This is a genomic window from Wolbachia endosymbiont (group A) of Udea olivalis, from assembly GCF_964028365.1.
Taxonomy (GTDB): domain Bacteria; phylum Pseudomonadota; class Alphaproteobacteria; order Rickettsiales; family Anaplasmataceae; genus Wolbachia; species Wolbachia pipientis.
Genome location: NZ_OZ034773.1, coordinates 1,153,426 through 1,384,111, shown reverse-complemented (window position 1 = coordinate 1,384,111; position 230,686 = coordinate 1,153,426). Strand labels below are relative to the sequence as shown.

The following is a 230,686-nucleotide window of genomic DNA, read 5'->3' as shown; positions in this document are numbered from 1 at the left end:
GATTCCAAGTATTGCTTTCTCTTTACCTGTATGATAAAAAAACGCAAGATCGCTTGCTTTCATAATTTTCATGTAATTTTGAGCTTGATAATTGCGCACACCATCCCACTCAACTACCTGCTCCTTTTCCATTTTTTGCCATGAGTATTCACTTGGCTCTGACTTAAGTAGCCAAAATTGCATTATTTTTTTCTTCTTAAGTAAGCTGGTATATCATAGATATTGCTGCCCCACTTAGCTCCTTCGCTTACCTGTTCAGCTGGTTTTGTTTCCAGTGTTTTGTCTTGTGTACTTTCACTTTGACTATATGGCCACTTAAATTTCTCTTTCTCTGAGTCTTCGCTCTGACTTATAGGTGAAGTTTCTGATTTATTATTGCGACCATCAATGCCAGTTGCAAGAACAGAAACTCTAACTCTTCCCTCCATCGCTTGATCAAAAGTAGCACCAAATATTATATTTGCATTTTCATCTACTTCTTCACGCACTCTATTGGCTGCAGCATCAACTTCAAACAGAGTCATATCTCCGCCACCAGTAATGTTAATTAATATTCCTTGCGCACCTTTCATTGATACATTATCAAGCAATGGATTAGATATTGCAGCCTCTGCAGCACTAATTGCTCTATCTTCTCCTTCTGCCTCTCCGGTGCCGATCATCGCTTTGCCCATCTCGCTCATTACTGTTTCTATATCAGCGAAGTCAAGATTGATAAGCCCTGGCATGACCATCAAGTCAGTTACTCCTCTGATGCCAATGTGCAGAACATTATCAGCAAGTTTAAATGCATCAGAAAATGTAGTTTTTTCATTTGCAATTCTAAATAAATTCTGATTTGGAATGACAATAAGTGTATCCACGTATTTTTGCAGTTCTTCAAGTCCAAGCTCTGCAATGCGCATACGGCGCACACCTTCAAAACCGAACGGTTTAGTTACAACTCCAACAGTCAATATCTTTTTTTCTTTTGGCGCTCTATCCTTAACTGCGGCTCTTGCTTCTCTGGCTGCTTTTGCAATTACCGGTGCTGCACCGGTTCCAGTACCACCGCCCATTCCTGCTGTGATGAAAAGCATATGACTATCTTTTATATGCTCCATAATCTCATCAATTGACTCTTCTGCTGCACCTTTGCCAACATCAGGCAAAGCACCAGCACCAAGCCCCTTAGTTAAATTAATGCCAAGCTGAATTTTTTTATCACATAACGACTTTTCTAGTGCTTGAGCATCGGTATTTGCGACAACAAAATTCACTCCTTGCAAATTAGATTGGATCATGTTATTCACAGCATTTCCACCAGCACCACCCACTCCCACAACGGTAATCCTTGGGTGCAATATAGGTAACTCCGGCAGACTAAGATCAATAGACATTTAAATTACTCAAATTTAGCGAATTCACTTGATAATAAGTTACCGCTTTTTTAATAATATGCAAATAATTTTCACTTCTATAGGCGTAAACAGTAAACGGGATTTACTTATTCTTAACATTTATACTAATAAGTGCCGTTAATTATAATAACTAGATTCTTAGATGACATCACTTAACCGATGCAAAAAATAGAAAACGTTTATAAAAAGGGACAGAAACCTATCCCTTTTTATTTTGTTAAAGATTATTAGCTTCCTTATCTTTCTCTTCCCCTTTCAATGCTTCAACCGCAACATCTTTTAATTTTGAGGCAATTTGATATGTTCCATAAAGAACAGCAGCTGCAGCAATTGCCATTATGGCACCCGCAACTATCTGACCAGCAACACCTGTTCCGATAAATCCAGGTAATGAAGCAGCTATTGCTTGATTTGTTCCAACAAAGTAACTGGCAGTCTTAGCAAGAAACCCAGAAGCTTCTGCTGCACTAACAAAGCCTGCTTTCATATGCATTGCTGTAAAGACAACACTTGCAACTGCAAGCGGAAATAATGCTGTTCTCCCTTTATTATGCATAGCGTACTGACCAGCTCCACCAGCAGCACCAGGAATTCCCCAGTATTTTTCAGCTCGTATATATCCTTCTGAAATAGCATGAAAAATGCCACCCCCTTTTCTATACTCATAATTTGTTAATGCCATAACTCTACTCCTTAAATAGAATGTTAAAATTTCATTAAGGAAGCATATAGTAAAAAAAATTGCCTGTCAAGTAAACTAATTTTTTAATATACCTTTATTCTGTAATTGAGCGCTTCAGCAATGTGTGCTCTTTTTACTTCTTCACTTTTTGCAAGATCTGCAATAGTTCTTGCAACTTTTAATACGCGTGTGTAGCCTCGATTGGAAATGTAATTTTCTTTCAGTACGTATTTTAGCAATTCTAACCCTGCCTGATCTGGTTCAGTAAATTTATTAAATGCTTCACCGCTTACTTCTGAATTGCAACGAATATTTAATTCACTATAGCGCTCAGTTTGAACTTTTCTTGCTGCTATCACTCTTTCTCTTATGATTTTAGTACTTTCTCCCTCCACAGAGATTTCAGGAGAGAGTATGCTAACGTTTGGCATTTCAATGCATATGTCTATTCTATCAAGCAATGGGCCTGATATTTTGTTTTTGTAATCTGTGCCACACTTTGGAGCTTTGTTGCACGATCTGCTTGCATCACCTAAATAACCGCACCTGCAAGGGTTCATTGCAGCAATCAGTTGAAAATTTGCAGGGTAGGTTATGTGAGCATTTGCCCTTGCAACGGTAACTTTTCTATCTTCAAGTGGTTGGCGCAGAGAATCAAGCACAAGTCTTGGAAATTCTGGCAACTCATCAAGGAATAACACGCCATTGTGAGCCATGGTAATTTCTCCAGGTTTTGCATTCTTTCCTCCCCCTATCATCGCTGGCATAGAGCATGAATGATGAGGTTCACGAAAGGGACGAGTTACTTTGAATATTTCATTACCAGTTTTTGTTATGCTGGAAATAATATTAACATCAATTATCTCCTGTTCGGTTAAATCAGGCAGCAATCCTATAAAGCGCTTAGCAAGCATTGATTTTCCAGTACCAGGAGGGCCAACAAGAAGCATATTATGCCCACCTGCTGCTGCAATTTCAGCTGCTCTTTTTGCAACAACTTGGCCTTTGATATCCTTCATATCGGGAACCAATCTTTTTTCTTTGGGTGCATCACTATAATTAAAAATTACTGGCTGAATTAATTGCTCACCCTTAAAGTGTCTGATAATATCAGTTAATTTCTCTATAGCCAGAATTGAAACATTCTTCACCCATACAGCTTCTACACCATTTCCTCTCGGGCAAATTACTCCTTTATTGTCCTTTTTTGCATTAATTGCTGTTGGCAGCACACCTGAAACTGGAATAACTCTGCTATCAAGAGCCAGTTCACCCATGATTATATAAGACTGAACTTTTTCAACTGGTATCACATTCATTACAACAAGTAGTCCAATAGCAATAGCCAAGTCATAATGACTGCCTTCTTTCAGCAAATCCGCAGGGGAGAGATTAACTGTAATTCTTTTTGGAGGTAGTAGTAGATTGATTGAATTTAACGCTGCTCTGATGCGCTCTCTGGATTCTGCAACAGTTTTATCCGGCAAGCCAACAATATTGACTGCTAGTACAACATTGCATAATTCTATTATGCCTATTTTGATCAAAATTTGCAAGACTTTTTATGCGAAATACTATGTATAAGTGGTTGTGGTTGATTTCAATTTGATGAATTAACATTCTAATAATATTTTGTTTAGTCTGCCAATCTACCAGATCAAGTTTTGATTCAACACTTGAGGAAAAGTTTTTCAAGCTATCTGTAACAAGGCTCAATTCTTGTTGTAACTTCTTTTGATCGAGTGTTCTTTCTTTCTCTTCTTCAATTTCTTTCAAATGTTGTTTCATTGTTGTGATTCTTGGTTCAAATTCTTCTTGGCTTATAAACCCTTTGGCATAGCTATCAATAAATTTTTTGATACTTAATCTTAGCTTACTTTCTTGCTTTTCACGTGTTTGATTATGTAAAGGCTTTTTGTTCTCTGACAATCTACGTTGATATTCATTTGCAATCCTATCTGGCTCTTTCAGGATACTCTTGACTTCTTCCCATATAACTCCATCTAATACATCAGTGCGTATTGATTTATTATCGCAGATTTTATTGCCATTGAATTTGCTAGAGTTTGTACCAGAGCAACGATAGTAATAATATGTCGACTTTTTATGAACGTGGTTTGTACCGCAATAAGTATATTGACAACGTTGACATACCATTAAACCTTGCAATAAATATGTTTCTCTTCTTTGTCGTACTCTTGCTCTTTGCCTATTTTCAGTTAGTTGTGCCTGTACTGAATCAAATAAAGGCTCATTGATTATTTTTGGTACTGGAATATAAGTCCAGTTCTCTTTATCACTGTTAAAGCGACCACTTTTAAGTTTACCACAAGTTCCTTTTTTTGACTTTTTTACTTGTGGTTTTGAGCATGTCCTAGTTTTACCATAAGCTGCTTTTCCTATATAAGCAGGATTTCTTAACATGTTCCAAATAGTGCTCCTTTTCCAATACCTTTTTCCTGTTCGTGTTATTACCGGTATCTTATTCAGTTCATGTACAACTTCTCCTATACTTGCTCTTTCTTGGCCAACCCGACTAAATATTTTACGCACTATATTTGCCTCTTCTTCATCAACCTCAAATTGAGCACTTCCTTCACCTACATGTTTTGCTATGTAGCGATAACCGTAAGGCGCCCTACCCATCACACTTATACACCCAGCTTTGGCCGCATGAAGTTTACCTCTACGGTTTCGTTCCATAATCTTTGCACGTTCATACTCTGCTATTGCTCCCTGAATCTGTAGAAATAAATGGGAATCAGGATTATCATCAAACTTATGATTCAAAAATACTATTTCAGATCCAGCCTTTTTAAACTCTTCGAGTAAGATCATTTGATATGAAAATTTACGTGATAGCCGATCAGGTGAATGAATGTATATCTTATCAATCTTACCTTCTGCTACTCTATCACGTAAACTCTCTAAGCCAGGACGTTCTAAATTTGATCCACTGTAACCATTATCGATGAACCTATGCTCATCTAACAATTCATGTCCATCACTACTAATGCGACGCTCCAATTCTACAATCTGACTCTCTATTGTATTCTCCTGTGCCTGTTGTCTTGATGAAACTCTTGCATACAAGCTTACCGTTGTCATTTTCTTTCACCTCCTTTGTTTTACATTTCAATAATTGTTCATAAGCATTTGCCAAATATGTACCCGCCAACCTGTGAGGTTCATAACGGCAATTAATAGTTAATTCCCCTTTTTGCATGTTTTTCTTCCTGTGAATTTTTTTATAGGTTAGGAGACTTCTATTAAACTAAACCAATGCACACCTTATTTAAGAAAGCTATCTAGTTCACACAAATTCTCCCTAATAAATATACAAGATTTGAAGAAATTATGTCCAAAAAATCTTTGCCTAAATCATCATATTATGTATAACATGGCTTATTTAATATGTTATGGAGATTTATCCAAGTCATAAATTCTGGGAGAGCGACTTAGAAGTTCCGGTTAACCTTTTATTAGATCGTTTTCAGGATTCTAATATACGTCAGTCTTGGTTAGATTCCCTTTCTGGTAAACAACTGAGCATTATTTTTCAGCATTGCTTTAAAAATCATTTAAATGGACAACTTTTTCAAGACGGAGATTATGATGATAGATCCACTCAGCAAAAACGTAAGATACTTACCAATTACTCTGACTCTCTTTTTAACTATTATCTCATTAGCTACTTTGATCGTACAAAACTTGAGGCTACAGTCAGTGAAGTAGCAAGATTTGCTCTGACTGAGAAGTTAATGAGATCGTATCTGATAAAAAATAATACCAAGTATGATAAAAGATCCTTGTTGTTTTTACTATTTCACATAAATTGTGAATTTCTAAAATCTGTCTATCATTTTGATAAAGTACAAAAGAAAGGTTTCATATCATTTGCTCTACAGAAATCACCAAGACAAATAAACACTTCATTTAAAGAGTTTATGTCACAAGAAGCTGTAGAGCAGATACTTAAGGATGATGATCAGTTGCAGGGTTTTTTCCATCATCAAGATCGAATATATATGTTTGTACGTCGAGGAAGTGACATGGATTTACTGCTTAATTCAAACAAAGTTGTTCATGGTCATAAACCTGAGTGGATGATTTTAGATTTCTCTCTTGATGGCACTCAGGTTAATCTCTGTGCTAAAAATACTAATAAAGCTGTGGAAATAGCAAATAGCATTGTAAGTGGGTATTTTGACTGCGAATGTACTTTTGTAAATATACAAGATAAGAACTTTCCACTACAAGTGCACAAATTTCTTCAAGCATGTATAGATGGTTCTGACTCTGACATTTGTATATTTGAGTTAAATTTTAAGTCAGATTATTTTAAAAATAGTAATACATATCTTACTTTAAGTGTAAAACCGCATGATCCTATTGCACCAGAGTTACATATTTTAAAGCCAGCTATTGGCAACATACTACAATCTATTCAATCAGCTAAAGTAATGTTCCAAAACAAAAAGGTAACATTTTCTTTCAAAATAAGTGGGGAAGTTTATTATTCAGAGCATCCACTCAATAAAAAAGAAAGAGAGGACCTGAAGAAACATATGGAACAATCTTATGGTCTTAAAATTCTTTCACGAGCAAATTGCTGATCTTTTAAGTTCAAATGGTTCCTGGATTAATCCAAGCCAAAATCATATTAAAGCAGCAAGATACTTATTCGATCTTGGATTGATAAAAATGCAAGAAAGGTATTATATTGTTTGCTCTCGTGAAGAAGATCATCTTGATTGGCCAAATGTAATTGATTCAAGTTGTAGCAATGAGATTTTTATCGATTCAGACTTTGATGAAGCATGTGATGACGCTATTTGTGAAAACTGTTCTCGTCATATTCTGCCTAATACTTATCAAAAACAGAGATTTCATCTCTTATCCATATACTTAAATACAGAAAAGGTCATAGACTGGTTTGAAACAAAGTTGAATGATTCAAAACTTATGTGGGAAAAAGTGGAAAAAGGAGTTTATTATATTTGTAATCAAGGTCGTATTGTAAATCTAATAATCCTTGATTTTTGTACTGATGCGATATTTTTAACTATAGATAAACTTAGAGTCCACCCTACAGTTCTCATCACTCTAAAAAAAGATATACCAAATCTATTACTGAATCTATATGTAGTGCCAATGGTGAAACTGTTTTGTCAGCTTAAGACTGTAACTGAGATATTCCGAGAGGCAGCTAAAAGAGGAGTAGCAAAGGTAGTAGAAAATACTTCTTTGCAAGTTTTACCAGCTTCATATATTTCGCTTAAACGTGTTGAACCAATTATACCAACAAAGCTTTTGGAGTTACAGGTAGTTAAAGGTATGGTATATGTTAATAGTATTGAAGTTATAAATAAAAAAGCTGCATCATGTCTTAATATTTTTCGAATATTATTTAGGCAATTTTTACATGACTGTGAGAAAGAATTACCACCTGAAAAACATACACTTCTCAATATTAATCAGTTAGAAAAACTCTTGGGACTTAATTTAGAAGCAGATTTAGAACAACAAATCAGAAAACCATTAAATAAAATGCAAAGAACAATCAAATCTACACTTGCTGAGAAATTAGGATTAAGTATTGAACGTGATGATGTAATACAAACACTTGGTTGGCAAAGATTATCACATGGTTATCGAATTAACCCTTTTACTTTGACTATAAAAAAATAGAGTTTTTTGTTATCAAAAATAGTTTTTTTCAGCTCCATGAATAAATTTTCCCACCCCACGTGCAAATGGTCCTGTTTTTACATCAAGCCATTTATCCTCTTTTGAGCCATTAGCCATTCCTTTAACTATTTGCTTTACCTGTAAAAGCTCTTGTACTATACGCTCTAATCTATCCCTTCCCATACTATGAAAAATCTCAGGCAGTCTATGTCGTTGTTTATGTATTCCTGCACTTCCTGTATGAGTAAATGGATGTCCTGAACTAGCAGCTCGCGCAATTGAATCAATAAGATATATTTTAAGATCTTTATCGCTAATATTTTGAGCTTTTAATTGTTCAGTAATGTCTTCCAATAGCCCTGTTTCTTCATTTCTTAGGTAAGTACGTATGGTACGATCAGCTAGGCCATTTGCCTTAACAACAGCTCCATAAAATAAGGCATTTTGTCTTGGGATTTTTCCAATTGACCTAAAAATCATCGGTTTAGTCATATCCTCAACAGGCCAAAAAGCAAAAGAACACCTGACTCCATTTACGAGAGCAGAAGTACCTCGAATAGCATCTCGTGCTTGCTCTACTGTTGATATAGGCTTTTCTCCCTTCAGCTTTCTCATATGATGTGCAGTAATTATTGAAGCTCCAGTGCTACATGCTAAATCAGATAATAAACACATGAGATAATCCCCTACTGCTGGGTCAGCATTTAAATCTGCATGAATGAAAGAAGCAAGGGGATCAAATATAATGAGCTTTAAATCCTTTATTCTGCTCAGCTGCTTCATTACCGACTCAAATTCTGGAGATATTTCTACAACTTTACCGCGAACGTTCTTAAGTATGGTAAGAGATCCTCCGATGTTTGGTAATGGTACAATAAATAGCCTATCTTTATATTTCAATCTCTCGCATTTTGGATCAAGTCGTTCTAAGCGACGATGTATTTCATTTGTATCATCTTCTGCAGAAAATACCACAACAGATCCGTGTTCAGTAACAAGTTGGCCAAATCCGCATACCTGATCTATGCTAGCTGCAACCTTGAGGGCTAGGTCAAGAAGAAGCATACCTTTACCAGTATCACCCATTGCAGCTAAAATAGATGTGACACCCAAAGGAAATAATCCTTCAACTAAGAATCTTTGCTTTGGTACTGGACCTACAAAACGCTCTACACTCCAGCTGAAAATATCAAGTGGTGGTTTAATAATTATTTTTCTTGAGTTTTTTTCAATAAATTCTTCAATATTTATTCCCTCTAACACACAATCAGCAGCATCCCAACTCCTTGGTTTATCCGATGGAATCTTAAGCGTAGCAAGTGATGCAACACCAAGTTCTAAAAGTCTCTTTTCAGCGTTTTTGGTATATTTATTACCTGCTTCATCGTTGTCTGGCCAAATAATAATATGCTTGCCCTTAAGCGGAGTCCAATCTGTTTTATCAATAGGCGCATTTGCTCCAAACATTGCTGTTGTTGCAGTTATTCCTTTCTCTATAAGTGCTTCTGCGCATTTTTCTCCTTCAACCAGAATAACTTTATCGGACTTTAAAATACCTGGAATGTTGTAGAGTGGTCTTATCTCCGGCTCTTTGAATCTTTGTTTTTTAACATCAAATGGTTTAAACTGTTTTTTCTCTAGAGGAGGATCATAACGGTAGACTATTACGATTACTTGATTGCTCTCGTCGTAGTAGTTCCAGCTACAAGTCAGGTATTGTTCTAAATCTCTAGTATTATTTTTTTCTTTGATGCCGAGCCATTCACTTATTGAAAGCATTACTTCAGGAAATTCTGTTTTCGCATTCTTCCCGTGTACTGTTGCCCAAAGGTCAATAATGTCACCACCTTCTCCTGTTGCAAAATCTTTCCATAATCCGGCTCTTTCGCCTGTTAATTCTATTACAGTACTTTTGCCTTTGTTACCCTGTACATCACCTACATAAAACTTATCACCACGAAATGTCCCTCTTGGTAATAGATGAAAAAGACAAGATCTGATATTTTGCAAAAGCTGAGTCTTTAGCTCTACCATAGTATCCGTTTTTTGCGGACAAGTTAAGCCGTAGCTATAATTTTAGAATTCTGCCAACGCCCATTTACCCTGCTAATGAATTTTGCTGGTATTGATTTACCGTTTCTTAGCTCATATACTACCTGCAAGACATTTGCGCGTTTACTTGGTTGAAACATTACCATACCAGACGTGTAAAAACTTCTTAAAGCATTAGCACCAATTAAAGCTTGAAAAGGACTTTTTGCTAGTGTAGCTGTGGATACTTTTCTGGTATGACGTGTAATAATGATTCCAGCCGTAGGATTAATTACAGAACGTAGTTTTTCTATTCTGCTTTGCAGGCCAGAAAACATATTTTCATAGTCAAGAGAATCCAAGACGATAAGGTCTATTGTTTTAAATTTTTCTCCTATGATCTCTTTTATTCTCTCTATACCTTCATCGTTTAAAGTTAATCTCATCTTTGTAGTAACAATCAAGTTTTCCTCTGCTAGATTTGGCAGCCTTTGATTGGTTATGATTTGTTGTATTCGTTCCCTGATGTAATTGTACTCCATCTCATTTTGCAGATAGATTATTTTTAGTGGCCTTGCTGATTTCATCTTAAGAAACGACACTCCTGCTGCAAGATGTGCAAGCAAAGAGAGAAGAAAATAACTTTTGCCAACCTTTGGCGTACCACCAATGACTAAAAGACCACCTGGAGTGAGAATTCGTGGAGCTATTATGTCTTCTGGTATTGGTGATTGATCACTTAAGTACTGCTTTACAGAAAATATTTTTTCTTCTCTTTTCCCCCCTTTTTTTTCTCCACTCTTTGATTTTTTATTGAGCCACTTTCTAGCAGAATATATATCACCCTTAATTAAAATCCAAAGATCAATAATATCACCACCAGTTCCTTCAGTAAAATTACGCCAATCACCAGCTTCCTTACCTAATATTTTAACTGTAATTGTATTTCCATTTAAGTCTCCAATATAAGTTTTATCTCGGTAAAACTCACCATTTGGAAGTAGGTAAGAAACACACTCCTTGATATTATCAATCAATAACATCTTTAACTCTTTTTGCTTTTTAGACATAAAATTCCCATACATATTTTTCATACGTGTAAAGTTGAGATTAGCTAGCTCACAAACAGTTTCAAAAGACTTTGAATTCAGCCAATTAATTGCTTCTTCTCTTAGCTTTGGGTTTTTTCCTACTGCGTCCTGAATACCTCTAGTAACGACAGCAGACCAAAGCTTTTCCTCGTCGTACTTCAAAATGGTACTCTGTCAATTTCATAATTTTTGCGGTATTCTACCGAAGCAATTTTGTTTTTCTCTCCATATTCATCAGTTATAACACCTACCTTTACTGTAAACTCCAACCCATTTAATTCTGCAATTGAATTTAGCTTACGAGCAAGGATTGCATTTTCTGAGTTATCATGTGGATGAATGTCACGTGCCGATTCCAAGATACTGCGAAGCATAGAGCGACCCATTTCTCCCCAAGTATCTTCTGCTTTATTACTTTTAATACCAATTATTTGGTAAATCTTGTGCTTTTCATATAGACCTTCAATAACGGTAAATTCTGTATTTAAATAAATGCTACCGGTAGTGGGGCTTTTAGTAAACCAATGCTCATAACCTCCAGGCTTGATTGTCATTTTTACCTTTACTATTGTACCTTTTGGTATCAATCTACTTTGCGGTTTTACAGTGTTAAAATCAGTTAATAGGTTTTGTAACATATATCACTCTCCATGTTTAAATTTTAAAACTTGCTTTTAATCTTTGTAAGCAGCTTGCCTAAATGCGGTTCTTCAACCATACTCAGGCGTCCACTGCGGTCTTTAGCTGGGTATCCCCAAGGGTTTAAAGTGTGGCAAACAAAAGAGCGTTTCTCCGTTCCATCATCTTTCTTGATTCCAACCATACTGATTACTTCGTCAACTATCCCAGGAATTTCACTAGCAGTTTTAGCCCCTTCGCATTGAGGTAGCCAGTTTGGACGATTAAAATCGTCTAAATACTGACCTAAAGTACCAACTATGATGATGTCTTTGTCTCTGATATGTTGAAATTGATTGAGCCAAGCCATCATTTCTTGAGCAAGTAATCCATAGGCAGCTCTCATATCCTGTTTTCCTGATCTCTCAGAAAAAGCTTCAGGTTGCATTTTTGTCCATAAAAGACATAAACGTGAAGCAACGGTTATGCTATCTATAAAAATGCATCGGTATTTAGAAAACTCAGAGGAAAAATCTTTGTACTTACTAGATACATGTTCATAGTGTCTTTGGCTGTATGCCTGATCAGATTTTAATGCAGGATTAGAACCGCCTATAAGACAAGCAATATCTCTAGCTTCACTCCAAGTGCGAAGGCTAATTGAATCTCCTTGCCAGTCTTGAACAGCAAGAAGCCCTGCTTCAAAATCAAGGCAAAGTGTTGGTTCATCTATAGTCTTTAGTAGACTTGTTTTACCAATACCATAAGGACCAAAGATGACCATCTTTACACTTGATATTGTTTGCAATCTTTCATTATTATTCAAAATTTTAAGAATCATTATTTATCCATGCTGCAATGTATATATACAAGAAAGGCAAAAATTTTGTTCAATTTTTCTTTTTGCCTGCGTAGTAAATAGGAAAAAGTTTGGCACGTATCTTCTTGATAATATTGTTTAAAGTGGTTCTTGAAACGTTGTTCATTTTGGCAACTTCATGTAAGTTAAAAAATTTAAGTTGCTCACATATATTTTGCCATTCCTTTGGTAAAACCGAGATCATATAGTCTACATCAATGCGTTTTGTTATTTCACCCTCAAATAGCTCTGTTACATCAATGCTAAGATAGTTATTGATATTACGTTTTGCACATTGCTGTTTCTTTAACAGGTTAATAGCTTTATTTTCAGTTAATCTTGCTACAAAGGTATTAAAGCTACTTTTGTCTTCATCATACTGATCAAGATATGGCCAAATTTCACAGAAGAGTTCTTGCTCAAGGTCTTCGTTATTCTCATCAATAAAGCACTTGGCAAGTTTTAGTCTATAGGCTTGGTATTTTACGTTTTTAACAATTATAGCTATATTTTTTAATTTCATGGTTTTCCCTAAAACAAATTAATGCTTTAAGGATGAGAGTTATTAATGCCCTTATGTAGGACAGGAGCAAAAATAAATAATACTGATGCGATTTTTAATCTATTGATATTCTGTTATTTTTTTTTGAGAATAATACCGGTGCAATTTAAAATAATACAGTTCAGGTTTTTAGAAACTATTTTGAATGGATTTCAATATTTTTAAGAATGGGTAGCTCAGGCTTCCTAAAGTTATATTAAAAATATATAAGAATTTCATATTTTGAAATTCAATATCACCTAAAGAGCTAAAAATGTGGATTTCGCTATTAAAAGAATAGCTTAAATTTTTAAGAGGAAAATAGTTGAAAAGTATGCTCTCTATAACCTTAAGTTCCGTTCCTGATTACTGGCTTCCTAAATCAGGAATTAGGAATCAGGAATCTAGAACTAGCCTGTATGGCGGGGTTTCACCATACGTTCCTAAAACCGTTCCTAGGAACGGCATATCTGAAGTCCGCCAATATGGAGGATTCTAGCTTCCTGAAACCCTTATATATAATATATATATATAATACATATATAAAAATATACACATATATAAAAACATATAAAAGTAGAATAATAAAAAAACCTCTAGAAGTAGAAAAATCATGTTTAGAAGGTTTTCAAATTCGAGAAAAATTTTTCAAAAATTGAAGATTTTTTGGACGAAAATTTTCCAAATCTTGTATATATATGTACTCGGCAATTGAAAGATTTGGCAAACAAACTGGCTGTAAAAGAGTTTTCATGTTAGTTGTTAAATTTCGAAAATTAAAGATTTTTTGGACATAATTTTTTCGAATCTTGTATATATATGTACACAACAACTGAAAGGAAATGCTCACCCTAGATCTTGGCAAACAAACTGGCTGGACTATTTTAAATGATGGAATAGTGCAAAGTGGAAGTAAGAGTTTTCATGTTAGCAGGTTTAGTGGTGGTGGAGTGCAGTTTTTAAACTTTCGTAATTGGCTTAATGCACTTAAGTATAAATTTCCAGGTATTGAAGTTGTGTACTTTGAAGAAGTGAGAAGACATCTAGGAACTGATGCTGCACATATCTATGGAGGGTTTTTAGCACACCTTTCTGCTTGGTGTGAGGAAAGCAATATTTCCTATCAAGGTGTTTCGGTTAAGACTATTAAACGTTTTATAACTGGCAAGGGTAATGCAAGTAAAGCTGATGTAATTGAAGCAGTGCAGGAAAAGGGTTTTTGTCCAATGGATGATAATGAAGCAGATTCTTTAGCTTTAATGTTCTATGTTATGAATTTTAGTAAAGATTTTAATATATTAAAAACACCATAGAAAGTGGGTCCTTCCGGCCATGCTGGCAGGTTTGGTGGTCTTGACCTCGGGCCTTCTTTAGCGTTAGACATATTTCAAATGTTAACTACTTACGAAATTATAGCTGAGCAGTGCTAAAATAAGGAGAAAAAAAAGGTGAGAATTACGCAAGCAGAATGGGCAAGGGAAAAAGGGTTTTCGAGGCAATATGTCTGTTCTTTAGTAAAAAAAGGAATAGTTGAGCTGGAAGATGGACTTATTGACCGAGAACAAGCAAATGAAGCGGTAGCAGCAATAAGAGATCCAAGTCAACCACTGAGGAGAAAAGAGCGCGGAGAAACACTTTCAACGATATTGCTAAAAACGCGAATAAAAAATGAAACCGAGCGTGGTAAACTTTTGGAAGCTAAAGTGAAAGCTGAAGTAGGCAAATTTGTGTCAATTGAAGAAGTAAAAACTGAAGCATTTAATGTAGCAAGAGTTGTTCGTAATAATTTGCTTAATATTCCAAATAGGGTTTCAGCACTACTTGCATCACTGAGTGACACTGAAAAGATTCATATGGCGCTAACCGAAGAGATTACAAACTCATTACAAGAATTATCTAATACTAAATTTCAAATATAAAAAGATTTTGAATATAAAATGGCTGATAACTTAAGTTTGGAGTTAATAAAGTGTCTCATTAATCAACCTGGATTAGATGTTAATGTCAGAGGATTAAATGGAAAGACACCACTACATTGCGCTATAGAATTTGACGAATTAAGCATGGTAGATCTGCTACTCACAAAAAAGAATATCAATCCTTTTGTTGAGGACAATGAAGGCAAAACCTCCTTAGATTATGCCAAAGAAGGTAAAAAAGCAGAAATATTACAAGCGCTAATTAATAACAAATACGGATCAGAACAAGATAACTTACTTCATTTAGCTGCAATGATAGGTGAAGTTAATGCAGTTAGATATTTGATAGGAAAAGGTGTTGACGTTAATGTACGAAATGCTCTGCATCATACGCCATTACATCTAGCAGCAGGCATAGGACATGCAGAAGTTGTAAAGATTTTGATAAGAGAAGGAAACGCTGAAATAGATGTCTTTGATGTACGAAATCAGACACCAATGCACTATGCAGTTAATAATAAAAAGTTGGAGATAGTAAAGTTACTGCTAAAGCTTGGAGCAGATGTAAATAGCGCGCGCATGGGACAAAATTCAATGAAATTGTCACCTATTCATATAGCTGTAAATAATACTAATTACGATGAAAGAGACTTATGTCTTGATATCCTCAAATGCTTAATAAAGGAGCCTAATGCTCAAGTGAATCTACAAGACTACGAAAATAAAACACCACTACATTACGCTGAAAGACTTAAAACAATAGAGGTCTTACTAACGCGAGAAGATATAGACCCTCTGGTAAAAGACGATAGCGGTAAAACACCATTTGATTACGCTAAAAATAGACCTGAAATAAAGAAGGCTTTGATGAACAATAAGTATGGTTATGAAAAGAATAGTCTACTCCATTTAGCTGTACAAACGGGAGAAATTGAGCTTGTAGATGCAATTTTAAAGGAAGAAATCGATATTGATATTGTAAATAATAAAGGTTTATCATCGATTTACCTTGCTGCGGAAAAAAGGCATTTACATGTAGTAAAGTTATTGCTGAAAAAAGGAGCAAATTATACACCTGTTTTACATTTAGCAATTAAATCAAACAATTTAGAGTTACTTAAAGTTTTATTTACTGAAAAAAATAGGGCATTGCTCTGCAGAGATACCGTTGTTAATTTTCCAACCCTTCATAATAAATATATAGCACAGAGAGAAATAGCAGATAAAAGGATGAAAAAACATAATAATATTATCTGCATCTGTATTACAGTCAGCGCAATAGCAGTAGCAGTGTATATAGGGTTAATAACAACAATAAGCAGTGTAATCATTTTTACAACAATAACAGGGGTATTTGCGCTTGTTATAGCAATAATGATAAGTGAGATGAGCAAAAGATATATAGAAAACGAATTTCAGAAAAAGATGTTTATGGAATTGGAGGAGTGTGGAGGAATAAACTCTACTGTTAACGATATTGAGATAGAACCAATTATGAGTAGATGCAGACAATGATATACGCTAGAGCTTTTTCTGAAGGTTTAAGACCAGATCCAGAGCTTAAAGTATCAGAGTGGGCGAATGAGTATCGAGTTTTAGCTCCAACTGCAGCATCAGAGCCAGGAAAATGGAGAACGGAAAGAACTCCTTATTTAAAAGAGATCATGGATTCATTATCTCCATCTTCACCTGCTGAAAAAGTAGTATTCATGAAAGGAGCGCAGATTGGAGGAACAGAAGCAGGTAACAATTGGATAGGCTATATTATAGATCAGACTCCTGGTCCAATGTTAGTTGTGCAGCCAACAGTTGAAATGGGAAAACGTTGGTCAAAGGGAAGATTTGCACCGTTAATAGAGAGTACGCCATGTTTAAAAAGTAAAGTAAAAGACCCAAGGTCAAGAGATTCAGGGAATACTGTACAAAGTAAGGAATTTCCAGGTGGAATAGTAGTAATAACTGGAGCAAACAGCAGTGTAGGACTGAGATCTATGCCAGTAAAGTATCTCTTTCTTGATGAGATTGATGCGTATCCAGGAGATTCAGGAGGAGAAGGAGATCCAGTACTGCTTAGTATTGCTCGAACTAATACATTTGCACGGCGAAAGATTTTTTTAGTATCAACGCCAACGATTCATGGAATAAGCAGAATTGAGAAGGAATTTGAAGCAACAGATAAGAGATATTTTTTTGTACCATGTCCACATTGTAATTACTATCAAGTTCTAAAGTGGTCACAAATAAAATGGGAAAATAACGATTCAAGAACAACACATTATGTCTGCGCTGAATGTAGCGGCAAAATAGAAAATCATCAAAAGACAGAGATGCTTGAGCGTGGAGAATGGAGGCCTACTAATAGAGTAAAAGGGGAGAAAAAAGGATTTCACCTTTCAAGTCTTTATAGTCCAGTTGGCTGGTATAGTTGGCAACAAGCAGTAGAGGACTTTCTCCATGCAAAGGAAAGTGAACAATTACTGAAAGTTTGGATAAATACCACTTTAGGAGAAACTTGGGTAGATAAAGGAGAAGTACCAGACTGGAAGCAATTATTCAACAGAAGAGAATTTTTTCCCGTAGGCACAGTACCAAAAGGTGAAGTGGTTTTGACAGCAGGAGTAGATGTTCAAAAAGATCGGTTAGAAGTAGAAGTTGTAGCATGGGGAAAAAGCCGTGAAAGTTGGTCAATAGACTACCGAGTATTTGAAGGAGATACAGGAAGTGGAGAAGTATGGGGAAAGCTTTCGGAGCTCCTCAATCATCATTTTATCGGTGAAAATGGGCTTGAATACATGATAAGCATGATGGCGGTTGATGCAGGGTATGCAACGCAGGAAGTTTACAACTGGGTGAGAAGTCATCAAGGCTCTGGAAGAGTAATGGCGGTGAAAGGTGTAAATAAAGCACTAGTGCCACTTAGCAGCCCAAGTAGAGTAGATATAACAGTTGGTGGTCAAAAGCTAAAGAGAGGAATAAAGCTCTGGCCAGTAGGAGTATCAATATTAAAGTCAGAGCTTTTTCAATTACTTAATATTTCAAAAGGAGAAGAAGGAAAAGCTCTACCTGGATATTGTCATTTTCCCGAGTATGCACCTGAATATTTTAAGCAGCTAACAGCAGAGCAATTAGTCAGCAAAGTGGTAAAAGGATACACCAAACAAGAGTGGCAAAAGGTAAGAGAAAGAAATGAAGTATTAGACTGTAGGATTTATGCAAGAGCTGCATCTATTGCGCTTGGAATCGATCGTTGGCCAGAGAGTAAATGGAATAGTTTAAGTGAAAAACCAGAAAGTAAAAAGCCTAAAAAAGTAAGACAGAGTAAGTGGCTTGGTAATCAAAATGTACAGTGAAAAATATTTAACTCAAGTTGAGAAAGCAATTCAAAAACTGCAAAGCGGAGAAAGAGTTGTCTCAATTGCATATGGTGACCATGTTGTGCGGTACGGGGAAGTTCAAATAAAGGATTTATTGGAGCTCAGGCAACGAATAAAAGCGGGGTTAAAAGTTGCAGGCATGAGGCCAAAGAGGAAAATTGTTTTTTCAACGAGTAAAGGAATTTTATAAATGCTGCTCAAAACCTTCAAGCAATTATTTAACAAACCAAAGATAAAAAGCTCTGCATGGGATGCAGCAGGCTCAGGAAGAAGATTTTTTCACTTTCAACCAGAGTTAGGAAGCATAAATAATTTACTTTCTCAAAGCCTTGGGCACTTACGTAGCCGCTCTCGGGATATGGTAAGAAAAAATCCATATGCAGCAAATATCATTGATACAATAGTAAGTAACTCTATTGGAACAGGAATAAAACCGCAATCAAAAGCAAAGAATGCAGAATTTAGAAAGAAAGTGCAAGAATTATGGCTAAGATGGACAGATGAAGCAGACAGTAGCGGGGTAAGTGATTTTTATGGATTACAAGCTCTAGTATGCAGAAGTATGATAGAGGGAGGAGAATGTTTTGTACGTTTAAGAACGAGAAAGCTGGAAGATAGATTTTCTGTACCATTACAACTGCAAGTACTTGAGTCTGAACACTTAGATAATAAAACAAATCAAACTTTAGCAAATGGTAATGTAATAAGAAACGGGATTGAGTTTAACAGGCTTGGGCAAAGAGAAGCATACTACCTATTTAAAGAACACCCTGGTGAAAGTATGTTTGGAGAATCAGTGAGAGTGCCAGCAAATGATGTTTTACATATTTATAGACCATTAAGACCTGGGCAAATCAGAGGGGAGCCTTGGCTTTCTAATATACTGCTGAAGCTTTATGAGCTTGATCAATATGATGATGCAGAGCTGGTGAGAAAGAAAACTGCAGCAATGTTTGCTGGATTTATTACGAGACTCGATCCAGAAGCAAATATCATGGGAGAAAGTGAAAGTAATGAGCAAGGAGTGGCACTATCAGGTTTAGAGCCAGGAACAATGCAGCTTTTAGACCCAGGAGAAGACATAAAATTTTCAGAACCGTCAGATGTTGGAGGAAGTTATGAAGCGTTTATAAGACAGCAACTCAGAGCAATAGCGATTGGTACAGGGATAACATATGAACAGCTAACAGGAGATTTAACAGGCGTTAATTATTCATCCATTCGAGCAGGATTGATAGAGTTTCGCAGGAGGTGCACGATGTTACAGCATAACATTATGGTATTTCAGTTTTGCCGTCCTGTATGGGATAGGTGGTTAGAGTTAGCACTACTTTCTGGAGAGCTAGACATAGGTGAAGAATGGACAAAGGGAAAAGAAGGAGCAAAAAAAGAAGTAAAATGGATACCACAGGGATTTGATTGGGTCGATCCGCTAAAAGATCAGCAAGCACAGCAAATGGCAGTAAGAAATGGATTTAAGAGTCGATCGGAAGTAGTATCAGAAATGGGTTACGATGTAGAAGAAATTGACCAAGAAATAGCAGAAGATCAAAGACGTGCAAGTGAACTGGGCTTAAGTTTTGATTCTGACGTTACGGCCAATCAAGAGGTACTATGAAACAACAATGGCTAAACAGATGTGTAATGGTAGAACCAAGGAGTTTTGAATTACTGTCACTACAAGCAGGAAAGCAGCCTATCTTTAAAAATATAAAACATGCAGTAAGAAATAGTGAAAGAGGAATAATACCGATACATGGAATCTTGACAAAAAAGTCAGAAACTTTTGATGGTTTACTGGGTATGACATCATATGAAAAAATTCATGAAGAGATAGAGAGCGCTTTAGAAGATAAAAGCATAGAGACGATTCTACTTGATATAGATAGCCCAGGAGGAGAAGTAAATGGAGTGTTTGACCTTGCTGATTTTATTTATGAATCAAGAGCAAAAAAGAGAATTATTGCAATAGCAAATGACGATGCGTATTCTGCTGCGTATGCAATTGCTTCTAGTGCTGAAAAGATTTTTCTCACCCGCACTTCAGGAGTTGGGAGTATAGGGGTAATCGCAAGTCATATAGATCAAAGTGGGTTTGATGAAAAACAGGGGATAAAATATACTACAGTATTTGCTGGAAGTAGAAAAAATGATTTAAATCCACATGAGCCAATAACTTCTGAGAGTTTAGAAAATCTAAAAAGCGAAGTGAATCGTTTATATGGAATGCTGGTTGAGCTAATAGCGCGGAATAGAAGCCTCTCTGTAGAGGCAATAAAAAATACTGAAGCAGAACTATATTTTGGCGAGAAAGCAATAGAGATGGGTCTTGCAGATGGAATGACAATTCTTTCATCTATTAATAAAAACAGGAGTATTACTATGAATGAACAAACTATAAATGACCTAGAAACTGATAATTTAACCAAGTATCGTACTGAAGTTCTTGAATTAATACGATTATGTAATATATCGAAGATGCCAGAAAAGATAGGAGAATTTATTGAGCAAAGCGTAAGTGTTGAGCAAGCAAGGGAGGTTTTAATGGAATTACTTGCAGAAAGAACGAAGAAGACAGAGATACTGAGTGCAGTACAACAGAATTCAGGAGAAGAATTGATGATGCAGGTAGCGAAAAGTCGTAGGAGTTAAAGTATTTTTATAACCGCCGTATATAGCATTGATAAAAGCGGCGGTAATCAGTTAAGGAGAGAAATTTATGAGTTGTATAAGCGAACAAAATAATCTGGGTGACTTATTAAAGTATGAGGTGTCAAGTCTATATTCAAGAGATCAGATAACAGTAGCCAAGGGACAAAATATTAAGCTTGGTGCAGTAGTTGCCAAAAAGACGGAAGATGGTCTTATTAGAGTACTTAATCCCGCTGGAACAGATGGCACACAAACAGCGATAGGTGTAATAGTAAGTGATGTAAATGCAATAGAAAATACTAAAGCGGTAATTATTACTCGTGTTGCAATGTTAGCAGATCATGCAGTGGTGTGGCCAGCAAATATCACTGAAGAACAGAAAGCTGAAGCAATAAAGCAACTTGAAGCACGAGGGATCATTATCCGCAAGGGAGTTTAACTAAAATTAATAAGGAGAAAAAGAATGCAAAATCCATTTACAAATCCAGCATTTAGTATGACGGCACTAACAAATGCGATGAATATATTGCCGATAAATTATGGACGTGTTGAAAATTTAAATTTATTTCCAAGTAGGTCAGTAAGATTTAGACATATTACCATAGAAGAGCAAAATGGAGTATTAAGTTTACTACCAACGCAAGTACCCGGAGCACCAGCAACAGTAGGAAAAAGAGGAAAAAGAAAGGTAAGAACATTTACGATTCCACATATTCCACATGATGATGTAGTGTTACCAGAAGAAGTACAGGGAATAAGAGCATTTGGATCAGAAAGTGAACTTAAAGCGCTGGCAGATGTAATAACTGACCATTTGCAGCTAATGAGAAATAAACATGCAATAACGTTGGAGCATTTGCGTATGGGAGCGCTGAAAGGAATAATTTTAGATGCTGATGGGTCAGAATTATTAAATTTGTACAACGAATTTGAAATAACACCAAAAGTAGTAAATTTTGCACTGGGAACAGCAACAACAGATGTCAAGCGTAAGTGTCTGGAAGTATTGAGGCACATAGAAGATAATCTAAGTGGTGAATATATGACAGGAATTCATGCTTTAGTAAGCCCTGAGTTTTTTGATGCACTTACTTCTCATACTAAAGTGAAAGAAGCATATGAGAGATGGCAAGAAGGAGCAGCGCTAAGAAATGATATGAGGTCAGGATTTGCGTTCTGTGGAATAACGTTTGAGGAATATAGAGGACAAGCAACTGATCCTGAAGGAACCGTGAGAAGATTTATTGACAAAGATACAGGGCACTGTTTTCCACTAGGAACAGCAAGCACATTTACAACATATTTTGCACCAGCAGACTTTAATGAGACAGTAAATACTCTTGGACAGCCACTATATGCAAAACAAGAGCCAAGAAGATTTGATAGAGGGACTGATTTGCATACGCAGTCAAACCCTCTGCCAATGTGCCACCGTCCAGCAATACTAGTCAAGATCGTTGCAACATAGGTAGAACAAATATAAAGCGGTGTGAGGCAGAAGAATGCTTTACCTCTTCTTAGCATATAAATGTTAGTATATAGCGGAGAAATGTGCAAGAGAATATTAAGAGATTATTTAAAGATTGTTTTGCTCATTTAGGAAAAGTAGCTTTGTATGAATCAAAGGATAAGTCATATATGGTACAAGTACTAAAGCAACAGCCAGATAAATTATACGAGATTGGTGAAGGACAATTTGTGGGAGAGATGCTTTTTCTTGAGGTAAGCGTTTTTGATGTACTCAGGCCAATGGTGGGAGATATTTTTGTTATTGATGGTTGTAAATATAAAGTATATTCTCCGCCACTGCGAGGTAATTCAGGAATAGTTTGGAATATAAACTGTACAGTACTTGGAGAGAAAGATGTTTAAAATTGAAGTTAATGAAAACATTGAGAGAATTACTCACGACATTGATGCTAACAAAGCTAAAGTAGAGTTGGCAGCGGTAAGAGCGCTAAACAAAACGGCACTATGGTTAAAATCTCAGGCTGTCCGAGAAATCAGTGAAGAAAAGCAAATTAGGCTGAAAGTAATTAGAAAAAGACTAAGAATCATCAAGTCAAGAAAAAGCACTTTGAAAGTTTTAATTAGAGCATATCTGTATGATATAAATATAAAACAAGCAAAAATAAGAACAGCATTTAATGATGAATTTATGGCAACAATGCCAAGAGGCTATCGTGGTATTTTTAAACGTGTAGGAAGAACAGCACTACCGATACAGGAGGTTAAACTACCACTTGAACCTGAGGCTTCAAGGATAATAGAAAATCTTGTTAATTATGAAGTTGAAAGGATATTTGAAAAATATTTTACACATGAGTTATTTTATGACGGCATTTTGGACTAATTTACATGAGGCAATTTGTAATACGCTAAAGGCAGAGATACCAGCAATTCAAACTTGTGAGGTTTATCCAGCAATCAGGAAAGAATTGATAGCACCAGCAGTATTTATAGAACTTAGTGGCTTTGAAAAAGGACATGATCCAGGAACAGAAGAATTAGCGCTGAGAGCAAAATTTGAAGCACGAATTGTGATTGATAGCACAATAGAAAATGCACCTATTATTGTCAGAGCATTGGCGGCAGAAGTAGCAAGAATGGTAAATAAAAACACTTGGAAAGTGGAAAAAATTTCACCAGGAGAATTTATCTCAGGAGGAGGAGATGATTTTAGGCCAGAGCTCGATGCATATTTAGTGTGGATGGTAGAGTGGGTGCATGAAGTACATCTTGGTGATTCAGTATGGGCAAAGAGTAGTATTCCGCCGAGTACTGTTTACATTGGGTTTACGCCTGATATTGGAGTTGCTAATAAGCATAAATATGTAAAGGTTGGCAAAAATGATGAATAGTTTTGAAGATGCGAACTTACTAATAAAACTTAATAACTTGATTAGAGTTGGCACAGTCGAAGAAGTAGGCTGTGGAACGGCTAAGGTACGTGTAAAAATGATAGGTAATATATTAACAGACTGGTTGCCATGGGTAACAGCAAGAGCTGGAGAAGACAGAAGTTGGTCTGCACCAAGTATTGGAGAACAGGTGATAGTACTTTCGCCATCTGGTGAAATTGCCAAAGGGATTGTCTTACCTGCAATTTATTATAAAAAATATCCTATTCCAGAAGGAAGTAAGGAAGAAGTAAGCGGTTTTGTTTTTAAAGATGGAACAGTTATTTACTATGACCGAAATGGTCGTAAGTTTACAATTTCTGTCAAAGAAGAAGGAGCTCTTGTTTTTGCAGTGAAAGAAACGCAAATGGAAGTAACTAGTAAGGAAGTTATTTTAAAAACGGGAAAATCAAGTTCAAATATAACTGATGAAAAGATTGTCTTACAGGTTGGGAACTCAAGTCTAGAGATTACTGAGAGTAGCATTAAGTTAAATGCGAAAAAAATAGATTTAAACTAGCCAGAGAAAAATGTTAGAGCTAATAATGATAAGGGTATTATGATTGGTGATATTGAGTATACCTCTCAAACATCAGAATTAAGTGGATATGAATCAGGATGTGAAGATGAGTCAAGAAGAGAGGAGGAAACAAGAGGTTCATTGTTAGGGCAAAAACGACTTTCAGAATCAGACAAAGATTTAAGTTTGGCAAAACAGGGAAAAGTTGTTCGTTTTGGTGATATGTGTAACCAACATGGAGATTATTTACAAAGCCCTGGCATAGGAGGAAGCAGTAATGTGTTTGTAAATGGTAGGCCTGTGCATCGTCAAGGAGATGAATGGTCACAACATGCATCAACAGACCCTTATAAACCACCACATACTAGTCAATCCCTTCTTGAGGGGTCAGATTCAGTGTTTGTAAATGGCAAAGCCATTGCTCGTACTGGTGACCTAATTTCCTGTGGAGCAGTGGCAGAACAAGGAAGCAATGATGTCTTTGCAGGGTAAGTGATATGCGTGGTATGAATTCTGAAACTGGTAAAACAATAAGTGGTATAGAGCATTTAAAACAATCAATAGTTGATATTTTAACTACACCAATTGGTGCTCGTGTTATGCGCCGAGATTATGGATCAAGGTTATTTGAGCTGATTGATCATCCAATTGTACCTGGTTTTGCACAAGAGCTTTATGCAGCAGTTGCAGAAGCATTAGAAAAGTGGGAGCGTCGATTTAAGCTTAAACGTGTACAAATAACAGAAATAAAAGAAGGTAAAGTAACTCTCATTTTAGAAGGAATCTATCTGCCAAATGGAAAGCCGATCCGCCTTGATGGTATTATAGTATAAGGTAGTAGGATGAAAACACCAAATATTGTCGAAACATTAAAATTTGAGGAAATCTTTTCGCGAATGAAAGAAGAGTTAGTGCGTCGGAATGCAAGTTTTTCTGCACTAACTGAGAGTGATCCAGCAATAAAGATACTGGAAGTAGCAGCCTGGCGTGAACTTTTGCTTAGGCAAAGGATTAATGATGCAGCACAGGCAAATTTACTTGCTTTTGCAAGAGGTAATGACCTTGATCACTTGGCTGAATTTTATGGTGTGCTGAGAAAGGAGTCAGAGAATGATGAATCCTTAAGGAAGCGGGTAAAAGCCAAAATTGTTGGTTGGTCAACAGCAGGGAGTAAAGAGCATTATCGCTATCATGCATTATCTGCTGACACGAGAGTAAAAGATGCGCAAGTGGTATCACCTATACCAGGAAGTGTACAGATTTCAATACTTTCCACAGAAAATGGTGGAGTACCTTCAGAAGAATTGCTAGAGATCGTCAGAAATCACGTTATTCGCGATGATATTCGTGTATTAACAGATACGCTTACAGTTATTGGCTGTGGTATTATTCCCATTACTATTCATGCTAAAGTGCATATTTACCCTACTGCATCAAAAGATGTTATCGAAGCTGCAAAGGAACAATTTATCAAAGGTCTTGAGTCTACTAAAGGTTTAGGGTGGAATGTAACCAGGTCCTGGATTATTGCTCATCTTTTTACAGAAGGTATACAAAATATAGAGCTTACAGAGCCAATAGAAGACATAATTGTACAAAATAATGAATGCGTTGCTTTAAGTGATTTAAGTGTTAGGTAAAAATTGGTGATACTTCCTCCAAATGCTTCAAAGCAAGAGCAAATACTTACAGACATAATTAATTATTCTCTTGATGCAAATTCTCTACGGGGATTTAAATTTAACCCACAGACTGAAATGTTGCCGTGGCTAGTAGCGGAATACGGCTTGGGAGAAATTTTATCCTGGGGTAAGAAAGCTACTAAGAGTGCATTAAAAGAATGGGTCTTAGCTAAGCAAAACGGAATAAGATTTCAACGTTTGCGCGGTACACCACAGTCACTGAAGATGGCGCTGAAATGGGCAAACATTGATAATATTACCATTCAAGAAGAACCACCAGGAGAGCATTTTGCTGAATTTCAAATTGGCATCTCTGATGTTCCTAATGACTTTTTTGTCGATAGTGTAATTGCTCTGGCAAAACTTTCTGCACCGGCAAGATCTCGATTAATGCGAATATTCAATGATTATTACAATGCTCAGCGGTTTATGTTAGATGAAAGTATTTTTGGAGATCTTCTTTCAGACTACTCGGGTGTAAGAATAGCAAAAGAAGGGCCAGTATTATCGTTTGGAAGAAAAAACTCATTTGAGCTAAAAATAGGAAATCCAAGATTTAAATTTAGCACTTTTAGATCACATTATGATAGAAGTTACAGTAATGATTTATATAGGTTGGATGTTGCAGTATTAGGAGAGACAGAGCCTCACACCAAGAATTACAACGGTATATATGAAAGAAGTCACGAGTGGTATAACTTAAAAGCACTATATCCTCTACCACAGGGTTTATTGCCAGAAATTAAGTTTGCTAAAGCGTTGATAGTATTATCAGATAGTTGGAATTTGGGAAATATCAATGCTTGTTTTGCACCAACTGCTTATAAAGAAATAGAGCATACATTTTACTTAAGTGAAGATAAACTCTCTGAGCAGATTTGGAATTTTCGACGTACACCAATTTTAGAGCGGTTTAGTATAACTTATTACTACGAAGCAAAGAGTTTTACTGATCAAAGAATAATAGAGTCTAATTTAAGGGAATATCATATTGATTGTCAAAATGACTCAGATTTAAAACAGAAAGATCCTATTCATGAGCTAGAAAATTACGTAGCAGTATTTTACCCAGGTATGGTCACTTGGCATGAACATCGCCACTTAAATCGCCCTTGGAAAAATTTTGAGCCCATTATTACAAAAAAATTGGACGTTTTTTCTACGAATCTTGTATATATATAATATCAATCACGCAATCAGACATGTCAATACTGACACAATCAGGCAGAGCAGCTATTGCTGCGAGCATAAAAGAGCAACCGATACATCTTGCTTGGGGATCTGGAGATTCTACCTGGGAAAGCAGCTACAAAGTTGAAAAAACTTTTGCAGCAGGCGGCAAGATAGGTTTAGATCACCACACTATTAAAGATGTAAAAGTTTGTACAGGGCAAACAATTTATCAGTCAAGCATAGATTATATAGTTGATAGTAGCTCAGGCACTATTGAGCGTGTAGAAAATGGTGCAATTATAGCAGATAGCGTAATCACTATAGAGTACACTCAAGACACACCACCGGAACTAATTACTTCTGCAACATTAATTAAGGAAGTTGGACGTCGTGTTGTTGATGAGATACTCTTCTGCAGCGGTGATGAGAATGGAGAGCTTTTGACTCCTTCTGGAAGGTTTAGGCCTTCTGATGTACCAACCAATAATCTTTTTCTCAAATTCACTTTCGATTTCACGGATGCAGCAAATCGAGTAATCAGAGAGCTAGGGGTTATGGTTGGTACTAAAGTAAAAAAAGAATTACCTGAAGGACAGAGATATTTTGAACCTCAAGATATAGAAGACCATGGAATCTTGCTGATTTTAGAACACACTGTACCACTTATCAGAACTGCTGCCACAAGAGAGACTTTTTCATTTGTTGTAACCTTTTAGAATAAAATGACTTTAAACACCTATTATAACCGCTTTAATCCTGACAAAGAATACGAAAAAAGCTTATTTCTTGCTGGAAGAGGTCTACAGTCTGCAGAATTAAACGAGACTCAGGAGTATGCTCTCTCTAAGCTTAAAGGCATAGGCGATGCAATATTTCGTGATGGTGATGTTATAATAGGAAGCAATTGTATTATAGATAGAGAAACTGGTAAAGTTACGCTTGAATCAGGAAAAATCTATCTTCGTGGAGCGGTTAGAAAAGTCGAAAAAGAAGAGTTTGTTATTCCACTGAGTACCACAGTGCGTATAGGTGTTTATTACGTAGAATCTACCATTACAGAACTTGAGGATGAAAACCTTCGTGATCCTGCTGTTGGTACACGTAACTATCAAGAAGTAGGGGCTGCAAGGCTTAAAGTTTCCACCACTTGGAGTTATCAAGCTGAGGGTGTGACTACTAATGCTTCAGGAGAATTTTATCCAATTTATAACATTGAAAATGGAGTATTGATAGAACATTCACCGCCACCACAAGCAAATATAGTAACTACTGCGCTTGCTCGTTATGACAAAGAGGCAAATGGTTCCTACGTTGTAAATGGCCTTGAAGTAATGTTCCTCCACAAAGAAGAAAAGGGAGAAGAAGGGGTAAAAAAAGGTAAAAAAGAAATATTTGTGATTAATGAGGGCAAAGCTCATGTTGATGGCTATGAGATTGAGCTACCTCACAGTATTCGTGTTTCTTTTGATGAAGATCCAGATATAAAAGCAGTTGAATCAGAACCACATACTTTTCAGCCAAATAGCCAAAGAGTAATGGAACTTAAAGTTAATGATTTTCCAATAAGTGAAATCAAAAAAGTAGATATCACTATTCAAAAAACCATTACTGTTACTCACGGTTCATATTCAGGAGCCACTGATCCAATACCTGACTCTGCGGTACTTGAAATTATTCAAATTAAACAAGGCAATGTTATTTATGAAAATAGTATAGACTATAAGTTAAATGCAGGAAATGTTGATTGGTCATTACCAGGTAAAGAGCCAGCTCCTGGAAGTAGTTATCAAATAACTTACCGCTGTCGTACTCATGTAAGCCCTGAAGATATAAGTGAACAGGGATGCAAAGTAAAAGGAGCAGTTGATAACAGCTTGGTTCTGATTGATTACACCTGGAAAATGCCCCGCTATGATTTAATTACTATCGATAGCAAAGGAGTAGTAAGGAGAATAAAAGGTATAGCTCACCCTTGGCGACCATCAATGCCTAAAGCACCTAGCGGACAACTTTTGCTCTGCTACATTCATCAGACATGGAAAAACGGAGAAAAAGAAGGGGTAAAAATAGTGAATAATGCTATTCATGCTGTACCGATGAATGAGCTTGAAGCAATGAAAAAAGGAATAAATGATCTTTATGCACTTGTTGCACAGGAGCGTTTACGCAATGATGCAAATTCAAGAGAACCTACCACCAAAAAAGGAGTATTTGTTGATTCATTCTTTGATGATGATATGCGTGATCAAGGAATTTCGCAGTCTGCAGCGATAGTAAACAAGGAATTAATTTTACCTATAGATGTGGAAATTATTGATGTTGAAAGAGGTAAAGAACCTCATTTGTTGCCGTATGAACTTGAGCCGGTACTAGAACAGCTCTTACAGACTAAAGGAGAAAGAATTAATCCGTATCAAGCTTTTGATCCAGTTCCGGCACAAATTACTCTAAATAAAAATATAGATCACTGGACGGAGGTTACCACGAATTGGAAAAGTCCAATAACCAGAGCATTTAATGTTAAAGAAACAACAGAGCTGATGTCAAGTACTTCATATGAAGCTGAATTTATGAGAGAAGCAGTACAGAATTTTGAAATTGAAGGTTTTGAGCCAGGTGAAAGGCTTAAGGAGGTAAAGTTTGATGGTGTTGTCATTCAGTCTACTGCATAAGAGGTAAAAAAATATGCTCACAACTAACAACCAGGGAAAATTAAAGGGAAAGATAAAAATCCCAGCAAATATTCCAGCAGGTACTAAATTAGTACAGTTTTATGGGGATAAAGGAAGCTATGGAGAAGCAACGTATACTGGTAAAAAAACAATTACCATAGAGGAAAGAAGAAGAGTTATCGCAGCAAGAAGAGTTGATCCTTTAGCGCAAACGTTTACTTTAAATGAAAGTAGGCACATAGGAGGTGTGGAGCTATGGTTTATAAATAAAGGCAAAAAACGTGTTGTTGTGCAGATTAGAGAAACAGCAGTGGGAATGCCCTCGCAGACTGTCATTGCTGAAAGTTATATTGAGCCAAAAGATATAAAGATAGATGGCACAGCAACACGTATAGAATGGTCGCCAGTGTTTTGCCATGCAGGAGAGGAGTATGCAATAGTGCTACTTACTGATGATTCTGGTACTGCAGTCAAAATAGCAGAACTTGGCAAATATGATGCAGTAAATAGCCGTTGGGTAACAAGTCAGCCATATCAAGTAGGAGTATTACTCTCATCTAGTAACGCAAGTACTTGGACTCCACATCAGAACTTAGACTTAACGTTTCGGCTTTTGGCTGCAAAATTTAGCGAAGTTTCTCACATTATTGATCTTGGCAAGGTTACTGCAAATAACGTATCAGATTTAATTGTTTTGACGAACGTCGAAAAAGTAGCATTTGATACCAATGTGGAATTTATCTTAACAGATGAAGAGGGAAAAGAGAACTTTTTGTCTGATAATTTGCCACTTGCACTGCGTGAAAGATTATCTGGAGAGCTAACAGTAAAGGCAAATTTAAAAGGGTCAAAAGAAAAAAGTCCGGTTCTCTATCCTGGGTTACAGTTAGTTATGGGTAATATAGGGGAAAAAGGAGATTATGTTACAAGAAGTATTACAGCAGGAGCTAACACCAAGATCACCATAACATATGATGCGCTAATACCTGGCACTGCAGATGTAAAAGCATATGTACAAAAAAACGTGGATTGGCAATTAGTAAATTTAACATCAGGAAAACCAATTGGAGAAAATTTGGTAGAGAGAACTCATGTGCTATCAAATTTTAATGGTAATGATACAAGGATAAAATTGGTTTTAAGTGGAACAGTTGTTTATCGCCCTAAAGTCAAAAATCTACGAATCATTATCACTTAGCAGAATGTCAGATGATAAAACAAGTAGAGGATATTCTTTGCCTCATCCAGAAAATATTGCTGTGCAGGATGTTGTTCGTATCCGTACCACAATTGAGAAAATAGATGAAGATATTACCGAAAGAGAAGATGAGCACAATCAACTTAAGAGTAATTTTGAGCGGTTTAATTTTGAGACTTTTTTAAATTTTTGGAAATGAAAGAAGCAATATACCAAAGGATAAAGGATTTAGCAGCAAATAGCACACCTGATCAACTGGCATATCTTGCAAAATCGCTGGAATTGATAGCAGATAAAAAAGCTATTTCCAACGTTGTGCAGATGACTGAAGTAAAAGGAATAATTGATGCACTACAAAAGAGGCTTAAGGATTTAGCAGCAAACAGTACACCAGATCAATTAGCATATCTTGCTAAAGCATTGGAATCAATAGTCGACAAAAGTGCAGTTTCTGAAATTGTACAGATGACTGATGGTAAGCTAAAAGAGCTTCTTGATAGTGCAAAAAAACACTTAACTGATCTGGATAATAAAAAAGCTAGTTCTTTAGCAGTGATCTCTGAATCAGAGAAGCAGTTATTAAAGAGAATTGATGAAAAAGGAACAACAAATTTATCGCTACTTGATACGAGAAAGAATGCCAATATTGCAGCAATAAATAGCATTAGTAATAGTCATAAAGATGGTCTTAAAGGTTTAGTAGAAGATTTTCGTGCTGTTAATAATGTACCACCTGGCTCATCAATTATAGGAGAAATAGAAACTCGAATTGAAAACATCTCTAATGAGGTAAAAACTCGGGATGAACAGTTAAAAGTGTCTCTTATAAATGAAATAAGAAAGCGCAACATGGTTGAACCAGGGTCATTACCTTTCTTATTTGGTGTACTTGGCAGAAAAAATAATTATTTTGGCCACGGAACTTTTACGACAGAGCTTGGAAAGTGGAGTAGTGATATAACAAAAACTGACTATATGTTACAACTACTAGCAGGTAGCCATACGTACAATACAGATTACGTTAGTTTTTATCGGCCAAGACAACTAAGTTTTATAGAGGGAAGTAAAGGAACATTTATTTACGGAGAGTTATGCACAAAAAGTTTTTCTGGTAGTTATGATGAGATATACTATTATCCGTATGCTGCACTTGGAGTAGTATTTGTAAAAAATACAACCAATGTGAACATAAATAAGACAATAGAATTTGTTGGATCATCGTATTCGAGTACGGAGTATGGGGGAGCAGGATTATTTGTGGGAACTCCTGATAACACTAATTCTAATAAATCAAGTATTTCAAAAATAGTATGGAAAAATGTTTACCAATACATGAGTTCTGATAGCAAGTTAGCTGGATCTGGTAATGTGGAGATTCCAGCAGGAAAAACAGTTGCAATATTACTTTACACATCATCTTACCTGTATTCCAGGACACAAGTTAGTCAAGGTATGCTTGCATCAAATTATGTACACAACTATGGTCAATTTATTCAGTGGGGGATTTATAACATACGTAGCAATGTTCTAACTACAGGACTTGAAGTAGATGTGGAGAGAACGCTAAAAGCTTGGCAATGTCCAGGATTATCTAACACGTATGAGATTTGGAGGTAACAAACAATGTCTATCTACATTAGATTTGAAAATGATAAACAAGTAGAAACAACAACACTTGAAAGCAAGCCAACTGAAAATGATTGGTATGAAGCACCAGAAGATTTTGATTGGCAAAAAAGCTATTGTTTAACAGAAGGAGGCAAAATTGCTCAGCGGAATCAAGAAGATATTGAATTGGAGTTACTACAAAATGCGAAGTTTTCTGCACTTTCTAATCTTCATGCTTATTATGATAACTATACTCACCAATACTCAGGATATTCTCATCAGAAGTCTAAGTCGTACGAAATACAAGCAAAAGCCGCAGAGAACATTTTAGCAGCACCAGAATCTATAGACAAAAAAGATGCAGAAATTATAGAGCCATTAGCAAAAGTCCGAGGAATTTCAGTAGTAGAAATGGCAAGAATAATTCAGGAAAAAGCAAAAAGAGCGAAAAAAGCAATAATCAAGTGCGAAGAATTGGTGGATATAGCTGAAAGGGAAATCGGTGAAGCTAAAAGTAAGGAAGAGCTGCAAACTTTGCTAGATGATTGTAAACAAAAAATGCAAGAAAGTTGAAAAGGGGAAAAAGAAATGACAGAACAGTTTCTACATGGAGTAAATGTTATCGAGGTTACCTCAGGAGCGAGGACAGTACGAACAGCTAAATCATCGGTAATTGGAGTAATTGGTACTGCACCTGATGCTGACGGGCAAAAGTTTCCACTAAATAAACCAATATTAATAGCAGGAAGCTTAAAAGAAGCAGCAAAACTTGGTCAATCTGGGACTTTGCCTTCAGCTATTAATGCAATTTTTTCCCAAATTGGTGCAACAGTAGTAGTTATTCGAGTTGAGGAGAAAGTAGAAGAGACGCTCAGCAATGTCATTGGTGGAGTTAACGAAGAAACTGGAGAATATCAGGGAATTCAAGCGTTCTTAAGCAGTGAAAGCATAGTTCATGTTGCTCCAAGAATATTAATTGCACCTCAGTTTACTCATCAGTTACCTGAAATAGATGGAGTAAATCCAGTAGTGAGTGCTTTAATTTCCATAGCAGAAAAATTAAGAGCAATTATTGTTGCAGACGGACCAAATACTAATGATGAAGAAGCAATAAAATGGAGAAAAAGTGTAGGCAGCTCAAGAGTTTACGTAGTTGACCCATGGATTAAGTTATTTATTGAAGGAAAAGAAAAAATCTTGCCATCGAGTCCATTTGTAGCTGGTTTAATAGCTAAGATAGACAGCGAGCAAGGCTTCTGGCACTCACCTTCAAATAAAGAAATAAATGGTATTGTTGGAACAAGCAGGCCTATTGATTTTACGCTCGGTAATACAAATTGTAGAGCAAACCATTTAAATGAAAATGAAGTAACAACGATAATTCATCAAAATGGCTATAGGCTTTGGGGAAATAGAACATGTTCAAATGACTCAAAATGGGCTTTTTTGTCAGTGAGAAGGACTGCAGATTTAATCAACGATAGTCTACTTCGAGCTCATTTATGGGCAGTTGATCGCAATATTACCAAAACTTATATAGATGATGTGATTGAGGGGGTAAATTCTTATCTTGCAAATTTAAAAGCGCAAGGGGCGATTATTAGCGGAAAATGTTATGCAACTCCAGAGCTCAATACACCAACAAATATTGCAAGCGGAAAAGTGTCTTTTGATTTTGAGTTCACGCCACCATATCCAGCTGAACAGATTACTTTCAGGTCACACCTTGTGAGTGGCGCAATATTGTAAAAGGAGAAAGAGAGATGTTACCAAAGATCCTAAAGAATTTTAACGTATTTGTTGATGGTCGTGGCTATGCAGGAAAAATAGATGAAGTAACCTTGCCAAAACTTACCATAAAAACAGAAGAATACAGAGCTGGTGGTATGGATATTCCAATAAATATTGATATGGGCATGGAAAAGCTTGAAGCAGATTTCACTTTTTCTGAATATGACTCTGAGCTCTTTAGACTTTTCGGATTGATAAACAATAATGCTGTTTCTCTTACTTTAAGAGGAGGTTTGCAGGGAAGTAGTGATGCCGAATCAGTAGTAATTAACTTAAGAGGGCTCTTTAAGGAACTTGATTTTGGTAACTGGAAGGCTGCTGAAAAAGCAACACTAAAATGTATAATTGCTGCCAACTATTATAAGCTTACCATTGATGGCAGAGAATTGATTGAAATTGACGCTGAGAATATGATTCGCAAGATCGATGGTGTTGATCAAATGACTTCTATGCGCACAGCTTTAGGAATTTAACTAAAAGGGTAAAACAATGCAAAAAATTAAATTAACTGAACCAATAAAAATCGATGGAATTTTAGTTTCAGAGCTAACTCTACGCCGTCCAAAAGTTCGAGATCGTTTAGCTGTTGAACGTATGGGTAATAGCGATGCAGAGAAAGAAGTAGCACTGATTGCAAATCTTGCAAGTATTTCAAGAGAAGCAGTAGAAGAATTTGATTTAGCAGACTACAATAAGATTCAAGAAACGTTACAAGGTTTTTTGTCTCAGCAGAAGAATTGAGGTTGAGCATATTATCACTTAGCTCAATGGTTGGTGGTGGAATCAATCAGTGGCTTGATATGGATATTGAAGAATTTATTACTTGGTTTGAAAGTAGCGGAAAATTATACAAATGAAGGCAATTTCTATAGTAATTGGAGCAACACTGCAAAGCAGTTTTAATAGTACGATAGCAGGTAGCACGAAGCAACTTTCTCGTATTGGTAGTACGATAAAACAACTTGAATCATCAAGTAAATCAGTATTCAAGTTTAAACAATTAAGCCACGATGCTCTGCTTGCTAGGCGTTCTTGGAATGAACTAGAAATAAAAACAAAATCTCTTGCTCAGCAGATAAAAAATACAGGAGCACCAAGTAAGAGCCTGCAAAACGAGTTTACAAGGTCTAAAACTGCAGCGCTGAAAGCTAAAACAGCTTATTTACAAAAAAGAAGTGCTCTCCACCATTTACGCACGGAGTTCAGTAAAAGTGGTAGAGATATAAAATCTCTTATTGGAGATCAAGTTAAACTTGGCTCTTCTATTGAAAAGCTTAAAAATAACTATACAGCTTTAAATTCCGTAATGCAAAAACGTAAAGGAGTTTTAGCACAAAGAGCAAATTTCAAAGCTCAAATGATGGATGCTGTGGCACTTGGCCTCACCCTTGCAGCACCACTTAAGGCTGCAATTAGTTTTGAGAGTGCCATGGCTGATGTAAAGAAAGTTGTAAAGTTTGAAGATACAGATGTAAATGGCTTAACAAAACTTGGGGAAACATTAAAGGAAATGTCGCGTACAATTCCGCTATCTGCAGCAGAACTTGCGCAAATTACTGCAAGTGGTGGTCAACTTGGTATTAAAGCTAAAGATCTTACGACTTTTACAGACACTGTGGCCAAAATGGCAACTGCATTTGATATGTCAGCAGAAGAGGCAGGAGATGCTATTGCTAAACTTTCTAATATTTATCAAATTGAAATTGGTGAAATGGCAAATATTGGTGATGCAATAAATCATATTTCTGATAACACTGCAGCAAAAGCTAAAGACATTATTCCTGCGCTAAACAGAATCGGTGGTACAGCAAGGCAATTTGGTTTAACTGCAGTAGAAGCAGGAGCTTTAGCAAGTAGCTTCATTAGCCTAGGTAAAACTCCTGAAAAAGCAGGTACAGCAATTAATGCAATGCTCAGTAAGTTGCAAACAGCAAGTAAGCAAGGTGGCAATTTTCAAAAAGCTTTTCAGCAGCTAAAAATAAATGCTAAGGAATTTGAAAAAGCAATTGGCAAGAATGCACAAGGCACATTAGTTAAGTTTTTAGAAACAGTTGCAAAATTAGGTAAGCAAGAGCGTTCTAGTGTTCTCTTTGATCTCTTTGGCCTTGAATATCAAGATGATATAGCACTACTCATTGGTAGTCTTGATGAGTACAAAAAATCTTTACGATTAATAAACGAGGAATATAAGGGCTCAATGCAAAGGGAGTTTGAAAACAGAGCAAATACTACAGCAAATAACCTTCAGTTACTTAAAAACTCAATGGCAGAAGTGGGAATGAATCTTGGTTCTGTATTATTACCACCTTTAAATTTTACTGTTAATCTTCTGAAGTCAGCAACTACACAAGTAGCACTTTATGCCAAGGAGTATCCAGTATTGACTACAGTGATCATGAGCATGATTACTGCGTTGATTAGCATTAAAATAGCAGCCATATCTCTTGGATATGCTTGGACTTTTGTAAAAGGTTCCTTATTGGCTCTTTTATCTACTTGGAAAGTGTTTGGATCTGTTATTACTTTGGTAAAAATAGGTCTTTATTCTACTTCTGCAGTTTTTCCAGCAATTATTGCTGGATTTAAAGCATTAACAATTGCTGTGATGAGCAACCCTATGGGGCTGATTATTGGTGGTATTGCTGTTGCTGCAACTTTGATAATTACCAAATGGCAAGCAGTAAAGAACTTTTTTGTTACTATCTGGGAATCAGTGAAAATTGTATGGAAGTCTTTTTCTGATTGGGTAGGAAAATTTTGGAATAATATTACTCAGCCCTTTAGAACAATCAGTAATCTGTGGAATAAAAGAAATGAGTCTAAACTAGAAGTTAAGTCTGTAAATAACGTTATAAGTGATTCTCTTAAGTACCCCATTGCAGCACACAGTAAAGCTATAGAGAATAAAACTCAAAATAATCACTTCAGTATTAATATTCATTCAACTCCTGGGCAAGATACACGTAGCATTGCTGATGAAGTAATGGAGCGAATTAGAGAGCAATTTAGTGGCGCACTTTACGATATAAATTAAATTATGTTATCTCTTGGTCCATATAGATTTTCATTAATTGAGCAAGGCTTTACACGCAGAAGTGAATATCGCTGGCCTGCACTTGAGCGTATTGGAGAAAAGCCGTTGCTTCAAAGTATTGGTCCTGGAGAGGATATTGTTGAGCTTGCAGGGGTAATCTATTCAGGAGGGCTGAAGCAAATAAATAATATGCGAAATTCATCAAACCCTTTCTTACTCATTGATGGCCAAGGTAACATTTTAGGCCATTTTGTTATCGTGAAAATAGAAGAAACGCAGAAATATTTTTTTCCAAATGGTGAACCAAGAAAGATTGAGTTTCACTTAAGTTTGAAGCACTACGATAACGTGTTGTTAGATGGATCACTAAATAATCCCGTTGACAATATACAACTTGATGATGATGTACTACAAAACTAAAGAAAATGATATGTTAGATTTGATCTGTTGGAAGCACTATGGATTCAGCTCAGAAGCAGTTGAGGTTGTGTTAAGAGCTAATCCTGGACTTGCAGAGTATGAACTTCTTCCTGCAGGATTAATTATTAAATTGCCTGTCATTCAAAGAACGATACAAAAGCAAGTAGTAAAACTATGGGATTAAAATGACACCAGACTTTAGTATTTCAGTAGAAGGCATTTCCATCACTGAGTTGATAAAAAGTCGGTTAGTATCAATGCATATTACTGATGAAGCTGGAGTAATAAGTGATACTGCTGTAATTCATCTTGATGACCGTGATTCATTATTTGAGATTCCTAGAACTGGAGCAAAGCTGAATATTTTGCTTGGATATAAGGAAACTGGCATTATGCCGATGGGAGATTACATAGTAAATGAAATTACGATACAAGGTCCACCACAAGCACTAAAGATTAAAAGTCATGCAGCAGATTTGAAACAGTCTTTAAAGGAACAAGTATTTAATGAGTGGCATCAAATTACTTTAAATGATTTGGTGGAAAAAATTGCAGGTAACCATGGCTATAAAGCTAAAGTTGCTGCAGAGTTTGCAAATATCATGATATCACATATTGATCAGGCTGCAGAGAGCGATATGCATTTTTTGACCAGGCTTGCTCAAATTTATGGAGCAATAGCAAAACCTGCTGGAGGATATTTACTTTTTGTTTCAAAAGGGAAAGCAAAATCAGTTACCGGAAAAACTTTAAGCACTATTACTTTAACACCTAGAGATATTACAAGTTGGCAAGTAAGATTTAATGAGCGTAATCAATATGGCTCGGTTATTGCCTATTGGTATGATTATGAGAAAGCAGAGACGATGACGGAAAAAATGGGTAATCAGGAACCAAGCTATATTCTACGAGATATTTATGCAAATAGTGATTTGGCGCAAAGTGCAGCATCTGCAAAATTAAATCAGCTGATGAGTGGTGCAGCAACACTAAATATCACAATGCCAGGGAGTCCTGAATTATTTGCCGAAGCAAAGATCAACCTTTTGGGGTTTCACAAGGGAGTTTATGGTGAATGGATAATAAATAAGGCTGAGCATGTGATTGATAACCTGGGTTATCGTACTATCATCACAGCTGCTATGGGAATAATTGATAGTGAGAAAGTAAATTGATAATTTCCTCATAAATATCTTCTTTATTATTGTTTAATTCCTCTACAGCAAGATCTAAAGGAGTTTTTTTATCTTTGTTTTTAGCAAGAGGATTTGCTCCATTTTGCAGTAGAAATTTAGCAATTCCCAGATGTCCTTTTCGTGCAGCATAGTGCAAAGCTGTCCAGCTAAAAGCGTCAGTAGTATTTACATCAATGCCCTCTTCAATTAGAAATTTTACAACTTCTAAACAATCTCCGCTTGTGGCATAGTGTAATGATGTTGCACCAAAATAATAGGTATCATTGATATTTACTGTGTTTTTTACTAAGGATTTTACGTTATCCAAATTGCAACTTTCAGCTGCAATGCGTAATGCTATTCTATCCTCACTAGTTGTTTTACTTTTTATTGGTATGTTTTTTGAAGGTTTAAAGTGCTGAAACAAAAAGATAGCACATATTATTGGTATTATCGAGTTTATTAATAACTTTCCAAGAAGGCTAGATTTCATGTCTCTTATATTATTTGCATCGCTTGTTTAGTGCAATCAATTAACTTTATTTTAGAAAAGATTTTTTGGACGTAATTTTGATGAATCTTGTATATATCAATACGCAGCTATTTGTGCAAGAGAACTTTAAGATGAAAAACCAAAGTACAGGAAAGATCCCTGTAGCAGTAATTGCTACTATGGTGATACAAACAATAGCATTTATCTGGTGGCTGGCAAAACTCGATTTAAGAGTGCATATGCATGATAAATTTATAGAGCAAAATCAAAGGACTACAGAAATCATCTATCGCCTTGAAGAAAGGGTCAAAAACCTTGCTGAGGAAGTTAATGAACTTGAGCAGAGACAAAAATAAAAAAGTGGCAAAGTATATTTTATCTGTTGATGGAGGTGGAATCAGAGGAATAATTCCTGCCATTATTCTAGCAGAAATTGAATCTAGAACAAAAAAGCCAATTTCTCAAATTTTTGACTTAATGGCAGGAACCTCAACCGGTGGGATTATTGTTGCTGGACTTTGTAAAAGCAATAAACCTCAATACTCTGCCAATGATTTAGTTGGACTTTACCAAGAGTATGGAGCTTATATCTTTCAATCATCATTTTGGAGAAAATCAATTGCTTCTTGGCTGAGTGGTTCTCAGTACTCGTATAGAAATATGGAATTTATTCTCAACAAATACTTTGGTGAAAGTACTATGGCCGATGTTGCGAGTAATCTACTGCTCACCAGTTATGACATTCACAATAGTTGTGAATTTTTCTTCAAAAGTTGGAAAGAAAAAAACATTAAGTTGAAAGATGCACTCAGAGCTACAACAGCTGCTCCAACGTACTTCACACCAAAACGTCTGAAAATTAGCCAAACAGAGAGAGTGTTGATAGATGGCGGAGTGTTTGCCAATAATCCAGCGGCTTGTGCATATGCAAGTGCTAAGAGGTTATTTCGAAATGATGAGATTATACTGCTATCAATAGGCACTGGTGGAACAGATAGAAGTATAAAGTATGCTAACTCAAGGAGATTTGGCAAAATAGGGTGGATCAAGCCACTATTGAATGTGATGTTTGCTTCTGGATTGGATTGCGTTGATTATCAACTAGAACAAGTAATAGATGATAAATACATAAGAATACAATCGCAATTGAAAGTAGCATCGACTGAGATGGACAATATTACACTCAAAAATATCAAATTTCTTCAGCAAGAGGCAAGTAAAATGATAGAGGATAACCAGAAAGTGATAGACAAATTCTGCAAGCAAAATCGAAAACTATAACTGAGCTAGAAAAACAAAATAAGCGAGTTTCTAGTATCTACTTTAATAAATTTACTAAAATATTTTTTTAATATTATATATTGAATACAGAAGCACAAGAATTTCATCCAGTAATGCAGATAATTAATTATGTAATCACCTTTGTTGGTATTTTAATATATTGTGTAGAAATCAGTAAACTAATGTTGCTTTTAATTCAGGTTAAGTTTTGGAAGCATGATTTTCAAGTTCCTCAATAGATAAATCTGTTATTTTAGAAATAGCATTAACAGAAACGTCCAACATAAGTAGATTATTTGCAACCTTTATTGACTCTGCTTTGTAAATCAGGAATGTTGCACCAAATGTTGACATTAAACTTTATGATATGAGGTATCTTTGATGTTTTTACGCTACTAAATTCATGATATCCATCTCTTGGCGATTTAAGCCTATTTTTAGAGTATTTATAAAAAGACGATAAGACCCTTCTACATCTAAAGCCTAAAATGCAATTCTCAGATGATCTCTGACAGACGTTTTTTTCATCAACACATTCAAAACAATAAAAAGATTGAATATTTCTTCACAATTGTGTATAATTATTAATGCTTTGGTGCACGTAACGATTATACTTTAAAAAAAATATTGGCTACTGAGAAGAATGAAGACATCATCATCAGCGAAAAAAAAGGGCAAAAAACAGAGAAAATTGATGTAACTACTTAAGGAAGGTGTCTCTATTGCAGCTGAGACAGCTGATCACTCATGATCAAATAAAAAAGTTATAAGCACACAGATTGGATTACAGTATCTTTTTTAAGAAGAAGATTTATCTTGCTTAAAAACTTGTAGATACTATATTTTACATAAATTCTTCATGCGAGGCCTTTATGTTTACTAATAGAATATCTAATAATCTGGATCAGCTACAATTTTTTGTAGAGTTTTTAAATGAAAATTATGAAACTCAGAAACATCTTAGTCTTACACCACTACATTTAGCAGCAGGAAATGGTCAGTTGGATTTAGTCAACACTTTATTAGGAGAGGGTTTAGATATTAACTCAGAGATTAAATACGATGGCTTTACGCCACTGTATTTTGCAATTGCAAAAAATCGCTTAGAGATGGTTAACTTTCTTATTGCTCATGGAGCAGATGTAAACCATAAGACCATTCTAGGCTTTACACCTTTAAGTTTTGCATCCCAGCAAGGATATTTAGATATAGTCAACACCTTGATTGCAAATGGAGCAGATCTTAGTACTAAAACAGATAAACTTAATACACCTTTACACCTAGCAGCAGAGAATGGTCATCTAGATATAGTAAATGTTTTTATTGAAAAGGGATTAGATGTTAATGCTGTAAATAATGATCGAGCAAGACCTTTGCATTCTGCAGTACAAAATGGTAACCTCGAAGTAGTTAAAGCTCTTATTTCACAAGGGTCTAATATTAACGCTGGATCTTCAGGCATAGGTAATCGTAAAGTTGATGCAAACATTACACCCTTACATCTGGGAACACAAACTGGTAGGTTAGATATAGTTAAAGTTCTGCTTGAAGCGGGAGCAAACGTTAATGCAAAAACAGATGATAAGATTACACCTCTACATTTAGCGTCTCAAAATGGCTTTTTAGAGTTAGTAGACATTTTACTAAAAGCAAAATCTAATGTTAATGCTAAGGATTATGAGAATCTTACACCTCTGCATTTAGCAGCAGAACGTAATCACTTTGGAGTAGTTAAGTCTCTTCTTCTCGTAAAGGGAATTGATGTTAATGCTAAGGACCACGATAATTCCACAGCTTTACATATAGGATCTCAGAATGGTCACTTAGAAGTAGTGAAGATACTAATAGAGAAAAAAGCCAATGTTAATGCTAAAAAAAACGAAGGTTTTACACCTTTGCATCTAGCAATTCAGCAAAGTCATTTCGAGGTGAGTGATTTTTTAATTAAAAATGGAGCAAACATTAACACCGTGGATGATCAGAATTGGACTCCTTTACATAATGCAGCATATAATGGTTTTTCTTTAAAAATAGTAGAGAGCTTAATTGCAAAAGGAGCAAATATAAATGCAAAGATGGATGATGGTAGAAGAGCTCTACATTTGGCAGCAGAACATAATCGCTTGGAAATAATGAATTTCTTGATTGAAAATGGAGCAGATATTAATGCTCTAGATAACAGAAGTTGGACTCCTCTACATTGTGCAGCATATGATGGTAATTTAGAAGTTGCTAAATCTTTGCTTGATAAAGGAGCAGACATTAATGCTAAAACAGTTAAAAGTACTACACCTCTACACTTTGCAGTAGACCATGATCATTTAGAGGTGGTTGAATTGCTCTTAGAAAAGGAAGCAGATATTAATGCTTTAGATCACACAAATTGGACTCCTTTACATTTTGCAGCAGAAAAAGGTTATGATCAGATAGCAACCGTTCTATTGAAACATGGTGCTGATGTAAATGTAAAAGAAAATCAAAATAAAGGCACAGCCCTACATCTTGCAGCTCAATATGGTCATCCTAAGGTAGTTAAAACTCTTATTATAAATGGAGCGGATGTTAATGCAAAAATGGATAAAAATGCTACGCCTTTACACTTAGGGGCACAAATTGGTAATTTAGATATAGTTAGGTCTCTACTTATGAGCGGAGCATACTTTAATGCTAGAGCTGAAGGAGGTAGATATGTTTTACCATTACACTTTGCGGAAAGAAGAGGAAACCCAGAAGTAATAAAATTACTAAAATTGGTTGAGAAGTTATTTAAGGCTATAGAAGATAATAATTATTTAGGAATTGAGAGTTCCATTAGAGATGGAGCAATCATTGATTCGAAGAACGTGGATGGAAGAACGCCATTACATTATGCTGTTAATAATGGGCACATAAAAGTTGTAAATATCTTGCTAGCAAATGGAGCTGATGCTACTCAAGTTACTAACAAGGGTAATACACCATTACACACTGCTGCTTCCAAAGGTCATAAAGAAATTATTGAAGCTTTGTTACAACGTGTAAGCAACAATAAATTGAGTGATTTTATTAATGCTAAAACAATAGTTAAAGGCACTACATCGTTGCATGTTGCTACTGAAAATAGCTTTTTCGAAGCTGTAAAATCTTTGTTGAAACATGGTGCAATTTATAACATCAAGAATAAAGAAGGTAAAACACCACTTGATCTTTCTCGAGACCAGAATATTACTAACCTATTGAAATTAGTAGAAGAGCTATTTGAAAATGCAAAAAATGGTAATGTTGAAATTATCAGTAAGCTGAGAGCAATAAAACCCGATGAGCGCGTAGCTGTAACAAATGCTCGTGATGATCAAGGCAAGTCATTAGTCCAGGTTGCAGTAATCAATAAACACTCAAACCTTGCAAGTAGATTATTAGAAATATTAAAAAGTCCAGATCAGAGTTTACAAGATGTCAGCGTAGAAAATCGAGTAAAGAGTTTAAAGTTATAGCTCTCTTAAATGAAACTCTAATGAGGGTGCCAAGATCTAGAAAATATACAAAAATTTTGTTACAAAATAGTGAAATTTAGGAGGATTTTAAAAATATGCTAAATAATAATATTAACAAAGAATTAGAAAAAGCAGTCTATGAACGAAACTTAGAAAAAGTTAAAGCTCTTTTGTCTGCAGGTGCTAATGCTAACCTTAGAGTAGAAAGGAATAGAGATACGTTACTTCATACTACTAGTAGTGTAGAAATTACTAAAGAGCTTTTGTTAGGTGGTGCCGAAGTCAATTCAAGAAACATGTATAGTGAAACTCCACTACATTCTGCTATAACACTGGGGAAGGAATTAGAATTAGTTAGAGAACTTCTGAAACATGGTGCTGATGTAAATGCAACAAACCGTAAAGGCAATACTGCACTGAACCATGCTGTAAAAAAAAGTGGTAAAAATCTGGAAGTAGTTAAAGAACTATTAGAATATGGAGCTGATATTAATATAAGAAATCGTGAACGACGGCTTTATGATAATTGTTCCACATCTTTAGATAACGCTGTAAGTGATCTAGCATGCGCTAAATTGTTGATTAAATTTACTTTAGTAAGGAACTTCAATAAGGATTACGGAAAAATTATTGACTTATCTCCTTATAAAGGATGCAGTAATTACAGTAAATTATCAAGTTATCTAGATGACTGTGTTTGTGAAATTCTTCAAATGAAAACAGATGAAATAAAAGATAGCCTTCCACTATATGAATTTGTTACAAATAACTTCAACATACATGTACTATATAATAATCAATTATCTGTAAGACTAGCAAAAATTGATTATTCCATACGCTATCCTATATATAATGATATCATATTAGATAAGGTAAAACCTTTTTTAGAAAGAGCAGATTTGTTAAATAAGTTAAGTAAGATACAATTTTATACTAAATTAGATGTGGCAGATCAAGATGCCAAAGAAAAGAAAATTATTCTGGATCATGATTCTACATATAATATAACTGAATATCTATCTAATGATAACTTGTTAAACTTTATAGTAGCGTTTGATGATTCCAATAAACGTACTTTTCAATCTTTAAGTTCCTTAAATAATCTCGTAGAGCCTGGTACAAGACTTTATGAAACTTCTATAAGTAATGATACCAAACGTGCAAGATTAGAATAAATACATTTTTTGTCAGTACTAGAGTTTTTTATGAACAACAATTAGTCGTATGGTTCCAGAGAGGTGATACATAAGAGATTGCTATAATGCCAAAACACTAAATTTAGTGCTTTTTTATGTAAGTTGATCATCATTTCTCTTTGTTGTTTTCAAACGGGTTATTATTAGTAGGTGTTACTAAAAATTTAAACAACCAACACATTTCCCACACCCAAAATCAAATGTTGTGAAGGCTTTTCGTCCTGAAATTGCAGGATTAGTAGATATTCTCTCAAAAATATTTTATTAACAAAAGATGCTATTTTAATTTTTGCCATATTAAGTAAACTTTGCTATTCTAATACTGGTGTAAATATATCTCAGAGAGGGTTTATGCATGTACCTAAACAACAAACCAGTTTTTATCAAGAAGATAAACAGTTTTTATCACGTTCTTACACATCAAAAGAGGAGTTTATTAGAGAATATAAAAAGCTCTACCGCAGAAAAGCAAAAGCTGAAGAACTTTATCTCCTGGTTTTAACTGAACTCGAAGAGGCAATATCAGATGGTAATGTCGACAGCTTAAAAAAATTAAGCAATTTTATTGATTACATAAGTGATGCAGAAGATCAAGTAACTTTGAGAGACTATTATGATAATGCTAACAATCCTGTTAAGAGTACTAACTTAGTTATCTTAGCTTGTAAACACAATAAGATAAAGATTTTAGAATACCTACTTGGCAATAATAGTAAAATTCTCAGTAATTTATCTGTTGGCATCAGAGAAACTACTATATTACCAGATGATGAGGATGAAACATGCCATAATGCGTTTTATTATGCTATACGTTCAGGTAATGTTGAACTTCTTGATACACTCATTAATAAATGGCCAGGTAATTATTTTGCTGTTCATTTCAGGGAATTAGATGAAATTCTTTCACGAGCTTATGAGGAATTAAAACTAAAGAACGTATTCTTGTCAGAAGAGATAGAAATTTTTGTTGAAAATAAGTTGATAAACCTCCGTTTTTTCTCTAGTGCTTCTGGACAAGATCAGAATGTGAAGAGTTATCTTAATAACATAAGAGAGCGGATTGAGTTAGTACTTCAAAATATTAGCCTGTTAAAGGCAGAGTATTCAAACACAGAAAAAGTAGATGAAAAGTTTTTATTCATAGCAAAATTTATTGCACAAAATATTCATATATTAAAGCGGCAGTTGAAATCAACCTACGATAGACTACCTTGGGAAGAAATGGAATTTTGTTTGATCAGTTTTGTTTCTTCTCACATAAAACGACAGGAAATGAATCTATTCTATAATGCCACATTGAATAAAAGTAAAATACTAGACCACTTGGAAAATTTTGCAAAGAAACTTAAAGAAGAAAAAGATATTATAGAAGGTGTGGACATTGGTAAATTTGCTGATCTCCCGAAGTTAAAACGTGAGAGGGTTGTTGCAGAGATCGTTAGCAATTATCCTCAATTTGGAGAGTTGTATAGCGATTATCAACAAATTAGGGATATTCATTCTTTAGAGAAAATAAGTGATTATATAAAGTTGGCATTATCAGCTAATCCTAAAGAAAGGGAAGGACAGTTAATTATTACAAGGGTTTTACAGGTTATTGGTGAATATTTAAAAAACACTCTAGAATCTCCCAAGTTATCTAGCACTACAAGCGAGCTTCTTCTACTATCATTACCAAAGAACACAAGAGAAGTCATTATAGATTTACGTAACTCACTATCACATGCTTACTCGCTCTCTAAAAGAACAGAGATTGAGGAAAATACAGATGTTAACTTTTTTATTGGTGTTCAAAATGATACTAAAAGAATCGATAATGTAATTACGGATATTCTTTACAATAACAAGATTAAAATAGTCATAATATTGCTAAAGAAAATTACCAGTAGTGAAAACTTAGACGAGATAAAAGAAGTTGCTGGAATATTTAGTAACGTTGAATTAGATGAAATGATTACAGAGAGTTTTAAAGTGATGGAACATGATAAGCTTGAAAAACTCATAAAAGAATTAAGCAATAATATAACTGAAAAGACGAATTATGAAAAGGAGCTGTTTAATAAAATTGATAACATAATCAATTTTGCAAAAACTAAATCAAAAAATATCAGAACTGATTATGTTACGGCGTTTATATCATTAAAGAGCTTAGATGTTGGTTTGAATGACAATAAGATTGACCATAATGTTATTAGAGGAATAAAATTCTTTGCTAATAAAACACTAGAGAATATTCCTTCCCAAATAGAGTCTCACAATCTTAAAGAAATAGCCGAACTATCAATGAAAATTTCTCATAGTGTTAGGTCAAGAATACAGGATGACAACCTTGATAAAGTAAATAGATTAACTTGTGAGATTTTTTACATTGCTGAATTTGGAACAGGTGACCTTAAATGGATTGAGGAATTAAGAAACAAGTTGAATGAGAAAGGTTCGTTTATTCCTATACATAAACAAAGGAAGGCTTACAACATAACAGAAGAAAAATACAATAACCAGCTTGAACTGAAGTTATCTGAACTGAAAAGTATTTTGAGGAATAACGCATTAAGTGGCAAGTTAACTGAAAAGCTTCCTTCCTACAAGAGGAATAAAAAGTTGCAAGCAGTAGTAGAAATGCTTGTTCTGGATATAATGTCAATTTTAGGTAGATCAGAGAAGCATCTAGAAAACAATCTACTTTTTTTAGATGATAACACTCCTTTATTAACTGGAAAATGTTTGCGTAATCATTTAGCACACGATAATACCTTAGTTGATGTATTGTTATCTGATCCCTCAATAGCAGTTATCTTGAACGCTAAAAAACTTATTTCAGAAAATGTAATAAAAAGTAAGAAGAAAATTGGCAAGTCGGTAAGAGATGATCCTTCCAAGCTGAAAGATAAATACGATCAAAACCTTATCACTATTACTAATCAGGAAAAAATGTTTGCTGCGTTGGAAGAAGGAAATCTTGAAGACTTAAAGAGTTATCTCAAAAAAGGAGCAGACATCAATGCTAGAAGTATTAACTCATGGACTACATTACATTTTGCTGCTAAGGGACCTAGTCTTGAAATTATAAAATTTGTTCTTAATCAAAATTTAGACGTTAATGTTAAAGATATTAATGGTCAAAGCCCACTACATATTGCTGCTGCATATGGAAGGAAAAATATTGTGGAATTTTTTATAGGAAAAACAGGTGTATATGTTGATGATCTAGATAATAGTGGCAAAACATCACTACATATTGCAGCTAAAAATGGTCACAAAGATGCTGTTGAAATTCTACTAAAAAATAATGCTAATACTAATACCAAAGATATAGCTGGTTTTTCACCTTTACACTATGCAATAAAAAACAATCATATTGATGTTGCTAAGATTATGCTGGAAAAAGAAGCGAATGTTGACATCAACGAAACTATGGGTGGCTTTACTTCACTACATATAGCTGCAGAAAGTGGTTATCTAGGGCTAGTTAATTTTTTACTGAAAAATGAGGCAAATGTTAATGCAAGAAACGATAAGGAGGGAATACCATTACATACAGCAGCACTAAATGGCCACCTAGAAGTAGTGAATGCTTTAATTCTCAAAGGAGCCGATGTTAACTCCAGAGTTATAGATGGTTGTACACCATTACACTATGCAATAGAAAACGGTCATGAAAAGATAGCTAATATTTTATTGAAGCATGGAGCTAATGTTAATGTTGTTGACAAAACCTATAATAACACACCTTTGCACTACGCAGCAAAAGATGGACATGAGAAAATTGTTAAGGCTTTACTGACAAATAAGGCAAATGCTAGTATTGCCACTGTGGAAGGTATAACCCCACTACATTTTGCAGTGCAGAGTGGCCACTTGAAGATAGTTGTTGCTCTTCTCGAGCATGGGGTTAACATTCGCGCTAAAGATAAAAATAATGCTACGCCATTACACTATGCAGCAGAGAGTGGTCATAAGGCAGTTGCTGAGCTTTTAATAAAAAATGGAGTAGAAATCAATGATAAAGCCAATAATAATCTAACACCATTACATGTAGCTGCTCTGAAAGGTCACAAAGATATTATTGAACTCCTAATAAGAAATAAAGCTGAAGTTAGAGCTCAAGACATTAAGGGTAGTACACCATTACATGCAGCTGCGATGAATGGTAGCAAAGATATTATTGATCTTCTAATAAAAAATAAAGCTGAAGTTGATGCTAGAACTAATGATGGCATGACGCCATTGCATGTAGCTGCTCTAAGTGGACATAAAGACGCTATTGCTTTTCTAATCAAAAGTAAAGCTGAAGTCAATACTAGTGCTAATTATGGTCTTACACCTTTACATGCAGCTATTGTAGGGGGTCACAAAGATATTGTGAACCTTTTAATAAAAAATGAAGCCAAAGTTAATATGGAAGGTATTGCAGGTAGTACACCATTACATGTAGCTGTGGAGGAAGGTTATAAAGAAATCGTTGGAATTTTGGTAGCAAATAGAGCCAATGTTAATGTTAAGAGTAACAACCTAACACCATTGCTTTCTGCTATTAAGCATAATCATAAGGAAATCGTTGAAGTTCTTGTAGAAAATGGAGCTAGTGTTAATGCAGAAGGTGATGAACCTTTATCATTAGCAGTGCTCGCTGGTTATAGGGATATTGTAGAGATTTTGCTAAAAAACAAGGCCCGTACTAATATGAAAGGTCCTGAAGATGCTACACTATTACATTTGGCTGCTAAAAGAGGCCACAAGGAAATAGTAAATGCTCTGATAGCAAGGGGAGCCAATGTTGATGCTATGACTATTAATAGTACAACACCATTATATCTTGCGGCACAAGAAGGCCATGAAGAAGTTGCTGAAATTTTGATAGCAAACAAGGCTAACGTTAACTTTGTAAATGTTGAAGGTGCTCCACTACATATAGCTGCAGGACACGGCCATGTTAATGTTATTGAAGTCCTATTAAGTAATGGAGCAAAAGTTAATGTTAAGGACAATAAGAGCAGAACACCTTTAGAATTAGCAGTTGCACATGGTCATTTGCAAGTGGTAAAAATGTTACTGCAGTATAAAAAAGTAGATATGAATGCTAAAGGCAATGATGATTGGACTATACTGCACATTGCTTCACAGGAAAGTAACTTGGAAATGGTAAAATGTCTAGTAGATGAAGGGTCTAATATTAATGCTAAAAATGCCTCTGGATCAAAGCCTATACACATTGCAGCTAGAGAAGGTTATAAAGATACCGTAGAGTTTTTCCTTAGCAAGGGGTTGAGTATTAATGAGCTTGGTACAGCTAACCAGACATTACTACACTATGCTGCAATGAAAGGTCGGTTAGAAGTTGTAAAGTATTTGATAGCACAAGGTGCTGACGTTAATGCTAAAGATACTAATGGCTTAACCCCTATGCATATTGCTGCTAATTTTGGTTATAAAGACGTTATTGAAGTTTTATTAAAAAATGGTGCAGTTTATAACGCTGTTGACAAGCTTTGTAGAAGACCATTAGAAATGACTAACGATAAAGACGTTATCAATCTATTAGCATCAACTGAGAAATTATTTGAGGCTGTAAAACGTAATAGCTCTTCAGAGATTGAGAATTACATTAAAGCAGGAGCGTTTGTTAATGCCAAAAATGCTGATAGTGTAACACCATTATATTATGCTGCATGGAAGGGCTATGATGGAGTTGTCAATATTCTATTACAAAATAAAGCTAATCCTAATGTGGTTGGTAACAAGGGGTTTACTCCTCTGCATTATGCTGCTAAGTTCTCTCACTTAAAAGTTGTAAAGGCCCTATTATCTAATGGTGCAGTATACAATGCTGTCTCTGACAGTGGGAAAACACCATCAGATTTTACTGTGGATAAAAGTATAACTAGCTTATTTAAACTAGTCAGTGAATCATTTAAAAAGGTTAAAGATGGTAATGCTCAAGTTATTAATGACCTAAATAAGATAAAGGATATTGATACAGTAAAAGCAGTGATGAGTGCTCGTAATAGAGAGAACAAAACGTTAGTAGTTGCTGCAGTACATAGTAACTTTTCAAAAGTCGAGCAGTTGAAGCAGATATCGCAAAGTGACGTATCCGCTCAGATTGATACAGCTTTAGTGCTCTTGAATCAAGGCAATTACCAAAAAGCCTTAAGTATTTTCAGAAGCGCATTTGAAAGAAGAAAAGAAATACTAGGACCAGACAATCCTGGTACTTTAGATATTCAGACATATATAGCCAAAGTGCTATATAAGCAAGGAATTTACCAAGAAGCTTTAAATATGCTTAAAGAGATTTTTCAGAAACAAAAAGAAATGCTGGATTTAAACGATAAGGATACTTTAAGTACAAGAAGTACAATCGCTTTAGTGCTGCATAGACAGGGGAAAGATGAAGAAGCTTTTAATATTTATCAAGAAGTCTATCAGAGACAAAAGGAAATACTAGGGTCAAATCATTCAGATACCTTAAATACTCAGTTTCACATGGCATTAGTATTAGATAAACAGGGAAAATATGAAGAAGCGTTAAATATCAATAGGGCAGTTTTTGAAAAGAGGAAAGAAACACTAGGTACACATGATCTAGCCACTGTGAGTGCCAAAAATAATATAGCAATGGTACTAGCTAACCAAGGTAAATACGAAGAGTCCTTAAAAATCTATAAAGAGGTTTTTGAAAAGAAGAAAATAATTTTAGGTATTAATCATGCTGATACCTTGAGAACGTTACATAACATTGCTGGGGTACTCTTCAATCAAAATAAATATCATGAAGCCTTGAAAGCTTTTCAAGAGGTTTTAAATATCCAGAAAAAAGCTTTACAACAAAATCACCCAGAAACCTTGAATACTCAATACAACATAGCAAATGTACTTTTTGCTCAAGGGAAATGGATCAGCGCACTTAAAGTCTACAGAGAAAGTTTTGATCAAAGAAAAGCTGTTTTTGGACCAAGTCATCCGAGTGTTTTAGATATTTTAAAAAAGATAGAGATGATTAATTTTAGATTTAAGCTTGAGGGTAGCGAAGCATCAGAGGTTCTCCAGCATCTGCAGAAAGATATCAACATTGCTGCTAGTAAAGGTGATATACGAACTGTTCAGCGTCTGTTAAAAGATGGAGCTGATGCCAACGATAAAGATATTGATGGAAGAACACCGTTGCATTACGCTGTTAGCAATGGACACATAGATATTGTAAACATCTTACTAACAAATGGAGCTAATGTTAGTCAAGTTACTAATAAAGGTAATACACCATTACACACTGCTACTTCCAAATGTTACAAAGAAATTGTTGAGGTTCTGTTACAACATATCAGTCGTGATAAATTAAATGACTTTGTTAATGCTAAAACTACTTCTAGTGGTACTACATCACTTCATGTTGCAGCTAAAGGTGGCTCCTTGGAAGTTGTAAAATCTTTATTAAAACATGGTGCAATTTATAACATTGAGAACAAAGAAGGTAAAATACCTATTGATCTTTCTAAGGACCAAAAAGTTACTAACCTACTGAAATTAATTGAAGAATTGTTTGGAGATGCAAAAAAAGGTAATGTTGAAATTATCAGCAAGCTTAAAGCAGTAAAACCTGATGAGTTTATAGCTGTAACAAATGCTCGTAATAATCAAGGGAATACATTATTGCAAGTTGCTATAGCCAATAAACATAAGAATATTGCAACTAAATTGTTAAAAATGCTGAAGGAGCCAGATCAAAATTTACAAGACGTCAATATAGAAAGTGGAGTTAAAAGTTTGAAACTTTGAATAATACTATTGAAATATTTATATATAACCTAAGTTAATATTATACTTAAATCAGTTACAATATCTGAGTTTCAGCAAGCCATAGAGTCAAATTAAGGAAAGTAGATATAGAAAAAAGTACAAATTTTTGGTACATGGGCTACTTTATACTCCACATCACAGCTACAAGTTTACCATTTTATTCTATTAGACATATTTATTGCGTTAAAGGAGAGTATACGTAAACACCTGGATTTATTACAGAAACTAAAACACTGCAAGATATTAAAAATATTATGTTTAAACTAGTTTGACTTATATTATATACTGTGGATAATATATCATCTATTTATGATTATATTAATATAAGGAAAATGTTATAATCTGGAGGGTAAGTAGTTATGCTAGGCAATGATAATACAAGCTACAGTTTAATTTCTGCAGTTCGTGAAGGAAGACTAGAAAGAGCAAGGGAGTTAATTAATTCTTTTGGACTATCTTATTCACAAGCATGGTCAGAAGGATATGTTTTACTTCGTGATGCTATTGAGAATAAACATACAGCGGTTACTAAACTACTTTTAACAAACGGTTCTAAAGTTAACAGCAAAAACAAAAAACCTTCTAATACTCCACTTCATTTTGCTGCTATAAATGGTGACATAGAAATTGTTAAGATGCTTCTAGACAGAGGTGCTAACATTGATGCTAAAAATCAGTATGGCAGAACTCCGCTTCACAATGCGATTGAAAATAAGAAAATGGAAATTACCGAACTACTTTTAAATCGTGGAGCTAACATTAACGTCAGAAGCAATGATGGTATAACTCCTCTTCATATTGCAGCTGAGAGAGAGTATTTACAGATTGTTGAGCATCTTTTAAAATATGGAGCTTATGTTAATTGTGTGTGTACTTCAACATGGAAAAAAGGTTATGCACCACTGCACTTTGCTGTTGAAAAAGGTAGTAAAGAAGTTATCACGTTGCTTTTAAGTAGAGGTGCTAATGTTGATGTTAAAGGGGAAGATAGTATAACCCCTCTTCATATTGCTGCTAAGAAAGGATATATGCATATTGCCGAAGATCTTCTAAACCATGGTGCTTGTACTCATTCTTTCACATTGAAGGAAGGATATACGCCACTACATTTTGCTTCTGAACTAGGCAATGAAGAAGCTGTGAAATTATTCTTGAATAAAGGTGCTGATATTAATGCTAGCACAAATAGTAATTTAACGCCACTTCATATTGCTACCAAAACAGGACGTAAAACAGTTGTAAAGCTGCTCTTACAACATGGAGCTAAAGTTGATAATCAGGACAAAGATGGTAAAACCACACTACACCTCGCTGTTGAAAAAGGATATTTAATGATTGTTGAGGATGTTTTAAAGTATTGTCCTGATATTAATCATCAAAGTAACAGAAGCTCTCTTAAAATCGCAGTGCACGGCTATGGAGAAGAGTATAAAAAGATTGTTGAGGCTCTTCTAGAATATGGTCTTATTGTTAATCTCGAAGATGCAAATAATCCTAAGTTATTACATGCTGCTGTTGAAAAAGGATATTTGAAAATTGTTGAAGACCTATTGAAGTATGGTGCTGATGTTAATACGTTACACAATTCAACATCTAAAGAAGGTTTTACACCTTTACATAGTGCAGCCAAAAACAAACAGGAAGAAGTAGCTAAATTATTGATAAGCTATGGAGCTGATATAAATGCTCAAGACAAAACTGGAAAAACTCCAATATTTTATGCTACTGAGAATGCCGATTTAAAAATTACCAAGCTACTTTTAACTAATAGAGCTAATGTAAAAGATAATCCTGAGCTATTGAATATTGCTGTTAAGAAGGAATGCATAGAAATCGTTGAAGCTCTTTTGCAACACGATACTGATATTAACGCTAGTGATAAATATGGAAGAACAGCATTGCATTTTACTGCTTTAAGTGAGAGTGAAGGTTTTTTTGGATTTCTTACTAATGAAGATCCTGATATTAATATTAAGGGAGAAATTGCTAAACTGCTTCTAAGTAAGGGAGCTAATATAAATGCTCAAACCAAAAATGGTATTACGACGCTTCATGCTGCTGCTCAGAAAGGATATACGAAAGTTGTTGAAGCTCTTTTAGAATATAATGCAGATGTTAATTCTACAGTTAAAAGTGATATAACACCTCTCCATCTTTCTGCTCAACAAGGAAATGAAGTAATTAGCAAAATGCTCTTGAACAAAGGAGCTAACGCAAACGCTAAGCAAAAAGATGGAATAACTGCGCTTCATATTGCAACTCAAAAAGGCCATAAAGAGGTTGTAAAAGTATTGCTAGAATGCGGTGCTAAAGTTGGTTCTAAAATTAAAAGTGACATAACACCACTGCACCTGGCTGCTCAAAAAGGTTACCAGGAAATTATTGAGACTGTCTTGAAATTTGGTGCTGATATTAACTCTAGAGATGAGTATGGCAGAACAGCACTTCACATTGCTTCTAAAGAAGGACATGAAGAAGTTGTTACAACTCTTTTGGAATATGGCTCTGATATTAATATTACGAGTAGAAATAATCATACACCACTTGATTCTGCTATGGCTGGTATAAGGTCATTCTATAGTCAACTCAACAACTATGACTCTGATGATGATGGTTATTACGATCCTGATCGTGGTGTCTGTTCGTGTGAAGTAACTGCTGAAGCTCTTAAACGCCACATAGTTAAAATGAAAACCGCAAATTTATATGTAAGTGAAAAAAATTTACTATCAATGAGTATCAGTGGTGAAATAAGTGGCTTTCAGGATGAATGTGAGGAAGAAATAGCAAGGATGAAGAGTGAGAAGATTAATAATCCTAACATTTCATTTTATGATATCTTGGCAAAAGGTACAAGCTCATTAGCAATATATATGAGGAATGAAAATATAGTGCAGGTTTTAAAATCAGACGACTATAAAACAAAATTTCCAATATATGCTAGTATGATCGAAAGTCATTTCAGAAAGGGTATGGAAAGAAAAGAGTTACTTGAACAAGGCAATAAAATTTTCCATTTTCTCTTTAACAATTTTCCTGAGTTACCATATGACTGTACTGAAAAAATATTTAGCTACCTGAGTAACGAAGACTTAAGAATTTTGATAGATGCTTGTAACCCTCTTAGCATCAGTAATCCTAATACTAATATTAACAATGTAGTGATTACCTCAAGTACATCTCAAGTACAGTACGTTTAAGTTAAGGAAAAATAGCAGAACAAGCTACTTTCAACATTAAGTAATGGCTTTAGTAATTTAAAGATTATTTTAAAGGTTTTATGGAAATATTCAAAAAAGTATACGTGTCAAGTTAAGGAAAAATGAGCAAATTTAGTGCACTAAAAGTTGGGGAATATTAAATAAATCATTGGAGGTAAGTTTGGAAAGTAAAATACTTATCAAATGAAGATGAAGAAAATAATCGCAGAAATGGGAGGAATGCAATAACTCTACGTACTACAATTAATCTAGTTTATAGCATTACCCATGGTAATCCAAATAAGATTTTTTTCTCATAATCAAGTCATAGTAAATTGGAACAACTTTTCACATCTAACAAAAGCTCTGACTTTAGATTTAGGATTGAAATTAGTAAGTAGAATGATTACGTAATGCATATATTAGTGAAAGGAGGTACAACATGAGTAATATAGTTCATTCAAATAAAAACAATAAATGTGATAACTTTAGTGTAAGAGGACTACAAAGAGCCGTTGATAACATATTTGATAGCTTCTTTACAGGATGGGACTCAGAGCTTTCCAGAAGAGGTAGTAGTCTATTACCAGCTTGCGATTTTTATGAAACAAAAGAAAGCTATTGTCTCTCACTAGAGCTACCAGGTATTTCCAAAGAAAGCATAGACATTAGTATATCTAGCGACAGCTTAATAGTGAAGGGTGAAAAGACGTGTAATAACGAGTCAAAAGATAAGCAGTTTTACCATCGAGAAAGATACTATGGATCTTTCTATAGGTCTATTCAGCTTCCAGTAAATGTAGAGCAAGATAAAGTGTCTGCTAATTTTTCAGATGGAATATTGCACGTAACCATACCTAAGTCGGAGAAACATATCAAGAGAATTGATGTAAAGTAACCAGTAAGTAATAGCAGGCTTCTAGTTTGAGGCTTGCTACTTTAAATTATTATAGATGGAATGTAATAAAGTTCAATTATCTTTTCTAGATCTAAATTTTTGTCTTAGCGTATTTATTATACAGATAGTGTAAAGCCTTTGTTAAGCTTACATATTGTCAATAATCTATTAATAACTCTTATGGTATAATTGACTTTGAAGAAAGAGGGAGTATGAGTGAGGCAAATCCAATAGTTACATTGAAGGCTAAAATTAAAGAATTTGGTTTTAGTGAATTAAAGGCTGGTGAGAGCAATAAATCAGCAAACTCTGGTGAAACAATGTATTTCGATTTTCCAAGAATGAACTTTGTTATTAATGGAAAAATTATAGATACAGTTTTAACCTCTGCATTAATTGAAGGAGCTCAATATCGCAAAAGCAACCTTTTTAATAGTTATGATATATACAGTAGTGAAACCGCAAGAGAAAAACAAAGAGAAATAGATACAGATTATGGTAGAGCTTTTGTTGATTCAGTCCTCAAGGATCTTGAAAAGGAACTTGCACATAATGCGTTATGTGAATTATGGAAAAGTCACTGCAAAAATTCTGAAATTCCTGATTATCAGAAAACCACCTCATATGGGAAAGATTTTGAGAGATTTTACAATGCTGGAAGAGAGCATCTGCATCTATTACTAAAAGTAGGAGATGAGAATAAGAACTATCGCCCATTTGTAAAAGAAGTCTTTAAGGAAATGTTCCAATACGCAGAAGCAAGTGTTCCGAATGACCCTATTTTAGAAGAAATAATCACTAATTGTAACCAAGCGGGGTATGAATTTGCTGTAAGCATCCCTATTCTTGAAAGTTCACTCTTGGAATATGGATTAAAAGGGGAATATAGCAAGAATAAAACAATGTGTATTGATTGTGCTGATCCAATCAGTACAAAAGTAAAATCTGATATGTTAGTGTTCGTAACGAAGTTTGATAACCCAGGAGAAAAAATATGCGATCTATCGACTTCACTTGAATTTGTACTTGAGTCTCAAGATGGTAAAGATGGTGTAACCTATAAAGATGGCAAATTATTACTTACTATTCCTAAGGAACTAAAAAATTATAAAGGGGAAAGTAGAAACTTGTTTGATATTATTAAAGAATATTTTCAAAAATTCTGCGAAAAATTAGGATTTAAATTCGAGATAAAAACACAAAAAATAGAGCATGATTTGGACGATTCGCTGAAAGTAAATAGTCATCTTGAAAGCCTAAGACCACCTATTTGTAGTGATAATTATGCTCTTGGTCATTAAGTACTTTAAACCATAAGCTCAAGTTAGAGAGAATGGCACAAATGTTATTAAACAATAAAAGTTATAGTTGTATCTGGTTAGGGAATGTGAGAGCGTTCAAAGAAGCATACGCGTCAAGTTAAGGAAATAAAGGTATGAAGAAGATAGGATAACAAGGTATAAGTTCTCTCGGATATATTTTAGTGAGAGAACTAATGATGAATAAAATAACTTGCTTATCAAATTACCTCAACAAATTTTTCAATGAGAGAGCAAATGAAATATCAATTGAAACAGGATTTATAAAAAGGAAGAGAAAATTGAGTGGTTCATCATTCATAAAAGCTATAATTTTGGGTAATATAGGGGTTTCAAACTGCAGCATAGATACAATGTGCCAATTATTAAATGAAGAATCTGTGATAATAACGAAACAGGGTTTAGATTTCAGGTTTACTAAAGAAGCAGTAGAATTTATGAAGAGAATGTACAATGAATCTATGGCTTTATTTAAAAATACCCTGCAAATTGATTGTAGAATCTTGCAGCAATTTAAAAGCGTCGAGTTATTGGATAGTAGCTCTGCCTAACAGTATGAAAAATCTGTATAAAGGGTATGGTACTATAGTATTTTCTAAAATGAAGGGAATGTTCAAAAAAGTGTGTCAAACCGAGAAATAAAATATAATTGAGATAAAAATGGAGGTTTGACATGAGTCAAAGAATAGCAAATAGAACTACTGGTTTGGTAGATTATAAAGAATTAGAAACAAATATCTTGTCGTCTATACGAGAAGGTAGACCATTAATGGGAAAAGACGGTGCATTAACGCCATTTGTAAAAAGGCTACTTGAAGCAAGCTTGGAAGGTGAAATAGAACATCATTTATCTACTGAAAGCGAAGAAAACAATCGTAGAAACGGAAGGAATGGAAAAACTTTGAAGACAAGTGCAGGTTCATTTGAACTATTGACACCAAGAGACAGAGAGGGAAGTTTTGAACCACAGATAGTGAAAAAAAGGCAAACAAGCCTACATCCAGAACTTGAAACAAAGGTCTTGAACATGTTTGCAAGTGGTGTGGGATACAGAGATATAGCATCATATGTGGAAGAAATTTATGACCATAAAATATCTGCAGCAGAGATATCTGGAATTACAGATAAATTACTACCTATAATCAATGAATGGCGTAGTCGTCCACTGCAATCAGTGTATCCAATAGTATTTATGGATGGGATGTTTTTTAAGATAAAAGAAGACGGTCGCTGTGTAAGTAAGTGCATGTATAACATATTAGGAATAGACCAAAATGGCAGAAAAGAAGTACTGGGTTTTTACTTAGCAGAAAGCGAGGGAGCTAGCTTCTGGTTAGGCGTATTAAATGACTTGAAAGAGAGAGGAATAGAAGACATTTTGATAGCTTGTGTCGATGGCCTAAAAAGCTTTCCTGCAGCTATAAATAGCGTATTTCCTAATGTGGAAGTACAGCTATGTGTAGTACATCAAATAAGGAACTCTCTGAAATACGTATCGAGCAAAAGTTTTCATGAATGATTTGAAAAAAATATACCGTGCTACAAGTAAAGAAATTGCAGAAAATTATTTGCTTGAGCTAGAGGAAAAATGGGGCGAAAAGTATCCATTAGTTGTGAAATCTTGGCAGAACAATTGGGAAAGTTTATCTGGTGTATTAGATAGAACTTGATCTGACACTTTAAAAAAGTAAGTTATAAAATAATGAAAATAAGGAGTGTTAAAAATGAGTACAGTACAGACAAAAATATTAAAACCAAAGCTAGGATTATTAGAACTAGCAAAGCAACTAGGAAATGTATCTCAAGCATGCAAAGTGATGGGATACTCAAGAGATACATTTTATCGCTTTAAGGAGTTATATGAAAATGGAGGAGAGGAAGCATTACATGAAATAAGTAAGAAAAAATCGCTATTAGCGAACAGAGTTTCCGACGATATAGAAAGAGCAGTGATTAGTATAGCAACAGAATTTCCAGCATATGGACAAGAAAGAGCTGCAAATGAACTGAGAAAAAGAGGTATAATAATTTCTCAGGGAGGAGTAAGGTCTGTATGGCTCAGAAATGACCTTGAAACTCTCAAAAAGAGACTTAAAGCACTAGAGACAAAAGTAGCTCAAGACGGAATTGTTTTAACTGAAGAACAACTTGCAGCTTTAGAAAAAGTGAAAGAACAAAGGGAAGCTCATGGTGAAATTGAGACCAGGTTATTTGGGTTCTCAAGATACCTATTATGTGGGTAATATCAAAGGTATAGGGCGAATTTATCAGCAAACTTTTGTTGATACTTATTCTAGAGTTGCAATGGTTAAACTTTACACGGACAGAACAGCTATTACAGCTGCAGATCTTCTCAACGATAGAGTCATTCCATTTTTTGATGAGCAGAAAATTCCATTATTACGCATTTTAACTGATAGGGGTACGGAGTATTGTGGCAAGCTCGAAAATCACGCTTATCAGCTTTATTTGGGAATAGAAAACATTGATCATTCTAGAACTAAAGCCAACTCTCCACAGACTAATGGCATATGTGAAAGGTTTCATAGAACTATGCAAGATGAGTGTTACAATATCATCTTTAGAAAGAAAATCTATAGTTCTTTAGAAGATCTACAGATCGATGTTGATTATTGGTTGCGTTCTTACAACGAAACAAGAGCTCACTCGGGTAAATATTGCTATGGTAAAACACCTGTACAAACTTTTCTTGATAGCAAACATATTGCTTTTCAGAAAAATATTAGTAGCATTAAACAAGAGACTGATATTAGTTTTAACTACCTCAATTATCCTGTCAGTTAAGTCTTGTCTGTCAGGTCAAGTCTTGTCTTTTACACCTTATTTTTACGCGGCTTGTTCTCACAAATATACGATCTTTTTTGCAATTTTAGAAAGAGTCAATCATTGAATTTTTTGTGATGCTAAATGAGAGAACCTTTTTAAAATATTCTACCAATAAAAAAGCTTGTATCTCCTACCTAGTGCTCTCTCTTGCATACTTGAAAAAACCACTCAAAAAACTTATACACCAGCCCCACTACCTTTCCCAATTCCTGCACTTGCACCCTGACTTACATTCACATCATCCAAAGCAGTATCTGGATCGACTCCTATTCTTCTTAACATCTCTTCAAGTCTAGCTGCTCTTTGAGCCTCTTGTTCTGCCCTTTGAGCATTTTGTTCTGCCGTTTGCTCTGCCCTTTGTCTTGCTTGAGCTTCTTGTTCTGCCGTTTGCTCTGCCCTTTGTCTTGCTTGAGCTTCTTGTTCTGCCCTTTGAGCATTTTGTTCTGCCGTTTGCTCTGCCCTTTGTCTTGCCTGAATTGACTGTTCGATACTTTGTTCTGATGCTCTAATTCTAACTTCTATTTCTTCTATGCGCCTCCTTATATCATTTGATTCTTCTATTGCTTTTTTTGTTCTTTTCTTCTCTTTTTCAAAAAAGGTTTCTTTTTTCTCAAACTTTTTTTCAAGCAAATCTGTTAACTGATTTAGCGCAAAAACTGATATATTTCCTATTTCTCTCCTTTTTAGATTACCGCCGTTGTAATACTTACCTACCACCTCTTGTAACCCTTTGCAATTTTCCTTATTATAATAGTAATTTACCATAAGGTTTGCAAATTTGAATAATCCCTGACACGAGAGCTTTTTTATATACTCCTTACTTATTTCAGTAAATTCGGTTTCATCTGCTCCTAACACAAATTTCTGTTGCTCAAAAAAATCACTATTATCCCAACGGAAACAATTTTCTATATTCTCACACAATTTTACTATCAATTTGTAGTATGAATTTATCAAATCAGCATACTCCAATATTGGCTCTACAAATATTTCATCAGGTTGTACTTTATCTTTCTTATAACTCTTCAATATTTTGTATTGTGTTTCACCCTCTTTTAATAACTTACCCACTTCTAACTTTATTATCTCCAACTCTTTACAATTTTTACACTCCTTACTTAACGATTTTAGATTTTCTACCCAAATCTCTTCATAGAATTTTTGATACTCTTCATTACGTTGTTCAAATTTCTTTCTTATCCCTTTTGTTGAGTCAAGAATGTTTCTTGCTTCTCTTATAGACATTTCCTTATTAAGTATCTTTTTCACAAAACCTAAGTTATTTTTTAATGGCTTTATATAGTGTTCTCTTACTTCTTCCAAATATTGATTCCTTGATTCCATTAACCTTCCTTCTTCCCAATACGCTATATAATGCAACTTATTACATGCAGCTATATTGATTATCTTAAATAAATCTTGACCGCTATTAATTAGATTGACTGAAATTTCTCCAAATAATCTATATATGTAACCATACCCTTGCTTTTCTTTCATTACATAATCATGTACATTATTTAGTGCTTTCAGTATTGCATTAATTCTCTGTTGCATACTATTTGCATTTTGTATACCTGCTTGTACATCTGGATGATACTTTAATGACAGTCTCTTAATATCATTAATTCTATCCTTAGCATATCTATTGTGTTCTTCTTTACTCTTTTTACCCGCTTCTACATCTTTCAGGCTTATATCAAGATTCATTAGTAACCATTTTAATTCAAATGATTCCAGTGCTTCATTTAAAGTGGTATTAGAATCATTATCAATGTTATTACTTAAAATAACTGCCCTAATCAGACTACTAAACTTATCTGCTATTGCGAGCGTTCCTACTTCTGCAGTATTTCTACCAGCAAAATAAGAACATCCTGCAACTATCGCTCCTACCCCTAGTGTTACTCCTACACCTAATGCCGTAGCTCCTGCTCCTAATACTCTTTTTCCTATGTCTTTTCCAGTATCCAGCATACATCCCTCCTTTGTTAGCTGTTGATAATTATAAATATATCCATATTGAACAATATGCCATTGATGTACTATCACATTTGTAAATATGCTAAGCACTAACCTCTGCAAAAAAGAGTAGCTATCGTAATTTATCGCTCTTTCCCACTGTTCTTTAGTCAGCTCAACATCTTTTATTTTCTTACTCCATGGCCACCACCAATACACTTTCATTTCACCAAATGCTTCAAGTAACATCAGGCTTTCATTTTCTAATACTTCACCATCTTTATTCTTTTGTAGTAGTACCTTAGAATCAAAACCTTTTTGTTTGCATAAATGCTCAAATAAAGTAGGACCAAACTCCCACAAAAGTACCCGATATTTTCTATGTTCAGAAAAACGTCTAATTATATTGTTTTGCCATAAAGGTAAACTAACACTACCAAATGTATATTCAGGAAAAATTGGTTCCATTAACCTCTCTCAACTTCTGTGCTTGCACCTTGGCTTACATTTACATCATCCAAAGCAGTACCTGGATCGACTCCCATTCTTCTTAACATCTCTTCAAGTCTAGCTGCTCTTTGAGCCTCTTGTTCTGCCCTTTGAGCTTCTTGTTCTGCCGTTTGCTCTGCCCTTTGTCTTGCTTGAGCTTCTTGTTCTGCCGTTTGCTCTGCCCTTTGTCTTGCTTGAGTTTCTTGTTCTGCCCTTTGAGCATTTTGTTCTGCCGTTTGCTCTGCCCTTTGTCTTGCTTGAGCTTCTTGTTCTCTACTTTGCTCTGATGCTCTGTTGCTAGCTTCTGATTCTGCTAGTCTTATACTCACTTCATCTCTCTCTGCTTTTTCTACCTCTTCAAACTTGTTTTTTGACCATTCTCCTACATCTGTACGATAACCAGGTCCTGTTAATATTTCCTCCCATGCTGGACTCCAGGTTATTGTACGGGAAATATATCTACAAAACCTAGCAATATACATTGATTTAGGCAGGTCATTATAATCATATAAAAGCGTGAGAAAGTTCTTATACAACTTCTTCAGATATGGATTGTTAGATTTTCTTGCTTCCTCTTCTATCTCATTTATATAATCCACTATTACTCTATCACATCCTGTTCTTATTGCTAAGTAACCAACCTCAATACACTCATAAAGTTTGGCATATGCCTCTTCACGATCTTTTTCAGATGGTTCAGCTTTACCTACAAAAAATTCTAAAATTGAACCAAAAAATGAAGTATTACGAGTATTAATATTTTCTACGCAAGTTTTCAATAGACTCATAAACTCTCTTTCACCCTGACCACCTATCTCATTTAGTAATGGCACCTTCTCCCCACTTTTTACAAAAGACCCGTCTTCGGAAGGAGTTTCTGATACTATAGTATTTTCTAAAATGAATGATAAATTTCCATTATGGTATTACCAACCAAAAGTTGTAAGTCTGTACATTTATACATTAGAGGTCTGAGGCGGCTTTTGATGGTATGCCAACAGTGTTCTATGGGATTCAAATCTGGTGAATATGTTGGAAGATACAGCACATGACAGCCAAAAGACTCTATTAATGATTTTGTTTTAGTGGTCTTATGAAATGTAGCATTATCCATAACTATGGTTGTGCCAAGTGGCAATTTAGGTAATAACATCTTCTCCAACCATATATTGAATACCTCTTTGTCACACCCACCTTTGAAAGTCATTGGTGCAATAAATCTCATTCCAATCCACCCGGCTACTATACTGATTCTCTCTCGAGTTCTCCCTGGAATATCTGCATAAATTTTCTTTCCTCTTGGAGCACGTCCATATTCTCGGTATAACTTATTATCAACTCCTGCTTCATCTATATATAAGATGCTGGAATGGTCTATTTTTGAGATTTTATCAATAAACTCCTGCCTATCTTCTTGATTGCGTTCTTGATATAGTGTGACTTTTTTTTAAAGTAATTTTTAGCTGTTTTAGTCTATACCAAATTGAATTTATTCCAAATCCAAGATTTTGTTTCATCTCTGCCAGAGTATGATCTGGATTCTTTGTAACATATTCTTCGAGTATTTTTGGGTCTATTTTTCGAATAAAGCTACCGTTTTTAGATGGCTTTAGGCTTTCACCAGCAGCTTTCTTTTTTAACCAGCGGTACAGAGTTGCTATTCCTATCTCCATGAGCTCTGCTATCTCAACCTTTGTCTTGCCTTTTTCTATCATCAATACTGCCTTTTCCCTTAAATCCACACTATATGCCATTATAACTCAAATACTTTATTATACCTTTATCATTTACTTTAGGAAATACTATAGTTTAAGTAAATCTACTTCTTCCTTTCCTACAATCGAAAAATCAAATAGCAATTTATGAACCTTTCTCATTACTGTAAAAATCGATTTATCTATTAGAGCTTTATATTCTTCCCCCAATCCTTGCAACCTCTCCTTTATTGTAATTGATTGATTTGTGCTCGGATCTATAACACAACTTGCTAATAAAGATGCACCATTGACTATCAACACACTTATGATATGCATACTAGGTTGATCTTTATCAGCAGCATATTCCATATACTCTTTTAAAAGTTCATGCCTATTGTTTTTCTTGACCTGTTCCTTTATTCTTTCTTTTATTATTCCAATCTTTTGCCCCTTATCTCCTTCCATGTTGTTAAATTCTTGATATAAAGGATGATGTCCTTCCTCAATTGCAGCATTAAGTACGTTATCGATTAATTTATCATAGACTTCCTCAATAAACTCACCATTACGTATTCCATTCACTACTTCTTTACTAATACTGGTTAATATCGACCTTAATTTATTATCACCATTCCTTAAACCATCAAGCTTCTTTACTAGTGATTCATTACCTTCATATAAAAGACGAATTGCCTGACCATTTCTAATTCTCAACTGATATTCTTGAGTAATCTTTGTATACATATCACCATATACTTTATTATAATGATCGGATACATCTAACTTTAACACTGGCTGCAAAGCAAGATTGCTCTTAAATACTTCAGTAATTTCCTTTAAATACTTATTCCCTTCTGTATAATCATCGCCATCATAAGAATAAACAAATCTTCCTGCTGGATCAAACATGTCTTGCACGTTGAATACTTGATATTTATTTTCTACAGTTTCATGCCTAAAAGGCTTATATCTTTGCAGTATTTCCCGCTCCACATTTTCTAATTCTTTATTTACTTTTTCTACATCACCATTACTTGCTCTTACATCTAAAAGTTCATCAGGCTGTGCAATGTTACTTCTGGTCGGTAACCTGCCATGTATAAGACGGCCGAAGTTTTTGTCTAAAACTTGCTTTTGTGCAGCAATTATATTAATAGGCAATTGATATTTTAAAGTTTGAGTTATCCCAATAATTTTATAAGAAAGTATGGAGTGAGTAAGCCAATCTTCCCATAATTGACAATATTTAGTGCTCAATAATATCTGCAGTAACTTAGGATCATTTCTATCTATCGCTTCTTTTACCTGTTCACTAAATTGCTTATCAAAAAAACTCGGCATACTATCTCTCTAGCTATACAATAAGCATACTTTAACTATCATAAGGTTATCAGTCAATACCTTTTACATAATAATAAGACCATAAAATCTTTTTATCTGCTCACTCCACAGCATCGGTATTTCTCTCAAATCAACTAATTTCAAATTTCTTGGCTGCCTCCCATTTATAGCTCTTTTCATAATAGTCCAAACGAGGTAAAATAAGGTTTTATAGTAGTGAAGGTGAAGGTAAGTATGCCAGCAGCATATAGTTATGATTTAAGAAAAAAAGCAATGGAAGCACTAGAAGAAGGAGAAAGCAGGGAAACAGTGGCAGCAAGATTTAAAATTGGAAGAACTACGTTATGGGAGTGGCAGCAAAGAAGAAAAGAAACAGGAGATTTTCAGTCAAAAAAACTTGGAAATGGAGGTTATAATCACAAAATTACTGACTGGAATAAATTTACTGAATTTGCTAAAAAATATGGTGGTATCGGAAATGGCTAAGCTTTGGAGCAATGTTAGTATCCCAACGATCCATCGAGCTCTTAAAAAAATTGACGCAAAAAAAGACATATGGATACAAAGAAAGAAACGAAGAAAAACGCGCTGAATTTTTGAAAATTATAGCAACAAAAGAACCTCAAAACTTAGTGTATATAGATGAGTCTGGCATTGATAACACCGAGGACTACCCTTATGGATATTGCCAGAAGGGACAGCGGTTTTATGCTCTCAAATCTGGTAAAAAAATTCAACGAATCAGTATGATTGCAGCCTTAAACGGCAGAAAAATAGTTGTTCCGTTAACATTTGAAGGCCACTGTAATATGGATATCTTTAATAAATGGTTTGAACAGTTTCTGACACCGATTTTGAAACCTGGACAAACTTGATAATGCTACTTTTCATAAGTCTAATAAGATTTGCTAAAGGAGTTGGCGCAGAAATTTTATATCTACCGCCTTATTCTCCCGATTTTAACAAAATTGAGCATCATTGGTTTGCTATAAAAAACAGAGCTAGGAAAAACATCCCTCTATTCACATCTTTTCGTCATGCTGTTGATTCCGCTTTTCTATAAGCTTTTCGGACTATTATGAAAAGAGCTATACTATATCTTCTTTAATCTTTGGTGCTAAATAATTTCACCTTTTCTTTCCCTATTAAGAACTTCACAAACTCAAGATTTTCATGGTTATAACTGACAGCATGGTGCACAGCCATCTTCTCGACGTACATAATTAACATTAGCCCCTTTATCAAGTTGAGCTTCTACTCCACTGTGGTCTTTTCTCTTGACAGCATCAAGAAGTAATTCATTTCTTAGTAAATTTTCAACTTCTTCATGTCCTCCATCATTTGCAAGTTCCAATGGTGATCTATTATTGGAATTTTTAATATCAATTCTTGCTCCTTTTTCTATGAGAAATTCTACAGATGGTAAATGGCCTTCCTTGGCAGCATAGTAGACTGATCTGTAGTTTTAGAATTATTAATATTAGAATTATTAATAAATGATTCTTGTTGTTGCTTTTCTATTAGAAGCTTTACAATTCCTAGATATCCTTTATTGGTAGCATAATGCAAAGGAGTCCAATTGTTTTTACCTTTTGTACCAACTTCTACTCCCTTATTAAGAGAAAATTTTACAATATCGATATTTCAAAAATCAGCTGCAATATGAATAGGCTTGTTTTCGTCATTAGTTTTAGCGTTAAAACTTACACCTTTATTATTTACTAAAAATTTTGTTACTTCTAAGCTATCAAACTTAGCTGGATGGTGCACAGCCACCTTGACCAAAAAATCATCCCCCTATCGCGTTCTTATTATTATGCCTTATACGCTGTATTACACCTTCAGATATAGTCATTGCTAACCTCCAACATCCTTGCTAATAAACCCTCGCTAAAACTGCCGAAAAGACTTTATAAGTTAATATTCTAAATCTCAATATTTTATGGTGCAGGTTTTTATTTTTAAAACATTATACTTTGTGTAGGGTATAACTACACGCATCAAAGTGAAAGAAAAGCAAAATGATGAAGAAAATGAAAGTTTAAGTTTTCTTCAACGACTCAAGGAGAGAATTTATGCTTTAAAGCCTGTATTAGCAAGAGCCTTAATCACTAAATGAACAATGTCACGCAGAGTTTCATCCTCAATTTTTCTATATTCCCTCACTAGCCTTGATATTTCTTCGCTGCCTACATCGCTATGGAAGGCCTTATCATGTAAGTCTTCAGAGGCTTTGGTAAAAAAATACGACATATCAACCGATAGTACTTCTGCTAATTTATATAACCTATCAACTACAAGCCTAATCTCTCCGCTTTCATATCCTTGTACATGCTGAAATGAAATTTCAAGCTTTTTTCCTAAGTCTCTTTGACTAAAACCACACATTAGCCTTCTTTTCCTTATTCTTTCACCTATTTGTTTATCGATAGGATGTTGTATAGTCATTTTACGTATCAGGTAATATTAACTATGTATTATCACTTTGAGAAAAAGATTTTACCAATATATAAACTGCACTACGTAACCTTTTGCTCTTAATTTCGTTATATCCTTTGACTAACTTTAGTATTTCTTCATCATAAGCTTCATGTGAGTCAGTGTGCATATCAGTAAAAAAGTTAGCAACATCTATCGATAGTGCTTTTGCTAAATCATATAATCTACTGGCCAAAACACAATTTGAACCATTTTCGTACTTTTGTATCTGTCTATACGAAACACCTATTCTCTTTCCCAATTCGGTCTGTGTCAAAGCACGATCTAACCTAAGTTGTTTTATTTTTTTACCTAATTGCACTTTTCACCTCTTATTCAAATTTACAACAAATTTTATGAAGTGGAAAAAAAGCTAGCAAAGTAATTGCTTTAATAATTTCTGCCTCTCGCTAATTAAATCGTTTGGCCTTACGTATTTTTTCTCAATTTCCCTCATCTCTTTTTCTCGTTCTGCAATGCTATTTCGTATTACTTCAGCCGAGTATCTGCTTTTGCCACTTGCAAACTCTGATCTTAATCTTCTAACCTTGTATTCGAGCTCAGCAAATCTTTCGTGTTGCTCAAGAAGTTCTATCATATGACTAATTTCAGAGTTTAGCTTTTTTTCCTCAACATCTCTTACAATAAAAGAAAGTAGAAGCTTATCTATTTGGTAATCAATATTTGGTTGAGCAGCAAATAGATCAATTATGGCTTTTACGTCAGTAGGATTTGTAACTAGTAAGTTAAAATTACTACATAAAAAACTATAGAACTTTATCGTCTTCTCAAGATAATTTTTCATATCTTGTGATAATTGCAATTCTTTGTGAATTCCTGACAGCAATATTTTCAATTCTTCCAAGTATTTCGTGTCAAAATTACTTACTTCTGTAGGTGAAAGGATCATTAGCAGCTTTTTTACAAGCTCAACATCATTTAACTTTACTGCATTATAAAGAGCTTTTTCTTTATCTTCTTTTAAATCATAAAGCTCTGATGAGTTATCTATGCTGAATAGATATTCAGTATTTCCTTGAGGAGAGTAGATTAAAATGTCCACTTCTCTTAGCGGGTGATCATCATTAAACTTTTCTAGTAACTGCTTATCGGTAGTTTCCTCTATTGCTACAACTGCTTTGCTTACCTCTTTCAACTTTGCAATATCATCTCTTGAGTTTTCAAGTATATCTTTAGCCTTGTCTAGCAGCTGCTCATATAGAACTATTTTTTCTTCATCATCAAGTAGCTGACAATGCTTTTTCAGCTTTTCAGTAGAGTAAGATAGGATATCCATTTTTTTCAATTTTACGATTACGATACCCCATTTTTGTTGAAACTGAAATAATTTTTATAGGATGTGTTTTTCTAGTGTAGATGCCCGCAAAACTTGTTATTATAATATACAGTAAATCAATAAGTCGTATAATATTAACAATTAAATAATATTTATCACGATATGATTGAATGTTAATAAGATTAAGTGAGGGTTACAATGAAAAAAATAAATGGTAAAAAATTGTCTAGTAAAATGTTAAAAGCGGTAGAGCGAATAGCAAAAGAAGGGTTATTACCTAATTTTATAAAAGCTGCTCCAACAGCGAATAAAAAGATTAGTAAATTACCTGTCTTAACATATCCTGAGGAGCTCAATCCATTTCGATCAGCTTTATGCAAGATAAGGCTAAGTGAATATGAAAATGTGAAATTAAATGAATTCTTGGAAAAAGCTATTGCAGCTGAAAATCTAGACAAATTAAGTAAAATCGTCGATGAAGCTTTGGATTTAGGAATAAGAGTAAACGCTCGCAACGAAGATGGCTTTAGCTTCACTAACGTTACAATGTTTAAGATGTATCGTGATGAATTCAAAGAAAATAAACAAGAAGATATAATCAGAAAGTTAGCCTTACATGGAGCAGATTTTAATGTACAAGTTGATAAGAAAATAGCTGAAATGTATCAAAAAGTGCAAAAAGAAATTGAGCCACAAATATATAGTAGGCTCAAGAAACTTAGGGAAGTTGGAGAAGACGCTACTATAGAAGGAACTGTTGAAGATGTAGAAATCGATAATAAGACCTTCTATATTGAATTTTCACATAGCTGCATAGTTGATGTTGCCAAAGTTGTAGAAGGTGCAAAAAATTTGGGCTTAAGTAAAGGAGACTTAAACCTTGGCGGTAGTATCATAAAAATAGGTGATGGTGAAGTTGAGGTCAAAACTGGGAAAGACGGTAAAAGAAATTACGTAGATATATCCGATAACAGCGCTTTTACAGTAACACTTTGCACTAGCCTAGGAGAGCTAAATTTAATGGTATATCATGACACAGAAGACTATCATCAAGTACAAGTTGAAGTAGAAGATGAAGAAATGTGGAACGAGTTGCAAGAAATAGGAGAAATCGTAGGAAAGGGTTGTTTATTTGGTGGAATGTCTGTTAAAGAAGTAGTGGAAAAAGGCAGCTTTACTAGATGTGGAAGGTGGGGCGACCAAAATTCTAAAAGTAGTGAGACCTTTTCTTGGGTGAGCAAATTAAAAGATACCAAAACGACATCTGTAGGACGTTCTTGATTGGTGGCTATGTTTTACATAGCCATAATTATTGCAAAGTAAAGTAGTTTTTGAAATTTAATTAAGATTACCATAAAAAATTTACCTTAATTAGTATTGCTTGTAGAAGTGTTTTATATTATAAAAAATACCTAAACTTTAAAATTTGTACTATTTGTTAGCAAGAGCCTTTATCACTGAATGCACAATATCACGCAATGTTTCATCTTTAATTTTTCTATATTCTCTTACTAATCTTGATATTTCTTCGCTGCCTACATCGCTGTGAAAGGCCTTATCATGCAAGTCCTCAGAGGCTTTGGTAAAAAAATATGACATATCAACGGACAAAGCTTCTGCTAATTTATATAACCTATCAACTATAAGTCTAACTTCTCCAGTTTCATATCCTTGTATGTGCTGAAATGAAATTTCAAGCTTTTTTCCTAAGTCTCTTTGGCTAAAACCACACATTAGCCTTCTTTTCCTTATTCTTTCACCTATTTGCTTATCGATAGGATGTTGTATGGTCATTTTACGTATCAGACAATATTACCTATGTATTATCACTTTGAGAAAAAGATTTTACCAATATATAAACTACACTACGTAACCTTTTGCTCTTAATTTCGTTATATCCTTTGACTAGTTTTAGTATTTCTTCATCGTAAGTTTCATGTAAGCCGGTATGCACATCAGTAAAAAAATCAGCGACATTAACCGATAGAGCTTTTGCTAAGTCATATAGTCTACTGGCTAAAATGTAATTTGAACCATTTTCGTACCTTTGTATCTGCCTATACGAAACGCCTATTCTATTTCCTAACTCAGTTTGCGTTAAACCACAGTATAACCTAAGTTCCTTTATTTTTTTACCTAATTCCACCTTTCACTACTAATTCTAGCTGTTCAAGCTTATATTGAATTTTTTAATTTATGAAGTGAAAAAAAGAAGGAAAGTTGGAGAACTTTCCTTCCGGTCTACAGATTACAATAAACCACTATCATAAAAACTAAAGTGGCTCTTCTGTGTTACGATTATATGGTCTATCAATTTCATTCCTACATTTTCGCAGGTTGCAGCTAATGTAAGTGTGTTATCCTCATCCTCTTTTGATGGTTCTATATCTCCACTTGGATGATTATGTGAAATTGCAACAGATGCTGCATCAATCAGTAATCCCTGTTTTATTATTTCCCTGACATACAGAGGTACTCTGTCTATAGTTCCACAGTCTTGAATATACTCATATATTAAATGACCACTTCGATCTAAGTATACCACTCGTAAGCTTTCCTTTCTTGACTGCCCTATTGCTGCTTTAAAGTATTTTAGTAGCTCTTCTCTATTATCAAGAATCGACAGCTTTTTTAACTTACCTTTCAATATCCTATCGAAAATCTCTTTCAGACAAAAGATACTTGCTATTGCTCCATCGTTCATTCCTGTAACATTTTTTAGCTCATGAAAATCAGCATTAATTACCCTTCCTAAACTACTAAAAAGCTCCATTAGCCTTTTGGCGACTTCTCTTCCTTCTGTACACGCGGATAGATTACGTTCCAGTAGCTCATGGTCAAGTAAAGACCTACCTCTACTTGATAGAATACGAGTTTCTAATTTCTCTTTTCTCTCACTATTATTCATAAAAACCTCCAAGATCAACATTATATACAAATTCAGCGCCAGCTTTCTGACGCAGTAGTTCTCGAGGAATTACCCTTTTGAACTCTAAATTTGCAATGTTGTCCTTGTTGCTTTAAAAGCTGGAATACCATTTGCCATATGAATTTGTGCATTGACATTTACTGTGCTAATTCCCTGAAGCGCAACGGTATTTATATTTGCAATCATAATATATTATATAAAATTGTTAATATAATATATTAAAGAAGCGATGAAGTAAAGGCTACAGCAATTAAAGATGGCTTAACTTAGCAAAAAAGTGTAGTATTCTATCACTTTGCTGATTACAAATGTTTATAAGGATAATCACTTTTTTCTTACTATATTCAAGTACGGCTTTTTGTAGTGATTGTAATTTTAATTTACCATACTGTGGGCTCAGTTGTAATCTAGATCTATCATATAGAAATTTAAGTAATATAAAAAAATTATTGAATAACGACGATAAGTTTGTTGCGCTTACGTTTGATGATGGACCTTCCAACAATAGAATAAACGATATTATTAATGTTCTGGAAAGCTATGAAGCAAAAGCAACATTTTTTGTGCTTGGTGAACGTATAAATGAAAAAACGTCTGAAATAGTAAAGAAAATTCATGAATCAGGTCATGAGTTAGGCAATCACTCTTGGTCGCATAGGAAGTTGACATCACTTTCAAGTGAGGAACAATTGCAAGAATTGGAAAAGACAAATACAGCAATTAAAAATGCAATAAAACAAGATGTAAAATGGTTTCGTCCGCCATATGGATGTTATGACGATAATCTGATTGAAAATACTGATCAATTAAATATGTATTCAATATTATGGACAGTTGATTCGCTAGATTGGCAAGGTGATAAGCCAGAAACTTTAGTTGAAAGAGTTTTAAGTAATGTACATAATGGAGCAGTTATACTGTTTCATGATCACAATAACAGGTCAAACACAATTGAAGCTTTACCTCATATTATTAAAATACTAAAAAAATCAGATTATAAGTTTGTGACCTTAAGTGAGTGGGAAAAAAGGGTTTGTAATACGGTAAAAGCCAGAAGTGTAACAATAAAAGAGGGGAAAAAAGTGTGTTTTGAAGGAATGTTATGTGGACAAAAAACAAAGTCTTTAACCGCAGAGCATTCATATTAGGTGGTATTCAGCTTACCATTTCTGCGGTTTTTAGTTGCAGGTTATATAATTTACAAATACGAAACAGACAAAAGTACGAAGCACTATCTAATAGTAATAGAATAAGAGTTGCTACTATTATGCCTAAGCGGGGCAAAATTTTAGATAGGAATAGCATTGAACTTGCGGTAAACAAAATTTCGTATGTTGTTTTGTTTGATGGTTCTGGTAAGGAAGTTGATTTGCAGACATTATCAGAAGTCGAGTCTAAAATAGCAAAATCGTCAGAAAAAATAACTGCTCTTTATAAACGTTATTACCCGTTTGGTTCAATGTGTTCTCATGTAATCGGATATACAAAAAGACAGCAAGGCATAAGCGAAGTAGGAATCAGCGGTATTGAATATACATATGATCATATATTGAAAGGCAAGTCAGGAAAATCTGAGCAGGAAATAAATTCTAAAAAACGCGTCATAAAAGAATTATCAAGCATACCACAACAAGACGGACAAGATGTACAACTGACAATTGAGATTAATCTGCAAGAGAAAACCGCAGAGGTATTTAAAGATCACCAAGGCTCCGCAGTGGTAATTGATGTAAATAATGGAGAAATTTTAGCATTATATAATTCACCTTCTTACGATAATAATCTTTTTGCTAGCAGGCTATCAAATGAGACTTGGGAAAACTTGAATGCTCCTTCATTACCGCTTGTGAATCGTGCGTTATCATATCAAATTCCACCTGGTTCAATATTTAAAGTAATAGTTGCGCTTGCGGGTTTAAAAGACGGGATAATAACACCAGAAGAGAAATTCTCGTGCAAGGGCTATATGAAAATAGGTGAGCGGAAATTTCGTTGTCTGAAAAGCAAAGTCCATGGGTATGTATCTTTAAATGAGGCAATGGCATTATCATGCAACACTTACTTTTATAATATAGGGAAAAAAATAAGTGTAGACTCTCTAGTAGAAATGGCCAGAAAATTTGGTATTGGAAGTGGGCCACTGATTGGAACGTTTAAAGAAGAAGCTCCAGGGTTGTTGCCAGATAGAGATTGGCGTACACGAAAGCTATATTCGCAGTGGTATTTAGGTGACACTATCAACTTAGTTATAGGACAAGGGTATATGCTTACAACACCACTACAGCTTGCAGTTCTTGCAGCGAGGATTGCAACAGGAAAAGAGGTAATTCCCCACATTGAGATGAGTAAAACGATACAAGATTTTCCCGATATTGATGTGGATTGTGAGCATCTTAGCATAGTTCGAAAAGCTATGTTTGATGTGGTGAATTCTAAAACTGGAACCTATAAGAAAGGGCTAAGCGGTATACAAATTGCTGGCAAAACCGGTACACCAGAAATAAACTCTAAGGGCGAAAGTCATAAGTTATTTATCGCCTATGGCCCTTACCATAACCCGCGCTATGCAATCTCTGTGTTTATAGAACACGGCAAAGCCCCACGCCAAGATGTTGCAATTGCTAATGAGATATTTCAGTATATGCTTGAAACTATGAGTATTAAACTTCTTGCATAACCATATAACAAACTTTTATTGGGAATAGAAACGAAAAAACTTACTTGACACCCTTCGCCAGCGCCCTTATCATGATAGTGAAGCTATTGTATTTGCTTTCGCCAATCTGCAGATTAAAAGGTAAGGATTACTTAATGTATCGGCGTCTTATGTTCAATTTTTTGCAGTATATAGATACTGTATGTCTTTACAAAACTTCATCTACATCTAGATTTTTATCTAAATAAGCTGAACGCGCTTATAAAGCGTTACAAGACATCAAAAAATGCCAATACTCGACAGAGATAGTAAAAGACTAGCTAACTCGGGGATTCTTTGTCTTTTTTTCTGCTTAGTAAATTTCTTAAACATTTGCAGCGTAAGTTAGTTGCAATTAAAAGCGGCTGAATCTCGCTTGTCAAGCGTTTAAAACATAAAAAACGCCAATATTTTAAAGCGGATAATAACCCCAGGGTTTCTTTTGCCTTTTTTTTCATTTGGTAAATTTCTTAATATTTATAGCTAAACAACAACCGTCATCCCGCTACGTGTTAGCGGGATCTATGCTTTGAGATACCGCGAATGAATCGCGGTATGACGGTGTAGATGATGGTTAAGTAATTCGTCATCCCGCTGCTTGTTAGCGGGATCTATGTTAAGGTATAGTAGGGGATCTATGCTTTGAGATACCGCGAATGAATCGCGGTATGACGGTGTAGATGATGGTTAAGTAATTCGTCATCCCGCTGCTTGTTAGCGGGATCTCTTGTTAGCGCCGCGGCGGTATGACGTAGGATTGTTGTCATTCCGCTACTTGTTAGCGGCTGAGATACCGCGGCGGTATGACGGTTCGCGGCGGCATAGTAATTCATCATCCCGCTGCTTGTTAGCGGGATCTAGAGATACCGCGACGTCTCACCTATAGCCTTCAGTGCTCCTTTTTTTGTCATCCCAGCGTCACGCGTTGGTTTCAACATTATATCATGAACTTTCTAAAATTCATTGAACTGTGCTTTCAAACGGTAGTGCCGGGGTGTGAGTATAACGATTATCAGTATATAAAAGTCATAGCAGATAGGCTGGAAGCAGCGAGCGCTGGTGAAGTGAAACGAATAATATTCAATATGCCTCCGCGCTCGATGAAGTCCATGTGCATAAGCGTTGCGTGGCCCGCATGGATACTGGGAAACCAACCAACTGCGAGAATAATAGTTGCAAGTTATTCTCAGCGGCTCAGCGAAAAGCACTCGCTCGACACCAGGTGCGTGATGCAGTCTAGTTGGTATAGAGCGCTATTTCCAGAGATAGAACTATCCAAAGACCAGAATACCAAATATAAATTTCAAACAGTGCAGAGAGGATACAGAATCGCAACATCAGTTGGTGGAACACTAACTGGTGAAGGTGGTGATTTTATCATTGTGGACGATCCGCTCAGTTCTGCTCAAGCTTTGAGTGAAACGCTTAGAAAGCGTGCCACAAACTGGTTTGATCAGACTTTAGTAACCAGGCTGAACGATAGAAAAAAAGGAGTCATCGTTCTTGTAATGCACAGGCTACACCAGGAGGACTTAACTGGACACCTTCTCTCCAAGCCAAAAAACATATGGCATCATATTTGTTTGCCAATGATTTCTGAAAATAAGCAGGTTATTTATTCAATCAAAAAGCCAATACCTCCCGTTCCTATCATCCGAGTAGCTCAGCACTGTGCGACCAGGCGATTATATAATAAACCAGCGTCACCTGTAAGGATATTATATTCAAGAGAAGAAGGTCAGTTGTTATATCCCCTCGATGGAGGAAAAGAAGAAGTTGAGATAATAAAAGCTGAACTTGGGAGTTACGCTTTTGCTGCTCAATATCAACAAAACCCTCTGCCGCTTTCAAGTGGTATAATTAAACCAGAGTGGTTGAAACGCTATAAAAAATTTCCTGATAACCTCTCGCATATAACACAAAGTTGGGATACTGCGGTTTCAACAAGTAACATGAGCAACTTTAGTGTCTGCACCACCTGGGCAAAAATAGATAATAAATTCTATTTACTCGACGTATATCGCGCAAAGCTTGAGTATCCAAAGCTTAAAGAACAAGTTTTATCACTAGCTGCAAGATGGTCACCACACGCGATTTTGATCGAAGCCAAAACAAGTGGTCAGCAATTAGCACAAGAGCTGAAGGCAAACAGTCATTTGCCCATTATCGAAATAGTGCCACATGATGGTAAGCTCGCTCGATTCCACCGGATTGCTCCGATGATAGAGTCTGGCAGGATTATTTTGCCGCATCAAGCAGTATGGCTAAATGATTTTGAGTATGAAATTTTAATGTTTCCAGAAACGCGCCACGATGATCAAGTAGATAGTACCGTGCAATATCTCCAGTGGGTGAGAAACAGTACCTCCAGGGTTGCAGCTATACGAGCATTGTGATTTGAGTCTACCAGTACTGGGATGACAGCTAGGAGACAACCGTCATCCCGCTGCTTGTTAGCGGGATCTAGAGATACCGCGAATGAATCGCGGTATGACGGTTCGTGGTGGTATGACAGTTCGTGGCGGTATGACGGTTCGCGGCAGCATGACGATAAGCTCGTCATCCCGCTACGTGTTAGCGGGATCTATGCTAAAAGATACCACGGCGGTATGACGTAGAACTGCTGCTTGTTAGCGGCTGAGATACCGCGAATGAATCGCGGTATGACGGTTCGCGGCGGCATGACAATAAGCTCGTCATTCCGCTACTCGTTAGCGGAATCTATGCTGAGATATCGCGGCGGTATGACGTAGGGAAACCTTTCTTGGGTTAGCTATATCAATAGCATTGCTTTAAAAAGAGTGCCCATATTTTCAGTCAACCTTAGGAATTCACTAAAGATCCTATTCTTTTGTTCATCACTTGCGCTTTTCATTAAAGCCTGGGTTCTTTCTTTTATGCCAAAAAGATATAAAAATTCCCTTTGAGTTAAAATCTCACAATCTACATGCTTTAATGAATCTCTTAACGCTTGAAAGTTCACAAGTGCGGTAATATCACTATTACCAACATTCTCAAGAAAATTAGCATACTTATGTTGTTTTATCGATTGCAAAGTGCTCTTATATGCGGGGTATACATAACCGTAATCTACAATCAAAGCAGCTCCTTTATTATTATATATCTTCTTCTCAAGTTTTTTTAATATTTCAACCCCAACTGAACATATTTCCACCACTGCACCATTAAAGAATTTTCCATTTGTCATCTGAGTAGCTGACACTGGAATCCATGATTCTTTTTTTCTGGATTCCAGTGTCACGCACTGGCATGACACCAAGAGACTGCCATCATCTTGTTTTGTCACCATATTTTCATACCACTGCCCATCGCGGTAAACAAACTGATCTACCGGAAGAGCGTCAAAGAACTCATTTGCTAAAAAAATGGTTGGTTGTTCTGGTAGGTTGTCAATATTTTTGTGCCAATTAACATCTAAGCTTTTTAATTTTTCCTTTTGTATCTTCCGTAAAGTAGGGCTTATTTCAACTAAGTGGATCAACATTGAATTAAAAAAGCTGCTGTATTTTTTAGTGACTCTTATTATATCGTGAATGAGTGTTCCTTTGCCTGGCCCAAGTTCAACTAGAGAAAATTTTGATGGCTTTCCTAATTTTTCCCATGTATGCATTATCCAAACTGCAATTACTTCACCAAATAATTGGCTGATCTCAGGTGCGGTAGTAAAATCACCATCCTTACCAAGCGGTAATTTACTTGTATAATAGCCGTATTTTTCATGGTACAAAACGGCATTCATGAAATCACTGATGGATATTGATCCTTGACTTTTGTCAATTAATTCGTGTATATAAGTGAGCATGTTATTAATAAATGTTTAACTATAGCGTGCCATAATATAAAATAGTAGAGTATTTATATATATAGTATACACTTAAGTTTGTGAGTAATAGTGCTTCAGTTATGGACGACAAAAACACCGATTATGTTGTCCTTATAGCTCAAGATGATAGTATTGAATACAAATTTGAAGAAGCTGTCAATTTTATAGAAAACAAGGTTATAAATGCTGATGGGCTAACTTTAGCGGAAGTGTTTCAAGTGCTAGTTCAAATGCTAGATGGTGATCTAGCATTGGTAAAAAAAGTACTAGCATATGCTAATATTATGGCAAAGCATGGAATGAAGGTAGCAAAAGAGTCGCAATTAAGCAGAGCTGATGTTCGCCGAGCTTTGGAAGGTAGAGAAAGTGTTGTCAATAGACAAGATTTTATAAAGAAACCACCTCTTCCACCTGCTATAAAATCGACCAAAAAGAAAAGTAGAGGTCTTTAGATGGCTGAATCTATAAAAAAATTTACTGTACAATGTGACTTCAAAGGACAAAGTTCACCTTTTGCAATATACATAGGAAATCCAAAAAGTGATGCTCATCCAATTCATCATCAAGATTCCTGGCTTGTAAAAGAACGTGGAGGGAATATTCCTAATAAAGTAAAAGAAAGTCTACAAAAATTATATAAACTATCTCAAGAAAATGGAGTCTCTTTCTCAGAGTTATGCGCGTATGCCATTACTGTGGTTAGTAATAATGATAAAAAAAGTGACGACAAGGAGTAAGATAGTTTAATCCCTCAATATTTCATTTATAGAGATTTTCGATCTCGTCTTTTCATCCACTTTTTTTACTATGACTGCACAATAGGTTGAAATATTATTTTTAGATGGAATAGACCCTGGTACCACTACAGAATAAGGTGGCACTTCGCCGTAAAATACCTTGCTAGTTTCTCTATCAATAATCTTTGTTGATGCCCCAATAAACACACCTATGCCAAGGACTGATCCTTCTCTCACTACCACACCCTCGGCCACTTCGCTACGTGCTCCAATAAAGCAATTATCTTCTATAATGACAGGTGAAGCTTGAATAGGCTCAAGAACTCCACCTATTCCCACTCCACCGGAAATATGACAGTTTTTTCCTATTTGCGCACAGCTACCAATCGTTGACCAGGTATCTATCATTGTTCCTGAATCAACATATGCACCAACGTTGATAAAACTTGGCATTAGAACAACATTTGTACCTATATAAGCAGATCGGCGAACAAAACACCCAGGAACTGCTCTAATTTTTAACTGGCGAAATTTCTCCTCATTCCATTCACTAAATTTGTTACCGATCTTGTCAAACCAGCAATTAGTATTATCTATTATTTTATTTTCTTCGGTGAGAAAATGTAATAATATTGCCTGCTTTATCCACTTATGTACTACCCATTCTCCACTTGATAGCTTTTCTGCTACTCTAATTTTGCCACTATCAAGGAGCTCAATTACCTCTTTAATTGCTATTCTTGCTGTTTTCTTTAGATTACAGTCATTAAATTTTTCTCTATTTTTCCAAATATCTTCTATCTCACTCTGTGTTTTTTTTAGTTGCAAACCTTCCATTTGTTATATATATATTGATATTAAATTTGTAGCTCGTATCATTTGGGCTTGTTACTACTTATATGTAAGTGCTATGAAAATACAATGTAATAGTTGTACTAAAACTTACTTAGTATCTCCTAAGCAAATAGGTGCATCTGGAAGAAAGGTAAAATGTACGAACTGCAATCACATATGGCATGAATATCTAGAAGAAGTGTCAAACAAATCGCACTCTGCTAATATACAGGAAAAAAAAGTTAGTGGAAGGAATTTTTTACAAAATCTAGCATTTACCACTCTAGCTTTTGCAACAGCTACAGGGTTATGCGTCGTAATTGCTAATGGCATCTTTCCTAGAGAGATGAACAAAGCATACAAAACGATCAGTTTATACAAGGATTCAATAAGCTATAAATTAGGGTACAAAAAAGAACAAACAGAAAGTCCAAATGTAAAAAAACTTGCTGTAAATAAGTTTTATCAAGACTACCTTTTTTTATCTAATTTAAGATCTAGTTAAATAGGCATACCGATATCGGTATCCAGCTTCTCTAGCTACTTAGATGGTGTTTAGGGTGACAGAGTTTAAAAATAAGTTATTTTTTAGTAAAAAAGGCAGCTCATGAGTATTAAAATTGCACCTTCTATACTTTCAGCAGACTTTGCAAAATTAGGAGAAGAAGTAAGAAAAATTAGCGATTTAGGTGTAGATTACATACACATAGACGTTATGGATGGGAATTTCGTTCCAAATATTACAATTGGTCCTAGCGTTGTCTCTGCAATACGTAAATATAGCAATCTTCCTTTTGATGTGCATTTAATGGTCAAATCTCCTGGTAACCACATTGAAAGCTTTATAAATGCTGGTGCTGATATTATCACTGTACATGCAGAAGCAGAGATACACCTTGAGAGGTTGATAAGAAAGATAAAGTCATACAAAAATGTAAACGATGCAAAAAAACCGATTCAAGCTGGAGTCTCAATTGTTCCTTCAACTTCCCCAAGTGTGCTTGAATATATAATACATGAGCTAGATATTGTGCTGATTATGACAGTCAACCCTGGCTTTGGAGGGCAGGAATTTATTCATTCACAGTTGAACAAGATATCTACTATAAAAAAAATGATACAGGAGCGTAATCTTAAAACACAAATTTCAGTAGATGGTGGAATTAACTTTTCTAACGCAGCTGATATAATAAAAGCAGGTGCAGATATTTTAGTTGCGGGATCGGCGATATTCAAGGCTGAAGACATTAAGAAAGCCGTAAACGATCTTAAAAATCCATCGTTGTGACCCTATATAGCTAAAGTGGCTTAGGTTTACCTACAATTTGAAAAACAACAAATTCGTCATTCCGCTACTCGTTAGCGGAATCTATGCTGAGATACCGCGGCGGTATGACGTAGAAAAACCTTTCTTGGGTTGTATCCGTTCAGCTAAGCGGTGTGAGAGATGATAGATAAGAGGTTTTGGAAAGCCCATTTGTTTCCATGTCAAGTATAATGAAATTATCCGTTCAAGTTCCCCACTTCGATTGGGTAAAATATGAATTTTTGCGATAAACGAATAATGCCGTATTTGCCGTTCAGCATGGTTATTTGTCAGCGGAATGTTTTCTGGGTCATCTAAAAAATTCCACATTATTCTTTCAGATTTCAAAATATTTTTTGCAACTCGAGAAGCTCCAATTGCTTCAGGTAAACGGCTTCAAGTAATACCTTGTACGTTTTCGCAATTTTCTGGCACGTCTGGTAAATCTAAAAACATCTATCTCATTTTTTAGCAAGGCCTTTTTTAGTGCAAATAATTCAGTGGCTACGTTTCTTAAGTAACAGCCCAGAACTTTAACTTCAACTATGTGCTAATCTTTCAAAATCTCTTGATAAATGTGCCCAACAGATTTGCCTGTTCTTATCGGCAAAGTAGTTGTATGCTGCGTACCTGTCGTAAGCTATTGCGATTGCAGAACTTACTATTTTGTAAAACCTTCATTCCTCTTGACTCTGTCAATTTTATAAAACTTGCTGTATTACTGGCAAACATCCAGCACCAACCAAGTTTACCTTTGTTATAATGGCTCGTTTCATCGATATGCAGAACTTCACTTTTACTTACTTCTTGCTCGATTTGCTCATATGCTTCTTGGCATTTTTCTGCAACTCTAGCCTCGCTATTTGACACGCTACCAACACTGATGTCCAGGTTGAAAATATTTTTTATAATATTTGCTACTTCTCTTTTCGAGTTCTTGTAAAATCCGCTCAGCGCCGCAATTGTTGACTTAACTTTTGGACCAAATGTATCCGCAGTAACACCTTCTGGTAGCCTGCTACTTTTTCTTTTTCCACACTTGCAACAGCGGCCATTGGTATTCCACAACATAAGCTGGCAAATCAACTTTTTGATGAATGTATGGCTCTTTCGATATCGCAATTTCTCCTCCGCACTCGCAAGAACTCTATTTTCACCACTTCATCTGCTTCCATTTTAGGGCGATACTTTCCTTCATGCCCAATCTGTGCCCCTATTTTCCTGTCACTTTTTTTCTTTTTCTTCTTTAGCTTGTATAACTCTTTTGACCTCGGTATCGATGAATTTTGTGAATTCAGACCTAGTCTTTCTTTCAATTCAGCATTTTCGATTCTTAGCGCCTTATTCTCAGATCTAAAATTTTCGTTTTCTATCTCTAACCTCTTTATCTCTGCTTTTAGTTGCTCTATCTCTATTTTAAAGCTTTCACAGAGCTTGAGAAGACTAGCTAGTAGATCAGACATATTTACCACACATACTACTTGTGATATTATGTTTTTAGCACTCCTTGTCTACTTTTTATTTTACCGCTCCGCTGAACGGATACCTTTTTTTTACTGTTTGAGTATGTAAGGATTATGACGACCTATCCCAAACCTCAACTATATCCTCACTAAACTCTATTATCTTTGTTTTTTTAAACTGATAACAGTTGTTAATGAATTGAATCCCTAAATCTCCTACAAAAGGAGTGGCATCATTGCCTAAAATTTTACCACTGCGGCATATTATCAACCTGTCGATTAAATTACACTTTAATAGTTCTGTGATTAACACTCCTCCACCTTCAACTAATAATCTTGTTATACCAATTTCTGAAACAAGTTTTAATGCCATGTCCTTTAGGCAAACCTTACCTGCGTTGCTTGAATTAACTACTAAGTAGTTAATGTTTTTTATTTTTTTCTCTACTTCTTTATTTGTGATGACCCAAGTTATTACTTTGTCTGCAGTCTTTGCAATGTTATGCTCTTCCTTTAATCTCCCTTGGCTATCTATAATTAGCCTTATTGGCGATCTACTTCCAAGTCCTGGTAATCTGCAAGTTAAGAGTGGATCATCATTAATAAGAGTATTGCTGCCAATCATAATTGCATCATATTTTGCTCTAAGCTCATGCACCCAATTTCTCGTATTTTCACTTGTTATCCATTTGCTATCGCCTGTAAATGTTGCGATTTTTCCGTCAAGAGTTGTTGCGACTTTGCAAGCTATAAATGGTCTATGTAATTCTTTAGTGGTGAAAAAACCGACATTCAGTTCTTTTGCCTCTTTTTGCATAATACCTTGCTCAACTTCAATTCCTGCTTCTTTCAGAGCTTTCATGCCTCTGCCTGAAACTCTACTATCTGGGTCAATAGTTGCAATTACTACTCTTTTTATGCTAGCTTTTATGATTTTTGCAGTGCAAGGCCCCGTGACTCCGTGATGACAACATGGCTCAAGAGTGATATATATAGTTGCGCCATGAGTTGAATCTTTAGCGTTTTGCAAAGCGACTACCTCCGCATGCGGACGCCCACCAATCCCTGTGTATCCCTCACTAACAATTGTACCATCCTTTACAATAACACACCCGACAGCAGGATTTGGTGCAACATTTCCAAGATTTTTTTCTGCAAGCCTTAATGCAATTGACATGAAATGATCATCAGTCATTAGAAAGAAGTCATTTCGTATGAGGTATCAAAAATTCTTCTGTGCTCGTGTATAGCAAATCTATCTGTCATACCTGAGATATAGTCACATATTATTACTGAACGCTGAGATTCACAAGCGAGTTTGCTCCACTCTGTGGGAAGTAATCCTGGGTTTTCATAAAAACATTGAAAGAGTTCCTGTATTATGCGTTTTGCTTTGTTCATCGTTCTACTCAGTTTATAGCTTCTGTATATTTTCTCCATGTTGAATCTTTTCATTTCTTTTGTAGCATTCGCAACTTCTGGTGAAAATGTGACTAGCATTTTATTTAGACTTCTTACGTCTTCTACGCTTTTTATTTTGTGATCTTCAATATTTCTTTCAGTCTGAGAAACAACATCACTTATCATAGTTCCTATAGTTCCACTCAGTGATTCATGTATGAGTTTGCTCTGAGGCAATTCTGAATATCTGCTCCTTATGTCTTTAAACATTTTTTCAATTAAAGGAACATTCAGCAAATCTTCGATGGTTACTAAATTCGCCCTGAGTGCATCATCAAGATCGTGAACACTGTAAGCAATATCATCGGCAATTGAAGCAACTTGCGCTTCAATGCTTGAAAATTCTTCAAGTTTTAGATCATATTTTTTGTTGTATTCTAATAACAGCTGATTACTTGTAGAAGACTCCGCGTTTTGACCAAGCAAGGGACCGTTATGTTTTGCAACTCCTTCAATCACCTCCCAACTTAGATTCATACCATCAAAATCAGCATGTTTTTGTTCAAGATAAGTTAAAATCCTTATAGCTTGAACATTATGATCAAACTCATACTTCTCATTATCAAGATTCAAATCTTGAACTGATTTCTTTAGAGCATCTTCACCTGCATGACCAAATGGAGGATGACCAAGATCATGTGCGAGCGCTATGCATTCAGTGATATCCTCATTTAAGCCAAGTCTACGCGCAATGGACCTTGCAATTTGTGCAACTTCAAGGCTATGAGTAAGCCGAGTGCGATAGTAGTCGTGCTCATAATTGATAAAAACTTGTGTTTTGTACTCCAACTTTCTAAACGCATTAGAGTGAATGATACGGTCCCTATCACGCTGAAAGCAGCTGCGATTCTCATCTTCTGGCTCTTTGAAGTATCTCCCTTTTGTTTTGCTTGGAAAACATGCATAATTTAATAGAAAATTATTGTTTGACATGTAAAATTTCTACTATAATAAGTTATCAATAATAAACGGTGGTTACTATGTCAACAAATTACAACATCAACTTAACTGATAATGCACTAAAAAAAATCCACTCTCTTGCAGAGCAGGAAGGGGATAAGAGTTCCATTTTACGGGTTGCAGTTTCAGGTGGTGGATGTTCTGGCTTCAAATACAATTTTCTTATGGATCAAATGAATAAAAATCTATCTTTGGATGATGAAGACGATGATTACGATGATGAGTTTGATGACGAAGACGAAGATGATGACTATGAAGAAAGTGAGGACTATAGAAGCCACTCCAGTTTTAGCAAAAAAGGTAAAGATATAGTAATTAATGATGAAAATGGAAACCCTGTATTAATGGTTGATAATTGTTCAGCAAAATTTTTAAATAACTCAGTTATAGATTATACTGAGGATCTCAGTGGTTCTGGTTTTCAAATAAAGAATGCCTTTGCTAAGTCTCAATGTGGTTGTGGTAACAGTTTTTCGGTTTAATTATTACTAAAACTTAGATGCCTTCTGGATCTTTTAAACATGGGTGGTAATGTAGCACTAGAACTAACTTCTGTAGATAAAAGCTTCAAGGACAATTCTGCTGTTGTAAAGGATATCAATTTAAGTGTTACAAGAGGGCAAGTAGTAGCGCTGATTGGCAATTCAGGTGCAGGGAAAACAACTATATTGCAAATCGCAGGCTTGTTGGACAAGCCAACTTCAGGTATAGTTACGATAGATGGAATAAATTGCACACAAGCCAGTAATAAGCATAAAACTCATGTAAGAAGAAATTTTCTTAGTTTTGTTTATCAATTTCACTATTTGTTACAAGAGTTATCGGTGTTGGAAAATATTATGCTTCCTCAACTCATTGCAGGAAAAAGCAAAGCTGAAGCAAAAAAAAATTCGCAAGCAATGTTGGAAAAATTTGGTCTGGAAAACAAAGCAAGTAGCATGGTATCTGAAGTTTCGGGTGGGGAAAGGCAGAGAGTTGCAATTGCAAGAAGCATTGTAAATTCTCCAAAGCTTTTACTTGCAGATGAGCCAACAGGAAATTTAGATCCAACAAATTCTTTTAAGGTGTTTTTACTGCTACATTCATACGTAAAGGAAAATAACAGCTCTATGCTTATAGTAACACACAATCATCTCCTTGCAGAAAAGGCAGACTGCATTTTCCAATTGAGAGATCGATCATTAGTGAAGTTGTGAATAGGAAAAATAGCACAATTTCTATGCCTTATACTTATCTAACCAATGATCATTAACAGAGTACAACTCGCATGAAATGCTTTCATTGCTTTTTATACACGGACTTTTTAACTTGCGCTGTTTACTTAGGGAACACCCCGATAACATAAACACAGCTAAAACAAAAAATAATAGCTTTTTAAACATAACAAAACCTTTTCATTTATATTACTACACTCATTTCTCTTGTTTGTAAAGATTAGGCATATTCTTTTACCCTTACCTCTTTTTTGACCTTTTGAAAAGAAATAGTTGCACTATTCAAGCGCAGTTTTATATAATTGTCCACGATTTGAGTCACTTCCTCTTCTTTATCCTTTAGAAAGTGATTAGTATCATCTATTATATGGTATTTCATGTGATCACTTCTTACTGAATTTATCAACCTTTTTGCTAATTCTGTTACATCGCTTTCTTCTGAGATTGTATCATTACTGCTTTGTATTATAAGCCCAGAAACTGGACAGGGAGAAAGAAAAGAAAAATCGTACTTAGTTACCGGAAGAGAAAGAGCAATAAAACCCACTATCTCAGGGCGGCGCATTGTTAGCTGCATAGCCACCCATGCTCCAAAAGAAAAACCAGCGATCCAAATTGGAACATTGCTAGGATTATGTTCCTGAAGCCAATCAATGGCTACCGCAGCGTCAGTTAATTCTCCTATACCCTTATCAAAAGTTCCGGTAGATTTTCCCACACCACGAAAGTTAATCTTCAATGCAGAAAAATTGTTATCGATAAAAGACGTATATGTACTATGTACAATTTTACTATCCATATTACCACCATATTGAGGATGATGATGTAAAACCAGCACAACCGGCGCGTTGGCATCTTTGCTTTGGTGGTATTCACCTTCTATCTTTCTTGTTGCATTATTCAAAAAAACTTCAACCATGGTAACCCCTAATAAGAACCCGCTTGACAGGTATTAATGACGTGAGTTATTAATTATGTATTAATTTCGCTGTTTTTGCAATAAATTTTTTATCGTGTTAAAGCTAACGTACATAGTTATGGCTATAGTTGATGGTAAACTTATTTAAGTGACAGATGAGTCCATTCTCTTTAGAAAATAGTGGTTGCGTATATGCTGATTACAATGCAACTGCTCCAATTAGTGAAAATGTAAAAAAAAGTATATTTGAGGTCTTGTTAAAACAAACGCTCAATCCATCATCACTACATAAAAGAGGACAAGAAGCGAGGAAGATTCTTCAGGATGCAAGAGATAACGTACGTGGTGCTATTGGCGTCTCAAGTGATAAAGAAATAGTTTTCACGTCTGGTGCAACCGAAGCGAATAACCTTGTTATGAGAGGAATAGCAGGCTACCTGCATGTAATTTCAGCTATAGAGCATCCTTCAATTCTTAATTCTGCATGTAATCCATACATAATACCCGTTAATCAGGAGGGCATTGTTGACTTTTTAGAGCTAGAAAAAATTCTAAGCGAACTTAAAGGAAACAAAGCAATAGTTTCAGTTATGATGGCAAATAACGAAACCGGAGTTATTCAACCTATTGAGGAAATAGCTGAAATAGCCCACAAATTTGGAGCAATTTGCCACACTGACACTGCTCAAAGTGTTGGGAAAATTAAAGTTAATATGGAAGATTTAGGAGTGGATTTACTCACTTTATCCGCCCATAAATTTGGCGGTGTAGCAGGCAGTGGAGTTTTAATATTCAATAAAGAACTTGCGATAGAACCTATTATAATAGGTGGTGGACAAGAGAAGGGATTTCGTGGTGGTACGGAAAATATTGTTGCGATTGCAGGCCTTTCTGCTGCACTGCAAAATATTCCAGATCTTCTATCAAAAATGGATGAAGTAAAGGAGCTACGCGATCAATTAGAGTGTGAATTATTAAATCTTGTCAGTGACATAAGAATCTTCGGTAAAAACTCTAAGAGGCTGCCAAACACAAGTTTTATTTATATGCCAGGAGTAAAGAGTGATGTGCAGCTCATGCATTTTGACTTGAATTATATTGCAGTTAGTAATGGCTCCGCATGTTCTTCTGGAAAAGTTGAGCCTTCCCATGTTTTGCTTGCAATGGGGGCAACAAAAGAGCAAACAGAGTGTTCAATTAGAATCAGTATAGGTCCAGAAACTAAACCACAAGACATAAAAAAAATAGTGGATTGTTGGTATAATATCTACAAGCAGAACTCCTTGGTATAGATAATACGTGATATCATGCAGGGAGCTATAAATTAGATGTAAAAAATTCCTTTACAAGTTTCGCCAGCCCCCTTATCATAACAGTGAAGCTATTTATTTATCTTCGCAATCTGTGCAGGTTAATGACAAAAAACTTAGGGTATTTGGCGTCTCATGTTTAATTTTTCGCACTACGTGCATCGCATGTCTTTAAAAATTTTTAGGTTTTTACCTATATAAGCCGAAACGCGCTTACAAAGCGTTTAAGACAGCAAAAAACGTCAAATTGACAAGGGAGAATTTGAATGCTAGCTACTACGGGGTTTCTTTGCCTTTTTTCCTGCTTAGTAAATTTCTTAAACACTTGCGGTGTAGGTTAGTTGCAAGTTAAAAGCAGCTAAGTCGCTCTTAATCAAGCGTTTTAGAATAAAAAAAACGCCGATATTTTAGTACATAGTAAATAGCCAACCACCACGGGGCTTCTTTTGCCTTTTTTTTATTTAGTAAATTTCTTAAATATTTATGGCTAAAGCAATTTAAGAGACCGAAAATGGTGTCATTTCAGTGCCCCTGTAATGTCATCCCAGTGCCCTGACTACTTGGATCTAGCAAGCTTTGCTTGCAAATAAGTCTAATACGTGTCGCGTTTTATGCCAAAACACAATTGGAGTTACATGCAAAATAGATCCCAGACTGGGATGACAAAAAAAGAGCACTGGAATGACACCATTTGCTGTGCAATTTACCTTCAAAAATGAATGTTCGTACAGCTATGGATTCATTCACGGTATCTCACCATAGATCCCGCTGACAAGCAGCGGTATGACGGTTATCAGTAAACATGAATTACTTTAGCTATGCAATCAGGCTTCCTAAAAACACTTTGTAGCCAATCAATTCTTGAGTATAAAAAGAATTCCTTTAATAATAAGGTATGCTAATCAGGAATTTAATAAAACAAGCAACTCAAGTAGGAAGCAGTGAAAATGCAATACGGTATGTCGAATATCTCTATCAATTTGAGAAGTTTAGAAACACATTAAACCTCACTTTATCACTAATAAAGCAAAACAGGCTCTCATTTGAAATATACCAAGAGGGATTAGTGGATATGGAAGAGGGAGTGTGTAAGACAATCAGGTCTTCCAGTGTAAATAGATATGTTATTGTACTGAGGAAGTCAAACCCATACATTATAGTGCATGAACTTTCACACATGGTTGAAAATGAACTGAACTTAAGTTTGGAACAGGAATTTCTCCATAAAGTTTACCAGGATATTGAGCAGAACCTAAAGCAAGCAAATATTCTTGTGCAGAAAATTATCGGCCAAGTTATATTTAAGGAGATACAGGCTTATCAAACTGCAAAATCACGTGCATCTGAATTATTTGCACGCTATTTTGAGCTATTTGCTTGGGCGCAGGAGGTTTACCCTAAAGATAAAGAATACTTAATCCGCACTCAAGACTTAAACAAAGTGTTCCTTGCTACTGGCCAATGGAAAAAGAGCTACCTTGATTCACAAATGATGGAGAGAATAGATAAGGAAATCAAGGAATACAGCAATAAAACTGCCACTAAAGACGTAACCAAAGTGCAAAGCAGTTGGACTAATAAATTTTCTCCTGGGGGCAAAAAAATTAGCTCTATATTTGGAGATGATGATTAGCTTATAGTGCAGGTTTTCCTACGTCATGCCGCCGCGAACCGTCATACCGCGATTCATTCTTTTGGTGTACGAACATTGCAATTTGCAGGTAATTTGAGTAGTAGATGGTGTCATTCCAGTGCTTGACACTGGAATCCAGGAATTTGGATTGGGCACTAAGTTGGTGAGCATAAAAGTGGCTGATCTTATGTTAAAACACAACGTTCTTGATGAGATTACGGCAAGGCTGGATTCCAGTGTCAAGCACTGGAATGACACCATCTACTACTCAAATTACCTGCAAATTGCAATGTTCGTACACCAAAAGAATGAATCGCGGTATGACGGTTGTCGGTAAATCTTTTAGCTATAGAAGTTAACTTTGCAGTTAACTTCTACAGCGTTTCAAAGTATAGTTTTGGTAATACAGTAACTAAATATACATGAAAACCATTTTAGCTGTTGAAACAAGCTGCGACGAAACTGCAGTAGCGATTGTAAATAGTGACAAGCAAGTCCTTGCTCACAAGATTCTTTCTCAAGTAGAACACAAAAAACGCGGTGGGGTGATCCCTGAAATAGCTTCACGTGCTCATATGAAGCATTTAAGTGGTCTAATAAAAAGCGCCGTGGAAAAATCTAACCTTAACTTTTGTGACCTCAATGCAATTGCAGCAACATCAGGACCAGGACTCATAGGTGGATTAATAGTTGGTACAATGATGGCTAAAGCAATTGCGCATGTAGCACAAAAACCGTTCATTGCAGTGAATCACTTAGAAGCGCATGCATTGGTTATTAGGTTACTGCATGAGGTAAAATTTCCATTTTTAGTCCTACTAATATCAGGTGGTCACTGTCAATTTTTAATTGCACAGGATGTAGGTAAATACATTAAACTTGGAGAAACGCTCGATGATTCACTAGGAGAAGCATTTGATAAAGTTGCTAAGATGCTGGGTTTAAGCTACCCAGGAGGCCCATTAATTGAAAAGTTGGCTAAAAAAGGCAATGGCACAAGATTCAAACTGCCAAGGGCAATGATAAAACGTTCTGGATGTAACTTTTCGTTTTCTGGGATTAAAACAGCAGTAAAAAACTTAGTACAAGAACTTAAAATGAGCGAGCAAGATGTGTGTGATGTATGTGCTTCGTTTCAAGAGTGTATTAGTGACATACTGCTGGACAGGGTTAGTAATGCGATTATTATGGCCGAATCTTTAAATATCAAAATCAATGACTTTGTGATTACCGGCGGAGTTGCAGCAAATAATTTCTTGAGAGAAAAATTAAAACAACACATAAACTTAAACATATTTTTTCCCCCTAACGACCTATGTACAGACAATGCAATTATGGTTGGATGGACAGGAATTGAAAGGTTACAGAAAAATTATATAGATCCACTTAATTTTGCACCAAGACCAAAGTGGGAATTGGAAAGTTATTAAAAGCTCTCAATTCTGAATTATAGCTAAAGTGACTTAGGTTCTCTAATTGCACATAAGTCAACAATAATTTTCACACAAATCAAAACAGCATATCTTCTCCATAATCCTTGGTAATTTTACATAAGTTAAAAGTAGCATATGGTTCTCTCCGCGGTCTGAGATGACAATAAATTTGTCAAGCCGCATTATACTTGTTAGGCGGAAGTGGACGGCAACATATTTACCACGAAGTCTAACTAAGTTCTTGCTTGTCCCTTCCATCGGCATTGCTATCTTTATTTTCAATAAAATTATTGTCCTATGCTCTTTTGATGTTTATTGATAATAAAATTCTGTTTTATCAACCAACATCCTATGCATAATTACAGCTAATTTTCTTGCTACTGCTACAATTGCTTTTTTCATTCCTTTTTTCTTCGCAACCCCAGTTTTTTAATTTAAATGTCCTCTTGGTAACTGTAAGCATTGTTTGTGCAGCTTCATATAACATACTTCTACATTCCGCTGGTCCCATCTTTGATATGCTGCCATGCCGATCAACTTCTCCAGAAGAATATTGCCTTGGTGTCAACCCTATATATGCTCCAACTGTATCAGATTTCTCAAACCTATGTGGGTTATCAATTGCAGCTTTATACGTCATTGCTACTATAATCCCCACTCCTGGAACAGTAGTTAACAATTTACAATCATCGTCTTTTTCACCTTGTTCTGAAAGCATTTTGTCAAGCTTTCTTAATGACTTTTCTATTGCTTCCAAACTACAAACTAACGCTTCAATTGAACTCCTACTGATTTCATCCAAATTATTTATTGCCTCTTGTATTCTTAAAGCGAAAGTTTCAAATTTTGATCCTTTACCGACCATGTATCTTCAACAACCCTCTTATTGTTCCAATAACCTGCTGTTTGCTACACATTAGCTGTCTTCTGCTTCCAAGCGCTATTTTAATTTGACAACTGATTTTACTAACACTTCTCATCATCTGCGCTATACCCCTCGCATCGTTTTTATCATTCTTATTGATTCTTGCAGACAACGCTGCTGCCATATGCCTTGCATCTACACAAATTGCTGGTAATCCAAAACTCCTTAACTCTTTGCACATTGATATTGACAACTATCCACTTTCTATTCCTATGGGTTCGTATTTTTTGCCTTGGCTAATCTGCTATTGCCTTACTTTCGCTTGCAACAACTTCTTCCTTAACAACTTTTCCTTTCTCATCAACGATACTTATAAAAGTTTCTTTTAATGAGATCGCTATAATATTTCATGACCTACTGTAAAAGTTTAAATTATTTTTGAAGAACCAATTCATTGAATTTGTTACTTCGTGCTAAAATAATGGAGTATGTCTCTCCATCATTCAATAGCAATTACAGTATGTTTAGCTATAATTTGAAAAACAAAAATTCGTCATTCCGCTACTAGTTAGCGGGATCTAGAGGTACCGCGGCGGCATGACGTAGGATTGCTGTCATCCCGCTGCTTGTTAGTGGCTAAGAGATACTGTGAATAAATCACGGTATGACGGTTAAGTATCCCGCTACGTGTTAGCGGCTGAGATAACGCGAATAAATCGCGGGATGACGTGTTGCTTGGGTCAGCTATAGAAGCAAAACTCATCATTTTGAAAGAGGAGGAGATTTTTCCGGACCCTCAGCAGGGATTGATTTTGGATCTGATAATTCTGTATTTACCTTGATTGGCTCTAATGGAGTTTTCTGCTCTTCCGGTTTATCATCTGGAATTGGAACAGGCCAATCCATAATGTTTTGCGGTATAACTTCTGCTTCTTTAGCTTCTTTTTGACCTGTTGAAGATGATGCATCAACTCCTGCATTTTTAGTAACTTCTTGTTTGAGTTGTTTATTTTCTTCTTGCAGTTGCTTTAAATTTTTCTTTAACTCGTCAATCTCTCTTATTTTTTGTTTTAATTGTTCAGATATAGTTAGTTTGTCTCTAGTCAATTTTTTGTTTTCTTGTCTTAACCCACTAGCTGTTCTGCTTGAGTTGTTGTTTACAGCTTGTATACCTTGGTCTTGCTGCTGCATGCTTGTTCCTCTACTTTCATATTCAACTTCAGTTTGAGTTGCCTGACCTTTTTCCTGCTGTAATATGTTCTGCAGTTGCTCTAGACTCTCTTTGACAGATGCCAGCTCTTCCTGTGTACACGTTAACATCCCTTCCTTTTCCTTAAGTTGATATTGAAGCTTTTCTATTTCCCCCTTCGTATTTTCTTCGCTTAGCTCATCTGCAAGTGATCTTCCAGGTTCAAGTTGTCGAATTTCCCTCTCTAAGTCTTCCTTTTCTCTCTGTAATTCATTTAATTCTTCAGACAATTGGCTCGCCGTTTCAGCCAATGTATTGTTTTCCTTTTTTGTTTCCATTAACTGTTCTGCCAACTGCTTTTTATGATCATCCTTTAAACCTTCCACTATTTTCTTCAGGTCATTCTCCAAATTTGCATTCTTTTCCTTTAGTACAGTTAAATTAGCTTCACTTTGCTTCAATTTTCTCTGTAATTCTTTATTTGCCTCATTTGTTTCACCTTCCTTATCTTTCAACTGATTATTTAAGTTCTTTATTACATCATTTTTATCCTGTAGTTCTTCCTCTTGTTCCTTTATTCTTTGACCTCTTTCAAATATCGCTCGCTGTTGTTCATTGACTTTATCTCTCAAGGAGTCACGTTCTAATCTTAGATCCTCAAGCTGCTTTGCCTGCGCTGCAAAATGTTGAGCAAATGTTTCTTTTCCTTCCTTTAATTCCTCAATTTCGTTTATAATTTCATCTACTTTATCTTTTAATCCTTCTTGCTCATACTCTTCTTCATCACCAGACATATCATCCTCAAATATTTCATCTTCATCACTAAATTCACTGCTGGTGGATATAGAACTTCTACGTGAAGAAGGTGTGCTAGGAGAGGAATACCCACTGCTGCTTGGTGTAGGCAATTGCGATGATAGATCTTGTGTGGGCTCGAGACTGTCCATATCTTGACCTATATCAGTAAAAGCTTGATACAGAGTTTTTCTGTTGATAAAAACTTCTTTATTTTGTCCAACTAACTTTAATACTTCTTCTGAACTCGTTATTCCTCCAAATTTTGGCTCACCAATAACACTCTGTATACCACCAGAATCCAATTTTACGGTCATGCTACAGTCTATGCTGTTACCTTCAGAATCCTTAGCCTGCCAATTAATGGTCATTTCACATGAGCTTGAACCAGTAAAATCATAGTGCCTTTCGCTGCCTTTTTTGGTTGCAGTTATTTGACTATCTTTCCCTCAAGATATGTTATAAACCTTACCTTCACTGCTAGCTCTTAAAATATTGCTAATTTCTATTGGTTTTTCTTCATTTTCAAATCTAATTTTGAAGTCATCATCTTTTGTTGAATACGCTAAGAAATTTTGATTTGGTAAAGATGCTTCAAATTCTCTATGTGTTTCATTTATTGATTGCTCAAATTTTTGGAACTCCTTTTCCCACTTTAAATTTATCTGTCCTGTAATGTCCTCATCTTTGCGTAAAGGGCCAATAAAATACCAGATTAAATTTTTTTCCTCCAATTGTTTTATAGTTTCTTGAAAGCTGCTACAAGATTCAATCACATCTAAAATATCCTTTTTCTGCTGTTCATCTACATCTAAACTTTGACTTTCAGCTATAAATACATTTTCGTTTTCCTGTGGCATAATTTTACATTTTAAAAAATATACTATAATATTAACAGATTTCTTTAAAGAGTCAACTAATTGTTGGATAAATAAACTTGAGCATTTGGCCAAAATGTTATATAGTAGTCACTTCAAGAAGTACAGTATGGACAATACCATTATAAGAAAATACGATATTAGAGGTATAGTAGGCAAAGATTTGCAGATTAATGATGGGTACGAGATAGGTAGAAAGTTTGGCCAAACCGTAGCTAGTGTTTGTGTCGGCTACGACAGCAGAATAGATTCACCAGGTATAGAAAGAGAATTAATTAGGGGCTTAACTTTATCCGGTGCAAATGTTATACGCGTTGGACTATGCTCTTCACCTATGCTTTACGCTGCAACACAAATCACACAGGCGGATCTTGGTATCATAATAACTGCTTCTCATAACCCCAGCGAATATAATGGCTTTAAATTTTTTAGTAATAAAAAAGTCTTCTCAGATCAAGAAATGAAGGAAATTATAAGCAGTCCAATTAAAAACAGCACAAGAATTGGAAGCTTAATTAACATAAATATATATAGTGAGTACATTAGCATATTGAAAAGTGCAGTGAAGAATAATACTACACAGAAATTAAAAATAGCCTGGGATTGTGGAAATAGTCCAGCAAGTGGAATTATAAGGTATATTGAAAAGATCTTGCCTGGTCATACACACATCGTAACCAATAACTCTATAGATGGGGCATTTCCACTGCATGATCCAGATCCCATAGAGGAAAAAAATCTTGCTCAATTAATTGACATTGTGAAGGAATATGGATGTGATCTTGGCATTGCGCTAGATGGCGATAGCGATAGGGTGCGCTTAATTGATAATAAAGGCAACGTTGTTTCCAATGACCATTTATTTATAATTTTTGCACGTGAAGTGTTGGAGGAATATCCAGAAAGCAAAGTTATTGCTAACGTAAAAATGAGTATGAAAGTGCATGATTTTGTTAGCAAGTTAGGAGGGCAAGTTATCACCTGTGCTACTGGACATTCACTAGTTAAGAAGAAGATGGTAGAGGAAGAGGCAAAGTTTGCTGGTGAATTAAGCGGGCACTTCTTCTTTTCTGAGCTAAGTTTTGATGATGGGCTATATTCTGCTGTTAAAGCAGTTGACATTTTGCTTAAGAAAAACCAAAGCCTATCTCAGGTGATTGAGGATTTACCGAAGTTATATATTACTCATGAAGTGAAGATTGTAGTGAAAGATGAGAAAAAGTTTCAAATAATTGAGTCAATAAAGAAAACACTGGAGCAGCAAAATATTGTATTTTCAGATCTTGATGGTGTTAAGGTAACCGATAATAAAGGTTGGTGGCTTCTTAGGGTATCAAATACGCAAAACTGCATTACAGCAAGATGCGAAGGAGAGACTTTAGAGGGTTTTGAACTTACTAAAAAGGTTTTGTTCCATTACATTGATGAAGCAAGGTCTTTAAATTGTAGCTACTCACAGAAATAAATTTGATTTATAAAATTGACATGAAAGTATAAAGATAAATAGGCTAAATGTACTTATCATCTGGTCAGGCTGCAGCATTATTTCGTGTAACCGTTTGCGGGTCCACTTAATTCTGCAATTCTTTGATCTCACTCATGGAGAGGCCAGTAAACTTAACAATAGTGGTGACATCAACATTATTAGCTAGCATTGTTTTTGCAACTTCAATTTTTCCTTCCTTTTTAGCATCATCAAGTTTTTGTTCAAGAACAGCCCGTTCATCACGAATACGTTTTATTTCCTGTTCGTAGGCAATAAATTCTTTCTCTGACCAGTTGAATCTATTTAGTTCTTCATATGCCTTTTTAATTATTACATCACTACCTATTATCTTTTCCAATTCTTCTTCGCTAGTTTCATCTGCATATTTAAAATAATAGATCCATTTTTCAACTATACTCTCCAATTGGTCTTCTTTAGTTTTAGGAAATTTTGGTAACTCAATAAATGTAAAATAAAAATCTTTTAAATCATGTTCATAGCTATCTTTGTCTAACATTACATGATCTGACTTATACTCAGATTTATTAGGAAAGAGAATACAATCAGCAATAGCTATAAAAATGATTTCTTTAAGACCCTGATATTGATCACCTTTATCAGCTTGCCTTGAATAAGCTTTAGCAGCGTAATATTGAGCGCGTTTTTCAAAGCCTTTAGTTTTGGCAACTTGCATTTCGACTATTACTTGCACCCCATTTTCATCCCTGCAAAGAACATCAACGATACTTTGTTTTTTAGAGGCAATTTCAGCATCTTGAATAGTGCTGAGGAATTCTATTTCTTTTATTTCATCTTTGCCAGTGAACCCCAAAATATCATTGAGAAAGTGAATGAGGATGTCTTTATTTTTTTCAGTACCAAAAATACGCCGAAACGCAACATCATTCTTGGGGTCGAGAAACTTAGAAAGAGCCATAAAAAAATTTTTAAATGTATCTTTATATTATATATTCTTATTGATAATAATTCAATAATTTGTCATCTTTTTTGTTAACTTTACTGATGTTGCCAGAGGGAACGTTGTTGCAAAATTTTGTAAAATTTATTATCCTAAGGTTTCAAGTTCTCACAGGTTTATTGGAACTATATGTACAATGTGTTTATCAGTGAAAATCCGGAGAAAATGATGGGGGAAAAGTTAATACATTACTTTAGCCAGGGTAAATGCGAAGGCAATGCAGAAATGAAAAATCTGCTGGGAGGAAAGGGGGCAAATTTAGCAGAAATGTGCAATGTTGGCATTCCTGTTCCACCTGGTTTCACAATTTCCACCTCTGCTTGCAAAGTCTATTATCAAGACAATAGATCTTCTGTCATCCAAGTATCTGATTACTCGGATCCAGAAAAAAATGTGGTCACGCACTGGAATGACATATGTAGTGGAATTAAAAACTACATGACGATGCTCGAAAATGACATCGGTTGTAAATTTGGGGATTTAAATAATCCCTTATTAATTTCCATACGCTCTGGTAGTGTTAGTTCAATGCCGGGCATGCTTGATACTATTTTAAATGTTGGTCTAAATGATGAAACCGTTGTTGGGCTTGCAAAAAAAAGTGGCGAACGTTTTGCTTACGATAGCTACTGCCGTTTCATCATGATGTACTCCAATGTTGTACTACAGCTTGATCATCACCTATTTCAAGATGTTATTGATAATGAGCAGCAAAAGAGTGGAGCAAAAAGCTTAGCTGATCTTGATGTTGATGTTTTAAAGAGAATTGTTAACGATTTTAAAAAGATAGTATATGAAAAAACTGAGAAACATTTCCCGCAGAACGTTGAAGAGCAATTGTTAAACTCAGTTAATGCAGTATTTGCTTCTTGGAAAAATGATAGGGCTGTTTCCTATAGAAAAATACATAATATTCCTGAAAACCTTGGAACAGCGGTCAACGTGCAAGCAATGGTTTTTGGTAATTTAAATGATAATTCTGCAACTGGTGTGATATTTACACGAAATCCTTCAACTGGGGAAAAAAAGCTTTTTGGTGAGTTTTTGGTTAATGCTCAGGGTGAGGATGTGGTTTCTGGTGTTTATACTCCTATGCCAATTGACGGAGAGCAAAAAAACACCATGGAGAAGTTGCTGCCAAGTGTCTACCTGGAATTATGCGCGGTATGTGAAAAACTTGAAAGGCATTATAAAGACATGCAGGATATCGAATTTACTGTACAGGACGGTAAATTATGGATTTTGCAGACTAGGTCTGGCAAGCGCACGGCTGAAGCTGCTATTCGCATAATAGTTGATATGGTAAACGAAGGAACGATTACAAAAGAAGAAGGAATATTGAGAATTGATCCAAAAACTTTTGACAATTTATTGCATCCAGTTCTTGACGTTAAGAGTGACCAAAAAGTAATAGGGAAGGGACTGCCGGCTTCTCCAGGGGTTGCTTCTGGATATGTAGTGTTTAGTGCAAGTGATGCTGAAAAAGCTGCAGAGCAGGGTAAAAAAGTGGTTTTAGTAAGGTCAGAAACGAGTCCTGAAGATATTAATGGAATGAATGCTGCAAGTGGCATAGTAACAGCACGGGGAGGGATGACCTCGCACGCTGCTGTTGTAACCCGTGGAATGGGTAAGCCATGCATTTGCAGTGTAAGTGGACTTTATATCGATAAAGATGGAACTTTCTTTTCTGTGGGGGATACAAAAGTAAATAAAGGTGAACCAATTACCATCAACGGAGGAACAGGGGAGGTTATGCTTGGCATTCTTCCTACAATTTCACCTGAATTATCGCAAGAATTCAAAACGATAATCAACTGGATAGATGAAATCAAAACGGTCAAAGTGAGAGCGAACGCTGATACTCCAAAAGACGCAAAAATTGCAAAAGAATTCGGTGCAGAAGGTATAGGCTTATGTCGCACAGAACATATGTTTTTCGCTAGTGATAGAATCGAATTCATTCAAAAGTTGATAATGGCTGACGATGAAAATGAAAGGGCAAATGCGCTCATTAAACTGGAAGAAATGCAAAAGTCTGATTTCAAAGAAATATTTTCTATTATGGAGGGCAGGGAGGTCACTATACGGTTGCTTGATCCACCTTTGCATGAATTTTTACCCAATAATCAGTCTACTATAGAAAAAATCGCCAAATCACTTAGTAAGTCAGTTGAATCAGTAAAAAATAAAATAGCACAGTTATCAGAAAAGAACCCAATGCTTGGCCATCGAGGTTGTAGACTTGCCATTTCTCATCCTGAAATATATAGCATGCAGATTAGGGCAATACTTAGTGCTGCAAGTGAATTAAAGAAAGAAAAGAAGATAGAAGTGGAGCCTGAAATCATGGTCCCCTTTATCATGAATGAGAAAGAGTTTGTTTTGATATGCGAGTTAGTGAAGAAAGAATTTTCTGTCATCTCAGCTAGGATCAAGAAGCAGATTCCAGCGTCACGCGCTGGAATGACATCAGACAAGGCGTACTCAATTGGAACAATGATAGAGCTACCACGAGCAGCACTGATTGCTGATAAGTTAGCAAAACATGCAGAGTTCTTTAGTTTTGGCACTAATGATTTAACGCAAACAACCATGGGACTTTCAAGAGATGATTCAGTTAATTTCCTCGATTCTTATAAGGAAAGCAACATATTCGAAAACGACCCATTTGAAGTGCTGGACATCGAAGGGGTAGGGGAGTTAATCAAGATGGCCATTGAAAGAGGCAAAAAAACCCGAAAAGAAATAAAACTGGGTATATGTGGAGAGCATGGAGCAGATCCAAAATCTATAGAGTTTCTCATCGAATCAGGGGTGGATTATGTTTCATGCTCACCCTATAGAGTACCGGTTGCAAAGTTAGTGGCAGCACAGTTTAGCATAAAATCTAAGTGTGTTGGGTAAATTAGATGCCAGTGTCACGCACTGGCATAACATCCTCCCTAGCGAAATTGAATCACAACGTTTTTGCAGTTTTTTGGACGTGTTCAACTTTATTTTCTTCCATTTCTCTATAGCTTGGTAATGTAGAATTTTTTACATGCAACCCGGTAGCTATTGCAACCAAAGCAGCTATAACACCACAAATCACTGCACCAGTTACAAATGGAACCATCACAGCAGCAGTAATGAATAATCCTGTAATAACAACTCCAACAACATCTTTTGTTAATGAGGTGTAAAAATTTTCCTTGCTTTTTTTATATTTAGCTTCTTTTTCATTTGGCACAGAAAATTGAGCATCTACAAAGCCGTTAGCTTTATTATCATTATTTGGTGTGGCAGTTTGCTTAGCCTCTGGTATTACAGGCGTTTTATTTTTGTTATTATGATTTGATTGGCCATTAACATTATCACTATTTGGCGTGGTAGTTTGGTTAGTCTCTGTTACTACAGGTATTTCATTGTCGTGATTGCGATTATCACCATTAGTACTAACTGGAGGCACTGTTGCTACAGGTCTACTACCAATGTTTCCATTACTGCTGCTGGGTTCTGCTCTATTTTCTTCATTAAGCTTACCTCTATTCAAGAACGCATTAACAATTTCAGTTTTACCTACCTGTATGGCCACTTGTAAAGCCTCTTTCCTGTTTGCAGGACTCACGTAACCTAAAATTAGCTCAGCTTCTTGGGCATTATCCTGAGTAATAGCAAGACACAGAGCGTTAAATTTTTCTTCTTCATAAAATTTGCCACTATCCAAAAGTACCTTAACAACGTCAGCTTGTTTTGTTATTGTAGCTATGCCCAATATAGTTCTGGAAGCAGTATCTGTAAGATGGATTACAGCATCTAAATCTGTAAACAATTTTACAACATCTAGAAATATGCCACGATCGCCGGTAATATTGGACTCTCTTACAGCATTTGCAAACGAGTCAAAAATTGCCAGATTTGTTTCTTTCCCTTGTATTAGTTGCTCGTAAAGTACTTCAGCAGTCATACCAGGGTTTATGAAGTTACTAGAATCTACTTCATTACTGTCTGCTCTATTCTCTTCCACATTAGGTGCCTCTTCTTCCTTGTTTATTGCTGCGGTTATTTGCTCTTGTTGAAGGGGTTCACACCCATTTTGGAGGAGAAAATCCTTAACGCGTGGGTTGTTATTTTCGGTTGCATGTTTTAGAAGTAGGTTCCCTAATGAATTGCCTCCTTCACATTCATCTTGAAAATTAACTTCTTTCCTTAACCTCTTTTTTAGTTCTTCCAAACTAGTAACTGTGTTATCACGTCCTGTAATTCTATCTATATCTAGATAGAAATTTCTAACATCATCATCACTATATGCCATAACTATAATCCCACTACTATAATGCTTATATTATATCAACTCCCTAATAATCAGTCAAGACATATTGCAGTTTCAAGCAGCATGATATATCATGATACATATTGAATATAGTTCTTAAAGCAAATGATGGAAGATTTAGCCTATAAATTAGTTAAAGTGACCGAAGCTGCGGCGCTTGCTGCATATAAACTAGCAGGCTTCGGCGATGAAAAAAAGGCTGATCAGGTTGCAGTTGATGCAATGCGTACAGTATTAAATTCAATGGAAATAAATGGTACTATCGTAATTGGTGAAGGTGAGAGAGATGAAGCACCGATGCTATATATTGGCGAGAAGGTTGGCACTGGAAATGGTCCTGAAATCGACATTGCCGTTGACCCACTTGAGGGCACTACGATTTGTGCTCATTACAAACCAGGGGCAATGTCTGTTCTTGCTGCAACGAAAAAAGGTAATTTTTTACATGCACCTGATGTTTATATGGAAAAAATAGCGGTAGGAAAAAATCTTCCAGAGGGTGTAGTCTCACTAAAAAATAGCATTGAAAAGAATCTAGACAATTTAGCCAAGGCAAAAAAATGCAAAGTAAATGATCTCGTGGTAACTATACTTAATCGTGAAAGGCACAATGAATTAATAGTAAAAATCAGGAAGTTAGGAGCAAAAATTAAACTAATAGATGATGGTGATATTGTGGCCGTAGTTTCACTAGTAAATGGCAATCATGATATGTATATCGGAATAGGAGGGGCACCAGAAGGGGTGCTTGCGGCTGCAGCGCTGAGTTCAATCGGTGGGCAGATGGAGGGAAGATTGATATTTGACACAGATCAGTTAAAAGAAAGAGCAAAAAATTTAAATATTGATGACCCAGAAAAAGTCTACGCCGTAAAAGATATGGCAAGAGGTGAATCAGTGTTCATTGCAACTGGAGTAACAAGCGGAGAACTTGTGGATGGAGTTGATAACATATGTTCAACTAGTTCTTTAATAATTCTACCTAACAACCTGATAAAGCTGCAAACAATGCAGAACTTATGTTAGCTTTTTTAGTTTCTAATTTTAGCTTTACAACATTTAGCATTAAGATATAATTAAGTTTACTTATAACAATAGAGGTGTGAAATGTTTTCTAGTATTGTAAATCTATTGAATGGTTTTTTCAAAAATTCGAGTACCAAGGAAAGTGAAGAAAAGTTGACTCTTCTATCTCCTCAAGCAAATCTTCAATTCGATGAGACTCAGGTACAAAGTGTGCTCTCAGATTTTGAGGAATTGGAGTTTAAGGATAATAAGTGTTTTGACAAAATAGCAGACGATTATGAAAAGAAGGGGGAGAGTGCCCTTTTTAACTATGTAATATTGAATAAGCGGAAAGAAATAATCGATATATTAGATAGGAATCTTCCTCTCCTCGAAGAACAGGAGGAGTTTAGAAAGAAATATGGTCAATATGTTCTTCAAATTGACAAAGGAATGAGTTATGGAAAAGAACTTCAAGATGGACTTCGGTCTTTTGAAGATAGGGCAGAAAAAGTATTATCAGATTTTGAAAGATTGAATTTTGATTTTAAGGATAATAAGTGTGAAGATTCTTCTGATTCTGTAAATTATAATAACGGTTGGCCGGCAGATCCATTTGACAAGATAGCAAATTATTATCGAGAGGATGATATTTTCCTTTTCAATTATGTGGTATTGAGTAAGCGAAAAGAAATAATGGGTATATTGGATAAGAAGCTTACTTCTAAAGATCAGGAGGAGTTAAAAGAAAATTTTAAAAAGAGGTTGGGTAGATATCTTATTCGAATTGGTGAAGGAATGAGCGATGGACAAGAATTTCTAAAAACTGGTAGTGCAATTGCTTTCTTTGATGGGTGTTATGTGCCATGTCCATATGCAAACCGTCTTCTTAATCATTATGACCATCTTAATATCAACATTACTAAACCTGAACAAAGTTTAGAAACCAGTCGTCTTTTCACTGAAAAAACTAAAAGAATGGAAGAAGAGAAAAGCGAGGTAAAAAGAGCAAAAATATACAGCAATGGTGAAAGAATAGTAACAATTGAGAAGAATGAGAAACAATAGAGGAACTACTCCTTTACAAAATTTGCAATATGTGACATCGAAATTAGTTGGGGTGCAAAAGATGAATCTGGAAAAGACCTTAACTGTACTGTTGTTCTAAATATAAATTTAGGTCAAGTTAGTATTAAAAAATCAACTATTGACGGTAAAGATGTTGAACCAAAGAAAATTTTAGAGTTAGCTAAGCAAAACGAGGCTGTGCTTATAAAAGGTAAAGCTTTACATGAAGTTTTAGTAGCACATTTCATTAAGCAAACACCATGTGAGGAAAAGAAGGATATGCAATCGCACGAGAATATCGTTGTACCTGGTTCCGGTGCACCTCGCTCTATTAATGAGGAAATAACTGTAGAGCATCCGTTCGGGAAAGCGGCAAATAAAGATAATCATAGAGAAATGTGAGTTTACAACAAATGGTGCCATGAAAGTAGCTGATACATAACTGTACGAACGTTTGTTTGCGAAGAAATGTTATAGCAGGTTTTGCCTCAAACACAAAGGTGTCATTCCAGTGCTTGACACTGGAATCCAGCCCTTTTACGCAGTCCCATTAAAAACGTTGTATTTTAACGTAGGATTAGCTACTTTTATACTCACCAATTTAATCTCTAATCAAAATTCCTGGATCCCAGTGTCTGGGCACTGGGATGACATCCTCCCTAGTGGATTCAAATCACAATATTCGTATAGTAAGCACTGACCACTTTTGCTTCAATATTTGCGATGCCCCTGAACAGATACAATTATTCTATTATCAGGAGGATGCCATTAATCGCTTTATATAATGCTACTTGTAACACTTATGCCCTGAACGGAGACAGTTTAGGCTGTTATGCCTGGCGGCTTTGTTGGAATAAGTTTTTCAACACTGCTAACAATAAAATTGATTGTATCGTCAGCTACCTTATCGAATTTATCATTTATCTCTTTTCCTATTTCTTGATTTTTAACATATTCGTGTAGAGCTAAAGCAGTTATAGCTGCACATGCTGCAATTAAGCCAGTTTGTGCTATAATGAATAGTAATAATCCTCCTACGAATATAGATGTTAATCCAATAGCCAGGTTTATAATTTTACTTTGTGTTGTTTGTTGCGTCGCTTGGCTTTGATCTGCCTGTTTATCCTCTAAAGCATTCGATATTGTTTTTAAGGCAACTTTTATCGCTATTGCTGCAACTGAAACCATAATTAGCCCTATAGCTATTTTTGCTAAAAGAAGAATCGACGGTAGCATCATTACAAATAATAGCGCGCCAATTCCTCCAGCTAACCACTTCTCATTTATTTTTTTTGATTGATTTGTACCAGTGTTCATTATTACCCTCCACTTTACTTATGATTTACCTATATCTAATACGAAATATGAAGGTAGTCAACTATATATTTTATATGAAAGATTGTATTAAAAGTTTTTCATGTTATTTTTTGCTGCTTCGTGGTTAAATTTGGAATTTTAGAAAGAGTTACGTATTATTTGAAATTCTTGTATACTGTTTTGAATCAGTTAAATAGATAATGAAGTGCAGGACGCAGTTTTAATTTTACAAGATGGCAAGTGCTTTTGGGGAAAATCAGTAGGTAAAAAAGGCAAATGCATAGGTGAGGTCTGTTTTACCACTGGTATGACCGGTTATCAGCATACTATAACTGATCCTTCTTTTGCCGATCAAATTATAACGTTCACTTTTCCTCATATTGGTAACGTTGGAATAAACCATAAGGATAATGAAGGAAAGAAAATTTTTGCAAGTGGTGTGGTTATGCGTGAACTTTCTTCTATGTCCCACCCTTCTTCATATATCAGTTTAAATGATTGGTTAGAGAAAAATAACGTGATTGGGATATCAGGAGTTGATACTAGAGCTTTAACGAGACATTTGAGAGAACATGGATCTCAAAATGGAATGATATGCTCATCGAGTAAGGCGCATGCGTTGGACAAATTGAAGGAATACAAATCTGTAAATGGGATAGAAATAACCAATAAAGTCAGCTTGCATAGTAATTTTAAAAGTGACCTTAATGCAAAATATAGGGTTGTAATCGTTGATTTTGGCGTAAAAATCAGTATAGTTTCACGCTTAATAGAACTTGGTTGTACAGTTGAATTAATCAGACCAAGCACAGGTTTTGCTCAAAAAGTGTTGAGTATGAATCCAGATGGGATAGTGCTTTCAAATGGTCCTGGTGATCCGCAAGAAATAGGAGAAAGTGTAGTTTCAGAAATAGACATTATTATAAAATCTAAAATACCAATTTTTGGCATATGCATGGGCCATCAATTACTTGCGATTACTTTGGGGGCAAAGACCATCAAGATGGATATAGGTCACCGAGGGAGTAACCATCCAGTTTATGATGTAATTAGTGGAAAAGTTGAGATCACTAGCCAAAATCATGGTTTCGTTGTTGATTCAGCTTCTCTTCTAAGTAATGTTGAAATTACTCACATTTCTCTATTTGATAATAGTGTAGAGGGAATAATGATGAAGGATTACCCAGTCTTTTCTGTGCAATACCATCCAGAAGAAGCGCCAGGTACGCATGATTCGCATTATTTGTTTAAACGTTTTATTGACAATATTGTGTTGTATAAAATGAAATCTGCGTGATTTTAATCAGGGTAGGTTTTATTGCTTGATTTTTTAATTTTAGGCGTTTAGTATTAAATACAATAAGAGCTTAAGTTAAGATGCTAAAATAGTATTCTCTTAACAAATTTTTGCGGAGGAGTGACCGAGTGGTTAAAGGTAACAGACTGTAAATCTGTCCGCGTGAGCGTACGTAGGTTCGAATCCTACCTCCTCCATTGTGCGGGTATAGCTCAATGGTAGAGCTCTAGCCTTCCAAGCTAGTGACGTGGGTTCGATTCCCACTATCCGCTCTTTTTTTTGTTGTATTTTTATAAAATCAACATATTATTTATTGATGTATTTGTATTTTAGGTAGAAAAGTTTAAATTATGACAGCAATAGTGGAAGCATTTGGAAAGCCGCATGTAAATGTGGGAACAATAGGACATGTGGATCATGGGAAGACGACGTTAACAGCGGCGATAACGAAGCATTATGGAAATTTTGTAGCGTACGATCAGATAGATAAAGCGCCAGAAGAAAGGAAGAGGGGGATAACGATAGCAACAGCGCATGTTGAGTATCAGACGGAAAAAAGGCATTATGCACACGTTGATTGTCCTGGACACGCTGACTATGTAAAGAACATGATAGTAGGTGCAGCACAGATGGATGCGGCGATATTGGTAGTGTCGGGGGTTGATGGGCCAATGCCACAAACGAGAGAGCATATATTGCTGGCGAAGCAGGTAGGTGTTGGATATATCGTGGTGTATATAAATAAAGCTGATGTTGCTGATACTGATATGATAGATTTAGTAGAAATGGAAGTGAGGGAATTACTGAGTAAATACGGATTTCCAGGGGATGAAGTGCCTGTGGTGGTTGGTTCAGCGCTCAAGGCGCTGGAGGATGACAGCAGCGAATATGGAAAGAAATCAATAGACAAATTGATGGAAAAGTTAGATGAATATGTAGCGGTTCCACCAAGGCCTGTGGATTTACCATTTTTATTGCCAATCGAAGATGTATTTTCGATATCGGGGCGAGGAACAGTGGTAACAGGAAGAATAGAGAAGGGAGAGATAAAGACGGGAGAAGAGATAGAGATAATAGGTCTGAAAGCGACGCAAAAGACGATATGCACAGGTGTTGAGATGTTTAAGAAGTTGCTGGATAAGGGAAGTGCAGGACTCAATGTAGGAATATTGTTAAGAGGAACAAAAAGAGAAGAAGTGGAGAGAGGGCAAGTATTAGCGAAACCGGGGACGATAACACCGCATAGAAAGTTTAAGGCGGAGGTTTATATATTAAAGAAAGAGGAAGGAGGAAGGCATACACCATTTTTTGCGAATTACCAGCCACAGTTTTATTTAAGGACAACGGATGTAACTGGGAGCATAAAATTGCTAGATGGGAAGGAGATGGTAATGCCAGGAGATAATGTGAGTGTAGAAGTAGAATTGCAAGTACCGATAGCAATGGATAAGGGATTGCGTTTTGCGATAAGAGAAGGCGGTAGAACTGTTGGTTCTGGTGTTGTTTCTGAAATTTTGGAGTGAGTGTAGTAACTAAGATGAAGCAAGATATATATATTAACATTAAGGCTTTCGATTGTTCTTTATTGGAGGAGTGTGTTCGAAAATTTGTTGATGAATTAAAGCGGTCCAGTGCAAAATTATCTGGTCCGATTGCGTTGCCAAGGAAAGATTCTAAATTTATTGTTAATAGATCTCCTCACGTTGATAAAAAATCTCGTGAACAGTTTGAAATGAGAACTTCTAGGCGTTTGATTGTTTTACATGATCTTACTCCTACTATGATGCAGATGCTTACAGGTTTATCTTTTTCTGCTGGCGTAGAAGTGGATTTAAAAGTCAAGGAAGTTAAGGTTTAGGAGAAGGAAATGAAGAGAATAAATTCGCTGAGGAGAATTGGTTTACTAATGATGAATATTGGTCATACTGCTATGTATTCTGACAATAGTCGCATGGCTGTAACTTTATTGCATCTCAGCGAAACTTATATTATTGATATAAAAGGACAAGATAAATGTGGCTATAATTCAGTCATTTTAGGCACAGGAGATTTTAAAAATATAGCAAAACCTCAGTTGGAATATTTAAAGAAAAAGGGTATAAATAATAAATGTAAGTTATACGAAAGTAGATTAAATGACCTGTCGGGAATAGAATGTGGTAAAAAAGTGGGAATCAATCATTTTGTGGTTGGTCAATATCTTGATATTACGGGTTATTCTATAGGTAAAGGATTTGCTGGTGTGATGAAGCGGCATAATTTCAGTGGGCTTAGGGCATCTCATGGTGTTTCTATTGCTCACAGATCACAAGGTTCCACTGGCCAATGTCAGGATCCTGGTAGAGTATTCAAAGGAAAGAAAATGGCTGGTCATTTAGGTAACAGCAGGATAACTGCACAAAATATGAAGATATTATCCATTGATCATGAAAATAGTATAATTGCTGTGAAGGGTAATAATGTTCCTGGGTTTAAAAATTCCTATGTTTTTGTAAGAGATGCAGTTAAAAAATCTTTACATAAAGATGTTCCTTTTCCGGTAGGTTTACTGTTAGATGTAAATGATGATGCTAGTAATTTGGTAAGTTAGTTATGGAATGTAATTTAGTTAATCTATCTAATGATAATGTAGGTACTGCTCAGCTCAATCCTTTGATATTTTCTGCTAAGCAAAAATTGAGTATTTTGCATGATATAGTGAGATGGCAATTAGCGAAGAGAAGAGCTGGTACTCATAAAACAAAAGGTATTAGTGATGTCTCTGGTACAACAGCTAAACCTTATGATCAAAAACGTACCGGTAGGGCAAGACAAGGGAGCTTGCGATCTCCTCAATTTAGAGGTGGTGGGATTATTTTCGGCCCTGTTGTGAGGAGTCATACTTATTCTCTTAATAAGAAGGTACGCAAATTTGGTTTAAAAATTGCTTTATCTCTAAAGTATTTAAATAATCAAGTAATTATTCTGGATAATTTAAATATTGATGTGAAGAAAACGTCTGAAATGTGTAAATGTATTAAAAATTTTAAATTTTCTTCCTTTTTGATAGTTGGTGATTATGGAGATGATTTGTTGCGTGCGGCTAAAAACTTGCACTATGTAGACTTAATCAAACCTATTGGGTTAAATGTTTTTGATATATTGAATCACGAATGCGTGATGTTGACAAAGGATACTTTAAAGCATCTTGAAGGTAGATTGTTATGATCAAATATAATAATATAATAAAATCTCCTATAATTACAGAAAAGGCCTCTTTTTTGAGGGAGAAGTTTAATAAATATTCTTTGTATGTTTTTGTAAATGTAAATAAGCGTCAAATAAAGTTGGCAATAGAGTCTCTATTTGATGTTAAAATTTCTTCTATAAATGTTGTTAGAATTAAGCCTAAATATAGGCGTTTTAGGGGTGTGATTGGTTGTGAAAAACAGAAAAAGAAAGTTTATTTTTCTTTGATGGATGGTCAAAAATTAGATATAATGAGCGTTTAGTATGGGTATGAAATTTTTTAATCCTGTTACTCCGTCTTCTCGTGGGACTGTGTTAGTAAGTAAAGTTGGTTTATCAAAAGATGAGCCAGAAAAGTCTCTTACATCCGGTAAAAAGTCCAGTGGTGGAAGAAATAATCATGGTAGAATTACAACTCGTCATAGGGGTGGTGGTCACAAAAAGAAGTATAGAGTGATAGATTTTAAGCGTAATAGAAGTGGTCAAGGTATAGTTGAAAAAATAGAGTATGACCCAAATAGAAGTGGGTTTTTGGCGTTAATATCATATAAGGAAGATGATATTAAGTCTTATATATTAGCTCCTCAAGGTATGAAGCCAGGTGATGTTGTTACAGCTGGGAATGATGCTGATATTTTGCCAGGGAATTGTTTACTACTCAAGCATATACCTGTTGGTTCTTTCGTTCATAATGTTGAGCTGAAGCCAGGTAATGGTGCTGCGATTGCTAGAGCTGCTGGTTGTTATGCACAAATCGTTGGTCGTGATGGCCAATATGTTTTATTACGACTCAGGTCTGGTCAAATTAGGTTGATTTTATCTTCTTGCAAGGCTACTATTGGTGTAGTATCTAACCCTGACCATAAGAATAGAAAGTTGGGTAAAGCTGGGAGAAGTAGGTGGCTTGGGATTAGACCTACTGTACGTGGAGTTGCAATGAATCCGGTTGACCATCCTCATGGAGGCGGGGAAGGAAAAACCTCTGGTGGTCGTCATCCTGTTACTCCTTGGGGTGTTGCAACAAAAGGAAAGAAAACTCGAAGGAGAAATAAATCTAGTGATAAGTATATAAAACAATTGAAAGGTTAGTTTATGAGTAGATCTGCATGGAAGCCTCCTTTTTGTCATCCTTCTATATTAAAGTCGGTGAATAATGCTTTAAACAAGGGGTTTGTTAACATGGCTATAAAAGTTCATTCCAGGGCTTCTGTAATTCTTCCTAATTGTTTAGGTTTAAAGTTTGCTGTTTATAATGGTAAGGATTACATTCCTGTGAATGTTAATGATCAGAATATGATAGGTCATAAGTTTGGTGAGTTTTCACCCACTCGTAAATTTACTGGGCATAGTGGTGATAAAAAGGCGACAAGAAGGTAATTGATATGAAAAACAGAGATGTAATAGTTAAAGCTGGTTCTAGGGTTTTAAAATCAACTCCTCGTAAATTGAATTTGGTTGCTGGTTTAGTACGTAATAAAAAAGTTTCTTTTGCCACTGTGCAATTAAGATTTTGTGAAAAGAAAGCTGCAGGTCTTATAAGGAAGGTATTAAATTCTGCGATTGCTAATGCTCAAAATTATGGATTGGATATCGATAATTTATATATAAAAGAAATTTTAATAGGTAAGTCTCTTACTTTGCGTAGGGTATGTCCAAAAGCTATGGGTAGAGCTAATAGAGTTAGTAAACGTTATAGTAATATAACTGTAAAATTGGGGGAAATTATATGATTCATAAAAATAGAAAATTAATAAGGAAAGTGCAAAAATATGGGAAACGTTAATCCTAAAGGATTTAGGTTAAAAATAATTAATACTTGGTCATCTATTTGGTATGCTGAGAAGGGTTATAAACAAGGGTTGCATCAAGATTTATCTATTCGCAGTTATATAAATGAATCTTTTAAGCATGCTGGTGTTTCTAAAGTAATTATAGAGCGTACGATCGATTTGGTATCTGTAATAATACATTCTTCTAGACCTGGAGTGATAATAGGTAAGAAAGGCTCGGATATTGAGAAGATAAAGCAAAAGATAGCTGAAAAAGTAAAAAATAATGTGGAAGTGAATGTAGTAGGGGTTAAAAGGTCTGAAATAGATGCAGTTTTAATATCAAACAGCATTGCACAGCAGTTAGAAAAAAGGGTTTCATTTAGAAGAGCGATGAAAAAAGCTATTCAAAGTTGTTTGAGGATGGGTGCTAGAGGTATTAAAGTAAGTTGTTCTGGGCGCCTTGGCGGAGCTGAGATAGCTCGTACTGAGTGGTATAAAGAAGGCCGTTTGCCTTTGCATACTTTACGTGCTAATATAGATTATGCTTTTGCTGAAGCAAAAACTATATATGGCATCATAGGAGTTAAGGTCTGGGTTTATATTGGTAACTAATTAGGTATATTGAAATGTTTATTCCTAAAAAAAGTAAATATAAAAAAGTATTTAAAGGACGAATTAAGGGTAACACGAAAGGTGGTAGCACATTATCTTTTGGAGATTATGGTCTAAAGGCTATGGAAGCAGGTAGGATTCAATCTAAGCATATTGAAACTGCAAGGCGTGTAATATCTAGAACATTAAAACGCTCTGGTAAAGTGTGGATAAGAATTTTTCCTGATACCCCTGTTAGTAAAAAGCCGGCGGATGTGCGTATGGGTAAAGGGAAAGGTAGTGTTGAGTTTTGGGTATTTAAAGCTAAGCCCGGTAGAATGTTGTTTGAAATTAGCAGTGATGTTCCCATGCATTTAGCAAGATTGGCGCTTGAAAAGGCAACTGCTAAGCTTCCTATGAAGTGTAAATTTGTATCTAATCATAATTAAATGGAGTTGCAATGGATATAGCTGACATTGAATCGAGGTCCTCGCAAGAATTGCATGAAATTCTTGTGAATTTGAGAAAAGAGTTTGTTAATTTGGTTTTTCAAAAGAAGCTGGGCCAGTGCAACAATATTTCGCGTTTTAGCTTAATAAGAAAGAGCATAGCTCGTATTTTAACTACATTAAATAAAAGAAGAAGAGAGGAAAAGAATGCCTAAAAAGGTTTTTTGTGGTACTGTAACTAAGGCTAAGTGTGATAAGACTGTAAAGGTTTCGGTATTACAAGTGTATAAGGATGAGCTGTATAAAAAGGTTATAAAAAAATACAAGAAGTATACAGCACATGATGAGAATAATAGTTGTAAAGAAGGGGACAAGGTTTTAATACAAGAACACAAGCCTATTTCTACTACTAAAAAATGGGTTATTGTTAATAGCTCACATTGAATAGGATATTTATATGATTCAAAAAAATACATTGTTGGAAGTAGCTGATAATTCTGGTGCGCGTGCAGTGCTTTGTATTGGTTTATTGGGTGGTAGAAAATCTGCATCTATAGGTGACACAGTTATTGTATCTACTAAATCTATTACTCCAAGAGGGAAAGTTGAGAAGGGAAAAGTATATAGAGCAGTTGTGGTGAGGGTGAAAAGCCCTATTAGAAAATCTGATGGTTCTGTAATTCGTTTTTCTAGCAATGCTGTAGTTTTGATTAATGATCAAGGTGAACCACTTGGCACTCGGGTGTTTGGTCCGGTAAAAAAGTTATCATCTGGTTCTTTTATGAAGATAATGTCATTAGCTGTTGAGGTTTTATAATGAGTGCTAAAATAAAAAGTGGTGACGACGTTATAGTTTTAACTGGTAAAGATAAGGGAAAAATTGGTAAGGTAATCAAAGTTATAGCACGTGATGCTAAAAAGAAAGTAATTGTTTCTGGAGTGAATGTGCATAAGAGACATACTAAACCAAAAGCTGGTAGTAGTGGTGGTATATTAAATAAAGAGTTAGCTATTGATATATCCAACGTTGCAACATTGGACCCTAAATATAAAACTCCAACTAGAGTGGGGTTTAAGGTTATAGACGGTAGAAAAGTGCGTTTTGCAAAAGTTTCTGGAGAAGTGATAGATTAGGTTGATATGTTTAAAGAATTGTATAAAGATAGCATAGTAAAGTCCTTGAAGGATAAGTTTAATTACGGCAATATAATGCAAGTGCCTAAACTTGTCAAGGTGTGTATCAATATGGGCGTTGGAGATGCTGCTACAGATAGTAAAGCAATAAATGAACCACTTGATAGCCTATATTTGATTGCTGGGCAGAAGCCTTTATCAACTTTTGCAAAAAAATCTATTTCTGGCTTCAAGATCAGAAAAGGTGCTACAGTAGGTTGCAAAGTAACTTTGCGTAGAGATAAAATGTATGAGTTTTTAGAAAGATTGATATATATTGCTTTGCCAAGGGAAAAAGATTTTAGAGGATTTAGTGTGAAGCAATTTGACGGTAATGGTAATTTTTCCTTTGGTATAAAGGAACATATCTCGTTTTTAGAAATAGACTATGATAAAATAAGTAAAATTAGAGGTATGGATATTAATATTATAACAAGTGCAGTTAGTGATAAGGAAGCAAAGGAATTATTACTGGCTCTTAAATTTCCTTTTTTTGATTAATTGAGAGGAGAAATATATGGCAAAAAAATCTATGATAGAAAGAAATCTTCGCAGAATAAAGTTGTGCGATCAATATAAAGAAAAAAGAGAAAAATTGAAATCTATAATAAATAATAAGAATTTGTCTATTGTAGAAAGGTTTACAGCTCAAAATAAATTAATTAAAAAATTGCCTAGAAATTCTTCTAAAACCAAAATTAGAAATAGGTGTGCTTTAACTGGGAGACCAAGAGGAGTATATAGAAAATTTGGTTTATGTAGAATTGTTTTGCGTGATTTATGTTCTTTTGGGCAAATTCCAGGAGTTACAAAGTCTAGTTGGTAAATATAATATAAGGAGTATATTGTGGCGTTATCTGATAGTATTGGTGATTTTTTAACAAGGATACGTAATGCTCAATTGGCAATGCATAGGGCAACAAGGGTACTATTTTCTAAGATGAATTCTTCTATATTGGAGATTTTAAAAGAGGAAGGGTATATCCTTGATTATGAAAAGCAAGTTGTAGATAATTTACCTTCTTTCATTGTAAAATTGAAGTATTATGAGAAGTCACCTGTAATTAGTGACATAGTTAGGGTGTCAAAGCCTGGTTGTCGTCGTTATTCTAAGTATAAGGACATTTCTAAAGCATATAATGGTCTTGGTATTTTTATTATATCGACACCCAAAGGAGTGATGACTGATTATAATGCACATAAGTTAAAGGTTGGTGGAGAAGTTTTGTGTCGTGTGTTTTAAATAATAGGAGAAATTCATGTCTCGTATAGGTGCTGCTCCTATCAATATTCCTGCTGGTGTTTCAGTTGAATATAATAATGGTAGTATGTTAATAAAGAGCGCTAAGGCTGAAAAGGAAGTTAGCTTGATCAGGGATGTTGTGTGTCAGATTATTGATAATCAGCTATTGCTTTCTGTTGATCAAGATAAAGATAATTATGATAAAATAAAGCCTATGTGGGGCACTTATAGGAGTAATATTAATAATATCATTAACGGCATGGTTGATGGTTTTTCTGTTAATCTTGAGATTAACGGTGTGGGATATAAGGCAGAGTGTGATGGTAAGTATTTGACTTTATATCTTGGTTATAGCCATAATGTTAAATATAAAGTGCCTAAAGATGTTGAGATTAAGTGCATAAAGCCAACTCACTTAGTAGTTAGTGGTATGGATAAGCAGAAGGTCTATATGGTGGCGTCTGATATATGCAAAATTAGAAAATATGATCCTTATAAAGGTAAGGGTGTTGTAATAAAAGGCAAATTTATGCTGCGTAAGGTTGTAAGTAAAAAGAAGTAATAAAAATGAAAAGATCGTATAATTTTTTAAGTAATTCTGAAAAAAGGAAGTTACGTAATAGAGCGAAGCTTGACAAGAGCGCTGAACGTTTACGTATATCCATATTTAAATCTAATAGGCATTTTTATGTCCAGTTAATTAATGATGTAAAAGGAATAACTCTCACTTCAGCTTCTACTTTGGATGCTAAAATTAAGGATGTATGTAAAGGGAAAGTCAACGCTGAAACTATAAAACAGGTTTCTTCTTTAATGGTTGAGCGTCTGTCTGGCATGAAATTAGAGCAGCAGCTTACGTTTGATCGTGGAGCGTATAAATACACAGGATTAGTTTCTCAATTTGCTGAGGCTTTAAGAAGTTCTGGATTTGAATTTTAGAAGGTTTTGAATATGGCTATAAAGAATTTACAAAATAATAATGATTTATCAGAGCTTTTAGTTTCGGTACGAAGAGTGACAACGGTTACCAAAGGTGGTAGAAGATTTTCATTTTCAATTTTGGTTGTTGTTGGCGATGAGAAGGGTAGGGTAGGGTGTGGAATAGGTAAGCACGCAGAAGTTGCTGAAGCAAGAGTCAAAGCTGTAAATGCTGCAAAGAAATCAATGATTAGAGTGTACTTGCGTGAAGGTAGAACTTTGCATCATGATATTAAAGCTAAATTTTGTTCTGGTGAGATAGTTTTAAGAACCGCAAGAGCCGGAACAGGTATTATTGCTGGTGGAGCGATTAGATCAGTTTTTGAGGTGTTAGGTATAAAGGATGTGGTAGCTAAATCCACTAGATCAAATAATCCTCATAACGTTATATGTGCGGTGTTTAAGGCTTTTGATAGTATGTTATCTCCTCGTCAGGTAGCAAGCAAAAGAGGCAAAAAGATTAGCGAGATAGTTGGAAACAGGTAAAGTATGAATAATGCTGTAAAATTAAACTCTATATTTACTAAATTATCTAAGAAAAAGAAGCCTAAGTTGCTGGGTAGAGGTATCGGTTGTGGTAAAGGTAAAACATCCGGTAGAGGGCATAAAGGGCAGAAGGCTAGAAGTGGAGTTTCTATAAATGGTTTTGAGGGTGGACAACAGTCTATATATACTCGTTTGCCTAAAAGAGGTTTTAAGCCTATACGTAGGAGCATATACTCTATAATTAATGTTGGCGATATACAGCGCTTAATGGAAGCTAAAAAAATAGTGAAAGACTCTGTTATAGATAAGGAGAGGCTGTATAAATTAGGTTTTATAAAGTCTATTAAGGATAAAATTAAACTTCTTAATAAAGGTAAGTTGAGCGAAAAATTTGTGTTTCATGTTGATTTTGCGTCAGAAGCTGCAAAAAAATCTGTAGCTTCAGTTTGTGGTAGTGTGGAAATACTATCGTAAGTCATGGGCAATAAATCAGCATTTAATAGCTTGGATCCTACGTTGTTATATAAAGGCGATTTATTAAAGCGTATATTTTTTACGCTAATAGCTTTAATTTGCTATCGCTTGGGTACTTATGTGCCTATTCCTGGAATTAATCTTGATGTAATTAATGATATATTTCCCAAAGATGGCTCAGGCGTTTTTGGAGTATTTAATTTATTTTCTGGTGGTGCATTGGCTAGAATGACAATTCTAGCATTGAACGTTATGCCATATATAATGGCTTCTATCATTATTCAGTTACTTTCTTCTGCGATTAAAGGAATGAAGGAAGTTAAGAATGATGGAGAGTCAGGCCGTAGAAAGATGAATTCTTATATACGCTATCTGACCATAGTAATTTGTGTATTTCAATCAATTCCAATTTTGGTTGGATTGGAAGGGATGAATAGGGAAGGGGTATTGGTTGTAATCGAACCTGGTGTTATGTTTCGTACAATAGGTGTTTTCAGCCTTTTAGGTGGAACTATGCTTTTAATATGGCTTGGTGAACGAATCAGCGCTAGCGGTATAGGCAATGGTATCTCATTAATCATTTTCACGGGTATAATATCAGAGTTACACAGCGCTTTGTCATCTTTGTTAACGTTAAATAAAAACGGTAGCGTATCGTTATTTATTATCCTTTTTGTTTTGGTATTGTTTTTTTTGCTGCTACTCTTAGTCATTTTTGTAGAGTCTTCTTATAGAAAGGTTATTGTTCAACATCCTAAAAAGCAATTTAAAAGATTACATAATGACGATTTTACTTATATTCCATTGAAGATTAATTTATCTGGTGTAGTACCAACCATTTTTGCTAATGCAATTTTATTGACACCTATTTCAATTGCAAATTTCTATAAGGGGCACGCTTTTTCTGATTTTATTTTGAATTACTTTATGGCAAATAAAGTAGTATATATTGTAGCCTATTTGGTGCTGATAGTATTTTTTAATTTTTTCTATACCAATTTTATATTTAATCCAGAGGAAAACGCAGATTTTCTTAAAAAAAATGGTGGTTTTATACCTGGTAGAAGGCCTGGGAAACATACTTCTGATTACCTTCAAGATATAGTTTTTAAGTTGACATTCATTGGCTCTGCGTATTTGGTAGTCATATGTACTGTACCTGAAGTTATGAGATATTATTATGATATACCATTTATTTTTGGTGGGACGAGCTTACTGATTATAGTGAACGTTATTACTGATACTATTATGCAAATACAATCTTATATTTTTTCAAATAGGTACGACAACTGGATAAAGAAATATGAGTCTAAAACGAGGAAAGTAAGATGATCATTACGATTTTTGGTCCTCCAGGTTCTGGTAAAGGTACTCAGTCAAGCTTGTTAATAGCAAAATATAATTTAAAATTAATTTCAGTAGGGGATTTATTAAGGAATATTATATCTAGCAGTAGTGAGTTAGGTAAAAAAATAAAGGGTACCGTGGAATCTGGTAATTTAATTCAAGATGAAATTATATGTGGATTATTACGTGACCAGCTTGCATTAGTGGATGATAATTGCTTATTAGATGGTTTTCCGAGAAATTTAAACCAGGCTCATTTTTTGACTCAAGTTTTGCAAGAAAAATATAATAGGGATGTTGACATTGTAGTTGAGCTGCAGCTTGACGATAATATTGCAATCGATAGGTTAAAAAATCGTCTCGCGTGTTTGGACTGTAAAAGCATATATAGTGTATCTTCTTTTAAGAGTACTACTTGTGCTAAATGTAAAAGTACGAGGTTAGAGAAAAGAATTGATGATGCTGATATGTCTGCAATTAATAAGAGAATAAGTGAATATCACCTTCAAATGAAAGGTTTACGCGAGTATTATAAAGGCAAATTATTAACAATTGACGCTAATTTGAGTGTTGATGAGGTAACGCAAGAGATTGAAAGTAAAATTTCTTGTAATTTGGTTTGACTCTGAGTTGTTTTATGGTATAAATTAAGAGTTGTTATTAATAAAGTATCGAGGTACCAGTGGCACGTATTGCAGGCATAAATATTCCAGTGAGGAAATGTGTTCCTTTTGCATTAACTTATATATATGGTATAGGTATTGCTACTGCGAATGTAATTTGTCACGCTTGCGAAGTTGATAAGCGCAAACGTGTTTCAGAATTACGAGATGAAGATATAGAAAAGATCAGCGGTTTCATTAGACAAAATTATGTTATAGAAGGTGAGCTCAGAAAAGAAGTGGCTATGAACATAAAATCTTTAGTGGAAATGGGATGCTATAGAGGGGTGAGACATAGAAAAGGTTTACCTGTGAGAGGGCAAAGGACTCATACTAATGCTAAGACTCGTAAAGGTAGATCTCGGTTGCCTATTGCTGGGAAAAAATAAAATTTATTATTATTGTGAGTTTTAATGAAAAAAGTCAAAACGGTTAGTAAGAGTAAGAAGGAGTTTATTACTGGTGTTGTCCATATTCGTGCAACTTTTAATAATACTTTTGTAAATGTAACTGATTTTCATGGTAATACGCTATGTCAAACTTCTGTGGGTGCATGTGGTTTTTCAGGTTCGAGAAAATCCACACCTTATGCTGCAGGTAAGGCTGCGGAGTCTGCTGCGAAGAACGCAATGGAGAGATTTGGTATGAAGGTTGTCTCTGTAATAATTCGCGGTCCTGGCTTTGGTACCGAAGCTGCGGTTAAAGCACTTCAGAGCTGTGGGTTGACTGTGACTTCAATTGCAGATAAAACCGCAATTCCTCATAATGGGTGCAGGTTAAGAAAAAAAAGAAGAGTATAGGATATTTGAAAAGGTTGTTTTATGTATTATAATAATGATGTTTCTCTCTGTAGCAATTTAGATAAATTGATTAAACCTAGTTCAGTTAAGGTAATATCAGATGATTCAAGTGAAAAAAGTGATATAGTGCTAGAACCGTTGGAAAGTGGTTTTGCTTTAACATTAGGTAATGCATTAAGACGTGTAATGTTATCTTCTCTTAAAGGTAGTGCTGTTTATGGAATAAAAATTGAAGGTGTAACTCATGAGTTCACTTCAATTCAAGGGGTGAGAGAAGACGTAACTGATATAGTATTAAATATGGGTATGTTGAGGTGTAAATTAAATGGTGCTTCTAATAAATGCTTAAATTTAAACGCTAAAGGGCCTTGCCAGGTATTAGCTGGGATGATAGAAACTGATGATCAATGCTCTATTGTTAATAAAGATTTGTTAATATGTACGCTGGGGCAAAATGTGGAGCTTAACATGACCATATATGTGGCTAGCGGAAAAGGTTATCTTCCTGTAACTAAATATAAAGAAAATGAACTTTTGAAGCTTATGAGTGAACAGGATTTAATTGGTTTTATTCCAGTTAATGCTTTGTATAGCGCTGTCAACAGGGTTTCGTACAGGGTAGAGAACAGTCGTGTTGGCCAAGTGACTGATAAGGATAAGCTGATATTGTCAATTGAAACTGATGGTACAATTTCTCCGAGTCAAGCTGTTGACTCTGCTGCAAGAATATTACAGGAGCAACTTCAGCCCTTTATTAGTTCTGATGTAAGTTATAAAAAATCGCAGGTTTCTTCGTCTAGTGGTGCTAAAGATTTGGGTTATGACCCTGTCTTATTGCGTAAGGTAGATGAAATGGAATTATCTGTCAGGTCTCATAACTGTCTGAAAAACGAAAACATCACTTATATAGGTGATCTTGTGCAAAAGACAGAAGGTGAAATGTTAAGAACTGCTAATTTTGGCAGAAAGTCTTTGAATGAGATTAAGGCAGTTTTGACTAATTTTGGCTTGTCTTTGGGTATGAATGTGCTAAACTGGCCACCTAAGGATATAGATGAGTTGGCTAAACAACATACTGATGAAGATTAGGTGATATATGAAACATGGAATAAAAAAACGTAAACTATCTCGTTGTACTGAACATAGATTATCGACGTTAAAGAATCTATCTATCTCATTAATTAACCATGAGCAGATTGTAACTACTTTACCAAAAGCTAAGGAACTTCGTCCATATGTCGAAAAGTTTATTACAATTGCTAAGAATAAGAATACTTTACATGGTAGAAGACTTTTGCTTTCACGCCTTCATAATAGTAAGTTAGCAGTTGATAAGTTATTAAACGTCTTAGCCAGCCGTTATCAAGATCGTAAAGGTGGGTATTCTAGAATAATAAAATTTAGCACTCGAAAGGGTGATTGCGCTTCAATGGCAGTGATAGAACTGGTTGATAGGGATATTGCAGCAAGAGGTAAGGTTTATAGTAAAAATAAAGAAGGAGGCAAAGTAGTTACACAAAGTTAATTGTTATCATAATTGTTCTTCTTGTGGTAAGTAGGTTACGCTACTTTGTAGGTTACTTTGGCGAGTTATTAGTTTTAGTATATTTAAAACTGAAATGGTATAATGTTATAAAACGCCGTTACCGTTGTAAGTTCGGTGAAATTGACTTAATTGTATCTAAAAAAAAGGAGCTGATTTTTATAGAAGTTAAAACAAGTTTACTTGGAAAAGAAATACCGATATCTCATCTTCAATGTCAGTCTATTATAAATTCTTCTAAGTATTTCTTAAGTAAAAACCTTAGTTTTTTAGATTATTCAGTCAGATATGATTTATATTTTCTTTCCTTAAAGAGAAGACCTGTTTATATAAAAAATGCTTGGATTGAAGAATGAAAGATTTGTAGCTGAATTAATTTAGATTTACTGGATTTAATATGAAAAAGACCCAATACAATAATTTAGTTTCATCTTACGCTAGAGTGCTATTTCATGTCTCAGGAAGCAGGTTAGGTATTATAAGGAAAGAAGTAGAATTTTTGTTGGCTTTTTTTAAGGATCAACGTGATGTTTTTGTGTACCTATCTCATCCTATGATTTCTTTTGCACACAAAAAAGAAGTGATGCTTTCTATAAATGAGCACTTGAGTGAGAATTTAGTAAAATTTATTATGGTTATATTTGCAAATAAACGCTCTAGTTTATTGATCCTTATATTAGAAAAATTCTTAAGTCTTGCAAGAGAAAATGAAAATGAATTCGAAATTACTATAAAGTCAGCAGAAACTTTAAAGGAATCTGATATAAAAATAATTACTGAATCTTTGAGCTTTCTTGGTAAAATAATAAAAGTAAGCAATGTGGTTGACCCTTCTATACTAGGTGGCTTCGTAGTTAGGTATGGTTTTAATTTGATCGATGCTTCGCTAAAAAGTTACTTGGATAGGTTAGTTGACTTAAGTAAAATGGAAATATTAAAAGTAAGGAATTTTGTATGAAGAACAGTATGAATGTTTCTGAGATAGCAAGTATAATAAGAGAAAAGGTTGAGACGTTTGATAATCCTATAAAGCGGGAAAATATAGGTGAAGTAATTTCAGTAACAGATGGTATCGCATTGGTTTATGGGCTGGAAAAAGCAAAATTCGGTGAAAAGGTATTTTTTGCAAGTGGTGTAGAAGGAATAGTTCTCGATTTAGATCATGATACGGCTGGAATAGTTGTGCTTGGTAATGACCGTGATGTGAAAGAAGGGGACGTTGTAAAATGTAGTGGTGATGTTGTGCAGGTGCCTGTAGGGCATGAATTGTTAGGGAGAGTTGTAAATGCGTTGGGCCATCCTATGGACGACGGTGGGGAAATTAGAGCCAAAAACAGAATGGATATAGAATCTAAAGCGCCAGGCATTATTGATCGTAAGTCTGTGCATGAGCCACTGCAAACAGGAATTAAAATTATAGATTTGCTAATTCCAATAGGTAGAGGGCAGCGTGAATTAATTATTGGTGATAGACAAATTGGTAAAACTACTATTGCGCTTGATACTATTATCAATCAGAAGAAGATTAACGATGAGGTAAACGAAAATCAAAAAGTTTACTGTGTTTATGTTGCTATTGGGCAAAAAATTTCAACAGTAGCAAAAGTGGTAAATAAGCTGAAAGAAAGCGGAGCATTAGAGTATACAACTGTAGTTGTGGCTAGTGCATCTGACTGCGCGCCTATGCAATTTTTAGCACCTTATGCTGGTTGCACTATTGGGGAATTTTTCCGTGACAATGGAATGCATTGTTTGATTATATATGATGATTTATCTAAGCATGCTGTGGCATATAGGCAGATGTCTTTATTGCTCAGACGTCCTCCTGGTCGTGAAGCTTACCCTGGAGATATATTCTATGTACATTCTCGCTTGCTTGAAAGAGCTGCTAAAATGTCTGATAAAAAAGGGCAGGGTTCTTTAACTGCTTTGCCAATTGTCGAAACTCAAGCTGGTGATGTATCTGCATATGTGCCAACAAATGTTATTTCAATTACCGATGGGCAGATCTTTCTTGAGTCTGAATTATTTTATAAAGGATTTCGACCTGCAGTAAATATAGGTTTGTCAGTTTCACGGGTTGGTTCTGCTGCACAACTAAAGTCTGTGAAGAAAGTTGCTGGTTCTATAAAGCTAAGCTTAGCTCAGTATAGAGAATTAGAAGATTTTGCAAAATTTGGTTCTGATCTTGATGCTAGTGTTCAATTATCCTTGAATAAGGGTAAATATCTTGTCGAGTTATTAAAGCAAAAACAACATTTACCTATGTCAATAGAAGAGCAAGTAGTGCTGATGTATATTTTTTCTAACCTATATAATCAGTTAAGTAAAATACAAATAAGTTACATTAATAAATTTGAACATGATCTTATTAATTATTTTCATACTGTACACCCTGGGGTTTTAAAAAAGTTGTCAAATGACATGAGTGATGATATAAAAGGTGATATTTTTAACATTGTGAGTAATTTCGTTACTCAATTTAATTGCGTTTAGGTGGTGATTATGGCTTCATCCATTATTAATAAATTTCCTATGACGAGGGAAGGTTTTGAGAATATGCAAGCCGAACTTGAAAAATTAAAGGAAGAAAAACCTTCTGTGATACAGGCTATTTCTGATGCTCGTGATCAAGGTGATTTGTCTGAAAACGCAGAGTATCATGCAGCACGGGAAAGGTTAGGTTTTATTGAAGGCCGTATAATGGAGATAGAAAGTAAGCTCTCACATGCGGAAGTAATAGAAGTAAAAAATTTGTCTGGTGATTCAGTAATGTTTGGTGCAACTGTGACATTAAGCATGTTAAGTGATAATAACGGTGAAGTGGAATATGTTTATAAGGTTGTAGGCGAATATGAAGCTGATGTTTCAAAGCAGTTAATATCTACTAGTTCACCACTTGGGAGTGCCTTAATCGGCAAAAAAGTCGGTGAATATGTGGAAGTGACAGTGCCAAATGGAGAGAAATTGTATAAAATAGTTAAGATTGAATTTAAGTAAATTATTATGGTACAGGCCACTTATGCTTCAATGAGTCTACCAGGTATTTCTTCTGTGGAAGATGTATTAGAGGATGCTCGTTCCGGTAAATTATTCATTTTAGTTGATGATGAAAATAGAGAAAATGAAGGCGATTTGATTGTCTTAGCTGAGAAAATAAAGCCGGAACATATGGCTTTTATGGTTAGGTACGGTACAGGGGTTGTTTGCTTAGCAATGACTAAATTTCACATGAAAAGGTTGGGCCTTAATTTCATGGAAAAGAAAAATATTGGTGAAAATCATACCGCATTTACTACATCAATTGATGCACGTTATGGCATTACAACCGGTGTTTCAGCAGAGGATAGAACGAAAACTATACATGCTGCTATCAACAAGGATGGTACTCAGGATGACATCATAACTCCAGGTCATGTTTTTCCTGTAATTGCACATAAAGGTGGGGTGGCACAACGTGCTGGTCATACTGAAGCGAGTGTTGAAATGGCGAAGTTAGTAGGGTTTGATCATTCAGCAGTTATTTGTGAATTAGTGAATGATGATGGCTCTATGATGCGCTTACCTCAGTTACTTAAATTTGCTGAACAACATAAAATTAAGTTAACTACCATCGACAAACTTATCAGTTACGTTAAAAATTTAAACTAGCGTTTATAAATTTGTATAATTTAAGTGTTAAAATATAGGATTTCTATAAATTATACAAGCACAGAATTTTCATGTTTAGAGTTGCTAAGTTTTTGACCTTATTGTTCTTTTTTGCATATTGTAATAATGCTTACTCTATTAACATTATTAGAGATAGTGAAGTGGAAGCAATAGTGAAAGAGCTAGCGCAACCTTTATTTTCTGCTGCGGATATTGATCATGAGCAAATAAAAGTTTTTATAATTAATGACAATTCGATTAATGCTTTTGTAATTAACAATAACAGTATTTTCATTCATTTAGGACTTTTACAATATTCGGCTAAACCTTATGTCCTGCTTGGTATATTAGCACATGAGATTGCTCACATATCTGCTGGTCATATATTGCAAATGAGTAGTGCTATGGGTTATTTTCAATCGATAGCAATGATTAGTTATATGGTAGGATTAGTTTCTAGTATTATCATTAACCCTCAGGTTGCTGGTGCAATTTTGCTTAGTGGTGTAGCGTTTAGTTCAAGGCTATTTTTTAACTATTCTCAAGAGCAAGAAAGTGTAGCAGATAGCTATGCTTTAAGGTATCTTGATGAATCTGGCTATGATAATTCAGGTATGAAAGAGATTTTTGATTATTTTAAAAGTATTGAGCATGAGAACACCGAGGAATATTTCCGCACTCACCCACTTAGTGAGAAACGCATATTTGCTGTACAAAATTATAAGGTTAAAAACAACGTAAAACCAATTTTTGCGGATAAGTTACTAAAGTTTGAGCGTGTGGTTGCAAAGCTAGACTCTTTCTTTGCTCCTATTCATGTGTTATCTAATAAATATGAAGATAATTCTGAGTATGTAAATGCTATAGTTTGCTATAGGCAAGGAAAGATAGAAGAGGCTATTGCTAAAGTTAACTCATTGATTCAAGAATCACACAGTGATCCATACCTATATGAATTAAAAGCAGAAATGCTATACAAGGCCGGAAATTTAAGTGAAGCAATAAAAATGTATGAGGAATCGCTTAGGTATTTATCTGAGAAAAACAGTTATTTAGTGAAACTTGCATTATCTCATACTTTATTATTACACGGTGATGCAAAAAAGGCGATTTTTTACCTGGAGCAGATTTTGAATGTAGAACCAAATAACGCTTTTGTCTGGAAATATTTAAGCATTGCATATAAATGTGAAGCTGATACGGCAATGCATTATTTTGCCTTGACAAAAAAGGCTTGTATTGAAGGTGATTTAAAGCAATTTATGAAATACGCTGAGTTAGCTGTTAAAACTCTACCAAAAGATAGCCCTTATTTGTTGCAAGTTGAAGATATGAAGCGGTTTAATGGATAACAAAAAAGCATTTCTGCACTTTTTGGATTATTTTTGTCCACACTTTTCCAACATAGTTTTTGCTTCATCGCTTACGTTGGGCATAATTTTCGTTATGATAGTTTTAGCGCCAAAAAATACACCACAGAACATGCCAAGAGCAAAGAGGGCTGGCCACGGCATCCTGCCAAATATTGCAAGCAAAGCTGCACCAATTATTACTACCGTCATAAGTGGACCGCCTATCCCCCAAACATAACCAATAATATTGCATATTACTTTAGTTGTGTCATCCATATCAACACCAGGGTTATCTGCATAACCTGAGAAAGAGAAAAGCAATACTACACACAAAACACCAAAAAATCCTATTATAGAGCTCATTTTTTTGCCTCTAAATAATAAATTAACGCAAACCTAAACCTACACATATTTTTATTTTAAAGTAAAAATTATAATTTGTCCATACATAAGTGTTGCTACATAAATAACCCACCATTAATGTTAAGCACATGCCCTGTTATATATTTTGCTTCATCACTTGCTAAAAACAAGACCCCTGCTGCTATTTCTTCCCCTGTTCCCATTCTTTTCATTGGAATATTATCTAATATTTTTCCCTTTTGTCCTTCATTTAAAACTTCAGTCATTTTAGTATCTATAAACCCAGGAGCAATACAATTTACTGTTATATTACGACTTGCAACTTCTTTTGCTATGGATTTGCTCATAGCTATTATTCCAGCTTTAGACGCCGCATAATTTGCTTGCCCGGCGTTTCCTGTCAGCCCTATTATTGAGGAAATATTTATAATTCTTCCCCAATTATTCTTAATTAGTTTTCTGCATGCTTCTCTACTCAGCTTAAATGTAGAGCTCAAGTTAATATCAATTACTTTCTGCCATGCTTCATCTGTCATTCTCAATAATAAACTGTCTCGCGTAATACCCGCATTGCATACGAGCCCGTCAAAGCCTTCCATCAGCTCACTTGCTCTATTTATTAGTTGATTTACTTCCTCAGCATTTGATAAATCACAAGGGAGTACATGCATGTTTTTTTCATATTGTTTAGCAACTTCTTCGAGCACTTCTTTTTTTGTGCCAGAAATACATAAAGTTGCTCCGGCTTTGTGCATAATTTTTACAATTGCTTGCCCTATTCCGCCTGATGCGCCAGTAATCAGGAACTTTCTGCTTTCCAATTTAAGCATAATAACTTTATATTATCTTAATTCCTAACAGAATATTGACTAGTTGGCAATAGATTTCTTACATAATATAAGTAACTCAGATATTCACAAAATAAAGAAAAAGTTATAATAAAGTTAAACGTCAAAAAATTTTAAAAACATAGTTGATGCAGGAATTGTTACTAAATAGTTTATTCTGGTGCTCTACAGTCTAAATGGAGTGCTTAAATTATAGATTCTTTGTTTTTGTGTGTTATCTTGAGTTAACACAAATTCACAGTAGTATTATGATAAGTAAGTTAAAAAAGCTTAGCGCTGGATTTTCTTTGACAGGCTTGATTGGCCATGGTGATAATATAAATATGCAAGGAGCAAAAAATAAAAAGAAGAAGTACCCAAAATTTTTGGATAAGACGTTTGCATTGATTGATGCAGTGATAAATTTTATTTTAAAACGCGAAAGTAATAACGTAAATGAAGTCCTGAAAGTAACGTGGGGACCACTATTTTTTGGTCTGGTAGTAATACTCATCTTTTTTGGGATAGGTGGTATTTGGTCGGCTATAGCTCCAATTGACGGTGCGGTGCATGCAAGTGGAGAAGTTATTGTATCTTCAAATAGAAAAATAGTTCAACACTTGGGTGGAGGAATAATAAGCAAAATTTTAGTAAAAGAGGGTCAAGCAGTTAAAAAAGATGAGCCTCTAGTTTTGTTGAGTGATGTTAACGAGAAGGCGAATTTAAGTACCATCAAAGAGAAGCTCTTATCATTTTTAGCAACAGAAGCAAGGCTTCTTGCAATCAGAGTAGATTTGGACACGCTCGAGTTTCCTGATGAGGTTAAAAAATTATCTCACGATGAACTTGTAAATAAAGCGATAAAGAATCAAGTAAAGTTGTTCAACTCTCAGAGAAAGAGCATATTGGGAAAAACAGACATACTGCAACAACGTATAAAGCAGTTAAATGATGAATTAGCGGGGCTAAACTTTCAACTAAATGCAGCTCATAAGCAATATGACTTGATAACTGAGGAGTTGGAAACAAAAAGACAATTACTTGATAGTGGCCATATAAGCAAACCACACATTTTAGCTTTAGAAAAGCAGTTTGCTGAAATTGAAGGCAGAGTTGGACATTACCGTTCTGCAATATCTCAAGTGCAGCAAAAAATTGGAGAGAACGAATTAGAAATTATAAACGTGAGAAATGATTCTCAAGAAAGAGCAAACGCTGAACTTAAGGAAGTTAGTACGTCTATTGCAGACTTGAAAGAGAGACTGATGGTTGCTGAAGATTCATTAGCACGTACAATAATTAAATCGCCTCAAGATGGGATAGTCACAGATATAAGATACCATACTGAAGGTGGTGTTATACAATCTGGAGTTCCGATCATGAGCGTAGTGCCATCGGATGATGACCTAATAATAGATGCTAAAATTCAGACCAGAAACATAGAAGAGATACTGTCAGCACAAAAGAAAGATAGCAACATAGTCTCTATTGATGGGCTAGAAGGGCTAAAGGTTAAAGTTCGTTTAAGTGCTTACAGTGCACGTCGTTTAAGTTTAATTAATGGTATAGTAAGCAATATTTCTCCCGATGCCCTTGATGATCCAAGGCTAGGGCGTTATTATTCAGTACGTGTAGTGATACCAAAACCAGAGCTTGCTCAGTTTAAAAACGTATACCTATACCCTGGTATGCCAGCAGAAGTGTACATAGTTACTCAATCTCGTACTCTTTTATCATTCTTGTTTACGCCTATAATTGCAACAGTCGATAGGTCTTTTATAGAAAGGTAGCTCACTCGTTAAAGTAGTAGTGAAAGTGCCGTAATAAAATTTAGGTACATAATTAGACAATAGGCTTCTTGACCTTACCCAGAAAAAGTGGAGAGAAAGAAAGGAGTTTTTTTGGGTAAAATAAAATTTTGGAGGATTAGAAATGGCAAGAGAATATACGGCAGAATTCAAATTGGAAGCTGTTAAGCTGACAAATGAACAAAGAAAGGTAGGTCAACCAGTTGCAAAAGTAGCAAGAGATCTAGGAATAAGGGATAGTGTATTAGGAAAATGGATGAAGAAATATAACGAAAAAAAGTCAGCGGCAAATGCATTTCCAGATGTAGCACCTTATGACAAAGAGAGATTTGATTTACAGAAAGAGTTAGCAAAAGTAACAAGAGAAAGAGACATTTTAAAAAAAGCCCTGGCCAGTCAAAAAGAGTAAAATATTTTTTCATAAAAGAGCATAGTAAACACTATAAAGTGCAGGAATTATGTAGGGTTTTCTGCTAGTGGCTACTATAAGTGGACTACAAGGAAAATAAGCAGTAGAGAATCAGCAAATAAAGAGTTATTAGCAGATATTCAAAAAATATATCAAGCTTCTAAATGTAGATATGGAGCTCCTAAAATTCATGCTGAATTAAAGGCTTTGGGTAAAAGTTGCAACTTAAAAACAGTGCAAAGTATTATGCAGAAAAATGGTATTCAGGCTATATTGAGAAGAAAATTTAAAATTAAGAAACAACAAACGGACAGTAGCTCCCAATATATTAGACCAAAACTTTATTGTCGATCAACCAAATAAAGTATGGGATTACTTATATAAAAACCAAAGAAGGATGACTATATTTGGCAACAATAATCGATCTATATTCACGCATGGTAGTTAATGAGCAGTTCAATAAATAAACAATTGGTTATGGACTCTTTATTAATGGCCGTTAACAAGCGTAAACCTGCCAAAAATCTACTATTACATAGTGATCAAGGTTCACAATATACTTCGCAAGGTTATCAATATCTCTTAGCTGTAAAGAATATAGATGAGTAATAAAGGCTGTTGTTACGACAATTCTGTTGCAGAAAGCTTCTTTAGCTCATTGAAAAGAGAAATACTTATTGATACTTCACAACACTCTGCTCAACAAACTAGAACTGCAATATTTGAATACATAGAAATTTTTTATAACAAACAACGTCACTATTAACTATTGCATTCCAGAACAATTTGATGCATCATTCTTTTTGTAAAAAACATTCCAAACTTTCTCTCCACTTTTTCTGGGTAAGGTCAATACCTTTAAGCCCAACACCAAGCTCGAGAAAGTAGAAAGTGTGGAGCAGCCTATTCAGTCTTCTTTGAATCTAACATGAAAGGCTATGCTCAAAAAACTATAAGCGTCCAAGTAATTTTTTAAATAAGATAACTCCTTTAGAATATCTCTTAAGCTATTAACTTAACATCACCATAGGATTTAAAACATTCCCCAAAAAATGTTAAAGCTATTTTAGTAAAATACTCAAAACTTGACCCTAAGCAACTTTGAGTTCATGCTCCTGGTACTCTTGCTTTACCTTCCTACATAATCGCTTTTGGAGAAAATATATTACTGGATGAAGAACTCACTATATCACCACACTTTAAACCTTTTACCGCTGCTTTGACTCCTTCTGAGACTTTTTTAGATAGACTAATTGTTTCAAAAGATTGACAAAGTTTTCCAGACCTTTCAAAATATCCCTGTTTAATAGCATCGTAGACCCAATATCCACCAAGCGAGCAATTCTCACCTAATTCTTCTTTACAATTTTTGAACTTTTCCAGTATTTCCTTTTTGTTACTAACTTCTACTATTATTTTATCTTGCTTGTCAGGGTACAAATTAACTTCTAATTCTCCTAAACTAGTAGAGAAAGTTAACACTATATTACTATTGTCTGCAAGATTAGTGTAATGCCTTATGCCATTTTCCGTTATAATTTCTACCTCACTTTTACCGATCTTTACTATATCTCTTCCGTATTCTATTTTTCCTTGAGTTAACCCTAAGCTCCTTGCCCCATCTGTTATCTTTGCGACATCTATTATGCTATCCTCTGAATACTCTAAGTAGAAAGTAGAGTTGTCCATTTTTGCATCTTTTAACTTACCATTAGTTGCACCTCTAACAACTTCCATAAACTTGAGAGTAAGATTTGCACAACTTCCATGAGCTTTTATCATATTAGTTTCATGATCTTCAAATTCTAATTCCAGTGTATTGAGCACATACATACTATCTACAACATACCACACCGCTCCTTTTGATACTAATTTACATATTATATCACTAGCAACCTTGGAGTTCTTTTCTAATTCACTAATCTCTTTTATTCTTTTCATCACACAATCCATAAAGTTATACTTATCTTCATACATCTTTCCATATAGCTTTCCTTGATGAGGAAAATTAAACCTTATTCCAGACTTTATAGCTTCGTTTACAACTTGTTCTAATTGATTCATGTTTTGCGCTTTACCTACTTCATCTAAAAACACTTCTAACTTTGCCTGCTGGTCTAGTATTAAATTATCCCATAGAGTCCTAGATTTAAGCAGATGCTTTTCACTATCTAACCCTTTGAAATCTTTTATTCCTGCTGCCAGCAACAATCTTTCTGCTTCTTTACAACAAGTTTCATCACTATGAAAAACATCTCTGATATATTGAAAGATTCGTAACTTCCCTTTATTGTTATGAAGGCTTAAAACTCTCTTTAAGTCTTGAGTACCCTTGCGTTCATTCAAAAACTTTTCTAATACAGTAAGACCTTTACTTAGAGAAGGAGGGTTATCTTTGTCAACACCACCAAGAATACAGTCTAATTCTTGCTGCAACCTTTTGTGATCCTCAGTTAAAAGATAACCTTCAGCATAGTAGTTACAATTATCAATTGCTATGTCTAGTGGGGTCTTTCCTTGTTTATCACATATATCAGATCTAGCTCCACTATCCAGAAGTGAAGAGATGAGATCATTGTAATCAGTGCTTGCAATACAATGTAAGGGTGTTTTTCCTTCATTATCCTGCTCATTAAGATTAGTTCCTTTTTCCATAAGAGAAGCTATACTATTAGGTCCAGTAGCATAATGCAAGGGTGTCTTTCCTCTATCATCCTTTACATTAGGGTTAGCTCCTGCCTTCAAAAGTAAAGCTACAGAATCGTCATATTCTTTTTCTACCCCAGCTATACTTGATATTATGTGTAATACTGTTAATTTAGATTCTCCTCTTCTAAGATTAAGGACTTTTTCTAGATCTTGATTATCTCCATTGTCTTGTAAAAAATTTCTAAGTCTCACAATATAACCATGTTCATTATAATCACCTTCATCACTAAAAGACAGGTATGCTTGGAGGATACTGAATAATTCTTTATTTAATTCTCTTTGACTTGGTGTTAGACCAGATATGCCAGCAAGCCGTATATGCATTAAGCTATTGAATATATCTCCTCCAACAATATCAACTAAAGAATGATCATCACGACATAGCAATGAGTATTTAAGTGATTCATATTCATCATCCCTTTGCTCTTTTCGAAACTGTTTTAAATTATCACTTTTGGTTAGTTTTTCTAAGTACTTTAGGATTCTATTTTTATTTCCCAATAAAAAATCTACTCCCTTTTCCATTAAAGCACATACTGCTTCTTTATGACCATTTTCGGCAGCAAGAAATAATGGCGTCAACCCCTTTTTATCTATTATATTAATTTCTGCACCTTTTTCTAATAGAGCATCCATTGTCTTTATATGACCATTTTTAGCAGCCATATGCAATGGAGTACGCTTCATTCTATCCACTTCATTAACCTTTGCATCTGCGTTTATTAAGATTTTTACTACCTCTGCGTGACCTTCTTCGGCAGCTAAGTGTAACGGAGTCACCCTGTCTAGATCTACTGCATTGACCTTTGCATCTGCGTTTATTAAGATTTTTACTACCTCTGCATGACCTCCTTCGGCAGCTAAGTGTAACGGAGTCATCCTATCTAGATCTACTGCATTGACCTTTGCACCTATTTCCAATAGAGTCTTCACTGCCTTTATATAACCATTTCCAGCAGCGATATGCAATAGAGTACATCTCTCTGCGCAATTGTTTATCCAATAATTCACATTAAAATTAAAATTTTTCCACTCTTTATACGTGGTTGGATCTATTGCTTTTAACTTCTCTTTTATTTTTTCAATTATGTTATCCCTATTTAAATCATTGTCAGAATTTATTGCACTTAATATTTCTAACCACTTATAATGTATCATATTTCTACCCTATGCTATTGAATTGTTTATATTTAGCTCTTACCACTACACCTAGCAGCACTTGTCTCACAACCACATTTTTTTAGCTCTTCCATATTTAATTTGTCACTAAACACAATTAGCTATACAAAAACCCATCTACTGTCAAGATGTATCAGTGGATGTTGCCTACTTACGTTGGACTCGCTTAGCCTATTACTAGGCTTTAATGCTACATCTTATTAGTGATACCTCCAGTCCGACCTAATTTTGAAATGGATGTTATAAGTAACTCAATATTATCTTCTTGCACTTTATCCAGTTTAGTTCTTTTAGCAGCCTGTGAAGGAACATTATTGTTTGCATCAGAAGCAACACGCTTTTTATTAAGAAACTCAACTACACCTGGATGACTATACTCATCAACGATATCTGAAGGAGTTTTTTTGTTAACATCCACTGCATCAACGTCAGCTCCATTTTCTACAAGATATTTAACTATGTCTAAGTAACCACCGCAGCAGCATGTAAGGGGGTAGTGCCACGATAGTTCTTCATATTCGGATTAGCTCCTTTTTTTATAAGACATTCAACTATATCTAAGTAACCCTCTGAAGCAGCAGCATATAAAGGAGTATCACCATCCTTGTCTTGTAGATCAAGAGTAGCTCCGTTTTTTACAAGATGTTTAACTATGTCTAAGTAACCCTTAAAGGCAGCAAAGTACAAAGGAGTAAAGCCGTGATTGTTCTTTGCATTAGGATCAGCATGATTTTTTATAAGATATTCAACTATACTGAAATTATTCTTGCGAACAGCACTGTGTAGGGGAGTATGATCATCCTTGTCTTGTAAATCAATAGCAACATTTTTTTTACCTACAAGATATTCAACTATTCTTAAGCGATCCATGGAAGCAGCTACATGCAGTAAAGTAGTCTTTACATCCATATCGGAAAATATTATGTCAAAATCTTGTTCTTTTAGCTGATTTTCTATTCTATCAATAACATTACTCTCATCTACACCATCTTGTATTATTGCTCTTAATATCTCTTGCAACTCACTTAAATTCATAATTTTACCTTAGCTTAAAACCGCTTTAATCATTATATGCCTGATACAAAAGTCAAGAATTTTATATGTCTTCCTGAAAATTACGAGCGATTGTTTTAGTTGCTCTGCTTGATCGGTAGAAGGAGCATATTTGTGCAATTCAATAGAAACATGCCTTTCTTCAGCATCACAAAATTTTTAATTATTGACTTTCCCCAAAAACGCAAAAAAGTAAGTATATTTGTGAGAATAATTTAAATAAAAGCGGCGTTATAAAAATAAAAACGTAAAATTGTTGCAATAAAGTTAGGTGTATTAGTTTATATCTAAATATGGCAAAAGTAGGCTAATATAGCTGGTTTTACGGTATAGTAAAATTATTATAAAGAAAAGTTCAAACGGTTTAAGCGGTAGACCAATCCATCCCAAAACAAAAAGTTCTCACAACCTTTGGTTTTTATTACTGAAAATAATCATATCGTTTGGATTTTAATAAACATAATATTAAATTAATAGATATTCATCTGAGATATGCTTAAAAATATCTTGCTTCTCTAATTTTTCCTACTATCATGCGATAGTTAACATGATGATAAAAGTAATAAGAGGTGCACGTGTTAGGTGAACAGAGTTTATGTATTTTCTTTGACAGTTTTTCGAGTAAATTTGTGGAGAAGCTCATGCTAGGAATCGAAGAACAGGATCTTTTAAGTAAACTTAGAAAATCTAAGGAAAGATGTTTAAAATACAATATTCAAGATGTTTATAATATATATACAAGCGTTATAAAAAACGAATATCAGAGAATAAAACAGGAGCCACCAAGTATTGGAAAACCTGGGTATGAAGATGAAATAAAACAGGAGCCACTAAGCCCAACGCAGATTGACGTTTCTAAAGAAGAAATTATGTTTTCAGAAACTATTATAGTAGATGAGTATAGAATAGATCCAGTAAAACAAGAACAAGATCTAACAGATTCGGAAAAGAGAAAAGCAAAAGATATAAAAACAATAGGAGTGATAAAATTTTCATACTTACAACTGTTAGAGTGGCTTGAACAGCATATTTCTTTTTTTTCTGATGACTTAGATAATGTTTTGATTAAAACAAATTTTCTTCGTTGGACAGAAGATTTAGTGATTGATAAAAAAAAACAGCAAAGCTTCTGATAGGTAGCAAGCTTCTAGATAATTATAAAAGTTATGGGCTAGCATGTTCTTATTGCCTTGAAGATTCTATAAGAGAATTGTGGGGCAAAGAATTAGAAGAAGAAAAAAAGAGATATTGTGAGAACAAGGAATTATCACCGCTAATAAGGTTTTGGACTCTTAAAATGGTAGGGGAAGAGAAAGAGTGGGCAGAAGAAAATTATGAACATTTGATTAAGTCCTTAATAGAAGATGGAAATGAAGTAGCGGTGGAATACTTATTAGATAATTTATCTAAATTAGAGCGAAAACCAACAATAAATTTTGTAGCCTTGGCAGTAACTGCAGCAAGTACAAGTTCACTTTCGCGCTTTTATACTTATTATACTCCTGTTTTACTTAAATTGCTTGGTAAAATGAATAGTCAAGAGAGGGATAGGTTGTATAAAGAACGTCCCTATGATGTATTAACTCACCTTATGAATTTAAAATTGGAAAGGTGTGATGAAATGGTGGAAGATGTATGGAAGACAAGACCTCCACAGCCTGTTTGTCAAACTCTATTAGCTGATATTGCTAATCAAGCTGCTGAGGGTAATAGCGATAGTCTACAAACCTTTATGGAATTTTGGAAGAAAATTAATGAGACTAATGAAGAAATCGATAGAATAGGAGAACAACTTTTACCGTACTTATTTCAATTTGATGAGAAAGAGATTAGAGAAATCTTAGATAGCGCTACTGACAATGAAAAGAAGAAGGTTGTTGAGTATGTTAAAAGTGATGAAGGTCTAACACCTGAATATTGTAAACCTTGGCTACTTAATCTTGTTGTTACAAGTTGTTTAGGAAGTGGGAATGAAGAAGGTAAAAAGTTTATGGAAGATTTAATCTCTTCTGGCAAAGGTCTAGAGATTTGTACTTACCTAATTAGTAATGGAAAATTCGAAGAGTTTAAAAAATTTTTCGATACAGCAAATGGATCAGACAAGTTTAAGAAGAGGCTTTTCACAATGAGAGGAAACGACATTTTTGTTAGTTTGTGTATGACGAAAGGTAAAAGTATATTTGATCAATTTTTAAGCTGGTATTTTTGTGATGAAAATAGAGAGAGTAAATTTAAACAGAATTTAGTATTATCTGGTATAGGTATAGGAGTGATAATTAATACTGTTTTAAGGTCAAGTGGTAGTAATTGCACATGGAAAAAAGTATACCAAGACAAATTTATCGAGTGGGGCGGGTTAAAAGAGAGTGAGTTTATAATTAAATTTCAAGGAGAGCAGCGTGAAAGTATGAGAAGGCGCAATATTTGTGTCAATCTTCTTTTTGAGCAAAGTAGTGAATTAGTTAATGAATTCTTAAATTGCTGTTTTCCGGATGATGGAGAAAAAATTGACGAATTTAAGAAAGATTTTATTAGTGGAGATAAGGCAGTAAATTTTTGTGTTAATAAGATAGAGGCAGAAAAGCTATATGCAGTGAAAAACTTTTTAGATTGGATTGACTTGCCTGAAGAAGAGCGTGAAAAACTTTTAAGTAGGTGTAAAGCTTTGTTGCCTGGACGACACAAAGATGTTGAAACTGCTTTTGCCAAGGGTAACTCTGAAGCTTTATTGGCAGAGCAAGAATGTGAAAAGACTGAGGATTATTCTAATAATAACAAAAAAAAAGGCAACGCGTAAGTGCTGGGAATACGGAACCAAAGGGAAAAAGATTTGTACAGTCCAATAGCCCTGAATCAAGTATGGAAGAAATGAAAGTAGAGGTAGCACTTTGCCAAGGTAATAGTACTGTTCGAGAGTTTTAATTATTTATCAATTGAACAGCAACGGCTCCAGAATGAGCAATTTTTAAGCTTGTTGTTTTTAATTGCTAGAAATGGTTATATTGTTTAGGTTTTTAGTAGTATATAATATTAAATTGACAGCAATTCATTTGGGAATGAAAGAATTGATGTAAGTTTATAGCAAAAGTTAAATTTTAAGAGTGAATAAGTGAATAAAAGATTTTGTATTAATTCTGTTAGGAGCCTTCTATCGAAAATTATTCTATATAACTGACATCTGTGATGGTTAATTTTTTACGAAAAAAATGTTGCATTGTGAAAATATCCCAGTATTTACATGATATCGACTAGGGATATCGATCAATAAACTTAAAGAATCCAATAAGGAGTAAGATTCATGTATGCCCAACAAGATTCAGGAAATATTACTCCTGAAAGCTATAGCATGATAGGAGTCCAAAAGCAACTTACTAGATATCCTATTTCCATTTTTAAACGGATAAACGAGACAGAGAGTAAAGAAAAAAAGAAAAAGCTTGAAGGACTTTTAAGGAAGTTGGAAGGAGAATTACCTAGCAACTTTAAAATAGGAGCTGCTGTAGATGCTGGAGATTGTTTTTTTGATTCTGTTGCACAAGGGTTAAATGAGCTGAAAAATAATGGTCTGATTACAAGTGATAAAAATTTTAATGTGAAATCATTGAGAGAAGACTGTGCAAATTCTGCTGGCGAATACAAAGGGGAAATTATAAAGGATGCAAAAGGAGGGGGCTATGCTGTTGCGTTGCAGGGTCCATATGGTTCTATAGAGGATCCAAAGACTAGAGAGGATAAAATCGATGATGAAAAAACCTTTAGAAACTACGTGGATAAAATGAAAAAGACATTTGAGGGATCTGGTAATGCCATATGGGGTAGACCTGAGATTGAAGGAAAAATTATATGTAAGAAGTATAAAGTTAAAATCAAGGTTATAGAGTTAAGGGATGAGCAGGTAGATGGATTGCACGTTACTACAGATGAAGTAGGTACAGGCAATCATATTGTTTATATAATGAACTACAGGAGCCATTTTGTACCACTTCTTAGTAAAATTATTAAAAACATTGAAGAAAGTAAAGAAGTTTCTAGGAAAGAGGTTTACGGTAATGTAGTGAATTCAAATTTGGAAAATATTCTTCATAGTAAAGAAGCTTTACTATGGCAAAGTAGTACGTTTCATGCAAGGGGTCCTTACAAAAAAAATTGTCCATCAGAGGATGTTAGACCCTCTAAATTCATTAGTGAAACTTTAGATAAAAAAAATTGCAGAGAGTTATTAAAGCAAGAAGACATTGCTAATAAGGAAGAACTCATACTGAAGAGTCAAGATAAGGAGAATCCTGCTTCAGCTCGAAGTCTTCTGGATCGATCTTCTAAAGAATTTATTCGAGTTACCAAAGAGAGGAACTTTGAAGTATGGTTGGAGAATCTTGTTATTGACGACATTGCAAAGTACTTATATAAGTGGACTAAAGATAATAATGTAATTTTTGGAGTTGAAGATTGTGCGGTGCTACCAAGAAAATTAGATGAGTTCAAGAGGGATAGAGGTAAAATATTAATATATATTGTCAATAAAGATGGTAACCATTGGGTAACGTTGGTTGCTGTCCATGCTGATGAGCAGAAGGATGTTTTTTTCTATGCAGACTCTTATGGAAGAAAGATCGATGAGTGTCTTGTAAATGGTCTTGGTAGAGGTAAGAATACTAATAGTAATATGCAGAATAAAGGCTCTCATACAAGGTCAATCAAGTATTCAGTAGATCGTGATGGTCAGAGCATTGAACAAAATAGCGATAATGATGTTATTTGTCTTGGAGTTGTTTCTCCTGGACAAAGTAAAAATAATAGTATGACTAGACCCTTAGATGAATTCTTAGAAGAAAAAGGACATTCAAAAGACAACATTTTCAATTTATCTCTTTTAAAGCAAAAAGACTCCTACAATTGTGGAGTGTTTGCTTTAGAAAATGCAAAAGCTATTTTGGATGCGGTGAGGGGTGGTGATTATGATGTTGATAAAGTGAAAAAGAGCTTGGAAAGGGTAAGTGAAGATACGGAATCATTACACCGTTTAAGGATAAAGTTTGCCCATAGTCTAGAGAAGGCGGTTAGTTCTGATCAGTTACAGACAGATAATGAGGAATGTGAGTTAATACAGCTATTGTTCAATGGTAATTTTGACAGATTTAAAGAACAGTTTGAAAAAATTGTAAAGGATAGTGTTTTACATAAGTTTTATAACGAAAACGCGCAGGCAATTTTTTTTCTCTATTTTTTTTATAGCATGGTTGCTCTACCTTATACTGAATTGGGTAAAAAGATTAGAATTGAGAGCATATGGTATAAAATTAATGGTGATAACGATTTAAAAATAAGGTTTGATTTTAAGGGAAAGATAATAGAAATTGCTCTAAAAGACTCTACTTGTTTGAGTGTTACTAAATGTGACACGGATTATGAAGAAGGCTTCATCGAGCTCAAACTTGAAGGTGGTGTTGGTCGTGATTCTTCTGGTGAGGTAGCAGATGATGATCCCGATCGCGACCCCTTTAGTGAAGCGGTAAGTGATGCTGATGAGAAAAAATATACTTTCGAGAGTTCATTAGATAATATAAATAAAAAAGAAGATGTTAGAATTAATGTTGAGGAAATGTTTAAGACACTTGGCAGTTTGTTCAACCTCAACAATAGTGAGAGTAGTCACCGTAATAAAGAAGTAGCACAACAAGGCTTTGTTTTTGGTTTTCTGATGTTGTGTTGTAAACGCAAATATAAGGTTGATTGTAAGGTTGAGTGTAATACTGGCAAAGGGCGTGCAGATTTAGTATTCCTCTTAAATAATGGTGCAAAAGATGGTATTCCGATATTAGTTGAATTTAAGGCTGGTGAATACAAAGGCGCTACCAAAGGTATAGAACAAATAAAAGAACTGGGTTATTTATGTAATCTAAATATTGCTATGGAAACTAAATCTACATGTGCCGTAATTGTAGGGGTGAACTTTACTCATAGCAACGACAAAGTAAAAGTAAAAAATGAAAATATTATTCAATCAAAAAATGTTATATCCGAGTTATTGCAAGAATGTACATCTCAAGGTAGACTTGAAAGGAAGGAAGAAAATATAAAAAAGTTATTTAAGCCTTTATACTACCTAATTCCTAATACAGGAGGTGGTGCTAATCGTTGTTCCATAAGTAGATTATTTGCTGGGCAACTTTTATTAAAAGATAAGGAATTTGATAAGAAAATAGACAAGTACTTTTTGTTGCATAATAATCGGAATGTTACCTTTGTTTTAATAAAAAACAACAAGGCTTTTGTTATAAATTTTATTGAAGTTTCTCGAAGGGACTTGAGAAGTTGTAGTGAGGTTAAAGATGTTTACCTTCCTAATTTAAGCAACTTCGCTGATCCTCCATTGTTTAAAATTAATATAATAGTCAATCAAAATGAAAAGGTGTTTGAGAGAAAGTTTGATGTAAAAGTACAGCGAATTGCTACTCAATGCAAGCAATTTTGTAAGGGCATTATGAACCAAATACGCACAGAAATTAATGTAGGTAAACTAATAAAAGATCTTACATCTCATTCTATAGAAAAGTTGAGTGGTGCGTTGTGTAAAATAAAGGGATTAGTTGGTAGTAAGGAATCAATGGGCAATGAGAATTATTTAAAAGCAATAATGCTTGGTTTGTTTACAAATGATAAATTTGCAGTATTACCAGAATGCAATGCCTTTGGTAAAGGCCCAATAGATTTAATTGTATGTTCTAGAGAAACAAATGATCTTACTGCGATTGAATTAAAATACGATGCGGAGAATTTTAAAGGAGCTGAGCAGCAACTGAGTAGATACTTGAGCAACCAAAAAATTCCTAAGCTATGTTTAAATTGGAGTAGCACGAACAATAGTTTGACTTATAATAATGATTATAAGATTCTTTCAGATAGCTCTAATTGTAAAGAGATTGCTGAAATTCTTATAAGCATAGTTATTAAGGATTTAAAAAGCAAAGGTGTTCATCTTGGTGAGATAAACAGTGATAATTATCTTACTGTTCAAGAAAAAGATAATAAAATTAATGTTCTTAGTTATGAAAGGGAGAAGGTTGCTGATTATTTAAAAGATCTTATGTTGAAATTAGGTAATCAAAACGGCCATCATTCATTAGGACAAGTAAGTAATTTTGAACGAGGTAGTGTTTGTAAAGAAAATCACTTAGATAATCCACAACAAAGCAGTTCTGGCTTTGATCAAGGTAGTAAAGTTAACGTAGGTGGCAGTAACAACCAAAATGGACATGATCTATTAAGGATAAATAATTCTGGTGGTGTGCCACGGCGAAGTAATGCTAGCGATGGAAATGTTGGGAGAACTAATTCTCCAGTAGCATTATACAGTGGACCAGATAAACAAGTTAGTGATAACAAATTCCATGTAGATAATGTTAATAAGAGGGAGAGAAGTAGTTTAGTTACCCTACAACCAAATAATCCTAAACAAAACGGTGATTTACAGGAAAGTGATGTTGAACGTGGCAGTACTATTAGAGAAAGAGCTAACAATAATTTAGATAATTTACAGTCTTCTTCTCGAGATAGTGATTCAGCAAAACTGAGTGGTGTAGATGGTGACAGTAATTCCCATTTTCAAAATAGTCGTAGTTTATTAAAACAAGAAGAAAATTCCTATTTGCTTGTTTCTAATTCACATGGCTTAGGTAATTCTGATGAAAATTATAGTAATACATCACTACAAAATAGCGCTAAAGTTGCTAGTATGCTGAAAGACTTAGATGGTGAGAAAAGTGTCAATAAAACTAACTTTACTACGATAGTAGTACCGCACGTTTCTCCTACACTAGATGCTCAAGTCAACAGTGTTAATGAATCCTATGGGTTGGATGGCGGTAATAACTCCAAAAAACAAAAATCAACTATAGAGGAAGATTTGTATCTCTCTTCTGATGATGAGAAGGATAGTCGTTCTCTGGTTGGTGATGAATTACGCTTAGATAAGGGAGATTTGTGCGTCTCTTCTAGTAATGATAAAGATCTTTATTTATCTGATGACTACGATGATGAAAGTAATTCTTATAATCTAGTACAAAGTCTTTTTGATTTCACGAGAAATGGTAGACTCAATGAACTATTAAGTTGCGGTCAGGAGTTCTCTCAAGTTTGTGATTCCAATGGTGATACGCTTTTACACTGTGCTGCTGAAAATAATAGATCAAATCTCATTGTATATCTTAGTAACAAGATTGATGTTAACTTTAAAAATAAAAATGGTAAAACACCATTATATTATGCTATTGGGAAAAACGATGACTCTATTGTTAAGAAACTGTTAAGTTGTGGTGCTGATATTAATGTTAGAGATAATGATGGTAAAACACCATTAGATTTTGCTATTAAGGAAAGAACCATGACTATAGTTGAACTTCTTCTTAGTAATAAGACCTTAAAGGATGATACTAAGAAAGAGGCATTATTCACTGCTGTTGATTCTTTAAATACACGAGCAATCAATAGTTTATTAAAAGAAAATGTTGATGATTCTGCATTGCTAAATTATTTAGCAAGTAGTAACTGCGATATTACCTCATTATACTCTGATGCTATTAGGTTTCATTTGGTAAACCTTTTTGAGGTTCTCTTATTGAGAAAAGAATTTTATATCGACGCTAAAGATACAGATGGTATAACACTACTATCACGTTTAAAGCTGCAACAATGCGCTACTATGATTGACTTATTACAGCAAAAAGGAATTAAAATTGAAAAGGGTGAGATATCATCATCGTGTCCATGTTCACTACAATCTTTTACAAAAGATAATATAAAAGGTAACCTCTACCGTGAGAATTGCTCCAGCTCTAGCTATCATTATGATTCATTTTCTTACTTATGTTACGATGATAGTATATCACAACAAAGTAGTTCTGACAGTGGCCCCAGTATATTAGAGAAAGAAAGTGAAGATGGCAATTTTTTGGATAATTATACTGCTAACCAACATTTACAAGATGCAGAACAAAATCAAGGGGTTTCTGGAGAAGAGAAATCACTTGAACATGCTTCATCCATAGAACAAAGCGATAATATTGGTAATGATAGTAATAGTTCTGAATCAGAAAAAAGTAGTGCTAGCAGCAAAAGTAATGCTGGTAACGATAAATTCTGTAAACGACAGAACTCCCGGGGAGAAAATGGCTCAGAGGCAAGTAGCTCAGAGAAAAGTTACTCACGATCAAGCAGTACTGATTCTCAAGAAAGGAAGCAACTTACTTCAAATGATATTAGCGAGAAAAGTACTAATGAAGATAGGACATTATCATCAGGCACAAAAAGACTACGCACTAGTGATGGAAGTACACAAAAACCACCAGGAAAAAAAGTTGCACAATCTGATAGTTCTAGACAAGAAGTAAAAATAAAATCAAATGTTGGCAATGATGAATCAGATGAACAACAGGACTCAAGTCGAGAGAGCGGCTCAGAAATAAGTGGTTTACTGTCAAGTAGCTCAGGTTCTCAAGAAGTAGAACACACTGCTTCAAATGATATTAGTGAGAGAAGCTCTGGTGATGGAGGAAGTGTTTACAGTCCACCAGAACAAAATAGCGGTAGTTCATTAGAACGAGGAAAAGGCTCCTGGCATACCAAGATTTGCCGTGTTATCGAAGAAGGTGCAGAAAATAGGATTCAATTGTTAAGAGCTCTTATTAGAGATGGTGAAAATCCTGGACATATAGGGCATGATTGTTCTCCTCTTCCAGAAGCTGCTCAAAAATGTGATGAGGAAGTAGTTAGATTTCTAGTCGATGAATGTAAAGTCGATGTTAATATTGAAAAATCTTGTTCAGGCAAGAATGCTATCTTTTATGCTATTAAAAAAAATAATACTGAAATTGCAGAATTTTTGTTTAGTAGAGGTGCTAAAGTTGATTTTTACAGTTTTGAAAACCTCGTTGGATTGGCTGCCAATGCAGGTAATGTTAGTATACTGAGAACTTTAGTTGATAACTGCACTCAAGCAAGATTTTTCATTCATCTGGACAGATTTCCTCTAATGAAAGCACTAGGTGTATTGACTAATGACAAGAGTATATCTCATGAAATAAGGGACTTGCTGAAGCAAAACAGGAGTAAACTCTGTACTCCTCATCCGTCCTATGGTCAAGAAAGCGATACAGAGGAGAATAACTTGTGGTCAGGTAGTCAAGAAAGCAGCACAGAGACAAGTGACTCACAGCCGAATAGTCCAAGTTTTCAAGAAGTAGAACACACTGCTTCAAATGATATTAGTGAAAAGAGCTTTGGTGATGAAGAAAGCGTTTACAGTTCACTAGAACAAAATAGCAGTAGTTCATTAGAACGAGGAAAAGGCTCATGTTCACCTATTTCACATGACTTAGATGGTACTGACAAAAATTATGATAGTACACTACAGCAAAGTAACGCTGAAAGCGAAAGTTTAAATAATGTACAGCCAGACTTAAATAGGAATGGCAATATTCCTCTACACGTAGCGGCACAAAATGGTCACTTAAATGTTGCAGGGACTAGAATTGATGTTGGAAGTTTTTTTAAAGAAGTAACACCTCTTTTCAATGCTCTAAACATAGAAATGCGATCACCAAAAACTACCTTAAATAGTGTAGCATTAGACAATCAGCTAAGAAGGAGGTCAGCATCCTTTTGAAGTTTTTTAATTTCATTAATGGATAATCCAGTGAATTTGGCAATGGTATTAATGTCCATTTTATCAGCAAGCATTCCCCTAGCCACTGCTATTTTAGCTTTCATTTCACCTTTTTCTTCGCCGATGAGGATGCCTTCTTGTCTACCTTTTTCTTGACCAACTTTAAGACCCTCATCAAATTTTTGAGCGAAAGCAGCAATCTCATCCATTATACGTTTTTTCATTTGTTCATATGCTAGTAACTCTTCTTCTGACCAATTAAACTTATTCATCTCTTCATAAGCTCGTTTTATTATTACGTCACTACCAACTATTTTATCTAGGTCCTCTTCGCTTGTTTCTGCTGCATATCGGAAAAAATAACACCATTTTTCTACTATATTTTCTAATTGGTCTTCTTTTGTCTTTGTAAATTTTGGTAGCTCTATAAATACGAAGTAAAAATCCTTCAAGTCATGTTCAAAGCTATTTTGATCTAAAATGACATGATTAGATTTGTACTCAGCCTTATCTGGAAAAATAATACAATCAGCAACAGCAATAAAGATAATTTCCTTGAGATTATGATAATCATCACCTTGATCAGCTTGACTTGAATAGGCTTTAGCAGCATAATATTGAGCACGTTTTTCGAAGCCTTTAGTCTTAGTGAACTGCATTTCTATGATGTATCTGGAACCTTGAGAGTCCTTACAAAGAACATCGACAATACTCTGCTTTTTAGCGGCAATTTCGGGATCTAAAATAGTAGCTAAGAATTCAACATCGTGAATAGCAGCTAAGCCAGTAAAGCCCAAAATATCGTTCAAGAAATGAATGAGAATATCTTTATTCTTCTCGGTGCCAAATATTCTTTTAAAGGCATAATCATTGCGTGCATCAAGAAATTTAGAAAAAGCCATGATAAATTAACCTAAAAAGCATTAATAATTATACACAATTGTGAAGAAATATTCAACTAAAATTAAACTACAGGAGATAAAATTTTGGCCTGGGTTTTTTACAATTATTTCTGTTTTGAAATTAGTGAAGATGCCTAATAGAGATTGATTTTTATTAACATTAAAGCTATATCTTCATCAGACTGAGAGTTGGAAATATGGCAATAATTCTTTTAGATACAAAAACAATAAATCGTATAGCAGCAGGTGAAGTAATCGAAAGGCCAGCAAGTGTAGTAAAGGAATTAGTAGAAAATGCAATAGATGCTGGAAGTTCAGAGATAGAGATCAAAATAGAAAGTGGTGGGCGTAATCTTATAACTGTAACAGACGATGGAAATGGAATAGAAAAGGAAGATTTGGAACTTGCGTTTATGCGCCACGCTACTTCAAAATTAAGCGATAGTGAATTAATAGAGATCAGACATCTTGGCTTTAGAGGAGAGGCTCTGCCTTCAATTGCAGCAGTAAGCAGAATGAAATTATCATCCAAGGCAAGTGGAGCAAAGGAAGCATGGTCTATAAGATATGAGGGAGGAGAAAAAATAAGAGAGATTATCCCTTGTTCTTTGTTGCAAGGTACATATATTGAAATTCGTGACTTATTTTTTGCCACACCAAATAGATTAAAATTTCTAAAAACCGAGAGGGCAGAAACACAAAGCATTGTTGACATTGTAAATAACTTAGCAATGATTAACTATAGTATTGGGTTTACTCTCACTTCCGGTAATAAAAAGCTCTTAAAATATGTTAAGCAAACTTCATTATTTAACAGATTATGTGAAACAGAAGAAGAATTTCAGAGCAATTCGCTGGAAGTTAAAGAGGAAGAAGACGGCATCAAACTTACGGGACACATCTGTAAACCAACTATTAGTCGTGGTAATTCAACTCAGATCTATACGTTTGTTAATGGCAGGCCAATAAAAGACAATCTACTTATTGGTGCAATTCGATATGCGTATCAGGACTTTATTCCAAGTGGGAGGTATCCTTTTGCAGTGCTGCACTTAGAGATACCATACGATCAAGTAGATGTAAATGTGCATCCAAATAAATCAGAGGTAAGGTTTCAGAACAAGAGGCTAGTATATGAAATAGTGAGAAGAGGAATAATAAAAGCATTATCGACTAGAGTAGGCACGTTTGCAGCAAGTGATGTTGAGTCTCAAAGTATTGAGGAGTTTGATAGCCAAGAGCCGGTTAATAGTAAAGAGAAAAAAAATCAAAAAGAGTTTTATGAAAAGAGGCCAAGTCTTTTAGAAAATCGTTTAATGAAAGAATTCAATGCACCAGATGAAAGAAGGCGAAGCTTACCAGAAACGTTTAAATATGGAGAATCTCCACCCCAAAAGGGAACGATGGTTCTAGAAAAGAAGCAAATTGATTTGATAGAGGATCACCCTCTAGGATATGCACGCTGTCAGGTCTACAATACTTACATTATTGCTGAGGCTGGAGATAGGCTGATTATAGTAGATCAACATGCAGCCTATGAGAGATTGATATACGAGTGCTTAACAAGCATAAAAAGACAAAAACTTCTCATTCCTGAAATAGTTGAAATTAAAAACCAAGCTGGAATGGAGATGGTTAAAACTTATAAAGATAAGCTTTTTGAAATGGGTTTTGGTATTGAAATAGAATCAGAAGATAAAGTAAGGGTAAAAGAAATACCTGCAATCTTGGGAACAATAGATATAAAAGAGATGCTAGTTGATATAGTAGATAAGTTAATGGAAATAGAAGATACGCTACCAATAGAGGATAAGGTGAACAAAATATCATCCATAATCGCTTGCCATGGAGCAGGAAGAAAAATGAAATTGGAAGAGATGAATGAGATACTAAGACAAATTGAGAAAACTCCATATTCTGATCACGGAAGACCAACGTATATAGAAATGAAACTAAGTGATATAGAAAAATTGTTTGAAAGGAGATGAGTTCAGTTTGTCAAAAAGGTTCCCAATTAAGTATACGTAACAGCTCTTCTGGTTATGGAGTATAAAATTTGAAAAAAGAGAATAAATGCTCTAATTTTTTAGATTACAAAGTAATAGGACAGGAAGTAAGAAATCGTAGATTAGCAAAGGGATATACTCAAAAAGATTTAGCAAAAAAAATCGGAACAACATATCAGGTAATACTTCAATACGAAAAAGGAACACGCAGAATTTCAATTAAGAAGTTATATGAATTAGCAGAAGCATTATCAACAACTGCTAGAGACCTAGCTTGCGGACAAGAAGTATCAAATGAGGAAAGGTATGAGGGAGAAGAGATAGTAAATCTAGTAAGAAGACATAAAGAGATTAAGGATCAAGAATTACGTGAAACGTTTTATTTATTAACTAAATTTATCCGTATTAGTGAGGAAAAAAGTGGAAAGGCAGTAAAAATAGAAGTGGCAAAGGGTTTAGTTAAGGAAGGAGTTTCTGCTCATGTTATCTCTCGAACAACCAATTTATCTGTTGATGAATATGATAATGATGAGAAAAAAATTTCCATTCCGTATAAAGTAGGTCAAAGAATAAAAGAATGGAGGTTGAGAAGAGGATACACTCAGGAAGATTTAGCAAGTAAAGTGGGCATAATAAATCAAAGAATATATGAATATGAACAAGGACGAGCTGGTGTTTCACTTGAAATGTTAGATGAAATAGCAAAGGTACTATCAATTAGTATTACAGACCTACTTCCAGAAACAAGAGAAAATGAGAATAGTGAAGCAGAGCTATCAAGGTTAATAGAAGAATACAAAAAGATTAAAAGCCAAGAACTACGTAATGTACTAATAAAGTCTCTGCTTGAAAGCATACAAGTTTGCAAAGAGAAAGTAAAGAAAATAGAAAAGATGAAAATTGCAAAGAATTTAGTTAAGGAAGGAATTTCTATTGATATTATTTTGCAAGCAGTAGGCATCTCTTTAGACGAAATTCAACAAATTTAAAATAAAAAAATCAGTATCTATTAATATCTTTACTTTTTGATGAAAAAATAAGTAAAAAAGATTTAAAAATTGATTTGACTTCACTCAAAAGCTATGGCCTTATGCCAATGCTGATAAAAAAACAGCAGTAAATAATTAAAAAAAGTTTGTTGTTAGTGAAAGGTAAATTATATGAATAAAAGTAAAGAAGAAATCGAATTCAGAATATTAGAAAGCAAAGGTAAAGCACTACTTGATCGTGAAATAATGGAAACATTTTTAAGTGCAGTACATGAAAGGCCACAAGCTCAAGAAATTGCTAAAAATCTGGTGAATACTTATACAGGAGTAGGAAGGATTTTAGGTAGAGAAATGGATGACCTGAAAGTTATAGAAGGAGTAACTGATTCTGCAGTAGCAATGATTATGTGTGTTAAGGAAACACTAGAAAGGGTACTGAGAGAAAAGCTCAAGGGAGAACCAATCATGGACTTACAAGGGCTAGTAGAATACTTGAACGTAAGTATAGGTCATGCAGAGAGGGAATGTGTAAAAATACTGTACTTGAATAAAAGACGCCAACTAATTGGAGAAGAATCCTATATTGGTGAAATGGAAAAAGCACCAGTATACATAAAGGAGATTACAAGAAAGGCATTAATAAAAAATGCAACATCAATAATAATGTCACATAACCATCCTGGAGGGAGCTTAGAACCATCAGAAGAAGATCAAGAAGTAACGAAGAGCTTAGCAGCAGCATGTAGTACTGTAAGCGTAAAATTGTTTGACCATATTATCATCACAAGTGGAGGCTATTTCAGCTTTCGAGAAAACGGATTGTTATAGCAGAAAGTATTTGCAAATCTACTCATTATAATTTATACTGAGTAATAGAATGTATAAACTAAGATTTATATACTTAAAAAGTATTTTTAATATGGGGGTTATATGACTAGTAAAGACAAGTTATTGAAGAAAATATTTGGTGCTCTTGAAGGCGTTGATATAAAGCAGTCTAAGTTTGTGAGCAAAATTAATAATCAGAAGGAGATAAAACCGGAAGATACAATGCCTTTCCCTGGTAGAGAAGTTCGCGAAAACAAAATCAACTATGGGAAAGGATTTGACTATGTTTATGGCACAAAACCTGTAAGTGATCAAGAAGATAAAAATCCATTTGCTTCAGCTTTGCAAAAAATAAAGCCAAGTATAAGCGAAAGCGAAAAGTTGAGCTGGTTTAAAAGTGAAGTGGTAGAGGCAAAAAACGTAAATGAATTGCACAAAACTATAGACCAAGTACTAGCCTCTGGAGCAAGAATAAATGCATATAACGATGGGGAATGGAGCATTGCAGAGTATGTAGTATTGGGTACACATTTTCATAAATTTGATAAGACTGATCGAAAAAAGATAATGCGTAAATTAATGCTAAGTGGTGCAGATTTTCATGATACTTTATTGCAGAATAAACTAATAGGTGAAATCTATAATGAGCTACAGCCAGAAGTTCAGCCACAGATAGATAAGAGACTAGAAGAACTAGAGAAGGCTGGCGAAAGTGCTGTGCAAGAAGGAGAATTAATAGATGTTGAGATAGATAATACAACATCGTATATAGAATTTTCTGATGATAGCAAGGTAGAGGTAGCCAAAATACTGAGAGAATTAGGAAGTAATATTTTAAAAATTGGCAATGATGCAGTTGAGGTTAGAAGGGAGCAAGGAGGTGCAAGAAATTACGTTGATGTATCAGATGGTAGCTCTGTTGTGTTAGAATTTCCTACAAGCATTGGTAAGCTAAATGTTATATTGTACCACGATGTAAAAAAATATGATCAAGTACAATTGAGAGTAGAAAACAAGGAAATGTGGGCTGAATTACAAAAAATAGGAGAAGAAATAGGAAAAAACTGTCTCTTTGGAGGAGTAAAACTTAAAGAAGCAGTAGAGAGAGGTAGTTTCACTAGATGTGGCATATGGAGTGAAAAGTATGCTATAAAAGAAGTTAGCAATGATGAAGTATTGTCTCCGTGGGTGAATAGGATACGTGAAGGTAGTAAAGAAACCTTTAGAGAACTTTAATGCGTCTACAGCCAGCTTTAAGGTTCCAGAGGTTTTTTCTTACCGTTATATCTGGAGCCTTTGAGCTATAGTAGAAAATATTATATGTATGGTTCTTTGCGTGGAAAAAATTCTAGACTATGAAGTAGGGGAAAAAGTGAAAAGTTGGAGGTCAGAGAGGGGGTATACTCAGAAAGATTTAGCTGAGAAAATTGGTGTAAAATACTGGGTAATACTGCAATATGAGAAAGGGAATCGTAGAATTTCAATCGAAAGGTTGTACGCTATAGCAGGTGCATTGTCAGTAAGTATTACCGATCTCATTACTGCATCAAAGGAGAAAATCGGCTTTAAAAATGAGGAAGGAGAAATATTAAATCTAGTAAGAGAATATAAAAAGATTAATGATCAGGAGTTACGTAGGATGTTTTGTTTATTAACTAAATTTGTCAAAGTTAGTGAAAAAAGTAGTAAAAAATCAGAAAAAATAAAAATTGCAAAGGGTTTGGTTAAAGCAGGAGTTTCTGTTGATATTGTTGCAAAAACAATTGGTCTGCCTGCTGATGAATGTATTGAAGAAAAAGTTGGTTCTATATACTGCCAAATAGGAAAAAAGATAAAAGAATGGAGGCTAGTGAGAGAGTATACTCAAAAGGATTTAGCAGAGAAAATGAATACAACACGTGACGAAATAAGCAACTATGAACAAGGACGCGTAGCTACTCCACTGGGAAAATTATATGAGATAGCAGAAGCATTATCGATTAGTATTACAGATCTACTAACAGAGGAAGATGAAGGTAGTAGAGTGGAAAATGAGCTACCTGATTTAATTAAAGAATACAAAGAAATTGAGAGCCAAGAACTACGTAATGCACTAATAAAATCTCTGTTTGAGGGAATACGTATTTGTGAGGAGAAAGTGAGAGAGATAGAAAGGATTAAAGTTGCAAAGGATCTAGTAAAAGGGGGAATTTCTATTGATATTATTTTGCAAGCGGTAGGTTTACCTGTTGATGTAGTTTTAGATGGATAGCTCGTAAAAAAATTATAGCAATAAAGTTTTTTTCTTAAATGGAGGTATATGTGTTTGTTTCTGCAAGCAATGTTAGCTATGGAATAGGGCAAAGAATAGAAAATTGTAGGTTAATGCGAGGTCATACTCAAATAGGATTAGCAGGTCAAGTAGGTTTAACATACCAAGAAGTGAACAGCTATGAGAATGGTTATACTCCTATTCCAATTGGAGTACTATATGTAATAGCAAGAGTATTATCAGTTAATGCTGTAGATCTATTACCTAAACCAATAACAGTAAGAGAGTATAAAGATGAAGACGAAGAAATACTCTATCTAACGAAAATATACGAGAATCAAAAGTTAGGTAAGATAGTACCTTCATTAGTCAGGTTTGTTCATATTAGCGAAAAAATTAATCAAGAAGAAGCAAGGTTGGAAATAGCAAAAAATCTAGTAAAAGAAGGAGTTTTAGTTGATATTATTTCCCAGGCAACGGGCTTATCTATTTACGAATATGATAATACAGAGAGAGAAATCTGCACTGATTCTATATACTACAGAATAGGGCAAAGAATAAGAGAATGGAGGCTAATAAGAAGATATACTCAAAAAGATTTGGCGGATAAAGTTGGTGTAACACTCAAGGAAATACACGAGTATGAAATAGGATACACCGCCATATCATTTGACAAATTATATGAAATAGCAGGAGGATTATCAGTGAATATTAAAGTTCTGCTGCCTAAAACAAATGAAGATAATAAAGAAGAAAATAAGCTAATGAATTTAATCAGAGAAGATGAAAATCAAGAATCACTAGTCAAATCTCTAACTGAAGGTATGAAAAGTAGCAAAGAAAAAGTTAAAAAAACAGAGAAAATCAAGGTTGCAAAAAATCTAGTTAGGGCGGGTGTTTCTACTGATGTTGTTTTGCGAGCAAGTGGCCTAACTGCTGATGAGTATGAAAATTGAATTGTGTTAAAAACGGTTGGGAGTGTTAGGTAATATATTAAGATACAAGTAAAGATAGTTACGTATTTAATACATCTATTCTGAAAATTTGTTTAGCTGACTCAACTGAAGCATTTTCATAAAGTTTTGCTGCTAATTTGTGTTGTTTGATAAACTTCAAATTTAATGCTTTTAAAATTGATGCTGAAAACACATATTGCTAATGCTAGCAGAGAAACTGGTTGGTAAAATTGCTACAGCCGTCAATACTCCCGATTACTTTTCCTGATAATGTGATAGTATTCGCAAGTATTATCATATATTACAAAAAAATCAGTTAGCATTTCTGTTTATTAAAATTATACAATAAAGCTGCATTTTATATAATACTTCTCAAATCATTTCTATTAAATATTTATGAATATGGTTAAACAGTAGATAGAGGAAACCTTGTCTATTATTGATCTTTTTTATAGTAAAGTTATCTCATAAAATATTAAATTGGGAGTTTTATGGATCACAGACTAAGAGCTTATTTCCTTGGAGTTACCTGGTTTATACTCAGTTTACTTAGTAGTGTAGTTAATGATACTATATCAAAGTGTCTCGGTTTACACCTTCAAAGCTTTGAGATAATCTTTTTCCGTTTTTTATTTAGCACTATTACTCTTATACCTTTTATATTTTACTATGGAATAGGAGTTTGTAAAACAAGTCGAATATCTATTCAAATAACTAGAGGTGCATTGTTGTTTTGTGGAATGACTTTATGGACCTATGGGTTGACTATTTGCCCAATAGTAACTGCAACAATTATAGGTTTCTCAATACCATTATTTGTTATGCTTCTTGCAATTCCTTTTCTGGAAGAAAATATAATTTGGCAAAGATGGGTAGTAGCTGTCATTGGTTTTATTGGTATTGCTATTACTACTAAAGCTTATAGTGAGGATTTTAATCCTAAAATTCTTATTTTTATTGTATCCGCATTAATCTTCGCTACACTAGATGTACTTAATAAGAAGCTTGTAATGAAGGAGACAATAATAAGTATATTATTTTACTCAGCTCTAACAACAACAATTTTTTCCACTCCATCTTTGTTATTTTATTGGCATATGCCTTCCTTGTTGGAGTTAGTATTACTGCTGATCTTGGGAATAAGTTCAAACCTAATTCTGTTCTTCATGTTAAAAGCTTTTGCTCTTACTGATGCTACTGCACTTGCACCGTATAGATACATAGAGCTAATAATTTCTGCAATAGTAACATACATTATATTTAATGAATTACCTGATAAAAGTGCTTTATATGGTACTTTGATATTAATACCATCAACCTTATTTATAGCTTATTCGGAAGGTAAGGCAATTAAGAAAAATAATGTAACAACAAAAGTTTATAATTGTTAATAGTGTTTATTTTAGATGCTAAACTATATTTTTAAGGTGATAATAAAATGCACATAACTATTATAGGAGTAGGGTATGTAGGCTTAGTATCTGGTACAATGTTATCGGAACAGGGCCATAAAGTTGATTGCATTGACATAAATACTAAGAACTTTTGAAATCAGGGAAAATTCCCTTATATGAACCTGGATTAGCAGACATTGACTTTTTAGCTAACAGTATGGCCATAATCTTGAATTTCTGCTGGATTTTTCAGTTCAGCTTCTTTAGATTTTGCTGCTAATTTGCGTTAACTTCTTTAATGTTTTTAAAATTGATGCTGATGGTTAGTACTGGCTAAATTGAACGCTGGTGTGGCAACTGTCAGTAAAAATGCTAATCTCTTGCTCCCTATATTGGATTTAATTTTTTTATTTTTCTTTTCAGTTTTTTGAAGCTATTTTTGAAGTAGTATTTTTGGCTTAGCTTCTTGAAACATTTTTTTGGAGAGGCGATATCCCTTGTTACAGAATTTTTTTGGCATTTCTACTTATCAAGATATAGCATCACAGAATTTCTCTATCACTTTCTGATTATCCCCTATCATTTCATTTGCCTCTTGCTGAAGAAATTTGATATTTTTGAGTGTAATATTGTCCATCTCAGTCGATGCTACTTTCAATTGCGATTGTATTCTTATATATTTATCGTCTATTACTTGTTCTAGTTGATAATCAACGCAATCCAATCCAGAGGCAAACATCACATTCAGTAGTGGCTTGATCCACCCTATTTTGCCAAATTTCCTTGAGTTAGCATACTTTATACTTCTATCTGTTCCACCAGTGCCTATTGATAGCAGTATAATCTCATCATTTGGAAATAACCTCTTACCACTTGCATATGCACAAGCCGCTGGATTATTTGCAAACACTCCACCATCTATCAATACTCTCTCTGTTTGGCTAATTTCAGACGTTTTGGTGTGAAGTACGTTGGAGCAGCTGTTGTAGCTCTGAGTGCATCTTTCAACTTAATGTTTTTTTCTTTCCAACTTTTGAAGAAAAATTCACAACTATTGTGAATGTCATAACTGGTGAGTAGTAGATTACTCGCAACATCGGCCATAGTACTTTCACCAAAGTATTTGTTGAGAATAAATTCCATATTTCTATATGAGTACTGAGAACCACTCAGCCAAGAAGCAATTGATTTTCTCCAAAATGATGATTGAAAGATATATGCTCCATACTCTTGATAAAGTTCAACCAAATCATTGGCAGAGTATTGAAGTTTATTGCTTTTACAAAGTCCAGCAACAATAATCCCACCGGTTGAGGTGCCTGCCATTAAATCAAAAATCTGGGAAATTGGCTTTTTTGTCCTAGATTCAATTTCTGCAAGAATAATGGCAGGTATTATCCCTCTAATGCCACCTCCATCTACAGATAAAATGTACCTTGTCACTGTAAAATTTATTTGTGTTTGTGAATAGCTTCAAGTTCGTTGACTTCTTCAGTGAGGTTTTTCACTCTCTCTTCAAGTCGATAGACTATTTCGATTAGTCCTTGGTTTTTTTCTATAAATTTATCATGGATGTGTACACGTAAGTCAAGTTTTGCCAACCACCATATGAATCCTACAGTCTGTAGAACTATTGTTATTATTACCGCTATTGGGATTTTTTGCTTTTCCATGTGAAAATATTAACTTGTTATGGATAGTTTTAGAAGTTTATATACAGATTATAGAAAACTTACAGCTTTAGTGATTACTTTTTGTTGATTCGTATTGATCCTCTGCATTTGCAAGTAGCTTAATAATTTCTCTGTAAGGTTTATCTTTATTGTGCCGTGATTCTATTACAGCTACATCTCTAGGATTTTTTCCGTCTTTATCTCTAATTTTGGGATTTGCATCTTTTTCTAATAAAAACCTAATTATTTCTAAATTTCCTCTGTATGCAGCAGAATGTAAAGCTGTCCATTTTTCATATTTTGCTGTGTTTATATCAGCTCCTTTCTCTATTAGAAATTTAACAACCTCCAAACATCCTGCACCGGATGCATAATGTAATGCTGTTAATTCGGGAATCTGTGTATTAATATCTAATAAATTATTTGCCGAAAATTTTACTACTTCTAGGCTGCAGTTCTTAGAAGCAGTTCGTAATATTTTTTTATAATTATCTGTAGCTTTTGCTCTCATATAGCAATAGGTAATAACAACACATATTATCATTGTTATACACCACCAAAAGTGTAGCTTATTTCTTGAGTCTCTATTCATATTCAATACTTTTTTCAACATTAAACATTTGGTTTACTGATTTTTTCTTAACGTTGATGCTGATAACATAGTGCGATAACCTGAACCATCTAACATGTGTTCTGCTCTGTCAATTATCCATTCACCGTCTATATCTTGATGAAACCCTAACAAGTTAAGTTTCGCCTCTGCAAATAGTTCTGGATTACCAGGCATATTGATATTCAACACTGCATTATTTCGCTTGAGTTGTTTTAATTTACCATTTGCTGCACTTAATGCTAACTCTACATTCGAGTAAAGCGTTTGTATAGTATAACTTGGACTACCAGAACCAGCTATTTCTGATATAGTTTCACCTTTTTCATAGCTATGCCATTTTGCAATTACTGAGTTGTACCTACTCACGGTAAAGTGAACCTTCCAATTTATCGTGTCTTGAGGTGTAAGCGTTGTTGTTCCTAGAACTTTTCCAGTTGCTGATTTTGCTTTGCCTTTTGGAATAAAGAGTATGTATCCGCCAGCTAACTTTGCCATTGCCTCGCGTTCTATTGCTATTTTTGTTAGTAAACTTATATCACTTTCTTCTGTTTGGTTAATATGTGGAATCAACACATTTTCAAATTCTTCTGCAACTCTGCACCCATATCCGTGCTTTTCTGCTATTTCCTTAACCAAGCTACCTAGAGTAATTTGATGCCATTCTTTAGATGCTTTCTCCTTTAATGATAGTCTTAAATTTGTTGCATGAGCTTTGATTAGTAGAGTCTTAGGTGGACTTTGTATTGTAACTTCGTTGACTGTATATATGCCCATTGGTAAGACTCCAGTTTCTCTGTAACCTAGAGCGATATTTAATTCATTCGGAACATCTGTGTTTTCATCCCTATAATCAACATGTACTTCAACTACATCATCTATAGTTCCAGATTCATCTGTAAGGCGCAATGATATAACTCTATCTCTAATTGATTCACATTTATCTATTATAAAATCTGGCTGCATTTATTCCCATACTTTTAATTTTGACTTTTGTAGAGGTTTTTCTGTTACAGGCAATTTAATTTTTAGTCCTACCGGTAAAAAACTTCCATGTTCTGCAAGGCCTGGATTTTTAAGCAATACTTCCTCCACTATTCCATCGGTAAATCCATAATGTTTCCAGCAAATCAGATCTAGCATTTCTCCTTCTTTAGTTAAGTAATATATAGTCATCTATAGCTCTTCAAACTCAAACTAAATTCAACTTTTCTTGGTAGTCCATTAGGTAAAAAATACATCTGCTTTTCTTCTAACCTAGTAATTACGAATTGTCCTAAAATATTACCTAGACTATCTACTAAAACATGCGGTTTTTCAGCTTCTTTCATATTCTTTAATTGATTTACTCTGTTGAGAGTATTAAGGTAAATAACTCCTTCTATGTCTACATTTTCCACTCCTCGACCAATATTTTGTAGTGACGGCATTTTATCGATACATTCAATTACACTCCAACGATTTTCTTTACTATACTTCAAACTTATCGGAGTAAATTTATATGGACCAAGAGATAACACAAATAAAAAATTTTTAAAAACATAGTTGATCAATAAAATGTCTCTACTGTATCAAATAAAACATCACGTGACTTTTCTCTTATCCTTTTTATTACTTCATCAGCAAGACTACGAACATCTTGATTTGGCTCTGCTTTAATGCTAATAGTGTAATTATTAGTGATGTTCTGAGTTTTATTTTGTTCTTTATTTTCAAATTTACTCCTTGCAAAGTCAGCAAGTATCTTATCATTTTCTGTGGATTTTTTCTCCTCAATAAGGCTTTTGACTCTGAAGCTATTTTTATTTCTCTTTGAAAATTCTTTAATTATACTGTTATCTAGCAAAGGATTTCCACTGTTGAAAATGTTGCTCTTTAAGGTAGTATGGACTGCTTTTACTTCAGTTTTCTTTTTTTCAAACTCTTTCAGTGGACTATTCTCAGAGATTTTTCCAAACACACTGCTAATGGTATTTCCTGTCCATGAAAAAGCTTCTTCTATGGGTTTTATTATCGATTTCCAAAAGCTAGAGAAAAAGTCTTTCACCTTTTGCCAGTTAGCTATAACAAGAGCTGCACCAGTAACAAGTCCAGCAACTAAAAGTCCTATAGGGTTACTCATTATAGCGAGTGTTATTGCTCTTAGTCCTGTGACTACTGCAGGAAAAACTGTAGCTGATAAAAATGAAAATGTTGCCAGTATCGTTGCTTTAAGACCAAAAATTGTACTTCCTAATAAAGTAATTCCATAGCCTACTCCCACTACTAAGACTTTTAAACTTATCAAAGCTGCTAAAGTACTCATGATTGCCGTAGTTAAAGTTGGATGTTTTTCTGCAAAAGAAGCTATATGCTCTGTTATTGTTTTTAAACTTCCAGCTACATAATTCAAGGTAGGTAACATTACTGACCCTAGATTCATGCCAGCTTCAACTATTGCATTTTTAAGTAATTGTAATTTATTAGCTGTGGTGTCTGCACGATTTTTGAATTCTTTCTGCAGAGATCTTTTATACTCTTCTGTTTCAGCCAGTAACTTTATTGCATCCTTGTACTTACTGAAACTTCCAGCTAATAATGCAATGTCATCTTGATATTCTTGACCGAAAAGTTTCATCAGGGTTGTAGAGCGTTCCTGGTTATCCATTTTCTTTAGAGTTTGGAAAAAGTGAAGTAGTGCTTCTTCCCCATTTTCACTGATCCTTTGTACCATTTCTTCTGTGGTTATACCCATTTCTTCTAGTGCTGCCTTAAACTCTTTTCCTTGACCTTCAGCAGTTTGCAGCTTAGAAAGTAAAGCATTTATGGCAGTTCCTGCTTTTGCTGGTTGTTTGCCTAAACTAATGAAAGCATTTACTAAACTGCTTGTTTGTTCAAACTTTAATCCAAACTGCTTTGCAGTACCACCAACTATTGCTAGAGCTTCAACCATGTCTTTTGCTTTAGCAGCAGTGTTATCTGATAAGTGGTTGATTACATTACCAACATGCTCCATTTCACTAACATCAATTCCGTAAATGTTAGAGAGTTTAGCTATGGAATCACCTGCTTGCTCTGCGGACATATCAAATGCTGTAGACATTTTTGCCACTGTTTCTGTAAACTTAAAAAGATCTTCTTTCTTGATACCAAGCTGTCCACCGCTTGCAGCTATTTGTGCTAATTCTGCGGCCGATAATGGTATAGTACGTGACATCTCTTTTAACTTCTTGGCAAATTTATCAGCTTCCTTTGCTTCATTATTGAAATTGACAACTTTTTTTACATCAGCCATAGCCGATTCAAAATCAATTGCAACTTTAACTGGAGCTGCAAGCGTTAATCCAAGCCCAATTGTTTCTATTATTTGTGACTTAAAATGTGATTTGCTTGCTAAAAAACTTTGGTGACTACGTATTGCAGACCCAAGCTTACCATACTTACCTTTTAGCGCTTCAATAGAAGAACCAAGTTTATATTGATCACTTACTAATGACTTAATATTTCTTCCACTTTTTCTTACTTCCTCATTGAATGAATGCAAAGCATCTCTCTTCCTTAAGTATGCCTCTTTTGCTTTTGTTGCAGAAAATTTAGCTTTATCAAACTCAGCTTTTAAAGTTTTGCTTGGTTTCTCTATCGCTTTCATTTGTTTAGCTAAAGATTTTACCTGATCTTCAAATCCTTTCCATGACCTTCTGCTAGTTAAAACATCACTACCCAACTGCTTAAACTTTGATACTGATTTTAAAGATGAATCAAGCTTTCTTATATTCTCACCAAGATTAGAGAGTTGACTACTACTGCCTTTTATTACAGTATTAAAGCTACCATCTAAAACTGCTCCGATTTTTATAGATAACGTTGACATTGTACCTTCCTCGCTGCTTCATGCCATAAGATAAATTCATTAATCTCCATATCAAGTATTTGTTCAACCCCGCCTCCTACAACAGAGCTGAACATTAATACTTCTGACCTCAAGTCCTTTGAATAACTGGTGAAAAAAAATCCTTTAATACCTCTTGAACTTTCACATAATCAGCAATATCTAACTCTTCAATTGCTTCTTTTGCAACTGATGTCAAATTGGCAGTCAAAGTTACTTCCTTACTTAGATCACTACCACTAAGTCTCTCAATAGCTAGATAATCTCTAACTTTTGGACGTCTAACGGTAAGTTCTGAGACAGAAATACCATCAACTGTAATTGGGTTGTTTAGTGTTATAGTTTGCATAAAATTCTCCTATAAAAAATAAAATCTTGTAAAATGTTGTAACTATTTGATCAACATCTAAAAAATAGAATTCTAAAAATCTTCATATTCCAAGCACCGTTTGAAGTAGTGCCATTTGATCAACACCATTTATCTTTCTAATCATATTTTCAGCATCGATTTCTATTAACTCATTACCACCTATAGTAAGTTTATAGTAATGAGCAGCTACAGTACACTTCAGCGTTGCTTTTTCAGCAGGTTTCCAGCTACCAAAATCAAATTCTTTGAATATTCCCCTGAGATTGATTACTACAGCTTCAATATCGTTACTACCACTCCCTTGCATTCCACCTCTGAGTGTCAAAGCTACTGAATTCCCATCTATCAAACCGAAAAGCCTAAATAGTTCTGAATCATACTCTGCAAAAGTAAAATCAGCTTCAAGCTTTTCCATGCCCATATCAATGCTAATTGGTATGTCCATACCCCCTGCACGGTATTCTTCTGTTTTGATAGTGAGCTTCGGCAAGGTTATTTCATCTATTTTTCCTGCATAACCACGACCATCAACGAATACGTTAAAATTTCTCAGTATTTTTGGTAACACTTTGCTTTCTCCTAACTTATATTTACAAGATGAGACCTGAATATTATTTGCTCAGCCGGATATGGCGGTGTAAACTCAAAATCAAAAAACACTTTTCCACTTGCAATGTTTGCCGGCGTATTGAGTTCTGAAGTTGCGTAACATTTTCCGCTGATAATTGCTCCTTGGGCTTTTAAATTGGCCAAATAAGAATTCACCCCCTCAATCACATCATCTATATAAGTTTTGGTAATATTGCGATCAACTGCCCAGAGATGAGCTCTAAGTAGACTGTCGTTAATTAAGTCTGCAGTGCGCCTTACTGATAGAAAAGCCCACTTAGGATCACTTGAGCAAGTTCTATTTCCCCAAAGCCTGTAGCCATTTTGATGAATTATTGTTGTTACTTCATTTTCATTTAAATGGTTTGCTCTACAATTTGTATTACCGAGCGTAAAATCAATAGGCCTGCTTGTGCCAACAATACCATTTATTTCTTTATTTGAAGGTGAATGCCAGAAGCCTTGTTCGCTGTCTATTTTAGCTATTAAACCTGCTACAAATGGGCTTGCCGGTTTTTCTTCCCCTTCAAATACTTTAACCCACGGATCAACAACATAAACTCTTGAGCTGCCTACACTTTTTCTCCACTTGATTGCTTCTTCATCATTGGTATTTGGTCCATCTGCTACTATTATGCTTCTCAGCTTTTCTGCTATAGGAATTAATGCTGAAACTACTGGATTTTTGCCATCTTCTGGTAGTTGGTGAGTAAACTGAGGTGCAATTAATATTCTTGGAGCAACATGAACTATACTTTCACTGCTGAGGAATGCCTCTATCCCTTGATACTCTCCAGTTTCTTTATCAACTCCACCGATTATACTTTGAATAGTTTCACTTTCTTTGAGCTTTGGATCACTGTTTTCACTTTCTTTAACTCGAATTACTACTACTGTTGCACCAACTTGTGTAAAGATAGAGCTTACTGCTTGTGGAAGGGTACCTGTTTTACCAAGCTTCGCAGCCTCTTTTAAGCTTCCTGCAATTAACACTGGCTTATTCAGTGGAAATTTTTGCTCATCTGCTTCAGGAGCAGTACCAATTACACCTATCACTGATGATTTAGCTGTACGTACTGTCTTTGCTCCTGAGGTTACCTCAATAACATTTACTCCGTGTAAAAATTCTTCAGCCATTTCTTTGTATTTTTTTCCTGAAATCATCGAGCAAAGTCTGTAGCTCATTTTCACTTTTGGCTTCTGCAATTTTCTTCTTGGTAATGTCTTCCAACTCTTCACATTTAATTATTTCTTTTACTGCTTTTTTTACTTTTTCTTCAATTATTCTTGCCATTTCGATAATTGTAATACCACGGACTTTTGCTAAAGGCTCTATAATTTCTTTATCCTTTTCATCTATAGATTCTGGTGCTGCTAGAATGCTTTTTGCGGCTTCCGCTTGAATCTCATAAGATTTAGCTTTTTGGTGAGAATAACCTGCATATTGGTGAGTATGATTATCATAATAGAAACGCATACTATCAAATGCACAAAGCTTCGCATTATCCAGTAACTCCTTTTGTATATCTTCTTTAGTACGCTGAGCAATTTCTCCTCCTTCTGTTAAACAATAACTTTTTTGCCAGTCAAAATTCTTTGGTGCTTCATACCAATCATTTCCAGTTGGCTTGTTTTCAAGTGTTGTTGTTTCAATCTGCTTGTGGTTTTCAAAACGTATATAAATAGTCACAAATTCCTCCTCATTGCCATATTTGATCAGTTCGTTCTAATCCTGGACATTGCCAAGCCCTTAGCGTTCTCTCTACATCTATCTCAAGCCCTGTGGTGAGAAAATTGCTACGTATGTTATAAATTCCCCACTGTATAAATTGACCATAGATTGTGCTATACGCATGCTCACTTGCAAAGAACTCAGGTGTCTCACCAACTCTTTCACCTTCTGAATGAAGATTAGATGACGTATAAAGTAACACTGTAACAGTTTTTCCTGCTGGAATGATTATGTTACCTGATCCAATAAATTCAGAACTGCTAATTTCATGCTGGTAAATACGTGTCCAAGTAATTCTCGAAATCTCTGACTTCCTTGTATTAGTTTTATCAGGTGTACCTATAAATAATCCTGCTCCTCCATAATTAACTTCATCTTTATACCACATTGCAGATCCAACAAAGTTTATAGTTTTACTTATATCTACATTGCTTGTGTTTTTTACGAATATTACTCCCAATGCAGCATAAGGGTATTTCAGCATATTGAATTGCTCCGAAAATCCATCATACATGAATCTTGGGTATGATTCTCCATAGATAAATGTACCTTTACTTCCTTCTAAAAAACTGAGTTGTCTTGGCCGATAAAAACTAACATAGCTTGTATCATATGTGTGAGTACCTGCTAGTAGTTGTAGCATATAGTCTGTTTTTGTTACATCACTACTCCACTGACCAAGCTCAGTTGTAAAAGTTCCGTGGCCAAAGTAATTATTTTTTCTACTTAGTACACCAAATAAAAAAGGTAATGCTCCAGGTTCAATCATATGACGATTTCTTACTTCTTTCATGATTGATGAGCCGCTTGGTACATCATTAACAGTACGGAAGTTATTCACTAAACCTTTTAGACCATCTTTATGATCATTGCCAACACTGTTTATTGCTGCAATATTGGCATTCTTTCTTGTATCAAGTAGTGATATATGTGAATCTGATGATGCTTTTAAAGTATCCAAGGTATTAGTTTTTAGCGTATTGATCTCATTTACAGACTTTGTCTTTGCTACAGTTATCGCCGATATTGAATTTTCCTTATTGCTATTTATGTCACTTAAGTGCGTCCTTGCAGCGCTTAAAAGTTCATTTAACTTACCATCTGTCATCTGTACAATTTCAGAAACTGAACTTTTGCCGATTATTGATTCAAGTGCTTTAGCAAGATATGCTAATTGATCTGGTGTACTATTTGCCGCTAAATCCTTAAGCCTTCTCTGTAGTGCGTCAATTATTTCTTTTATTTTAGCCATTTGCACAATATTAGAAATAGCTTTTTTATCTGCTATCAATTCCAGCGATTTTGCAAGATATGCCAATTGATTAGGTGTGCTGTTTGCTGCTAAATCCTTTATCCTTTGGTATATTGCTTCTTTCATTTCCAAAAATTTAAAAAAGTCTCAAAATTAAACCGCTCAAAATTACTCTTAAGTTGATTATGCTCATCTTCTCTTTCGGTAATATCTTCATCTATTTTCTCAATTGTGGTACGGATACGAACAACATCCTGCACAGCAATATTTTCTGGATGTGGTAGTGTATATCCTCGTTTGCTTTGGTCATTTGGCATTGATTTAAGTAATAATCACTCGCAAATTTTTGACTTTAGGACGATAGACAACTGTTCCACTTAAAACTAATTTTATCCTTGTCTCATTACCATTAAAGTTTGTTAGCACATGAGTTCTCTCTACCCAATTTTCCCCTATTGGTTTTCCCGAGGTTAAATTTACTAGCTGCCATTCTTTGACGCTTTTCTGCACATATGCTTTTACGTCTGCAGTGCCAGGTATTAGCGCATCATATGTTATGGTAATCTTAGTGTTAGCTCCTGCTGTAATGCTTCTTGTAACATAATCTCCTTTTTCCCCTATATTACCCATAACTAGCTGTAACCCAGGATAAAGAACTGGACTTTTTTCTCGCCCTCCTTTTAGGCTTGCTTTTACCGTTAATTCCCCATTTATTCTTTCACGCAGTGCGAGCGGCAAATTATCAGACAAAAAATTTTCTTTTCCTTCTTCATCTGTTAAAATAAATTCTACATTAGTATCAAATGCTACTTTTTCAACGTTCGTCAAAACAATTAAATCTGATATATTATTTGCAGTAACTTTACCCAGATCAACAACATGAGAAACTTCACTAAATTTTGCAGCTAGTAGTCGAAACGTTAAATCTAAGTTCTGATGTGGAGTCCAGGTACTTGCATTGCTTGATGAAAGTAATACTCCTACTTGATATGGTTGACTTGTTACCCAACGAATATTTACTGTATCATATTTGCCAAGTTCTGCTATTTTTACTGCAGTATCTGCATCATCAGTGAGTAGCACTATTGCATACTCTTGTCCTGCATGGCAAAACACTGGTGACCACTCTATACGTGTTGCTGTGCCATCTATCTTTATATCTTTTGGCTCAACATAACTTTCAGCAATGACAGTCTGCGAGGGCATTCCCACTGCTGTTTCTCTAATCTGCACAACAACACGTTTTTTGCCTTTATTTACAAACCATAGTTCCACGCCTCCTATGTGCCTACTTTCATTTAGAGTAAATGTTTGCGCTAAAGGATCAACTCTTCTTGCCGCGATAACTCTTCTTCTTTCTTCTATGGTAATAGTTTTTTTACCAGTATAAGTTGCTTCTCCATAACTGCCTTTATCACCGAAGAACTGCACTAATTTAGTACCGGCTGGAATATCCGCTGGTATTTTTATTTTTCCTCTTACTTTTCCCTGATTATCTGCAATGAATGTTGCGTTCATGTTTTTCTTTCAAATATTTTCTATGCTTGAGGTTGAATAAAAATTCCATCAAACTTTATCTCTTTAAGCTCCTCACTTGGCTCAAAACCTTCAATTTCAAAATTCTGTACTGCTTCTCTCATAAATTCAGCTTCGTATGAGGTACTTGACAGCAGCTCTGTTGTTTCTTTAACATTAAATACTCTTGTTACTGGACTTTTCCAATTCGTGGTAACCTCTGTCCAGTGATCTATATTTTTATTTAGAGTAATTTGTGCCGGGACTGGATCAAAAGCTTGATATGGATTGATCTTTTCTCCTTTGGTCTGTAAAAGCTGCTCCAGTACCGGTTCAAGTTCATACGGCAACAAATAAGTTTTTTCTCCTCCATCAATATCAGCAATCGTTACATCTATTGGTAAAATTAATTCCTTGTTTACTATTGCTGCAGACTGTGAGATTCCTTGATCGCGCATATCATCATCAAAGAATGGATCTACAAATACTCCTTTTTTGGTGGTAGGTTCTCTTGAATTTGCATCACTGCGTAAACGTTCCTCTGCAACCAGCGCATAAAGATCATTTATTCCCTTCTTCATTGCTTCAAGCTCATTCATGGGCACTGCATGAATAGCATTATTCACTATTTTTACCCCTTCTTTTTCGCCTTCTTTCCATGTCTGATGAATATAGCAGAGCAAAAGTTGTCCGTTAGGTGCTTTTGGCATTGATGGTCGCCAAGGGTGAGAAATTCCTTTTATTCTTCTTACCACCCCTTTGCTATCGATAGTAATTAAATCATAGCGGGGCATTTTCCAGGTGTAATCAACCAGAACCAAGCTGTTATCAACTGCACCTCTTACTTTACATCCCTCTTCACTTATATCTTCAGGGCTTACATGAGTGCGGCAGCGATAGGTTATTTGATAACTACTTCCAGGAGCTGGTTCTTTGCCTGGTAATGACCAATCAACGTTTCCTGCATTTAACTTATAGTCTATACTATTTTCATAAATAACATTGCCTTGTTTAACTTGAATAATCTCAAGTACTGCAGAATCAGGTATCGGATCAATAGCTCCAGAATATGAACCATGAGTAATGGTAATGGTTTTTTGAACAGTTATATCTACTTTTTTAATTTCACTTATTGGAAAATCATTAACCTTCAGTTCCATTACTCTTTGGCTATTTGGCTGAAAAGTATGTGGTTCTGATTCAACTGATTTTATATCCGGATCTTCATCAAAAGAAACACGAATACTGTGAGGAAGTTCAATCTCATAGCCATCAACATGAGCTTTGCCCTCATTAATCACAAATATTTTTTTTCCTCTTTCTCCCACTTCCTTTTGCAGGAACATTACTTCAAGGCCATTTACGACATAGGAACCATTTGCTTCTTTGTCATAACGAGCAAGAGCAGTAGTTACTATATTTGCTTGTGGTGGCGGTGAATGTTCTATTAATACTCCATTTTCAATATGGTAAATTGGATAAAATTCTCCATTTACAGAAAAAGGGGAAGAAACACCATCAGATTGATAACCCCAAATGGTGGAAACTTTAAGCCTTGCTGCTCCTACTTCCTGATAGTTTCTTGTACCAACAGCAGGATCACGAAGGTTTTCATCCTCAAGTTCTGTAATCGTAGATTCTACATAATAAACACCTATGCGAACTGTGGTACTCAGTGGAATAAAAAATTCTTCTTTTTCGACTTTTCTAACTGCTCCACGAAGATAGATTTTTCCTGATTCAAGCGTAACTTTACCAGTTTCTCTATCTATAATACAATTGCTTCCTGTTATAACATCACCATCACGAAATATTGCATCGCCTATACCTTTAAGCTTAGAGAGAGCATATTCCTGAGTCTCGTTTAGTTCTGCAGACTGTAGACCTCTTCCTGCAAGAAATAAGCTTTTTTCGTATTCTTTGTCAGGATTAAAGCGATTATAATAGCTATTCAAAGTCATTCTTTTCCCCTCTTCAGAATGTAACGACAAAGGCAAAAGTTTCCCGGGTTGCTGCGGTTCTGATCAGTGGTACCGTGTGTTCTAAAACTAACAAAATTCCAGGATTTTCCACGTCTTTTGGCTCAAAATATCTCTGTCCAGGAGGTGCTTTCTCCTTTACCTTTGTACCAACCATAACCCCGAGTTCCCTGATAACTTGATTTGCTGCGTCCGTGAAATCGAAAGTAAATTTGAGAAAAAGATTATTAGTTGGTACATTTGAGGGCCTAAACCTTCCAGAAGGAGTTATAAGTTCGCCGTTTTCATCACCTGTGCAGAATAGCACTTCATCTGCAGTACGTCTGCCAAGCTCATTGAGCAGTTTTTGAGATGTAATGGACTCTGGTGGTGTGTCTTGAATGTATTCTATAGTTACTGTACTATTCTCTACAATAGAGCTGTTTTTCGTACGTTTTATTATACCACTACTGCTCTCAACTATATAGTCAATACTGGATTGATACACTGTTTGTCCTGTAAAAACCCTTACATCTTTAATAGTGTGGTAATCTAGAGCTATTTCACCCTCAATAAAAACTTTTTCGACCTGATGGCTACTTTCCCAGCTCGTATCACCTGTTCCCCAAGCAAGGTGGATAGACTGCTCTTTTATACTTGCTGCTATTGCTGCTCTTCCTGATTGTGTGAGTATTGACATTTTAAAGTTTGACCCCTGTATATATATTCACCAAAATTACAAAAACTGTTCAGTTTTTTTAGGAAAATTCTTCTTTTATTTCATAATAAATTTTTGTTGACTAATCTTTAATCTATTTTAGACATAATATATTTACTTTTAGATATATGATAGCTAGTGAGGAATTTTGGGAAAATAATTTAGAAATGCCAGTATCCTTTTTGCTTAAGGACTTTCAAAATCCAAGTTTACGTGAAAGTTGGCTTAATTCTCTTTCTGGTAGACAATTAAGTGTGATTTTTAACCACTATTTTCAGAATAAGCAAAATAGGCAATTATTTAAAGACTACGAAAAATCCGATGATATTTCAACTCAGCAAAAGCGTAAGATGCTTATTAAAATTTCTGAATCTCTGTTTGATTATTACTTAGTCAATCGTTTTAGTCGTGCAAAATCAGAAACAACTATAGCTGAAGTAGCACAGTCTGTATTAAGCCAAGATCTTCTGAAATCATTTCTGTTGCAAAATAACAAATATGACAAAAAGTCCTTGTTGTTTACTCTCTTTATAATTAATCATAACTTACTGAAACAAATTTTCTGCTTTAATCAAGTGCAGAAAAAAGGTTTTTTACCTTTCGTATTAAAAAATCCTCCAAGACAAAAGTCCACTTCATTTAAGGATTTTTTATCAAAAAGTACGATACAGGAAATATTAAAACAGCATGATCTATTCGAAAATGATAGTTTTGAAAGTCAGTTTCAAGAACTCTTTTACTACCAAAATAGTATTTACTTATTTATACGACGTGCTAGTAAAGATGAAGATTTGGTAATGAGTTCAAATAAGGTAATACACGGTTATAAACCTAGTAGAATTATTATTGACTTTGCTTTAAATGCTAACCAAGTAAATCTATCTATTCAAAGTTTTGATCAAGGATTAAAAATAGCAAATAGAATAGCAAGCTGTTATTTTCAACGAGAATGTTCATTTACTAACATGCGCCACCAAAATACAACAGCACAAGTGAGTACTTTTTTGAATGACTGTGTAAAACAACATGTACCTGATATTCGCCTATTTGAATTGAAATTTGGTCCATCTAAATCTAAAACTAATCTTACGTTAAACACGGATAATATTGAAGAGTGGTTGCAGAAGATAGAGCCTTCGGTTGGTAGTGTACTGCATGATGTTTCGCTTGTTCAGCATATCAAAGTATTGTTCAAAAGTAAAAAAGTTACTTTATCCTTTCAGACAGACACGCAATACGCAAATTATATAGAAATTGATTACTCAGAATATGTTCTCAATAGAAAAGAACGAGATGATTTTAAGTCTTTAATTAGAGATAGCTATGGAATTACCGTTTTGTCGAAAACACTCTCAAGATATTGATACTATGTTAGTAAATAGGTCCTGGGTAGATCCTGATGAGAACTATATAGATGCTGCAGAGTATCTCAACCAGATTGATTTTGTTAAACTTGAGAAGCATTACTTCGTTATTTGCGCTAATGATTTAGATCTTGATTTTCCAAATATACAAAATCCTTATTGCAAAAACGAGGTTATCATTTCTCATGATTTTGATGAAGAGTGTGATGATCTAGCTTGCGAGGATTGTGGTCGTGATATTTTTCCTGATACTTATAAAAAACAGCGTTATCTTGTGCTTTCAATTAAACTTAATACGGAAAAAATTATAAGTTGGTTTGAAAAACTATTAATAGGGCTCATATGGGAAAAGGCGGCAAATGGGATATATCATATAAGCTTTAAAAGTAAAATAGTAAGCGTTATTATACCAACTTTATGTACTGATAAGTCATATTTAACTGTAGATAGGTTAAGAACTAATGTTGCTGTTCTTATAACTTTTGGAAAGGCAGACTTAAAAATATTGTTAAGCCTATACACTGTTTCCATGGCTGATTTAATTTGTAAACATCAAACTCTAAATCAAATACTAAGCGAAGCAGTTGAAAAAGGAGTACCAGAGCTATTACCTAATGTTTCTTTTCAAGCATTCCCTTATGTTCCACTGCAAGAAACAACTCTTCCAGAAAAAAAGATACTGCGATTAAAAGTTGAAGATAATACTATTTATGTTAATGACATTGAAATTATAGGCAAACAAGCAATTTCGAGCATCCGCATCTTTAGAGTATTACTTAAACAATTTTTGCGTGACTTGGAAGCAGTTAAAGAATATAAATTTCTTAGTATCATTCAAATAGCAGATAGTTTAGGTATTGAAGACCCAGAACAGCAAGTACGCAGACCTCTTAACAGAATGCAAAAAACAATAGCAGAAAAGCTAGCTAGCACCTTGGGACTAAATATAAAACGCGATGATGTGATACAAGCGTGTAACTGGTCAGGCTATCGGCTTAATCCATCTACCATTAACTTAAGTGCTAGCTAGCCCTATTGCTAAAAACAGTCTAATGGTAACATAACTTTAACGCGTCTGTTATTTCTTGGTACTTCTTTTTCACGAAATTTTATATAACCTTCAGTAACTAAGGCATTAATATATCTAAGAATAGAATGATGACTCTTAAGACCATTCAAAAAAATAGCAAAATTGGGTTTTAGTAAAAAAGCGTCCCTTACTCGCTTCCTCATTAATTAACTGTAAAACAGTATCATATTCTCTCTTCCAGCGTATGGTTCCTTTATGTTTAGTAAGTAATTCTTTAACAAGGTTTATGTCACTTATAATTGAACTCAAAAATTCAGCTATATCCCCGTTTTTATCTTTAGAAACCTGTTGTTCAGCATTCATATCACTAATACCAGGCGATAAATAAGACAGACATTCTTTAAATCAATAGTGTTTTTTGGGATTTATTCATCTATAAAAATTGTTTCAAATAAACACAGCAGCTTTAGAAAGGTATCCAATCACGCTCAGTATTTTGATGTTGCTCTTGAGTAATAACCGTAGCAATCTTGTTTTTCTCTCCATATCGATCAGCCTCAATACCAACTTTTGCAGTAAACTCTAACCCATTAAAATCAGCTATAGAGTTGACTTTTCTAGCAATAACTGCTTTTTCTGAAGTGTCATTTGAATGAATGTTCCGTGCTGACTCTAAAATACTTCTAAGCATAGAACGACCCATTTCTCCCCAAGTATCTTCTCCTTCAACGCTTGCTTTGCCACTTTTAATACCAATTACTTGATAAATCTTACGTTTTGCATATGGACCTTCAGTGACAGTAAATTCAGCGTTTAAATAGATGCTACCAGTAGTGTAGCTTTTCGTGAACCAATTCTCATAACCTCCAGGCTTTATTGCCATTTTTACCTTGACTATTGTACCTTTCGGTATTAAACTGCTTTGCAGTTTTGCGTTATTAAAATCAGTTAAAAAATCTGCTAGCATATTGTCTCCTATAAATTAAGTAAAAAAAGAATCAACTCCATTGGTCTACGAGTTGCCAATTGCCATTTATCTTATCGACAAGTTTGTTTGGTACACGTTCACCATTACGAAGCTCAAATACTATTTGACGGGTAGTGCTTTCTTCATCATGAGAAAACATCACCATGCCAGTACTGTAGAATCCTCTTAAAGATCCAGCACCGCTTAAACCCTGAAATGGATCTTCTTCTAACATTTTTTTGGATAGTTTTTTTGTATGGTGGGTGAGTATTATGCCTGAATCTGGATTGATAACATTTCTCAGTCTTTCAAGTGTTTTTTGCAAGAAGAATAACATAGCGCTATTGTCGTTTTCATTGCCATATTCACTTGAGTTAAAAATGTTACGAAGAGGTAGGGTCGAGAACTGGCGCGCCTCTTTAGGGCTTGGTGGCTGATCCATTATTTTCATGTTGGGCCTCAATCCAAAATTCCCATGTTTACGTTTCCAGCTCCCGCCTCGTCAAACGCAGCATGCAGTTTTCCCGCACTACGCTTTCCTAGCAGATTCTTACCAAAGTTTATAACATCTTGTACTGGGGCTGCTTTCGGAACGTAATATCTTAATCTATAGTCTTTATATAGACCTAGTGTTTCGTATATCCATTCGCTACTCCACCTCTCCCAGCCAAATCCTTTTGCTTTTCTAGCTTTCATTAATTTGCGTCTTACTTTCTTCTCTACCCATAGTTTCACGTAGTTAAAGTTTCGACCTGAGTTTCCTATCCTAAAGTAGTTTGTCCACCCTCTCAGTATTGGATTAATGATATTTATCACTTTCCATATTGGTTGCGATTTGTGGTCGCGAAATACCTCCTTCAATTTTTGAAGTAAGTTTGTCCGCGCTTTCATCTGTGGTGTTGTTTGTACCCTCCACTTTCCTTGTTTTGTGATCTTCTCTCGAAAATCAAATCCTAGAAAGCTGAATGTCTCTCTTTCCTTTAGGTTAATTACTTTTGTCTTTTCTTTATTTACTTCTACCTTTAGTTTTGCTAATTCTTCTTGTACCCTTCTATACACTAATTTTTCTAGCCATTCCCATCTCTGGTGCCCATCTATCAGTATCACTAAATCGTCTGCCCATCTGGCGTATTCTATATGTCGATATTTTCCCTCTTTTGTCACCTCTTTTGCCTTCTCTAGCATTTTATCTACCTCATTAAGGTATATATTGCTTAGTAGTGGTGAAAGTGGTGATCCTTGCGCTATTCCTCGTTTCCCTCCTACTTTGAGGATTAGCTTGATCAAGTGCATGATTTCTTTATCATTTACTCTTTTGGAAATCTTTTCCATAAGAATATGGTGTCGCACATTGTCGAAGTAGGATTTCAGATCTGTGTCAATAACTTTTGTATTGCCTTTGATTGCTGCTTTCGATACTTTATCAATTGCTTCATGCGCTTTTCTCCTAGGTCTATATCCATATGATCCGTCCTGAAAGTCAGATTCAAATATTGGTTCAAGTATTAGCTTCAGTGCTGTTTGCACTATTCTGTCCCGGATGCAGGGTATGTTCAACGTTCTGAGTTTTCCCCTAACTTTTGGTATTTCCTTCCTCCGGTTCCTATTTGGGCTATAGGTTTTGGTTATTAGTTCGTGTCTTATTTGTTGAAGATACTTTTCTAAGCCTTCTGCCTCTATCGATTCAAATGTCACCCCGTCTATTCCTGGTGCCCCTTTGCTCTTCTTTGTCAGCTTATATGCTTCTTCTAGTGTCTCCATCTTGCAGACTTGAACATAGATTCCCCAGAATCGCCATTCCGGTTCTGTTTTCGCTTTGGTATATATCTTTCTTCTCAGGTCTTGTAATTTTATTGGCATTTTTATCATTTTTACCTTTACCTTCCTTTTTGTTAAAAGATTTCTACTAGTAGGGTGCCTTTGCTCCATGAGAGTTACCTCACTTCTTTACTACTACGCACCCATCCGCCACCCTCTCATCTTCGGTTCTTTTCCTGTTTTCCAGTTATAGAACCTACCACTCCAAGGTATTTCTCCTTGGGATGAGGAGGGCTTCTCCAGTTGCTTTGTATGTCCTCATTACCATGCTATCACTACCACCCCGCTGAAGTAGAACAATTGTATCAGTCGTTTTTCAACTGCCTATTCTGCTTTCGCCCATTGACCGCTGGCTCAGCCTTCAGTTCTTATCGTTTTCGAGGCCACCTATATGTTTGCTTTCGCTACGGCCTGGTAATTCGCCGTTATCCTATGATAACGTTGTCGGTAGGCTTCAACATTTTGCTTTCTCTCCACATTGCTACCCTAGCTACAGGACTTCGACTTTTATCCTGATGGGTCTACCTCCCACTGAACATACTTGCCTTTTCTGGACACACGATCAATCGCAATAATATCAGGCTTAAAACGTTCTTTGACAGTATTTTTAATTTCATCTATTTCTTCACTACTAAATGATAATTGCACTCTTGGCGTGATAATTAAGTTATTGGCAGCTACATTCAAAAGTTCGTTATCCAGTTGAAGTTGTTGCAACCGTTCTTTCATATATTCATACTCAATTTCAGTTTGCATGTAGAAAATTTTTAAAGGTCTATTTGGTGTCATACCAAGAAATGATCTACCAGCAGCCATGTGAACAAGCCAAGAGATCAAAAAGTCACTTTTGCCGATTTTAGGTGGGCCACCTAGTACCAATAAACCTCTTTTCGTTAAAATTCTAGGGCAGATGATATCTTCTGGTATTGGCGATTGATCATTCAAGTATTCTTTCACACTGAAAAAGGGAATTTTTTGACCGATATTGAAAAAGCTTTGTTCCATAATAATTGTTCTCCAATTTTTAATTAAGCAATAGGAGCCAAAGTTTTGGCTTTAATTTTCGCAAGTAATTTACCCAAATGTGGTTCTTCAACCATATTCAGGCAGCCACTTCGATCTTTAGCTGGGTATCCCCAAGAGTTAATAGTCTGACAGACGAATGAACGTTTCTCTGTGCCATCATCTTTCTTGATTCCAACCATACTAATTACTTCATCAACAATACCTGGAATTTCACTAGCAGTTTTAGCCCCTTCACATTGAGGTAACCAAGTTGGACGATTGCAGTCATCAAGATATTGACCTAATGTGCCAACTATGATAATGTCTTTATCTCTGATGTGTTGAAATTGATTGAGCCAAGCCATCATCTCTTGAGCAAGTGTGCCATAAGCAGCTCTTTTATCTTCTCTCCCTGATCTATCTGAAAAAGCTTCAGGTTGCATTCTTGCCCATAATAGACATAAACGTGAGGCAACGGTTATACTATCCACAAAGATGCATCGGTATTTAGAAACTTTAGAAAGAAGATCTTTGTGCTTGCTACAGACATGCTCATAGTGTTTTTGACTATACGCTTGATCAGACCTTAATGCAGGATTAGGACCACCAATAAGACAAGCAATGTCTCTGGCCTCATTCCAAGTGCGCATATTGATTGAATCTCCTTTCCAGTCTTGTACAGCTAGAAGTCCTGCTTCAAAATCAAGGCAAAGTGTTGTTGATTCATCGAGAGTTTTGAGTAAGCTAGTTTTACCAATTCCATAAGGGCCAAAGATTACTATCTTCACACCTGTGACTATTTTTGCTCTTTCTTCGCTGTTTATTATTTTCATGTTTTTACCTATATGCACTTATATATAAATTCACCAAATTTCAAAAAACTGTTCAATTTTTCTTATGCTTTTTTCCGTAAACAGGTGCAAATTTAGATCGCATTTTCTTGAAAATGTTGTACAAAGTAGTCCGTGACATATTGTTCATGTCTGCAACTTCAGCAATGCTGTGATGTTTAAGTTGTTCACATAAAACTTGCCACTTCTTTGGTAATTTTGAAATAATTTGCTCAACATCAATACGTAGTATCGTTTCATCTTCAAAGCAGTAACTTTCTTGTTGCACATTATTTTCAAGCTTAGGAGTAGTACGTGAGTGTTTACGGACTAGATTATTAATACGATTTTTAACAACTTGCTTAGCAAAGGTTGAAAGACTGCCCTTAGTTTTATCATACTGATCTATGCATGAAAGAAACTCACAGAAGAGGTCTTGTTCTATGTCTTCAATATCTTGATCAGTAAGCGATTTATAATATTTTGCGTAAAATTTTATTAAATTAACAACTTTAGGATCAATACCTGAATAAGAGTTTCGAGATTTCATAAGATGTGTCCTTAAATGAAAGACTTAAGGATGAAACTTTCTTAGTAAATATTGTAGGACATGAAAAAAATACCTCAGACAATCGTGAGTTTTTTACCCTCTGAAAACCTGGAATCTTTTTTCAAACCTCAGACACTCAAAACTTTGATCAGACAATGCACCTACGAACTGAACAGTTTTTGTAAATCCGGTGAATATATAGAACAAGACTTTCAACTTACAGGTAATTTCATGAGTGATTCATACAATGTTCAAGAACTTAAAGCACAACTTCTATTAAACTTAAGATCTTGTCTTTTGTACTTGCTACCTAACGGAACTTTTCACAAAAATGAGTTTCAAGTAGGTGATATATGGGGTAATAAAGGAAAAAGTTTAAGAGTAGAACTAAGTGGCAGTAGAGCCGGGTTATGGAATGATTTTGCAACTGGAGAAGGTGGTGACATTATCGACCTTTGGGCAGCTGTACATAGAAAGAATGCAAGGACAGAGTTTCCTGAGGTAATAGCTTCAATAAGTGAATGGCTCGGAAATAATAAAAAATACAGAGAGAAACAATATGTTGATGAAGACTTTGAGAAATTCATTACCCAAAGTTGGAATTATTATGATGAAAATGGTCAGGTGATTGTAAAAGTTTATCGTTCTGATCCTCCTGGAAAGAAAAAAGTATACAAGCCTTTTGATATCAAACAATCTAAGTTTGCATCACCAGAAATAAGGCCTCTATATAATATTCCAGAAATCTTAAAGTCTGATAAAATTGTTCTGGTGGAAGGGGAAAAATGTGCAGAAGCGCTGATAGAGAAGGGAATAACTGCAACAACAGCGATGTCTGGAGCAAATGCACCTATTGAGAAAACTGATTGGACTCCGCTAAAAGGTAAACACATTATTATATGGCCAGATAATGATGAAGCAGGTAAGAAATATGCTAAAAATGCTGAAAAAAAGCTTTTAGAAATCGGAGTTGAATCACTTGTTGTTCTTAATATTCCACAAAATAAAACAAAAGGCTGGGATGCTGCTGATTGTGTAGAGGAAGGTATAGATGTCAAAGAGTTTTTAACTTCAACTCCATGTATAAATTTACCTGCTACTGATATTCCAACTACTGATACTTCAAATATGAAAAGTTTAGAAAGACCCATAAAACAGCCACTTAATATTTTAGATTGGAGTGCAGAGCGCTTTGTAGGTCCAGTACCAGAGCAAAAATTTCTTGTTGAAGGGATATTTCCTTTGGGCGTTACTTCAATAGTTGCTGCTATGGGAGACACAGGAAAAGGAATGCTGCTACTTGATTTGGCTCTCAAAGTTGTAAATGATACAGATCAAATATGTGGTTTTGGTTCGCTTGTGACTGAACATGGATCAGTGGTAGTCTTTTTAGCAGAAGATGATGCAGGTGAAGTACATCGCCGCTTAGAACGACTTGACCCTAAATGTGAAAGATTAAAATATAAAGACAAACTATTTATTGTACCACTGCCAAACGTCAGAGGATCACTTACAATACTAAGAAACGTTCGTGGTAAAGTTGTCGAAGTTTCTCCTGAATTCGAATCTATAATAAAACAGCTCGAGAAAATTAAAGATCTGAAATTGATAGTATTTGATCCACTTGCTTCATTTATCCATGCAGATATAAATGCTGACCCAGCTGTAGGGGATTATCTGATGTGTCTATTGTCTGATCTAGCAAATAGTACTGGAGCTTCAATTGTTACTGCTCACCACATGAGAAAACCAAAAGGAGAAAAACCTATACTAACTGTTGAACAAGCAAGAGATGCAATAAGAGGTACCTCTGCTCTTGTTAATGGTGTTAGATGCTCATACGCTTTTTGGCCAATAGAAAATACAGCTAGGCTAGAGATCTTTAAGGCAGTAGGAGAAACACCAAGACAGAATGCTTTATTTCATGGGGCAGTTGTGAAGGCCAATGGGTTAGCTGATCGTACTGTAAGAACTTACCTAAGAAATCAGGAAGCAGGGCTACTAGAAGATATAACAATACAACTAACAGTTAAAAATGCTAGTGAAAAAGACCTTAAAATATGTCTTATCGATGCAGTTACACGATCTGCTGCTTCAGGGCATCCATTTACTCACACAGGAAGCACAGGAGTATATAAGCAACGCCATAGACTACCTGAAGTTTTTCACAGCATGGGAAGGGATAGACTAGAGCGTATGGTACAGGAACTTTTGCAGGTAAAGCAGTTAGTTAAAGTGATGTCTACAGGTTCAAGAGAGGATAAGTGGCTTGACATTCCAACTGGACCATTTGCTTGTGGTATAGGAAAATTCACTCTTGGAGCTGAAGATTTTAGCTATAGGGAAAATTTAATGTTAGGATAAGTCTTTTTTTATGGGTAAAAATATTTTAGAGTTTACCCAGTTTTCTCTATTGCCATTTCAATCTATATAGCTACTATCAATTTACATCCACTCAACTAGAACTTAGCACTTAAGAAATAGCACCATCAATGATTGTATTACATTCCTAATTCCTAGGTTCCTAAATCAGTAATTAGAAATCAGGAATCTAAATTCTGCGTGAGAGCTAGCTTTTTTGCCTACGTTCCTAAAAGCGTTCCTAGAAACCACATGTCTAAAGTCAGCCAGTGAGGCGGATTCTAGCTTCCTAAAACCCTTATATATTATATATATATAATAGTAATAAATAATAACAGTAATAATAAATATAAAATATATTGGATAAATAGAAATGAAGAAGACCTAGAGAGATTACCACAAAACATTACTTAAATTTAATGAAAAAAATACAACCTTGAGGCAATTGCATTTAGTGCGAATTTAAAGTGATTATACAATTATACTACCAAGAACTAAGTTACTTATGTAAGGCAGCTTAAAACTCGATTATGAGGCATTTCTAAATTATCTTTTACCTTAAACTTTTACTTGCTACAAAAAACCTCAGCTTACTCTATCATATTTCTTATTTATTGTAAAATACTTTTTCAAAAAAGTGAACAGTTTTTGTAATTTCGGTGAATATATATCACCAGAGCTGGTTATTTTGGAGGTCTTATTGAAATATAACTATTTTCATCTAAAACTCTTAAGTTGAATTTTTAGGTAATCTCTATAAATAATTTGTAGATGAATCTAAAGGAAAAAAGTTTGGAGTTGCTGCTATAAAAGAAGAAACAGAAGCTACCTTAAAATGGAGACAAAGATCAAAATTTATTTATTTACGTCTCCAGGTTTATCTAGTATAATGGAGACAAAGACTTATATTTCTACTATATTATTGGTAGATAAAAAGCAGAGATACGGGGCTTTCTAAAGGGTGGGGACAATTTTTCACCCCCCTTGAAATTAAAACAAAAGGTGATAGACAAGATATCAAACACAGATAGCTCAACTACAAGCTGGTTTTTGTTGTAGTTATTTTCTCACTTTCTTTACTTAATTCATCAAAGTCAGATTCATGTTTGTATAACTCTATACTTTTCGTATTCTCCTTCAGCTAGAGCTTTTGCAACTTCAGCACTAACTTTACCAGCATCTTTAAGTACTTCATAATCATTGAACAATAGAAATGCATCCAACTTTTCAACCCAATTCTGCATTTTTATTAGCCGATGCTTTCTTGCTTGAAGTTCCGCATAATCTAGGAAACAATATGCACTCAACTCTTTTTCAGTCAAGTAGTTTTTTGCAGTACTCACATCACTCTTATGAATTTTGTTGCCAGAACCATCTTTCCATGTAGTTAGCCCAATATTTGGTTTTTTGTGGTCAACTCGAGAGCTCTGCTGCAGTTAGGCCATCAATATAATTTATTCTGTACTTTTGCATAAAATTGTTTTGTTATTTCTGAATTTGGATCATAGTCTGCAGAGCATTCAGCATAAATGTCAGTAATCTTCTGGTAAAACCTACGTTCGGATGCTCCTGATTTTTTCAAGTAATTCATTGAAGTAGTCTTTACCAAACTTTGGGCCGTTTTTTAGCCGTTCGCTATCTAATGCAAATCCTTTGATCTTTAAAATTTTCGTAGCCCATACTCTAAAAGATGTAGCCTTTTTAGAATTAACTCGATAACCAATAGCTATCCAAATTATAAAATTGTGTAGGGTACTGTTTACCATCTTCAGCAGTATTCCGGAAAATCCGGATAACTGAATCTTTATCTAACTCTTGACTAGCAAATATGTTCTGTAAGTGCTCACTAATTGTTCTAATGTTAACACCAAATAACTCCGCCATTCTTTTTTGTGTAAGCCAAATGTTTTCATCTCGATACAAAACATCAATTCTTACGTCTCCATCTGGAGTTGTATATAATAAAATTTCGTTCCCATTTATTGTCATATCTACTCTACCTTACTTCAAGTAGCATATGGGTTATTTGTAAAAAAGACAAGCAACTGTAAAACTCTAAAAATAGAGGACTATCTGCTTTATTCTTTAGCTGATAAGCAGTTTTAAAATTATTTTAACTTTTTTTTAGAAAATCCCGGAAAAAGTAGTAAGAAATCCGGTATATATATAATAGAAGGGCTATAGTTTGTGGATGCGCTTCAAATACAAAAGCTTTAAGTGTCAATTCAAAACTCGGCAAACAAACATTGAGCATACTTGTATTTTTTTAGATGAGGTAAAAACTTCATTTTAAAGATGGATGCTAAAATATAGCACTGCGTAAAAGAACGAGTGTAGCACCCTTTAAAACTTAATTAAATGGCATTCTTAGTAACCTTACTACTATAGAACAAATCTTCATGTAAGTCTAACACGATTTTTATCCTTTGCAAAAAAAATTGAACAGTTTTCGTAATTTTGGTGAATATATATAATAAGAAAACAACTTTCTGCAGTAGCACATAATTCTCGAATTTCCGTTGTTGGCCTACAAAAACCTATGAATTGCTAGTGTATTTTGCAGAAACCAGACGATATTTTGGAGTAAGTGCTACTTGTAATTTTAATAATAGCAAATGTCAATCTTAACACTGGACCTCGGCAAACAAATGGGCTGGGCAATTCTAACAGATGGAATAATTGAAAGTGGAAGCAAAAGTTTTCATGGTAGTCGTTTCAGTGGAGGTGGAATGTGCTTCTTAAACTTTCGTAATTGGCTCAATTCTTTGAAAGACATTTCTGCAGTTTATTTTGAAGAAGTAAGAAGACATCTAGGAACTGATGCAGCGCATTGCTACGGTGGTTTTCTTGCAGTTCTCTCTGCTTGGTGTGAAGAGAACAATATTCCCTACCAAGGTGTTAATGTTAAAACTATCAAACGCTTTATAACGGGCAAAGGCAATGCAAGTAAGAGTGAAGTTATTGAAGCTGTAAAGAAAAAAGGGGGTTCACCTAGAGATGATAATGAGGCCGATGCTTTGGCATTAATGTTCTATGTTAGTAAAGATTTTAATAGTCTAAAAATACCATAAAAGTGGGTCCTTTCAGCCATAATGGCGGATTTGGTGGTGCTGACCCCAGGCCTTCTTTAGCGTCAGAGATATTTTAAATATTAACCTTTTAGTTATTAAGAATTTAAATTATATGAATTTAGCAATCCACTATTATCCTACTCGAGATCTCGTCGAATATGAGCGTAATCCTCGTAAAAATGACGATGTGGTCAACAGAATGTGTGCTTCTATTCGAGAATTCGGCTTTCGTATACCAATAGTTGCAAAAAGCGATGGAACTGTGGTTGATGGTCATTTAAGACTTAAAGCAGCAAGAAAGCTTGGTATGGAGAGTATTCCAGTGGTTTTAAGTGATAATTTAAATGAACCACAAACCAAAGCTTTTCGATTACTGGCCAATCAATCAGCTAATTGGGCAAAGTGGGATGATGAGCTTTTGAAAGTAGAAATTCAAGAGTTAGAAGATTTACAGTTTGATCTTAAAATGACAGGATTTGAATTAGAAAAAGTTCAACATTTCCTTGATGATTTAGATAGTGAAAAAGAAGATTTTTCTGACTTGGTTGGTGATGAAAAAAGGGTAGAAATAACAAAACCAGGTGATTTATGGATTTTAGGTGATCATCGAATCTATTGTGGTGATAGCTCTTTAGTTGAATCATATAAAGCGGTATTAGATAATAAAATGGCAGATATTACCGTATGTGATCCTCCATATAACGTTGATTACGTTGCGACGCGAAGGCGTCAGAAGTAGCTGTTTCTCAGGATTTTCTAGGTTTTCTTAGAAAGATCAAGAAGAAACCGTCCGTGTTGCCGGATGAATCTAGGGGCATGAATTAAGTAGCTGCCCTGACAATGTAACAAAGCATTATGCGGGATACAAATTGCAAAAGGCGTATTCTCCCTCAAACCATACAGAGGGTAAGTGCTAGATAGTGAATAAGGTGAAGGTAACTGAACCTGTGATAAAGACCGTAAACGTTGACAAGCGAAAGCGGTTGATACGCTTGGGCCAAAAGGCATTGGAAGCAGGAGGAACATCTCGTAGTTGTGTTCCCGTAACCTATAAGCTTCTCGGTCGACAGCAGGCACCTAAGTTCACAAGCTACTTTTGGGGAAGCGTGGAAACCCTGTACTTGCTCCCTACCATAGTGGGGACAGCAAACTGTAAGGAATGCTTATGGCAGTGCAGGTTTGGGATGTCGGAAAAAGCAAAGGTCTCACTGTAATGGTGGGAATACCAGTTGAAACATTACTGGACATAAAAGTGTGCCCACGTCCGATAGGTCTTTCTTTGTAAGAGATTTTGGAGAACTTTTTATATATGAGGAAAAGCAAATGACAACACTGACATATTCAGCGATTGGTGCATCCTCTACACCTACAATTACATGGGAATCTATTAATTGGACTAAAGTGATAATAGGTGTCAAAAAGCTCCAGATGCGTATTGCAAAGGCTGTTCGAGAAAGAAGGTACGGCAAAGTGAAAGCTTTGCAATGGATATTGACACATTCGTTTACTGCAAAACTTTTGGCTGTTAAACGAGTCACTCAAAATCAAGGAAAAAACACCCCTGGGGTTGATGGCTTAGTTTGGCGCACACCGCAACAAAAGATCAAAGCTGTTCAATCGTTAAAGCGTCGAGGATATTGCGTCCAACCGCTCCGACGAGTATGGATTCCAAAAAGAGCAGGAAAAAAACGTCCTTTGGGAATACCAACTATGAAGGATCGGGCAATGCAGGCTCTTTATCTGCAAGCACTTGAACCAGTTTCAGAATCAATTTTAGATCGTCATGCCTATGGTTTTCGGCATAAAAGATCAGCTGCTGATGCTATTGACCAATGTTTTAAAACGTTGTGCCAAAAAGTATCGGCACCATGGATCCTAGAAGCAGATATCAAATCTTGTTATGACTCCATTAGTCATGCATGGCTTTTAGAACACTGCCCTATGGATAAGAAAATTCTGAAAAAATGGCTGACAGCAGGATACATGGATAAGAACACTTTTTATATCATTAAAGAAGGTACTCCTCAAGGAGGGATCATCTCTCCTACACTGATGAATATTACCCTTAGAGGCTTAGAAAAGACAGCCCAAAAATCTGCCTTTTGGCGCGATAAGGTTAATACTACCGCCTACGCTGATGACTTTATTATTACAGGAAGATCGAAAGAAGTCCTTGAAAACAAAGTAAAACCAGCAGTGTGTGCCTTTTTGAAGGAGCGTGGATTGGAATTCTCAGTAGAAAAAACTAAGATTACTTCCATTGATGAAGGATTTGATTTTCTAGGATTTACGATTCGAAAGTATCGAGGAAAGCTCTTGATCATGCCTTCTAAAGCAAGTATCAAAGAGTTCCTAAAAATGATCCTGGAAACCATGAGACTTCACAGCACAATAACAACGGAACAACTTATCTACACCTTGAATCCTAAGATCAGAGGATGGACAAATTATTACCGTCATGTTGTGTCAAAGAAAGTGTTCAACTATGTCGATCATAAGATCTTTGGTGCGCTTTTGAGATGGATTAAAAGAAGGCATCCAAATAAAAATTTTCAATGGAGAAAGCAGAGATACTTTTGCACCATTGGCAATAATAACTGGACCTTCTTTGCTAAGTCTTCAAAAGATAAAGGACAAGGTAGCATGGTAACTTTAATGCAAGCTGCCTCAATTCCGATTGTGAGACATGTCAAAATAAGAGCAGATGCTAATCCCTATGATCCAAAGTTTAATTCATACTTTTTCAAGCGAAATCTTGAAAGAAAGAAATACCAACATTGTATTAAGGAGAAGTAATTATGACGAAACTTGAGAACCAGTCTTCTATCGATAACAGCCGGGCAAATAAATCTGCCTTTGAAAGGCTTGAGCCGTATGACGGAAAACTGTCAAGTACGGTTCTTAGGGGGAAAAGGAGCGGCAACGCTTCTCTTTCTACCCGGCGTAGCAGTCAAGATAAAAAAATATTAAACGATAATCAAGGTGAAAAGTACGAACTTTTTCTCTACTACATTTGTTCCAATATTTTAGCATATACGAAAGGAGCAATTTACATCTGCATATCATCATCAGAGTTTTCGACGTTGCAAAAAGCATTTGAAGAAGCAGGTGGACGTTGGTCGACATTTATCATTTGGGCGAAGAATCACTTTACACTAGGCAGATCTGATTATCAAAGACAATACGAAGCAATGCTTTATGGATGGAAAAGTGGCAATAAACGTGAGTGGTATGGAGGTAGAAATCAAAGTGACCTCTGGTTTTATGATAAGCCAACACACAATACACTACATCCAACGATGAAGCCAGTAGAGCTAATGGAGAGAGCAATAGTTAATAGCAGTAGACCAGGAGACATAGTACTTGATCCATTTAGCGGATCTGGAAGTACACTGATTGCATGTGAGAGAACAGGAAGAATTTGTAGGACAATAGAGCTAGATTCAAAATTTGTAGATGTAACGATAAAACGTTGGCAAATATATACCGGAAGAGAAGCTATTCTTTCTGGTACTGGTAAAACTTTTGCAGAAATTCAAGAAGAAAATTCGTAAAAAGGAGCGAAAAGAGAGGAGGAAAAGAGTGGAAAAGATCACACAAACAGAATGGGCAAGAGAGATAGGAGTATCAAAGCAATATGTCTGTTATTTAGTAAAAAAAGGAATAGTTGAGTTGGAGGATAGTTTGATCAATAGAGAACAAGCAAATGAAGCAGTAGCGGCAATAAGAGATCCAAGTCAGCCACTGAGGAGGAAAAATCCAGAAAACGAAAATACAAGTAACCTTTCCACAATGTTGCTTAAAACTCGAATAAAAAATGAAATGGAACGAGGTAAACTACTTGAGGCGAAAGCTAAGGCTGAGATAGGAGAACTTGTAGCAGTAGAGGAAGTAAAGCGCGATGCATTTAACGTAGCAAGAGTTGTCCGTAATAATTTGCTTAATATTCCAAATAGAGTTTCAGCACTACTTGCATCACTGAGTGACACTGAAAAGATTCATATGGCGCTAACTGAAGAGATTACAAACTCATTACAAGAATTATCTAATATTAAGTTTTAAATAATGTCTGCTAACTTAAGTTTAGAATTAATAAAGTGTCTCATTAATCAACCAGGAGTGGATGTAAATGTTAGAGGATTAAATGGAAAGACACCGCTGCATTATGCAGTAGAAATTAACGAGTTTGGTATGGTTGCACTCTTACTGAACAGGAAAAATATTAATCCACTGATCACTGATGATGATGGTAAAAGTGCGCTCTCTTGTGCAAGAGAAGAAATATTACAGGCGCTAATTAATAACAAATACGGATCAGAGCAAGATAGCTTACTCCACTTAGCTGCGATGTTGAATGAAGCAAATGCTGTAAGGTTTTTACTCGACAAAGGGGTTAATGTTAATGAGCAGAATGCTCTACTACATACAGCATTACACTTAGCAGCAGGAGCTGGAAATGAAGAAATAGTAGAAATTTTAATTAGAGAAGGAAATGCGGATAAGGACATTCTTGATGCGAGAAATCACGCAGCAATTCATTATGCAGTAAACAACAAGAAAATAGGAGTAGTAAAAAAACTAGTAGACCTCGATGCAAATGTAAATAGGACCGGTAGTGGAGAAAATGCAACAAAGTTATCACCTCTTCACAATGCTGTAAGCGTTAGCAATTATGATGAACGAGATTTGTGTTTGGATATTGTAAGGTGTTTAACAAATGCTCCAAACTCCAAGGTCAATTTACAAGACTATGAAAATAAAACACCATTACATTATGCTGAAAGACTTAAAACAATAGAGGTTTTACTAACGCGAGAAGATATAGATCCTTTGATTAGAGATGATAAAGGCAAAACACCATTTTGTTATGCAAGAGAAAGGAATAAACAAGATATAGTGGAAATTTTAATGAGTAGTAAATATGGAGAAGATAAAAACAGTTTACTTCATTTAGCTGCAAAAAAAGGATATGAGGAGTTCCTAGAAGAGATTTTAGAAGAGGGAGTTGAAGTAGATATTTTAAACAATAAAGGAGAATCAGCGATATATCTTGCAGCAATAAATAGACATTTTAATATAGTAAAATTACTGCTAAAGAAAAGAGCAGATGCTACAGATGTTTTTCAGTACGCAATAACAACAAATAACGTAAAACTGATAAAGTTATTAAGCAAAGAAAAAGATATAGTTTTATTTGGAAAAAATGACAACTTTCCAACGTTTCATTTATTGAGCAATAAATATTTTGAAGAAAGGAAAATAGCAGACAAAAAAATAAAGAAATATATCAATATCATCTGTGTTTCTATAACAGTATGTGCAATAGCGATAGTGGGAATTTACCCTAACATTATAGCTGCAGTAATGGTGGGAATAGTTGCACTCATAGCTGCAATAGTAATGAGTAATTTAATTCAGAAGTATATAGAAGAAGCGCTTGAAAAGAAAATGTTTATTGAACTCGAAAGTGAGAAAACAAGTGAGAGCGTAAGTCCTAATTTAAGTGATGTTGAAGTATCATCTAATGATGGTGAAGAGCTAGCAATATGATATACGCCACATCATTTTCTGAAGGTTTAAAACCAGATCCAGAGCTTAAAGTATCAGAGTGGGCGAATGAGTATCGAGTTCTAGCACCAACTGCAGCATCAGAGCCAGGAAAGTGGAGAACGGAAAGAACTCCTTATTTAAAAGAAATCATGGATTCACTTTCTCCGTCCTCACCAGCAGAAAAAGTAGTATTTATGAAGGGAGCGCAGATTGGAGGAACAGAAGCTGGCAACAATTGGATTGGCTATATCATCGATCAAACACCAGGACCAATGCTAGTAGTACAGCCAACAGTTGAAATGGGAAAGCGTTGGTCAAAAGGAAGATTTGCGCCACTGATTGAAAGTACACCATGTTTAAAAAGTAAAGTAAAAGACCCAAGATCAAGAGATTCAGGCAATACTGTACAAAGTAAGGAATTTCCAGGTGGAATAGTAGTAATAACCGGAGCAAATAGCAGTGTAGCACTGAGATCTATGCCAGTAAAATATCTCTTTCTTGATGAAATAGATGCCTACCCAGGAGATTCAGGAGGAGAAGGAGATCCAGTACTGCTCAGTATTGCACGAACTAATACATTTGCACGGCGAAAGATTTTTTTAGTGTCAACGCCAACGATTCATGGAATAAGCAGAATTGAGAAAGAATTTGAAGCAACAGATAAGAGATATTTTTTTGTACCATGTCCGCATTGTAATTACTATCAAGTATTAAAATGGCCACAAATTAAATGGGAGAACAACGACTCAAGAACAGCACATTATGTCTGCACTGAATGTAGCGGCAAAATAGAAAATCATCAAAAGACAGAGATACTTGAGCGTGGAGAATGGAGACCTACTAATAGAGTAAAAGGTGAGAAAAAAGGATTTCATCTTTCAAGTCTTTACAGTCCAGTTGGTTGGTATAGTTGGCAACAAGCAGTAGAAGATTTTCTCCATGCCAAAGAAAGTGAACAATTACTGAAAGTTTGGATAAATACTACGCTTGGAGAAACTTGGGTAGATAAAGGAGAAGTACCAGACTGGAAGCAATTATTTAACAGAAGAGAATTTTTTCAGATTGGCACAGTACCAAAAGGCGAAGTAGTTCTCACAGCAGGAGTTGATGTCCAAAAAGATCGTTTAGAAGTAGAAGTTGTAGCCTGGGGAAAAAGCCGCGAAAGTTGGTCAATAGACTATCGAGTATTTGAAGGAGATACAGGAGGTGGAGAAGTATGGGGAAAGCTTTCGGAGCTCCTCAATCATCATTTTATCGGTGAAAATGGGCTTGAATATATGATAAGTATGATGGCAGTAGATGCTGGATATGCAACGCAAGAAGTATACAACTGGGTAAGAGGTCATCAAGGATCTGGAAGAGTAATGGCAGTGAAAGGTGTAAATAAAGCTCTAGTACCACTTAGCAGTCCAAGCAGAGTAGATATAACAGTTGGTGGTCAAAAGCTGAAAAGAGGAATAAAGCTCTGGCCAGTAGGAGTATCGATATTAAAGTCAGAGCTTTTTCAATTACTTAATGTTTTAAAAGAAGGTGAAGAAGCTCCAGCAGGATATTGTCATTTTCCTGAGTATGCACCTGAATATTTTAAGCAGCTAACGGCAGAGCAATTAGTCAGCAAGGTAGTAAAAGGATACACAAAACAGGAGTGGCAAAAGGTAAGAGAAAGAAATGAAGTACTAGATTGCCGAATTTACGCAAGAGCAGCATCGATAGCACTGGGAGTAGACAGATGGCCAGAGAGTAAATGGAATAGTTTAAGTGAAAAACCGGAAAATAAAAAATCAAAGAAAATAGTCAAAAGCAAATGGATCAGCAAGCAATAAATGTATAACGAAGATTATTTAATTCAAGTTGAACAAGCAATAAAGAAGCTTCAGAGTGGCGAAAGAGTGGTATCAATTGCATATGGTGATCATGTTGTGAGATATGCTGAAGTTCAGATAAAGGATCTACTGAGCTTAAGACAACGCATCAAAGGTGAACTAAAGATTGCTGGAATGAAGCCTAAACGAAAGATTATTTTTGCAACAAATAAAGGAGTTATATGAGGGAAAATTTTCTGAGAAAAGTTGTAAAAGAGGAATATTCTGAATTTTTAGAGCAATTAAAAACTTTCATAAAACTATGGGACAATAGAGAGAGTTCAGTAAATGGAATAATAGATTTGTCACATTGGCAAGAAAATGTGGATTTTGAGTTAGCTAAAGAGAGTGGTATAGTTGGAGTAATTCATAAGGCAACGCAAGGAACAGAGTACATAGATTCAAAATACAAAGAAAGAAGAAAAGAAGCTGAAGACTTGGGTCTATTATGGGGTTCATATCATTTCGGTGTAGGGGAAGATGGAAAGGATCAAGCAAATCACTTTTTGAATACAGTGGGTAAAGCTAAAAATACAATTGTTGCTCTTGATATTGAAGAGAACGAAAGTGGAAAAAATATAGAACCAAGACAAGCAGAAGATTTTATTAAAAAAGTTCAAGAAGAAACAGGGCGTTCACCTTTAGTGTATGGAGGTGCTAATTTTTTGAAAGATTTTGCCACACCAATTTTGACTAAATGTCCATTATGGATAGCAAGATATGGAGATCAACCTGTTTTACCGCAAGGCTGGAATAAGTGGATTTTATGGCAATACACCGACGGTAAAAATGGTCCAGAGCCACATGAAGTAAGTGGAATCGGAAAATGTGACAGAAATAAATTTAACGGCACATTAAAAGAATTAAGAGAATTTTGGTTAGTATGATGCTGAAAAATTTCAAACAACTATTTAGCAAGCCAAAAATCAAAAGTTCAGCCTGGGATGCAGCAGGCTCAGGAAGAAGGGTAATGTATTGGCAAGGAGAAGCGGGAAGCATAAATAATTTGCTTTCTCAAAGCCTTGAGCACTTGCGTAGCCGCTCTCGTGATATGGTAAGAAAAAATCCATATGCAGCAAATATTATTGATACAATAGTAAGTAACTCTATTGGAACAGGAATAAAACCGCAATCAAAAGCAAGAGATGGAGAATTTCGAAAGAAGGTGCAAGAATTATGGCTAAAATGGACAGATGAAGCAGACAGTAACGGAGTAAGTGATTTTTATGGATTACAAGCTCTAGTATGCAGAAGTATGATAGAGGGAGGAGAATGTTTTGTACGCCTCCGAAATCGTAAACTCGAAGATGGATTTTCTGTACCATTACAACTGCAAGTACTTGAGTCTGAACATTTAGATAATAAAACAAATCAAACTTTAGGAAATGGTAATGTAATAAGAAACGGGATTGAGTTTAACAGGCTTGGGCAAAGAGAAGCATACTACCTATTTAAAGAACACCCTGGTGAAAATACCTTTGGAGAGTCAGTAAGAGTGCCAGCAAACGATGTTTTACATATCTATAGACCACTAAGACCTGGGCAAATTAGGGGAGAGCCATGGCTTTCTAATATACTGCTAAAGCTTTATGAACTTGATCAATACGATGATGCAGAATTAGTAAGAAAAAAGACTGCTGCGATGTTTGCAGGGTTTATTACAAGACTCGATCCTGAAGCAAATATTTTAGGTGAGGAGCAAGCAAATGAGCAAGGAGTAGCACTATCTGGCCTAGAACCTGGAACAATGCAGCTTTTAGACCCAGGAGAAGATATAAAATTTTCAGAGCCATCAGATGTTGGAGGAAGTTATGAAGCGTTTATGAGACAGCAACTCAGAGCAATAGCGATTGGTACAGGGATAACATATGAGCAGCTAACAGGAGATTTAACCGGTGTTAATTATTCATCCATTCGAGCAGGGCTGATAGAGTTTCGTCGTCGATGTGCTATGCTGCAACACAACACTATAGTATTTCAATTTTGCAGACCAGTATGGAGTAGATGGCTAGAATTAGCAGTGCTTTGTGGAGAACTGAGTATAGATGAAAAAGTAGTAAAAGCAGCGAAAGAAGAAGTAAAATGGATACCACAGGGATTTGATTGGGTGGATCCGCTAAAAGATCAGCAAGCACAGCAAATGGCGGTAAGAAATGGCTTCAAGAGCCGCTCAGAAGTAGTATCAGAAATGGGTTACGATGTAGAAGAAATTGACCAAGAAATAGCAGAAGATCAAAAGCGTGCTAATTCTTTTGGACTTTGTTTCGATTGTGACGTTAATGTGCCATAAAGTACAATAAGGGGAGGAAGGTGATGTGGATAAATAAACCAATAATGGTAGAGAGAAGAAGCTTTGAACTACTATCATTATATAACAGCAAACAACCTATCTTTAAGAATTTAAAGCATTTTCATATAAACCCAAAAGGAATAGCAATAATACGTATTTATGGAGTTTTGACAAAAAAAACAGAAGCTTTTGATCATATTTTAGACATGACTTCGTATGAAAATATTCATGAAGAGATAGAGAGTGCTTTAGAAGATAAAAGCATAGAGACGATTCTACTTGACATAGACAGTCCAGGAGGGGAAGTAAACGGTGTCTTTGACCTAGCTGATTTTATTTATGAATCAAGAGCAAAAAAGAGAATTATTGCAATAGCAAATGATGATGCATATTCTGCTGCGTACGCTATAGCCTCTAGCGCTGAAAAGATTTTTCTCACCCGCACTTCAGGAATTGGGAGTATAGGAGTAATAGCAAGTCATATAGATCAAAGTGGATTTGACGAAAAACAGGGAATAAAATACACCACAATTTTTGCTGGTAGTCGGAAGAATGATTTAAATCCGCATGAGCCAATGACGTCTGAAAGTTTAGAAAGCTTACAAAAAGAAGTAGGAAGACTATATGAAATGTTTTTGCAGCTAATAGCAAGGAACAGAGGTCTTTCAATTGAAAAGATTCGATCAACGGAAGCAGGGCTTTACTTTGGTGAAAATGCAGTAGAAATAGGTCTTGCAGATGGAGTTACAACATTTTTTGAATTTATCAATAATCATAAAAGTAGGAGTGTTAGTATGACAACTAATGAGTTAACTGATGAAGGCTACGAAAACTGTCGTAGAGAAATTTTAGAGATAATAAGATTATGTAATGTATCAAAGATGCCAGAAAAGATAGGAGAATTTATTGAGCAAAGCGTAAGTGTTGAGCAAGCAAGGGAAGTTTTAATGGAGTTACTTGCAGAGCGAACAGCAAAAGCTGAGATTTTCAGCGCTTTACCACAAAATTCATCAGAAGATTTGATGATACAAGTAGCTAAAGCTCGAGCGCAATCAAGTATTTAAGTTTTCTTATAACCGCCGCGTACAACAACTACAAACATGGCGGTAAACTAAAGGAAAAAAAAGGAGAAAAGAAAATATGACATGTATAACTGAACAAAATAATCTGGGTGACTTATTAAAGTATGAGGCATCAAGTCTATATTCAAGAGACCAAATAACTGTAGCGAAAGGTCAAAATATTAAACTTGGTACAGTAGTTGCCAAGAAGACAGATGATGGTTTTATTAGAGTGCTGAACCCCACTGGAACAGACGGCACACAAACAGCAGTAGGAGTAATTACAACCGATATACATAGCAAAGATTCTGATATGAAAGGAGTAATTATTACTCGCAGTGCAATGCTAGCAGATCATGCAATTGTGTGGCCAGCAAATATCACTGAAGAGCAAAAAGCTGCAGCAATAAAGCAACTTGAAGCACGAGGGATCATTATCCGCAAGGGAGCTTAAAAAAACTATTAAAAATACAAAAGGGGGAAAAGAAAAAATGCAAAATCCATTTACAAATACAGCATTTAGCATGACGGCACTAACAAATGCGATGAATATATTGCCGATAAATTATGGACGTGTTGAAAATTTAAATTTATTTCCAAATAGGTCAGTAAGATTTAGACATATTACAATAGAAGAACATAACGGAGTTTTAAGTTTACTACCAACGCAAGTTCCAGGAGCACCAGCAACAGTAGGAAAAAGAGGAAAAAGAAAGGTAAGAACGTTTACGGTTCCGCATATTCCACATGATGATGTAGTGTTACCAGAGGAAGTACAGGGAATAAGGGCATTTGGATCAGAAAGTGAACTGAAAGCGCTGGCGGATGTAATAACCGATCATTTACAGCTAATGAGAAACAAACATGCAATAACATTAGAGCATTTGCGTATGGGAGCGCTCAAAGGAATAATTTTAGATGCTGATGGCAGTGAATTATTAAATCTGCATAATGAATTTGAAATAACACCAAAAGTAGTAAATTTTGCCCTTGGAACAGCAACAACTGATGTAAAACGTAAGTGTCTGGAAGTATTGCGGCATATTGAAGACAACTTAAGTGGTGAATATATGACCGGGATTCATGCCTTAGTAAGTCCTGAGTTTTTTGATGCACTAACTTCTCATGCTAAAGTAAAAGAAGCATATGAAAGATGGCAAGAAGGAGCAGCGCTAAGGAATGATATGAGGTCAAGATTTACATTCTGTGGAATAACGTTTGAGGAATATAGGGGGCAAGCAACTGACCCTGAAGGAACGGTTAGAAGATTTATTGAGAAAGATACAGGGCACTGTTTTCCAGTAGGAACAGCAAGCACATTTACAACATATTTTGCACCAGCAGATTTTAATGAGACAGTAAATACACTTGGACAGCCACTATATGCAAAACAAGAACCAAGGAGGTTTGATAGAGGAACAGATTTACATACGCAGTCAAATCCTCTTCCAATGTGCCACAGACCTGGAGTATTAATCAAAATTACTGCAAGTTGACGATTATAGAGAGGTTATTGAAGGATTGTTTTGATCATCTAGGAGTGGAAGCCATATATTGTAATAAAAATAAGGAGGCGATTCGAAAAATAAAAGTGCTAATTAAACGTCCTGAGACTACGTACTCTCTAGGTGCAGATGGAGCATTAACTCAGCAAATTGCTTCTATAGAAATACGTGATCAGGACGTTACTTCCTTTAGCATAGGCGATTATATCAAGATTGAAAAAAGGTTCTACAAGATTTTTGAACCACCGTTAAAAGATTCTTCGAGTGAAATATGGAAAATTGAGGCAATAGAAAGTGTTTGATATTAAAATTAGTAACAATATTAATGAAATAATCTCCAATATTGAAAGAAAAGAGCAGAAAATAAAACTGGCAGCTATAAAAGCGTTAAACAAAACGGCACTATGGTTAAAAGCGCAAGCAGCTAAGGAAATCAGTGAGGAAAAGCAGATAAAATTAAGTTTGATAAGAAAGAGATTAAGAATTTTTAAGGCGAAAACTAGCAGATTAGACGTGTTAATTAGAGCAAATCTCTATGACATTAGAGCATCGACAATTGGCAAAATACAAAAAACAAGAAGAGGATCGAAAGTAGGAAAGCATGAGTTTATAGGAGGATTTGCAGCAGTTATGCCAAAAGGAAATAGCGGTATGTTTAAACGTGAAGGAAGAGCAGCATTTCCAATAAAGGAAGTAAAACTACCACTGGAACCAGAGGCTTCAAGGATAATAGGGAATCTTGTTAATTATGAAGTTGAAGAAGTCTTTACAAAGTTTTTTGAACGTGAATTGAGCTATAAAGGATGAATTTGAAAGATTTACATGATAAAATTTGTACCACGCTGAAGAGAGAAATACCAGCAATTCAAACTTGTGAAATTTATCCATCGATAAGAAAAGAATTATTAGCGCCAGCGTTATTTGTAGAGCTTGTGAGTTTAGAATCGGGAAAAGATCCTGGAACAGAGGAATTAGCGCTGAAAGCAAGATTTGAAGCACGCATTGTGACTGATAGCACAATAGAAAATGCCCCTATTATTGTCAGAACATTAGCAGCAGAAGTAGCAAGAGTAGTAAATAAAAATACTTGGAATGTGGAAAATGTTTCACCAGGAGAATTTATCTCTGCAGAAATTGACGGATTTAGACCCGAATTAGATGCATATTTGGTGTGGATGGTTGATTGGAGTCATCAGCTTCATTTAGGTAAATCGATATGGACAGAAAATAAGATTAAGCCACATACGATTATAATAGAAGAAAATGTTAGAGAGTAATTTTGCTATTTCAGAGCTGCAAAGAAAGTTAGCAAACATTGTACGAATAGGAGTTGTAAAAGAAGTAGATTATGAGAAAGCAAAAGTAAGAGTGAAGATAGGAGAACTTTTAACAGATTTTCTTCCATGGATAACTTCTAGAGCAGGAGAGGAAAGAAGCTGGCTACCACCAAGCATAAATGAACAGGTAGTAATATTGTCACCATTGGGAGAGTTATCATTAGGAGTAGTACTAGCTGGAATATATCAGCAAAATTATTCTGCTCCAGAGAATAGTGAAATGATTAACAGTTTAGTATTTCAAGATGGAACAAAGTTATTGTATGACAAAGAGAGCAAGAATCTTGAAATTTCTGTAGTGGATAAATTAAATTTCAAAGTAGGAAAATCAGAGATAGAAATGACAAAAAGTGGAATAAAACTGAAAGCAGAAAGGATCGACTTAAATTGAACAAAGGAATAGTGAGGTTAGGAGACTACTGTGGAGAAGCTATACCACATTTCTGCATTAGCGGAAGTAATAATGTTTTTGTAAACGGTAAGTCATGTGTAGACAAGGAGACAGTTTTAGTGAAGGAAAAGTAATGATTCAAGGATCAAAAACAGTGTTTGCAAATGGTCTTAGTGTAGGAAGAGTAGGAGATATAGTTTCATGTAGGTTTAAAGTAATAAAAGGCAGTGAAAGCGTCTTTGCAAAATAGAAATGAAGGGTATGGATGCTAAAACAGGAAAGACGTTAGAAGGAATAGAGCACTTAAAGCAGTCGATAATTGATATACTGACCACTCCTATTAACAGTAGAATAATGAGGAGAGATTATGGCTCAAGATTATTTGAATTGGTGGATAAGCCAATAAATAGAGATTTAACACTTGAGCAGTTGTGTTAAAAGTCAATAGAAAAATTGATGTAGCTGTGAATAAGTACTTAAAATTTGTGTGGGCGTACTTATTCACAGCTACGCTATTACTGTATAGAAGCAGTCTTAGGACTATATTCCTCAGTAAAGATCCTATCATCTTTGACCAAAGAGTTAGCAAGAATAAGCAGTTTTCTCATAGCAGCAGTGGAAGCAATTTTATATGGCTTTTTATATTGACTATATAATCTAGTAAAAAAAGGTTTGATATAGGAATTAACTTTTTGTGCACTGAGAATACACATGTGTAAAACCGTTCTAACTTGTGATCTACCGCCCTGAATACATCTCTTTCCTTTACTGAAACCACTGTCTCGATTAAAAGGTGCAAGTCCTGCAAGGCTAGATATTTGCTTTTCTTGAAGGGTTCCAAGTTCGGGCAAATAGCAAATCAAAGTAATGGCTGTGATTTTGCTTACGCCTGGTATACTAGTTATTGATATGTATTTTCTTTTAAGCTCTTGATTTTGACCGATAAATGTAATCATTTCATCTTCTAAAGTTTTAATTTGATTACGTAAAATCGCGAGAAGCTCCTCTATTTGTTTGATTATAGATGTATCAGTTACCTGTTGGATTTGGGTTTTTTGTATTTTTGCTATTTCTACAAGTTGGTTTCTACGAGATAGTTTTTGTTTCAAGCAATCAATATTACCATTATCAACTGTTAAAGGAGTAACACGCATACCTGTGTTGTTGATATAACGTGAAATGATACTGCAGTCTATTTTATCAGTTTTTGTAGTAATACCAAGGCTTTTAGCATAGTCTCTAAGCCATCTAGGTTGAATGACGTACACCTCAAAACCATTGCTTAGTAAAGTATAGGTACATAATTTTTCGTATCCACCAGTTGCCTCAAGACCAACTTTGGTTACATTATGCAAACGTAAAAAGTCCAGCATTTCATCAATGGATTGTACATTGTTTTCAAATATTTTATAATGCTCAAGTGGGTGAATGTGGATATCTAATTTACTTTTGCTAACATCAATGCCAGCAATAATGTTTGATGAATTCATAATTCCTCCGTAATAATAACATATACTGCATTTTCCAGCCTTATATACGAGCCTAAAAGCTCAGTCAGTTGTTCGGAACTTTCAGTATAATAAACCAGAGAAGAGAACCTTGCTCCAATACGGTCCTTATGACCAAGATCTATGCCGGTTCCTCTTCTCTATACATCTTTATATTACTACTTCTTAATACTTATAAAGACTTAATTTCAACATATAAGATATATGCAGCAACAGCAGAAGCTTTGGAAAAATGGGAAAAGAGATTTAAGTTAGAAAAAGTAAAAGTTGAAGGAGTAAAAGAAGGGAGAGTAACATTGAATTTAGAAGGTGTCTATCTTTCAGAAGGTAAGTTCATAAATATTAATGGAGTAGTTGTTTAAAAATGCAGCAGCCAAATATTATCGAACCACTGAACTTTGAAGAGATTTTTTCTCGGATGAAGGAAGAGTTAGTGAAAAGTTTTACAGCATTAGTAGAAAGCGACCCAGCGATGAAGGTATTAGAAGTAGCAGCATGGAGGGAATTGTTACTAAGACAAAGAATAAATGAATCAGTAAAGAGCAATTTACTAAAATTTGCGACAGGAGAAGATCTTGATAATTTAGCTGAGTTTTATGGAGTGGAGAGGCAAAAAGAAGAAGATGATGAACGATTTAGAAAAAGAATTAAAGCAAAGATAGTAGGCTCAAGCACGTGTGGAAGCAAGGAGTATTATAGGTATCATGCACTGTCGGCAGATAGTAGAGTAAAAGATGCATTAGTAGAATCACCTATACCAGGAAAAGTACAAATTTCAATCTTATCAACACAATTATCCACAACTGGCATATTGTCAGAAGAGCTACTAGAAATTGTAAAAAAGCAGGTTACTAGAGATGATATAAGGGTTTTAACAGATACAGTAACAGTGATTGGTTGCAATATTATGGAAATAGATATTCACAGCAGAATGAGTATAAGTCCTATAATATCAAAGGAGGAAATCAAGAAGCAGTTTATTAAGAAGTTTGAATTAGCAAAAAGATTAGGGTGGAGTGTTACAAGATCATGGATAATAGCGAATCTATTTGTAGAGGGTGTAGAAAATGTGGAATTAATCGAGCCAAAAGAAGATGTTGTAGTGCTAGGAAATGAATGTGCAAATTTGCGAAATTTAAAGATTGAGTTGAATTAATGTTACTGCCACCAAATGCAACAAAACAGGAAAAAGCGCTAGTAGATGCGATAGATTATAAAGTAGATCCAAGCTGTATCAGGGGATTTAAGTTTAGATTGGAAGAAGAAACATTGCCGTGGATAATAGAAGAATATGGTTTAGAAGAAATACTACGCTGGGTAAAAGATAAAAGAAGAGCCATAGTAAAAGGAGTAAAATTTCAAAGACTGCGAGGAACACCTAAATCACTTAAAATAGCACTCAAGTGGGCAAATATAGAAGACATTACAATCATCGAAGAACCACCCGGTAAACACTTTTTTGAGTTGCAAGTAGGGATAAAAGAGGTACCAAATGACTTCTTCGTAGATGCAGTAGTAGAGCTGGCAAAACTATCACTGCCTGTAAGATCCAGATTGATGAGGATTTTTAACGATTATTATAATGCGCAAAGATTTATATTGGATGAGAGTTTATTTGGAGATCTTCTTTCTGACTATTCAGGGGTAAAAATAGAAAAAGATGGACCGGTGTTATCGTTTGGAAGAGTAAATTTCTTCAGGTTTAGTGTTACGTCAATTAAGGTTATAGAGAGTTATCTACGCAACCATTATGAACAAACATTTAGTAATGACATATATCGATTAGATGTAGCAGTACTTGGAGAAACAGAGCCTCATACAAAAGATTACAAAGGCGTCTATGAAAGAAGTCATCAGTGGTATAACTTAAAAGCACTATATCCATTACCACAGAGTTTATTACCAGAAATTAAGTTTGCGAAGGCGCAAGTTATATTATCGGACAGTTGGAACTTAGAAGAAATAAATGCGTGCTTTCCGGTTGGTAGCATAGAAGAAGAAGGAAATAAATTTGTATTGGGAAACGATAAACTTTCATGGCAACGTTGGAATTTAAAACACAAACCAATTTTAGAAAGGTTTAGCGTTACTCACAACTATAAAGTAGAAAATTATACAGATCAGAAGGTCAGAAAATATGTTTTAGCAGAACACAACGTTTACTATAAAAATGATTTGGATTCAGAGCAAAAAGACTCAATACACGAATTAGAAAAGCACATTTTAGTATTTTACCCGGGAGTACTGAAGTGGCATGAACATCGACATTTGCACAGAAGTTGGAAAGATAGTCGAATAATATCTCTAATAAGTTAAGTACTTATATTTAGATACTCATATATTATATTAATAATAGGTAAAAGTGTATGAAATAAAAAGAAAAAGACTTGCTTTCTCATGCTAAAAAGGACATGACTTGAATAGCAGCAGGTAAATATAAGAAATTTATCTAACGCTAGAAAAGCTAGTTTTGTGAGGTAAGTATGAAGTTTAGCAAAGAATCTTTTAGTAAGTTTTTTAAAGAAGTATCAAGTAACGATATTAATAAAAGAAATGAAGAAGGAGAGACGATATTACATCAAGCAGTAGAAATCTCCAATTACAAAACAATAAGGTTATTAATAAAAAAAGGGGCAGAGGTTAATGCAAGAGATAAAAATGGTTATACGCCACTACACTGTGCAGTATTCGCAAAAAGTTTAGAAAATGTAAAAGTGCTGCTAAGGGAAGGAGCAGAAGTAAATGCCACTCAATATGTCACTGGATGTACGCCACTCCACTCTGCGTGCAAAATAGGAGGAGCAAAAGTTGAAATAATAAAAGAGCTAGTAAAAGCGGGAGCTGAAGTTAATCAACTGAATAAGTACGGTGCAACACCAATGTATTACATCTGGGAAAGTGAAAAGTATCGTCTATGTGATAGCAAAGAGAGTGAAGAGGCGAGTAAATTTCTGAGAGAACAAGGAGGAATAACAAAAAGTAGAGAACTGACCTGCTATGGAATAGAGAGGTTAGTGGGAGAAATAGCAGACATGTTGAATGGGAGTTATTTACCGGAGCTAAAAATAATAGAGATAGGAGAAATAAGGAAGAAAGATAAGTCACTAATAAAGGAAGAATGTCAAAATTTAGCAAGCAAGATAATAAGCCAAGTGAATGAAATGATAGATGAGGTAGCGAAAAGGAATGCTTAAAAGAAGGATTAAAATTTAAAGAAAAGGTGAGGTGGATTATGTTAAAGCTTGGCAAATTTAATAAGTCAGCAAAAGGATTATTAGAGAAATCATTTAAAAATATTTATGAAAGAGACGAAAAAGGAAGAACAGCTCTACATTATGCAGTAGAGGTAAAAACAGTGGAGTTATTAGTCGAAAAAGGAGCGAATGTGAATGCAGCAGATGTGAAAGGATACACAGCACTGCACCTAGCGGTAACGGAGAAACGTCTAGAAATCGTGAGGGAATTGATAAAATCAGGAGCAGACGTAAATGCTGAGGAATATGGAAATAAATGCATACCTCTACACCTTGCGTGCATGGTAGGTGAAAAAGAAATAGTGGAGGAGCTGGTAAAAGCTGGAGCAGAAATAGAGCAAGCGGATAAATTTGGAATGACAGCGATGGATTATGCGAAAAATAGTAAAGAGGTAGCTGAAGTATTGAAGAAAGAAACAGACAGAATTGAAAAGTTATTTATGAAAGGCTAAAAATATGGAGAAAGAAACAGAAAAGAAAGTAATGAATTTAGAGAGAAAACCTTTGGATGAGCTGAAAAAAATATGGAAGAAGGTATATGGGAAAGAAGCGCCTAGGTATTCAAAGAAATATCTGATACCAAGATTAGCTTATAGAATGCAGGAAAAAGCGTATGGAGAAATGTCAAGAAAAGGAGCAAAAAGACTAGAGTATCTGGCAGATCGGCTAGAGAAAGGAAAAAGAATAAGTAGTGACAAACTTCCAGTAGCAGGAACAGAGTTGATATTGGAGAGAGGTGAGGAAACGCATGCAGTAATGGTAACAGATAAGGGTTTAATCTACAGAGAAGAATTTTTTACGTCATTGTCAGCGGTGGCAGGCAGAATAATGGGAATGAGCTATAATGGACCTTTATTATTTGGAATGCGTGATAAAAATGGAAGTTGAAAATGCTAAAAGAAGTAAGATGTGCGATATATACGAGAAAATCAAATGAAGACGGTCTAGAACAAAAGTTTAATAGTCTTGATGCACAACGGGTAGCATGTGAAAAGTACATAAAAAGCAGAGAGGGCTGGGTAGTATTGGCCAAAAGGTACGACGATGGAGGCTTCTCAGGAAAGAATTTAGAAAGACCAGCGATAAAGGGATTATTTGAAGATGTAAAAACAGGAGAAGTAGATTGTGTGGTAGTATATACGCTAGACAGGTTATCAAGGGAAACAAAAGACAGCATTGAAGTAACATCATTTTTTAGAAGGCATAGAGTAAATTTTGTAGCAGTAACGCAGATATTTGACAATAATACGCCAATGGGAAAGTTCGTACAAACGGTGTTATCAGGAGCAGCACAGTTAGAAAGAGAGATGATAGTAGAGAGAGTAAAAAATAAAATAGCAACATCAAAAGAGCAAGGAATATGGATGGGTGGAACTTTGCCTCTGGGATATGATGTAAAAGAGAAGGAATTAATAATAAATGAAAAAGAAGCAAAGTTGGTAAAACATATATTTGAGAGGTATATAGAGCTGAAGTCAATTGCAGAATTGGCAAGGGAGCTAAATAGTCAAGGTTACAGAACAAAATCAGATATCTTTAAAAAAGCGACGGTAAGGAGAATAATAACAAATCCAATATATGTGGGAAAGATAAGACATTATGACAAACAGTATGAGGGAAAGCATGAAGCAATAATAAAAGAGGAAAAATGGCAAAAAGCACAAGAATTGATAAAGAATCAGCCATATAGAAAGGCGAAATACGAGGAAGCGCTGTTAAAGGGAATAATTAAGTGCAAGAGCTGTGGTGTAAATATGACACTAACGTATGCAAAGAAGGAGAATAAAAGATATAGATATTACGTGTGTAATAATCATTTAAGAGGAAAAAATTGTGAATCAATAAACAGAACTGTAGTAGCAGGAGAAGTAGAAAAAGAAGTAATGAGGAGGACAGAGCAGCTATATGGAAAATGGGGAGAAGAGTGGAAAAATTTAAGTTTTGGAAAACAGAAAGAAGTAGTGAAAAAGTTAATAAGAACAGTATTGGTGAAAGAAGATGAAATAGAAGTGTGTTTAGAGGATAAGGTGGAATTTATACCAATAAAAAAGAAAGGAAATAAATGCACAGTAGTAGAGCCAGAAGGGAAAACAAATAATGCACTACTGAAAGCAGTGGTGAGAGCTCACCTATGGAAACGTCAGCTAGAAGAGGGAAAGTATAGAAGTGTTAAAGAGATGAGTGCCAAAATTAATATAGGTACAAGACGTATACAGCAAATTTTGAGATTAAATTATTTAGCTCCAAAAATAAAGGAAGACATAGTAAATGGGAGACAGCCAAGAGATTTGAAGCTATCTGACTTGAGGGAAATACCGATGTTATGGGGTGAGCAATTAGAGAAGTTTTACGGCTTAGAATCTTAATTTACAAAAGCAATAGGCAATGGAAAAGACTATGTGCCAGAAAACCAATACTTTAAAACAAAGAATAGGAGGTAAACTAATGTTACAGGAACTGACACTTAATTATGTAATAAAAATAGTGATAATCTTAAACATATGTATGAAACGATTCCAGAACTCCCAAAGTTATTGCGTAAGAGCTAAATGTCCCTGACCGCTCTTCTCCCGCTGAATCATGTGTTGGGTCTGATAAAGGAAATTCTGTAGGTATCAAAAAAGTCAATTCAATCAAACACAAAAGGCTATACCTATAAAAGAATAAGGATCAAGAAAGAAAAATAATTTCTTTAGAAGAATCTCTAAATTATTAATTCAACACTTATCTCCCTACTATTTCTTCTCACCTTGAGAGTATGGCTTATACTTCAAAAAATCTTACTTTGAAGATACATCAATTTTTTTACCCCTCCAAGACCTTTCTTTTGTTTACTAATTTTAGTTGACTTCATTAACACACTACTATTTCTTTCGAAGCTCCCATCTTTTGCAGCTGGTCTAAACTATCGATTGGCTTCATAAGAGTAGATGGAACACCTGATTCTTTCACTACAAAATTTGATTGTTTAATAGTTTCAGCTGACTCTATAAGTATTCTACCGTTTCTTTCAAAACCTTTATCGTTAACAGCTTGTAGAACACTTTTTCCTCCTAAAAAGCAGCTTTCCCCTAAACTTGATTGATCTTTTAATTTGTCAAACTTCTCCTGGTTCTCTCCATCAAGCTTTACTTTTATTATATTACTATCACCAGGACACAGATGAATACTAATCTCTCCTACTTCAGTGGTAAAGGACATTTCAATGCTATCTCCTAAGACATCTGTATAATTTCTTTTTTTTCCTATGCTTTCAACTCTTATTATACTTTCCCCAATCTGTAAGATGCTACTTTCTATACTGAAATTTTCATTCACCTTACTATTCATAACCTTTGCAACTTCAACGATACTGTTTTGTGGCCACATGAAAAGAACAAGATTGTTATCTATTTCTACTTTCAGATCATTATCTTTAACTTGTTCATTTTTGTTTACTAAACCTCTGTATGCGATACTTTTTAATTCGTCCTTAATTTTTTTACATTCTGTAAAAATAGGTTCATCACTTCCGTACATAGCTTCATCTATCATTCCGTCATTGTAAAAATCAGACTCTATTTTTGCACCTGCTAATAGTAGCTTATTGACAATATTGAATAAAGGTTCTAAAGCCTCTTCCCACTCATCTATTGGCTCCTCCCCATTGTCCTTATAACGTGATCTAGTAGTAGGAGTTATACGCATAACACTGCTAGCATTAGCAATGTCAATTATTTTTTTTAATATAAAATTCGACACACTACATTCATAGTGATCACAGCGTAAATTTAGCTTTATTTTTCTTTTCAAATATTCATCTATTAAATGTTCCATCTTTTCTAGAGTGACCTTTGCAGGATTTTCATATCTATTTTTATGAAACTCTTTCATTATACTTTCCATATTGTCATGAAATTCATCAATCGAAGCTTTTTCGCTCTCAGTTAACAGATTTGCTAAATTCATTAAAATTGAGTTCTCTGGAATAAAAGAACTTTCAACAACAGTATTGTTGTCTTCAACAACGGACTCATTCCAGTCATCATTTTGTTCTTGGCTTAACGATGATGTGCTTTCTTCAAGAGTGTGCTGACCAAAACGCTCCGTATGCTGTTCTTCAGTAGCTAACCTACCATTTGCACAAACCTGCTCATTCCTTAAAATATATTCTAACACCATACTCCCTCCTTAATCTATAAATACATTATGTATAATAATTAGCATGAATAAAAGCCAATGCAAGTATAATTTTTCTAATTTTCATATTGCAAACTGCCATATAAATTTGGCCAGTATAATCTATTGTACACCTAATTTGATATGTAAATTCTCAATAACCCTCATCTGCCAGGAAGATCATCTGCAGAACTGTGTCCTAGGTTGTCCTTTATACGAAGAACATCCTTAACTGATATAAGAGTATCTGGCCTCTGCGCACGATCATTCCATATAGCGTACGATAAAACTACTGTGTCTCCATCGGTAATACGCTTATAACCTCTACAATGCATATAATCATCTAGTTGGTTATTTGCTTCACGCTTTTTACTCTGTAATTCACCAGTACCAGCAAACTTCAACTCTATTCCTATCGGGTGAACACCATCTCTACTATCTGGAGACCGTAATAATACCAGATCTAATCTCTCTCCTCCTCCCAGTTGAAATTCAATAATTACCCTAGCTGGATTATCACAGGCATAAAATAACCCATGCAGTATGGAATGAAATCCAGCCTCTCTAGCGTTATCCCTATTTACTATCCACCTTAACGGAAATAGCACATGAGAAATTGCTTGAAATATTTGTGCATGACGATTTTGTACTTGCCAACCAGTATTCATCATTATATCTGCAGTGCTGTGTACGTTACTGACACCACCTATCTGTGAAAATTCACCTAGAAAAGATCCACCTACTTTACTTTGTAAATAGAGGGCAGGTGAGTCAAATGGTGTTACACCAACAGTTAAACCAAGATCATCCTCGGCTCTTCTTGTTGGGTCCAATCCACATACTACCTCATACACTCTAGCGTTTGGCCAACGTGATAGATCTAGGCCTCGTTCTGGAAATTGGTGAGTTGCTAGTACATGACGTATATTAAGTATAATAACCCTTTCCTCTCTTCCTAATAATGCATGTAAAATCATGGTCAAGGCACGATTTCCAACATTTATCTGTGTAACCCCTCCTTGCAGGTCTAGCATTTTATCGTCATTGTGATAATGGAATAAGTGTTTGGTTACATCTACCCAAATTCCTCTTGTTAACATAATTCTTTTCTTTGCAAATGTAGCATTCCCAAAGGTAAAGCCGGTTGTATAGAGAAATATTCTCCTATCCCTAGCACTAACACCATCCCTATTTCTAATGCCTGGTACAGCAGGTACACCAAACGCTGGGTATAGTAAATAATCTCTAACGCTCTCTTCAATTTCGGCTATTGGTCCATTAAATAGCCTTTTCAATAAAGAAGATTCTCTTTCCAAAAAGCTTTGAGTACTAAGCTGTAAACGTTCATTGTTATCTAAATCAAAATTTAATCCTACACAAACAGCATCCTCCGACGAGGTGTGTATGGATATGGAAGAAACGGGACATCTTGTAACGTAATTTTCAGCTTGCGCCAATGCTCGATCAGCATATCTATCCCTTGCTTGTCCTGCCTTGAGTTCAATTATAATAGGAACAGAATCCATCAATCGTTGTACACCACGTACAAGAAAGTAATATCTGTATATCCACCCCCCACAAATAACTCAAGGTAAATACCAGCTGTATGACGATACCTAAAATTCATCAAAAACCCTGACAAAAAACCATGATAGTCCGACTCCTTGCTATTGAAGTTCAGTTGCTGATTATACCTATTGTAGAGATTAATTATGTACTGCAAAACATCATCAATAGTATCAACAACATCATCTGCATTATTACTTGCCAAGTCTCCTAATAAACCTGACAGAAAACCTTGTTGTATACCAAAGTTCCTGGTGATCTCTTCAAAGCCATTACATAGAGATGCTGAATTTCCAGTAAATGCGTTTCTTTCACGAATTTTTACACATTTTATTGCTTCCTCTTCTTCGTCTTCTCCCAGATTTTCTGCCCATGCAAATGTTTTATACTCTTCCCATGCAAACCGCCCAGCCCGTGATGCAACATTCTGCTGTTGTAAATTATTCTCTATCCACAATTTCTCTTGCTGACTAAATCTTGAACCAAAACTATTTTGTCTATCGGCAATAGTAAAACATCTTACAATTCCGTAGCCTCTTCTATCTCTGTCATTAGTTAATACAGCAACCTTTAAGTTTCCTTTTCTAGGTTCATTCGGATTGTTGTCAAAACGAAAATAAATTTTTTCATTATCTGCAACATCAGAATCAAACGCAGTAGCAAACATACCAAAAAAGAATGCAGGAAAAAAGCGATCCTTACCCACCGAGTGCAAAAAAGATGGACACTGATCCAAGAAAGATTCAAACCTTTCTACAAACTCTTGGCAATTTCCGTTTAACAAACTTCTAATCAGTCCAATATTTTCACCATTGTTATGCATAAAACACCTCTATTTACTACGACCAGATAAACCGCTAACGCCAGGAGATCCTAACATAGACTGCGGGTCACCAGAGCCACCAAAGTCACCGCCACCTCTATGAGGAATAGGTAACTTATCTAGCTCAGAAAACAACTCCTCTGCCAGCTTGCCATAATCAACACCACTCTTCATACCAGGTCTACCAACCATTTTTAGGTTGCTAATTAAATAATTTTTAAAATTCACAAAATCCTCCTGTGTACAATACTCTTTTGCAAACTGTAAAATCTCTAACAGCTCGTCTTTCTTTCCAGTATCACCTTCACCTAAAGCACAACCGCGCTCCCAATCTACAATTAATCCAGCAAGCATGCGTTTGATAGGGACTCTACCATTTGAAAAAACAGCAGCCTTTTTATTCTCATTAAAGCGATTGCACCTCCAAATATCCATAGTAATTGATCTAGCTTGAACACCTGACTCAGGACTTTCTAGCATTACATTTGAAAGTGAGGAAAGAAGGAGTGTATAATCATGATGTGAAAGTATTTTGTCTGCAGGTACTGAAACTTCTTCATAGCACCAGCTCTTCACCATATCTCGAACTGTACCAAGAAAACTCCAACGTATCAAACCATTAAGAAGTGAATATACTCCTTGATTTTTTTCTAACAACTTAAGCAATAGCTCATGTTTTGCTGGATCATCCATTTTATACAGGCAAAAATCTAAAACGGTAGCACGATTGTAGTTACATTGAATAGTGGACAAGGTAGTAACTGCACTAATAGCTTCCTCCTCTCTTTCTTGCCGGCTTAAAAGGTTATAGAAATATTCTACCCCCTCGCTCCATTTAAGATCTACAGCTTCTCGGAAGCCATCTACGTTATTATATTCCTTTAATGTTCCAGATTCTCTATTAATCCAAAAGCTAAATACAGGATCATAACTTCCCATAGACTCAAGCAAATTACTTCTTATATATTTGTCATCTACAGGATTACCATCCATGTCTACTGCACCGGGAGAGACTCTACCTTTGTAAGACTCAAATTGCTCTTGAAACAACGGATAAATTTTATCTACCACACAATACCTACAAGCCATGTTATACCTACAAAATGGATTCTCTATTTCATCTATTTTTTTCTCAGTTAGCTTCTGTCCTAGGATGTGATTATTTAATTTTGTATCCGACCAGCAACTTTCATCGCGAAATATGTTGTATAAGAATTGCAACTCACTATCTTCTAAATACTCTATTTGTTCAATGTAGGTTTTCACCCATCTTTCAATCGCTAAATGCCTTCCAGCAGCAATTTTAGAATCTGTATGTTCAATAACACTTTGTAACTTATTAAGTACTGTAACATGACGTTCTGTTTTTCTTGGCATTTGATCTCCTAAAAAAATACTTATGGCATTATGTGAAAGTTAGAATTAAATAGCAACCTAAAATTACTAGGGATAAAAAACTTCATGAAAAACATTTTCTATATTGAACGGATACAAAAATTCTATTGGAATTTACAGACAATACCTTAATTTCTCAGCGTCATAAAAATTTTAAATGTTTACTTTGTTTAAAAAGAAAAAAGATCTTATATTTGTGAGAACAAGCAGCGTAAAAATAAGGTTATAAAAATAGAAGATTTAAATTATTTTAATAAGCTTAGGTAAAACAGTTCGTATGTAGATATGGATCAAATGGGCTAATATGGCTAGTTTTACCGTATAGTAAAATTATTATAAATAAAAGTTCGTATGTATCACATGGTAGACCAACGCATCCCAAGACAAACACTTCTCTCATTAGCTGATTTTGAGTGCTAAAAATAGTTATTTTGCTTGAGATCTTAATAATATGTTTTGCTAAATTAATATTGATTTACTTGCGGAAGAATAATGAAGACAAGCTCATGACGAAAGAAAATTCAAAATAAATAAAATGTCATTTATTGAGTCTATTAAGGGTCTTTTGCCTAAAACTACTTTGGGTTAGAAAATTTTTCTATACATAATGGTAATTGACAAAGTTTTAAAGGTAGAGCAACATGTCTAAAATATATTAAATCTTGTTAGGGGGTAAGTATGGATTACGAAGATGTACAAAAGATATTACTAACGTCTATCAAAGAAGATGATCCTCATAAAGGGTTTAAAGGGTTAGAGATTAAGAGATATTGTATTGCATATCAGGGACTATTTAGTAGATGGAATAGCATAATACTACCACCTTTTTTAAAGAAAATTCTAGAAAGCAAAATTTGTTGGAAAGTCGATGATACCTTAGGTTATGTTAAACTCGATAGGTATGCACTAGGGAAAAAATTGTTAGGCTTAAAAACTGAAGATGGACAAAAATCTCTTCTTGATTCCTTTGACCGTTACAGAATTGCCTGCTGGTGTTGTTTTGAAGACGAGATAAGAGCTATTTTTGAAGAATTTAAATTAACATTAGGTAATAAGCCAGTAGAGAGTTTAGTTAAGGGATGTAATAAAGGGGCTTTAATGATCTACTGGTCACATGCTATGAATAACCAGGAATGTCAGTTGGAATTAAATAATGAGCATCCATACGTTTATGCTTTTAAGTGTGCAATGCTAGAAAAGCATGTTGAAGCTTTAGAATTCTTTTGGAATAAGTTGCAATCAATTGATTCTGTATCTCCAAAAAGGAAAGAAGATTTATTAATGGAAGTAGCCTATAATAAAGGACGTTTTTCTACTGATGATGTTGGTATGGTTGATTTTTGCCTACGTCATCTTGATCCTAACAGATATCATGAATTATTAAAAAGAGATTTTAAACAACATGGATGTTATTATACTTTAAGTATATTAAGAAGAAACCATTCTTTCGAAAATGCCAGAAAGCTATTTGAACATTTAAAGTCAGAAGATTTATCTCCTGAAGCTTATAGTACATCAATGTTTGGAGCGTTAGATTCGGTTCTTTCTGTACCAGATGACAGTTTTATTAAGTCTGGTAGTGACATGCTTACCTCTATGTGGAATCGTCCTGGCTTTGAGGCTCATAGACAACACTTTTTGCATGAGTTAAGCGGACAGTACTCACCGTCCAGGTATAGAGTTGGTTGTTTGATTGAAAGGAATATGGCTATTGAGATACTGTCAGAAATTATCAATTCACTTAGTCAAGAGCAAATGCAATATATTATGGATAAAGATAAGTCAAGGTATGAAGTATTTGCCAAGGTTAGAAATAAGCAATTAGATAGTGGAGCAGGTGATAGTCAGTTGCCAAGTTCATCATTAGATGTAGAAACTATACAGCAGAAGGTAACTGATGTTAGAAGCAAAGTGTAGAGTTTCTATTTTTGAAAATTCAGTTACTTAGACTTAAACGAAAGCATACAAAGAATTTTAGTGAGAGTAAAAATTGTAAAAGGTTAAAATCAGGAGGCGGTTATGGTTGATAACAATCAACACCAAGAAAAACCACAAGATTTCGAGTTAATTGAGTTACTTTTTGGGAAAGTAGATTCTTCAGCTTCTAATGCAGTAGATCAATCTTTTGAAGCAAGATATCAGTCATTGGTTGATCAAATACAATCTTATTTACATTCTAGTGAAAAGCCTGGCTTTTTTCCTCATAGATTTTTAGGTTCTTTTTCCAGTGTATTAGATACTAAACTTAATGATAAGTTAGGTATAAAGAAGTTACACTTTCATTTTGAGGGGGCGAGAACTTTAAAAGTTGTAGCAGAAACGGAATCCAAAATACATGTTTTTATTTTTACTGAAGATATAGAAGCTCAACACTCTAAGCCTTCAGATGCCCATACTAGGAGCTTTGAATTCACAAAGGGCGAGTTCAAGAGTGTAATAGGTAGAGATTATACTGAATTAGATGCTCGTAAGCTTCAAATTGATGTGATAAAAATTCTAAAAGACAAATATGAGTTAGTAAAAAGCAAACCTAAATCAGACAAAGATATAAAATCAAAGAAGTTATACTTATATCTGAAAAGGGATGGTGTGCTAGAGTATAAAGCTAAGAATGTATATGGTAATGTTAAAACAATCGAGATTAGTCGTGACCAATTAAAAGGCAAGGTTTTCGATGAAGTCAAGCATTTTCTAGGTAAGCAAGGTAAAGATCTTAGTGATGATGCCAGGAAGGAGTTATCTAGAATGACTTCAGAAAAGGGATATACCTTAAAGAGTGATGGAGAGGATGAAAAAATAAATATTAAGGTGGAAAGTAAGAAGAAGATTATAGATCAACCCATCGAGCCTACAGTGAAGTTTCAGAAAGTGGCAAAAAAGTTAGGTAAGTCTGTCTATCTAGAAAGTTATATTGAAAAGCTTACTAACCCAGATGCAGAAATAGATCAAGTTCAGAACAATCTTGAAAAAATTCTAACTTACATAAAAGAAGTTTATGCTAATTTAAATTTACAAGCTAATGTTTATGGCATTAAGGCTCGTGAAGCTGATCAACATGGTTTTGTAGCAGGAATATTCGATAATTTTCGATATCGTGATAATACCAAACTCTATCTGGAGCAGTTTGCTGGAGGAGGTTACGCTGATATTGTTTTGCTTGTTCGTGGGCCTAATCGTGCTGTTGATTCAGTTCCAATTCTTATTGAACTCAAGGCTGGAACTGAAGGACAAGTTGATCCAAATGATGCACTTGAGCAAGCTAAAGGTTACATTGAAGGTTTTAGACCAAATAAGATGAGGATTTTAACCAATGCAGACAATGCTATTGCTGTTGGGTTGAATTTAGATAATGCGGAACCGTTTAAAACTGAAGTAAAACCTATTAAACAACCACCAGCTCCTTTGATGGAAGAATTTATCGAACTAGTTGGCAAGTGGGATAATCAATCAGCTTATGAGGAATTTTTTAAGCGAGAGGTAAAAGATTTATTATCAAGCGAATACTATACTTTTCCAGCAAATAAAGAAACAAAAGATCATTACTATTTCAGTCGAGACATATTAGGTCAATCAATTTTAATCAACAAGGTTGGTCAAGATCAAAGTAACATTAAAAAATATATATACTCATATGGTGAGTACCCTCTGGATTGGTCTGGGGGAACAGAGTACACTTTATCCAAAAGCCCTGTTACAACATTAATATTTGTTCAAGGTAATGAAGGGCAAGAGAAAACAGCGTTCATTTTGCATATACGAGAGTCCAATACAAAAGAATTCTATGCTGATAAAAAAATTCCAGTGCTGGACATACCTGGAATAGGAAGAGTAGGCAATGTCATAGAAACTAAAATGAGTCTTAAAAAATATGAAACAGGGTTATCTTTTGAAGAACTTTTTGAAATAGAACAGATAAGCAAATATAAACCAAGTAGTGCAGATCAACAATTTGCAGGTAGTTTTTTCAAGATACCTAATTCTGATGAATTAAAGGGAAAACTTGATCAAGCAATTACTTCTCAACATGCTTCTGACGGTGAGGTTTCATTGCAAGCATATAAAGCGTTGCTTACTGAAGTAGCAGATAAGATTTACCCTATTAAAGATTTGATTACTAATGAAGCAAGATTACAAGCTGTTCTTAATGGTTTACTTAGTAGCTACAGTGATTTGAAGCTAAAAGAGACTTCTACAAAACAACAAGATTCTGCGAAGACTGTAGTTATACCTGAATTTCAAGTAGGAGCAGGTGGTCGTGTAGATATGGTAATTCAAGGTATTGGTCCTTCATCTCAGGGTACTAAAGAATACACTCCTATAGCGCTGGAATTTAAGCTTATAGATAAAAACTTAGATGAAGAAGGGATGAAGAAAGAGGTTGATAAATTAACAAAAGAACAAAATGTTAGATATGCTAAAGGAGCGGCACTGAAAGCAATTACAGACAGTGACAAAATGCTTTTTATGGGAGTAGTTGTTAATGTGAAAGCTAAAGATAAAAATTCTTTAATATTAACAAGTGATACATTTGTTTCTGCTACAGTAGTTCATAGTTCTATTCATATGATACATCCTGATACAGTAGCACAACAAGGAGAAGATCAACGGACTTTAGAATCTACAATAGGTAGTAATGATGGTGCGAGGCCTAGAAATAAGTTAGAATTTCCAGGAGTTAGTGATATTTCCAGAGGTCGTGGGAATCAATGAGTAAACGAGGATATTCAGTTAACTCAAGCAGTTCATTATACTTCTCTTCATGATAAATATGATTTGATTAGTACTAACGCTTTTTATGACAGTATTATGACAAATAACGGGAATGATATGGAGGTAGGCAATTCATTTGTAATATATTTAAAAATTTCTATAAAGAGCCTAAAATGAAAATCTTTACTAATTTGCAAGAAAGTCTTATAATTCTTTTAATGAAATAACATAAAATTGATCAGATTATTCACCTAATCGGAGAGGAGAAGTTTGTTGAGGGTTTACGTGTGTTTATAGGTATTAAGCCTGAGCAGTATAGTGATGCAAGTTGTTTTGTTTACCACAGGGAAATGGTGAACCTGCACCAAGTTATGGGTCATATTTATGTGAAAATGCAATTGGTATATTCGCAAATAAAACAGGAGATCACACTTTTAGGAGAAGGTAAAGATTACGCAAAAAGATGTTTAAATAGTCCAAATTTATGGTGAATAATGGTTCTAAGAAAATATTTTCAGCAAAGCAATTAACATTACCAAAAGATTTCAAGAAGAAAGTCAAGTAAAATATAGAATTGTGCAAATAAAAATTTGGCATTACTATAATCAAGCTAACATGTATCAATAACAAAAACTTTAAACCATTAGTTTTGTGGTATATCATTAATTCTGGTGTTTTTTATGTGAGGTAACTATGCTAAATACTTCTTCTAGCAAGGTAAGAAGGGAATCTTTGAAAAAGTCTTCCTTAGAGTCAAAAGTATCTTCTCAGCAATCTACTGAAGAAATGGGGAGTGAAGATTCTGATAGATGCGAACCAAATTCTATAGAAGGAAAACATTGGTATGAGTTATTAAAAGAAAAAATAGGTTTTGATATTAATGCGAAAAAATGGATGGAAGAACATCCAGAATTGGCTTCAAAAAATAAGTCTGAACTACTAATAAGACTAGCATACGAACTGTGTTTAGCTAAAAATACAAAATATGATCCAGAAAACGAAAATGAAGAGCAGAATAATAAATACATAAGATTTGATACACAAAGGATATTTGCGTTATTTGAAGTGGCTAATGAGCTGATAGATCCTTCAGATCGTAAGAATTTTGTAGAGTTTGTCTGTCAAAAGGGTAATGTGCAGTTATTGGAAATGATTTGTAAACAAGAAAGTTCAAAAGACTTTAATAAGATAAAACGTCAGTACAAATGGCAAGGAGCTTTTACTGGCTATTCAAAACTAATAGACTTATTACAATATGTAATTGACAATCGATGTTCTCAAGAAATAGTGCTGTGTATTGCAAAAAAAGTATATGGATATTCACATATTTTTTATAATGGAGAACAGTATCTTGAACCTAGTGCTGTAGTAGCTATGAAAAGCATTTTCAATTATCAAGATTCAGTTGTAAAAGAGCTTTTAAAGCAAGCAATTAAACTAGGTTACAAAGATACAGTATCAGTAATGTTAAGTGGTGATATTTATCACTCTATTCGCTTAATGAAATGGCAAAAATTCCAAGAGGAGCCAGAATTTATTGCAGCCTACAACATGATAAAAGAAACAGTAGCAGATGTAATAGATTCATGGGTGGAAGGTTGCAAAGATGATTTACGACGTTTATTGGATCAAGGAATAGAGATAGACATAAATGAAATAGGCAAGGAAGATCTAATATATCAACTAGAATATCTAGGAGAAGAGGTGAAAAGAGAAACCACAAGAAGAAAAGAAAGATTAGTGCAAGAGTTAAAGAAATTAGGAAAGGAAAAAGGAGAAGTAAGACTCAAGTCAACTATAGTTGGTGCTTTAATATCGACGTTGTTTTTTAACTATCAGGACAAAGTGATGGAAGGTGGGTTGTTTATATTGAAAATTAAGCAGCAAGATGATAGTAAAAAAGGAAAAATTCTTGATACATTAAAGAAAAAGATAAGTAAAGAAGAGTCTATAGACAGCATAATGTTAGAATTAATCAAATTATTGCACTTAGGTAATCATATAAAAAGTAACTGGTTCTTTAGAGAAGTGTTAGTAGAAGTTGTGAATAAGAATTTAGATAAGTTAAAGGCAGTTTGTGCTGCTATCTGTAAAGAGCCCATGGAAGAATTGCTAAGGGGTGAAGAAGTTCATGAGGATGTGATTGATGTTCTGCAATTTTTTGGTGTTGATACTCATTCATTAAAGAGAGATTTAGGGTCAGTAGAAAGTCAAGAAACATTTGAGTATACAGATTCGAGTAGTGCAACTGAAACAAACAAGTTAAGCAGTCAGGATATTGTGGATGTTGCAAAATATTACTACAAGTGGATGGAGCCTATAAATGGCAAGTATTTAGAAGGTATGAATGAAAAAGTGTTTTTCACTTGTACTGATAGATTTTCACTAGAAGATAAATTAAAACATTATAAAAAAATTCAACAAAAGGATTTAATATTTACCTCAATTATTAATACAGGTAGAAAGCATTGGGTAACATTGGTTGTTGCACGTAATGTACTAGGTAAGAATGTCGCTTACTATTGCGACTCATTTTGCAAAAAGAAAATACCAAGTGTGTTGAAGAAAGCTCTAAAAATAGATATTGATTGCATTGGCACCTCTCAGATTAAACAACATGAAGATGAATACGACTGTGGAATATTTGCTTTAGCGAATGCTTATAAAATTACCGGGATGATAAAAGGTAAATCATTTACTGAGATTAATATAGAATTAAAAGGTAAGTTTGATATAGGGCAATTAAGAAAAGATTTTGCAAAGAAAGTGAAAGAAATGCGGCAAAAGAGTGGTGTAGATAGTGAAGAAGAAGTACATGAGCCTATGGAAGTAAAGGACGGCGTTGATTCATTATTTTTACCTGATTTAAAAGCTGCGGAGAGAAAAAATGAAGAAATTGTGAAAAATGATTGTAGACAGGACAAAAATATTCAGTACCCTAGGGGGGTGTTATCTGTAATAGCACACAGAGTTGGTGTTTTTCATGAGAGGAAGGTAATGATTGGTAGTAGTAGTGTTAAACGTAAGCGCAACTGGTCTGAAGTGGAAGATATAGCAAGTAGACGAAAAAGGGGGAGAACAAGGGTTATTAAATTTACTCCTCCGACGTATTTAGAATTTTTGACTATGTTTGAAGAAGAATATAAAGATCTCTTACTAGAGTATGAATTTAGTTACGATAACCTCAAGCTTTTATGTGCTCCTTGCAATAAAGAAGTTGTAGGTTATGATGAGTTTAGTTCGCCTTCTAGCGGTGAATTTTCCTCGCCTACTAGGGATGAAGAGAGCGAAGAAACTGCTTTTGAGATATATGATCGTGCGATTACACTCTTGACGAACGGAAATAAAAAGGAAGCTATTTCAAAGCTAAATGATTTGTCAGAGAAGCACGAAATGCCGCATGCGCGCTATGCATTAGCAGTAGTAAAATTTAAGGATTTATGGAAGGGTGAAGCCGCTGAATTCGGGAAAGATAAAAAATCAGATCTTGTAGTTTCTGAAATTATTAAATCGTTAAATAGGATGACTCTCGATAATGATCTTCGTCCTTTGAATACCAGCTTGCTTTTGAAGGTACAAAAATATGATATAGGAGGGTATGGTAATCAAGTTCGGGAGATAACAGGATTAACTGTAGATGATTTGCTTTATAAGATTGTTAGTTGTACTAAAGATACTGTCTTTAGGTTTCGTAGAGAATTAGTTCCGGAAAGTGCGTTACTTCAGCCTGGTCAGATAATAAGCAAGGATACAGACAGAAGGGATTATGCTGAGTTTCTTATTAGATTTTCAATGTATGAATTCCTTAAATTGAAAATGTTAAAAAAAGATGACCTGCGAGGAGAAGATGTTGCGATAATAGATGCATTCTCCCAAATATCTAAATGCAAATTTATAAAAACGTTTAACTCTTTTCCTGCTTGGGTGATGTATGGACATGCAATCTACCTCCTAGAGTCTAATATTGGGGAAGATAATGGAAAAAGAGATGCTGTGGAACTTCTTAATAAAGCTTGTAAGCTGAAACATCAAGGAGCGTTATATTTACGTGGGGCCTTGCTTTGCGATAGGAAGAATTTTCAATTTATCTCAGAAGATCCTATTCAATTTCAGGAGTGTTTTAATGGTCTTGAGAGTTTCGCTAAACGGTATAAGAATGAAACAGCAGCATGTATGGTTGCTAATGAGCATTTAAGAAGTGATTCTCTTGTTCGACAAATGAGTCAAGGGGATGCTGAAAAGAAAGCTAAGGAGATTTTAGAAAACAGTGGATGTATATATATTTGGAAAGATTGGGAGGATAAGCAAGAATGCAATGGTCAATTACTAAGTTCTACTCCAGTGAGGACTGGTGCTCTGAGAGAATCAAAACTTTCTCTCTCTTTTACAACTTCGACAGCAAGTCAAGCTCATAGTTCTTCGTCTCCTCTTTCTTTTACGTCTTTTCAACAAGTTGAGCATAGCCCTATGAGCCCTATGTCATACTTTAACTCTAGTTTTGCTCAGGGATTGTTTCTAGGATCAAGAGAGAGAAGTGAATCAGTCTCACGTTTTGGCCAATTATAGCTCTTCTCATAATAATCCAAACAAGTTAAGATATGGATTTATGGTAGTGGGGTTTGTATGCCAGCAGCGTATAGTTATGACTTAAGGAAAAAAGCAATGGAAGCATTGGATGAAGGAGAAAGTAGAGCAAATATTGCCGAGAGATTTAAAATTGGAAAAACGACTCTATATGAGTGGCAGAAAAGACGTAAGGAAACGGGAGATTTTCAGTCAAAAAAGCCTGGAAGCGTAGGATATAACCATAAAATTACTGACTGGAATGTTTTTACCAAATTTGCAAAAAACCATGGTGGCAAAACTCAGTCAGAGATGGCTAAACTCTGGGGCAATATCAGTAGACAAACGATTCACCGTGCACTTAAAAATATTGGATTTACAAGAAAAAAAGACCTACGGATATAAAGAAAGAAATGAAGAGAAGCGAGCTCACTTTTCAAAGGTTATAGCAACAAAACGTCATGAAAATCTTGTATATATTGACGAATCTGGAATAGATAATACAGAAGACTACCCATACGGATACTGCAGAAAAGGAGAGAGGTTTCATTCACTAAAATCAGGTAAAAAAGCTCAGCGGGTCAGTATGATTGCAGCTCTAAATAAAGAGAAAATCATTGCTCCATTGACCTTTGAAGGATATTGCAATAAGGATGTTTTCGAGGCTTGGTTTGAGCAGTTTTTAACTCCAATTTTAAGGTCTGGCCAAACTGTAATTCTTGATAACGCTACTTTTCATAAATCTAAAAAAATAGATGATCTTGCTAAAGGAGTTGGTGCTGAAATTCTTTATCTTCCTCCATATTCTCCAGACTTTAATAAAATTGAGCATCAGTGGTTTGCTATAAAGAACAGAGCTAGAAAAAATATCCCTATTTTTAAGTCTTTCCGTCATGCTGTTGATTCTGCTTTTTTGTTCTGACTATTATGAGAAGAGCTATAACTAATGAGGATATGAAGCATAGAGGAAACATATCACATAAGTTCATCTCAGCTTTTGACGATCAATATTTAAATAGTAGAAGTATACTTTTATCCAGAAAGGAGTATTTTTTTCTTACTAGAAGAGGTGACGGGATTCTAGACAATAATTTTTCCGATATAGAAGAATATTGTAAAAAAGGTGAATACAACAGGGTTATCTCACATTGTGAGGATTTTATTGGTCTTAAAGGTGCGGGTTATATTACTAATGATGTTACCCTCAAAGCCTATTATAATAAAGGGGAAGCGCTTTTCGTACAAGGTAAATATGAAGATGCTATACAGGTTCTCGAGAAGGTGTTTGACTTAAACAATTTAAGAAAAAAAGATTATCAACAGATTTCATTTGCACGTCTTATAGCAGAGATATGTTACAAAGCTGGTAAATATGACAAGGCTATTTCCATTCTTAAAGAAGTGAGTGGTAATAGTGATAAAAACCTTAATGCGTTAATTGATAAAGATATCAAAGAAATAAAGAATATACAAAGTAGTCCTGATGTTACAGAAAATATATTTCTCCCCACTAGACCTAGTACTAGCATGAGTGGTATAGAATCAGAAAAGCATATGGTAGAAGGAAAGAAAAAATAATAGTGTGCTTTCCATACTAAAATCACAGTATGCATGGAAGGCTGAAAAAGTAGGGTTTTTATGGTACTAATCTATGTAGTTCTATGTGTAATTTTTATAGCCATTTTAGACAGTTCACTAGATTCTTAATGATGGGATATGTCTAACTTAGAAAAGGTTTTCATAAGTGTTAAAGTGAATAATTATGTTTTTTCCCTGAGTTGTAAAATTTCAGAATGAGAAAAACCTGTAGTTTGTGATATAATATCAGTAGAGACACCAGCTTTAAGTAGGTTTTTTGCCACAGCTATTTTAGCTTGTTTTTCGCCCTCTTCTCTCCCTTTTTCTGCACCAATTTTAATACCTTCCGCTTTACCTTTTTCATGGCCGATTTGGATGCCTTCTTGTCTACCTTCTTGTCTACCTTCATGTTTAGCATCATCGAGTTTTTGAGCAAGGACAGCCTGTTCATCACGAATACGCTTGATCTCTTGTTCATAGGCAATAAATTCTTTTTCTGACCAGTTGAATCTATTTAGTTCTTCATATGCTCTTTTAATTATTAGATCACTTCCTATTATTCTCTCTAGCTCTTCTTCACTAGTTTCATCTGCATATCTAAAGAAGTAGACCCATTTTTCAACTATACTTGTAAGCTGATCTTCTTTGGTTTTTGGAAATTTAGGCAACTCAATAAATATAAAGTAAAAATCTTTTAGATCATGTTCATTAGTATCTTCATCGCGAATAGTGTGCTTTGATTTGTACTCAGACTTATCAGGAAATAAAATACAATCTGCTATAGCAATAAAGATAATTTCCTTAAGATCATGATATTGATCACCTTTATCAGCCTGTCTTGAGTAAGCTTTAGCAGCATAATATTGGGCACGTTTCTCAAAGCCTTTGGTTTTAGCGACCTGCATTTCGACTATCACTTGCAGCCCATTTTCATCTCTACAAAGAACATCAACGATGCTTTGTTTTTTAGAGGCAATATCAGGATCTTGAATAGTACTTAAAAACTCTATATCCTTTATTGCACTTTTGCCGGTGAAGCCAAGAATATCATTAAGAAAGTGAATAAGGATATCTTTATTTTTTTCAGTACCAAAGATGCGTTTGAATGATATGTCATTCTTAGGATCTAGAAACTTCGAAAGAGCCATGACGAATTAACCTAGAAAGTATTAGTAATTATACATAATTCTGAGGAAATATTCAACTAAAATGCAAACATAGAAGTTTTTGTATATCTTTATTTGGTAGTATTAACCTATATAATATCTATTTCTGTATGGCAAAGTATACTACTGTTTCCATAAGGTACCAAATAGCACAAAAAGTAAGGAGCTGGAGGTTAAAGCGAGGTTATACTCAAAAAGATTTAGCGGGAAAAATCGGCGTAACATATCAAATAGTACTACAATATGAAAAAGGAACACATAAAATTTCGATTGAAAAGTTGTATGCTATAGCAGAGATATTGTCGATTGGTATTGTAGACCTAATTCCTGTATCAAATGAAAAAATCTGTTTTGAAGATGAGGGAGAGGAAATATTAAATCTAGTAAGAAAATATAAAAAGATTAATGATCAGGAATTACGTAGAATGTTTTGTTTACTAACCAAATTTGTTCAAGTTAGTGAGAAAAATAGTAAAAAAACGGAGAGAATAAAAATTGCAAAAGGTCTGGTTAAAGCAGGAGTTTCTGTTGATACTGTTTCAAAAACAATTGGTCTATCTGCTGATGAATGTGTTGAAGAAAAAGGAGGTTCTATTTACTGCCAAATAGGAAAGAAGATAAAAGAATGGAAGAGAGTATACTCAAAAGGATTTGGCTGAGAAAATGGATACAACACGTGACGAAATAAGCAACTATGAACAAGGACGTGTGGCTATTCCACTGGAAAAATTGTATGCAATAGCGGAAACATTATCGATTAATATTACAGATCTACTAATAGAAGAAGATGAAGGTAGTAAAATGGAAAATGAGCTACCTGATTTGATTAAAGAATACAAAGAAATTGAGAGCCAAGAACTACGTAATGTACTAATAAAATCTATGATTAAAAGCATACAAATTTGTGAGGAGAAAATTAGAGAAGAAGAAAGAATCAAAATTGCAAAGAACTTAGTTAAAAAAGGAATTTCTACCGATATTATTTTGCAAATAACAGACCTCTCTTTAGGCGAAATTCAACAAGTTTAAAATAAAAAAATCACCATATATTAATATCTTCACCTATTCATGAAAAAATAAGTAAAAAAGATTGAAAAATTGATTTGACTTCACTCGAAAGCTATGGCTCTATGCCAATGCTGATAAAAAAACAGCAGTAAATATTTAAAAAAAGTTTGTTGTTAGTGAAGGGTAAATTATATGAATAAAAGTAAAGAGGAAATAGAGTTCAGAATATTAGAAAGCAAAGGCAAAGCACTACTTGATCGTGAAATAATGGAAACATTTTTAAGTGCAGTACATGAAAGGCCGCAAGCTCAAGAAATTGCTAAAAATCTGGTGAATACTTATGCAGGAGTAGGAAGGATTTTAGGTAGAGAAATGGATGACTTGAAAGTTATAGAAGGAGTGACTGATTCTGCAGTAGCAATGATTATGTGTGTTAAGGAAACACTAGAAAGGGTACTGAGAGAAAAGCTCAAGAGTGAGCCAATAATGGACTTACAAGGGCTAGTAGAGTACTTAAACGTAAGTATAGGTCATGCAGAGAGGGAATGTGTAAAAATACTGTACTTGAATAAGAGGCGCCAATTAATCGGAGAAGAACTCTATATTGGTGAAATGGAAAAAGCACCGGTGTACATAAAGGAAATTATAAGAAAAGCATTAATAAAGAATGCAACATTAGTAATAATGTCACACAACCATCCTGGAGGGAGCTTAGAGCCGTCAGAAGAAGATCAAGAAGTAACGAAGAGCTTAGCAGCAGCATGTAGTACTGTAAGCGTTAGATTATTTGATCATATTATCATTACAAGTGGGGGCTATTTTAGTTTTAGAGAAAGTGGATTGTTATAGCAGAAAGTATTTGCAAATCTACTCACTATAATTTATAATGAGTAATAGAGTGTATAACAACTATACACTTAGAAAAATAGCGGAGGCTAATATGGGTAATAAGATAATTGTACCTTTTGATGACAAAAAAGGAGGTGTTTACGAGTTAAACGTTGATCTTGATAAATTATCAAAAGGTGAGATGTTAAATGCTATTGTAGGAATTGGTCGTACTAAGGAGCAATCCACCTTTGTAAGCAAAATTAATAAGGCTAAAAAGCTTGGAGAAGTGCCCTCCCCTGATAGAGACGTTCAAATCAACTACGGAAAAGGGCTCGACTACATATATGGTACAAAACCTTTAAATGATCAAGAAGATAAAAATCCATTTGCTTCAGCTTTGCAAAAAATAAAGCCAAGTGCAGAAAAGTTGAGCTGGCTTAAAAGTGCTGTGGTAAGAGCAAAAAGTCCAAATGAACTGCACAAGGTTGTAGACGAAGCACTAGCTGCTGGAGCAAGGCTAAATGCATGTAATGATGGGGAATGGAGTTTCGCAGAGTATGTAGTATTAGGTACACATTTTCATAAATTTGATAAGGTTGATCGTAAAAAGGTAATACGTAAATTAATGTTAAGCGGTGCAGAGTTTCATGATACTCTACTACAGAATAAACTGATAGGTGAAATCTATAATGAGCTACAACCAGAAGTTCAGCCACAGATAGATGAGAGACTAGAAGAACTAGAGAAAGCTGGCGAAAATGCTATGCAAGAAGGAGAATTAATAGATGTTGAGATAGATAATACAACATCGTATATAGAATTTTCTGGGGATAGCAAGGTAGAGGTAGCAAAAATACTGAGAGAGTTAGGAAGTAATATTTTAAAAATTGGCAATGATGCAGTTGAAGTTAAAAGTGAGAAGGGAGGTATAAGAAACTATACTGATATGTCAGATGGAAGCTCCATTATATTGGAATTTCCTACAAGCCTTGGTAAGCTAAATGTTATATTGTACCACGATGTAAAAAAATATGATCAAGTACAAGTCAGAGTAGAAAACAAGGAAATGTGGGCTGAGTTACAAAAAAGGGGCGAAGAAATAGGAAAAAATTGCCTCTTTGGGGGAGTAAAACTTAAAGAAGCAGTAGAGAGAGGTAGTTTCACTAGATGTGGCATATGGAGTGAAAAGTATGCTATAAAAGAGATTAGCAATGATGAAGTATTGTCTTCATGGGTAAATAGGGTATGTGGAGGTAGTAAAGAAACCTTTAGGGAACTTTAATGCGTCTACAGCAAACTTTAAGGTTCCAGAGGTTTTTTCTACCGTTATATCTGAGCTATAGTAGAAAATATTATACGCATGGTTGTTTTCGTGGAAAAAAGTCTAGACTGTAAAGTAGGGGAAAAAGTGAAAAATTGGAGGTTAGAGAGAGGTTATACTCAGAAGGATTTAGCAGAGAAAATTGGTGTAAAGTACTGGGTAATACTGCAATATGAGAAAGGGAATCGTAGAGTTCCAATTGAAAGGTTGTATGCTATATCTGAGACACTATCAATCAGTATTACGGATCTTATTCCTGTATCAAAAAGCTGTCTTGAAGATGAGGGAGAAGAAATATTAAATCTAGTAAGAGAATATAAAAAGATTAATGATCAAGAGTTACGTAAGATATTTTGTTTACTAACCAAGTTTGTTCAAATTAGTGAGAAAAGTAGTAAAAAAGCAGAGAAAATAAAAATTGCAAAGGATCTGGTTAAAGCAGGAGTTTCTGTTGATATTGTTTCACAAGCAATTGGTCTCTCTGCTGATGAATGTGTTGAAGAAAAAATAGGTTCTATCTACTACAAAATAGGGAAAAAGATAAAGGAATGGAGACTGGTAAGAGAGTGCACTCAAAAGGATTTAGCAGAGAAAATGACTACAACACGTGATGAAATAAGTAACTATGAGCAAGGAAGGACTGCTGTTCCACTTGATAAATTATATGAAATGGCAGAAGCATTATCGATTAATATTACGGATCTACTAATAGAGGAAGGGAGTAAAGTGAAAAATGAGCTACCTGATTTGATTAAAGAATACAAAGAAATTGAGAGCCAAGAACTACGTAATGCACTAATAAAATCTCTGTTTGAGGGAATACGTATTTGTGAGGAGAAAGTGAGAGAGGTAGAAAGGATTAAAGTTGGAAGGGATTTAGTAAAAGGGGGAATTTCTATTGATATTATTTTGCAAATAGTTGGTTTATCTGCTGATCAAATTGGATGAAAATTTATTTCTAAATAAGGTATATATGTTTGTTTCTGTAAGAGATGTTAGTTCTATACACTACAAAATAGGGCAAAAAATAGAAGATTGTAGATTAATGCAAAGGTGTACTCAAGCAGAGTTAGCAAGTAAAATCGGATTAGCATATAAAGAAGTAACCAATTATGAAAATGGGTATATTCCTATTCCGATTGAAGTACTATATGTAATAGCAAGAGTATTGTCAGTTAATGTTGTAGATCTATTACCTAAACCAATAACAGTAAGAGAGTATAAAGATGAAGACGAAGAAATACTCTATCTAACAAAAATATACGAGAATCAAAAGTTAGGCAAAATAGTACCTTCATTAGTCAGGTTTGTTCATATTAGCGAGAAAATCAATCAAGAGGAGGCAAGATTAGAAGTAGCAAAAAATCTAGTTAAAGAAGGAGTTTCAGTTGACATAATTTCCCAAGCAACCGGCCTATCTATTTACGAGTATGATAATACAGAGAAAGAAGTCTGCACTGATTCTATATACTACAGAGTAGGGCAAAGAATAAGAGAATGGAGGTTGATGAGGAGATATACTCAAAAAGATTTGGCGGATAAAGTTGGTTTAACACTCAAGGAAATACACGAGTATGAAATAGGATACACTGTCATATCATTTGACAAATTATATGAAATAGCAGGAGGATTATCAGTGAATATTAAAGTTCTGCTACCTAAAACAAGAGAAAGCAAAAAGCTATTGAGTTTAATGGATGAGTACAGAGAACAAGAATCACTAGTCAAATCCCTATCTGAAAGTATGAAAAATGGCAAGAAAAAAGTTAAAAAAATAGAAAAGATCAAAGTTGCGAAAAATCTAGCAAAGGCAGGTGTTGCTCTTGATATTATTGTGCGAGCAAGTGGCCTAACTGCTGATGAGTTGGAAATGTGTTAAAAACAGCTGAGAAATAATATATAAGTGAAAGTAGTTATATACTTATCTCTAAAAATTTACTTATTGTTTGGCTGATTCAACTGAAGCATTTTCATAATTGAGGTAAAGTTTTGCTGCTAATTTGCATTGGATGTTTTCAGTTATGGTATTATCCACATAGGTGATAGTTGTGATTGTATTTGCAAATATTATTATATATTAAAACAAATCTGTCAGTATCTCTACCTTCAAGTCTATTAAAACTATACAATTAAGCCAAATTTTATATAATATTTTTTTTACTAAATATTCATGAATATGGTTAAACAGTAGGTAGAAGAAAGCCTTTGTATTGTTAATCTTTTTAAAGTCAAGTTATGTTGTGGAAATTTTTGTAAGAACTTTATGAATCACAAATTAAGGTTTTACTTACTTGGAGTTGGATGGTTTATACTTAGCTTACTTAGTAGTGTAGCTAATGATACTATATCAAAATATCTTGGTTTACATCTTCAGAGTTTTGAAATAATTTTTTTCCGCTTTCTGTTTACCACTATTACCCTTGTACCTTTTATGTTTTACTATGGAATAGAAACTTTTAAAACAAGTCAAATATCTACTCAAATAACCAGGGGTGGGTTGTTGTTTTGTGGAATGACCTTATGGACTTACGGGTTGACTGTTTTCCCCATAGTAACTGCAACGATTATAAGTTTTTCTATACCATTATTTGTTATACTTCTTGCAATCCCTTTGCTAAACGAAAATATAATTTGGCAAAGATGGATAGTAACTGTTATTGGCTTTGTTGGTATTGCTATTACTACCAAAGCTCATAGTGAAGATTTTAATCCTAAAATTCTTATTTTTATTGTATCTGCGTTAATCTTTGCTATATTAGACATACTTAATAAGAAACTTGTGATAAAAGAGTCAGTAATAAGTATGTTATTTTATTCAGCTCTAACGACAACTATTTTTTCTACTCCACCTTTGTTATTTTATTGGCATATGCCTTCCTTGTTGGAGTTAGTATTACTGCTGATTTTAGGAATAAGTTCAAACCTAATTCTGTTCTTCATGTTAAAAGCTTTTGCTCTTACTGATGCTACTGCACTTGCACCGTATAGATACATAGAGCTAATAATTTCTGCAATAGTAACATACGTTATATTTAATGAATTACCTGATAAAAGTGCTTTATATGGTACTTTGATATTAATACCATCAACCTTATTTATAGCTTATTCGGAAGGTAAGGCAATTAAGAAAAATAATGTAACAACAAAAGTTTATAATTGTTAATGGTATTTATTTTAGATGCTAAGCTACATTTTTAAGGTGATAGTAAAATGCACATAACTATTATAGGAGTAGGGTATGTAGGCTTAGTATCTGGTACAATGTTATCGGAGCAGGGCCATAAAGTTGATTGCATTGACATAAATACTGAGAAGATTGAACTTTTGAAATCAGGGAAAATTCCTCTATATGAACCTGGATTAGCAGATTATTTAGAGAATAATATAAAGTCACAAAGGATAAGATTTTTCGATTCATATTTTCAAATAAATCCCAATACAGAAGTAGTATTTGTCACTGTAGATACTCCATCAGACTCCATAGGAAATGCAAATTTAAAGAATGTATATAATGCAGTAAGTGAAGTTTCTGAGAGAGTTAATCAAGATTGCTTAATAGTGATAAAGTCAACTGTTCCTCCTGGTACTGCAGAAAATATACATAATTATTTATCTAATAAGGGCTATAACTTTGATTTGGGAGTTAATCCAGAGTTTCTCAAGCAAGGCTCTGCAGTATCAGATTTTTTATACCCAGATAGGATAATAATAGGAGTAAAAACTAGGCTAGCTAGGGCAAAACTAGAAGTTATATATAGATCATTGATAGATAAGAATATTCCGTTAATAGTCACTGATACAGTTACTGCTGAAATGATTAAATATGCTTCTAATGCTTTTCTAGCAACAAAGGTTGCTTTTATCAATGAGATGGCAGGTTTATGTGAGCTATTAGGAGCAGACATTGACCTTTTAGCTAACAGTATGGGAATGGACCATAGAATAGGTAAGGAATTTCTCAAAGCTGGTCCAGGATTTGGAGGATCATGTTTTCCTAAAGATTTGTCAGCTTTAATAAGGCTTGCTGAAGATCACAATGTCAAGCTACAAATTTTAAATTCAGTTAAGGAATCTAACTATAATCATATAACAAACATTGCTAAAAAGGTAGAATATGTATTAAATGGAGTCCAAAATAAAAAAATAGCGATATGGGGGCTAACTTTTAAGTCTGGTACTGATGATGTAAGAAATAGCCCAGCTATAGACGTTGCAAAATTGCTAGTGAATAACAAGGCTAAAATTACTGCATATGATCCAATGGGGATGGATAATGCTAGGCAAGTTCTAAAGGATATAGAGTACGCGGACAGCGCTATAGGAGCTGCAAGAGACGCGGAAGCCTTATTATTATTAACGGAGTGGAAAGAATTTAAAAATCAAGATTTTGCAAGTTTAAAGAGTATTATGGCTGCACCTAATGTTTTTGATTTCCGTAATTTATTAGATAGCGAGCTATTACTAAGATATGGTTACCATGTTTATTCCTTGGGTAAAAAATCTATCTACAAAGTTTAACTGTTGAGAAATTTTTTTTACACCGCTTTACTTAGTTTTTTAAGATCTTTGCTTGATAGTATGGAAAAGCAAACGAGTGCAACAACAGAGCAAATGGAAAAAAATGAAAACATAATACTGTTACCACAGTGCTTAACAAGTACTCCTAAGAGCACACATGAAAATATTGAACTTGCAATATA

Annotated in this window: 217 protein-coding genes, 2 tRNA genes and 15 pseudogenes (2 of these 234 running past the window's edge); 156 read left to right on the top strand and 78 right to left on the bottom strand. The window is 34.9% G+C overall.

Annotated elements, in window-relative coordinates; translation table 11 throughout:
* The 5 genes from ABWU32_RS06505 to ABWU32_RS06485 form a co-directional block, all read right to left on the bottom strand.
* Positions 1-183 carry the beginning of an EVE domain-containing protein gene (locus tag ABWU32_RS06505; protein ID WP_007549395.1) on the bottom strand. Its footprint begins 216 nt before the window's first position, so only the first 183 of its 399 coding nucleotides appear in the window; the start codon lies at positions 181-183; the stop codon falls past the left edge of the window.
* On the bottom strand, positions 183-1,379 hold the full coding sequence (gene ftsZ / locus ABWU32_RS06500; protein WP_010962790.1) for a cell division protein FtsZ: 1,197 nt from the start codon (positions 1,377-1,379) through the stop codon (positions 183-185). Before ftsZ ends, ABWU32_RS06505 begins: the two co-directional genes overlap by 1 nt.
* 238 nt (positions 1,380-1,617) lie before the next feature.
* Complete coding sequence (locus ABWU32_RS06495) at positions 1,618-2,082, bottom strand: hypothetical protein (protein WP_265027870.1); 465 nt, start codon at positions 2,080-2,082, stop codon at positions 1,618-1,620.
* Positions 2,083-2,165: 83 nt separating this feature from the next.
* The gene (locus ABWU32_RS06490; protein WP_353278595.1) at positions 2,166-3,629 is read right to left on the bottom strand and encodes a YifB family Mg chelatase-like AAA ATPase; all 1,464 of its coding nucleotides are present in this window, start codon (positions 3,627-3,629) and stop codon (positions 2,166-2,168) included.
* Positions 3,559-5,190 (bottom strand): recombinase family protein, encoded by a 1,632-nt coding sequence (locus ABWU32_RS06485; protein ID WP_338481674.1) that lies wholly within the window; start codon positions 5,188-5,190, stop codon positions 3,559-3,561. The genes ABWU32_RS06490 and ABWU32_RS06485 overlap by 71 nt, the downstream gene beginning before the upstream one ends.
* A gap of 311 nt (positions 5,191-5,501) precedes the next feature.
* On the opposite strand from ABWU32_RS06485, the gene ABWU32_RS06480 reads away from it, so the two are divergent.
* A complete protein-coding gene (locus tag ABWU32_RS06480; RefSeq protein ID WP_341823929.1) occupies positions 5,502-6,698 on the top strand; it encodes a hypothetical protein in 1,197 nt (398 codons plus the stop codon).
* Positions 6,664-7,773, top strand: coding sequence for a hypothetical protein (locus ABWU32_RS06475; RefSeq protein ID WP_264704926.1), 1,110 nt, complete (start codon positions 6,664-6,666; stop codon positions 7,771-7,773). Before ABWU32_RS06480 ends, ABWU32_RS06475 begins: the two co-directional genes overlap by 35 nt.
* Before the next feature lie 12 nt (positions 7,774-7,785).
* Here the strand turns inward: ABWU32_RS06475 and ABWU32_RS06470 are convergent, their stop codons facing one another.
* From ABWU32_RS06470 to ABWU32_RS06450, 5 genes are read right to left on the bottom strand one after another with little or no spacing between them, the layout of a single operon-like run.
* Positions 7,786-9,807, bottom strand: coding sequence for an AAA family ATPase (locus ABWU32_RS06470; RefSeq protein WP_264704928.1), 2,022 nt, complete (start codon positions 9,805-9,807; stop codon positions 7,786-7,788).
* A 23-nt stretch (positions 9,808-9,830) separates the two neighbouring features.
* Complete coding sequence (locus ABWU32_RS06465; RefSeq protein WP_341823928.1) at positions 9,831-11,057, bottom strand: AAA family ATPase; 1,227 nt, start codon at positions 11,055-11,057, stop codon at positions 9,831-9,833.
* Positions 11,054-11,533: a hypothetical protein gene (locus ABWU32_RS06460; protein ID WP_264705213.1), complete on the bottom strand. Its 480-nt coding sequence runs from the start codon at positions 11,531-11,533 to the stop codon at positions 11,054-11,056. The genes ABWU32_RS06465 and ABWU32_RS06460 overlap by 4 nt, the downstream gene beginning before the upstream one ends.
* Positions 11,534-11,556: 23 nt before the next feature.
* On the bottom strand, positions 11,557-12,354 hold the full coding sequence (locus tag ABWU32_RS06455) for an ATP-binding protein (protein ID WP_341823927.1): 798 nt from the start codon (positions 12,352-12,354) through the stop codon (positions 11,557-11,559).
* A gap of 49 nt (positions 12,355-12,403) precedes the next feature.
* Positions 12,404-12,895 carry a sigma-70 family RNA polymerase sigma factor gene (locus ABWU32_RS06450; RefSeq protein ID WP_341823926.1) on the bottom strand — a complete coding sequence of 164 codons (492 nt, stop codon included), beginning with the start codon at positions 12,893-12,895 and terminating at the stop codon, positions 12,404-12,406.
* Between the two features lie 860 nt (positions 12,896-13,755).
* Between ABWU32_RS06450 and ABWU32_RS06445 the strand changes: the two genes are divergently transcribed.
* From ABWU32_RS06445 to ABWU32_RS06300, 30 genes are all read left to right on the top strand, one after another.
* Positions 13,756-14,226, top strand: a complete 471-nt coding sequence (locus ABWU32_RS06445) for a Holliday junction resolvase (RefSeq protein ID WP_341823925.1) — start codon at positions 13,756-13,758, stop codon at positions 14,224-14,226.
* A gap of 135 nt (positions 14,227-14,361) precedes the next feature.
* The gene (locus ABWU32_RS06440) at positions 14,362-14,832 is read left to right on the top strand and encodes a hypothetical protein (RefSeq protein ID WP_341823924.1); all 471 of its coding nucleotides are present in this window, start codon (positions 14,362-14,364) and stop codon (positions 14,830-14,832) included.
* A gap of 18 nt (positions 14,833-14,850) precedes the next feature.
* Positions 14,851-16,347, top strand: coding sequence for an ankyrin repeat domain-containing protein (locus tag ABWU32_RS06435; protein ID WP_341823923.1), 1,497 nt, complete (start codon positions 14,851-14,853; stop codon positions 16,345-16,347).
* Positions 16,344-18,182: a phage terminase large subunit family protein gene (locus tag ABWU32_RS06430; protein ID WP_341823922.1), complete on the top strand. Its 1,839-nt coding sequence runs from the start codon at positions 16,344-16,346 to the stop codon at positions 18,180-18,182. Before ABWU32_RS06435 ends, ABWU32_RS06430 begins: the two co-directional genes overlap by 4 nt.
* Positions 18,172-18,396 (top strand): gpW family head-tail joining protein, encoded by a 225-nt coding sequence (locus ABWU32_RS06425; RefSeq protein ID WP_174516715.1) that lies wholly within the window; start codon positions 18,172-18,174, stop codon positions 18,394-18,396. Before ABWU32_RS06430 ends, ABWU32_RS06425 begins: the two co-directional genes overlap by 11 nt.
* A complete protein-coding gene (locus tag ABWU32_RS06420) occupies positions 18,397-19,824 on the top strand; it encodes a phage portal protein (RefSeq protein WP_264376317.1) in 1,428 nt (475 codons plus the stop codon).
* Complete coding sequence (locus ABWU32_RS06415; protein WP_341823921.1) at positions 19,821-20,858, top strand: S49 family peptidase; 1,038 nt, start codon at positions 19,821-19,823, stop codon at positions 20,856-20,858. The genes ABWU32_RS06420 and ABWU32_RS06415 overlap by 4 nt, the downstream gene beginning before the upstream one ends.
* Positions 20,859-20,925: 67 nt before the next feature.
* On the top strand, positions 20,926-21,297 hold the full coding sequence (locus ABWU32_RS06410; RefSeq protein ID WP_341823920.1) for a head decoration protein: 372 nt from the start codon (positions 20,926-20,928) through the stop codon (positions 21,295-21,297).
* Positions 21,298-21,321: 24 nt separating this feature from the next.
* Positions 21,322-22,326 carry a major capsid protein gene (locus ABWU32_RS06405; RefSeq protein ID WP_341823919.1) on the top strand — a complete coding sequence of 335 codons (1,005 nt, stop codon included), beginning with the start codon at positions 21,322-21,324 and terminating at the stop codon, positions 22,324-22,326.
* Positions 22,327-22,409: 83 nt separating this feature from the next.
* Positions 22,410-22,730, top strand: a complete 321-nt coding sequence (locus tag ABWU32_RS06400; protein WP_174516711.1) for a hypothetical protein — start codon at positions 22,410-22,412, stop codon at positions 22,728-22,730.
* The gene (locus ABWU32_RS06395; protein WP_164224822.1) at positions 22,723-23,211 is read left to right on the top strand and encodes a phage tail protein; all 489 of its coding nucleotides are present in this window, start codon (positions 22,723-22,725) and stop codon (positions 23,209-23,211) included. The genes ABWU32_RS06400 and ABWU32_RS06395 overlap by 8 nt, the downstream gene beginning before the upstream one ends.
* Positions 23,192-23,719, top strand: coding sequence for a hypothetical protein (locus ABWU32_RS06390; protein WP_341823918.1), 528 nt, complete (start codon positions 23,192-23,194; stop codon positions 23,717-23,719). The genes ABWU32_RS06395 and ABWU32_RS06390 overlap by 20 nt, the downstream gene beginning before the upstream one ends.
* Positions 23,709-24,278, top strand: a complete 570-nt coding sequence (locus ABWU32_RS06385) for a phage baseplate assembly protein V (protein ID WP_341823917.1) — start codon at positions 23,709-23,711, stop codon at positions 24,276-24,278. Before ABWU32_RS06390 ends, ABWU32_RS06385 begins: the two co-directional genes overlap by 11 nt.
* Before the next feature lie 39 nt (positions 24,279-24,317).
* Complete coding sequence (locus ABWU32_RS06380) at positions 24,318-24,770, top strand: PAAR domain-containing protein (protein WP_318010167.1); 453 nt, start codon at positions 24,318-24,320, stop codon at positions 24,768-24,770.
* Positions 24,771-24,775: 5 nt separating this feature from the next.
* Complete coding sequence (locus ABWU32_RS06375) at positions 24,776-25,111, top strand: GPW/gp25 family protein (protein WP_015588498.1); 336 nt, start codon at positions 24,776-24,778, stop codon at positions 25,109-25,111.
* 9 nt (positions 25,112-25,120) lie between these two features.
* Positions 25,121-25,918: a baseplate J/gp47 family protein gene (locus ABWU32_RS06370; RefSeq protein WP_015588499.1), complete on the top strand. Its 798-nt coding sequence runs from the start codon at positions 25,121-25,123 to the stop codon at positions 25,916-25,918.
* 6 nt (positions 25,919-25,924) lie between these two features.
* A complete protein-coding gene (locus ABWU32_RS06365; protein WP_341824347.1) occupies positions 25,925-27,142 on the top strand; it encodes a phage tail protein in 1,218 nt (405 codons plus the stop codon).
* Between the two features lie 20 nt (positions 27,143-27,162).
* Positions 27,163-27,849, top strand: a complete 687-nt coding sequence (locus ABWU32_RS06360; protein ID WP_341823916.1) for a hypothetical protein — start codon at positions 27,163-27,165, stop codon at positions 27,847-27,849.
* Between the two features lie 6 nt (positions 27,850-27,855).
* On the top strand, positions 27,856-29,805 hold the full coding sequence (locus ABWU32_RS06355; RefSeq protein WP_341823915.1) for a DUF4815 domain-containing protein: 1,950 nt from the start codon (positions 27,856-27,858) through the stop codon (positions 29,803-29,805).
* Positions 29,806-29,818: 13 nt separating this feature from the next.
* Positions 29,819-31,003, top strand: coding sequence for a hypothetical protein (locus ABWU32_RS06350; protein ID WP_353278585.1), 1,185 nt, complete (start codon positions 29,819-29,821; stop codon positions 31,001-31,003).
* A gap of 4 nt (positions 31,004-31,007) precedes the next feature.
* Positions 31,008-31,202 (top strand): hypothetical protein, encoded by a 195-nt coding sequence (locus ABWU32_RS06345; RefSeq protein WP_214303255.1) that lies wholly within the window; start codon positions 31,008-31,010, stop codon positions 31,200-31,202.
* Positions 31,199-32,620, top strand: coding sequence for a hypothetical protein (locus ABWU32_RS06340; RefSeq protein WP_264683024.1), 1,422 nt, complete (start codon positions 31,199-31,201; stop codon positions 32,618-32,620). Before ABWU32_RS06345 ends, ABWU32_RS06340 begins: the two co-directional genes overlap by 4 nt.
* 6 nt (positions 32,621-32,626) lie before the next feature.
* On the top strand, positions 32,627-33,184 hold the full coding sequence (locus ABWU32_RS06335; protein ID WP_264683025.1) for a hypothetical protein: 558 nt from the start codon (positions 32,627-32,629) through the stop codon (positions 33,182-33,184).
* Between the two features lie 15 nt (positions 33,185-33,199).
* Positions 33,200-34,360: a phage tail sheath subtilisin-like domain-containing protein gene (locus ABWU32_RS06330; RefSeq protein WP_264683027.1), complete on the top strand. Its 1,161-nt coding sequence runs from the start codon at positions 33,200-33,202 to the stop codon at positions 34,358-34,360.
* 14 nt (positions 34,361-34,374) lie between these two features.
* Positions 34,375-34,875 carry a phage major tail tube protein gene (locus ABWU32_RS06325; RefSeq protein ID WP_065094343.1) on the top strand — a complete coding sequence of 167 codons (501 nt, stop codon included), beginning with the start codon at positions 34,375-34,377 and terminating at the stop codon, positions 34,873-34,875.
* A 16-nt stretch (positions 34,876-34,891) separates the two neighbouring features.
* On the top strand, positions 34,892-35,143 hold the full coding sequence (locus ABWU32_RS06320; protein WP_015588509.1) for a phage tail assembly protein: 252 nt from the start codon (positions 34,892-34,894) through the stop codon (positions 35,141-35,143).
* Positions 35,144-35,255: 112 nt separating this feature from the next.
* Positions 35,256-37,436 (top strand): phage tail tape measure protein, encoded by a 2,181-nt coding sequence (locus ABWU32_RS06315; protein WP_353278583.1) that lies wholly within the window; start codon positions 35,256-35,258, stop codon positions 37,434-37,436.
* A gap of 3 nt (positions 37,437-37,439) precedes the next feature.
* Entirely contained in the window at positions 37,440-37,856 is a 417-nt protein-coding gene (locus tag ABWU32_RS06310; RefSeq protein WP_341824331.1) for a phage tail protein, read from the top strand.
* Positions 37,834-38,040 carry a tail protein X gene (locus tag ABWU32_RS06305; RefSeq protein WP_264685331.1) on the top strand — a complete coding sequence of 69 codons (207 nt, stop codon included), beginning with the start codon at positions 37,834-37,836 and terminating at the stop codon, positions 38,038-38,040. The genes ABWU32_RS06310 and ABWU32_RS06305 overlap by 23 nt, the downstream gene beginning before the upstream one ends.
* 1 nt (position 38,041) lies before the next feature.
* Positions 38,042-39,031 (top strand): phage late control D family protein, encoded by a 990-nt coding sequence (locus ABWU32_RS06300; RefSeq protein WP_341824330.1) that lies wholly within the window; start codon positions 38,042-38,044, stop codon positions 39,029-39,031.
* Here ABWU32_RS06300 and ABWU32_RS06295 read toward each other — a convergent pair.
* Positions 38,997-39,524 (bottom strand): ankyrin repeat domain-containing protein, encoded by a 528-nt coding sequence (locus tag ABWU32_RS06295; RefSeq protein WP_341824329.1) that lies wholly within the window; start codon positions 39,522-39,524, stop codon positions 38,997-38,999. The genes ABWU32_RS06300 and ABWU32_RS06295 overlap by 35 nt on opposite strands.
* Before the next feature lie 131 nt (positions 39,525-39,655).
* Here ABWU32_RS06295 and ABWU32_RS06290 point away from each other — a divergent pair, with 131 nt between their 5' ends.
* Entirely contained in the window at positions 39,656-39,880 is a 225-nt protein-coding gene (locus ABWU32_RS06290) for a hypothetical protein (protein ID WP_065094365.1), read from the top strand.
* Positions 39,881-39,884: 4 nt separating this feature from the next.
* Entirely contained in the window at positions 39,885-40,805 is a 921-nt protein-coding gene (locus ABWU32_RS06285; protein WP_341824346.1) for a patatin-like phospholipase family protein, read from the top strand.
* Positions 40,806-41,006: 201 nt separating this feature from the next.
* Here the strand turns inward: ABWU32_RS06285 and ABWU32_RS06280 are convergent, their stop codons facing one another.
* Positions 41,007-41,159 carry a hypothetical protein gene (locus ABWU32_RS06280; protein WP_174516912.1) on the bottom strand — a complete coding sequence of 51 codons (153 nt, stop codon included), beginning with the start codon at positions 41,157-41,159 and terminating at the stop codon, positions 41,007-41,009.
* A 518-nt stretch (positions 41,160-41,677) separates the two neighbouring features.
* On the opposite strand from ABWU32_RS06280, the gene ABWU32_RS06275 reads away from it, so the two are divergent.
* The 9 genes and pseudogenes from ABWU32_RS06275 (at position 41,678) to ABWU32_RS06235 (ending at position 61,493) form a co-directional block, all read left to right on the top strand.
* Positions 41,678-44,278, top strand: a complete 2,601-nt coding sequence (locus ABWU32_RS06275; protein ID WP_353278580.1) for an ankyrin repeat domain-containing protein — start codon at positions 41,678-41,680, stop codon at positions 44,276-44,278.
* Between the two features lie 95 nt (positions 44,279-44,373).
* Positions 44,374-45,453, top strand: coding sequence for an ankyrin repeat domain-containing protein (locus ABWU32_RS06270; protein WP_174516910.1), 1,080 nt, complete (start codon positions 44,374-44,376; stop codon positions 45,451-45,453).
* A 372-nt stretch (positions 45,454-45,825) separates the two neighbouring features.
* Positions 45,826-53,250, top strand: a complete 7,425-nt coding sequence (locus ABWU32_RS06265) for an ankyrin repeat domain-containing protein (RefSeq protein ID WP_353278578.1) — start codon at positions 45,826-45,828, stop codon at positions 53,248-53,250.
* A gap of 380 nt (positions 53,251-53,630) precedes the next feature.
* A complete protein-coding gene (locus tag ABWU32_RS06260) occupies positions 53,631-56,471 on the top strand; it encodes an ankyrin repeat domain-containing protein (RefSeq protein WP_353278576.1) in 2,841 nt (946 codons plus the stop codon).
* A gap of 442 nt (positions 56,472-56,913) precedes the next feature.
* Positions 56,914-57,369 carry an Hsp20/alpha crystallin family protein gene (locus tag ABWU32_RS06255; RefSeq protein ID WP_007549102.1) on the top strand — a complete coding sequence of 152 codons (456 nt, stop codon included), beginning with the start codon at positions 56,914-56,916 and terminating at the stop codon, positions 57,367-57,369.
* A 212-nt stretch (positions 57,370-57,581) separates the two neighbouring features.
* Entirely contained in the window at positions 57,582-58,670 is a 1,089-nt protein-coding gene (locus ABWU32_RS06250) for a hypothetical protein (RefSeq protein WP_353278574.1), read from the top strand.
* A 197-nt stretch (positions 58,671-58,867) separates the two neighbouring features.
* Positions 58,868-59,273 (top strand): annotated as a pseudogene (locus ABWU32_RS06245) (IS4 family transposase); the annotation flags it as partial.
* An 88-nt stretch (positions 59,274-59,361) separates the two neighbouring features.
* Positions 59,362-60,340: pseudogene (locus ABWU32_RS06240) on the top strand (IS256 family transposase); the annotation flags it as partial.
* 72 nt (positions 60,341-60,412) lie between these two features.
* Positions 60,413-61,493: pseudogene (locus tag ABWU32_RS06235) on the top strand (IS481 family transposase).
* A 219-nt stretch (positions 61,494-61,712) separates the two neighbouring features.
* Here the strand turns inward: ABWU32_RS06235 and ABWU32_RS06230 are convergent.
* The 5 genes from ABWU32_RS06230 to ABWU32_RS06210 form a co-directional block, all read right to left on the bottom strand.
* Positions 61,713-63,962, bottom strand: a complete 2,250-nt coding sequence (locus ABWU32_RS06230) for a hypothetical protein (protein ID WP_353278572.1) — start codon at positions 63,960-63,962, stop codon at positions 61,713-61,715.
* Complete coding sequence (locus tag ABWU32_RS06225) at positions 63,962-64,816, bottom strand: cell envelope integrity protein TolA (RefSeq protein ID WP_353278570.1); 855 nt, start codon at positions 64,814-64,816, stop codon at positions 63,962-63,964. Before ABWU32_RS06225 ends, ABWU32_RS06230 begins: the two co-directional genes overlap by 1 nt.
* A 62-nt stretch (positions 64,817-64,878) precedes the next feature.
* Positions 64,879-65,361: an IS630 family transposase gene (locus ABWU32_RS06220; protein WP_252154099.1), complete on the bottom strand. Its 483-nt coding sequence runs from the start codon at positions 65,359-65,361 to the stop codon at positions 64,879-64,881.
* Positions 65,362-65,389: 28 nt separating this feature from the next.
* The gene (locus ABWU32_RS06215) at positions 65,390-65,737 is read right to left on the bottom strand and encodes an IS630 transposase-related protein (protein WP_353278568.1); all 348 of its coding nucleotides are present in this window, start codon (positions 65,735-65,737) and stop codon (positions 65,390-65,392) included.
* Between the two features lie 48 nt (positions 65,738-65,785).
* The gene (locus tag ABWU32_RS06210) at positions 65,786-67,021 is read right to left on the bottom strand and encodes a hypothetical protein (protein ID WP_353278566.1); all 1,236 of its coding nucleotides are present in this window, start codon (positions 67,019-67,021) and stop codon (positions 65,786-65,788) included.
* A gap of 234 nt (positions 67,022-67,255) precedes the next feature.
* Between ABWU32_RS06210 and ABWU32_RS06205 the strand changes: the two are divergent.
* Positions 67,256-68,084, top strand: a pseudogene (locus ABWU32_RS06205) (IS630 family transposase).
* 114 nt (positions 68,085-68,198) lie between these two features.
* Here ABWU32_RS06205 and ABWU32_RS06200 read toward each other — a convergent pair.
* From ABWU32_RS06200 to ABWU32_RS06175, 6 genes and pseudogenes are all read right to left on the bottom strand, one after another.
* Positions 68,199-68,459 (bottom strand): annotated as a pseudogene (locus tag ABWU32_RS06200) (hypothetical protein); the annotation flags it as partial.
* Positions 68,435-68,656 carry an ankyrin repeat domain-containing protein gene (locus ABWU32_RS06195; protein WP_353278965.1) on the bottom strand — a complete coding sequence of 74 codons (222 nt, stop codon included), beginning with the start codon at positions 68,654-68,656 and terminating at the stop codon, positions 68,435-68,437. The pseudogene ABWU32_RS06200 and the gene ABWU32_RS06195, both read right to left, overlap by 25 nt.
* A 9-nt stretch (positions 68,657-68,665) precedes the next feature.
* Positions 68,666-68,797 carry an ankyrin repeat domain-containing protein gene (locus tag ABWU32_RS06190; RefSeq protein WP_007551899.1) on the bottom strand — a complete coding sequence of 44 codons (132 nt, stop codon included), beginning with the start codon at positions 68,795-68,797 and terminating at the stop codon, positions 68,666-68,668.
* A 297-nt stretch (positions 68,798-69,094) separates the two neighbouring features.
* Positions 69,095-69,469 (bottom strand): helix-turn-helix domain-containing protein, encoded by a 375-nt coding sequence (locus ABWU32_RS06185; RefSeq protein WP_007549999.1) that lies wholly within the window; start codon positions 69,467-69,469, stop codon positions 69,095-69,097.
* 22 nt (positions 69,470-69,491) lie between these two features.
* Positions 69,492-69,821, bottom strand: a complete 330-nt coding sequence (locus ABWU32_RS06180; protein ID WP_007549995.1) for a helix-turn-helix domain-containing protein — start codon at positions 69,819-69,821, stop codon at positions 69,492-69,494.
* Positions 69,822-69,872: 51 nt separating this feature from the next.
* Positions 69,873-70,796, bottom strand: coding sequence for a hypothetical protein (locus tag ABWU32_RS06175; protein ID WP_012673225.1), 924 nt, complete (start codon positions 70,794-70,796; stop codon positions 69,873-69,875).
* A gap of 198 nt (positions 70,797-70,994) precedes the next feature.
* Here ABWU32_RS06175 and ABWU32_RS06170 point away from each other — a divergent pair, with 198 nt between their 5' ends.
* Complete coding sequence (locus ABWU32_RS06170) at positions 70,995-72,077, top strand: hypothetical protein (RefSeq protein ID WP_012673224.1); 1,083 nt, start codon at positions 70,995-70,997, stop codon at positions 72,075-72,077.
* A 150-nt stretch (positions 72,078-72,227) separates the two neighbouring features.
* Here ABWU32_RS06170 and ABWU32_RS06165 read toward each other — a convergent pair whose 3' ends face one another.
* The 3 genes from ABWU32_RS06165 to ABWU32_RS06155 form a co-directional block, all read right to left on the bottom strand.
* The gene (locus ABWU32_RS06165; RefSeq protein ID WP_191110956.1) at positions 72,228-72,590 is read right to left on the bottom strand and encodes a helix-turn-helix domain-containing protein; all 363 of its coding nucleotides are present in this window, start codon (positions 72,588-72,590) and stop codon (positions 72,228-72,230) included.
* A 22-nt stretch (positions 72,591-72,612) separates the two neighbouring features.
* A complete protein-coding gene (locus tag ABWU32_RS06160; protein ID WP_191110957.1) occupies positions 72,613-72,942 on the bottom strand; it encodes a helix-turn-helix domain-containing protein in 330 nt (109 codons plus the stop codon).
* 102 nt (positions 72,943-73,044) lie between these two features.
* Complete coding sequence (locus ABWU32_RS06155) at positions 73,045-73,704, bottom strand: RadC family protein (protein ID WP_143689033.1); 660 nt, start codon at positions 73,702-73,704, stop codon at positions 73,045-73,047.
* Between the two features lie 329 nt (positions 73,705-74,033).
* Between ABWU32_RS06155 and ABWU32_RS06150 the strand changes: the two genes are divergently transcribed.
* The 3 genes from ABWU32_RS06150 (at position 74,034) to terL (ending at position 78,816) form a co-directional block, all read left to right on the top strand.
* On the top strand, positions 74,034-74,873 hold the full coding sequence (locus ABWU32_RS06150; protein ID WP_015589168.1) for a polysaccharide deacetylase family protein: 840 nt from the start codon (positions 74,034-74,036) through the stop codon (positions 74,871-74,873).
* Positions 74,828-76,402, top strand: a complete 1,575-nt coding sequence (locus ABWU32_RS06145; protein ID WP_015589167.1) for a penicillin-binding transpeptidase domain-containing protein — start codon at positions 74,828-74,830, stop codon at positions 76,400-76,402. The genes ABWU32_RS06150 and ABWU32_RS06145 overlap by 46 nt, the downstream gene beginning before the upstream one ends.
* Before the next feature lie 962 nt (positions 76,403-77,364).
* Positions 77,365-78,816: a phage terminase large subunit gene (gene terL / locus ABWU32_RS06140; RefSeq protein WP_353278563.1), complete on the top strand. Its 1,452-nt coding sequence runs from the start codon at positions 77,365-77,367 to the stop codon at positions 78,814-78,816.
* A gap of 377 nt (positions 78,817-79,193) precedes the next feature.
* Here terL and ABWU32_RS06135 read toward each other — a convergent pair whose 3' ends face one another.
* Entirely contained in the window at positions 79,194-80,243 is a 1,050-nt protein-coding gene (locus ABWU32_RS06135; protein WP_015589166.1) for a class I SAM-dependent methyltransferase, read from the bottom strand.
* A 101-nt stretch (positions 80,244-80,344) separates the two neighbouring features.
* Here ABWU32_RS06135 and ABWU32_RS06130 point away from each other — a divergent pair, with 101 nt between their 5' ends.
* Both ABWU32_RS06130 and ABWU32_RS06125 read left to right on the top strand, forming a co-directional pair.
* Positions 80,345-80,716: a hypothetical protein gene (locus ABWU32_RS06130; RefSeq protein ID WP_041573529.1), complete on the top strand. Its 372-nt coding sequence runs from the start codon at positions 80,345-80,347 to the stop codon at positions 80,714-80,716.
* The gene (locus ABWU32_RS06125; protein WP_010962783.1) at positions 80,717-81,001 is read left to right on the top strand and encodes a DUF2610 domain-containing protein; all 285 of its coding nucleotides are present in this window, start codon (positions 80,717-80,719) and stop codon (positions 80,999-81,001) included.
* A 6-nt stretch (positions 81,002-81,007) separates the two neighbouring features.
* On the opposite strand, the gene dapD is transcribed toward ABWU32_RS06125, so the two are convergent.
* On the bottom strand, positions 81,008-81,838 hold the full coding sequence (gene dapD / locus ABWU32_RS06120; RefSeq protein ID WP_015589164.1) for a 2,3,4,5-tetrahydropyridine-2,6-dicarboxylate N-succinyltransferase: 831 nt from the start codon (positions 81,836-81,838) through the stop codon (positions 81,008-81,010).
* Positions 81,839-81,911: 73 nt separating this feature from the next.
* On the opposite strand from dapD, the gene ABWU32_RS06115 reads away from it, so the two are divergent.
* Both ABWU32_RS06115 and rpe read left to right on the top strand, forming a co-directional pair.
* Entirely contained in the window at positions 81,912-82,340 is a 429-nt protein-coding gene (locus ABWU32_RS06115) for a zinc-ribbon domain-containing protein (RefSeq protein WP_010962781.1), read from the top strand.
* Between the two features lie 102 nt (positions 82,341-82,442).
* Positions 82,443-83,123 (top strand): ribulose-phosphate 3-epimerase, encoded by a 681-nt coding sequence (gene rpe, locus ABWU32_RS06110; RefSeq protein WP_015589163.1) that lies wholly within the window; start codon positions 82,443-82,445, stop codon positions 83,121-83,123.
* Positions 83,124-83,266: 143 nt separating this feature from the next.
* On the opposite strand, the pseudogene tnpC reads toward rpe, so the two are convergent.
* The 3 genes and pseudogenes from tnpC to ABWU32_RS06095 form a co-directional block, all read right to left on the bottom strand.
* A pseudogene (gene tnpC / locus ABWU32_RS06105) lies at positions 83,267-84,604 on the bottom strand (IS66 family transposase).
* Positions 84,605-84,716: 112 nt separating this feature from the next.
* Entirely contained in the window at positions 84,717-85,799 is a 1,083-nt protein-coding gene (ribD, locus tag ABWU32_RS06100) for a bifunctional diaminohydroxyphosphoribosylaminopyrimidine deaminase/5-amino-6-(5-phosphoribosylamino)uracil reductase RibD (protein WP_015589162.1), read from the bottom strand.
* Entirely contained in the window at positions 85,799-86,998 is a 1,200-nt protein-coding gene (locus tag ABWU32_RS06095; protein ID WP_065106726.1) for a deoxyguanosinetriphosphate triphosphohydrolase, read from the bottom strand. Before ABWU32_RS06095 ends, ribD begins: the two co-directional genes overlap by 1 nt.
* A 47-nt stretch (positions 86,999-87,045) precedes the next feature.
* Here ABWU32_RS06095 and ABWU32_RS06090 point away from each other — a divergent pair, with 47 nt between their 5' ends.
* Together ABWU32_RS06090 and ABWU32_RS06085 are read left to right on the top strand one after the other, a co-directional pair.
* Positions 87,046-87,507: a HesB/IscA family protein gene (locus ABWU32_RS06090; protein WP_141456915.1), complete on the top strand. Its 462-nt coding sequence runs from the start codon at positions 87,046-87,048 to the stop codon at positions 87,505-87,507.
* 39 nt (positions 87,508-87,546) lie between these two features.
* On the top strand, positions 87,547-88,221 hold the full coding sequence (locus ABWU32_RS06085) for an ABC transporter ATP-binding protein (protein WP_015589159.1): 675 nt from the start codon (positions 87,547-87,549) through the stop codon (positions 88,219-88,221).
* A 238-nt stretch (positions 88,222-88,459) separates the two neighbouring features.
* Here the strand turns inward: ABWU32_RS06085 and ABWU32_RS06075 are convergent, their stop codons facing one another.
* On the bottom strand, positions 88,460-89,158 hold the full coding sequence (locus ABWU32_RS06075) for an alpha/beta hydrolase (protein WP_151808056.1): 699 nt from the start codon (positions 89,156-89,158) through the stop codon (positions 88,460-88,462).
* Positions 89,159-89,313: 155 nt separating this feature from the next.
* Between ABWU32_RS06075 and ABWU32_RS06070 the strand changes: the two genes are divergently transcribed.
* The 3 genes from ABWU32_RS06070 to tsaD all read left to right on the top strand — a co-directional run bounded on the left by ABWU32_RS06070 (position 89,314) and on the right by tsaD (position 93,531).
* A complete protein-coding gene (locus ABWU32_RS06070; protein ID WP_151808057.1) occupies positions 89,314-90,450 on the top strand; it encodes a cysteine desulfurase family protein in 1,137 nt (378 codons plus the stop codon).
* Positions 90,451-91,363: 913 nt separating this feature from the next.
* Positions 91,364-92,101 carry a hypothetical protein gene (locus ABWU32_RS06065; protein ID WP_010081987.1) on the top strand — a complete coding sequence of 246 codons (738 nt, stop codon included), beginning with the start codon at positions 91,364-91,366 and terminating at the stop codon, positions 92,099-92,101.
* A 422-nt stretch (positions 92,102-92,523) separates the two neighbouring features.
* Positions 92,524-93,531 (top strand): tRNA (adenosine(37)-N6)-threonylcarbamoyltransferase complex transferase subunit TsaD, encoded by a 1,008-nt coding sequence (gene tsaD / locus ABWU32_RS06060; RefSeq protein WP_015589155.1) that lies wholly within the window; start codon positions 92,524-92,526, stop codon positions 93,529-93,531.
* A 352-nt stretch (positions 93,532-93,883) separates the two neighbouring features.
* Here tsaD and ABWU32_RS06055 read toward each other — a convergent pair whose 3' ends face one another.
* The 4 genes from ABWU32_RS06055 to ABWU32_RS06040 all read right to left on the bottom strand — a co-directional run bounded on the left by ABWU32_RS06055 (position 93,884) and on the right by ABWU32_RS06040 (position 97,243).
* Positions 93,884-94,399, bottom strand: a complete 516-nt coding sequence (locus ABWU32_RS06055) for an IS110 family transposase (RefSeq protein ID WP_010081946.1) — start codon at positions 94,397-94,399, stop codon at positions 93,884-93,886.
* Positions 94,389-94,652 (bottom strand): IS110 family transposase, encoded by a 264-nt coding sequence (locus ABWU32_RS06050; protein ID WP_144054592.1) that lies wholly within the window; start codon positions 94,650-94,652, stop codon positions 94,389-94,391. Before ABWU32_RS06050 ends, ABWU32_RS06055 begins: the two co-directional genes overlap by 11 nt.
* A 509-nt stretch (positions 94,653-95,161) precedes the next feature.
* Positions 95,162-96,754: a hypothetical protein gene (locus ABWU32_RS06045; protein WP_353278559.1), complete on the bottom strand. Its 1,593-nt coding sequence runs from the start codon at positions 96,752-96,754 to the stop codon at positions 95,162-95,164.
* Positions 96,755-96,832: 78 nt separating this feature from the next.
* Positions 96,833-97,243 (bottom strand): hypothetical protein, encoded by a 411-nt coding sequence (locus ABWU32_RS06040; protein ID WP_353278557.1) that lies wholly within the window; start codon positions 97,241-97,243, stop codon positions 96,833-96,835.
* Between the two features lie 127 nt (positions 97,244-97,370).
* Between ABWU32_RS06040 and ABWU32_RS06035 the strand changes: the two genes are divergently transcribed.
* Positions 97,371-98,726, top strand: coding sequence for a phosphomannomutase/phosphoglucomutase (locus ABWU32_RS06035; protein WP_227738550.1), 1,356 nt, complete (start codon positions 97,371-97,373; stop codon positions 98,724-98,726).
* Positions 98,727-98,832: 106 nt separating this feature from the next.
* Here ABWU32_RS06035 and ABWU32_RS06030 read toward each other — a convergent pair whose 3' ends face one another.
* Positions 98,833-99,684, bottom strand: a complete 852-nt coding sequence (locus ABWU32_RS06030) for an Rpn family recombination-promoting nuclease/putative transposase (protein WP_015589151.1) — start codon at positions 99,682-99,684, stop codon at positions 98,833-98,835.
* 210 nt (positions 99,685-99,894) lie between these two features.
* Here ABWU32_RS06030 and ppdK point away from each other — a divergent pair, with 210 nt between their 5' ends.
* Positions 99,895-102,630, top strand: a complete 2,736-nt coding sequence (ppdK, locus tag ABWU32_RS06025; RefSeq protein ID WP_353278555.1) for a pyruvate, phosphate dikinase — start codon at positions 99,895-99,897, stop codon at positions 102,628-102,630.
* A gap of 52 nt (positions 102,631-102,682) precedes the next feature.
* On the opposite strand, the gene ABWU32_RS06020 is transcribed toward ppdK, so the two are convergent.
* The gene (locus tag ABWU32_RS06020; protein WP_015589149.1) at positions 102,683-104,020 is read right to left on the bottom strand and encodes a hypothetical protein; all 1,338 of its coding nucleotides are present in this window, start codon (positions 104,018-104,020) and stop codon (positions 102,683-102,685) included.
* A 126-nt stretch (positions 104,021-104,146) separates the two neighbouring features.
* Between ABWU32_RS06020 and glpX the strand changes: the two genes are divergently transcribed.
* The 3 genes from glpX to ABWU32_RS06005 all read left to right on the top strand — a co-directional run bounded on the left by glpX (position 104,147) and on the right by ABWU32_RS06005 (position 106,513).
* The gene (glpX, locus tag ABWU32_RS06015; RefSeq protein WP_041573528.1) at positions 104,147-105,064 is read left to right on the top strand and encodes a class II fructose-bisphosphatase; all 918 of its coding nucleotides are present in this window, start codon (positions 104,147-104,149) and stop codon (positions 105,062-105,064) included.
* A gap of 81 nt (positions 105,065-105,145) precedes the next feature.
* Positions 105,146-106,111, top strand: coding sequence for a hypothetical protein (locus ABWU32_RS06010; protein WP_255498608.1), 966 nt, complete (start codon positions 105,146-105,148; stop codon positions 106,109-106,111).
* 198 nt (positions 106,112-106,309) lie between these two features.
* Complete coding sequence (locus tag ABWU32_RS06005) at positions 106,310-106,513, top strand: hypothetical protein (protein WP_265027849.1); 204 nt, start codon at positions 106,310-106,312, stop codon at positions 106,511-106,513.
* Positions 106,514-106,933: 420 nt separating this feature from the next.
* Here the strand turns inward: ABWU32_RS06005 and ABWU32_RS06000 are convergent, their stop codons facing one another.
* The gene (locus tag ABWU32_RS06000) at positions 106,934-107,428 is read right to left on the bottom strand and encodes a hypothetical protein (RefSeq protein WP_015589147.1); all 495 of its coding nucleotides are present in this window, start codon (positions 107,426-107,428) and stop codon (positions 106,934-106,936) included.
* A gap of 205 nt (positions 107,429-107,633) precedes the next feature.
* On the opposite strand from ABWU32_RS06000, the gene carA reads away from it, so the two are divergent.
* From carA to ABWU32_RS05820, 36 genes are all read left to right on the top strand, one after another.
* Positions 107,634-108,725 (top strand): glutamine-hydrolyzing carbamoyl-phosphate synthase small subunit, encoded by a 1,092-nt coding sequence (carA, locus tag ABWU32_RS05995; RefSeq protein WP_015589146.1) that lies wholly within the window; start codon positions 107,634-107,636, stop codon positions 108,723-108,725.
* Between the two features lie 114 nt (positions 108,726-108,839).
* Positions 108,840-108,922 (top strand) — tRNA-Tyr (locus ABWU32_RS05990).
* Positions 108,923-108,926: 4 nt separating this feature from the next.
* Positions 108,927-108,997 (top strand) — tRNA-Gly (locus tag ABWU32_RS05985).
* Between the two features lie 78 nt (positions 108,998-109,075).
* Positions 109,076-110,248: an elongation factor Tu gene (gene tuf / locus ABWU32_RS05980; protein ID WP_264378096.1), complete on the top strand. Its 1,173-nt coding sequence runs from the start codon at positions 109,076-109,078 to the stop codon at positions 110,246-110,248.
* Between the two features lie 14 nt (positions 110,249-110,262).
* The gene (gene rpsJ, locus ABWU32_RS05975) at positions 110,263-110,583 is read left to right on the top strand and encodes a 30S ribosomal protein S10 (RefSeq protein ID WP_012673184.1); all 321 of its coding nucleotides are present in this window, start codon (positions 110,263-110,265) and stop codon (positions 110,581-110,583) included.
* A gap of 9 nt (positions 110,584-110,592) precedes the next feature.
* Positions 110,593-111,315, top strand: coding sequence for a 50S ribosomal protein L3 (gene rplC / locus ABWU32_RS05970; RefSeq protein WP_006279218.1), 723 nt, complete (start codon positions 110,593-110,595; stop codon positions 111,313-111,315).
* Positions 111,316-111,317: 2 nt separating this feature from the next.
* Positions 111,318-111,932: a 50S ribosomal protein L4 gene (rplD, locus tag ABWU32_RS05965; RefSeq protein ID WP_015589145.1), complete on the top strand. Its 615-nt coding sequence runs from the start codon at positions 111,318-111,320 to the stop codon at positions 111,930-111,932.
* Entirely contained in the window at positions 111,929-112,216 is a 288-nt protein-coding gene (locus ABWU32_RS05960) for a 50S ribosomal protein L23 (protein ID WP_015589144.1), read from the top strand. Before rplD ends, ABWU32_RS05960 begins: the two co-directional genes overlap by 4 nt.
* Before the next feature lies 1 nt (position 112,217).
* A complete protein-coding gene (gene rplB, locus ABWU32_RS05955) occupies positions 112,218-113,042 on the top strand; it encodes a 50S ribosomal protein L2 (protein WP_015589143.1) in 825 nt (274 codons plus the stop codon).
* Between the two features lie 3 nt (positions 113,043-113,045).
* Positions 113,046-113,330: a 30S ribosomal protein S19 gene (gene rpsS / locus ABWU32_RS05950; protein WP_006279181.1), complete on the top strand. Its 285-nt coding sequence runs from the start codon at positions 113,046-113,048 to the stop codon at positions 113,328-113,330.
* Positions 113,331-113,335: 5 nt separating this feature from the next.
* Positions 113,336-113,683, top strand: a complete 348-nt coding sequence (gene rplV / locus ABWU32_RS05945) for a 50S ribosomal protein L22 (protein ID WP_007549821.1) — start codon at positions 113,336-113,338, stop codon at positions 113,681-113,683.
* A 39-nt stretch (positions 113,684-113,722) separates the two neighbouring features.
* On the top strand, positions 113,723-114,337 hold the full coding sequence (gene rpsC, locus ABWU32_RS05940) for a 30S ribosomal protein S3 (RefSeq protein WP_010962753.1): 615 nt from the start codon (positions 113,723-113,725) through the stop codon (positions 114,335-114,337).
* A 14-nt stretch (positions 114,338-114,351) separates the two neighbouring features.
* Entirely contained in the window at positions 114,352-114,765 is a 414-nt protein-coding gene (gene rplP / locus ABWU32_RS05935) for a 50S ribosomal protein L16 (RefSeq protein WP_010962752.1), read from the top strand.
* Between the two features lie 11 nt (positions 114,766-114,776).
* Positions 114,777-114,980, top strand: coding sequence for a 50S ribosomal protein L29 (gene rpmC / locus ABWU32_RS05930; RefSeq protein ID WP_006279350.1), 204 nt, complete (start codon positions 114,777-114,779; stop codon positions 114,978-114,980).
* Positions 114,973-115,209, top strand: a complete 237-nt coding sequence (gene rpsQ, locus ABWU32_RS05925) for a 30S ribosomal protein S17 (RefSeq protein WP_007549925.1) — start codon at positions 114,973-114,975, stop codon at positions 115,207-115,209. Before rpmC ends, rpsQ begins: the two co-directional genes overlap by 8 nt.
* 13 nt (positions 115,210-115,222) lie before the next feature.
* Positions 115,223-115,582, top strand: a complete 360-nt coding sequence (rplN, locus tag ABWU32_RS05920; RefSeq protein ID WP_006279348.1) for a 50S ribosomal protein L14 — start codon at positions 115,223-115,225, stop codon at positions 115,580-115,582.
* Complete coding sequence (rplX, locus tag ABWU32_RS05915) at positions 115,582-115,899, top strand: 50S ribosomal protein L24 (RefSeq protein WP_006279347.1); 318 nt, start codon at positions 115,582-115,584, stop codon at positions 115,897-115,899. The genes rplN and rplX overlap by 1 nt, the downstream gene beginning before the upstream one ends.
* Before the next feature lie 6 nt (positions 115,900-115,905).
* Positions 115,906-116,439, top strand: a complete 534-nt coding sequence (gene rplE / locus ABWU32_RS05910; RefSeq protein ID WP_010962750.1) for a 50S ribosomal protein L5 — start codon at positions 115,906-115,908, stop codon at positions 116,437-116,439.
* Positions 116,440-116,455: 16 nt separating this feature from the next.
* Positions 116,456-116,764: a 30S ribosomal protein S14 gene (rpsN, locus tag ABWU32_RS05905; protein WP_006279345.1), complete on the top strand. Its 309-nt coding sequence runs from the start codon at positions 116,456-116,458 to the stop codon at positions 116,762-116,764.
* A 21-nt stretch (positions 116,765-116,785) separates the two neighbouring features.
* Entirely contained in the window at positions 116,786-117,181 is a 396-nt protein-coding gene (rpsH, locus tag ABWU32_RS05900) for a 30S ribosomal protein S8 (RefSeq protein ID WP_007551150.1), read from the top strand.
* Positions 117,182-117,197: 16 nt separating this feature from the next.
* On the top strand, positions 117,198-117,743 hold the full coding sequence (gene rplF, locus ABWU32_RS05895; protein WP_007551152.1) for a 50S ribosomal protein L6: 546 nt from the start codon (positions 117,198-117,200) through the stop codon (positions 117,741-117,743).
* A gap of 5 nt (positions 117,744-117,748) precedes the next feature.
* The gene (gene rplR, locus ABWU32_RS05890) at positions 117,749-118,120 is read left to right on the top strand and encodes a 50S ribosomal protein L18 (protein ID WP_006279867.1); all 372 of its coding nucleotides are present in this window, start codon (positions 117,749-117,751) and stop codon (positions 118,118-118,120) included.
* Between the two features lie 12 nt (positions 118,121-118,132).
* Positions 118,133-118,645, top strand: a complete 513-nt coding sequence (rpsE, locus tag ABWU32_RS05885) for a 30S ribosomal protein S5 (protein ID WP_010962748.1) — start codon at positions 118,133-118,135, stop codon at positions 118,643-118,645.
* 3 nt (positions 118,646-118,648) lie between these two features.
* Positions 118,649-119,119, top strand: coding sequence for a 50S ribosomal protein L15 (gene rplO, locus ABWU32_RS05880; protein WP_141456930.1), 471 nt, complete (start codon positions 118,649-118,651; stop codon positions 119,117-119,119).
* A gap of 3 nt (positions 119,120-119,122) precedes the next feature.
* Positions 119,123-120,451, top strand: a complete 1,329-nt coding sequence (gene secY, locus ABWU32_RS05875) for a preprotein translocase subunit SecY (RefSeq protein WP_010962747.1) — start codon at positions 119,123-119,125, stop codon at positions 120,449-120,451.
* The gene (locus ABWU32_RS05870) at positions 120,448-121,089 is read left to right on the top strand and encodes an adenylate kinase family protein (RefSeq protein ID WP_007550178.1); all 642 of its coding nucleotides are present in this window, start codon (positions 120,448-120,450) and stop codon (positions 121,087-121,089) included. The genes secY and ABWU32_RS05870 overlap by 4 nt, the downstream gene beginning before the upstream one ends.
* Positions 121,090-121,148: 59 nt before the next feature.
* Complete coding sequence (gene rpsM / locus ABWU32_RS05865) at positions 121,149-121,517, top strand: 30S ribosomal protein S13 (protein WP_010962745.1); 369 nt, start codon at positions 121,149-121,151, stop codon at positions 121,515-121,517.
* 24 nt (positions 121,518-121,541) lie between these two features.
* Positions 121,542-121,928: a 30S ribosomal protein S11 gene (gene rpsK, locus ABWU32_RS05860; protein ID WP_209473090.1), complete on the top strand. Its 387-nt coding sequence runs from the start codon at positions 121,542-121,544 to the stop codon at positions 121,926-121,928.
* Between the two features lie 21 nt (positions 121,929-121,949).
* Positions 121,950-123,017, top strand: a complete 1,068-nt coding sequence (locus ABWU32_RS05855) for a DNA-directed RNA polymerase subunit alpha (RefSeq protein ID WP_353278551.1) — start codon at positions 121,950-121,952, stop codon at positions 123,015-123,017.
* Between the two features lie 7 nt (positions 123,018-123,024).
* Positions 123,025-123,453 (top strand): 50S ribosomal protein L17, encoded by a 429-nt coding sequence (gene rplQ, locus ABWU32_RS05850; RefSeq protein WP_007550873.1) that lies wholly within the window; start codon positions 123,025-123,027, stop codon positions 123,451-123,453.
* Between the two features lie 23 nt (positions 123,454-123,476).
* The gene (locus ABWU32_RS05845) at positions 123,477-123,827 is read left to right on the top strand and encodes a YraN family protein (protein ID WP_012673177.1); all 351 of its coding nucleotides are present in this window, start codon (positions 123,477-123,479) and stop codon (positions 123,825-123,827) included.
* A 41-nt stretch (positions 123,828-123,868) separates the two neighbouring features.
* Positions 123,869-124,429 carry an ATP synthase F1 subunit delta gene (gene atpH, locus ABWU32_RS05840; RefSeq protein ID WP_010962742.1) on the top strand — a complete coding sequence of 187 codons (561 nt, stop codon included), beginning with the start codon at positions 123,869-123,871 and terminating at the stop codon, positions 124,427-124,429.
* A complete protein-coding gene (gene atpA, locus ABWU32_RS05835) occupies positions 124,426-125,967 on the top strand; it encodes a F0F1 ATP synthase subunit alpha (protein WP_012673176.1) in 1,542 nt (513 codons plus the stop codon). Before atpH ends, atpA begins: the two co-directional genes overlap by 4 nt.
* Positions 125,968-125,976: 9 nt before the next feature.
* Entirely contained in the window at positions 125,977-126,471 is a 495-nt protein-coding gene (greA, locus tag ABWU32_RS05830) for a transcription elongation factor GreA (RefSeq protein ID WP_007549342.1), read from the top strand.
* Between the two features lie 6 nt (positions 126,472-126,477).
* Complete coding sequence (ribB, locus tag ABWU32_RS05825) at positions 126,478-127,122, top strand: 3,4-dihydroxy-2-butanone-4-phosphate synthase (RefSeq protein ID WP_007549343.1); 645 nt, start codon at positions 126,478-126,480, stop codon at positions 127,120-127,122.
* Between the two features lie 71 nt (positions 127,123-127,193).
* Positions 127,194-128,474, top strand: a complete 1,281-nt coding sequence (locus ABWU32_RS05820; RefSeq protein WP_012673175.1) for a M48 family metalloprotease — start codon at positions 127,194-127,196, stop codon at positions 128,472-128,474.
* A gap of 27 nt (positions 128,475-128,501) precedes the next feature.
* Here ABWU32_RS05820 and ABWU32_RS05815 read toward each other — a convergent pair whose 3' ends face one another.
* Entirely contained in the window at positions 128,502-128,837 is a 336-nt protein-coding gene (locus ABWU32_RS05815; protein WP_007550269.1) for a TrbC/VirB2 family protein, read from the bottom strand.
* Positions 128,838-128,932: 95 nt separating this feature from the next.
* Positions 128,933-129,667 carry a 3-oxoacyl-[acyl-carrier-protein] reductase gene (gene fabG / locus ABWU32_RS05810; RefSeq protein ID WP_015589136.1) on the bottom strand — a complete coding sequence of 245 codons (735 nt, stop codon included), beginning with the start codon at positions 129,665-129,667 and terminating at the stop codon, positions 128,933-128,935.
* 266 nt (positions 129,668-129,933) lie between these two features.
* On the opposite strand from fabG, the gene ABWU32_RS05805 reads away from it, so the two are divergent.
* The 5 genes from ABWU32_RS05805 (at position 129,934) to ABWU32_RS05785 (ending at position 132,647) form a co-directional block, all read left to right on the top strand.
* The gene (locus tag ABWU32_RS05805) at positions 129,934-131,454 is read left to right on the top strand and encodes an HlyD family type I secretion periplasmic adaptor subunit (protein WP_353278549.1); all 1,521 of its coding nucleotides are present in this window, start codon (positions 129,934-129,936) and stop codon (positions 131,452-131,454) included.
* 142 nt (positions 131,455-131,596) lie between these two features.
* Entirely contained in the window at positions 131,597-131,881 is a 285-nt protein-coding gene (locus ABWU32_RS05800; RefSeq protein ID WP_039964423.1) for a transposase, read from the top strand.
* A 21-nt stretch (positions 131,882-131,902) separates the two neighbouring features.
* Positions 131,903-132,244 (top strand): IS3 family transposase, encoded by a 342-nt coding sequence (locus tag ABWU32_RS05795; protein WP_095866567.1) that lies wholly within the window; start codon positions 131,903-131,905, stop codon positions 132,242-132,244.
* An 84-nt stretch (positions 132,245-132,328) separates the two neighbouring features.
* Positions 132,329-132,490, top strand: a complete 162-nt coding sequence (locus ABWU32_RS05790) for a DDE-type integrase/transposase/recombinase (protein ID WP_264378153.1) — start codon at positions 132,329-132,331, stop codon at positions 132,488-132,490.
* A complete protein-coding gene (locus ABWU32_RS05785) occupies positions 132,483-132,647 on the top strand; it encodes an IS3 family transposase (protein WP_010082072.1) in 165 nt (54 codons plus the stop codon). Before ABWU32_RS05790 ends, ABWU32_RS05785 begins: the two co-directional genes overlap by 8 nt.
* A 371-nt stretch (positions 132,648-133,018) precedes the next feature.
* On the opposite strand, the gene ABWU32_RS05780 is transcribed toward ABWU32_RS05785, so the two are convergent.
* The 3 genes from ABWU32_RS05780 to ABWU32_RS05770 form a co-directional block, all read right to left on the bottom strand.
* Positions 133,019-135,748, bottom strand: coding sequence for an ankyrin repeat domain-containing protein (locus ABWU32_RS05780; RefSeq protein ID WP_265027847.1), 2,730 nt, complete (start codon positions 135,746-135,748; stop codon positions 133,019-133,021).
* A 211-nt stretch (positions 135,749-135,959) separates the two neighbouring features.
* On the bottom strand, positions 135,960-136,187 hold the full coding sequence (locus tag ABWU32_RS05775) for a hypothetical protein (RefSeq protein ID WP_353278546.1): 228 nt from the start codon (positions 136,185-136,187) through the stop codon (positions 135,960-135,962).
* 44 nt (positions 136,188-136,231) lie between these two features.
* The gene (locus ABWU32_RS05770; protein WP_353278544.1) at positions 136,232-136,804 is read right to left on the bottom strand and encodes an ankyrin repeat domain-containing protein; all 573 of its coding nucleotides are present in this window, start codon (positions 136,802-136,804) and stop codon (positions 136,232-136,234) included.
* A 659-nt stretch (positions 136,805-137,463) separates the two neighbouring features.
* Here ABWU32_RS05770 and ABWU32_RS05765 point away from each other — a divergent pair.
* From ABWU32_RS05765 to ABWU32_RS05755, 3 genes are all read left to right on the top strand, one after another.
* On the top strand, positions 137,464-137,955 hold the full coding sequence (locus ABWU32_RS05765; protein ID WP_353278542.1) for a hypothetical protein: 492 nt from the start codon (positions 137,464-137,466) through the stop codon (positions 137,953-137,955).
* Between the two features lie 77 nt (positions 137,956-138,032).
* On the top strand, positions 138,033-139,619 hold the full coding sequence (locus ABWU32_RS05760) for a hypothetical protein (protein ID WP_353278540.1): 1,587 nt from the start codon (positions 138,033-138,035) through the stop codon (positions 139,617-139,619).
* A 501-nt stretch (positions 139,620-140,120) separates the two neighbouring features.
* Positions 140,121-147,482, top strand: coding sequence for an ankyrin repeat domain-containing protein (locus tag ABWU32_RS05755; protein ID WP_353278538.1), 7,362 nt, complete (start codon positions 140,121-140,123; stop codon positions 147,480-147,482).
* Here ABWU32_RS05755 and ABWU32_RS05750 read toward each other — a convergent pair.
* Positions 147,452-148,384 carry an Rpn family recombination-promoting nuclease/putative transposase gene (locus ABWU32_RS05750; protein ID WP_353278536.1) on the bottom strand — a complete coding sequence of 311 codons (933 nt, stop codon included), beginning with the start codon at positions 148,382-148,384 and terminating at the stop codon, positions 147,452-147,454. The two genes, ABWU32_RS05755 and ABWU32_RS05750, sit on opposite strands and share 31 nt — an antisense overlap.
* A 197-nt stretch (positions 148,385-148,581) precedes the next feature.
* Here ABWU32_RS05750 and mutL point away from each other — a divergent pair, with 197 nt between their 5' ends.
* The 8 genes from mutL (at position 148,582) to ABWU32_RS05710 (ending at position 156,963) form a co-directional block, all read left to right on the top strand.
* The gene (gene mutL, locus ABWU32_RS05745) at positions 148,582-150,372 is read left to right on the top strand and encodes a DNA mismatch repair endonuclease MutL (RefSeq protein ID WP_264687496.1); all 1,791 of its coding nucleotides are present in this window, start codon (positions 148,582-148,584) and stop codon (positions 150,370-150,372) included.
* A 68-nt stretch (positions 150,373-150,440) separates the two neighbouring features.
* A complete protein-coding gene (locus ABWU32_RS05740) occupies positions 150,441-151,379 on the top strand; it encodes a helix-turn-helix domain-containing protein (RefSeq protein WP_265027843.1) in 939 nt (312 codons plus the stop codon).
* A gap of 171 nt (positions 151,380-151,550) precedes the next feature.
* On the top strand, positions 151,551-152,207 hold the full coding sequence (locus ABWU32_RS05735; protein WP_265027842.1) for a RadC family protein: 657 nt from the start codon (positions 151,551-151,553) through the stop codon (positions 152,205-152,207).
* Between the two features lie 102 nt (positions 152,208-152,309).
* Entirely contained in the window at positions 152,310-153,443 is a 1,134-nt protein-coding gene (locus ABWU32_RS05730; protein WP_265027841.1) for a hypothetical protein, read from the top strand.
* Between the two features lie 88 nt (positions 153,444-153,531).
* On the top strand, positions 153,532-154,458 hold the full coding sequence (locus tag ABWU32_RS05725; RefSeq protein ID WP_265027840.1) for a helix-turn-helix domain-containing protein: 927 nt from the start codon (positions 153,532-153,534) through the stop codon (positions 154,456-154,458).
* A gap of 38 nt (positions 154,459-154,496) precedes the next feature.
* Positions 154,497-155,414, top strand: a complete 918-nt coding sequence (locus ABWU32_RS05720; protein WP_406833097.1) for a helix-turn-helix domain-containing protein — start codon at positions 154,497-154,499, stop codon at positions 155,412-155,414.
* Between the two features lie 491 nt (positions 155,415-155,905).
* On the top strand, positions 155,906-156,805 hold the full coding sequence (locus ABWU32_RS05715; RefSeq protein ID WP_265027838.1) for a DMT family transporter: 900 nt from the start codon (positions 155,906-155,908) through the stop codon (positions 156,803-156,805).
* Positions 156,806-156,852: 47 nt separating this feature from the next.
* Positions 156,853-156,963: a hypothetical protein gene (locus ABWU32_RS05710; RefSeq protein ID WP_320157617.1), complete on the top strand. Its 111-nt coding sequence runs from the start codon at positions 156,853-156,855 to the stop codon at positions 156,961-156,963.
* Positions 156,964-157,337: 374 nt separating this feature from the next.
* On the opposite strand, the pseudogene ABWU32_RS05705 reads toward ABWU32_RS05710, so the two are convergent.
* From ABWU32_RS05705 to ABWU32_RS05630, 16 genes and pseudogenes are all read right to left on the bottom strand, one after another.
* Positions 157,338-158,251 (bottom strand): annotated as a pseudogene (locus ABWU32_RS05705) (patatin-like phospholipase family protein).
* Between the two features lie 8 nt (positions 158,252-158,259).
* A complete protein-coding gene (locus ABWU32_RS05700; RefSeq protein WP_265027837.1) occupies positions 158,260-158,481 on the bottom strand; it encodes a hypothetical protein in 222 nt (73 codons plus the stop codon).
* Positions 158,482-158,548: 67 nt separating this feature from the next.
* Positions 158,549-159,073, bottom strand: coding sequence for an ankyrin repeat domain-containing protein (locus ABWU32_RS05695; protein WP_265027836.1), 525 nt, complete (start codon positions 159,071-159,073; stop codon positions 158,549-158,551).
* A gap of 33 nt (positions 159,074-159,106) precedes the next feature.
* Positions 159,107-160,057 carry a contractile injection system protein, VgrG/Pvc8 family gene (locus tag ABWU32_RS05690; protein WP_265027835.1) on the bottom strand — a complete coding sequence of 317 codons (951 nt, stop codon included), beginning with the start codon at positions 160,055-160,057 and terminating at the stop codon, positions 159,107-159,109.
* Positions 160,058-160,267, bottom strand: a complete 210-nt coding sequence (locus tag ABWU32_RS05685) for a tail protein X (protein WP_064085527.1) — start codon at positions 160,265-160,267, stop codon at positions 160,058-160,060. It abuts the gene before it with no gap.
* Positions 160,264-160,611 carry a phage tail protein gene (locus tag ABWU32_RS05680; RefSeq protein ID WP_265027834.1) on the bottom strand — a complete coding sequence of 116 codons (348 nt, stop codon included), beginning with the start codon at positions 160,609-160,611 and terminating at the stop codon, positions 160,264-160,266. The genes ABWU32_RS05685 and ABWU32_RS05680 overlap by 4 nt, the downstream gene beginning before the upstream one ends.
* A gap of 29 nt (positions 160,612-160,640) precedes the next feature.
* On the bottom strand, positions 160,641-162,941 hold the full coding sequence (locus ABWU32_RS05675) for a phage tail tape measure protein (RefSeq protein WP_353278529.1): 2,301 nt from the start codon (positions 162,939-162,941) through the stop codon (positions 160,641-160,643).
* A 109-nt stretch (positions 162,942-163,050) separates the two neighbouring features.
* The gene (locus ABWU32_RS05670) at positions 163,051-163,308 is read right to left on the bottom strand and encodes a phage tail assembly protein (RefSeq protein WP_265027832.1); all 258 of its coding nucleotides are present in this window, start codon (positions 163,306-163,308) and stop codon (positions 163,051-163,053) included.
* Positions 163,309-163,390: 82 nt separating this feature from the next.
* On the bottom strand, positions 163,391-163,897 hold the full coding sequence (locus tag ABWU32_RS05665) for a phage major tail tube protein (RefSeq protein WP_265027831.1): 507 nt from the start codon (positions 163,895-163,897) through the stop codon (positions 163,391-163,393).
* Positions 163,898-163,908: 11 nt separating this feature from the next.
* A complete protein-coding gene (locus tag ABWU32_RS05660) occupies positions 163,909-165,075 on the bottom strand; it encodes a phage tail sheath subtilisin-like domain-containing protein (protein ID WP_265028062.1) in 1,167 nt (388 codons plus the stop codon).
* On the bottom strand, positions 165,068-165,628 hold the full coding sequence (locus ABWU32_RS05655; protein ID WP_265027830.1) for a hypothetical protein: 561 nt from the start codon (positions 165,626-165,628) through the stop codon (positions 165,068-165,070). Before ABWU32_RS05655 ends, ABWU32_RS05660 begins: the two co-directional genes overlap by 8 nt.
* Before the next feature lie 10 nt (positions 165,629-165,638).
* Positions 165,639-167,048 carry a hypothetical protein gene (locus ABWU32_RS05650; protein ID WP_353278526.1) on the bottom strand — a complete coding sequence of 470 codons (1,410 nt, stop codon included), beginning with the start codon at positions 167,046-167,048 and terminating at the stop codon, positions 165,639-165,641.
* The gene (locus ABWU32_RS05645) at positions 167,045-167,239 is read right to left on the bottom strand and encodes a hypothetical protein (RefSeq protein ID WP_065094988.1); all 195 of its coding nucleotides are present in this window, start codon (positions 167,237-167,239) and stop codon (positions 167,045-167,047) included. The genes ABWU32_RS05650 and ABWU32_RS05645 overlap by 4 nt, the downstream gene beginning before the upstream one ends.
* Positions 167,240-167,243: 4 nt before the next feature.
* The gene (locus tag ABWU32_RS05640; protein WP_353278524.1) at positions 167,244-168,440 is read right to left on the bottom strand and encodes a hypothetical protein; all 1,197 of its coding nucleotides are present in this window, start codon (positions 168,438-168,440) and stop codon (positions 167,244-167,246) included.
* Positions 168,441-168,460: 20 nt separating this feature from the next.
* Complete coding sequence (locus ABWU32_RS05635) at positions 168,461-170,398, bottom strand: DUF4815 domain-containing protein (protein ID WP_265028024.1); 1,938 nt, start codon at positions 170,396-170,398, stop codon at positions 168,461-168,463.
* Positions 170,399-170,411: 13 nt separating this feature from the next.
* Positions 170,412-171,095, bottom strand: a complete 684-nt coding sequence (locus ABWU32_RS05630; protein WP_265028025.1) for a hypothetical protein — start codon at positions 171,093-171,095, stop codon at positions 170,412-170,414.
* 146 nt (positions 171,096-171,241) lie between these two features.
* Here ABWU32_RS05630 and ABWU32_RS05625 point away from each other — a divergent pair, with 146 nt between their 5' ends.
* Entirely contained in the window at positions 171,242-172,477 is a 1,236-nt protein-coding gene (locus tag ABWU32_RS05625; RefSeq protein WP_264375672.1) for a hypothetical protein, read from the top strand.
* A complete protein-coding gene (locus ABWU32_RS05620) occupies positions 172,437-173,507 on the top strand; it encodes a hypothetical protein (RefSeq protein WP_265024763.1) in 1,071 nt (356 codons plus the stop codon). Before ABWU32_RS05625 ends, ABWU32_RS05620 begins: the two co-directional genes overlap by 41 nt.
* A 135-nt stretch (positions 173,508-173,642) precedes the next feature.
* On the opposite strand, the gene ABWU32_RS05615 is transcribed toward ABWU32_RS05620, so the two are convergent.
* The 7 genes and pseudogenes from ABWU32_RS05615 to ABWU32_RS05585 form a co-directional block, all read right to left on the bottom strand.
* Positions 173,643-173,870, bottom strand: coding sequence for a hypothetical protein (locus ABWU32_RS05615; protein WP_341814055.1), 228 nt, complete (start codon positions 173,868-173,870; stop codon positions 173,643-173,645).
* A gap of 103 nt (positions 173,871-173,973) precedes the next feature.
* A complete protein-coding gene (locus ABWU32_RS05610) occupies positions 173,974-174,474 on the bottom strand; it encodes a hypothetical protein (RefSeq protein WP_265024762.1) in 501 nt (166 codons plus the stop codon).
* A gap of 31 nt (positions 174,475-174,505) precedes the next feature.
* Positions 174,506-174,868: pseudogene (locus tag ABWU32_RS05605) on the bottom strand (hypothetical protein); the annotation flags it as partial.
* Between the two features lie 65 nt (positions 174,869-174,933).
* A complete protein-coding gene (gene ltrA, locus ABWU32_RS05600) occupies positions 174,934-176,403 on the bottom strand; it encodes a group II intron reverse transcriptase/maturase (protein ID WP_281508685.1) in 1,470 nt (489 codons plus the stop codon).
* A gap of 450 nt (positions 176,404-176,853) precedes the next feature.
* Positions 176,854-177,297: pseudogene (locus ABWU32_RS05595) on the bottom strand (AAA family ATPase); the annotation flags it as partial.
* A 23-nt stretch (positions 177,298-177,320) separates the two neighbouring features.
* Entirely contained in the window at positions 177,321-178,130 is an 810-nt protein-coding gene (locus ABWU32_RS05590; protein ID WP_265024760.1) for an ATP-binding protein, read from the bottom strand.
* Positions 178,131-178,182: 52 nt separating this feature from the next.
* On the bottom strand, positions 178,183-178,677 hold the full coding sequence (locus ABWU32_RS05585) for an RNA polymerase sigma factor (RefSeq protein WP_213864031.1): 495 nt from the start codon (positions 178,675-178,677) through the stop codon (positions 178,183-178,185).
* 231 nt (positions 178,678-178,908) lie between these two features.
* Here ABWU32_RS05585 and ABWU32_RS05580 point away from each other — a divergent pair, with 231 nt between their 5' ends.
* The gene (locus ABWU32_RS05580; RefSeq protein ID WP_353278519.1) at positions 178,909-181,041 is read left to right on the top strand and encodes an AAA family ATPase; all 2,133 of its coding nucleotides are present in this window, start codon (positions 178,909-178,911) and stop codon (positions 181,039-181,041) included.
* Positions 181,042-182,138: 1,097 nt separating this feature from the next.
* Here the strand turns inward: ABWU32_RS05580 and ABWU32_RS05575 are convergent.
* From ABWU32_RS05575 to ABWU32_RS05565, 3 genes and pseudogenes are all read right to left on the bottom strand, one after another.
* Positions 182,139-182,435 carry a virulence RhuM family protein gene (locus ABWU32_RS05575; protein WP_264376582.1) on the bottom strand — a complete coding sequence of 99 codons (297 nt, stop codon included), beginning with the start codon at positions 182,433-182,435 and terminating at the stop codon, positions 182,139-182,141.
* A 47-nt stretch (positions 182,436-182,482) separates the two neighbouring features.
* Positions 182,483-182,804 (bottom strand): annotated as a pseudogene (gene rhuM, locus ABWU32_RS05570) (RhuM family protein).
* Positions 182,746-183,027, bottom strand: a complete 282-nt coding sequence (locus tag ABWU32_RS05565) for a hypothetical protein (protein WP_264376457.1) — start codon at positions 183,025-183,027, stop codon at positions 182,746-182,748. Before ABWU32_RS05565 ends, rhuM begins: the two are co-directional and overlap by 59 nt.
* 626 nt (positions 183,028-183,653) lie before the next feature.
* Here ABWU32_RS05565 and ABWU32_RS05560 point away from each other — a divergent pair.
* From ABWU32_RS05560 to ABWU32_RS05470, 19 genes and pseudogenes are all read left to right on the top strand, one after another.
* Entirely contained in the window at positions 183,654-184,109 is a 456-nt protein-coding gene (locus tag ABWU32_RS05560) for a crossover junction endodeoxyribonuclease RuvC (protein ID WP_353278517.1), read from the top strand.
* 112 nt (positions 184,110-184,221) lie between these two features.
* Positions 184,222-184,842 (top strand): annotated as a pseudogene (locus tag ABWU32_RS05555) (ParB N-terminal domain-containing protein); the annotation flags it as partial.
* 590 nt (positions 184,843-185,432) lie between these two features.
* The gene (gene ltrA / locus ABWU32_RS05550) at positions 185,433-186,905 is read left to right on the top strand and encodes a group II intron reverse transcriptase/maturase (protein WP_264378235.1); all 1,473 of its coding nucleotides are present in this window, start codon (positions 185,433-185,435) and stop codon (positions 186,903-186,905) included.
* 155 nt (positions 186,906-187,060) lie between these two features.
* A pseudogene (locus ABWU32_RS05545) lies at positions 187,061-187,663 on the top strand (DNA-methyltransferase); the annotation flags it as partial.
* Between the two features lie 28 nt (positions 187,664-187,691).
* Positions 187,692-188,171, top strand: a complete 480-nt coding sequence (locus tag ABWU32_RS05540; protein WP_353278515.1) for a hypothetical protein — start codon at positions 187,692-187,694, stop codon at positions 188,169-188,171.
* 3 nt (positions 188,172-188,174) lie between these two features.
* Positions 188,175-189,659, top strand: coding sequence for an ankyrin repeat domain-containing protein (locus tag ABWU32_RS05535; protein ID WP_265027984.1), 1,485 nt, complete (start codon positions 188,175-188,177; stop codon positions 189,657-189,659).
* Complete coding sequence (locus ABWU32_RS05530) at positions 189,656-191,482, top strand: phage terminase large subunit family protein (RefSeq protein ID WP_265027985.1); 1,827 nt, start codon at positions 189,656-189,658, stop codon at positions 191,480-191,482. The genes ABWU32_RS05535 and ABWU32_RS05530 overlap by 4 nt, the downstream gene beginning before the upstream one ends.
* Entirely contained in the window at positions 191,483-191,707 is a 225-nt protein-coding gene (locus tag ABWU32_RS05525) for a gpW family head-tail joining protein (RefSeq protein ID WP_114517333.1), read from the top strand.
* Positions 191,704-192,408: a glycoside hydrolase family 25 protein gene (locus ABWU32_RS05520; RefSeq protein WP_237350031.1), complete on the top strand. Its 705-nt coding sequence runs from the start codon at positions 191,704-191,706 to the stop codon at positions 192,406-192,408. The genes ABWU32_RS05525 and ABWU32_RS05520 overlap by 4 nt, the downstream gene beginning before the upstream one ends.
* Positions 192,405-193,811, top strand: coding sequence for a phage portal protein (locus ABWU32_RS05515; protein WP_265027987.1), 1,407 nt, complete (start codon positions 192,405-192,407; stop codon positions 193,809-193,811). The genes ABWU32_RS05520 and ABWU32_RS05515 overlap by 4 nt, the downstream gene beginning before the upstream one ends.
* Positions 193,812-193,834: 23 nt before the next feature.
* Complete coding sequence (locus tag ABWU32_RS05510; protein WP_265027988.1) at positions 193,835-194,875, top strand: S49 family peptidase; 1,041 nt, start codon at positions 193,835-193,837, stop codon at positions 194,873-194,875.
* Between the two features lie 76 nt (positions 194,876-194,951).
* Entirely contained in the window at positions 194,952-195,326 is a 375-nt protein-coding gene (locus tag ABWU32_RS05505) for a head decoration protein (protein WP_265027989.1), read from the top strand.
* Positions 195,327-195,363: 37 nt separating this feature from the next.
* Complete coding sequence (locus tag ABWU32_RS05500) at positions 195,364-196,368, top strand: major capsid protein (RefSeq protein ID WP_353278510.1); 1,005 nt, start codon at positions 195,364-195,366, stop codon at positions 196,366-196,368.
* A 17-nt stretch (positions 196,369-196,385) separates the two neighbouring features.
* Positions 196,386-196,679 carry a hypothetical protein gene (locus ABWU32_RS05495; RefSeq protein ID WP_265027991.1) on the top strand — a complete coding sequence of 98 codons (294 nt, stop codon included), beginning with the start codon at positions 196,386-196,388 and terminating at the stop codon, positions 196,677-196,679.
* On the top strand, positions 196,672-197,184 hold the full coding sequence (locus ABWU32_RS05490) for a phage tail protein (RefSeq protein WP_406833170.1): 513 nt from the start codon (positions 196,672-196,674) through the stop codon (positions 197,182-197,184). Before ABWU32_RS05495 ends, ABWU32_RS05490 begins: the two co-directional genes overlap by 8 nt.
* Positions 197,181-197,654 carry a hypothetical protein gene (locus tag ABWU32_RS05485; protein ID WP_265027992.1) on the top strand — a complete coding sequence of 158 codons (474 nt, stop codon included), beginning with the start codon at positions 197,181-197,183 and terminating at the stop codon, positions 197,652-197,654. Before ABWU32_RS05490 ends, ABWU32_RS05485 begins: the two co-directional genes overlap by 4 nt.
* The gene (locus ABWU32_RS05480) at positions 197,641-198,105 is read left to right on the top strand and encodes a phage baseplate assembly protein V (RefSeq protein ID WP_047759504.1); all 465 of its coding nucleotides are present in this window, start codon (positions 197,641-197,643) and stop codon (positions 198,103-198,105) included. Before ABWU32_RS05485 ends, ABWU32_RS05480 begins: the two co-directional genes overlap by 14 nt.
* Positions 198,102-198,355: pseudogene (locus ABWU32_RS05475) on the top strand (PAAR domain-containing protein). The gene ABWU32_RS05480 and the pseudogene ABWU32_RS05475 overlap by 4 nt, the downstream one beginning before the upstream one ends.
* Before the next feature lie 2 nt (positions 198,356-198,357).
* A pseudogene (locus ABWU32_RS05470) lies at positions 198,358-198,531 on the top strand (baseplate assembly protein W); the annotation flags it as partial.
* A gap of 89 nt (positions 198,532-198,620) precedes the next feature.
* Here ABWU32_RS05470 and ABWU32_RS05465 read toward each other — a convergent pair.
* A complete protein-coding gene (locus ABWU32_RS05465) occupies positions 198,621-199,595 on the bottom strand; it encodes an IS110 family transposase (RefSeq protein ID WP_353278507.1) in 975 nt (324 codons plus the stop codon).
* Between the two features lie 128 nt (positions 199,596-199,723).
* Between ABWU32_RS05465 and ABWU32_RS05460 the strand changes: the two genes are divergently transcribed.
* The 7 genes from ABWU32_RS05460 to ABWU32_RS05430 all read left to right on the top strand — a co-directional run bounded on the left by ABWU32_RS05460 (position 199,724) and on the right by ABWU32_RS05430 (position 205,233).
* On the top strand, positions 199,724-199,975 hold the full coding sequence (locus ABWU32_RS05460) for a hypothetical protein (RefSeq protein WP_265027994.1): 252 nt from the start codon (positions 199,724-199,726) through the stop codon (positions 199,973-199,975).
* 2 nt (positions 199,976-199,977) lie between these two features.
* Positions 199,978-200,769: a baseplate J/gp47 family protein gene (locus tag ABWU32_RS05455; protein WP_265027995.1), complete on the top strand. Its 792-nt coding sequence runs from the start codon at positions 199,978-199,980 to the stop codon at positions 200,767-200,769.
* On the top strand, positions 200,769-201,929 hold the full coding sequence (locus tag ABWU32_RS05450) for a phage tail protein (protein ID WP_265027996.1): 1,161 nt from the start codon (positions 200,769-200,771) through the stop codon (positions 201,927-201,929). Before ABWU32_RS05455 ends, ABWU32_RS05450 begins: the two co-directional genes overlap by 1 nt.
* Before the next feature lie 167 nt (positions 201,930-202,096).
* Positions 202,097-202,807 (top strand): ankyrin repeat domain-containing protein, encoded by a 711-nt coding sequence (locus ABWU32_RS05445; RefSeq protein ID WP_265027997.1) that lies wholly within the window; start codon positions 202,097-202,099, stop codon positions 202,805-202,807.
* 38 nt (positions 202,808-202,845) lie between these two features.
* The gene (locus ABWU32_RS05440) at positions 202,846-203,319 is read left to right on the top strand and encodes an ankyrin repeat domain-containing protein (RefSeq protein WP_265027998.1); all 474 of its coding nucleotides are present in this window, start codon (positions 202,846-202,848) and stop codon (positions 203,317-203,319) included.
* Between the two features lie 4 nt (positions 203,320-203,323).
* On the top strand, positions 203,324-203,755 hold the full coding sequence (locus tag ABWU32_RS05435; protein WP_265027999.1) for a DUF2924 domain-containing protein: 432 nt from the start codon (positions 203,324-203,326) through the stop codon (positions 203,753-203,755).
* Between the two features lie 2 nt (positions 203,756-203,757).
* A complete protein-coding gene (locus ABWU32_RS05430) occupies positions 203,758-205,233 on the top strand; it encodes a recombinase family protein (protein WP_265028000.1) in 1,476 nt (491 codons plus the stop codon).
* Between the two features lie 487 nt (positions 205,234-205,720).
* Here ABWU32_RS05430 and ABWU32_RS05425 read toward each other — a convergent pair whose 3' ends face one another.
* From ABWU32_RS05425 to ABWU32_RS05410, 4 genes are all read right to left on the bottom strand, one after another.
* Positions 205,721-207,028 carry a hypothetical protein gene (locus tag ABWU32_RS05425; protein ID WP_265028001.1) on the bottom strand — a complete coding sequence of 436 codons (1,308 nt, stop codon included), beginning with the start codon at positions 207,026-207,028 and terminating at the stop codon, positions 205,721-205,723.
* Positions 207,029-207,189: 161 nt separating this feature from the next.
* A complete protein-coding gene (locus ABWU32_RS05420; RefSeq protein WP_265028002.1) occupies positions 207,190-208,551 on the bottom strand; it encodes a hypothetical protein in 1,362 nt (453 codons plus the stop codon).
* On the bottom strand, positions 208,551-209,414 hold the full coding sequence (locus ABWU32_RS05415) for a hypothetical protein (protein WP_265028003.1): 864 nt from the start codon (positions 209,412-209,414) through the stop codon (positions 208,551-208,553). Before ABWU32_RS05415 ends, ABWU32_RS05420 begins: the two co-directional genes overlap by 1 nt.
* 9 nt (positions 209,415-209,423) lie before the next feature.
* A complete protein-coding gene (locus ABWU32_RS05410) occupies positions 209,424-210,791 on the bottom strand; it encodes a hypothetical protein (RefSeq protein WP_265028004.1) in 1,368 nt (455 codons plus the stop codon).
* A gap of 696 nt (positions 210,792-211,487) precedes the next feature.
* Between ABWU32_RS05410 and ABWU32_RS05405 the strand changes: the two genes are divergently transcribed.
* The 6 genes from ABWU32_RS05405 (at position 211,488) to ABWU32_RS05380 (ending at position 221,660) form a co-directional block, all read left to right on the top strand.
* Entirely contained in the window at positions 211,488-212,726 is a 1,239-nt protein-coding gene (locus tag ABWU32_RS05405; RefSeq protein WP_353278501.1) for a hypothetical protein, read from the top strand.
* Positions 212,727-212,828: 102 nt separating this feature from the next.
* A complete protein-coding gene (locus ABWU32_RS05400; RefSeq protein ID WP_353278499.1) occupies positions 212,829-215,519 on the top strand; it encodes a hypothetical protein in 2,691 nt (896 codons plus the stop codon).
* A 287-nt stretch (positions 215,520-215,806) separates the two neighbouring features.
* Complete coding sequence (locus ABWU32_RS05395) at positions 215,807-216,010, top strand: hypothetical protein (RefSeq protein WP_265042245.1); 204 nt, start codon at positions 215,807-215,809, stop codon at positions 216,008-216,010.
* A 202-nt stretch (positions 216,011-216,212) separates the two neighbouring features.
* Positions 216,213-220,085 (top strand): hypothetical protein, encoded by a 3,873-nt coding sequence (locus tag ABWU32_RS05390; RefSeq protein ID WP_353278497.1) that lies wholly within the window; start codon positions 216,213-216,215, stop codon positions 220,083-220,085.
* 57 nt (positions 220,086-220,142) lie between these two features.
* A protein-coding gene (locus ABWU32_RS05385) for an IS630 family transposase (protein WP_353278495.1) occupies positions 220,143-221,004 on the top strand; the annotation gives its coding sequence in 2 pieces (ribosomal slippage) (positions 220,143-220,468 and positions 220,467-221,004; 864 coding nt in all).
* Between the two features lie 5 nt (positions 221,005-221,009).
* Positions 221,010-221,660, top strand: coding sequence for a tetratricopeptide repeat protein (locus ABWU32_RS05380; RefSeq protein ID WP_353278493.1), 651 nt, complete (start codon positions 221,010-221,012; stop codon positions 221,658-221,660).
* A gap of 182 nt (positions 221,661-221,842) precedes the next feature.
* On the opposite strand, the gene ABWU32_RS05375 is transcribed toward ABWU32_RS05380, so the two are convergent.
* Positions 221,843-222,808, bottom strand: coding sequence for an Rpn family recombination-promoting nuclease/putative transposase (locus ABWU32_RS05375; protein ID WP_353278491.1), 966 nt, complete (start codon positions 222,806-222,808; stop codon positions 221,843-221,845).
* Between the two features lie 128 nt (positions 222,809-222,936).
* On the opposite strand from ABWU32_RS05375, the pseudogene ABWU32_RS05370 reads away from it, so the two are divergent.
* The 7 genes and pseudogenes from ABWU32_RS05370 (at position 222,937) to ABWU32_RS05340 (ending at position 230,504) form a co-directional block, all read left to right on the top strand.
* A pseudogene (locus tag ABWU32_RS05370) lies at positions 222,937-223,855 on the top strand (helix-turn-helix domain-containing protein).
* Positions 223,856-224,026: 171 nt separating this feature from the next.
* Entirely contained in the window at positions 224,027-224,683 is a 657-nt protein-coding gene (locus ABWU32_RS05365; RefSeq protein ID WP_353278490.1) for a RadC family protein, read from the top strand.
* Positions 224,684-224,774: 91 nt separating this feature from the next.
* Positions 224,775-225,947 (top strand): hypothetical protein, encoded by a 1,173-nt coding sequence (locus tag ABWU32_RS05360; protein ID WP_353278488.1) that lies wholly within the window; start codon positions 224,775-224,777, stop codon positions 225,945-225,947.
* Between the two features lie 78 nt (positions 225,948-226,025).
* The gene (locus ABWU32_RS05355; protein WP_353278486.1) at positions 226,026-226,934 is read left to right on the top strand and encodes a helix-turn-helix domain-containing protein; all 909 of its coding nucleotides are present in this window, start codon (positions 226,026-226,028) and stop codon (positions 226,932-226,934) included.
* Positions 226,935-226,959: 25 nt separating this feature from the next.
* Positions 226,960-227,865: a helix-turn-helix domain-containing protein gene (locus ABWU32_RS05350; RefSeq protein ID WP_353278482.1), complete on the top strand. Its 906-nt coding sequence runs from the start codon at positions 226,960-226,962 to the stop codon at positions 227,863-227,865.
* A gap of 384 nt (positions 227,866-228,249) precedes the next feature.
* On the top strand, positions 228,250-229,149 hold the full coding sequence (locus ABWU32_RS05345; RefSeq protein ID WP_264375757.1) for a DMT family transporter: 900 nt from the start codon (positions 228,250-228,252) through the stop codon (positions 229,147-229,149).
* Between the two features lie 47 nt (positions 229,150-229,196).
* Positions 229,197-230,504: a UDP-glucose dehydrogenase family protein gene (locus ABWU32_RS05340; RefSeq protein WP_353278479.1), complete on the top strand. Its 1,308-nt coding sequence runs from the start codon at positions 229,197-229,199 to the stop codon at positions 230,502-230,504.
* Positions 230,505-230,521: 17 nt separating this feature from the next.
* Here ABWU32_RS05340 and ABWU32_RS05335 read toward each other — a convergent pair whose 3' ends face one another.
* Positions 230,522-230,686, bottom strand: the final stretch of a protein-coding gene (locus ABWU32_RS05335; RefSeq protein WP_353278477.1) for an MFS transporter. Its footprint extends 981 nt past the window's final position; 165 of the gene's 1,146 nt are visible here — the last part of the coding sequence; its start codon lies off the right edge, out of view; its stop codon occupies positions 230,522-230,524.

What these genes read in the sequence shown, in the direction of transcription:
- ftsZ (WP_010962790.1), bottom strand. Translation starts at nt 1,379, where the DNA reads ATGTCTATTGATCTTAGTCTGCCGGAGTTACCTATATTGCACCCAAGG.
- ABWU32_RS06495 (WP_265027870.1), bottom strand. Translation starts at nt 2,082, where the DNA reads ATGGCATTAACAAATTATGAGTATAGAAAAGGGGGTGGCATTTTTCAT.
- ABWU32_RS06485 (WP_338481674.1), bottom strand. Translation starts at nt 5,190, where the DNA reads ATGACAACGGTAAGCTTGTATGCAAGAGTTTCATCAAGACAACAGGCA.
- ABWU32_RS06480 (WP_341823929.1), top strand. Translation starts at nt 5,502, where the DNA reads ATGGAGATTTATCCAAGTCATAAATTCTGGGAGAGCGACTTAGAAGTT.
- ABWU32_RS06475 (WP_264704926.1), top strand. Translation starts at nt 6,664, where the DNA reads ATGGTCTTAAAATTCTTTCACGAGCAAATTGCTGATCTTTTAAGTTCA.
- ABWU32_RS06470 (WP_264704928.1), bottom strand. Translation starts at nt 9,807, where the DNA reads ATGGTAGAGCTAAAGACTCAGCTTTTGCAAAATATCAGATCTTGTCTT.
- ABWU32_RS06460 (WP_264705213.1), bottom strand. Translation starts at nt 11,533, where the DNA reads ATGTTACAAAACCTATTAACTGATTTTAACACTGTAAAACCGCAAAGT.
- ABWU32_RS06455 (WP_341823927.1), bottom strand. Translation starts at nt 12,354, where the DNA reads ATGATTCTTAAAATTTTGAATAATAATGAAAGATTGCAAACAATATCA.
- ABWU32_RS06450 (WP_341823926.1), bottom strand. Translation starts at nt 12,895, where the DNA reads ATGAAATTAAAAAATATAGCTATAATTGTTAAAAACGTAAAATACCAA.
- ABWU32_RS06445 (WP_341823925.1), top strand. Translation starts at nt 13,756, where the DNA reads ATGCTCACCCTAGATCTTGGCAAACAAACTGGCTGGACTATTTTAAAT.
- ABWU32_RS06435 (WP_341823923.1), top strand. Translation starts at nt 14,851, where the DNA reads ATGGCTGATAACTTAAGTTTGGAGTTAATAAAGTGTCTCATTAATCAA.
- ABWU32_RS06430 (WP_341823922.1), top strand. Translation starts at nt 16,344, where the DNA reads ATGATATACGCTAGAGCTTTTTCTGAAGGTTTAAGACCAGATCCAGAG.
- ABWU32_RS06425 (WP_174516715.1), top strand. Translation starts at nt 18,172, where the DNA reads ATGTACAGTGAAAAATATTTAACTCAAGTTGAGAAAGCAATTCAAAAA.
- ABWU32_RS06420 (WP_264376317.1), top strand. Translation starts at nt 18,397, where the DNA reads ATGCTGCTCAAAACCTTCAAGCAATTATTTAACAAACCAAAGATAAAA.
- ABWU32_RS06415 (WP_341823921.1), top strand. Translation starts at nt 19,821, where the DNA reads ATGAAACAACAATGGCTAAACAGATGTGTAATGGTAGAACCAAGGAGT.
- ABWU32_RS06410 (WP_341823920.1), top strand. Translation starts at nt 20,926, where the DNA reads ATGAGTTGTATAAGCGAACAAAATAATCTGGGTGACTTATTAAAGTAT.
- ABWU32_RS06405 (WP_341823919.1), top strand. Translation starts at nt 21,322, where the DNA reads ATGCAAAATCCATTTACAAATCCAGCATTTAGTATGACGGCACTAACA.
- ABWU32_RS06395 (WP_164224822.1), top strand. Translation starts at nt 22,723, where the DNA reads ATGTTTAAAATTGAAGTTAATGAAAACATTGAGAGAATTACTCACGAC.
- ABWU32_RS06390 (WP_341823918.1), top strand. Translation starts at nt 23,192, where the DNA reads ATGACGGCATTTTGGACTAATTTACATGAGGCAATTTGTAATACGCTA.
- ABWU32_RS06385 (WP_341823917.1), top strand. Translation starts at nt 23,709, where the DNA reads ATGATGAATAGTTTTGAAGATGCGAACTTACTAATAAAACTTAATAAC.
- ABWU32_RS06380 (WP_318010167.1), top strand. Translation starts at nt 24,318, where the DNA reads ATGATTGGTGATATTGAGTATACCTCTCAAACATCAGAATTAAGTGGA.
- ABWU32_RS06375 (WP_015588498.1), top strand. Translation starts at nt 24,776, where the DNA reads ATGCGTGGTATGAATTCTGAAACTGGTAAAACAATAAGTGGTATAGAG.
- ABWU32_RS06370 (WP_015588499.1), top strand. Translation starts at nt 25,121, where the DNA reads ATGAAAACACCAAATATTGTCGAAACATTAAAATTTGAGGAAATCTTT.
- ABWU32_RS06360 (WP_341823916.1), top strand. Translation starts at nt 27,163, where the DNA reads ATGTCAATACTGACACAATCAGGCAGAGCAGCTATTGCTGCGAGCATA.
- ABWU32_RS06355 (WP_341823915.1), top strand. Translation starts at nt 27,856, where the DNA reads ATGACTTTAAACACCTATTATAACCGCTTTAATCCTGACAAAGAATAC.
- ABWU32_RS06350 (WP_353278585.1), top strand. Translation starts at nt 29,819, where the DNA reads ATGCTCACAACTAACAACCAGGGAAAATTAAAGGGAAAGATAAAAATC.
- ABWU32_RS06345 (WP_214303255.1), top strand. Translation starts at nt 31,008, where the DNA reads ATGTCAGATGATAAAACAAGTAGAGGATATTCTTTGCCTCATCCAGAA.
- ABWU32_RS06340 (WP_264683024.1), top strand. Translation starts at nt 31,199, where the DNA reads ATGAAAGAAGCAATATACCAAAGGATAAAGGATTTAGCAGCAAATAGC.
- ABWU32_RS06335 (WP_264683025.1), top strand. Translation starts at nt 32,627, where the DNA reads ATGTCTATCTACATTAGATTTGAAAATGATAAACAAGTAGAAACAACA.
- ABWU32_RS06330 (WP_264683027.1), top strand. Translation starts at nt 33,200, where the DNA reads ATGACAGAACAGTTTCTACATGGAGTAAATGTTATCGAGGTTACCTCA.
- ABWU32_RS06325 (WP_065094343.1), top strand. Translation starts at nt 34,375, where the DNA reads ATGTTACCAAAGATCCTAAAGAATTTTAACGTATTTGTTGATGGTCGT.
- ABWU32_RS06320 (WP_015588509.1), top strand. Translation starts at nt 34,892, where the DNA reads ATGCAAAAAATTAAATTAACTGAACCAATAAAAATCGATGGAATTTTA.
- ABWU32_RS06315 (WP_353278583.1), top strand. Translation starts at nt 35,256, where the DNA reads ATGAAGGCAATTTCTATAGTAATTGGAGCAACACTGCAAAGCAGTTTT.
- ABWU32_RS06310 (WP_341824331.1), top strand. Translation starts at nt 37,440, where the DNA reads ATGTTATCTCTTGGTCCATATAGATTTTCATTAATTGAGCAAGGCTTT.
- ABWU32_RS06305 (WP_264685331.1), top strand. Translation starts at nt 37,834, where the DNA reads ATGATGATGTACTACAAAACTAAAGAAAATGATATGTTAGATTTGATC.
- ABWU32_RS06300 (WP_341824330.1), top strand. Translation starts at nt 38,042, where the DNA reads ATGACACCAGACTTTAGTATTTCAGTAGAAGGCATTTCCATCACTGAG.
- ABWU32_RS06295 (WP_341824329.1), bottom strand. Translation starts at nt 39,524, where the DNA reads ATGAAATCTAGCCTTCTTGGAAAGTTATTAATAAACTCGATAATACCA.
- ABWU32_RS06290 (WP_065094365.1), top strand. Translation starts at nt 39,656, where the DNA reads ATGAAAAACCAAAGTACAGGAAAGATCCCTGTAGCAGTAATTGCTACT.
- ABWU32_RS06280 (WP_174516912.1), bottom strand. Translation starts at nt 41,159, where the DNA reads ATGTCAACATTTGGTGCAACATTCCTGATTTACAAAGCAGAGTCAATA.
- ABWU32_RS06275 (WP_353278580.1), top strand. Translation starts at nt 41,678, where the DNA reads ATGTTTACTAATAGAATATCTAATAATCTGGATCAGCTACAATTTTTT.
- ABWU32_RS06270 (WP_174516910.1), top strand. Translation starts at nt 44,374, where the DNA reads ATGCTAAATAATAATATTAACAAAGAATTAGAAAAAGCAGTCTATGAA.
- ABWU32_RS06265 (WP_353278578.1), top strand. Translation starts at nt 45,826, where the DNA reads ATGCATGTACCTAAACAACAAACCAGTTTTTATCAAGAAGATAAACAG.
- ABWU32_RS06260 (WP_353278576.1), top strand. Translation starts at nt 53,631, where the DNA reads ATGCTAGGCAATGATAATACAAGCTACAGTTTAATTTCTGCAGTTCGT.
- ABWU32_RS06255 (WP_007549102.1), top strand. Translation starts at nt 56,914, where the DNA reads ATGAGTAATATAGTTCATTCAAATAAAAACAATAAATGTGATAACTTT.
- ABWU32_RS06250 (WP_353278574.1), top strand. Translation starts at nt 57,582, where the DNA reads ATGAGTGAGGCAAATCCAATAGTTACATTGAAGGCTAAAATTAAAGAA.
- ABWU32_RS06230 (WP_353278572.1), bottom strand. Translation starts at nt 63,962, where the DNA reads ATGGAACCAATTTTTCCTGAATATACATTTGGTAGTGTTAGTTTACCT.
- ABWU32_RS06215 (WP_353278568.1), bottom strand. Translation starts at nt 65,737, where the DNA reads ATGGCATATAGTGTGGATTTAAGGGAAAAGGCAGTATTGATGATAGAA.
- ABWU32_RS06210 (WP_353278566.1), bottom strand. Translation starts at nt 67,021, where the DNA reads ATGCCGAGTTTTTTTGATAAGCAATTTAGTGAACAGGTAAAAGAAGCG.
- ABWU32_RS06185 (WP_007549999.1), bottom strand. Translation starts at nt 69,469, where the DNA reads ATGACTATACAACATCCTATCGATAAACAAATAGGTGAAAGAATAAGG.
- ABWU32_RS06175 (WP_012673225.1), bottom strand. Translation starts at nt 70,796, where the DNA reads ATGGATATCCTATCTTACTCTACTGAAAAGCTGAAAAAGCATTGTCAG.
- ABWU32_RS06170 (WP_012673224.1), top strand. Translation starts at nt 70,995, where the DNA reads ATGAAAAAAATAAATGGTAAAAAATTGTCTAGTAAAATGTTAAAAGCG.
- ABWU32_RS06165 (WP_191110956.1), bottom strand. Translation starts at nt 72,590, where the DNA reads ATGACCATACAACATCCTATCGATAAGCAAATAGGTGAAAGAATAAGG.
- ABWU32_RS06155 (WP_143689033.1), bottom strand. Translation starts at nt 73,704, where the DNA reads ATGAATAATAGTGAGAGAAAAGAGAAATTAGAAACTCGTATTCTATCA.
- ABWU32_RS06150 (WP_015589168.1), top strand. Translation starts at nt 74,034, where the DNA reads ATGTTTATAAGGATAATCACTTTTTTCTTACTATATTCAAGTACGGCT.
- ABWU32_RS06145 (WP_015589167.1), top strand. Translation starts at nt 74,828, where the DNA reads ATGTGGACAAAAAACAAAGTCTTTAACCGCAGAGCATTCATATTAGGT.
- terL (WP_353278563.1), top strand. Translation starts at nt 77,365, where the DNA reads ATGAACTTTCTAAAATTCATTGAACTGTGCTTTCAAACGGTAGTGCCG.
- ABWU32_RS06135 (WP_015589166.1), bottom strand. Translation starts at nt 80,243, where the DNA reads ATGCTCACTTATATACACGAATTAATTGACAAAAGTCAAGGATCAATA.
- ABWU32_RS06130 (WP_041573529.1), top strand. Translation starts at nt 80,345, where the DNA reads ATGGACGACAAAAACACCGATTATGTTGTCCTTATAGCTCAAGATGAT.
- ABWU32_RS06125 (WP_010962783.1), top strand. Translation starts at nt 80,717, where the DNA reads ATGGCTGAATCTATAAAAAAATTTACTGTACAATGTGACTTCAAAGGA.
- dapD (WP_015589164.1), bottom strand. Translation starts at nt 81,838, where the DNA reads ATGGAAGGTTTGCAACTAAAAAAAACACAGAGTGAGATAGAAGATATT.
- ABWU32_RS06115 (WP_010962781.1), top strand. Translation starts at nt 81,912, where the DNA reads ATGAAAATACAATGTAATAGTTGTACTAAAACTTACTTAGTATCTCCT.
- rpe (WP_015589163.1), top strand. Translation starts at nt 82,443, where the DNA reads ATGAGTATTAAAATTGCACCTTCTATACTTTCAGCAGACTTTGCAAAA.
- ribD (WP_015589162.1), bottom strand. Translation starts at nt 85,799, where the DNA reads ATGACTGATGATCATTTCATGTCAATTGCATTAAGGCTTGCAGAAAAA.
- ABWU32_RS06095 (WP_065106726.1), bottom strand. Translation starts at nt 86,998, where the DNA reads ATGTCAAACAATAATTTTCTATTAAATTATGCATGTTTTCCAAGCAAA.
- ABWU32_RS06090 (WP_141456915.1), top strand. Translation starts at nt 87,046, where the DNA reads ATGTCAACAAATTACAACATCAACTTAACTGATAATGCACTAAAAAAA.
- ABWU32_RS06085 (WP_015589159.1), top strand. Translation starts at nt 87,547, where the DNA reads ATGGGTGGTAATGTAGCACTAGAACTAACTTCTGTAGATAAAAGCTTC.
- ABWU32_RS06075 (WP_151808056.1), bottom strand. Translation starts at nt 89,158, where the DNA reads ATGGTTGAAGTTTTTTTGAATAATGCAACAAGAAAGATAGAAGGTGAA.
- ABWU32_RS06070 (WP_151808057.1), top strand. Translation starts at nt 89,314, where the DNA reads ATGAGTCCATTCTCTTTAGAAAATAGTGGTTGCGTATATGCTGATTAC.
- ABWU32_RS06065 (WP_010081987.1), top strand. Translation starts at nt 91,364, where the DNA reads ATGCTAATCAGGAATTTAATAAAACAAGCAACTCAAGTAGGAAGCAGT.
- tsaD (WP_015589155.1), top strand. Translation starts at nt 92,524, where the DNA reads ATGAAAACCATTTTAGCTGTTGAAACAAGCTGCGACGAAACTGCAGTA.
- ABWU32_RS06055 (WP_010081946.1), bottom strand. Translation starts at nt 94,399, where the DNA reads ATGGTCGGTAAAGGATCAAAATTTGAAACTTTCGCTTTAAGAATACAA.
- ABWU32_RS06045 (WP_353278559.1), bottom strand. Translation starts at nt 96,754, where the DNA reads ATGACCATTAATTGGCAGGCTAAGGATTCTGAAGGTAACAGCATAGAC.
- ABWU32_RS06040 (WP_353278557.1), bottom strand. Translation starts at nt 97,243, where the DNA reads ATGCCACAGGAAAACGAAAATGTATTTATAGCTGAAAGTCAAAGTTTA.
- ABWU32_RS06035 (WP_227738550.1), top strand. Translation starts at nt 97,371, where the DNA reads ATGGACAATACCATTATAAGAAAATACGATATTAGAGGTATAGTAGGC.
- ABWU32_RS06030 (WP_015589151.1), bottom strand. Translation starts at nt 99,684, where the DNA reads ATGGCTCTTTCTAAGTTTCTCGACCCCAAGAATGATGTTGCGTTTCGG.
- ppdK (WP_353278555.1), top strand. Translation starts at nt 99,895, where the DNA reads ATGGGGGAAAAGTTAATACATTACTTTAGCCAGGGTAAATGCGAAGGC.
- ABWU32_RS06020 (WP_015589149.1), bottom strand. Translation starts at nt 104,020, where the DNA reads ATGGCATATAGTGATGATGATGTTAGAAATTTCTATCTAGATATAGAT.
- glpX (WP_041573528.1), top strand. Translation starts at nt 104,147, where the DNA reads ATGGAAGATTTAGCCTATAAATTAGTTAAAGTGACCGAAGCTGCGGCG.
- ABWU32_RS06010 (WP_255498608.1), top strand. Translation starts at nt 105,146, where the DNA reads ATGTTTTCTAGTATTGTAAATCTATTGAATGGTTTTTTCAAAAATTCG.
- ABWU32_RS06000 (WP_015589147.1), bottom strand. Translation starts at nt 107,428, where the DNA reads ATGAACACTGGTACAAATCAATCAAAAAAAATAAATGAGAAGTGGTTA.
- tuf (WP_264378096.1), top strand. Translation starts at nt 109,076, where the DNA reads ATGACAGCAATAGTGGAAGCATTTGGAAAGCCGCATGTAAATGTGGGA.
- rpsJ (WP_012673184.1), top strand. Translation starts at nt 110,263, where the DNA reads ATGAAGCAAGATATATATATTAACATTAAGGCTTTCGATTGTTCTTTA.
- rplC (WP_006279218.1), top strand. Translation starts at nt 110,593, where the DNA reads ATGAAGAGAATAAATTCGCTGAGGAGAATTGGTTTACTAATGATGAAT.
- rplD (WP_015589145.1), top strand. Translation starts at nt 111,318, where the DNA reads ATGGAATGTAATTTAGTTAATCTATCTAATGATAATGTAGGTACTGCT.
- ABWU32_RS05960 (WP_015589144.1), top strand. Translation starts at nt 111,929, where the DNA reads ATGATCAAATATAATAATATAATAAAATCTCCTATAATTACAGAAAAG.
- rplB (WP_015589143.1), top strand. Translation starts at nt 112,218, where the DNA reads ATGGGTATGAAATTTTTTAATCCTGTTACTCCGTCTTCTCGTGGGACT.
- rpsS (WP_006279181.1), top strand. Translation starts at nt 113,046, where the DNA reads ATGAGTAGATCTGCATGGAAGCCTCCTTTTTGTCATCCTTCTATATTA.
- rplV (WP_007549821.1), top strand. Translation starts at nt 113,336, where the DNA reads ATGAAAAACAGAGATGTAATAGTTAAAGCTGGTTCTAGGGTTTTAAAA.
- rpsC (WP_010962753.1), top strand. Translation starts at nt 113,723, where the DNA reads ATGGGAAACGTTAATCCTAAAGGATTTAGGTTAAAAATAATTAATACT.
- rplP (WP_010962752.1), top strand. Translation starts at nt 114,352, where the DNA reads ATGTTTATTCCTAAAAAAAGTAAATATAAAAAAGTATTTAAAGGACGA.
- rpmC (WP_006279350.1), top strand. Translation starts at nt 114,777, where the DNA reads ATGGATATAGCTGACATTGAATCGAGGTCCTCGCAAGAATTGCATGAA.
- rpsQ (WP_007549925.1), top strand. Translation starts at nt 114,973, where the DNA reads ATGCCTAAAAAGGTTTTTTGTGGTACTGTAACTAAGGCTAAGTGTGAT.
- rplN (WP_006279348.1), top strand. Translation starts at nt 115,223, where the DNA reads ATGATTCAAAAAAATACATTGTTGGAAGTAGCTGATAATTCTGGTGCG.
- rplX (WP_006279347.1), top strand. Translation starts at nt 115,582, where the DNA reads ATGAGTGCTAAAATAAAAAGTGGTGACGACGTTATAGTTTTAACTGGT.
- rplE (WP_010962750.1), top strand. Translation starts at nt 115,906, where the DNA reads ATGTTTAAAGAATTGTATAAAGATAGCATAGTAAAGTCCTTGAAGGAT.
- rpsN (WP_006279345.1), top strand. Translation starts at nt 116,456, where the DNA reads ATGGCAAAAAAATCTATGATAGAAAGAAATCTTCGCAGAATAAAGTTG.
- rplF (WP_007551152.1), top strand. Translation starts at nt 117,198, where the DNA reads ATGTCTCGTATAGGTGCTGCTCCTATCAATATTCCTGCTGGTGTTTCA.
- rplR (WP_006279867.1), top strand. Translation starts at nt 117,749, where the DNA reads ATGAAAAGATCGTATAATTTTTTAAGTAATTCTGAAAAAAGGAAGTTA.
- rpsE (WP_010962748.1), top strand. Translation starts at nt 118,133, where the DNA reads ATGGCTATAAAGAATTTACAAAATAATAATGATTTATCAGAGCTTTTA.
- rplO (WP_141456930.1), top strand. Translation starts at nt 118,649, where the DNA reads ATGAATAATGCTGTAAAATTAAACTCTATATTTACTAAATTATCTAAG.
- secY (WP_010962747.1), top strand. Translation starts at nt 119,123, where the DNA reads ATGGGCAATAAATCAGCATTTAATAGCTTGGATCCTACGTTGTTATAT.
- ABWU32_RS05870 (WP_007550178.1), top strand. Translation starts at nt 120,448, where the DNA reads ATGATCATTACGATTTTTGGTCCTCCAGGTTCTGGTAAAGGTACTCAG.
- rpsK (WP_209473090.1), top strand. Translation starts at nt 121,542, where the DNA reads ATGAAAAAAGTCAAAACGGTTAGTAAGAGTAAGAAGGAGTTTATTACT.
- ABWU32_RS05855 (WP_353278551.1), top strand. Translation starts at nt 121,950, where the DNA reads ATGTATTATAATAATGATGTTTCTCTCTGTAGCAATTTAGATAAATTG.
- rplQ (WP_007550873.1), top strand. Translation starts at nt 123,025, where the DNA reads ATGAAACATGGAATAAAAAAACGTAAACTATCTCGTTGTACTGAACAT.
- atpH (WP_010962742.1), top strand. Translation starts at nt 123,869, where the DNA reads ATGAAAAAGACCCAATACAATAATTTAGTTTCATCTTACGCTAGAGTG.
- atpA (WP_012673176.1), top strand. Translation starts at nt 124,426, where the DNA reads ATGAAGAACAGTATGAATGTTTCTGAGATAGCAAGTATAATAAGAGAA.
- greA (WP_007549342.1), top strand. Translation starts at nt 125,977, where the DNA reads ATGGCTTCATCCATTATTAATAAATTTCCTATGACGAGGGAAGGTTTT.
- ribB (WP_007549343.1), top strand. Translation starts at nt 126,478, where the DNA reads ATGGTACAGGCCACTTATGCTTCAATGAGTCTACCAGGTATTTCTTCT.
- ABWU32_RS05820 (WP_012673175.1), top strand. Translation starts at nt 127,194, where the DNA reads ATGTTTAGAGTTGCTAAGTTTTTGACCTTATTGTTCTTTTTTGCATAT.
- ABWU32_RS05815 (WP_007550269.1), bottom strand. Translation starts at nt 128,837, where the DNA reads ATGAGCTCTATAATAGGATTTTTTGGTGTTTTGTGTGTAGTATTGCTT.
- fabG (WP_015589136.1), bottom strand. Translation starts at nt 129,667, where the DNA reads ATGCTTAAATTGGAAAGCAGAAAGTTCCTGATTACTGGCGCATCAGGC.
- ABWU32_RS05805 (WP_353278549.1), top strand. Translation starts at nt 129,934, where the DNA reads ATGATAAGTAAGTTAAAAAAGCTTAGCGCTGGATTTTCTTTGACAGGC.
- ABWU32_RS05800 (WP_039964423.1), top strand. Translation starts at nt 131,597, where the DNA reads ATGGCAAGAGAATATACGGCAGAATTCAAATTGGAAGCTGTTAAGCTG.
- ABWU32_RS05790 (WP_264378153.1), top strand. Translation starts at nt 132,329, where the DNA reads ATGAGCAGTTCAATAAATAAACAATTGGTTATGGACTCTTTATTAATG.
- ABWU32_RS05785 (WP_010082072.1), top strand. Translation starts at nt 132,483, where the DNA reads ATGAGTAATAAAGGCTGTTGTTACGACAATTCTGTTGCAGAAAGCTTC.
- ABWU32_RS05780 (WP_265027847.1), bottom strand. Translation starts at nt 135,748, where the DNA reads ATGATACATTATAAGTGGTTAGAAATATTAAGTGCAATAAATTCTGAC.
- ABWU32_RS05770 (WP_353278544.1), bottom strand. Translation starts at nt 136,804, where the DNA reads ATGAATTTAAGTGAGTTGCAAGAGATATTAAGAGCAATAATACAAGAT.
- ABWU32_RS05765 (WP_353278542.1), top strand. Translation starts at nt 137,464, where the DNA reads ATGCTAGGAATCGAAGAACAGGATCTTTTAAGTAAACTTAGAAAATCT.
- ABWU32_RS05755 (WP_353278538.1), top strand. Translation starts at nt 140,121, where the DNA reads ATGTATGCCCAACAAGATTCAGGAAATATTACTCCTGAAAGCTATAGC.
- ABWU32_RS05750 (WP_353278536.1), bottom strand. Translation starts at nt 148,384, where the DNA reads ATGGCTTTTTCTAAATTTCTTGATGCACGCAATGATTATGCCTTTAAA.
- mutL (WP_264687496.1), top strand. Translation starts at nt 148,582, where the DNA reads ATGGCAATAATTCTTTTAGATACAAAAACAATAAATCGTATAGCAGCA.
- ABWU32_RS05735 (WP_265027842.1), top strand. Translation starts at nt 151,551, where the DNA reads ATGAATAAAAGTAAAGAAGAAATCGAATTCAGAATATTAGAAAGCAAA.
- ABWU32_RS05730 (WP_265027841.1), top strand. Translation starts at nt 152,310, where the DNA reads ATGACTAGTAAAGACAAGTTATTGAAGAAAATATTTGGTGCTCTTGAA.
- ABWU32_RS05725 (WP_265027840.1), top strand. Translation starts at nt 153,532, where the DNA reads ATGGTTCTTTGCGTGGAAAAAATTCTAGACTATGAAGTAGGGGAAAAA.
- ABWU32_RS05720 (WP_406833097.1), top strand. Translation starts at nt 154,497, where the DNA reads ATGGAGGTATATGTGTTTGTTTCTGCAAGCAATGTTAGCTATGGAATA.
- ABWU32_RS05715 (WP_265027838.1), top strand. Translation starts at nt 155,906, where the DNA reads ATGGATCACAGACTAAGAGCTTATTTCCTTGGAGTTACCTGGTTTATA.
- ABWU32_RS05710 (WP_320157617.1), top strand. Translation starts at nt 156,853, where the DNA reads ATGCACATAACTATTATAGGAGTAGGGTATGTAGGCTTAGTATCTGGT.
- ABWU32_RS05700 (WP_265027837.1), bottom strand. Translation starts at nt 158,481, where the DNA reads ATGGAAAAGCAAAAAATCCCAATAGCGGTAATAATAACAATAGTTCTA.
- ABWU32_RS05695 (WP_265027836.1), bottom strand. Translation starts at nt 159,073, where the DNA reads ATGAATAGAGACTCAAGAAATAAGCTACACTTTTGGTGGTGTATAACA.
- ABWU32_RS05690 (WP_265027835.1), bottom strand. Translation starts at nt 160,057, where the DNA reads ATGCAGCCAGATTTTATAATAGATAAATGTGAATCAATTAGAGATAGA.
- ABWU32_RS05685 (WP_064085527.1), bottom strand. Translation starts at nt 160,267, where the DNA reads ATGACTATATATTACTTAACTAAAGAAGGAGAAATGCTAGATCTGATT.
- ABWU32_RS05675 (WP_353278529.1), bottom strand. Translation starts at nt 162,941, where the DNA reads ATGTCAACGTTATCTATAAAAATCGGAGCAGTTTTAGATGGTAGCTTT.
- ABWU32_RS05670 (WP_265027832.1), bottom strand. Translation starts at nt 163,308, where the DNA reads ATGCAAACTATAACACTAAACAACCCAATTACAGTTGATGGTATTTCT.
- ABWU32_RS05660 (WP_265028062.1), bottom strand. Translation starts at nt 165,075, where the DNA reads ATGGCTGAAGAATTTTTACACGGAGTAAATGTTATTGAGGTAACCTCA.
- ABWU32_RS05650 (WP_353278526.1), bottom strand. Translation starts at nt 167,048, where the DNA reads ATGAAAGAAGCAATATACCAAAGGATAAAGGATTTAGCAGCAAACAGC.
- ABWU32_RS05645 (WP_065094988.1), bottom strand. Translation starts at nt 167,239, where the DNA reads ATGCCAAATGACCAAAGCAAACGAGGATATACACTACCACATCCAGAA.
- ABWU32_RS05640 (WP_353278524.1), bottom strand. Translation starts at nt 168,440, where the DNA reads ATGAACGCAACATTCATTGCAGATAATCAGGGAAAAGTAAGAGGAAAA.
- ABWU32_RS05635 (WP_265028024.1), bottom strand. Translation starts at nt 170,398, where the DNA reads ATGACTTTGAATAGCTATTATAATCGCTTTAATCCTGACAAAGAATAC.
- ABWU32_RS05630 (WP_265028025.1), bottom strand. Translation starts at nt 171,095, where the DNA reads ATGTCAATACTCACACAATCAGGAAGAGCAGCAATAGCAGCAAGTATA.
- ABWU32_RS05625 (WP_264375672.1), top strand. Translation starts at nt 171,242, where the DNA reads ATGATAGCTAGTGAGGAATTTTGGGAAAATAATTTAGAAATGCCAGTA.
- ABWU32_RS05620 (WP_265024763.1), top strand. Translation starts at nt 172,437, where the DNA reads ATGGAATTACCGTTTTGTCGAAAACACTCTCAAGATATTGATACTATG.
- ABWU32_RS05615 (WP_341814055.1), bottom strand. Translation starts at nt 173,870, where the DNA reads ATGAATGCTGAACAACAGGTTTCTAAAGATAAAAACGGGGATATAGCT.
- ABWU32_RS05610 (WP_265024762.1), bottom strand. Translation starts at nt 174,474, where the DNA reads ATGCTAGCAGATTTTTTAACTGATTTTAATAACGCAAAACTGCAAAGC.
- ltrA (WP_281508685.1), bottom strand. Translation starts at nt 176,403, where the DNA reads ATGGAGCAAAGGCACCCTACTAGTAGAAATCTTTTAACAAAAAGGAAG.
- ABWU32_RS05590 (WP_265024760.1), bottom strand. Translation starts at nt 178,130, where the DNA reads ATGAAAATAATAAACAGCGAAGAAAGAGCAAAAATAGTCACAGGTGTG.
- ABWU32_RS05585 (WP_213864031.1), bottom strand. Translation starts at nt 178,677, where the DNA reads ATGAAATCTCGAAACTCTTATTCAGGTATTGATCCTAAAGTTGTTAAT.
- ABWU32_RS05580 (WP_353278519.1), top strand. Translation starts at nt 178,909, where the DNA reads ATGAGTGATTCATACAATGTTCAAGAACTTAAAGCACAACTTCTATTA.
- ABWU32_RS05565 (WP_264376457.1), bottom strand. Translation starts at nt 183,027, where the DNA reads ATGACAATAAATGGGAACGAAATTTTATTATATACAACTCCAGATGGA.
- ABWU32_RS05560 (WP_353278517.1), top strand. Translation starts at nt 183,654, where the DNA reads ATGTCAATCTTAACACTGGACCTCGGCAAACAAATGGGCTGGGCAATT.
- ltrA (WP_264378235.1), top strand. Translation starts at nt 185,433, where the DNA reads ATGACAACACTGACATATTCAGCGATTGGTGCATCCTCTACACCTACA.
- ABWU32_RS05535 (WP_265027984.1), top strand. Translation starts at nt 188,175, where the DNA reads ATGTCTGCTAACTTAAGTTTAGAATTAATAAAGTGTCTCATTAATCAA.
- ABWU32_RS05530 (WP_265027985.1), top strand. Translation starts at nt 189,656, where the DNA reads ATGATATACGCCACATCATTTTCTGAAGGTTTAAAACCAGATCCAGAG.
- ABWU32_RS05525 (WP_114517333.1), top strand. Translation starts at nt 191,483, where the DNA reads ATGTATAACGAAGATTATTTAATTCAAGTTGAACAAGCAATAAAGAAG.
- ABWU32_RS05520 (WP_237350031.1), top strand. Translation starts at nt 191,704, where the DNA reads ATGAGGGAAAATTTTCTGAGAAAAGTTGTAAAAGAGGAATATTCTGAA.
- ABWU32_RS05515 (WP_265027987.1), top strand. Translation starts at nt 192,405, where the DNA reads ATGATGCTGAAAAATTTCAAACAACTATTTAGCAAGCCAAAAATCAAA.
- ABWU32_RS05510 (WP_265027988.1), top strand. Translation starts at nt 193,835, where the DNA reads ATGTGGATAAATAAACCAATAATGGTAGAGAGAAGAAGCTTTGAACTA.
- ABWU32_RS05505 (WP_265027989.1), top strand. Translation starts at nt 194,952, where the DNA reads ATGACATGTATAACTGAACAAAATAATCTGGGTGACTTATTAAAGTAT.
- ABWU32_RS05500 (WP_353278510.1), top strand. Translation starts at nt 195,364, where the DNA reads ATGCAAAATCCATTTACAAATACAGCATTTAGCATGACGGCACTAACA.
- ABWU32_RS05485 (WP_265027992.1), top strand. Translation starts at nt 197,181, where the DNA reads ATGAATTTGAAAGATTTACATGATAAAATTTGTACCACGCTGAAGAGA.
- ABWU32_RS05480 (WP_047759504.1), top strand. Translation starts at nt 197,641, where the DNA reads ATGTTAGAGAGTAATTTTGCTATTTCAGAGCTGCAAAGAAAGTTAGCA.
- ABWU32_RS05465 (WP_353278507.1), bottom strand. Translation starts at nt 199,595, where the DNA reads ATGAATTCATCAAACATTATTGCTGGCATTGATGTTAGCAAAAGTAAA.
- ABWU32_RS05460 (WP_265027994.1), top strand. Translation starts at nt 199,724, where the DNA reads ATGACCAAGATCTATGCCGGTTCCTCTTCTCTATACATCTTTATATTA.
- ABWU32_RS05455 (WP_265027995.1), top strand. Translation starts at nt 199,978, where the DNA reads ATGCAGCAGCCAAATATTATCGAACCACTGAACTTTGAAGAGATTTTT.
- ABWU32_RS05450 (WP_265027996.1), top strand. Translation starts at nt 200,769, where the DNA reads ATGTTACTGCCACCAAATGCAACAAAACAGGAAAAAGCGCTAGTAGAT.
- ABWU32_RS05445 (WP_265027997.1), top strand. Translation starts at nt 202,097, where the DNA reads ATGAAGTTTAGCAAAGAATCTTTTAGTAAGTTTTTTAAAGAAGTATCA.
- ABWU32_RS05440 (WP_265027998.1), top strand. Translation starts at nt 202,846, where the DNA reads ATGTTAAAGCTTGGCAAATTTAATAAGTCAGCAAAAGGATTATTAGAG.
- ABWU32_RS05435 (WP_265027999.1), top strand. Translation starts at nt 203,324, where the DNA reads ATGGAGAAAGAAACAGAAAAGAAAGTAATGAATTTAGAGAGAAAACCT.
- ABWU32_RS05430 (WP_265028000.1), top strand. Translation starts at nt 203,758, where the DNA reads ATGCTAAAAGAAGTAAGATGTGCGATATATACGAGAAAATCAAATGAA.
- ABWU32_RS05425 (WP_265028001.1), bottom strand. Translation starts at nt 207,028, where the DNA reads ATGGTGTTAGAATATATTTTAAGGAATGAGCAGGTTTGTGCAAATGGT.
- ABWU32_RS05420 (WP_265028002.1), bottom strand. Translation starts at nt 208,551, where the DNA reads ATGGATTCTGTTCCTATTATAATTGAACTCAAGGCAGGACAAGCAAGG.
- ABWU32_RS05415 (WP_265028003.1), bottom strand. Translation starts at nt 209,414, where the DNA reads ATGCATAACAATGGTGAAAATATTGGACTGATTAGAAGTTTGTTAAAC.
- ABWU32_RS05410 (WP_265028004.1), bottom strand. Translation starts at nt 210,791, where the DNA reads ATGCCAAGAAAAACAGAACGTCATGTTACAGTACTTAATAAGTTACAA.
- ABWU32_RS05405 (WP_353278501.1), top strand. Translation starts at nt 211,488, where the DNA reads ATGGATTACGAAGATGTACAAAAGATATTACTAACGTCTATCAAAGAA.
- ABWU32_RS05400 (WP_353278499.1), top strand. Translation starts at nt 212,829, where the DNA reads ATGGTTGATAACAATCAACACCAAGAAAAACCACAAGATTTCGAGTTA.
- ABWU32_RS05390 (WP_353278497.1), top strand. Translation starts at nt 216,213, where the DNA reads ATGCTAAATACTTCTTCTAGCAAGGTAAGAAGGGAATCTTTGAAAAAG.
- ABWU32_RS05380 (WP_353278493.1), top strand. Translation starts at nt 221,010, where the DNA reads ATGAGAAGAGCTATAACTAATGAGGATATGAAGCATAGAGGAAACATA.
- ABWU32_RS05375 (WP_353278491.1), bottom strand. Translation starts at nt 222,808, where the DNA reads ATGGCTCTTTCGAAGTTTCTAGATCCTAAGAATGACATATCATTCAAA.
- ABWU32_RS05365 (WP_353278490.1), top strand. Translation starts at nt 224,027, where the DNA reads ATGAATAAAAGTAAAGAGGAAATAGAGTTCAGAATATTAGAAAGCAAA.
- ABWU32_RS05360 (WP_353278488.1), top strand. Translation starts at nt 224,775, where the DNA reads ATGGGTAATAAGATAATTGTACCTTTTGATGACAAAAAAGGAGGTGTT.
- ABWU32_RS05355 (WP_353278486.1), top strand. Translation starts at nt 226,026, where the DNA reads ATGGTTGTTTTCGTGGAAAAAAGTCTAGACTGTAAAGTAGGGGAAAAA.
- ABWU32_RS05350 (WP_353278482.1), top strand. Translation starts at nt 226,960, where the DNA reads ATGTTTGTTTCTGTAAGAGATGTTAGTTCTATACACTACAAAATAGGG.
- ABWU32_RS05345 (WP_264375757.1), top strand. Translation starts at nt 228,250, where the DNA reads ATGAATCACAAATTAAGGTTTTACTTACTTGGAGTTGGATGGTTTATA.
- ABWU32_RS05340 (WP_353278479.1), top strand. Translation starts at nt 229,197, where the DNA reads ATGCACATAACTATTATAGGAGTAGGGTATGTAGGCTTAGTATCTGGT.